This is a genomic window from Alteromonas sp. ABH4_457, assembly GCF_056160625.1.
This window is the reverse complement of record NZ_JBSWXN010000001.1, coordinates 115,344-346,029: the sequence shown is the minus strand read 5'-3', so window position 1 is coordinate 346,029 and position 230,686 is coordinate 115,344. Positions and strand designations below refer to the sequence as shown.

Below are 230,686 nucleotides of genomic sequence, written 5' to 3'. Positions count from 1 at the left end.
TCACCTACCTGCTCATGGTAAAAGCGGGCTTTTTCACCCAGCTCCGCCATGTCACCAAGGATCAGAACCCGTAAACCGGAGAATGTGGACAGCGTATCAATAGCCGCATTCACCGACGCCACATTGGCGTTATAAGTATCATCCAGCAAGCGGAAATGGTCAGACAGCGCTTTTACATTAAGACGCCCTTTCACCTGCGCCATGTTCAGCAGTCCGGTACGTACGTCTTCCAGGGTCGCTCCCACCTGCATGGCCAGCGCGGCCGCTACGAGTGCGTTACCCACATTATGAATACCGGGGATGCGTAATTGGATGCCGGTTTGCCCCTGCGGGGTGACCATGTTGAATTCAGCACAGCCGTCGAGTCCGACGGTGATGTCTTCTGCTGTATAATCCGACTGATTTTGCTGTTGGGGTGAGAAAGTAAGTACATTGTTGTACTTCAGTTTGCCCAACCAGAACTCTGCGAACTGACTGTCAGCATTGACGATAGCCACGCCCTGTTCGTTCAGCCCTTTAAAAATTTCGCTTTTTGCACGGGCAACACCTAACAGACTGCCAAATCCTTCCAGATGAGAAGCGGCGGCATTGACAATGGTCGCCACATCCGGCTTCACCAGTTCGGTGGTGTACGCAATTTCCCCAAGGTGATTAGCACCCAGTTCCATTACTGCGTAATCATGGCCTTCTTCCAGACGTAATAATGTCAGCGGCACACCGATGTCATTATTGAAGTTACCCGCTGTTGCCAGCACATTGCCGCGGCGTGCCAGAATTGCCGCAGTCATCTCTTTTACGGTGGTTTTGCCGCTGCTGCCTGTCACGGCAATAGTTTTTGGTGCGACCTGCGCTTTTACCGCAGCACCCAGTAAACCCAGAGCAAGTTTCGTGTCTTCTACCTGAATGACAGGCAAAGCAGTATTCACCGGTTCGCTGGCTATTATTGCACTGGCACCGGCCTGTTCCGCCGAAGCAATAAAACGGTGACCATTAAAATTTTCGCCGCTTAAGGCAATGTACACATCACCTTCTTTCAGCGTACGGGTATCTGTACTTACCCCGTTTACGTCCCGGTCTTCCCCTGTAAGGGTGCCTTTCACTTTACCGGCAATCCAGGACAGCGTGGTCAGAATCATTAGCTGTACTCCCTTTGCAGCCGCGCTACCACGGCCCGCTCGTTATAATTTTTCTTTTGTTCACCGATGATCTGATAATCTTCATGGCCTTTACCCGCCACGAGGATCAAATCCTCCGGTGCTGCCTTTTCCAGGCAGTGGCGAATGGCCTTTTCTCTGTCCGGCTCATCCACCGCACGTTGTGGCTGTGTCAGTCCTTCACGGATATCACGGGCGATATCTTCCGGCGCTTCTGAACGGCTGTTATCGGTAGTGATGACAAGATGATCGGCTACAGCCTCAGCGGCCTGTCCCATAAGAGGACGCTTGCCTTTATCACGGTCGCCGCCACATCCGAAAACACACCACACATCCCCCGGGGTATGCGCTCTTGTGCTTTGTAACGCCTTTTCCAGCGCATCCGGAGTATGGGCATAATCCACAATGACATTCGCATGCGCGGTAAAAGGAAATACTTCCATTCTTCCGGCTACCGGAGAAACCTGTGGTAACAACGCCACCACTTCTTCAAAACGAAGCCCCTGCACCAGCATCACTGAAATCACAGCCAGCAGGTTGTGCACGTTGAACGCTCCCAGAAGCGGCACCTGAATATCCCGGCTTCCCCAGCTTGATACCAGTCTGAACTGACACCCGTCCGGATGATATTTCACATTTGTGGCCAAACAATGGCGATCTTCTGACTTTTGCGCTGCCAATTCCGACATGCCGTACCACACAGTGGTAACACAGGAGGGCTTGTTGGTATGCCAGCGGTCGCTTTCAGGATCATCGGCATTCAGTACTACTGTGCTGACGCCCGGCAGTTGCATAGCCAGACGCTTGGCCGCACCGTAATCTTCCATGGTGCCGTGATAGTCAAGATGGTCTCTCGACAGGTTGGTAAACACCACAATATCCGTTTTGATTTGACTGAGCCTTCCCTGCACCAGGGCATGAGAAGACGCTTCAAATGCCACTTGCCGCGCGTTTTGTTGCACAAACTCTGCCAATAAATACTGCATGCGGATAGCGTCAGGGGTGGTATTGCCGGCAGGTGTGGGTTCCCACTCTGTATCTGCCCCCTGAAACAGCCCTGCACCCAGCGTCCCTACTGCTGCACAGCGTGTTCCGCCGGCGGTAGTAAGTTGGGATAACATTTGCACGACGGAGGTTTTTCCGTTGGTACCGGTGACAGCAACAGATTGCATTTTGGTGGCGGGATAGTCGTAAAACGCCCCGGCCAGTGATGACAGGATGTCTGTTAATTCATACAGATGAACAATAATAGTGGTGCCACGCATTTCCATGCGGCCGTGCTCCCGCACTTTTTCGGTTTGCGCAAGAATGGCTTTGGCACCGAGACTGATAGCCTGCGGAATAAATTCACGGCCATCCATGCTATGTCCCTTTACTGCTACAAAGGCCAGTTTCGGGGTAACCCGACGGCTATCCAGCGTCAGCCCCTGAATGCGGACATCCGGCGCTGTAATACCGAACTTTGCCAGCAACACGCTTAAACTTTGTTCAAATGCATTAACTACCATTGCGCCCTCCGTTCAGCCACTTCGTAGACGTGACCTGTTTGTCGTCCGGGGCAATATTCAGCAGTTGCAGGGCACCGCCCATAATTTCAGAAAACACCGGCGCCGCTGTATCTCCGGCATGGTAAAGATCACCACCGGGTTCATTGATCAGTACAACCGTAACGATTTGCGGGTCAGATAAAGGGGCCACACCGGCGAAAATATTCACGTACTCGTCGCCGTAACCACCGGCGACAGCTTTACGGCTTGTACCGGTTTTTCCGCCCACACGATAACCCGGCACTGCGGCTTTTGTGGCTGTACCGCCACGCTGCACAACGCTCTCCATCATTTCAAGCACGGCACGGGCATTCTTTTCAGACACCACCCGCTGAGGTTCCGGTTTGTATCCGGTAGACTGAGGCTGCTTAACAATATTCAGCGGCATGCTGACACCGCCGTTGGCCAGAGTGGCATACATCCGCGCAAGCTGTGCGGTAGTTACAGATATACCGTAACCGAAGGATAAGGTAGCCAGTTCGAAATCAGACCAACGGCTGCGCTCATGGAAAAGACCGTTACTTTCACCCGGCATGTTGGTACCGGTATCACTCATCAGTCCCATGTTGTAATAGGTATCGAGCAAAAATGGTTTCGGTACACCCAGTGCCAGACGGGAGGTCCCCATATTTGACGAATGCTGAATAATTTCTTCTAAGGTGAGTTTGCCGTAGTTACGGGCATCTTTTACCAGACTGCCGCCCAGACGCATCCAGCCCGGGTTGGTATTTACAATATCACCCACTTTTACACTGCCGAATTCCAGCGCTGACAGCACTGCCAGCGGCTTCAGCGATGAACCGGGTTCAAAGGCATCGGTCAGCACACGGTTACGCATCCGGTGGGGAGACACATCGCTGCGATCGTTGGGGTTAAAAGAAGGGGCATTGACCATGGCCAGCACATCACCGGTGTGGGCATCGAGCACAATAGCGGAAGCAGAAGCAGCCTGGTAGTAAAGCATCGCTTCTTTGATTTCACGGTAGGCCAGTGCCTGAATCCGCTGATCGATTGTCAGCTTCAGATTCCCCGCTTCCTCTCCGTCAGTGGATTTCAGAATTTCCACCTGGCGGCCCTTGGCATCACGGCGGATAACCTTTGAGCCCGGTGTGCCGGTTAACCAGTCATCATAAAGCCGTTCCAGACCTTCCAGACCGGAGTCGTCCACATCGGTGATACCAATCAGTTGCGCTGTCACTTCGCCATTAGGATAGTAACGACGGCTTTCACGGCGCAGATAAATACCGGGGATATCCAGTTTGGCAACATAATCCGCCATGGCCGGAGACACCTGACGTTGCAGATAAACAAACCGGCGTTTGGGATTTTGTACTTTGCTGCGTAAGTCCTCTACATCGCGGCCCAGCACATCGGCAAGCGCTTCCCAGCGTTCAAACTGCTCCAGTCCGCCCTGTTCGTGGATAATTTTCGGGTCGGCATAAATAGCACGCACCGGCACACTGACAGCCAGTTCTACGCCATTGCGATCGGTAATGATTCCGCGGTATGCCGGCATATCTTTGGTACGCATGGTACGGTTATCGCCCTGAGCAATCAGGTTATCCGGAGCAATGACCTGAATGTAGGCGGCGCGGACGCCAAGCCCGGCGAACACCAGCATGACAATGGCAATGACCAGTACAAAGCGCCATTGCACCGGTGACGGGGTCACATTCTGTCTGGCACCACGTTTCACTTTTTTGGCAGGGAGTGCAAATATGCTCATTTCAGTCTTACCACCACTTCCTGATCGGCGGTTGGCCGGTACATATCTAATTGCTTTTCCACTTCGTTTTCAATGCGGTTGTGTTCTGTCAGTGCCCGTTGTTCCAGCACTAAATTTCGCCACTCCACATCGAGATCATCTTTCTGCTGCATGAGTGTTTCCATGGCGATATTTTGCTGACGGTTCAGGTGACTGCCGAGCACCACAGCCATGGCACTGGTTACAACCATTAAATACAACAAAACCCGCAACTTGTTGCGGGTCAAATCTGAGACCAGAATCAGTATTAAACTGAAGTTTGTCGGAGACGTCGTCCGTGAATTCTGCCGGTCCGTCATAGTTTTTCGGCCACCCGTAATACAGAACTCCGCGAGCGCACATTCTGTGCAATCTCCTCTTTGGTCGGCTTAATCGCCTTGCTCAGCGCCCTGAGAACTTTGTCGGCATCAATCTCAGCTTGTGTTACCGGTAAGTTAGCCGGTACTACTTTTCCGCGACTCTGATCTTTAATGAAACGTTTAACCAGGCGATCTTCCAGAGAATGGAAAGAAATCACAGCCAGACGGCCATCTTTCGCCAGTACATCCACAGCCGCTTTTAACCCCACCCGCAGTTGTTCCAGCTCCGCATTAATGTAAATACGGATCCCCTGGAAAGCGCGTGTAGCAGGATGCTTGAATTTGTCTTTTACCGGCACCGCTTTATCAATAAGCTCAGCCAGTTGAGCGGTACGTGTAAGAGGCGTTGTTTGACGGGTTTCCACGATGGCATGGGCGATACGTTTGCCAAACTTCTCTTCGCCGAATTCTTTTATTACCTGGGTGATATCCTGCTCATCAGCTTCTGCCAGCCACTGTGCAGCACTCTGGCCACGGCTGGTGTCCATGCGCATATCCAGCGGACCATCTTTCATAAAGCTGAAACCACGCTCAGCATCATCGAGCTGTGGAGAAGAAACACCCAGATCCATCAGCACACCGTCGATCTTGCCCGTCAGAGACATTTCGCTGATAACACGGGCCATCTCGCCAAAGGGTTCATGAACAATGGTAAAGCGTTTGTCATCTGCAAAACGCTGTGCAGCTTCAATCGCCTGAGGATCACGGTCAAACGCGATCAGGCGGCCTTCAGCACCAAGGTTTTCGAGGATTTTGCCGGAATGTCCGCCGCGACCGAATGTGGCATCAATATAAATGCCGTCCGGTTTAATCGCCAGTGCGTCAATACATTCATTAAGCAACACCGAAACATGACTGAATGGGGTGTTGCTCATAGTGAAAATTCCTGCAGGCGGTCAGTAAGCTCAAATGCACCATCACGCTCGGTTTCCATGTCTGCATCAATTTGTTTAGCCCAAATATCAGCATCCCATATTTCAAATTTGTTAAGCTGTCCGACGAGCATGACTTCTTTGGAGAGATTGGCGTGTTGGCGCAAAGGCGCGGATAAGAGAAAACGGCCGCTCTTGTCCATGTCACCTTCGGTGGCATAACCAAGTAGCAGCCGCTGCATCCGGCGTTCAGCCGGAACCATACTGGAGAACTTACTCAGTTTGAGTTCGATCTCCTCCCATTCGGGAAGTGGGTAAAGTAGCAAACAGCTTTGCTGTGTATCGATTGTGCAGACCAGTTGTCCGTTACAATCATCCAGAAGTGACTGACGGTATTTTGTTGGTATAGCCAGTCTACCTTTGGGATCCAGATTGATTGCATTAGCGCCGCGGAACATTCCCCTAGCCTTTTATATTTTTGTGCTCTTGTTGTTCTTGTTTTCTGAGTACCAATCTGCAATTCGTTGATGACTCGATCCACAATTCGCCACATTTACCCACTTGCTAGACAGTTTGGTCTCTACTTTCCCCACTGTCAAGGAAAAACAGGGCTAAAACCCACGTAAACACTGGGCTGCAGCCTGTTTTTATATACAGTTGTTTATGTAAAGCCCATGAAAAGATTAAAAAAGAATCAGAATGGATACGTGAAAAGTTTTTTAAAAAAATTACCGGCAACGAAAAAAGCCCCGCAGGACGGGGGCTTGAAAGCGATCAAAAGGCAGGATTTAGATCGGTTTTTCCGGTGACCAGCCCCGTAATACGGTGGCCTTATTGTAGGATTGACGTTGCTGTTCACTGAGTGCGTGTTGCCAGTTCACTCTGTCTGAGCCGGCAGCACCCTCTCCCGTATTCCCGCCGGTTTCATAACGGCTGGTTTGTTCCTTCGACGGATCCCCCCAGTTGTGCCAGCCGGCCGGATGGATATGCCCGTCCAGATGACTGTTCATCACAGCCGTTGCCGCAAACTGCCGCCAGGGCCGTCCCAGATACACGTTTTCAACACCCTCAGGGGCAGTAAAGTGGCTGTTATCAAACACCAGTCCGAAAGGCTGCTCCTGTGGTGTGGACGCAGCCGTCACGTACGTATTGCTTATCAGGGAGCGGATTTCACATCCACTGAACAATGCCGTTCCCTCACCAAAGATAAAGTCTACTGAGCCGCTTATCATGCTGTTTTCAAAGTAGCTTCTGTGGCCCTCACCGGCGACATAAAGGGTATCCTGGTAGCCTTCAATACTGACATTATAAAACGCCGCCCTGTCAGCCTCTACATGCAGGGCAACGGCTTGCCCCACCGGCCCGGCAGTGTTACGGATAGTCAGGTTGGCAGCGGTAAAATCGTTGCCGGCCACGCGTACCGTGTAGGTATGGAAGGTGCTGTTTCTGCCTTTCGCCAGTTTATCAAAATGGTCATCCATAGTGATAATTGTGCCCTCCCGGCTTTCTCCTACCATTTTGATGCGGGTGTTCCATGCAAATACGTTGACCTTCTCTTTATAAACCCCGTTTTTAATAAACACGGTGACGTCTGTCCAGGGAAAGGCTTTGGCAGCGTAGATGGCATCCTGAACGGAGGTATAATTACCGGAACCGTCAGCGGCAACGGTCAGTCTCGTTTCATAAGACTGTGCAGACGCTGAAATGCTGATAACAAATAAGATAAGACTGATAAATCGCATGTTTGCTCCTTAAATAATAAAAGCAGGCAACCTCAGAATGTGCGGAGCATGTTTAAACATTGACTTTTCCGTCTGAACAACGTTCAGGCTCCGGCATTCCATTATTTATCAATGCCGCCTGATTACTCACTTTTATAAAACAATGAGACAACGGATGCCACCGGTAGCAAAACGGTGTTAATCTGTTTAAACAAAAAAACCGGAACGCTGCACGCCCCGGTTTAAGCAGGAAAAAATTATTGATAGATCAGAAGCGCCAGCTGGCCGATGCCGTTATAGTATCGGTGACGGAATCTCCGGTAGACAGATCTGTCCCGGCTCCCAGGCTGACAGCTAATGCGTCGCTAAACCAGTAGTTAACTGAAAGACCGGCGAAGTCATAGTTCCTGTATCCTAAATCCCGGTGGGTATAATCCAGTTCCAGGCTCAGTTGCGGACTGAAGAAGTACTGGGCTCCGGCTTCTATTAAATCATTGCTGTCGATATACCATGCCAGATCGAAATCCCACCCTGCCCCGTCAGTAATATCTGTATAACGGGTGTAGAGCCCTCCGGTAAAGTCAGTTTCGGTGTTCGTCACACCCTGAAGCTGGATCACGCCATTCACGTCGACTGGTACAAAGACGCGGCCTTCTGCGTGATAATATGTCAGCGACACACCTGCCTGCCATTTATCATTAATAAAGTAACCGGCTTGCGTTACCAGTTGGCTGACTTCGGAAGAATAACCACGTGACTTATCGTAATTTAAGTCAGCAGAGAATACCCAGTCACCGGTGTAATAATCACCGCCAATACTGTACAAATGGAACGCATCAGTATTTGCATATCCGGCTCTTATAGTATTAATACGTTGCAAATAAGGCGCTATCTGCAAGGGGTCACTACGGGTGTCAATATTATCCAGATAGCGGGAGTACTGCACACCGAAGATATCGCCACCATACAGGTTGGTATCAGCATAACCGGCTGAGATTTCATTTTGCGCAGCCATCGCGGAAAACGGAAGTGCCAGAGTAGCGATGATTAGAGAAGAAAATTTGAATTGCATGACGAATCCTTATCGTTGTTTGCCTCATTTCCGACGCTCAGTATAGATATTGAAACTGAACGCCGGATGAACCGTTCCTTAAGCCTGTGCTTCCTGATTGTGGCGTCCCATGGCAAGCACCAGTTCAACTCCGTTGATTTTGTCCTCGCTGTGGTGATTCACATACAATAATGTACTTTCCTTGCCTGCGGCGATAATGCCAAGCAGTGCCAGTACTTTCAGTCGGTTAATTTCATCCAGGCCGTTACATGGCTCATCAAGAATTAACAGTGTGGGATGTTTCACCATCGCCCGCAGAATAAGTAAAAGCCGTTGATCACCGAAAGACAAAGACTGGAAAGGTTCATTAGCTCTGTGTGCCATACCAGCCAGTGCGAGCCATTCACGGGCCAGTTGTTTTTGTCTGATATCGGGTTGTTCGTATAGCCCGATACTGTCGTAAAAGCCGGACAATACCACATGTAATACACTGCAATTGACACGGTACTGAAGATGAAAACTGTTAGACACTAACCCGATATGCTGCTTGATATCCCAGATGCTTTCACCACTGCCCCGCTTGTAACCGAATACTGTCAGTTCATTGGTGTAACAGTGAGGATCGTCGCCGGTAATCATGTTTAGCAGACAGGTTTTACCTGAACCGTTAGGGCCTGTAACCTGCCAGTGCTCCCCGCGGTAAATCTGCCAGTTCAGACCCGAGAAAATAACGCGGTTGTCGTAACTCACTTTGCCGTTAACCAGCTTCACCAGCACATTATCAGCTTCAGCCATTTGCGGCGAATACCGTGTTTCGTCTTTTTCCGGCAAGGTGAGAGATGTATTCTCCATGTGCAGCAATTGTTTAAGGTGAGCTAAATCGCTTTGCTCAACTCCGCCGCCCTCTGACTGCCAGGACAACTGCCCTTGCTGCATCAGCCAGAGTTGTCTGACGAAAGACGGGATCTCACTGAGCCTGTTCAGCGCCATCACGATGGTGCAGCGGTGTTGAATACTTTGCAGGTGCTGCTGCAAAAACTCGCAGGATGCGGTATCAAGGCCATCCATAGGTTCATCAAGCACCAGCACATCAGGTGAAGCTAACAGGGTGCGAACCAGCAGTACTTTCCGGGTTTCACCGGTGGATAACCCCAAAAAGGCGTTATCAAGAAAATGGGTCATCCGCAGGCCGTTCGTCAGCAGAGTGAATGCCTCCCCGCAATCAGCCATATTGATCTGGCGTAAAATAACTTCCCTGGCTGTGCTGGGCACAGGAATGACATCAAGAATGTCCGCGTCATCCTTTTTCTTTTCCTGAGCAATCAATGCCTGCTGCTGTGCAGTACTGACCCACCCAGTCTTACAGGTCAGGCGTCTTTCACCACTGACCACCTCGCCCTCTCCGGCCAGCATGGCCGCCAGTGCCGATTTACCACTACCGTTTTTGCCGGTTATGGCAAGATGCCGGCCTTCAGTCAGTGCCGCATTTACCGGGCCAAAGGTAAAATCCGGTGCCAGTGACACCGCACAGTGTTGTAATTCAATCATGATCCCTCCTCAGGCGACTGATGGTAATCAAACACCCCGGATAAAAAAAGAATAGTGCGACAGTGCATTGTTTTATTGCGTTTTTCCGGCACTCTGGAATAATGCGCCGTCCCGGCAACATGATCGTTCTGACACACTCTGTTTGTTGCCTGAAAGACATCAAAATCATTGTAACAATGTGATGGCCAACCCGGAATTTGCTGGTTGTTGTGCACGTAGTGTGGAGCAAGAATAGTAATGAATCCCTGTATACAATGTGGTGCCTGCTGCGCCACGTTTCGTGTATCGTTTTACTGGGCAGAATCTGACCCGTTTACCGGTGGTAGCGTACCGCCGGAACTGACTGAAAAGATCTCCCCTTCCCTGGTCGCAATGAAGGGCACAAACCAACCATCTCCGCGGTGTGTGGCCCTGGAAGGTGACATAGGTGGCAATATCGGCTGCTCTATTTATGAAAAACGCTCGTCCACCTGCAGAGAGTTTGATTACGGCACCGCAGACTGTATGAAAGCCAGGATGAAACACGGTATCACCGGCGATATTATCCCCTTTGTTGCGGCCTGAGAATTCACACCGCAAAAACGACACAAAAAAAAGCGGGCAAAGCCCGCTTTTTAATTTTCTGAAACAATCACTTATGCATTTTCAGCTGGCTGTGCGGCCGCCTGAGCTGCTTCACCGGTAATTTGCATGCTGGCAATCGGATTCGCCGTGTCGTTAGACAGTTCAACCAGACGGTTCAACTGACCCAGTGACATCATTACTGCATACAGTGCACCCAGGAAACCTTGCTTATGCAATTCCAGTACTTTCTCTTCCGGCAGTTCCATCAGACGTTTTTCGTTGATGCTGTACATACCGGTCACGTTGCGCTGCTGACCGTCTTTGTAAGTCAGGCGAATTTGAATGGCGTCCAGTAATTCCAGTTCAACCACTTTCTGAATGAAGCGTTGAGTCAGCATTTCACTGTTTGCCAGGTCACCTAAGAATTTCTGACGGTTATCAAGAAACTCAGAAGGAGAACCGTCTTCTTTAAATAACGGCTGACCTTCTTCTTTACCTACCAGTTCACTTTCTTCATCAATGTAAACGCCCAGCTTTTCACCTTCAGGACGAACATCGAAAGGATAGCGCAGAATGTTCATTGGTACGTGAGGACCTTTCCACTTGTCTGTCGCCAGGAAAAGGTTCTGATTTTGTTCCATACCCAGCATGGCAACAGTGTGATAACGGTCGCTGTTAGGATCCTGAATAAATACGATTGGCATAGTAGACGCCAGTTGCGCGTATTCGCGGATAGACGCTGCAGATAAGTGTGTATTTTTTGCGAAAGCAAACGCGTTGTTCACCGCTATTTTTACATCTTTATGTTTTTCTTTATTCAGCGGGGTGTAGTTAATCGCCATAATTCTGTTCTCATTACGTTTATTGGTGGTAATCAACAAATGGAATTCGCCAGGGGAATTGCCCTATTGGTGAAAGCCTGCAGTCCCTGCGTACGCGACCATTAACAACTCTGGTCAATGGACTCACCAAACACAGATTAGGAGAGGATTACCACGAAGATTATTCTTGTAGCCTGCCACCGCATTCAATTGCCGGTAACAGGTCGACTGGCAGTATCCCGTATTTAAAGCGGGAAGTCACGCCCTGAAAACCATATCAAAATTTAAACTTTTATTACAAGCTTCTTTCGTTGACGTAACAACCCGGGATAAGCATTTCATTTTACCTGTTATTTCAGTGCATTTAGCTGGCGCAACGGGTGTGATGATTGTAGGCAATTTAAATATTTCGTAGGCTACATGAGCACGATTGCTCAAGTTACCCGTTGCCGGAACGCTTGCAATTTACGAACACACACAACACAGATAATAATGAACGAAGGAAAATCCATGGGACGTTTAACTAAAAAGCCATTGTCGCTTCTCATACCGGCACTGTTACTGACCGGCAGCTATGCTGCAAACGCAGAAACCATTTCCCCGGTTTCTGCAGAAGCTGAGGCTATCGCACAGGAAACCATCATTGTGGATGGTCACATTGATGTTCCTTACCGCGTACACGCAAAATGGGAAGACGTGAGCGTTGCGACAGAAGGCGGCGACTTTGATTATCCCCGCGCGAAAAAAGGTGGTTTGACAGCACCATTCATGTCTATTTATGTGCCGGCCAGCCTGGATAATTCCGACGAGTCTACAGCAGTAGCCCACCAGCTTATCGACCTGGTTGAAGCCATGGTCTACCGTTCACCGGAGAAATTTGCCATCGCAAAATCCGTGGCGGATGTAAAAGCCCAGTTTAAGAAAGGACTCATTTCTTTGCCCATGGGTATGGAAAACGGTTCACCCGTTCAGGGAAGCCTGGAAAATCTGAAAACGTTTTATGAGCGCGGTATCCGCTACATTACGCTGGCCCACTCGCTGTCTAACCATATTTCTGACTCATCCTATGACCTGCGCCGTCAATGGCATGGCCTGAGCCCGTTCGGTAAGGAACTGGTAGCTGAAATGAACAACTTGGGGATCATGGTGGATATCTCTCATGTCTCCGATGATGCTTTTTATCAGGCAATTGAAATCAGCAAGGTACCGGTGATCGCTTCACACTCTTCCCTGCGTAAATACACGCCGGGATTTGAGCGTAATATGAACGACGATATGGTGAAGAAGCTGGGTGAAAATGGCGGCGTGATCATGATTAACTTTGGTTCCAGCTTTGTTTCAAAAGAAACCCAGGACTGGCGGAATAATCTGACTAAGCAGAAAAACAAACTTATCAAAGAAATGGGTGAAGACAGTGCAGAAGTCGCTGCTTTTGATGAAAAGTACCGCAAGGAAAACCCCTATCCGTATTCTACGCTGAGTCAGGTGCTGGACCACATTGACCATGTCGTAGAATTGATTGGTATTGACCATGTGGGTATCGGCTCAGATTTTGATGGTGTGGGTGATTCTCTGCCAACCGGTCTGAAAGATGTTTCTACCTACCCGAATCTGGTTCAGGGCATGCTGGATCGTGGTTACAGCCGCAAAGACATCGAGAAAGTACTTAGCGGTAACCTGCTTCGGGTATGGTCTGAAGTCGAAAAATACGCTGCATCACATTAAGTTCTGATTGCAACTCATTACAGTGCCACGTTCTGTGGCACTGTCTACCTTGCCATAATAAAACAGACGGCGTAATCTCTGATCATCTCAAACATCAGATAAAACGGAACTGATGTCATGGACGATATCATTTTAAACTTTATATTATCTGCGCTGACAGGCTTGCTTCTTATCCCGGTAAGACTCGTGACACAATCGGACTTTTACCTTACCTGCGCATTGTTCATAACAGCCAGTATCAGCCCGATACTTTTTCCCCTTGATACAGAGTACGGCAGAAACCTTAGTTTTTTCATCACTGCCATTTCAGGCCTGATATGCCACCACCTCACAGGCCGTTTATTAAAGCAAAAATCACGACTCTGACAGGCGGCTGTCTGCGGTAAACTGCACCGCTACAGCCAGACCATTTCTTACCGCTTTAACTTCAAATCGCCCGGCGGTATGATGCAAAGTTAGCCCTTCTGCCACATCGTCGCTCAGATGCTTTCTGATAAAGGCATCCAGTGTGATATTTTTTGTTTCTCCCAGGTCCAGACCATATGCATGGCTTATCTCATGCACTCTTGCCGCGCCTTTCAGCACTAACTCTCCGGATTTAAAAGCCGACGGTTCCAACTGCGAAGTGTGGGAGAAAATACAATCGATGAAGGGCCGTAGTCCCGGACGGATAAGAATAAAGATATGATCCCCCGGCAGTAACAACGTTGATCCCCTTGGCGGAAAAACCGCATCATCACGGGTTATCATTGCCACCACCGCACCTTCAGGCAGTGCCAGTTCAGCCAGCGTCCGGTTAACAGCTTTGGCGGAATCTCCCAGCGTGTACTGAACAATGTCAGCGTTAACTTCGCCCAGAGCACTGATTTCCAGGGTGGCAGCCGGTGTTACCGGTGCCTTTTCAATCAGCTTCAGTTTCTTTGCCATCCACGGCAATGTTGAACCCTGCAAGGTAGCCGAAATCAATACAACGAAGAACACCACATTGAAAATGAGATAGGCCTGGGGAATTTCGAACAACAACGGAAAAATAGCCAGAATAATCGGCACCGATCCGCGAAGCCCCACCCATGATACCAACCCGATTTCCCGCTTGCTGAACCCGGCAAAGGCCAGAAACGGAGCAACAGCCAGCGGACGGGCGACGAAGATAAGAACAACTGCAATGAGCAGTCCTTCCAGCCAGACCTTGAGGAGCGATGCAGGATTCACGAGCAATCCCAGCATAACAAACATGCCGATTTGGCTGAGCCAGGCCAGACCGTCGTGAAACATAAAGGTAGCCCGTTTTAGTACAAACCGGCTATTACCGATAAAGACTCCGGCGATGAAAGTTGCCAGAAACCCACTCCCGCCCAGACTGGCAGATATACCAAACGTCAGAAAACCGCATATTGCGACAAGAACAGGATAAAGCCCTGCCGCACTCAGCGTGATACGGTTGATGAGTTTTACTGCAGCCCAGCCTACGCCAAGCCCGACAAAGGTACCAATGCCCATTTGCTGAATAAACAGCTGTGCCAGATCCCATCCCGGCGTCATCTGACTGGTGAGCAGCTCCAGTATGCCTACAGTCAGGAAAATCGCCATGGGATCGTTCGAAGCACTTTCAATTTCCAGTGTGGCTTTCAGGCGCGGGCTGATATGCACACCGGCGTTCCGCAAAATAGAGAATACTGCGGCAGCATCGGTAGAACCGACGATAGCCCCGATAAGCAATCCCACCATAGGTGGTACACCCAGAATAAAAGCTGCTGCGTAACCGGTTATCCCGGCCGTTATGGCTACTCCGAAGGTGGCCAGAAATGAAGCCGGTTTCCATACCAGCTTGATAGAAGAAAAAGAAGTTTGCAGCCCGCCATCGAAGAGGATCATAGCCAGCGCCAGTGTACCCAGCGCATGTGCTGTGCTGGCATCATCGAATGCCAGTCCCAGTCCGTCTTCTCCTGCCAGCATGCCTACCAGTAAGAACAGTACCAGCAGAGGTAAACCCAGCCTTGGGGACAGTTTGCTGGACAGAATACCGACAAACAGCAATACAGCCGCTATAAGGATCTGGTAATCGATGGCGAACATAGGTTTCCTTTTTACAGGTTATTTCCGTTTCAGTAAGAGTCTGCAAGTTACCTGAAGTTGCAGACTCTGTTCGTGGCGACGCTCAGGGTATGTGCGCCAGTGATTCTCTCACCTCCTCTGCGGTGGGGCGCAGTTGCTTTAACCCTTTCTTTTCACGCCGCTTTCCAAGGTAATACAAAATAGGCGATGCTATAAAAATAGAGGAACTGGTACCAATTACGATGCCAAAAAGCATGGGTAGCGCAAAACTCGCGACAGACGCCCCGCCGGCCAGCCCCATTGGCAATAAAGCCAGAAATGTAGTCATTGATGTAAACAATGTTCTGGACAAGGTCGCAGAAATACTGCGGTTAAGTACTTCAATAATAGATGTATCCGGTGTAGCCCTGAATCCTTCCCGGATGCGGTCGAATACCACGACTTTATCATTGATAGAATAGCCTATGAGGGCCAGTAATGCTGCTACTGCCGTGAGGTTAAACTCCAGCCCGGTGAGCGCAAAGAAACCGATGGTCTTTGTCAGATCAAGCGCAATCGTCGCCGTTGCTGCCAGTGCAAAATGTGATTCAAACCGCAACCACAAATACAGCAGAATCCCCCCTCCGGCAATCAGCACAGCAAGCACAGAAGCATCAGCAAAACCGCCGCTGACCTTCGCACCAACCATGTCCACACGGGGGAAGGTTGCCTGGTCATCCAGTGTGGTTACTGCAGATTTCACCTGATCAACCTGCTGACTTTGCAATGCTGCCTGTTCAACCGGAGTGTCCGCTGTTACCTGAGGGACGCGGATAAGATAATCACCTTCTCTGCCAAACTCCTGGATGCTGGCGCCTTCAATGTTGCCGTCTGTCAGAGCATTGCGCAGTTGTTCCACCTGCACGTTATGGCTTTTCACTTCCACCAGTGTGCCACCGGTGAAATCAACGCCGTAATGTAATCCCGGGCTGAAAAACAGCACCACGGAAGCCACCGACAAGACAGCAGACGTAATTAAGCCTGCCACACGGCCTTTCAGGAAGTTCAGCGGCCTCTTATCTGTCCGCGACAACCAGCGGAATCCCGGGAAATGGAGTATGTCTCTTTCACGGCGTCTGATAGCAAACAACATTAACAGGCGGGTTACCGCAATGGCCGTGAACATGGACGTAAACAGGCCAATTCCGATAGTAATCGCAAAACCTTTTACCGGCCCGCTCCCAAACATGAACAGCAGACTCACGGCAATCAGGGTTGTCAGACTGGAATCCAGGATGGTTGACCAGGCTTTGTCAAAACCGGAACGGATTGCCGCCCCGGCGACACGCCCTTTCAGCGACTCTTCTTTGATACGTTCATTTATCAGAATATTGGCATCTACTGCCATGCCAAGGGTAAGAATAATGCCGGCAATACCGGGTAATGTAAGTGTGGCCCTGAATAAACTCAGCACGCCAAAAAGCAGGCCCATGTTAATCATCAGGCTTACACAGGCAATCGCCCCCCAGCGACGGTAAAGTGCGGTCATGAACACCAAAACCAGCGCAGCACCGGCAAGTCCTGTACTCAGCCCCATCTTGATAGCATCACTACCGAGATCAGGACCAACAGTCCGCTCTTCAATCACAGTCAGGGGCACAGGCAGCGCACCGGCACGTAACATCAGTGCCAGATCTTTGGCATCATCCGGTGTGAAATTGCCGCTGATTTGCCCACCGGATGCGCCAATCACTGCCCGTATTACCGGCGCTGTGATCACCTTACCGTCCAGTACGACCGCCAGCGGCTCACCGATATGTGTACGGGTCATAGCTGCAAAAATATTGCCGCCGGAACTGTCGAGCTTGAAAGTCACCACCGGGTTGCCTGTGTCAGGGTCGAAAGCAAGCCGTGCATCAGTAATGTGCTCACCTTCCATCGCAACCCGCTTTTCCAGGCGGTATTGTTGTTGTCCGTCCATGTCCTGCATTATCACAGTACTGCCACGACTGTTATCCGTGACTACCCAGTGAAATTCCATTTGCGCAGTTGTTCCAAGTAACTCCCTGATACGTGACGGGTCTGTAACGCCCGGCATCTGTACCAGCACGCCATCGTTCCCCTGCCGTGAAATGCCGGGGTCGACCAGTCCGGTCTCATCCAGACGGCGGCGAACCACTTCCACGCTGCGCTCCAGCGCATCACTGACCAGGCTCTCCTTAAACGACTCTGACAAACTGACAGTGAGCAAGTTATTGTTTTGCTCAATAGTGAACTGCAGCTCGCCCTGCCCCGTTGTACGATAAGCAAAGGCAAGCTCACGGGCCTGCTGAAATTGCCCGCCGGCTCCTGATATCGATAATCGCAGGGTATTGTCAGAAGCAGACAGAACCTGATAGCGGATCCCCGCTTCCCGTAAATCCTTAGTGAGACTCTCTTTCATGCCGGTAAAGGCTTTATCAAACAGTGGCTGTGTATCAGCGGCCAGCAATAAATGGGAACCGCCCTGCAAATCAAGGCCTAAAGATAACTGGTTTTGGATATACCAGCCGGGTAATTGTTGTTGCCATGACGGCGGTAAAATATTGGGCATTGCGCTCAAGAGGCCGAGCACAATCACGAGTGCGGTCATCACGCCCCGTGCAGAAAATGGTTTCATAATTGTCCTTCAAAAATTGTAAACAGAGCCAGAGGCCCGTAATTATCAAAAATGAAGGATTAAGGAGACGCCCTGGCAGGAGGGCGCGAAAAAACAGGCTGTGCAGGCCGGGCAGCCAGCTCAGAAAAACCGGAAGCGACACTGTGAAGCATCCGGTAAACGCCGGCGAGTTTCAGTTCAGCACCAGTAAACAGCAGCGGTTCCGGACGATCACCGGAATGGGATTGGGGCTGCAGATATCGTGTTATCAGACCTTCTGAACGACCTGATGCTAGTGCGGCGTGTTCAGAGCTTTGCAGGCTGTCTGACTGGGCATGGACCTGCCGCTCTGCACCGTTCCCCGAGGTAAACGCAATCAACAGCCACAACAAAAAGAAGACCAGTTTCACTGAAGGTCCTCTGTCGTTATTGTCTGTTTCAATTTCCTGCGTCAACAAGGATATAGCTTCCGGTTAGCGGACAAACCTCAAAGCCGGTCTGTCTTTGCGGTTTACCCGATATGGTGGCGATATCCGTATTTTCAATGGCCGCATTGCCATTGGCCGGCCACTAAAAAAACGGATAGTAAGCAAAATCACCTACACATAATCAATCAAATCAACGCCGAAGAAGTTATCAATGGCGCATTGCCACTCACCTTCTGCATTTTTTCTGAATACATAAATGGCTTTTTTCACATTGCAGTCCACCGCGCCAGTTGCATTCAGGTACAGCTTGCTTATGACCAGCGCAGTATCACCGGCTTCAATGACAACCTCGTCGCCCTGCGAGACGATATGTTCAGGCATATACCGTTGTTTAAAAGCTCTGAGGGCACGCTGCAGATCAGAGCGTGAGGATACCCGAGGTTTATCAACCAGAAAGGCGTCTTCACAATACAGGGTTTGTAATGCAGTTAAGTCGTTATTATTCACTGCATCGTGCATGGCATGTAATTGCCGGGTTACCGGGTGAGTCATGGCTGTCGTCTCCGTATTTTGTTAAAACCACGAAGACGAAAACAAAAAACCCGCCTTCGCGGCGGGTTTTCTTCAGTTCATTTACGTACTAACGAACCCGCCAATTGCTGAGAATAGCGAGTAGAATAATGAGTGCAGATTGTGGCTTGCCTGATTGTGACAAAGTTTGAAAAATCATGTTGACCAGTTTGCAATGTTAGTTCGTAGCGATAATGGGGTTAAATTAATCAATCCCGGGCACTGTGTCAATCAATTAACCGGCTTTCTGTGCCGCTTCATCCATAAAGCTGCCCAGCATCATAATCATCTGGCGAAAAAGCGGATTAGCGCCGGGAGCCGCACAGGGATCACGTAAATCCACACCGGATTTATCGAAATGCATATCACTGAGCATTTTCTTATTCACCACCACATCAGCATGGCATAATTTATAACTCTCATCGATGATAAAAAAGGTATTGGTTTTCGTGGTTGCCCGCGACATTAAATCTTCAATACCGGTAATAGGCGTAGTGGTGTCTGCCTGAGAATGTGCGGCAAATACCGGTACGTCTATAGTTTTCCCCTGTTCAAACAGGTCTCTCACATCATCAATCACTTCCATCAGTTCAAGTCCGGAAAAACTGGCAATGGTGGGATATTTATACGGATTCGGCCCCTTTGTTTCATAGTGACCGTCAAGAAACCTGGCGACCCACTGAATTCCCCATATCCCGGATAACCGCTCTACGCCGCTGTCGAGTGCCAGAGCACCGGAAAATAACATCAGGCCGTCAATGTTGTCAGGGTGATGCAAATAATGCTGAACAGAGAGCGCGCCGCCGGTGGAAAAGCCGCCCAGATAAACGTGCTTACCAAGTTGCGGTGCCAGCGCCATGACATCACTCAGGTGTGCACCCCAGCGTTCTGCCAGATTGCTGTCGCTCATTTCATCGCTGGCATCCAGTTGGCCGTGTCCTACGTTTAAAGGCACAATAACGTTGTAACCTTTGTCGTGCAGCGCCCGTGCAATGCCAGACATATAAAACGGCGAATCGCTTAATCCGTGAAGCAGAACAACCACTGTATCGACAGGTTTACCGTGATGCAGAATATACGGCGCATTACCATCGTTGCGAAGAGCAGGAGAACACACACTGAAACGCTGAAATGTGGGGTTCATGCATGCCCTGATCTGGCCGAAACGTTCTTCATAGAGATGACTGAATGAATCAAACGCTTCATCCATTGCATTATTCTGCCCGAAACTGACTGTGCTGAATGCCAGCAGAAACAAACTCAACAGGGATGTTTTTACCACTCCCTTCTCCTTATTTGCGGGTATAGTTTTCAATAACACCATGTGTTGGCATATTAACAGATATAACTTTAATTAGAATGATTTACACGGGCGAACCGCGGATTTCCAAGTCCTGCAGCCCGTTTGTCGCCACCGGCCACCTGGTCTGACAGGTATATTTTTTTATTCTTAAATATCGTGAGGCATGCGGCGCACACCGTTTGTTTTGACTAGTATCCTGATTACCGGTAAGCCATGGCATCTCCGCCGCTTACCCGAAAATGTACTGTTGAAAAAGGCAAAGCGGTGCGAAAGCCCGTGACGCAAAGCCTCCGGTCTGCCATCTGATTACAGATAATGATAGCGGGGTTACCGAACAAGCATAGTCCTTAATCCGGCTCATGTTCACTTTTTCAGTCACATTCGTTAACCGTTTATCCGTGATGACGGATCAAAAGTTGAGGAACGAACGATGATCGTTTTGGTTGGTGGCGAGAAAGGCGGCAGTGGCAAAAGCTGCCTTGCACAAAATATCGCTGTTTATCTGAGAACTGAAAAAAATGCCAGTGTACTGATGGTCGACTGCGATCCGCAGCGCACTACTTCAGACTGGATTCAGGAACGCAAAGCTAATGATAAATTGCCGTCGATTAACTGCGTGCAGTTGTACGGCAAGATCCGCAACGAATTACTGAGCCTGCGCGAGCACTACGATTACGTAGTCATTGACTGTGGCGGACAGGATAACCTTGCGCTGCGCTCCTCGATGGCAGTGGCTGACCACATTCTTATTCCGTTACGTCCCAAACGGCGGGATCTGAAAACGGTTCCCCATATGGAAGATATTCTTTCAACCTGCAAAATGGTGAATCCCGACATGAATGCTGCTTTTGTAATTACCCAGTGCCCTTCTCTGCCTTCGCTGGGCAGCAGGATCCTGGAAGCAAAAGATGTCTGTCGTTCATTTGAAGTACCGGTACTGGACTCAGTGACATACAGCCGCAATATGTATGACGATTCTGAAGAGTCTGGACAGTCAGTCATGGAAAGTGAGCCGGACGGAAAAGCATCAGCAGAAATTCGCAATATCATTGAAGAACTTCTGTCGCGGAGAGAGGGGAAATCTTATGAGTCTGTGCAGCCTCAAAAAATCCACGCCGTCAGCTAAACCTGTTGAGCCGGTGAGCGTTGATGAATTTATTGACGACGCACTGGCCTACGCAGCAGGTAACCATGTTATCAGGCAGGTCTATCCGGCAACGGACTCTGCTAACAAAGACAACATTACGCCTTGCGGTCCCATGCGACGTGCTACATTTACATTATCTGAAGACGCAATTGAGAAACTTGGAAAGTTGTCGGCAGAAACAGGGATCTGCCGTTCCAGACTCATCAGAATATGGATAGAAAATCAAAGCAGTGAAGACATCAGGCCTTTACTGACAAATAAAACACCCTGACAGACATACCACAAGGTGGCGGCCGGGCGCAGGCGTTTGCATGGAATGCAAAGCGCGCCAATACGCAACAACGGGAGCACGGTGTCACTGTGCTCCCCGGTTTTACTTTTTCTGAACAGGATGAAGATGAAAAGTTATCTGTCAGGCAGTTTGATTACACTGCTTGGATTATTTCCCTCGCTGCTTAGTGCCCAGGGTACGGTCAGACAGGAAGATTTGCAGGCTGCCCCCCCCAGCCGGGAAACCACCGTCGCCCGGTTTATTGCTCACCAGACTGCCGATAATGACATCGCCCCCCGTCTGGACGTGCTGCCTCCGGCCTTTTTCAACTCTGTTGACGAAACCATCGCCAGACTGGAACACCAGATGGACACGGAGCAGGCGATCTACTTTGAGAAGCTGAAAGCCAAAGTGGAGATGGAACGTCAGGCAAGGGATTTCGAGATTCAGGAGAAAAACCGCACTGTTGAACTGGCTCAGGTGCGTCAGCATAACCTGGAAAGTATGTTATCGCTGGGTAGCCTGGTGTCCCTGTTACTATTTCTTTTTTTGCTGTGGAGCCGTTATAACCAGTACCGGCAAAATCAGCGGCTGGCACTGGAAGTCCGCAACCGGACCACTGAGCTGGAGCAGAAAAATCAACAGCTGGAAGAAGCTTATCATGCGCTGGAGCAGGTCAGCATGCGTGATGCACTCACAGGCTTGTATAACCGCAACTTCCTCTCAGCTCAATTGCCGGGTGAGATCAGCCGGGTGCAACATCACTACGCCAGTCTTAATGATGAGACCTTTCCGCCAAATCATGACTTACTCTGCTTTTTAATTGATATAGACCACTTTAAGCAAATCAATGATGAGTACGGTCACCTTGCCGGTGACCGCTTCCTGGTGCAATTCACCGGTATATTAAAAGAAGTGTTCAGGCAGACAGATTTGCTTATCCGCTGGGGTGGCGAAGAATTTCTGGCGGTGTGCCGCAACGCTAACCGTAATGATATGGTGGAACTGGCTGACAGACTTATTGAGGCGGTGCGTCAGAAGCGTTTTCACTTACCAGATGATGTGGTGATCAACGCCACTTGCAGCGTGGGGTTTTGTGCAATGCCTCTGTGTCCCAGAAATCCTTATGAAATGGACTGGGTAAAAACCTTCGCGGTGATGGATTATTGTCTGTACGCAGCAAAAATATCCCAAAGAGACTGTTGGGTGGGCGCCATTGAAGCCTGCAAAGAAAGCGACAATGTTCTGCCGCCCTCTCCGCTGGAAGGGAAGTTCTCACTCACTGATGTGCAGATAAAAACGTCCCTGAACAACCTGGCCAGTATTGAGTGGCCAATGGAATAACCGGCGGGAGTTACACGCCGGTTTTAATGTCTTCCATATGGTATTTGTCGATAAGAGAATACAGGGTCGGCCTGGTCACACCCAGTAACTCTGCAGTCTTTGACATATTTTTATCGGCTGTCTGATAGGCCCGTCTGATAGCACGGCTTTCCGCCATCTCACGGACTTCCCGTAAATTCAGCGTTTCCGGCTCGTTGTCTCCCCGTGGTGCCATAAGGCCTAAATCTTCAGCCTGCACCACAGAGCCTTCTGCCATAATGACGGCTGATTTCAGCTTATTCTGCATTTCACGGATATTGCCGGGCCATTTATGGTTTAACATAGCCTGAATAGCGGTATCAGAGAAGCTCTTGGCTTTAGCACCGAACTCTTCCCGGTATGTATTCAGGAATGTACGGGCCAGCAGAATGATGTCCTGGTCGCGGTCACGCAGTGGCGGAATAAAGATAGGGATCTCGCCCACACGATAATATAAATCCTCACGGAAGGTTTCGTCTGCCACCATCTGTTGCAAATCCCGGTGGGTTGCACAGATCACGCGGATATCCACCGGAATTTCTGTTCGCCCGCCAACCCGTTCAATCACCCGCTCCTGCAGGAAACGAAGCATTTTAGCTTGCAGGCCAATAGGCATATCACCGATTTCATCGAGAAACAGTGTGCCGCCCTGAGCCGTTTCGATTTTACCCAGAGTCGTTTTATTAGCCCCGGTAAATGCACCTTTTTCGTAGCCGAATAATTCACTTTCCAGCAAGTTTTCAGGAATCGACGCACAGTTAATCGCGACAAAAGGCTTGTCTTTACGGGGGCTGTGTTCGTGAATACTTCTGGCAAACACTTCTTTACCGGTACCACTTTCGCCCTGTAATAACGTACTGATATCGGTGCCGGCAATTTTCTCGGCCTTGCGCATAACAACCTGAATTGCCTCAGAATTACCGATAATACGTCCCATGGCAGGACGGGCTTTCGCCAGAATGCGGTTCTGATGTTCCAGATTAGCCAGATTCAGGGCGCGGTTGACCAGCAGCTTGATAGTATCGGAATCAATTGGCTTCTGATAAAAATCGTAAGCCCCGAGATCAATCGCTTTCAGTGCATTCTCTTTATCGTTATTGCCGGTGACAACAATCACTTTGGTCCGCGGTGCCAGAGCCATGATTTCTTCAAGGGTTTTCAGCCCCTCAGAGGCATTAGCAGGATCAGGTGGCAGACCCAGGTCCAGAGTCACTACTTTGGGCTCATGACGACGTAACTGGGCAATCGCAGAGGTTCTGTCATCTGCAAATACCACGTTGTAGTCAGTAAAGCTCCATTTTAACTGTTTCTGGATGCCGAGATCGTCATCGACAACAAGAATCGTATCCGTCATTCGCACGTTTCCATTAGTAAATATGAATTATGGGAAATGAAATCTGTTAATCCAGCGGGAACACCAGGGTAAAACAACTTCCCTTTCCTGTTTCGCTTTCTACCGACAATTTGCCGCCAATAGACTGCATATAATTTTTTGCGTCATAGGCACCGATACCCATGCCCGCGTTACCTTTTGTGGTATCAAACGGCTTAAACAACCGTTGTTCAATAAATGCTTCATCCATGCCACAGCCATTGTCTTCAATCCGCACAATCTGGCGCTGACCGGCCAGGTCACTTTCCAGCGTTATACGGACAAAACCGTCATCGCCGGTGGCTTGCTGTGCATTACTGATTAGATGGTACATCACATTACTGAATTTCTCAGGATCGACCACTACCTTTTCTTCACTTTCCACCACCAGTTCAGGTACTGGTTTAAGTGACTGACAACGGGTTTCTATCAGCTTACCGGTTAAATCAGAGAGTGTGTGCGCTGAGAACACGCCGGGCTCATCGACCTTTTTCTCGGTGAGCTGACGCAGCATTTTATCCATGCGCGCTTTAGTATAATGCAGGGTTTCAAAGGTATCTTCAATAAACTCAGGGTTATGTTTGTGTTGTTCGGCATTACACAAAATGAGGTCGATTTGCGCCATCACATTTTTTAAATCGTGAAGTACAAACGCTGACATCCGGTTGAAAGCAGCAAATTGTGCGTTCTCTGCCACGGCATTGGCGGCTTCATGGTGTAGTAAGTATGTACCAACCTGTTCAGTCACAGCGTTAAGATAATCGCGGACTTCCCAGTTCAGTGTCAGTGCCTCACTGTCTTTTGTTTTTAGCAGGGCAAAGCCCCATATTTGTTCTGAATTTAACAGTGGCAGTGCCAGTTGAAAGCGACAACCTTTCAGCGCCTCTCTGTCCAGCAGCAAGCCATTGTACTCAAAGGGCTTTGATGCATACTCATCCACATCAACCAGCCAGTTGGTTTGCTGACAGAATGGCATAAGTTGCTTGAGGATCTTAATTTCGTCTGCCGATATTCCTTCGCTGTTTACACTGGCCACCACGTCAAAATCGATACCCGTGGCTTTCACCAGTGTGCCGTTTTCATAGTTGATGGCACCCAGCACCCCCCGCAATGCATTGCCATAAACATCCGGCGCTGCACCGGCTTCTGACGAAGACAGAGCCTGAGTCAGCTTCACCCACTCAACCCGGTAATCAAACTGGTTGGCAAAGAAGTGCTTGGTGATGAATACTTTTATCCGCGTACGGAAACTGTTAGACAGGACCATTGTGATGAGCAGTGCCAGAGACAGTACCACCAGCACGGTCTGAATCGTGGAACTCCAGTTACCGCCGATGTAATTCACCACATACCCGGCCAGTGCCATTACCAGCAAATAGATACCGGCCACCAGCAGCAAGGAGCTGTGCAGCACCACTTCACGGGAGATAAAGATATCGACGCCCCAATGCTTGATACGGCGGATAGCTACCACCAGTAGCGGCATCATCAGTAAATAGATATACCCTCTTGATACCACGTAGACCAACTCGATTTTTGTGACCATAGTGGCATTGGCGTACATCACAAATTCGAACAGGTGCATGGCGCCAAGGTAGAGCACCAGCGGTTTATACGCCCACTGATTCTCACCTGCCTGCCTGAATAAAACTTCAAGCAGAATAAGTACTTCCAGTGATAACACGGTAAGAAAGAGAAACTGCCAGGAGTGAGGAATTGTAGAAATAAAGGGAAGAAATAACGCCAGCACCGGCGGCGTGAGGATCACCATCGTCGCCGGCCTGCGCAGCACCTGCCAGAGATTATTGAAGTTATCCTGCAGACAGCCGGCAATGAATAACAACCACACCATTTGCTTGAGGGTGTCTGCTATCAGCAAATGCGGGCCGGAAACCGGACCGGTAAGCCTGGTGACGAAACTGAGTGACCACACCATGGTTGCCATCGTGGCAAGCACCAGCAAGTGCTTCGCCAGACCTGATTTACGGACTGTGAATAACAACAGCAGCAGAACCAGATAGCCTGCTGCATTCAGGCCGTAACCAATATCTGAAATCATAACTTCCCTATTTCCGGCAACTTATTGCTTTTGGATGACTAAACTTCCGATGGAGTATCCGGCACCGAAAGAACACAGTACGCCCACATCACCGGACTGAAGATCCTGATGATGCAGTGCAAATGCGATGACTGAGCCCGCTGATGCCGTATTCGCGTAACGGTCGAGTACGATTGGCGCTTCATCTGCCGTAGCATCCCGCCCTAACAGACGCTTAGCAATTAGCAGGTTCATGTTGATATTGGCCTGGTGCAACCACCAGCGGCGTACATCTGCCGGCGTAAAACTGTGACTGGCAAGGTGTGCCTCAATATGGTCAGCAGCCATCGGGCATACTTCTTTAAATACTTTACGGCCGGCCTGGTGAAATAATTTGTCTTCACCGTAGGGGTCAACATCGTGAGCGCGGCTGATGTAGCCAAAGTTCGAACGGATGTTATTTGAAAACGACGTCACCGCTTTTGTGCTCAGCACCGAAAATACATGGTCGCTGTTCGCGGTGTCTTCGCTTTCTACCACCGTGGCCGTTGCCACATCACCAAAAATAAAGTGACTGTCACGGTCGGTGTAATTTACCTGAGGTGACACCAGTTCAGGATTGATAACCAGCACGGCACGGGCGTTGCCGGATGCCACCATTTCCCATGCGCGGTGCATGCCAAATGTGGCCGCTGAGCAGGCAACCAGCATATCAAAACCGAAACCTTTAATACCCAGCTGGTTTTGCACTTCGATAGCAATGGCAGGATAAGCCCGTTGTGTATAAGCACATGATACGATCACCGCATCGATGTCTTCCGGTGATTTATTCGCCGCTGCCAGCGCCTTCTTCGCTGCCTCCAGGGCAATTTCCCCCTGATGGGACAACTCTTCGTCCTGTCGCTCAGGAATGACCGGGCGCATGCGTTCAACATCCAGCGCGCCTTCTTTACGGTAGATGTAGCGTTGCTTTATACCGGACGCTTTTTCAATGAACTCTGCACTGGAATGAGGTTTGGCAGCAACAGTGCCGGCATCAATTTGTGCCGCGTTTTCTGCATTAAACTTGTCTGCGTAGGCGTTGTAGCTGGCGACGAGTTCTTCGTTAGTGATTACGTGTTCAGGTGTCCACAGGCCGACACCACTGATAACAACTTTTTTAGTCATGAATAACTCTCTCGTTTTTTCGTAGCTTAGCCGTTTGAGACCCAAAAGTCATCGGACTTCTGACAAACAAAAAAGCCTGAATGCTAATGCATTCAGGCTTTCTGAAGAGGTATAAAGAGGCAGAAGTTTTATTTAGCAGTTACCTGCCACAGTGAGACTGAGCCACTGACTTCGTTACCCACTACAAGTAAAGCTTCACCGGTAGGGCTGTCTTCCGGACTGATAAATACCAGACTTTCCGGCGCCAGATCACCAATACTGTCATCAGCCGTCAGCCCTTCCGTCAAATCACGGTTTATCACGTATTCAGAGAAGCTGACATCGTACGGGTTCGTGATGTCGTAAACAAAAATGCCACCCATGCGCTCAGTACCGATAAAGGCATAAGTGCGATCGCCCAGTGTACCTGTGGTAATGGCTTCTGGCTCAGGCCCTTTATTTTCGGAGCGGCTGTCGCCTTCATTTTCATCATCGCCGTTATTAAACGCCGCACCGTGTACAGAGGCGGTGATACGTTCAAAATCATCACCTGAATCAAATACAACCTGACCGTTCTGATCCCAGATAGTGAAAGAACGTGCGCCATACGTATATGCTGCATCATATTCACCGTCACCATCGGCATCGCCCATACCCAGCGTCACCCGCAGGTCATCTGCTTCACCGTTTGCCTGCAACATGGCCAGCTCTGAATTTGTTGCGGCAGTGAGATCTTCGACTTTAACTTCATCGGTGTAGGCCAGACAGTCACCGTCGTCAAACTCCAGACCTCCGGCAGCCAGACAGGATGCTTCATCATCTGCACTGAAAATGTACTCACGGGCATCACCTTCGTTTGCAGTCAGCAGGAAAGTTGCCCCCTTCCACGTAGTTCTGGTGATTGTGTCCGGCATATAAACGCCATACAGGCCTTCGTACTGACCAAAGCTGACTTCACCATTTTCCTGCACGTCAATTTGGTACTGACTCCAGTCTTTGACGCCCAGTCCGATAATGCTGATAGTCATGGCTTCCAGATCAACCACGGCGACACCGTTATTTTCCTGCAAGGTAACGTAAGCAACAGAATCGGTGGCTGTGATGTACTCAGGCTCTAAATCCATAGCGACTGTGGTGTTAATGGCAACACCATTTATAGTACGGCCGGACGGATTAGGGAACTGCATGCCCATGGCTTCAAGCTCTGCCTGCTGGCCGTTGAAGCTTTCAAATGTAAGGGTTGTTGCAGTGTCTGCCGGGACACCGTCTGTGACAGTGATAACACTTACAGAACCTTCAGGGTCAATGGTGTAATCATCTGACGGTTCGCCCTCGTTCGCAGTGAGTACCTTTGTACCATCCGGAGTGAAAACAACATTATCAGGCAGGTTGCCAACTTCAACAGCGGAAAGGAAAGCCGGCTCGCCGGCATCAAGGCCGTTGTAGAAAAGTACAAAGCCGTTTTCAGCTTTTTCATCTGCGGGAATAGCGACAGCCAGCAAATCGCCGGACACCGCAATACTGGTAAGGCCGGCCAGCGCAGTACCGTCTGCTTCAACAGGTAATTCGATTGATGTGTTTGTGAGGTTGGTAGAGGTAACCGGCGCTTCCAGGGCATCTCCGGTGAGTTCTGCAATGCTGATCACAGAGATGGTATCTGATTCACCGTTAGTTGCATAAACGGTTTGTGTACCCGCATGATACTGCACAATTTCAGCAGCACCGGCCCCGCCAACAACTGCACGGCCCACAACTTCCAGTGCGACGCCTGTTGTGGCGTCCTGACCATCACTCCCGGTTTCGCCCTGTTCACCCTGAAGGCCCTGTGCACCGTCGGCACCGTCATCGCCATCTAAACTACACCCTGTCAGAGCGGCAGATACCACCAACGCCAGTAATCCCAGTTTGAATTTATTTTGCATCAACATGCTGTTTCCTTTAGAAGTTATTATTGAAATACGTCGCATGCGGCTGCGTGTGCATACAACAAAATTTCAATAACCTAAGGAAACGGTGTGACAGCAATAAGTCAGGGAGATGACGAATTTATGTCATCTTATCTCCCCTTCATTTGTTGTCTGAACACTTTCCCACAACAAAGCTGAACCGTTGCTTAACAATAAAAACTCTTTCGCTTACCGCTTCGTAGTTAACCTTTGCCAGTGGCTTTTTAACAGGCACTTAATTAGTATTAAGCAACGAAAAAACGCAGAAGAGGGACACAAATGAAACAACGGATGAAGGTGCTCGCAGTGGCGGGACTGGCAAGTGTGCTTAGCGCATGTGCTACATCCCCGACCGGGCGCAACCAGGTGTTGTTGTACTCTGAAACACAAATGGCCGAAATGGGCGGTCAGGCGTTTTCAAGTATGAAAGAGGAACTGAAGGTTTCCAGTAAACAGGTAGAAAATACCTACGTTCAGTGTGTTGCAAAATCGCTGACGCCGCTGGTACCGGACTCGGTGTTTAACGGTGAATGGGAAGTGGTGGTTTTTCAGGATGACCAGGTCAACGCCTTTGCATTGCCCGGTGGTAAAATCGGTGTTTATACCGGCTTGCTCAATGTGGCGAAAACCCAGTCCCAGTTAGCAGCCGTTATCGGACACGAAATCGGCCATGTTATTGCTCACCATGGTAACGAGCGTATGTCGACTTCCACACTGACAAACCTGGGTACACAAGCCGTAGCAACGGCAATTGAAGCAAAACAGGTAGCATACAGCGGTGCGATTATGGCGGCTATTGGCATGGGTTCACAGGTTGCGATTACGCTGCCCTTCTCCCGTGCCCACGAGTCTGAAGCCGATCTTATCGGCTTGGCACTGATGGCGCAGGCGGGCTTCGATCCCAGGGAGTCAGTAGAGTTATGGAAGAACATGGATGCCGCCAGCAATGGTCAGCGTCCGGTAGAAATTCTTTCCACTCACCCTGCCCCGCAAAACCGTATTGAAAACTTGCAGGCCAATATGCAGGCTGCCATGGCGGATTATCAGGGAACAGCTAAACGCCCTTCCTGTAAGTAGCTGCCAACCACAGTGAAGGTGTCAGGAGTCGACCCGACTGGCACTAATAAAAAACCCCCTTTCGAAAAAGGGGGTTTTTAGTATCAGTGTTAAGTACTCAGGATACTAAACAGAATTATGCTGATTCTTTCGCAGATACTGTTTTGTCAGCTTCTTTGAAAAAGTGCACATCCATTTGCGGATAAGGAATAGAAATACCTTCCGCGTCAAAACGCAATTTCACCGCTTCAGTAAAGTCCAGGCGTACGGCCAGGTTATCGGCGGCAGCCACCCACGGACGAACAGTAAAGTTAACGGAACTGTCACCTAATTCAGCCACGCCGATTAAGCAGGCTGGTTCTTTCATAATACGGGTTTCTTCATCTACCAGTTCCTGCAAAATGCGCTTGGCTTTCAGCAGATCATCATCGTAGCCGATGCCGAACGTCATATCACAACGACGGGTGTCTTTTGCAGAGTAGTTAGTGATGTTGTCGCTGTAAATCTTACCGTTCGGAATAGTGATTTCTTTGTTATCCAGGGACGTCATCACAGTGTGGAAAATACCAATCTTCTGAACGACACCGGCAGTACCTGCGGCTTCAACATAGTTGCCTTGTTTGAACGGCTTGAATACCAGTAACATAACGCCGGCTGCGAAATTCTTCAGAGAATCCTGCAGAGATAAACCGATAGCTAAACCGGCTGCACCCACAATAGCAACAAGAGAGGTGGTATCCACGCCCAGTTGGTCAAGTGATGCCACAATAACGAACAACATCAGTATTGCAGAGACAATCGACTCTACAAAATTGATTAGCATTTCGTCGTATTTGGATTTTGCCATCACACGACGGAATACAGACAGCAGTATACCGACAATGATTCGTCCAATAACGAAGATCGCAATTGCCATAGCGATGTTGATCGCCCAGGGAATAGCGTATGTATTAATATACCGTTCAATATCTGAAGCAGTAAACATTGATAAAGTTTCTTCCATTTCTGTTTCCTTTGTTAATGCGCGAATCGTTGCACAGTGCGGGGGATACGATAGCAATATTGCGGTAGATCACGCAATGCCCCTGGTCTGCTTTCTGCCTTATACAATGGTATAAATTCAGATGATGAAACACTTATAAGCTGACGATAATATTTCTGTCATCGCATCAACGTAAAGTTTGCAGTGCGTGAAAAAAACAGCGCGATGAATGCTCGACAACGTGTTTCTTTAACCAACTGATTTTAGTGCTAATAACAAAATTGAATAAATCCGGCATCGGGAAAGGCTGGAAATTCGCAGATTTTAGTCTATATTCAGTCATCACTTTTCGGCTTACAAGCCGCTCAGTGGCAGGAAATACGAACCAGAATACCGGAAGAAAGTGACTTCTTTCGTATGGATTTACAACATCAGGATCCGATGTTGGATGTAAGACGTAATGACGTATCTGGTTATTTAGCTATCGCCAAGTACCGGTTTGCTAAACTAAGGGATTTTAAAATGTTCTTTCTATCTGTTCTTTTTGTGATTGTTCTCTTCATTCTGGGTTTTGCCCTCACCTCTGACAAAGGTAAAAATACTGTTCACGCCCGAAAGAGCGGTGCTGCGACGGATTTAAGTAACATTTCCAAAGAAACCCGTCCGAACAGTGTTCAGGTTAACTAAATTCCCCCGCTTACTGCGGTGCAGACATTGCGTCTGCACCCGCAAACTCGCTATCATATAACGCTTATAAAACTGAAGTTATAGTGATATCACCATGCGAATCCCGCGCCTGTACCACCCCGGTAATATTCCTCTGGACGAAGAGTTCCTGCTTAATGATGACGCTGCACACCACGTAGCCACTGTGTTGCGACTCAAAGCGAATCATCCCGTTGTGCTGTTTAACGGCGATGGTAATGAGTACAGTGCCCAGATTATCGCAGTGAACCGCAAACAGGTTGTCATTGAAGCTGACGCCTGCCTGACCATCGGTAAAGAGTCACCTCTTCCAATTCATCTGGGTCAGGGTGTGTCGAAAGGCGACCGCATGGATACTGTTTTACAGAAAAGTGTCGAGCTGGGTGTTACTGAAATCACACCGGTACTGACACAACGATGTGCAGTGAAGCTGGATGAAAAGCGCTGGGAAAAGAAAATTCAGCAATGGCAAAAAATCATCACCGGTGCTTGTGAGCAATGCGGACGTAATGTGGTTCCGGTACTCAATGCGCCGGTAACACTGAATCAATGGCTGGCGAGTCCGACTCAGGCTGTTCGTTTAACATTAGCCCCGGGCGCAGATTCACCACTGGTAAAAACGCCCTATTCATCAAAAGGCTATCGTTTGCTTATCGGACCGGAAGGTGGTTTGTCTGAGCAGGAAATTCATCAGGCAAATGAAAGCGGCTATACCTCTGTCAGTCTGGGCCCGCGCATATTAAGAACAGAAACAGCAGCTCTTGCTGCCATTACTATTCTACAGTCCCAGCATGGAGACTTATAAACGTCATACTTGTTTTGTATGCTAAAACAGGTTAAAAAATAACTAAGCCAGAAAAACAATAAAAAGCTTATGTATCTCGTACATTCCGCCGGTAATCCGGCCATCGCCTCCGGCAGGTTGAATTTAGATCAGGTCTACAGTGCCTGTCTTGAACGTATTCTCGACGGTCAGCCTCTGGCAAAAGTGGTGACCTTCTACTTACAATTTCTGGAACAGCACACCACCAGTTTCCGTTTTGCAGTCATGCAGGTTGTACCGCAAACCGGCAGTTTATCCCTGTTAGCCGCCCCTTCTCTGCCTGAGCATTTTATTCGCGCCATTCACGAAATGAAACTGTGTGAAAAGGAAGGCGCTTGCGGGCCGGCGGCCGTAACAGGCCAGCCCTTTTTCATCGATAACATTGCAGCCCATCCGAACTGGAAGGACTTTTCACCGGAAATGGCAGAAGTCGGGATCACCAGTTGCTGGTCATTCCCGCTGATCCGTGAAAATAACTGTATCGGGACTCTGGCGGTCACCGGCGGTCAGAAGCAAACTCCGGATCCCCACACCATTGCCCACTATCAGGCCGTAGCGGTAAACCTGAGTAAAATTTTTGCTTACTGTGATTATCAGCAAGGAAAAAACAGCGCCAACTGGATCTTACAAAAGCAGGTTTCTCAGCAGCAGGAAGAAAATAAGTATTTAAAAGAAACCGCTGAAAAACTGGCCCTGAAAATGACAGAGGCCGAACATATTCTTGCCAGTTGCCCGCTCCCTAAAACCTTCCGCCCTATGGCATCGGGTTTAATCAAAGAAACAGAAGCGTTACTGGCTGTGGTAAAGACGACTTTTTCCTTTCAAAAAGTGATTACCGCTCAGAACAAAAGAAATGTGAGTTTAAAACAGCTCTCCCGTAAAGAACTGAATCAATTTTATAATGCATTAAACCGCTCAACCGGAGCCGGTTCAGACTTGCTTGGCGAAGCGGTTCGCAGACTGGATGAATTATCCGGTTACATCAGCCTTATCACTCACAATCCGGTAAAGCAGATTTCACTGGCGAAAGCCACCGGCACCATGCTTTCTGTCATAGCCAGCGCAGCGAAGCATATTGATATTAAAGCCTGTATCGACATAGACCCGGACTGTACTTCCACCATTGCTGCCGGTACGTTTACACAAATACTCAACGAACTGATTTTAAACGTGTGCCATCACAGCTACCCCAACCGTAACGAAGGAAAAATCTGGCTTTCCGCATCAAAAACAAGCTATGGCAATTACCCGATGATCAGGTACATTGTTGAAGATGAAGGACAGGCCATTCCGCGCACTACGATTCACAATGCCATGCGGCCGGCAGCAGCCACTCTGCTCAGACGGCATTCGGCACCGGGTGGTCTGGCATTGTGCTATCAACAAATTACCGCGGGTCTTGGCGGAACCATGCAAATCGTGCAGCGCCAGTCGGGCGGCAACAAGATAATCTTCACTTTTCCGGAACAAACCGCCGGCTAACGCGGTGTAGCACGATGATTACCTGCGAAAAGGTGTTGATTTTAGCAATATCAACGCCATAGTAGAGGTATTACCCCGTTTACATAAAAGAGAATCACCCGATGAGCTATTCAGTCGGCTTTGTGATGGACCCTATCTCGTCTGTCAAACCCCATAAAGACACCAGCTTTGCCATGATGCTGGAAGCGCAGAAACGCGGCGCGACCCTGTTGTATATGGAAATGAGCGATCTTTATCTGGATAACGGCAAGCCAATGGCCTCCGTGCGTAAAGTTACCGTACGGGACCAGGCACAGGATTTCTATTCATTGTCGCCCCGCGAGACCATGGCACTGGCAGATATCAATGTTCTGCTGATGAGAAAAGACCCGCCTTTCGACAGTGAATTTCTGTATGCCACACAAATGCTGTCTTTAGCGGAAGCCGGAGGCGCGCTGGTAGTCAATAATCCTCAGGCGCTGCGGGATTACAATGAAAAGTTATTTACTTCCTGGTTCCCGGATTTAATTCCGGCTACACGGGTAACACGCAATCCTCAGCTGGTAAGAGATTTCCACGCAGAACATCAGGATATAATCTGTAAGCCGCTGGACGGTATGGGCGGCGCATCGATTTTCAGGGTAAAACCCGATGGTAATAACCTGGGCGTCATCATTGAGACCCTGACCAAAAACGGGACCCAACAGATGATGGTGCAGGAATATCTGCCGGCCATTAAAGAGGGTGACAAACGGGTTCTGATTGTAGACGGTGAAGTGATGCCCTATTGTCTGGCGCGCTTACCCACGAAGGGAGAAACCCGTGGTAATCTGGCAGCCGGCGGTACCGGGCGTCCCCAGGCAGTCAGTGAGTCTGATAGAGCACTGGCGAACGCGATTGCGCCCGTACTGAAAGAGCACCGCATTTTGTTTGTTGGTCTGGATGTGATTGGCGATCGTATTACAGAGATAAATATCACCAGCCCCACCTGTGTCCGTGAAATTGAAGCCCATTTCGATTTCAGTATTATGGGTAAATTGTTTGATGCCATAGAAACTAAACTGGCAGCTTTGAGGTAACGTTGAATGACAGAACTGAAGTCCTTGCAAAATCACTTTCTGATCGCAATGCCGTCACTGGAAGACCCTTACTTTTCGCGGTCTATCACATACATTTGCGAACATAACAGTGAAGGCGCAATGGGTATTGTGATCAACCAGCCATCGAACATGAATCTGAAAGAACTGCTTGAGCAAACTGATAAAGACACGGAGTTTGCCGACAGTACGTCAGAGCATATTGTGCTGGCCGGTGGTCCGGTCAGTCAGGAGCGCGGTTTCGTGCTCCACTCTGATGACGGTGACTGGAGTTCCAGTTTGAAAATGGCACCGGGTGTTGTTGTGACCACTTCAAAAGATATTCTCTCTGCCATCGGTCACAGCGAGGGCCCCGAGCATGCAATCATCGCGCTGGGCTATGCGGGATGGGAAGCCGGCCAGCTTGAGAAGGAAATGCAGGAAAATGCCTGGCTGACGGTGGAAGCCGACACAGACATTCTGTTCAATACGCCCGTACACAAGAAGTGGCAGTCTGCTGTGAAGAAACTGGGCGTGGATGTATGGCAGCTTACGCCGCAGGTTGGCCACGCCTGATATGAGCCGGACTGTTTTAAGCTTCGATTTTGGCACAAAAAGTATTGGCGTGGCTGTTGGTCAGGAGATAACCGGTACAGCTTCTCCTCTTGCCGCCCTGAAAGCACAGGATGGTGTACCGGACTGGGAAAAGGTAAAAAGGATCTATGATGAATGGCAACCGGATCTCGTCATTGTCGGGCTGCCGTTGAATATGGACGGTACTGAACAACCGGTGACGCAACTGGCCAAACGATTTGCAAACCGCCTTCACGGCCGCTTTAACGTAAAAGTGGAGACCTGGGATGAACGGTTGTCTACGGCGGATGCCAAAGCTATGTTGTTCGAATTAGGTGGCTATAAGAAACTGACTAAAGATAAAGTCGACAGCGTTTCTGCCTGCGTGATTTTCACCAGTTGGGCAGAAAATCAGTACTGAGAAAGCCGGTCAGTAAGCCGGCTCTGCTTTCACGGCCTGACATTGCCAGCACAGTGAAAAGTGCCCTTCGTTCTCTTCCCCGCAATGGGTACACTGCCAGTTCTCCCCTTTATTACTACTTGGGGTAAGCGCATCAACGATTCCCTTCGCTTTGCCGAACCACTGCTCATCAAGCAGCCACAATTCCATTTGTGTTTCCTGCCAGGGAAGTTCGCCCACTGCACCACCGGCATATTCATTTTTTACCAGGTACGGAATACGGGCGACATCCAGCTCAGAGCGAACCTGCTGAACCAGAAAACGGTCGTCATGACCAAATAACTTCAGCATCGGAAGAGTCAGTCATCCATATCGATGGACACGCCGGACAAAGAACCCAGCTCATTGCCTTCACTGCTGTCCAGTTTGATCATCAGACGCAAATCATTCGGTGAATCGGCATGATGAATGGCCTGGTCATAGGTGATCCGATCTTCTTTAAACAATTCATACAGCGCCATATCAAATGTCTGCATGCCCATTTCTTTGCCTTTCTTCATGGCATCTTTTAACTCACCGGTACGATTTGTCTGAATAAGATCAGCCACAAACGGGGAATTAAGCAGGATCTCTATAGCAGCTACCCGGCCTTTGCCGTCTTTTTTCGGCACCAGTTGCTGGGCAACGATGGCCCTCAGGTTCAAACTCAAATCGAACAGCAACTTGTTATGCATTTCCTTAGGTGCAAGGTGCATGATGCGCTCTATCGCCTGGTTTGCATTATTAGCATGCAGAGTCGCGACACACAGGTGGCCGGTATCAGCAAATGACATGGCATATTCCATGGTTTCCATAGAGCGGATTTCGCCCAGCAGGATCACATCGGGCGCCTGACGCAGAGAGCTTTTCAATGCGTCGTCAAAACTCATGGTATCAATGCCCACTTCACGTTGTGTTACCACACAGGAACCATGCCGGTGAATAAACTCGATGGGATCTTCAATAGTAAGGATATGCCCTTTGGAATTGTGATTGCGGTGATCAATCAGTGCCGCCAGCGAGGTAGACTTACCGGTACCGGTAGCTCCCACCATCAGCACCAGGCCACGTTTACTCATGATAATGTCTTTAAGTACCGCAGGCAGTCCCAGTTCATCCACTTTAGGAATTTCTGTGACAATCCGGCGGGCGACCATACCTATGGAGTCCCGTTGCCAGAATGCACTGCAACGAAAACGTCCTACATTAGTAATACCAACTGCAAAGTTACTTTCTTTCAGTTCATTCAATTCGCGGATGTAACGTTCTTCCATCACACTCTGAACCAGTTCCTTGGCCTGAAACTGAGATAACGGCTCATCACCTAACGGGGTCAGCTGCCCGTCTATTTTGGCACTGACAGGGAAACCTACGGTAATAAAAATATCCGAAGCCCCGAGTTCTGTCGCTTTCTCAAAATACCCCTGCAGTTTCACCCTTTATCTCCTACATCATTTTGTTTTTATCGGTGGATTTTGCCGCTGCATCCTGATGGCTCACAACGCCTAATGCAACCAGTTTTTGCAGTGCCTGATCCATGGTTTGCATACCATGCGCCTGACCGGTCTGGATAACCGAGTACATTTGAGGCACTTTGTCTTCACGGATAAGGTTACGGATTGCCGGTATGCCCACCATAATCTCATGTGCCGCTACCCGGCCACCGCCGACTTTTTTCATCAGGGTTTGCGAAATAACTGCCCGTAATGATTCTGACAACATGGAGCGGATCATTGCTTTTTCTTCCGCCGGGAAAACGTCAATAATACGGTCGATGGTTTTCGGCGCTGAGTTGGTGTGCAACGTACCAAATACCAGGTGACCGGTTTCCGCTGCGGTCATCGCAAGACGGATGGTTTCCAGGTCCCGTAACTCACCCACCAGCACCACATCAGGGTCTTCACGGAGCGCCGAACGTAACGCGTTAGAAAAGCTGTGTGTATCGCGGTGCACTTCACGCTGGTTCAGAACACTCATCTTGTTTTCGTGAACAAATTCAATGGGATCTTCAATGGTAAGAATGTGGTCCCGTTTGGTGTTATTGATGTGATCGATCATGGCTGCCAGCGTGGTACTTTTACCCGAACCTGTCGCACCGGTCACAAGAACAAGGCCGGTAGGCTGGTCAATCAGGTCACGGAAAATGGGCGGGGCTGCAATATCATCCAGTGATAATACTTTACTGGGGATGGTACGAAGTACCGCAGCAGCACCACGATTCTGTACAAAGGCGTTAACACGGAAACGGGATAAATCCTTTACTTCAAAGGAAAAGTCGACTTCCAGATTCTCTTCATATTCCTTGCGCTGTTTGTCATTCATGATTTCATAAATGAGCGAATGTACCTGCTTGTGATCAAGCTCAGGGATATTCAGTCTGCGCATTTCCCCGTCGACACGAATAATCGGCGGCAGCCCTGCCGACAAGTGCAAATCGGAAGCTTTATTTTTAACACTGAAAGCCAAAAGTTCGGTAATATCCACAACCACGTCTCCAAACACCAGATGATTAATGCAAACAATAGCAGAACGACTGAAATCCGCCCAATCGCGAATCGAACAAGCTACTGCCAATGCGCATCGTCCTCCAAAATCCGTGCAATTACTAGCGGTCAGCAAGACTAAACCGGTATCTGATATCAACCTGGCGTATGAAGCGGGACAACGTTTGTTTGGTGAGAATTACGTACAGGAAGGCGTTGAAAAGATTCAGCATCTGTCTGCACTCACTGATATTGAATGGCATATGATTGGCCCGCTGCAATCGAATAAAACCAAAGTCGTTGCAGAGCATTTTGACTGGGTGCAGTCTGTAGACAGAGAAAAGATTGCCCGCCGGCTGAACGACCAGCGACCTTCTGACATGCCGCCACTGAATGTGTGCATACAGCTTAATATCGATGATGAAGACAGTAAATCAGGCATTCAGATCAATGCACTGCCAGCCCTGATTGATACTATCAACAGGTTGCCCAACCTGAAATTGCGGGGGCTGATGGCGATACCAAAAGCCTCTCCGGACGAGGAAGAACAGGCGCAATCACTGACCACGCTGGCTGAATTATTCGCGGAATATCAACAAAAGCTGAGCGATTTTGATACCCTGTCCGTAGGAATGAGCAGCGATCTTGAAGCCGCCATTGAACACGGCTCTACCATGGTCAGAGTAGGCAGCGCTATTTTTGGTGCGCGTAGCTGATTGACCGGTTCGCTATTCACGAGTTTTAAACGCAATACATAAGGGTTTTCATGCAACAGAAAAAATTGGCATTTATCGGCGCAGGTAACATGAGTCGCAGCATCATCAGCGGACTTATCCAGTCAGGCTACGACAAAGACAATATTCTTGCCAGTAATCCCTCAACACCCAAACTGGAAAAACTACAGGAAGAGTTTGGCATCCGGATCTCGCAGTCGAATGATGAAGCCTGTGAGTTTGCCGATGCTATTGTGCTGGCGGTAAAGCCACAAATGATGGGCGACATGCTTGCCGCCTTGCAGGAAAAAAACGACCTGTCCGGTAAACTGTTTTTATCCATTGCAGCCGGTTTGCCGGTATCACGCCTGCAGGAAATGCTGGGCGGCGATTATCCGGTGGTGCGCATTATGCCCAATACTCCAAGCCTTATCGGCAAAGGTATGACGGGCTTGTACGCTGACAACACAGTAAGCAGCGCAGACCGCCAGTATGCTGACGACGTCATGGGCGCAGTGGGTGAAACGGTTTGGGTAAAGGAAGAAGACGGTATTAACGGCGTCATCGCCGCTGCAGGCAGCAGCCCTGCGTATTTCTTCCTGTTCTTGCAGGCCATGCAGGAAGAATCCATGAAAATGGGTTTTGATGCGCAGACCGCCAGAAACATGGTTCAGCAAGCCATGTTGGGAGCGGCTGAAATGGTTTGTCACAATCCGGATATTGAATTAAGCGAGTTAAGAGCTCAGGTTACTTCTAAGGGCGGCACGACCGCTGCTGCTATCAATACATTTATCGATAAAGGCTTGCAGGACACGGTAAGCGCAGCCATGCGTGCCGCAGTCAACAGAGCCGAAGAAATGGCGAAACAACTTTAAGTTTAAGCTTCACAGGAAAAACAGTTAATGAGCAACGCGTCGGTCTTTCTTATCAGTACCTTGTTTGATTTGTATCTGATGGTGGTGATATTACGATTGTGGTTACAACTGGTCAGGGCAGATTTTTATAACCCGGCCAGCCAGTTTATCGTTAAAGCAACACACCCCATAGTGGGGCCTCTTCGCCGTATCATCCCGTCTATCGGTAACTTTGATACGGCAACGTTCGTGCTAGCCCTGCTTGTCGCGGCACTGAAGTTTGTGACGCTGGTCATGCTGTTTGGCAGTGGAAACATCAATCCGGCATCTATTATCCTGCTGGCGTTTTTAACCGTAGTGAAAGAAACTCTCTCGCTGATGTTCTGGATCCTGATTATCCGCGCCATCCTCAGCTGGGTATCGCAGGGACAAAATCCTATTGAGTACGTGATGTATCAACTGACAGAACCATTTCTCTCTCCTATCCGCCGTATTATTCCGCCCATTGGTGGTCTGGATTTATCGGTACTGATAGCTATCATCGGATTACAGTTCCTGCAAATCCTTTTGCAAAATACGTTTGGTTTATACTAAGTTTTGAAAGGGTAGCGGTTTCGCTACCCTTTTTTGTTTCTGTACTGATTTTGTGTGATTAGTTGAATTTGGTGAAGACACTGTGAACTACCTTGCCCGTCTGCCGGCCCTCTGCCTGCTCTTAACTTTACTGTTAACCGCCCCTGTGGCATTAGCCGAACAAAAACAAACGCTGGGAAAATGGGATGTACATTACATCGTAGTGAACACCACGTTTTTCACCCCGGAAACCGCGCAAAATTACGGCATTGTGCGCAGTAAATATAATGCACTGGTGAATATTTCAGTGCTCGACAGCACAACAGGAGAAGCTCAGGTCGTGTCCGTTAAGGGCCAGGCGAGAAACCTTTTAGGTAACAGCAAAACACTGAATTTTAAACGGGTTAAAGAAGGCGAAGCGATTTACTATCTTGCCCCGCTTTCCTTTAATGACAGAGAAACCTTTCGCTTCAACGTCGATATTCAGCGGGGCAATGAAGTTCAGACACTTAAGTTTCAGCAGGAGATGTTCGTCGAGTAATCTCCGGCTTCAAACTGTCAGTGCGATGTTACAGCGATGCAGGCATATGCGCTTTTTCGTTTCGCCAGGCCTTCTCATAAGCAGGCCTGGAAAGTACCCGCTCTGCATACTGTTTCACATTATCAAACGTCAAATCCATACCAGACCCTTTTGCCCATGACAGCACATGTCCGGCGACAATATCTACTCCGCTGAACATGCGTCCGGTAAGGAAATCCTGGTCTCCGAGCAACGCAGAAAACCCTTTCAGTGCCACACCGAATTCGTAAATACTGACATCTTTCATGCCTTCAAGTCGCTGTGTTTCCGGTAATGCAAAGTCATGCTTTGCCATGTTCCATAACGGTTGCTCCAGTTCTGTTATCACAAATGCCATTGCCTGTTCGTACAGCATACGGGCCTTGCTACCCAATACCGGCATGAATTCTTCGTAACCATGCTTATCCATCAGCCAGGTCACGATGGCAGCAGATTCGCTCATTGGCCCGCAACCTGTCATCAGTGCAGGAATTTTACCCGCCGGATTAAGCGCAAGAAAATCTGCTGATTTATGCTCCCCCTTACGTAAGTTAATAAACGTGTAGTCATAAGGCAGGCCTAACTCTTCCAGTGCCCATGCCACACGCACTGAACGCGTTTTTGCAAATCCGTATAATGTATACATACCCTCTCCTGTCCGGTGATTTTGATTGTTTGAAACTATACACAAATCACCGGCTTCAGCGCATCAATTTGTTCCGTTATTCCATGTGACTATTGCAAGCGCAAACTTCATCCCCACACTATTTCTATTCGATTAAAGGAGGCATTATGTCTGAATATAAAGAAATCAAACTCGTTAAACGTCCGGTGAAAGGTCAGATTGACGCATCCCTGTTCAGCACAGAGCAAAAGCAGGTTCCCATGCCCGGTGAGGGTGAAATACTGATCAGACAAACACATATGTCGCTGGATCCCGCCATGCTGGGCTGGATGAGTGAAGACAGAGAAAGTTACATCCCGCCCGTGGAACTCGGTGAGGTAATGCGCTCCAGCGGCGTAGGTGAAGTCATAAAATCTAACCATCCCGATTTTTCTGAAGGCGACAAAGTGATGGGTATGACAGGTTGGCGGGAATACCTTGTCAGTGATGGTAAGGGCTTCAACAAGTTACAACCCGGGATCAGCGAAGAGATGGCCCTGTGTGTATTTGCCTTACCCGGTCTGACAGCCACCACGGGGTTATATAAGTTCGGCAAACCTGAGGCCGGTGAAACCCTGATTGTAACAGGCGCTGCCGGTTCTGTGGGCTCAATCGTTGGTCAGCTAGCTAAAGCTGACGGTTTACGGGTAATCGGCGTTGTGGGCAGCGATGAGAAAGCAGACTGGATTGTTAACGAGTTAGGTTTCGACGGCGCCATTAATTACAAGACGGATAACCTGAAGGCGCAGCTGGATGCCCTCACCCCCAACCGTATTGACGTATTTTTTGAAAACACCGGCGGCCCTGTGCAACAGCTTATCGTTAACCGGATGAACGAGCACGGGCGCATTGTCGTTTGCGGAATGATTGCAGATTACCAGTCCGACAACCCTTCCCCCGGCCCCAACTGGATCCCGCTTATCAAAAAACGAATCTCCATTCAGGGGTTTGCTATGCCTGATCACTGGGGCGAGATCCCGCAATTGCTTGAAAAGCTCACGCCTTATGTGCAGCAGGGTAAAATAAAATACCGGGCACATATTATTGAAGGACTGGAAAATGCACAGAGCGGTCTGAACATGTTGTTCGACGGCAAGAACACAGGGAAAATGATTGTTAAATTATAACCCCTGTTAGCTGAGCACTATCACAGGCAGTGAAGCAACTCTTCACTGCCTTTGAGTCCCTTTCAATTATCTTTCTTAGTAACCCTTCTCCGCTGTACGCACTTTCATCTTTATATAAAGACAGCCAGCGTTATTACCCTTACTGATAAGCCTTTCACCATTTTGGTTCAAGTATCGCATCAGATTAGAACATTTCCTGCATTGCCGGCCCACGTCTGCCACTAATTTTGTGCTGTAACCGGCACTTCACCGCTATTAAACGGCGCTTTATCCTCCATTAACAGCCCAACGGCATGCCTCTCAGGTTTCTGGAATATCTGTTGCATTACATGAGTACGTACACCCAGGTGATAACAATAAGAAAACACTGGTCATTCAACTACCACTACCCAAAATAAGAGGGAACTCATGTCTGAAGAATTAACCGGGAACATTTCTGCTGAAGGTGCTTCGCGCCGTAAATGGTTAAAAACATTTAGTTTAGGTGCGGGTGCAGTTGCCCTTACGGGTTGTTTCGATACCGGTGTAAAAGAGCTGCAGGCAGCGGGAATGAAAACTGAACATTTCCCGTCTGCAACGCCAAATGTTAATGACGGTCTGGTTCGTCTGTCTTCGAATGAAAATGCTTTTGGTCCTTCACAGAAGGCCGTTGAAGCGATGCAGGGTGAACTTTTTAATCTCGCCCGTTACACAGATGCTACTGTCGATGTGCTGAAAAAGAAAATTGCCGCGCAGGAAGGTGTCTCTGAAGACCAAATTGTTGTTACGAATGGTTCATCACCTATTTTATTCGGTTATGCAGAGTGGATAACTGAAAACGGTAATAACCTCGTTACCTCGATGGCCACTTATGAAGGTATTCCCCGAGGCGCCGAGTTCATGGGTGCCAATGTCACCTACGTGCCTCTGGATTCAGAAATGGGTTTCGACTTAGATGCCATTGAAGCTGCAGTTACTGACGAAACCACGGCTGTGTACGTATGTAACCCTAACAACCCCACCGGCTGCATGGTCGATCCTGCCAAACTGACAGCGTTTGCTAAACGGGTATCGAAAAAAGCGCAGGTGTTCATCGACGAAGCCTACATTGAAATGTCTGATGCCTATCCGGCAAACGTGCAGTCTAAGCTGGTTGCCGAAGGTCATAATGTGGTTATCTGTCGTACGTTTTCAAAAATTCATGCTATGGCAGGACAACGTTTAGGTTATGCCATCATGCCGGCAGATCAGGCTAAATCTCTGGGCGGAAAACTGCGTATGGGTGGTGTCAACTATCTGGCACTGGTGGCCGGAATGGCGAGTATGGATGACCATGCAAACCTGAACACCATGCGCGATCGCATCAAAACCGAGCGTACTAAACTGACGAAAGTTGCTGAAGAACTGGGTCGCCCTTACGCGAAAAATCCGCAGGGCAACTTCATCTACGTGGATACCGGCATGCCCCACGACCAGTTTGCTGCGAAGATGAAAGATGAAGGTATCAAAGTAGTTGGCCGTACGTGGCCAGGCTATGATTCCTGGTCACGCATCAGCGTGGGTACACCGGAAGAAACCGATGCCTGTGTAGCCGCATTAAATAAAGTACTGGCTTAAGTGTCTGTGTCGGGGTGAGGCTTATTCAGCCTCATCCCGTAAAAATACCAAATCCGTTTCAGTGCTCTGCTCTGGCGAAAAGACATAACCCGCTTCGCTGAACGCCTTTAAGCCCGCTACGTCTTCAATACGTTTCTGAATCACATATCTGGCCATTAATCCCCGCGCCTTTTTAGCAAAGAAACTAATCACCTTATACTGACCGTTTTTCTTATCTTTAAAGTGTGGCGTAATGATCATGCCGTCCAGCGACTTCGCCTTAACTGACTTGAAGTACTCATTTGAAGCCAGATTAATCAGTACATTATCGCCCTGCTCTTCCAGCGCCTTATTCAGCGCAAGGGTGATATCTGTTCCCCAGAATTCATACAGATTTTTACCCTTAGGATTTTCAAGGCGGGTCCCCATTTCCAGGCGGTAAGGCTGCATTAAGTCCAGCGGACGCAACAGACCGTAAAGGCCGGAAAGCATTCTTAAATGTTGCTGTGCATATTCCACGTCCTGCTCAGACAATGAATAAGCATCTAAGCCCGTATACACGTCGCCGTTAAAGGCGTAAAGCGCCTGACGTGCATTGTCTTTGGTAAACGGGGTAGTGAAAGAGTCAAAACGGTTGGCGTTCAGTGTCGCCAGTTTATCGCTGATCTTCATCAAAGAAGACAGGTCTGCCGGCGTCAGTTTGCGGCAGGTTTCTACCAGTGCTTCAGCAGATGTCAACATGGCAGGCCGCGTGAACGACGCTACCGGCACCGGCGTTTCAAAGTCCAGATTCTTAGCCGGTGAAACAACAACTAACATAATTCAATTTCCTCTTTACTATCAGACACCGCAGTAACATATTCATCGGGCTTATCAAACTCCGGCGCAAAGAATATCACGGTCTGCCCCGCGTTTTTGCCCTTTTACCTGCCAAATTGGGGTCAAACCGTTATGTTTATACGCTATAGCGGGATAATTTAGCGCTTTGCTGTGTTATTTAACCCGCCAGTCTGTTATAAATTTACTAAATTCGATCTGGTTTAACCGTCCGGACATACAAACCCTACATAGTGGTTGATTCAGTTGTTTACAACCAACATATTCAATCAGTCTGCCCCCTTCCGGTGGCGGGCTGTTCATTTATTTAGGTCACACATTCAGAGAGAAACGATGAGCAATCAATTAGACGCGTTGCGCGAAATCACTACCGTCGTTGCCGATACCGGCGATATCGAAGCGATCAAAAAGTACGAGCCTGTAGACGCTACGACTAATCCGTCTCTTTTACTTAAAGCCGCAGGTATCCCTGAATATGCGGGTTACATTGACGATGCAGTGGCATGGGCCAAATTACAGTCACAGGATCCGGCTCAGCAGTTAACAGATGCCTCTGACAAGCTTGCTGTTACTATCGGTAAAGAAATTTCCGGCGTAATCCCGGGTCGTATTTCTACAGAAGTAGATGCCCGTTTATCATTCGACACCGACGCGACTATTGCTAAAGCAAAACGTCTGGTTGAACTGTACAACGATGAAGGTATCGATAAGTCACGTATTCTGATCAAAATCGCTTCAACCTGGGAAGGCATCAAGGCTGCTGAAATTCTAGAACAGGAAGGGATCCAGTGTAACCTGACACTGTTATTCAGCTTTGCTCAGGCACGTGCCTGTGCGGAAGCCGGTGTCTATCTTATTTCCCCGTTCGTGGGCCGTATTCTTGACTGGTATAAAGCAAACACAGATAAGAAAGAGTACACCGCAGAAGAAGATCCGGGTGTGGTTTCAGTAACCCGTATCTATAACTACTACAAAGAGCATGGTTACAGCACGGTAGTCATGGGCGCGAGCTTCCGTAACATTGGTGAAATTCAGGCGCTGGCCGGTTGCGACCGTCTGACCATCAGCCCGAATCTGCTGGAAGAACTCAAAAACAGCACCGAAGCGCTGCCTGTGAAACTGAAAGACGAAGGCGCCACAGCAACACCGGGCACGAAACTGGACGAAAAAGGTTTCCGCTGGGACATGAACGAAGATGCCATGGCGACACAAAAGCTGGCAGAGGGGATCCGTAACTTTGCAGCTGACCAGGAAAAACTGGAAACCATGCTGAAAGAAAAACTGGGTCAATAAACTTCGCTGGTATCAGGAAACATTCAGACAATGACAAATTTTACCCAACAGCCAGCTTTCGCTAATTTGTCGAAGCTGGCAGAAGACATCAAAAAGACTCACATGCGTGACTGGTTTGACGCGCAGCCTGAGCGTGCAGACACCATGCAGGCGCAGGCCTGTGGTTTGTTTATTGATTATTCAAAAAACCGTGTTAACGAAGAAGCGCTTGCACACTTGTTTGCACTGGCGAAAGCACAGGGCGTGGACACTCACCGTAAAGCCATGTTTGACGGTGACACCATCAACAACACTGAAAAACGTGCTGTACTGCATACAGCGCTGCGTAACTTCAGTGGCAAGCCTGTTATGGTTGACGGTGAAGATGTGATGCCGGAAGTGCTGGCTACGCTGGACAAAATTGAAGCCTTTACGGCTTCAGTGCATTCCGGTGAGCACAAAGGTTATACCGGCAAGCCAGTTAAACACGTAGTCAGCATTGGTATCGGCGGTTCATTCCTGGGCCCTAAAATCATGACTGAGGCGCTGAAGCCGTACACCCATGATGCCGTTAAAGTGCACTTTGTAGCAAACGTAGACGGCTGTCATATTCATGATGTGCTGACGTCTCTGGATCACGAAGAAACGTTAATCGTTATGTCGTCTAAGTCGTTTTCTACTCAGGAAACGTTGCAGAATACCTTAACTGCGAAAGCCTGGTTCCTGGAACAGGGCGGCACTCAGGAAGATATTGCAAAACACTTTGTTGCCGTATCCTCAAACGTTAAAGCAGCCACTGAGTTCGGGATTGCGGAAGAAAACATTTTCCCCATGTGGGACTGGGTTGGCGGACGCTACTCGTTGTGGTCTGCGATTGGCTTACCCATCGCACTGGCACTAGGTTTTGAAAACTACAAAGGCTTGCTCGAAGGCGCCCATGAAATGGACAAACATTTCTGTGATGCACCATTTGAAAGCAACCTGCCCGTTATTCTTGCAGTTCTCGGCGTCTGGTATCGTAATTTCTTCGATGCACAGTCTCACGTCATATTGCCTTACTATCATTATCTTCGTGGACTGCCAGCTTATGTGCAGCAACTTGATATGGAAAGTAACGGTAAGCAGGTCACGCAGAACGGCGATGTGGTTGAGTGGGAAACCGGCCCGGTTATCTGGGGAAGTGAAGGCACAAATGGTCAGCACAGCTTCCATCAGTTAATCCACCAGGGTACCTCTATCATCCCCGCAGACTTTATGCTGCCGCTGAATGTGCCTAATCAGAACGACACGCATCACGCCATGCTGGCATCGAATTGCTTTGGTCAGACTCAGGCACTTATGCAGGGAAAAACCTTCGAAGAATGCTACGCTGATCTTGAAGGTAAGGTGTCTGATGAAAGTGAGCGCAAAGCACTGGCTCAGCACAAAACGATGCCAGGTAATAAACCCAGCAATACAATTTTGTTCGAAAAACTGGATCCGCAAACACTTGGCGCGCTGGTTGCAATGTATGAACATAAGGTATTTGTCCAGGGCGTTATCTGGCAGGTGAACTCCTTTGATCAATGGGGTGTTGAGTTAGGGAAAGTACTTGGTAATCAGGTTCTTGACGGCATTCAGGGTAAAGCAGAAGACGATGCGTTTGACGCTTCTACCCGGCAACTCATTAATCGCTTCAGAAACGCCAATGCACCAACTTAAGGAAAGTTAATTTGGTTCACGCCAAATAAGTGCATCTGACAAACGGCCGGTTTTTACTGGCCGTTTTCATTGGGCAAACCACACGCTGTCATGCAATCGTCACATTTTGTTAATAAAAGGTAAATTTAATCATTTTATTATCGTGTCGACTGTGATACAAAAGTAGTCAGAAGGATGAAAAAACATTCAACTCTGACACTGATGTTAGTGGTAAACAAAAGGAGATCCTAGTGGATAAGTCAGATCTGTTTGCGATGTTAAATATTGAAGAAACTCCGGCTAAAACTAAAAGCAAGAAAAGAAAGTGGAGAGAGATCGAAGCCTTACAGGACAGGTTCAAACTGGAAAAAGAACTGGCAGAAATCGACTACGGTTTTGAGTACGAACTGGAATCGATGGAAAGATAAAATGAAAACGGCCACCTGATATCAGGTGGCCGTTTTTCGTTATATCACCCTGCAGGTTTTTATATCTGCCAGTTAATGGCAGGTTGCCCGTGTTTGCGCAGCCAGGCATTTGTCTGACTGAAATGCTGACACCCGAAAAAACCTTTGTAGGCCGACAACGGAGACGGATGTGGTGCTTCCAGTACCAGATGTCGCTGTTTGTCGATATTAGCGCCTTTCTTTTGCGCATGACTGCCCCACAACAGGAACACCACATTGCTGGTGTGTTCGTTAATGGCGGCTATGACGTTATCGGTAAACGTTTCCCAGCCAAACTTTGCGTGGCTGTGTGCCTTCCCCTGCTCCACCGTCAGCACGGTATTTAATAACAATACACCCTGCTCAGCCCACGACGTGAGATCACCATCAGAAGGCATAGAAAACCCTTCAATATCCGTTTCCAGTTCTTTGCAGATATTCTTCAGCGATGGGGGCAGCTTTACACCTTTCTGTACGGAAAAAGATAATCCGTGCGCCTGTCCCGGCCCGTGGTAGGGATCCTGTCCCAGGATCACAACCCGCACTTTATTCAGGGGTGTGAGAGCGAATGCATTGAATACATCCGGTTCAGGAGGAAACACCACTGATGCAGCCCTGGCCTCATCAACCCTGGCCATCAGTGATTTAAAATAAGGCCGGGACTTCTCAAGTCCCAGCACATCTTGCCATGTTGTCATTTCAATATAGAGAACATGTGCGCTTTTAGCGCTTCGTAGTCAGCTGGCAGTGGCACAGCCTGGCTTTCTTTACTGGAACACTCTACCAGTGCCTGAGGCAGGCTCAGAGGCTGTCCGAGAACATTCTCAACGGTTTCGCGGAATTTAGCCGGATGTGCAGTACCAAGGAACAGGCCATACTCATTATCCGTCAGATCGTGACTTACCGCACGGTAAGCGATGGCAGCATGAGGTTCGCTGGTGTATCCCTGTTGCGCAAGCTGACGCATGGCGATTTGTGTATATTCTTCATCGACACATTCACCGCGCAGGCACGACTTATCCAGGTAACCACGCTCAATCAGCGCTTCGATGCGGGGCCAGTTGTTTGGCTGGCTGACATCCATTGCATTAGACATGGTTGCAACCGTCGGATTGGGTGCCCATTCGCCGGTTTTCAGGTAACGGGGAACTGTATCGTTCAGGTTCGTTGCCGCAACAAAACGCTTAATGGGCAAGCCCATGGACTTGGCAATCATACCTGCTGTCAGATTACCGAAGTTACCGCTCGGCACCGAAATAACCAGCTCTTCACGCTGTTCCGGCGTAAGCTGACTAACCGCCTCAAAGTAATAACAAACCTGCGCCAGCAAACGGCTGATGTTGATAGAGTTTGCTGAATTCAGATGCAAACCTTCACGTACATCCGGATCGTCAAACGCATGTTTAACCATCGCCTGACAGGCGTCGAAATCACTCTCGACAGCAACGGTATGAATGTTATCACCCAACGTGGTAAACAGCTTTTCCTGCAGCTGACTGATTTTTCCTTTCGGGAATAAAATCACCACATTGATGTTCGGGATACCGTGGAACGCATGGGCAACAGCGGCACCGGTGTCACCGGACGTGGCGGTAAGGATGGTAATGGGTTCGCCATTGCTGATGCGGGAAAGCACCTGCGCCATAAAACGGCCGCCAAAATCTTTGAACGCCAGTGTAGGACCGTGGAACAATTCCAGTGTGGCGACTTTGTCATTTACACTGACCACAGGAGCCGGAAAGGTAAACGCCTCTTCAACAATACTGCCAATGGTGCCTTCGCCCAGCTCATCACCGATTAAGGCGGTAAGCACTTCTGTGCTGCGCTCAACGAAAGGCTTTTTGAGCAAGCCGTCGATGTCGTCTAATTTCGGAATGTCAGTAGGGAAATATAAGCCCTGCTCCTGACCTAAACCGCGCTTTACTGCTTCTGAAAAGGAAGCGGTGTCTGATGCTACTTTTAAATTTACTAATTCCACCTGGGATACCTTTAATCTTTACACTTGCTGCTCTACCGCACCCTTATCAGGGATCCGGCAAACGTGGCTAAAGCCATCTTCATTTTGTACGTAATTGGCCTGCAGCCATTCACGAATCGCTTCGGCTTTTTCAGCATCGTCACAGACAGCAAATACTGTCGGACCAGAACCGGAGATCCCGAATGCTAATCCACCATTTTCCATACTGAACGCTCTGGCCTCGTCGAAGCCGGGCAATAATGACTTGCGGTAAGGTTCAGCTATTACATCCTGCATCACACTGGCTGCCAGGCCCGCGTTCTGCGCGTGCAGCGCATGCACGAACACGCCCAGTTGACGACCAAAAGTCAGCGTATTTGCCATCGCCACTTCTTTCGGTAATATATTCCGGGCCGCCGATGTGGAAACACTTATTCCAGAGTAGCACACAACCCAGTACCAGCTGCCGATAACCGGTAATTTCACCGTCACTTCGGCATCATTGCCGGTCATCAGGGTTAATCCGCCAAGATAACAGGGAGCAACATTATCATAATGAATGCTGCCGCTAATCTGCCCTTCCAGTTCGCCCATCATTAACAGAAGCGCATTCTCATCAAAGGGATAATCAAAGTGTGCATTCAGTGCATGAAAGGCTGCAACGATAGAACTGGCACTGGAGCCAAGGCCGCTGCCAATAGGCAGGTTCTTATGCAAAATCAGTTCAACATGACGGGTGGGCTTGCCGGCTTTTACCATTTCTTCAAAGAAATGGGCATAGCACAAGGTAACAATGTTGTTATCGGCACCAGCCGGTAACTTGTGGGCAAACGGGCCGGTGGCGGTCAGAGAAAATGCATCTGCATCTTTAACTTCAACAACATCGCCTAACTCAGTGCCGTCAACGGGTGCCAGTGCGGCACCCAACACATCAAAACCTAAACTTACATTGCCGATGGAGGCTGGCGCATAAGCGCGGGTGGTTTTCATACTACTCATCCTTCAATTACAGCGCCATTTGTTTCCACGGCATGGTACGCAGAATATCAGCAAACACACCGGCAGCGGTTACCGTACCACCCGCTCCGTAGCCGCGGATAACGTAAGGAATAGGCTGGTAATAGTCACTGCTGATTGCCAGCGCGTTCTCACCGTCTTTCACCGCCGCAAGAGGATGCGTAAGCGGCACCGCCTGAATGGTTACCTTACACTTGTCGCCATCGATACTGCCGATATAACGCAATACACTGTCGTTGGCTTTGGCTTCTTCCACCCGCTGACCAAATGCTGCATCCAGCTCAGGTAACTGCTGCATAAACTCATCAATTGATGCACCTTCTGCAAAACCTTCCGGTAACACAGATTCAATCTGAATATCAGACAATTCAAGCACCAGGCCGGCCTCACGTGCCATGATCAGGAGTTTACGGGCCACGTCCATGCCGCTTAAGTCGTCACGTGGATCCGGCTCGGTATAGCCATTTTCTTTTGCTGCACTGGTAGCCTGAGACAAGCTCATACCTTCTTCAAGCTTACCGAACACATAGGATAAGCTACCGGATAAAATGCCTTCGAACTGATGCAGCACGTCACCAGCAGCGAACAGTTTCTGCAGGTTATCGATAACCGGCAAGCCCGCACCTACGGTAGTTTCATATAAATACTGGCGATTTGTATTCTGCGCGGTTCTGCGCAGCTGGCGGTAATACGCCATGGTGTCGGTGTTGGCTTTTTTGTTAGGCGTCACTACGTGGAAGCCCTGCTCCATCATATCCACGTACTGTGAAGCGACTGCTTCGTGACTGGTACAATCAACAATCACCGGATTTACCAGACTGTTGCTGTTAACAAACTGGTGCAAACGCTCAACACTTAACGACTCCTCAGAAGCTGCCAGTGCAGACTGCCAGTCGCCTGACACATCAATGCCCTGCGCGTTAAGCAGCAGTTTGCGGCTGTTGGCAATACCGTATACACGTAACTGAATATTGCGCTTCAACAGTGCAGGTTGCTGACGGGAAATCTGACCCAGTAACTCTTTACCTACGTTACCGCAGCCAACCAGGAATACGTCAATGGTGTGGCGATCGGAGAAGAAATTCTGGTGAATAACCCGTACCGCCTTCTTCGCCTTTTTCGCTTCGATAACCGTAGAGATGGAACGCTCTGAAGATCCCTGAGCAATGGCTACGTTATTCACACGGGCTTGCGCCAGCGCAGCAAAGAAACGGGCTGCCAGGCCTTTCGTATGACGCATTCCATCGCCGACCAGGGTAACAATGGCTAAATCGTGACGCACTTCAATCTGATCAAGCAACTGGTTTTGCAGTTCCAGAGCAAAAGCATCTTCCAGCAGTTGCTGTGCACGGGCCGCATCTTTTTCCTGTATACAGAAGCTGATGCTGTACTCCGAGCTGGACTGGGTGATCAGGCTGATGGAAATATTGGCGTTACTCATCACCTCAAACACACGGCTTGCCATGCCTACCATGCCTTTGAGACCTGGTCCTGCAACATTAAACATCGTGATGTTATCGAGCTGCGAAATACCTTTCACTGACGTCCATTTCTCGCTGGCTTCGTTACTGATTAGCGTGCCGGGCGCAGAAGGATTCAGGGTGTTTTTGATCAGACAGGGAATGTGGTGCTGAGCGATAGGACCAATGGTTTTCGGGTGCAGTACTTTGGCACCGAAGTAAGACAGCTCCATGGCTTCCTGATAAGTCAGCTTATCAAGTAATACAGCCCCTTCAACCTGATTCGGGTCAGCGTTATAAACACCGTCTACATCCGTCCAGATTTCACAACAGTCTGCATCGATACAGGCCGCAAGGATGGCAGCAGAGTAATCAGAACCGTTACGGCCAAGCGTGACTTTCTCACCCTCTTCATTAACAGCAACAAAGCCGGGCATAACCAGTAATACTGAACCGTCGTTCTTTACGTCACTGAAACGGGCTTTACTCATTGCCACATCAGCAATGCTGTCGAGATATTCGCCGTGTGCCAGCACGTATTCGACCGGGTCGATGATACTGTTAACCACACCTTTACTTTGCAAAATCGCACTGAACAGCGTCACACTGATGTATTCGCCGATACTTAAGATGCCGGCAGCCACAGAATCCGGAGCACAACCAAGCAACTTAATGCCTTCCAGTTGTTGCTTAAGCGCAGACAAGCGCTCTGAGATAAATGAAGAAACGTGGTCGTGGGCGAAGTTATCTAAGGTGGTGTTTAATTCGTCAGCAATACCCTGAACAGTTTGCTCTAACTTTTCGAACAGAGGCTGGAAGTCATCCCCTGCGGCAGCCTGTTCACAAAGAGAAGAAAGCGCGTTGGTCACGCCCTTTGGCGCAGAAAGCACTACTGCTGCGCCATCGGTTTGGTGGGTGGTCATACAAATCCCGGTCACACGCAGGTATCGGGGTGCGTCGGCCAGAGAAGATCCACCAAACTTTAAGACTTTCATGTAATGCTCCTTTCGGTTTTATTTTGCTACATCAACGCTCAATTGCGTAAAAAAAAACCCGCTCCTGGTGAGGGCGGGCTTTCGATGTCTGGTTGCAATGTTGCGCACTAGCCAGCGACCGCCCTCAAAGAGGTGGTAATAATCATCGTGCCGGTGGTGCTAATCATTGTTTTCATACGGACAATTTGCCGTATAGACGTCTATCTGTCAACCGCGATTTTGCTTTTTCTGTGTAAAACACCGTCAGAACAGACAATTTACTCCTAAAGAGAGCCTTTTTCTGCCTTTTCATATTGCAATTCATCATATTTTGACAGGAAAAACGGGAACTTTATTGCGTACATTTTGCCGGAGCATTCCGTAATTTTTTCTTCCTGAGCTCAATGAACACCCCGCTCAGGCCAGGGCAATGAAATTCTGCCCGGGAATAACTTTATATTTTTCATATTTTTAGTGAATAAAAAGTGCCGTACACTCCGGTACAACGTCCGGCGCGTTGCGGCACTGTCTTTGCTATCTCAGCTTACACATCCCTATCAGATTTTATTTTTTCCGGAGAAAGTCCTTATGTCAGCGTTTAACGGAGTTTTAGGCGTCAGCCAGGCAGAGTCGGGTTATCAGTTTGCAGTGTGGGCGCCGAACGCCAAATCTGTATGTGTAACCGGAACATTTAATGAATGGGACGAGACTGCAAATCCTCTGGAATCCCGTGAAGGCGGAATCTGGGTTGGTTTTGCTGACAACGCGAAAAACGGTGATGAATACAAGTTTGCTATCACCACCTTGCAGGATGAGCTTTTGCTGAAAAACGATCCCCGTGCCCGTAAGGTCACAAACAGTGTGGGAAACAGTGTTATTTACGATGATGAATATCAGTGGCAACACACAGAATTTGACTCTGCCCCCCTCCATGAGCGGGTCATTTATGAAATGCACATTGGTACGTTTAATAAACCCGAAGATGGCCACGGCACATTTGCATCAGCCATAGAAAAGCTGCCTGAACTGAAAGCGCTGGGCGTGACGATGGTTGAACTCATGCCTGTGAATGAATTCGCCGGCGATATCAGCTGGGGCTACAACCCTGCCTATCCCTTTGCAGTAGAAGAGGCCTACGGCGGTCCTGACGGACTGAAAGCCTTTATCGATGCTGCTCACGGCATGGGGATCGGTGTAATTCTTGATGTGGTTTACAACCATTTAGGCCCGGGCGACCTGGATATCTGGCAGTTTGACGGCTGGCACGAGAACGATAAAGGCGGCATTTATTTCTACAATGATTACCGCAGCGCCACGCCATGGGGAGATACGCGACCTGACTATGGCCGTCAGGAGGTGCGGGACTATCTCACCGACAATGCACTGATGTGGCTGAACGAATTTAAAGCTGACGGATTGAGGATGGATATGGTGCCTTATATGCGCAGTGTGTCCGGTGCCGATACCGGCGATGACGATATCCCTGAAGCCTACGATCTGATTAAAACCATCAATCACCGTATTCAGACGTCCAGCCCGGGTAAAATGACCATTGCAGAAGATCTTCACAGTCATGAGTACATTACCGATCCTTTAGACAAGGGCGGTTGTGGCTATACGGCACAGTGGGCCGCAGGTTTCGTTCATCCTGTCCGCGATACACTGACAAAAACCGAAGACAGTTATATCGATTTGAGCACGGTGGTTAACGCGATTACCAGAGTGGTCAGCGGAAACCCGTTTGCCAGAGTGGTATATACCGAATCCCATGATGAAGTCGCTAACGGGCAGGCCAGACTGGTTGAGGAAGTGGCACCGGGCGGTGTGGATGACAACTACTTTGCCCGTCAGAAAGGCATTTTAGCCGGCGTCCTTACCCTCACAACCGCGGGTATTCCCATGCTGTTTCAGGGGCAGGATTTTAAAGAGTCAGGCTGGTTCGATGATACCAGTGATATCGACTGGGAACGCAAAACCCGCTTTGCTGAGTATGCAGAAGCATTTACGCAACTGGTCGGTTTACGTACTAATAAAAACGGAAACAGTGCTGCATTGACCGGCGGTGCCACAGAAATTGTGCATAAGGACGATGATAACAAAGTGCTGATCTACAAACGAAGCAATGGCCTTGATGACAAACACGGTTATGTCATGATTAATTTTTCAGGCGCAAATGTGGAAGGGTACCGGTTAAATGGCATGCCGCCGGATGCAGCCTGCCTGTTTGCCTGGCAGGACGGTATTACAACAAACGATGTGCAACTGAATGACAATCTTATCCATCTTACGGCTTACAGTGCGATGATTTTTTCCGGCAGCTGAGGCCGGAACGAAAAACGCGGTGCATTGTGCACCGCGTATATCACGTTGTTATTACCCGGTTCACATCATCAGAAACGGTAAGTGATTTTTCCGTAAACATAGCGGCCGGTAAAGCCGTAAGGTGAAAAGCCTGAATAAGGCATGATGTAAGTAAAGGTGGTCGGCGCTTCTACCGTGTAGCGGCTTGCCTCAGGATACACATCAAATACGTTGTTTGCGCCCACAGACACAGACAACCCTTCCGTTAACGCTACATTAATGTCCATATCGGTTACCCACTCCGCCGGAATGATTTCATTCAGCTCAGCGGTGGAGGACGGATCTTCCACTTCACCGTAACGGGTTGTTCTTAACGTTGTGGTGTAGCGGTCAAACGACCAGGTGACGCCTAAATTAACTTTACTTTCAGGCGAAGCCGTTTCGAACCGGCGCAACTCAACATCAGAGAACAAGTTACTCTGGTCAAAACCGGCGCCCTGCAGCACATCCGGTGCATCGATAACGCGGGTGACTTCATTGTCGTTAAAGTTTATGCCGGCATTGAAGTTAAATGCGCCCCACTCTGCTGTGTCCAGTGTATACGTTGACACAATATCGACACCCTGCGTACGGGAGTCAATCGCATTTAAGAAGAAACGCGCGCTGGTCGCACCGGTGCCTTCAAGTAACGCCGCTATTGCGTCGCCGGACAGGTTGTTTGACAACACAATGCGGTCGTCAATATCGATGCGGTAGAAGTCTACTGTCAGGTTAAAGTCTGCAGACGGTGACCAGGTAAAGCCTGCGCTGTAGTTAACTGATTCTTCTGCATCCAGACCGGGGCTGCCCAGCGCCTGCGCAACATCACTGGACGGTGCAAAGGTACCTGTTTCTACCGGAACACTGTCTACAAAAACGGTAGAAATAGCAGTGAAATGTTGTTGCTGTAATGACGGAGCGCGGAAACCGGTAGATACTGATGCACGTAACGCAAACTCATCGGTTACAGTTACCCGGTTAGACAACTTCCAGTTAAAGGTGCTGCCAAAATCGGAATAGTCTTCAAAGCGGCCCGCAACAGCAACGTTCCACTGCTCAAGTACATCTGCTTCCAAATCAACATAAAAGCTGTAGTTGTGGCGGCTGTTCTTGCCCGCTGATTCCGGAGTAAAACCGGGAAATACCTGGGAACCGGCCGCACCTAAGGAACCATCTGCAGAAACCGCACCGCCGGGACCGAACGTACCCTGAATGTAAGAGCTTTCCTCACCAGCGGTAATTTCATAGCTTTCATGACGATACTCAGCACCCATTGCGAAGTTCATTTCGCTGTAGAATACACCGGTATCAACCAGGCGTGACGCATCTGCATTCACTACAGTGGTTTGATACTCTAAAGAGCCGGCGTCAAAACTTGTCTGGCTGTCAGGGCCCAAAGACGTATTCAGGGAATTGGCTACACCGTATTCCAGCTCGTTTTCACCATGAGTGACAGATAAATCGTAATTCCAGACTTCGTCATAACCTTTGATACCGGCCAATACAGACGAATCTTTGATATCCGTGGTAATTTGTGGCAGGAAACCGTCAGGATAAATGGATGTAATGTTCCGTGAATCCTGTGCTCTGCGGTAGAAGCCGCCGCTGACAGAATTACGCTTGCTGGCACCGGCTGTACCGTAAAACTCAACCTTATCGTTAATCGCTTTTCCGGCATTCACAAACAGCGCATAGTCTTCCACGTCACCGTTACCGAAAACATGATTGTAACGGTCCACCGTTAACTCGCGGGGATCAAGATTTCCTTCTTCGTCGCGGGCATAGTTTTCACGGGGATCGTAATCGGCACGGTTGGCCTGGCCGCGGTCACGGTATTCAGCAGACACATTTACAAAACCGTCATTGCCCCATTCGAAGCCAATGTTGCCGCGCAGTGTGGCTGTCTGACCATCCGTTAAAGAGCGGTCGGAGCCGGTCTGGAAAGCAAGATCACCATCATCACCGACACTGACTCCGGTTAACTCCGGCACACCATCCATAGTTGTCACGTTGGCACCGTAGGTAGCAGACACTTCGCCACCTTCGCTGGCATCTTTCAGTACGATGTTAATCACACCTGCGATAGCGTCAGAACCGTACTGGGCAGCCGCACCGTCACGTAAAACTTCGATACGTTTAATGGCGTTAGCCGGAATCGCATTTAAATCCACCGCAGAAGAACCCCGGCCAACAGAACCGTTCAGGTTTAACAGTGCGCTGGTATGCCGGCGTTTGCCATTAACTAAAACGAGAGTGTGGTCAGGAGCCAGACCGCGCAGCTGTGCCGGACGCACGTGGTCAGTTCCATCAGTCATAGAAGGTTGCGGAAAGTTAAAGCTGGGCAGCAGGTTGTTCAGAATCATGTTGGTTTCAGTTAAACCTGTCGCAGCAATAGCGGACGCATCAATGATATCGATAGGCACCGGTGAATCATTCACTGTGCGTCCCACGCGGCGTGAACCCACTACCTGAATTTTTTCCAGACTGGCATCTGCAGCCGGATCGGTTTGCTCTTGTGCGACGGCTTGAGAAGAAACGGCTAACGGTAATCCGATGATTGCGGCAGAAAGAAGAGATAGTCGAAATGCAGACGACCGGGATTTGTCCTGTAACATAAAAAGTGTTCCCTAAGAATTTATTATTGAATCGAAAATACGCCTTATCGAAGTTGATAAGCGGGATGTCATGGCATCCGTTTCTGAAGTCAGGGTACGGCCCGAAAGCCCTTTGGTGAGCCTTGATGAGACTCTTAGAATTATATGCATGGCAGCATGAAGAACGGTCAGGTCAAAACCTGAACAACTGGTCAGTAGTGCTGCGGGCGGAGTAAATCATAAATAATGAGTTAACTGAAGCGGGAGTTTGAAATATTAATTTATTCCTCGGCAGATAAACAAAAATAACCGATGAATCTCTGTGGAACCCGGGAACTAAGATGTTCAAATACAAGAAACAATTCAGGAGCCAAAACCGATGTCAGCAGAAATCAAAACCCTGTCGAGCAAAGTGGTGTATGAAAATAAGTGGATGCGGGTAAGAGAAGATGCCATCGAACGCCCGAGTGGCCAGCAAGGCATTTACAGCGTGATGGAAAAACCGGACTTCACCGTTGTTATTCCCGTGCAGGCCGGATACGTGTACATGGTAGAACAATACCGCTACCCGGTTGAAAAGCGTCAGCTGGAATTCCCCCAGGGCACCTGGGAAGAGAATGGACAAGCCGATCCGGCAGAACTAGCTGCCGGCGAACTACAGGAAGAAACAGGCCTGCTGGCAAAAAACTGGACTCACGTGGGTTATCAGTATTTAGCTTACGGTTTTTGTAATCAGGGTTATCACATCTGGATTGCCAAAGATTTCACCATGACCGAACAGAACCTCGACCCAGAAGAAGAAGGCCTGACCTGTCACCGCATTGCTTTATCCGATCTGGATGAGATGATTAAAAAGGGTGAAATCCTTGATGCCACCACCTGCAATGCGCTGGGGTTGGCGCGTCTGAAAGGACTTATTTAGTTTTATTGCTGCGCGTCACACTTCTGTTGCTCTATTCAGCGGAAGCAGGCTGTTCTGGCAGGCATTGCTGTAGCCGGTGCGCTATAGTGGAGGCGTGTTTTTTCAAAAACTGTCAGCAAGGAGCTACCATGCGCATAAGAAAGAGCCATTTTATGGCCATTACCTTACTGCTTTCAACCGCGACCAGCGCAAGTGGTTTGCGGTGCGGAACAAAGCTGGTACTGGAAGGAGAAAGCACCTATGACGTCATTCAGAAGTGTGGCCAGCCGGATTCACAGGAAGATCTCGGCTTTATTCGCAAACGGGACGATTACGTCAAAGTGACCCGCTACATTTATGACATGGGTAACGGCAAATTTCTGCGTCTGCTCGACTTTCACAATGGTAAATTAATCAAATTCGCTGACGGACCACGTCAGTAGTCAAAGGAAATGGTTTACGGGAAGCGGCATGCTTGAGATTGCCACTCTGTAAGCGGGAATTATAAAAAACGGGAGCTTTTGCTCCCGTTTCTGTAATAAATCAGAATGTCATAACATGAAACTCTGATTTCTAATATTTATCGAAATTACCATCGATATGCTCTGTGTTAACAGTATTCTTTTCAATTTCATCCCGTAGCAACAGGAACGGCCGGTACTGCTCATCTTTCAGCAGCTCAAGCTGATCAGAATAATGCTCAGAGCCTTTCTGGCGAGAGTTACCGTAAGCCATAAGGCCTTTAGCTTTAACCGGCGTAGAGAACTCAATCATCGAAATCCAGGTTTCACCGTGATAGGGCTCACGGATACCATCCTCATCAGGATCGACCCAGGTGATTACGTTAAACGCCCCCAGGTTTCCGTAGCCACCGTGACCGGCAACATCTTTATCCTGAATACGGAAGCGTGAAATTTCCCCGAATACCGGGTCCATTCTGCCGTATTTGGCTTTGGTATTGTCAATAGCCGTTTTCAGCATCTCGACTGCCTGAGCAGGATCCTTGATGCCATAAGGTGTAGACAGTGGCTTTTCCATGCTCCAGCCTTCCACATAATTCGCTTCGCTGCTGAATCGTGGACGGGGACCGGCAAACTGTGCTGCCCACTCTTCGAACAGATATCCCGCGCGGCTGTCTTCGCTGAAGGTTTTATCCCAGTTCTCAAACAGCGCTACTGCCTGCTGAATTTCCGCATCGTTACTCTTTCTGGCTTCTGTCAGAAGTTCATCCATCAGACGCTCTGCCATCAGTGAATAAGTGGATGTTTTCATTTCCTCAAACTCAGCAAAAGACAGCTTTCCGGATTCCGCCATTCGCTTAACCGCACCCTGAGCCCGGTAAGACATCGGGCCTTTGGTTGCCACATAAGCAGGGAAATCTTCAGGTTTGTATACCACAGGATAGGTCGCCAGCCAGGGTGGATCGTTGGCGTTCTGTACAAAACCACTGTCAGGATTGATGACTTTTGGCAGTTCCTCGTAGGTGTGAACCTCAGTCCACAAATACTCTGAATTATCTCCCGGCACCAGCCCTTTCCAGAAATCCAGATCGCCCTGTTTACGCTTCGGCAGAATGCCGTTATCCAGATATTCAATATTCCCCGCTTTGTCCGCATAAGTGATGTTGAAGGTAGGAACCTGCAGACGTTTCATGATGGTCTGGAATTCATCAAAGTTTTTTGCCTGCAGCATGTCGTAATACTGCTGCAGCATGAAGGGGCGGTCGAGGCCGGCAACGCGCAGAGCAATTGTCACACCGTCATCACGAACAAACACAGGACCATGCACAGATTGTCTCAGCTCAAGGGTTTTATCGTCAAAAGAACCATCTTCCTGCAACACTTTATAGTGCCTGGTTTCCGTTTTAAACGGCAGCGTTTCACCGTCATATACATAGCCATCGTCATTCAATGTCAGCAGATAGGAGGTTGCTCCCAGCATGCCGTTCACTGTATTGGAAATGCCCATATTCTGGTTGAAGGCAAAGCGGATAACCGGCAGACCTACCTGAGTAGCACCGTACATTTCAAAGTCTGGCCCGGTCAGATGTGACTCATAATAAGTAAAGAAACCGGATGCCCAGGGCAGATGCGGATTCTGCAGCAACAGGGTATTACCGCTCTTTGACTTCGACGGCATCACCGCATAAGTATTGGAACCATTTTTCACCGGTGGCGCACGGTCGCCGATGATTTTGCTCTCGTTAGCGACGTAGATAAAATTCATCAGCCTGTGGGCGTGAGTCACCACATCCGCACCGCTTACTGGGAGCACTTTCAGCACGTCCTGATCCAATTTTTCCGGATGCGCCTCAGCGTAGTCATTGATGCCTTGAGCAAACGCATCTAGATTGGCTTTGAAATCCGGCTCCTGAGCCTGGTACCACTGCCCGCCCCTTTCCGGAACGCCGTTGGCAATCAGCCATTTATCGGTGGACTCATAGTCTGCGCCCCAGTACTCGGCACCTTTCGCCCGCGCCTGACCATAAAGCCGGAGAATGATATCTCCCTGACTTTCTGCCTGCGCCCAGCCAAAGCCATAGAATACCGATTCCGCGCTGTCACCATAAACGTGAGGCACGCCGTACCCGTCCCAGCGGATCTCGGTACCGGCTGATTCGGCAGGTTGTTCGACAGAGGCGGTCTCTTTTGGTGCTGGAGAGCACCCAAGAAGATAACAGCTGGCTGCGACCAGCCAGAATTTAATTAAATGCTTCATGGCAGATATCTGTCCCTGAGTTCTGTGTGTCTGGAGGAAAGCGGCTGTGCTTCTCCTGCGATAAACAGATATTGAAGTTGTGAAAGGGGTTCAAAGGGGTCCCCACTCCACACAGCCACATCTGCCGTCATCCCGCTGGCAAGTGCACCAGTGGATTTCATTCCGAATATCTTTGCAGGCACAGAAGTGATAGCCTGCAGAGCCTTGTGCCTGTCCATCCCGTTGGCCACAGCCATACCAGCATAATATCGGGCATTGCGGGCAAAATGACCATCCTTGTCGGCGCGGATAATCACCGTTACACCGGCTTTTTCAAGCAGCGCTGCATTATCAAGGCGGGTATTCAGCATGTCGAAGTCCATGGGCAGACTCATATAGGTATCGACAATAACGGGAACATTCTGCTTAGCAATCTGGTCAGCCACCAGCCAGCCTTCGGCCGCGCCCTGAAGCACTGCACGGATTTGGAACGGCTTCAGCAACCTGAGCAGGTTCTCAATATCAATGGCTTTATCCACCCGGATAATAAGCGGACGTTCGCCTAGCATGACAGGAAGCAACGCTGCTGTATCCGGATCCAGTTGCTCAACTTTTTCCCGCCAGTTATCAGCAGTAATGCCTTTGTCGGACAGCTGCTTCTGCAGACCTGCCAGCTGTTTTTTAAGCAGCGGATAGGCAGCGCCACGGCTCACCTTTGACTGATAGCTTTTAAGATCCAGCACTTCTGCAGCACCGGCACTGACAATCGTAGGCCCTTTTGCACTGAGTGAAATCGCCGCGGACAGGCCGGCAAAAGGCTGGGCCATGCTTCTGTTAGTTTTCGGACTCACCAAAGCACGGGTCACACCCTCCATTCTGGCAATGGGAATAAGTGTCGAACGTGGGTTCACCCCATACTGAATATCAAAACCCGCTGTGAGCTTTGGTGTCAGAGTTCGATCATCATTGGCATTAGCACGCCCATTAATCTCGCTGGCCGCCAGTGTGCTGTCGGTGGCAATAAATCCCGGCGTGAGTACCGAACCTTTCACATCGATAACTTTTGCATTATCAGGAATACGAACGCCCTTACCCACTTCAGAGATGACACCGTCTTTGATAATTACCGAGGCATTTGCGAGTGCCTGGTTATCCACAGCCGTCATCACCTTGCCATTCACCAGCGCAATGGTTTCGGCCATAGTAGATGAGCCGGACATGAGAAACAGAAATATAGAATAACGAGAAAGCTTACTGAATTTCATTATTTTTTGTTCCCCAGTTCAAAGTCTGATGCCGGTTTATCAGCCGGATGACTTCTGTTGTAAACCACAACGCCATCAATAAACACGCTGTCCGGTTTGGTGTAAATGCTGAACGGGTCGCCGCTCCACAACACGATATCAGCCATTTTCCCCTTCTCCAGGCTGCCGGTCTTATCAAAAATTCCGATTTGCTTTGCCGGGTTAGCAGTGATCCAGCTTATCGCTTCTGCCTTGCTGATAGGGATACCCGCGCGCAGAGAGGCACTCATAGCAATAGCCGCTTCCACATTCATTCGCTGCGACAGTTCTGCCGCATCGGAATGTAACGACGTGAGCACGCCTGCCTGTTCCAGCATAGCCGCGTTTTCCTCGATACCGTCAAACATCTCAAGCTTGAAGCCCCAGCGGTTTGACCAGGTAGAGACGGCGATATTCTCGTCTTTCAGCAGCTTCGTCATCTTGTAGCCTTCAGAGCCGTGATGCAGCACGTCGATATGAAAACCGAACTCTTTGGACATATTGACCAGCTCAGTGACTTCATCCACACGGTAGCAGTGCAGATGCGTGAGAATGTCACCTCTGAGCGCGCCCGCCATGGTCTCCAGACGAAGATTCCGTTCAGGTGGAGTCACATCTTTGCCTGCTTCTTCGTCAGAATAATAGGCATCCCAAGTGTCTTTGTACTCAACCGCTTTCAGCCAGGCGCTGCGAAAATCGGCCACCAGGCCCATACGGGTCATGGGTGACTCCCCTTTGCCGCCGTACACTTTTAGCGGATTCTCGCCACAGGCCATTTTCAGGCCATAGGGCGCCTGGGGAAATTTCATATCCTGAATGTTGGTGGCTTCCACATTTTTCAGCGTCACCGTTCTGCCGCCGTACAGATTCGCAGAGCCCGGCAATATCATCATCGTCGTGACACCCGCTTCTCTGGCGCGTTCAAAGCCCGGCGCCTGTGGCCAGACTGAGTGTTCCACCCATTTATCTGCAGTGTTAGGTGAGGTTTTCTCATTCAGATCCATATTGGCCGGCACCCTTGGTGCCGAGAAAATACCAATGTGAGAGTGAGGATCCACAATACCCGGCGTTACCCATCGGCCCGCTCCATCGATCACTTCGGTACCATCCGGAATGCGGACTGTATTGCCAATCGCTACAATTTTTCCGTTTTTAAACAGAACAGTGGCACCACTCAGTTGTTCGTCTGTACCCGTCAGGACATTAGCATTAGTGATAGCTATAGCTTTGTCCTGGTGACTACTGTACGTAGACGCAAATTTTGAGTCATCCGGAACCAGCCCTTCGCTGATTGCGGCGTTTACCTGCCCGGTAATGACTGCTGAAACCAGCAGTACCAGCTCTTTACATCTCATTTATTCTATCCCTTCCTGACTGACATAAAGGGTTTTGCCCTTCCACGTCTTTGTTGAAACATCAGGTACAAACACCTCTTTTCTGCCTTGCTCTGTCAGGAACGTCACCTGCAGATCAACGGAGTCAGCAACGGGTGTTGCGATAAGCACTGGTGCACTGTTCTGGGCGTTATAACCGCCTCCGGTATCTACCATGCGACTGCCAAGCAGTTCGTCACCAGCAAACACTCTGACTTCTGCGCCGGGTAGCGGGATGTGGGAGCCTTTGAGAACAGGAGCAACGGTAAGATAATTGCCCTGCGGATCCAGCTTATTGACATAAACGAACTCATGACCCACTTCGAGATCGTTGTGCGTTGTTGAAATGTCTATATCGCCATCACCATCAAAATCAACAAGTTGAATACCGTGGTCGGCATCCTGTGCAGCGATATTTTTCGGCAGCATGTCCACAAAGCCGTTACCCGTGTTGATATAGAGATAATCGTGCTGTCTTGGGTCAGTACCTTTGAAACCAACAACATAAAGGTCCAGCAGACCATCATTATTAATATCGCCCCAGCTGGCTGATACATGGTGGTGATTACCGGTGATACCGTATTTTGCAGCCACTTCAGAAAAGCCGCCTTTACCGTCGTTCATGTAAAGCAAATCGTCGCCGTAGGTTGCCACGAAGAGATCAAAGTTGCCGTCGTTATTGAAATCACCAACAGTGCAGCCAACACCACCCTCGTCAAGGGGACGGCGGGGATGATCCATATTCAGCTCGGCAGCAATATCGGTAAATTTACCTTCATCGTTGCGGTAGAAGCCGTCTCTGTCGCCACTCTGGTTGGCAACAAACATATCCAGGTCGCCATCTTTGTCGTAATCAAACCAGCAAACCCCTACACTTCTGCGTGGGTCATATAAGCCCGCGGATTTACTGACGTCAGTAAAGCCTTTTCCATTGTTGCTGTAGAGGTGATTCCCCCCCATTCTCTGTGCGAGATAGAGGTCAAGGTCACCATCATTATCATAATCAATCAGGTTACCCTGACGTGCTGTTACGCCGGGAAGCAAAACACCGTAAGCTTCAGCTACGTCCTCGAAGGATTTGCCACCGTGATTAATAAAGAGCTGGTTATATTTATGATATGGGCGATGGAATGAGCCAATGAAAAGATCGGGATAGCCGTCGTTATTGATATCGCCCCAGGATGCACCCCGTGCATCAACACCGGAAGAGGGTAATCCGGGTGCATCTCTGACCTGAGTCAGTTTACCGTTTTCATTTCGGTAAAGGCGGATTTCACCGCTTTTGAAGGTAACCACAAGATCAAGATCGCCGTCCTGATCATAGTCAGCCCACGCATTAGACAATGCGCCGGGCGTCGAGAATTCTGTTTTGTCGTAAAGTGAAAATGCTGGTACAGACTGCTTTGCTGCAAGCGCTGTCTGTCCTAATAACAATGCGGCGGATACCGCCATACTTAGCGTTCTGAATTTCATTTATATTCTGCCTGAGCCAGGAGTAAGACAAAGCCGGTCTCAAAAAGAGACCGGCGCGCAAGGTTTAAAATGCGTAGTTAGCTCTGACGAAATAGAATGCGCCGTAGTGGCCAAAAGGTGAATTTGAAGCGTATGGGGCAAAACCGTAAGGGTTTGAACCTTGCTTAGCATCAGGGTATGTATCAAACAGGTTGTTAGCACCACCTGATACAGTCAGACTATCCGTAGCTTTATAGGTCACAGTTAAGTCAGTGATCCACTTGCCGCCGTAGTGTTCGTCATACTCCTCACCGCTGTTACTGTAGACATCGTAGCCGCCATACCAGGTTTCACGTACAGATACGGTAAGAGCATCCATCATCCACTCCAGACCGAGAATGATCTTCTCATTCGGTGTCCCCTTCTCGATATAACCCTGAGACTTGCGGTCATAAAGAGTTAAGCCAAGACCTTCAAGAACCGCCGGGGTTTCAGCAATGCTGTCAATCTCATTCTTATTGTAGTTAGCGGCAACGGTGTAGTTCAGGCCGCCCCACTCTTCCAGATCCTGTTTATAGGTTGATACAACATCCACACCTGTAGTCGTCATATCAATCGCATTAGCGAAGTACTGCACGTACATGTTTGAATCCAGGCCATTGGCGCTGAGGATTTCAGATACACCATCGCCTTTCATCAGGCCTGTCAGCTGAACCAGGTCATCGATCGCGATTCTGTAACCATCAACGGTAATATCCCACGCTTCTGCCGGAGACCAGGTAAAGCCTGCACTAAGGTCGAGAGACTTTTCAGGATCCAGTTCCTGCGAGCCCAGAGACTGACCAACATCAGAATCAACTTTTACCAGACGTGATTTCACTTCCTGATATTCGCCCTCAACTTCAATGAACTGTGTTGAAGTCCGGCCAAAATTGGCCTGAGACAATGAAGGTGCACGGAAACCGTTGCTTATAGTTGCACGCAATGCGAAATCGTCACTAACTTCATATCGGGTATTCAGCTTACCACTGAAGACATTACCAGCACTGTCATCATAGTGTTCAAAACGCACTGCACCGGTAACAGACCAGACATCACTCAGGTCCGCAGAAGCCTCAGCATAGGCTGCCATAACATTGCGGTCTGCATCAGCCTCATCATCTGGAGTGACTACGATTGCAGCCTGTGCACCAACCGGCGCTAACTGACCATCAAGGGTGCCGCCACTGAAAACATAACCGCCATTTTCGTAGGCTTCAGGGTCGCCAGCAAACGTATTGAATTCTTCAAAACGGTGCTCAAAACCAAAAGACAGCTGCACCGCTTTGTCGTCAACATAGTAAGCACGGGTAGCATCAAAGTTTGATGTCCACTGATTAAACTCAGACGTGTAAGTACGGAACTCAGTAGGACTTTCTGTACCCAGTGAAGCATTCAGAGAGTTGGTTGACTGATGGTCCACTTCGTTGTGGCCATAAACGGTGCTGAGATCCCAGTCCCACTCTTTGGCAAACATACCCTTAACACCGGCTGACAATTCAAAATCAGTCTCGTCCATGGCGTAGTTTGGCGCATAGCCATCAGGATAAATTTCGGTGATAACAGAAGTACGGCCCACATTACGGAAGTTCTGACCTACTTCTGCCTCGCGCTGTGCGTAAGTACCTGTTGAATAAAGCGTTACGTTTTTCAGTGGCACCACGGTATTCTGGCTGATGTAAACAGATTTTACCGCCGGCAGACCGCCCTGATACACGTAATCGTTTACATAAGTGTTCAGTCCATTACGCACTGCTTTTTGTGCGTTCTTGGTCTGGAAAGACCAGGTGCTGCTGCCGTCCTCGTCAATACCGAATCCTGTTGAGCCGCCAAAAGTGACTACCTGACCATCTACCGTACCGCGATAGTCAGCACGCTGACCTGCACTGGCATTAATATTGCCACCTTCAGCGTTGTCTTTGAGAATGATATTGATAACACCCGCAACGGCATCTGAACCATACTGTGCAGCAGCACCGTCACGCAGAATTTCCACGCGCTTGATGGCCGATGCAGGGATCAGGTCCATATCCACCGGGTTCGCACCGCGGCCTACACTACCTGAGTTAAAATCGATAAGTGAGCTGTTATGACGACGCTTACCGTTGACCAACACAAGAATGTGAGATCCGCTCAGGCCGCGTAAAGACGCCGGACGGGCAATACTGTTCCAGCTTGAGCTGGCCACGTTCATCGCCTGAAATGACGGTACCAGACGTGATAACACATCGCGCATAGGTTCGGACCCGAGCATATTTTCAAGCTTATCGCCCTGAATAACATCGATAGGGGTCGGGCTCTGGGTAACAGTTCTTGGCGTACCACGTACACCGGTAACCACTACCTGTTCGTATTTCTCTGCTTCTTTGTTCGCGTCATCGCTTTGTTCCTGCCCGATTGCAGGAGTAGCAGACAGTGCTGCGACTATGGCAGCTGCGGTGCCGGATAACATCAGATTTTTCTGTTTTTTCTTTTCCATTTCATTCACTTGTTGCGTTTCAGTCATATTTTGATGGGCTGGTCGCAACTGAATGAGAATGCTACCTTTAACGGTAATCTGTCCGCTCAAATCTGTTCCATCCAGCAACTGTTCCAGTCCATCACTGACTGTAAAGTGGCCACGTAATTCGGGTGTGCTGATTGAGGCCACAAGTTTCTGGGGAAATATCACTGCAAGGTTAGTCTGTTGTGCAAATGACTTCAGACTTTTTCCGGCAGGTTGATGAGGGATATCGAACGCAACCACTCTGTCTTCAGCGAAATCTTCACTGAATGCCGTTGTGGGCAGCACAAGGCATAACAGAAGGATAGTAACAACATGATTCAATATCTTAGCAGTCAAGGTATTCCCCAGAGCATCAGCTGAGCGGATACCCCTGATCTTTTTTTGCCTGTCAGGGTTTATCTTTTGCACAGCCTTACCTACAGAGAGAAACGAAAGAGAAAAAACCACTACCCTAAATACAAATATTATTAATTTTTTTACGAGCGGGCGTTCCGGATGTAGAAAACCTTATCGCCAACCTGCCTGACACTGAGCCCCAGGCCCGCTTCAAGGGTGTGAAAAACGGCTTCAAGATTATCGATGGGATAATACCCTCCGACTTTCATCTGAGCCACTTCTTCATCAACAATATGGATCTGAAAATCGGAATAGCGGGAAATTTCTTCTACGACTTCAGAGAGAGTCTGATTTTCAAAGGCCAGAAAGCCCTGACGCCAGTAGAGTTTTTGTGCCAGCGTCTCCTTGTCTTCTAGCTCGACAGACTCAACTTTTTTGTCTGCAACGACCACATTCTTGCCTGCATCCACCACAACTGTGTCACCTCCTGCGGTGGGATTATCAGGCAGCTGGTCAAGATCTGGCCCGGCGATAGTGCGGTCAGCACGGATCCTCACGCGCCCTTCTGACACCAGAACATTAACACTCTGGTCTTTCATTCTGACAGAGAAGTTGGTACCCAACGCCTGTACATCACTTTCCCCGGCCATGACGGTGAAAGGCGCACTGGCATCATGGGCTACTTCGAAGTTAGCTTCACCCCTTTGGAGGATCAGATTGCGGTGTCCGCTCTCGAATTCTACCAACAACCTGGAATCTGTATTCAGCATGACATGTGAACCATCACTGAGCTTCAGTGATTCCTGCTCGCCGACACGAGTGGTGTAGAGTCCATTTGTGGAGGTGTAGTGGGAAGTAGTTTGAATATGAATGAGCAGCGGGATTAGCACCACGAGAGCAATGCAAGCCGCGATTTTCAAAGAGAGCTCAAGCCAGGGGCTGCGGGTATGTGATTGTCGAATGGATTCCAGTGATGCGCCATCAATAGGTTTCGCCTGCTCAGCACCTGCAGCAGACAGTGTATCCCAGGTCGCAGCCATTCGCTTAAGTTCTTTGCGATGTACCGGACTGGTTTTTACCCAGCGATTCAGGCTTGCCTGCTCTTCAGAGGTAAGCTTTCTGCTTTCAATACGCGCTATCCACTCAGAAGCCTCCTCACGGATCTTTGAGACTTCGCCGGGGAAGTTAACGACGTCGCTCATTTGAATGCTCTCACGTTGTCAGAAACGGAAGATTCATTAACAGAATCAATGTTATTATTTTCATTAAGACGAGCCTGCACAAAATGATCACATCGCTCAATGCCCTTTGCCAGATGTTTTTCTGCCGTGCTCACACTGATCCCTACTTCTTCCGCAATGTCTTTAAGCTTCATTCCGTTGAGCAGGCGCAAAGCCGTTACCAGCCTGCATTTGTCCGGAAGAGAAGCCAGCGCCTCGTTCAGAATTTCCTGTTCCTGAGACTTATCCAGATAGCTGAAAACACTATCCTCCTCATTATAGAGACCTGCGTCGTCAAAATCCTCTACATAGTCGAGCAATTTTGTTGAGACTTTCGTCCCTTCCCGTTGAGTAAGGTGCTTTGCAGTTTTGAACAGATAGACCTTGGGGAACTGGATTTTACTCTTTTTATCCATAGCGAAAGTCTGCAGGAAAGTTTCCTGCACAATGTCTTCAACGTCACTTTCATGGCGGGTATTGCGGGATACAAATCGCAACAATGCTTTCCTACAATCGCGAAAAGAAGAGAATACGGAATTTTCTTTATTTTTTTGGGGCACACTAATCCCTGCCGGCAAAAGACAATGATAATTAAGGCAAGGTATTTCTTATTTGAAACCAAACTATCATTATTAAGAGCAGGTTCGCAATAAAAAGTGGGCATGCTGCTGCCCTGTCAGTTGAATCATGATCAAACCTTCTCTCTCATAAGTACCAACATTAAATTGAAAAAATTCACCCGAAAGGAAGGAGCTGACGATGAGTAAAGTGGTACTGATAACCGGCGCATCCAGTGGCATCGGTGAAGCAACAGCCAGAAAATTAGTTGCCGGTGGACATAGATTGATTATTACTGCACGAAGTAGCGATAAACTCGAAAAGTTGACGGATGAACTTGGCTCTCAAAACGTCCTTGCTGTGGCTGCTGATGCCACCGATTTTGAGGCTCTTTCACAGGTAGTAAAAACTGGCGTTGACCATTTCGGACGCCTGGATGCTGTTTTCGCTAATGCCGGCAAGGGTGTAAACGCCGCCGGTACTCAAAATGGAGATCCTGAGGAATGGGATACCATGGTTGATATCAATATTAAGGCGCTGCTCTGGACAGCTAAGCTAACGCTTCCACATCTGAAAGAAACAAAGGGCCATTTCCTGCTCACCAGTTCTGCGGCCGGTAAAGTGTCAATTAAAGGGTCAGTCTACGGAGCGACTAAGTGGTTTGCCTATGGCTTCGGGATGAACCTTGCAGAAGAAATGAAAGAATGGCAGGGCCGGTGTACCACAATATGCCCCGGCATGGTCAATACGCCGTTCTTTGACGAACCCAAAGAAGACAAACTTCAACCTGAAGATGTGGCTGATGCTGTTGCTTTTGCCATCAATGCAGACCCGCGCAATAGTGTACGGGAAATCTATCTGATGCCGGCTAACTGAGTGTCACAGGTAGTAATATAAGTCTGTCTGATTGCTGGCAGACTTATAATTACTATTCACCAGAGTGTTACTGCCCTGACACGCCATGTGCTAGGGTTATGGTGTAAAAGTTTAATGAGCACCGGCCATGACAGATACCCGCCTGGCGAAAAAAATCGCATTTCAAATTCTTACCCACTTTGATAAAAGTTACCGGTGGTTCACCCGTATAACCCGTGGCGCAAAAGAGCGCTTTGAAAATGGCGAGTGGTCTGCCACCCAAACCGCGTCCAGAGACAGACTGAATATTTATGAGAAAAGTGTTTCCGACGCGGTAGCTGATATCTATCATCTGGTGGAAGTCCACCAGCGGGATCGCAGCTTCTGGCAGGAATTAAAGGAGTCTTTTACCCGCCACCTTGAAACCCATCCCCAGTTTGAGCTGGCTGAAACGTTCTATAATTCCATCATCGGCCGTCTGTTCCGTCACCAGAGCTTCGATAATGACGTGATGTTTGTACTGCCCAGCCGGTGCTTTCTTCCCGGCCGCGACAGGGCGCAGGTGATTAACAGCCTCGACACCACGACTACCGTGGCACAGATGTATGAATCTATTTACAAACTGTACCGCTTCAACCTTGCCTTCGAAGACTATCCCCGTGATATGGCTCACCTTGAAACAGCGCTGCGCAAGCGTCTGAACAAGGAACAACTGGCCAGCGTGGAACTGGTGGAAATCCTTAAGCCGGTATTTTATCGTGGTAAATCGGCTTACCTTATCGGTCGTATCTGCATGCCCGGCGAAACACTGCCCTTTGTCATCTCCATGCATACCAATGACAATCAGGAAATTTATGTGGACGCCCTGCTCACCGACCGTCAGGATCTGAGTGTTATCTTCGGGTTTGCCCGCAGCTACTTTATGGTGGATACCCAGTATCCCGCCGAAATCGCTGCCTTTTTGCAGGAGCTGCTGCCGCACAAGAAGCATTTTGAATTGTATATGTCGCTGGGCCATCATAAACACGGCAAAACCGTGTTTTACCGCAATTACCTGCAGCATCTGGATAACAGCGACGACATTTTTGAGCGGGCACCGGGAACCCGCGGTCTGGTGATGATGGTGTTCCATCTGCCGTCATACGGCGTGGTGTTCAAAATCATCAAAGATGAATTTGCAGAAAGCAAAAAGATTACCCGTCAGCACGTGAAAGACTGCTACAAGATGGTAAAAATGTCAGACCGTGTGGGCAGAATGGCTGATACCCATGAGTATGTGAACTTTCGCTTCCCACTGTCACGCATGCATCCGGACCTGATTCAGGAACTGAAAGACACCTGTGCATCCAGCCTGGAATTTACCGGTGACGAACTTATCATCCGTCACCTGTACATTGAACGGAAGATGACGCCGCTTAATCTGTATCTGCTTCAGGAAACCGATGAAGACAAACTGCGTCACGCTATCTACGAACTGGGTTTGTGCATAAAACAAATTGCGCTGGCGAATATTTTCCCGGGCGATATGCTGCACAAGAATTTCGGCATCACCAAGGGCGGCCGGGTAATATTCTATGATTACGACGAAATTTGCCTGATGAAAGATCGTAATTTCAGAACACTGCCCAAGTCCGACGATCCTTATGCTCTGGATACCCTTTCAGTGGCGCCCGATGATGTATTCCCCGAGCAGTTCGAACACTTCATTGTGGGTAAAAAGCAGTTCAAGGATATCCTCAAAGAATATCACGGCGATCTGATGACGCCCGAATACTGGCAAAGTGTGCAGGCAATTACGGCCCGCGGTGAAGTTCAGAATTTTACCCCGTACAATCCGGCCATGCGCTTCAGTAACCGGCGCACCTGAACCATCAGTTTCTCACAGTCTGCTATCATTAAAAGATTGTCATAAAGACTAAATTTAACTGGAAATCGATTATTCTGGTGATCAGGCAAGTACGTTTATGGCGTATTAGTTACTGACATTTCTGATGGTAGAACCACACGTATGAGAGCATTAATAATTGAAGATGATCACACCGTTGCAGATCACATCCGCAATGGTCTTGAGTCGGCCGGACATGAATGCTTTCATCAAAGTGACGGTAAAAGCGGACTGAACCGTGCCCTTGATGAGCAATTCGATCTGGTCATTTTAGATATCATGTTACCTGAGATGGACGGCTTTACGGTGTTGGACAACATCCGTTCTTCGTCTTCCGGTTTACCGGTACTGCTTTTAAGTGCCAAGAGTCAGGTTGATGATAAGGTGCGGGGCTTGCGCTCAGGCGCAAATGATTACCTCACCAAACCCTTTGCCATTGAAGAGCTGCTGGCGCGGGCTGAAGGCTTAACCGGCCGCACTGCCACCAGCGCGAAAGAAACGGAATTATCAGTGGGCGACCTGACCCTGGATTTGCTGCGCCGAAAAGTAACCCGTGGCGAAACGGAAATCGATTTGCAGGCCAAAGAATTCCAGCTACTTGAATGTTTGCTGAGAAACCGCGGAAAAGTGGTGACCCGCAGCATGTTGCTGGAACGGGTATGGAATTATCACTTCGATCCGCAAACCAATTTAATAGACGTTCATATCAGCCGGTTACGACAAAAAGTAGATAAAACGTTTAATATCCCCCTCATCGAAACTGTTCGCGGTACCGGTTACCGCATTTCAGAGGGTATCGCTTGATAGCAATTGGTGCGTTTACCCGCAGTTCCAGCTTCAGGGTAGGCGCATTATTTACCGCCCTGTCTTCTGCGGGCATTTTATTTATTCTTTATTTCTGGTCGTTGTCGGACGACGACAAACTGCTTACAGAAGCCCGCGCAGCCCTTGCCGCAGAACGTTTTGCTTTTGGTGAAATTTACGCACAGGGCGGACTTAGCGCCCTCACCACAAGCCTTGAAGGTCGTGCAGCCAGTTCTGACAACGACTCGCTCCTTGCATTGCTCGGGCCGGACAACACCATTCTGGCCGGAAACCTGTCAAAACTTCCCCCGCTGACCACTGACACAGTGCCGGCAATAGTACCGGTGTCGCTACCTGATTATCTCCGTGAAGACATGTCTCTGCGCACAGAAAATCCGGACGCCAGTAACCTGTTGTACGATGTAGTGCCCCTGGGCAATCATAAGATCTTTATAGCCCGCAACGTTGAAGCGCTGTACAGCAAACAAAAAATTGGCCGTGCTCTTGGCTGGATCTTCGCCGTCATGCTGGTGATGATTGCAGCACTCAGCTTCGGTGTTGCCCTGTATGTGGTGAACAGAATCAACCGCATGTCGCACACGGCCAGCGACATTATGGATACCGGCGATCTCAGTGCCCGCATGGAAATCGACAGCAACTGGGATGATTTAAGCAAACTGGCTATCGTGTTTAACAAAACTCTGGATAAGATTGAAAACTCCGTCAAAAATATCAAACAGGTTTCAGACAATATCGCCCACGATTTGCGTACCCCGCTTTCCCGCTTACGCAGCAAACTGGAACGCATGGATGAAGGGGAGTTACGGGACGAGGCGCTGGCTGAAGCCGACAACCTTTTGGCTATTTTTAACGGCCTGCTGCGTATTGCCGACGTGGAAAGTGAGCGGCAGCGTGCCGGATTCGACAACGTGGCCCTGCATACTGTTGTTGCCGATGTGGTGGATTTATACGAACCTCTGGTGGAAGATCAGCAGGTATCTCTGACCTGCAATATTGAGCCCGTTGAAATTGAAGGTGATATGCACCTGCTGTTTCAGGCATTGAGCAATTTGCTGGATAACAGCCTGAAACACGCCAAAAATAACTGCCGTATTGAAGTTAACCTGATGAAAACCTCACACCGGATCATTATCGCTGTTTTTGATTCCGGGAAAGGCCTTCCTCCCCGCGAATTTGAAAACCTCGACCGGCGCTTTTACCGTGCAGAACAAAGCCGTACAACGCCCGGCAATGGTCTGGGCTTATCCATGGTCAGTGCTGTCACATCCCTTCACTACGGCAAGCTCTGGTTTGTCGATAACCCGCTGTGCACTCACAGCGGGTTCGGTGTTGTGATGAGTTTGCCCCTGCGGCAGACAAAGGCAAAACGACCGTCAGCAGATTAATCAGCCGTGATTTAAAATGGCCGGAATGCCGGGTAACAAACCGACGAGCGCCATTACACCGGTCAGAACAACGAACATGATGCCGGGAATGATCCAGCGGTTCATTTTTGACAGTTCCGCGCTGCGTTCTTTACATCCGATTAAGCCCAGATTGTCCAGTAACATGGTAAGTGACCAGCCGAATGCAGGGTTCACCAGTGATGAGGCAAATACCACGATGGCTGCCGACTGGGTGGTTTTGCCTTCTCTGGTCATTTCCATGCCCGCTTCAAGTAACGGCACAAATACGCCCACAATCAGTGCTACACAAAGCACAGGCTCCCAGATTGCAAGATCCATGGGATAACCCAGAAGCCCTGCAGCAACACAGAACAGCGCCGTTAAGATAGCACCGGCGGGAATCGGACGTTTAGCAATAGCAGCAGGAACAATGTACGTCCCCCAGGAAGAGGTGAAGTTAGCGCCTCCCATGAGTGAACCGGCTACCTGACGGGTGGCTGCACTCACCATGGTGTCATCAATGTTCATCTGTACTTTTTCAGTTTTTGCCGGATAGCTGATTTTCTGAAACACCTGATGTCCCAGAAAGTCCGGTGACCACATTGCCACAGCCAGTACTGCGAAAGGCAGGACCACAATGAACTGCTCAATACCCGGCAAGCCCAGCATCCAGCCGGTGTTTTCTCCCCACCAGTACGCCGGATTCATATTTGGTAACCCCGGAGAGGTATGAAACTCAAACGGTGCGCCCAGCAAAAAGGCCAGCCCGCCGCCAAGCAGACAACTGAGCGGCACTGCCAGCCAGCGCTTCTTCCAGTGCTCAAGTAAGGCATAGAGTACAATTGTGCTGAGTATTACCACAAAGGCAATGTGCGCCATGTCTATGCCCTGCGCCCATGCAAACAGCTTTTTCACCTGCGAGGTAGTGCCGATGAACCCCAGATACAGCAGGAGTCCCCCGCACACCCCTTTACTGGTCAGGTTAGCCAGCAAACTTCCGCCTTTACTGATGGCCAGCAGCATGCCGAAGATCCCGATGAGCAGTCCGAATGCCATGGGATGTCCGCCGGCTGCAACCACAATAGGGATAAGCGGAATAAGCGGGCCGTGAGTACCGGCAAGGTTTGCGGTGGGCAGTAAAAAGCCGGAAAACAGTAAAATGAAGAACGCCACAATCACCAGCTCGTAACGCACGTTCTCCAGGATAAATGCATCGCCAAGCCCCAACTGACCGGCAAACGTGGCAGCAATGGCACCTACCATCACCACCTTACCAATGGTGCCGGCGAGTGCCGGAATCGTGTCTTCCCACTCAAAGCGATAATCCCTGAATGGCAAATTCGGCCGCCACCTTTTGGGAGACATGATTTGTAACTCATGCTCAAGGTATTCATCCCGGCTTGAAAACTCTGAAGAAGGCTTGTGTTGTTCTGCGTATTCTGAAGTTGAAGGCTGTTGATGATTTGAAGATGGTTTTGTAAACCCGCTACCTGATCCCATACTTTCTCCGCATGTCTGGCTTAAGAAAAAAGCCATCCTAGAACAAACACCACCCGCCAATTGTTAATATAACTTGAAAAAATAAACATAAAACAAACATTAAAGGACATAAATGGTCGTCGCCGAACAATGAGCAACGGGGAAACCTGCGTTAACAAAGCACAGAAAAGAAGTAACAACGAGAACCTTTGATTAACATTTAGATAACACCACGATATAAGCTATTAGTCGTATAGATGCTGTTAAGCGTAATAACCGGACTGATCATCTATCTCTTACCTGCCCGCTGAACCAAAACACCGCCATGCCGTAACGAAAATTGTAACGGGCAACCGCAACATCTGAATGCGCAGCCCGCTTCCCGTTCGCGTCGTTCTGTGCGCGCCCTGTTTCAGACCTCTGCATCAGAGGCCTTTTCTTACAATTTTTAAGAAGGATTTTACTGTGACGACTTCCAGTCAGACTTCTGCCAGCAAGTACACATTATTTGTGTCTTCCCTGCTGGTTTTATGCGGTCTGCCATTGCTTGTTGGCGGTGGCTGGCTCGCTGCCGCAGGTGGCAGCTGGTACTATCTTCTTGCGGGTATTGGCATGCTGATATCTGCTTTTCTTCTGGCCCGACAATCACGTGCCGGTGTGTGGATGTATGGCCTGGTTGTGCTGGGCACTGTTTTATGGTCCGCATGGGAATCCGGACTGGACTACTGGCGCTGGGTACCCAGGCTTGATGTGGTGATGGTGCTGGCACTCCTGGTCGCCTTAACCATGACCCGGTTAAAACAACCATTCAGTAAGACGTTGTCTTACACGTATGCCGGCGCATCTGTGGCAATTTTTGTTGTAGCCTTTGCCCTCGCTTTTGTTCCCTACGGCTTTAATCAATACGATGCCGTTCCCGCTACGGCAAAAACCTCTTTTTCAACTTACACCGGTCAGCTTGATAAAGCGGATCAACCTGCCAGCGGAGACTGGCCGGCCTACGGACGCGATAATGCTGCTACCCGGTACTCTCCCCTCACACAAATTAATACAGGTAACGTATCCGGACTCACCCGAGCCTGGGAGTTCAGAACCGGCGAGATGGATGTAAAAAGCTGGGGAGCGGAAACCACGCCTATCAAAGTGAACGACCGGCTTTATCTGTGCTCAGGCCTGAACAATATGTTTGCACTGGATAGTAAAACCGGGAAGCAAATCTGGAAGTACGATGCCGGACTGGATCAAAAAGATATTCCTTACACTGCTGCCTGCCGCGGAGTGGCGTACTACGAAACACCGGCCAGTGCGATGACAGAAGGGCAGACAACCTGTAAAGCCCGCATTGTCGAAGGCACCCTGGACGGCCGTATTATCGAAGTGGATGCGGATACCGGCAAACCTTGCGAAGATTTTGGCGACCACGGCCAGGTAAGCATCAAGGAGCATATGGGAGAAACACCCGACGGTTACGTAGCCATTACCGGTGTACCTAACATTGTTCAGGGAGTGATTATCACCGGCCATCAGGTTATCGACGGACAAGCCCGCTACGAACCGTCCGGCGTCATTAAGGCCTACGATGCAGTGACCGGCGAACTGAAATGGGCATGGGATATGGTTCGCCCGGACATAGACACCATTCCTCCTGAGGGTGAAACCTATACCCGAGGTACACCGAACATGTGGACTACAGGTACGGGCGACAACAAACTTGGTCTGGTTTATTTGCCTATGGGTAACTCAACTGCTGATTACTACAGCTCCATGCGCCGCAAAGAAGAGCATGAATATTCCAGCTCACTGGTTGCTATTGATGTAAACACCGGCAAGCCCGTCTGGCATTTTCAGACCGTACATGCCGATGTGTGGGATTATGACTTAGGTTCACAGGTCACTCTGCTCGACTTCCCTGTTGAAAACGGTACAGTGCCTGCGTTGATGCTGCCATCCAAACAGGGCGATTTGTATGTGCTTGACCGCAGAACAGGCGAGCCTCTCACCGGGGTGACTGAAAAACCTGTGGCTCAGGGTGGTGTGGAGCCGGAAGAGCGCTCAGCCACGCAGCCGGTAAGTGAATATCACGCTTTGCGCAAACCACCGCTGACAGCGCAGGATATGTGGGGGATCACTCCATTTGATCAACTGGCATGCCGCATACAGTTTCAGGAAGCCGCTTATGACGGTATGTATACGCCTCCCACTGTCAATCAACGCTGGATCCAGTATCCCAGCTACAATGGCGGTTCTGACTGGGGAAGTGTAGCTATCGACCCTGAGCGCGGCGTTATGATTGCCAATTACAATGATATGCCCATGTATAACAAACTGGTTCCCCGCGACATAGTTGATAAAGAAGGCTGGCTGACCCGTGCAGAAGAGAATGAAAAGTTCGGTGGTCCTGCTGGCGGCGCTGAAGGTGCAGGCGATCCACAGGTAGGCACGCCCTACGGCATTGATGTAAATGCTGGCTGGCGCCTGCCATTTACCGGCTTACTGTGTAAAGAACCGCCTTACGGTGGGATACGTGCCATTGATATCGCTACCGGCAAAACCCTGTGGGACAGACCTCTTGGTACCGCCCGTAACAATGGTCCGTTCGGTATTGCCTCTCACCTGCCAATCAATATCGGCACACCAAACAACGGTGGCGCAGTAGTGACAGCCGGTGATTTGATTTTCATTGCCGCAGCCACCGACGGGCTTATCCGTGCTATCGATATAAATACCAGTGACACGGTATGGCAGGATGAACTTCCCACCAGCGCTCAGGCCAATCCGATGGTGTATGAACAGGACGGCAAAGAGTATCTGGTGATCATGGCCGGCGGCCACCATTTTATGGAAACGCCGGTGGGTGACTATGTCATAGCTTATGCCTTGCCCGATAACATCGCCCGCAGTGCTTCCGGTGCTGGCAGTATATCAGAGCAGCTGTGATAGCTGTTTAGTAAGGGGGTATTCCCCGAATCTCAAAAGCTTCCCTTCTCCGCCTGCCGGTGAGGGAAAGCTTTTGCCAGTTTATGTACCGGTCTCTGTTTTACGGGATCAATCCCGGCAAACGGAGGAACTTAAACAGCCGTCAAACACATGCCTTTAGTTTTGAAGAAACTCAGCTAATCTTTGCTTTTGTCGCCCTGCTGCATCGAAGTTATCAGACGCAAGCCAGGCTGCATATCCGGCCCGCATTTTTGCATACTCGTAATCCAGGATCGCATACCATGCGGTATCACGGTTTCGCCCCTGTGAGACCAGCATCTGCCGGAAAATGCCTTCAAAAGTAAAGCCGAAGCGCTCCGCTGCTGCTCTGGACGGGGCATTTAATGCATCGCATTTCCATTCCAGCCGGCGGTATCCGAGTGTGATAAACACATATTCAAGCAGTAACGACATCACTTCTGTAGAAATCGCCGTGCGCTGCATCAAAGGTGAGTAAACCAGATGGCCGGTTTCGATAACGCCATTTGTCACATCGATTCTCATCAGAGAAACGGTACCGGCTGCACGACCTGATACGTTATCGATTATGGCAAACTGATAAGGGTCTTTTTTAGCCTCTATGCCAAGCAAAAAGTCGCGGTATTCCTGCAATGACTCAAACGGTCCGTAAGGTAAATAGGTCCAGCTCCGCCCGTCTTCACTTTGCTGAAAAGCATGGTAGAGACTTTCAGCATGACGTTGTGCGTCGAGACGTTCCAGACGGCAAAACTTACCATCAATGCGCAATGCTGCCGGCGGCTCCACAGGTTGCCAGTCTGGCAAAGCATCGCCAACAGGCTGTCCGTATTCATTCAGTTTCATTTTATACTTTTGCGGGAGTTAATTTGAACTGAAAGTACGCTACCACCGGAACTGTAGTAAGTGCCACTATTCTTTCACATTAAAGCGCCGTAAGGTAGCGACGACTAAAATTTCAGTCGCCACTTACAGGTATAGAACAGGTAAAGAACAGCATGCAGGAATTTGCAGTTATAAAACTCTATTGCTTCTGCATAAAAATAGTCACTTCCGCCATCGTGATGCCAAATTTCTTTATATAAGAACGGTTCATCATGGTGTCTTCAGACATGCCAAAAAACCAGTCGTCAAAGGCGACTTCATAGGTGGTATCATCCACGGGTAAATCCATGGAATAAGAGAAGTTAAAAGCATTGCCGTAACTGGTGCCCGTTGCGGTTCCCAGAATATCGCCCGCTTCACCGGCGTACCGGCCATTTCCCTGCGGAGTAATGCGCCAGGTGCGCTTTTTCACGCCGTCACCGAGCTGATAACTGAAGGCCTCTTCAAGAAAGAGTACATCGCCTTCCTGACGGGCGTTTATGTCGACCATGAAGCGCTGAACCACTTCACCTGAACGGTCCTGCACAATGCCCCAGGCTTTAACATCACCGCTGAAAAACTGATACAAATCGAATGCAGGCGTTTGCTGACGATAGGTTTCGCCCTCAGGCGCGCCAGCGCAACCTGCCAGTCCTGTAGCAAAAGTAACAGCAAGTAAAATACGTAAAACTGATTTCATTTTCTCTCTCCGGTCAAGGCTTTGCGAACAGCAGGCTCTGAGGTGTTTTCCGCCAGCCAGATAGCAAAAAATGCGTCAGTAAACGCTTCATCCTCAACTTTGCCCAGCGGTTCGTCATTATAATAAAACTGTGTATTTCCCTGACTGTCAGCCACCCCTGTCAGGCGGTCACCTTCTTCAACATCGGGAAACAGCGCTTTCATTTCCTTTTCCCAGCGGTCAAGAACGGCTTTGTCAGAGATCCCCTGCCCCTTCATCTCTTTCACCGACCGCTCTGCAATGTCTTTGCCGTTAAAACCGCGCAGGTAGGTGAGCTCAAGGGCGAACGGTCGCTTATCCTGCCAGCTGCCATCAGCGGTAAACAACCTGATGTCGTATACATCCCAGAACAGATAGCTGAGCCGTGATTCTCCGGCCAGTTTTGCTTTGTGCGGCCAGAATCCGGCCTCCGGATCAGAAACTGGATCTGCGGCGGCAGAATACATAAATACAGATAAAGCCAGCGCACCGGCCGTTTTCGTAAACATGGGAAACCTCCGTTATCCGGAACAGGTAACTAATAGTGATTACAAGCTTTGCACCCGGCCTGATCATTCATTAACATCTGTTAATGTAGCTGTTCATAACAATTTGTATTAATGACCTCACCAATTTCTCTGCACGATACCGGAGAGCTATTGCTGCCTTCACCGTTGCAACCATTCCACCCTGACTGGCCGGGTGCGGATAAACTGAATCTGTTTATAAAACGGGATGACCTCATCCACCCGGTCATATCCGGTAATAAATGGCGGAAGCTGAAATATACCTTCAATGCTCTGCCCGCCGGTTGTGAACGCATCATCAGTTTTGGTGGCGGCTTTTCTAATCATCTTCATGCCTGCGGCTTTTTATGTGCATTGTCTGGTTTGCCATTCACGGCGATTGTGCGGGGAGATTACTCAACGAACCTTACTCCCATGCTGGAAGATTTGTATCGCTGGCAGGCGGACATCCACTTCGTTGATAAAAAAACCTACAAACTACGGGATGATCCTGACTGGCTCTCGTCTTTATCTCAACGTTATCCCCGTTCAGTAACAATTCCGGAAGGTGGCAGTCAGCATCTCGCGCTGAAAGGCGTGGCAGAAATAGTTGAAGAATGTGATGTGAAATTTGATCATGTCGTCGTCCCCGTGGGCAGCGGCGCGACTCTGGCAGGGTTAATTACCGCACTAAAAAAACCACAGAGCGCAACAGGCATTGCAGTGCTTAAGGGTGAAGCGTACCTTGAATCACTGGTAGAGAGCCTGCTTCCTCCGGACACCGTAATGCCAGCATGGCAAATTAATCATCAGTATCATTGTGGTGGTTACGGCAAAGCGCCGGAAGAACTGAAAGCGTTTTGTAATGATATGCAGCGCAGCTACAACATACCTGTTGAGCCGGTCTATTCAGGGAAAATGTTTGCTGCCGTTAAAGATATGATTGCCAACGGTCAATTTTCCTCTGGTTCAGCTGTGTTATTAGTGCATACTGGAGGTCTTCAGGGCGCACGGTGATGTGATCTGAACGGGCACTTTCCCCGTTTCAATGCACATATTCTGTCTGCTTAAAGATTATGTGCAGGGTTATCTTTTTCGTTGAATTTTTACACTTAAAAATCAACACGTTTTATCAGGAGAACCAGATTGATTAATAATCCGCAACAGTTGCCCGAACCACTGCAATTGCTGGTTAACCGCTCACTTCATCTTTGTGAACTTATGCTTCCTCACTGCAGCGCGTTGTATCCTTTTGCTGCAATTTATGAAGATGGCCGCGTCGGCTGCCTGTTTGCTGACGACCGTTGCCACGGCGAAAATGAAAGTTACCTTATCGAACAGCTTCAATGGCGAATCATCGATACCACCACTGACACCGACAGCTACAGTGTGCTGGTATACGCCGCTACCGTTACCACAGACAGACACAAACAACTCAACGCCATTGCCATCAATGCCGGTCATCCAAACGGCGATGAAACTATGCTACTGTATCCCTACTTCCGGGTCGGGAAAAAGATTGTGGTATCCCCGCCAATTCCGGGCTGAAAAATTGCTGGTTACCGGCTAACTTTGCTTGCCAAAAAGTTGATGTCTGCTAGCATTCAGCGCAAATTTACCTAACGTCACGGGAAATAAAAATATGTCTCGCGTTTTAATTATTGGTGCTGGCGGTGTTGCCGCTGTAACAGTGAAAAAATGTGCCCGCCTGCCAGAATATTTTGATGAAATTTATCTGGCCAGCCGTACTGTATCCAAGTGCGAAGCCCTGCAAAAAGAAGTCGGTGCGGATCGCGTAAAGGCGGTTTTTGCCGTTGATGCAGACAATGCTGCTGAAGTTGAAAAACTGATTAACGAAGTAAAGCCTGACTTGCTGATCAATCTGGCACTGCCGTATCAGGATCTGCCAATCATGGACGCGTGTCTGGCAACCAAAACAGATTACCTGGATACTGCGAACTACGAACCCAAAGACGAAGCTAAATTCGAATACAGCTGGCAATGGGCTTATCAGGATAAGTTCAAAGATGCCGGCATTATGGCGTTGTTAGGCTCAGGGTTTGATCCCGGCGTAACGAACGTATACACCGCTTACGCTGCAAAGCACTACTTTGATGAAATCCATTATCTGGACATCGTCGACTGTAACGGCGGCGACCACGGTCAGGCATTCGCGACTAACTTTAACCCTGAAATTAATATCCGTGAAATCACTCAGCGCGGCCGTTTCTGGGAAAATGGCGAATGGAAAGAAACTGATCCATTGAGCGTACGTGAAGATCTGGATTACCAGAATATTGGTGTCCGTGCGTCTTACCTCATGTTCCACGAAGAGCTGGAATCGATTGTTAAGCACTTCCCTACCCTGAAACGTGCCCGTTTCTGGATGACTTTCGGTGATGCTTACCTGAATCATCTGCGCGTGCTTGAAGGTATCGGTATGACCAGCATTGAGCCTGTGGATTTCCAGGGTCAGAAAATTGTCCCTCTGGAGTTCCTGAAAGCGGTATTACCTAACCCGGGTTCACTGGCTGAAGGCTACACAGGTCAAACGTGTATCGGTACCTATATTACCGGAGTGAAAGACGGCAAAGAGAAAACTATCTTCATCTACAACAACTGTGACCACGCAGTCTGTAACGAAGAAGTGGGCGCTCAGGCCGTATCGTACACCACCGGTGTACCGGCAATGATTGGCGCAATGATGATGCTGCAGAATAAGTGGAAAGCACCAGGCGTATGGAACATGGAACAATTTGATCCGGATCCGTTCATGGAGCAGCTGAACATTCACGGTTTGCCGTGGCATGTTATTGAGTGTGACGAAAGTCCGTTCAAACGTTAATTGGAGACAACAGGTTGACTGATTTAACACAGCGAAATGATATTCCTTCTCCCTGCTATGTGCTGGAAGAGGAAAAGTTAATTCGTAATGTGACGTTGATGAAGCGTGTTCAGGATGAATCCGGCGTGCGTATTATTCTTGCGCTCAAAGGGTTCTCCATGTGGTCCAGCTTTGACATCATCAAACCTTACCTGCACGGTGCAACAGCAAGCTCAGTATGGGAAGCTAAACTGGCCGCAGAGATGGGCAAAGAAGTCCATGCTTACTCTCCGGCTTACAAGCAGGCTGATATTGCTGAGCTGAAAAATCTGGTCAACCATATCTCGTTTAACAGCATAAATCAGTGGCATACCCACCGTGAAGCGCTGGGCGACATATCCATGGGATTACGAATCAATCCTGAGCATCAGGAAGCTGATACCCCGTTATATGATCCGGCTGCCCCCGGCTCCCGTCTGGGGATCCGTGCCTCAGAGCTTGAAGGAGTGGATTTAACAGGTATTGAAGGTTTTCATTGTCACAACCTGTGTGAGTGTGATTCCTTCGCCACTGAACGCACATTGAAGGCCATCGAGGCACGGTTCGCTAAATGGCTGCCGTCACTGAAATGGCTCAATCTGGGCGGTGGTCACCTGATGACCCGTGCCGGTTATGATGTTGAGCATTTAATTGCAACGCTGAAAGACTTTAAAGCCCGCTATCCTCACCTCGATGTGATTATGGAACCGGGTTCTGCCGTTGCCTGGCAGACCGGACCATTGATCGCCGAAGTAGTCGATATTGTTGAGAATGAAGGCAAAATTGCCATTCTTGATATTTCCGCCACTGCACACATGCCGGACGTTCTTGAAATGCCTTACCGTCCTGCCATTTTGGGTGCCGGTGAACCGGGCGAAAAAGCTCACTATTACCGTTTAGGCGGTAATTCCTGTCTGGCCGGTGATGTGATTGACACTTATTCCTTTGATAAGCCGCTGGAAATTGGTGACCGATTGCAGTTTGAAGACATGATCCATTATACAATGGTGAAAACCACGTTCTTCAACGGTGTTGAGCATCCGGGGATTGGCATACTGCGGTCAGACGGAACCTTTGATCTGATCCGTCAGTTCAGCTACGAAGATTTTAAAGGCCGTTTGTCTTAAAACGCGCCGGCAATACACGAAAAGACTGCCTTGAGAAATCAGCAGTCTTTTTTTATGCCTGCAAGCTGAACTCCGCCGGCGGGCTCACAGCAGGAAATCCGTGACGCCCTGGTGAAAAAGAACGAGGGTTAGATAACGCAGCTACCGCGGCAGATACCGGTGTGACTGACGCGGTCATCCAGCAGCAATTCTCCGTCCAGCAGAATCTTAAACTCCGTCCCTTCCGGTGCACTGATACTGTACTCCAGCCCGTACATGTGCTCTTCGTGCACATGGATCTTCGCTTCTTTATGCGGGTAAATCAGATCATAGACACCATCATCGTTACGCTCGGCCACTACGTCGAGCATCCATGTTCCCTTGTTGATTTCGATAGACAACGTCTTTTCAATCATGGTCGCTCCTGTTTTCCTTGATTACTGTGCAGATTTGTATCCACATGCATGAACTGCGGATCAATAATCTTCATCTGTGATGGATGTTTCTCCGTTTTCCGGTTATTCCCCGTCCATCTCCAGACCAGCCTGATACAGTGCATTCTTTTTAAGGTTGTAGTGTTCCGCAACAATGGCTGCCGCTTTTTTCAGTGGCAGCAACGGCTTGAGTGATGCCAGCAGCGATAATGCTTCCGGCGGCAACGCTTTTTGTTGAGCAGCAGCCGGGCTGATCATCAGTACAAATTCCCCTTTCTGACGCACCGGATCTTCCTGCAACCACTCAGCCACATCTTTAGCTGCACCATCAACGTAAGTCTCAAAGGTTTTGGTCAACTCCTTGGCCAGCACAATATGACGGTGTTCGCCAAGGGTCTCACAAACATCCTGTACAGTATCCAGTACCCGTCTTGGCGCCTCGTAATACACCGTTGTGAATGTCCGTTCGCACAACCCTTCCAGTACCTGTTTACGCGGTCCGGTTTTGGGTGGCAAAAAGCCTTCGAACATAAATTTATCGGTGGGCAAACCGGAAGCACTCAGCGCGGTTATCGCGGCACAAGGGCCAGGTAATGCCACAACAGGGATCCCCTCTTCACGGCACCGGCGAACCAGTATAAACCCCGGGTCGCTGATAAGAGGCGTACCGGCATCACTGACCAGAGCAACAGCTTCCCCGTCTTTTAAACGCTGGCATAACATGGCAGTGCGTTTATCTTCATTATGCTCATGCAATGACAGCGTGCGTGTATTCACGGAAAAGTGCTGCAACAGTTTATGAGTATGCCGGGTATCTTCTGCTGCAATCCAGTCCACTTCCGACAAAACGGTTAATGCCCGGGGTGAAATATCATCCAGGTTGCCAATCGGAGTGGGAACAATATAAAGCGTTGCAGATTCAGACATAGTGTTATCTCATACAAAATAAAAAGCGCAGGTAACTGACATTAGCGGCGGCGCTGAAACCGGCGCAGCGGATGCATAGCCCGTCGGGCAGCCTGGCAGGAGCTGTTGTATCCGGATTGTAGCATGACGAAGGGACAGTTTATCGCTGCAAACATAGATTTTCTGTGTGTTTTCGTTACACTGACGTGGTTTCTCATCAGAAGGAATTTTCGGTGAATTTGTCTGCAGGTTGCCTCCGCTTCTCACAACTCACTCTCATTGCCAGCGCGTTAGTACTCGCCGGTTGTGGCAGTACACCTAAAACCGTGCAATCCCGCACGCCGGTTGAATCAAACACTCAGTTACCTGTAGTGAACATAGACGACTCTCCGGAGTCGCTGATTAAGAAAGCGCGGTCTGCATGGGAGGACAACCATGATGCCGTTCAGCGTAACCGCTATCTGCTTGATGCCGCAGACCTGTACCTGCAAAAATATGAAAGCAATAAAGCACAGGCAATACTGCTGTCATTAAAAGAAGATGGCGTAGCAGAAGAAAACCGCCTTCGTTTGAATTTCCTGATTGCAACTTTGTATAACGGCGATGACGCTGCCAGCGATGACGAATTACTGTCACTGCTGTCTCCTCTTGCTACAGCCGGTGATCTGAAGCGCCGTCAGCAGGCGCTGCGTGCAACGATACTTGAGCGTAAGCATGACTGGACGGGAGCAGCAGAAGCGTATGCAGAATCACTGGAGCCTTCTGCAGAAAGTGTGGAGAAAATCTGGGCACTGATTAACCGTGCCACACCGTCTCAGCGACAACAGGCTCAGGCATCTTCAGCCACTCTCCGGCCTTACCTTGCTCTGTATGACCTGGCAGCAACGGAAGGTTTGTCTCCGGCAGGCTTGAGCCGCGCACTGGTTCAGTTCAATCAGGTTTATCGCGGACATCCTGTTAGTGAGTATATGCCAGCCAGTGTCGTTGCCGGTGCAGAATTACGCACCGAGCAACCCCGTGAAGTTGCCGTATTATTGCCTTTAAGCGGCAAACTTGGCGCAACGGGCACAACAATTAAAGAAGGTTTGCTTTCTGCCTATTACGACCAGGCCAGTGCTCTGCGCGCGGGTGAACAGCCGGTATCACTGAACTTTATTGATACACAGAACAAAACAGCGGATGAATTGCTTAGCGCAATACATGGCTACAAATGGGTGATTGGGCCGCTACTGAAGGAAAATGTCGAAGGCATTATGCACCGTATCCCCGCCGGCACTCACCTGCTTGCCCTTAACCGCGCCGACGCGGTAGCAGCCGGTGATAACCAGCAAAGCGTAACAGGTAATACGTTGACGTCCGATGTCCCTTCGCTGGCAGACATCACTGAACAGGCCGGGAATGCCCTTAATCTTCAGCCCGCAGCCAACAGTCAGCAGGCTTTCTTTGCCCTTGCACCGGAAGATGAAGCAACCCAGCTTGCTGATTATATTTACCAGAACGGATTTAAAACGCCAATCGTCGTTTCTGCCCGGAACAGCATCAATCAACGTATGGAAACTGCGTTCACTACCCGCTGGCAGGAATTAAATGGCAATAAAGCACAGGGAAAACAGGTTAAATTAACCACCGTGCAATTTACCGACAGCAATAGCCTGCGTGAAGGCATTACTCAGTCGCTGGACGTGGCTCAAAGTCACGACAGAATTAAGCAGATTGAGTACATGGTTAACGAAAAACTGTACAACGTGCCCCGCAACCGCCGGGACGTAGACGCCATCATTGTTTTTGCATCGCCTGAGCAGACTGAATTGCTGAACCCCATGGTAGAAGCCAGCCTGAGCCCTTTCAACGGGCAGACAGTGCCGGTTTTCGCCACCTCCCGTTCTATTGAGTATGATGACACCAAAAACCAGTGGCGTGATTTGCAGAATGTGCGCTTCCTGGACATGCCCTGGATGTTGCCACAGCATCAATGGCAAACCTTGCAAAGCCGCTCAGAAACCCTCTGGCCACAGCGTTCAACGCAAATGTCCAGGCTGTTCGCCTTCGGTGTAGACGCCTATAATCTGCTTCCTTACATGCCATCCATGATGGCTTTACCGCAAACGAAACTGTCCGGATTAACCGGTACACTCAGCATTAACAGTCAGGGCGATGTAGTTCGTACCCTGCCCCAGGCAGTGATCAGCAACGAAGCGGTTCAAATGCTCTCCTCAGGAAAGGCTGCCGCACCGGGACACTGACATTATGGCCACTGCCAGAGATACCGGTTTACGGGCTGAGCAAACAGCCCGCCACTACCTCGAAGGACAGGGCCTGCTTTTTTTGTGCTCAAATTACACTGCGAAAACCGGCGAACTGGATCTGGTGATGCGGGAAAATGACACCCTGGTCTGTATTGAAGTAAAGTATCGTGATGACGACGGCTACGGCAGCGCTGCAGAGTTTGTTACGCCTTCAAAGCTCAGAAAAGTCAAACGCACCTTTGAACATTATATACTGTCATGTGGTCTTAACCCGATACACACACTCGCGAGAGTGGATGTGGTAGCATTGGATGGTGATAAGTTACAATGGCTTAAGAATGTGTGAAAACCGTGAGTGGTTCGCTGAACGTGAACGCCCGCGGACGATCAGTGAAATACTATGATAGAAAAAATAAAAGAAAATTTTACCGAGAGTATTCAAACTAAGATTTCTGCTATAGAGGTATTACCGGAAGCGATTGGTAAAGCCGCGTATATGATGGTTGATGCGCTGATCAGAGGAAATAAAATTCTGAGTTGTGGTAACGGCGGCTCGGCCAGCGAAGCGCAACGCTTTTCATCGGAAATGCTCAACCGGTTTGAAAGGGATCGTCCCAGCCTGCCGGCCATCGCACTGAATACCGATACCTCAACCATGACCTCCATCGCTAATGACGCCAGTTATGATGAAGTGTTTGCCCGTCAGGTACGTGCACTCGGTCAACCGGGTGATATCCTGCTGGCCATCAGCAGCAGTGGCAATTCAAGAAACATCATTGCAGCCGTGGAAGCCGCACTTTCCCGGGATATGACTATCGTCGCACTGACCGGAAAAGATGGCGGTGAAATGGCCGGGTTCCTCAGTGAGCATGATGTTGAAATCAGGGTGCCGTCTAACAGAACGGCGCGAATTCAGGAAGTTCATCTACTTGTGATTCACAATTTATGTGAATGTATAGATGATATATTATTCCCTGCAGATCACGGAGACGAACATTAATGTGGTGTAGTACAAGGAAGGCAGCATCCGCTCTGGTTATATTTTCTCTGCTCAGCAGCGTTCAGGGTTGCGCAGTGGTGGCCGTTGGCGCAGCCGGCGCGTTGACAGCAAAAGTCGCCAATGACCGGCGAACAGTAGGTACCCAGCTGGACGACCAGACCGCAGAAGGTCAGGTGTCCTATCAGTGGTCCAAAAGTGAAGCGCTGAAGAAAGGGGCAAATCTTCAGGTCGATATTTACAACGGTGTCGCCCTCATCACAGGACAGGCTCCCAGTCAGATCCTCATCGATGAAGCCATAGCCGGTGTGGAGAAAGTAGAGTACGTTAAAAAAGTACACAACCAGATCCGCCAGGCAATGCCCATTGACGCCTCGACACAGGCCAACGATATCTGGCTGGCATCAAAAGTAAAAACCAAGCTGGTTGCCGACGAGCGGGTTCCTTCTTTGCAGGTCAGGGTGATTGTTCAGAACAGCGAAGTGTTCTTAATGGGCAGAGTTACAAATCAGGAAGGCACCTATGCGGTCGACATTGCCCGTAACGTAAATGGTGTTACACGAGTCATCCGCGCCTTCGAGATCATGTAAGCGTCAGCTTATCCCGGTCGGATACAGACAAATAAAAAATGCTGGCACTGCCAGCATTTTTTATGAGTAGTCGTTTTTTAAGTTACTTATTATCCGGTTTATTTATTTCCGGCTTTAACTTCCGGACCAGATAATTTTTAACTTATTTTGTCCGCTGCGTGGATTAACTGTTTACCACTTCCTTAACAAAGGCACTCAGCGCTTCGTCCTGACTGTTACTGAAGAAACATTCCTGGAACTGCGCACCGCCGGTTGCCGTTTTCAGTAAGTCTTCAGGTAAGGCTGCCAGTGCTTCAAGGATTGGCTTGTTTGTCGCCGCCTTCACATCATTCAGAATGGTGGCATTGGCATTCTGTGATTCACGACGCTCCGGCGGATAACCCAGCCCGGTCTCACCGGTAAACGCTTTTTCGAACATATAGCGCACATTCAGTTCTGCACCCCAGCCAAAACCCTTAGCAAAAGGCAATGCCAGCGCGTTACCGTTATTAATCTGGGCAAACAGATAGGCATCAGCAGGATCAATACAATAGCCACAAACAACACCCGGCCAGGCGTTCAGTGACATCAGCGCGCCCTGCCCTGTACCGCAGCCTGAAATAACAAAATCAACCGCTTTGCTGTTCAGCAATAAAGCGGAAATAATACCCAGATGGATATAAGTCAGACGGTGGTCGTTGTCATCTTTCATTCCCACATTGAACACTTCGTGACCCTGCTCAGCAGCCACAGACTCAAGTTGTTCAAGTACAACGGCGTTTTTGGACGCCTGACTAAATTCATTCATTAATGCAATACGCATGGAAAATCTCCAAACAAAGTTATGGCAGAAATGGTGGCGATAATTCCCGCCAAAGTAAACGCCAAGCGGTGTGTTTCGCCGTTTCGTTTCATATATGGAAAAATCCTCTCAAAGGTAATCCTGTCAGCAATGTCGGCGTCTTATGAAATAACATGTACAATAGTGTTTCTGCGGATTCAGAGCGCCTTCGGGGCGGTTCTTTTGAATGTCATTGCACCGGAGCGAAATTGACATGGCCGCAGACGCACAAAAGGTGAATAATGGATAAATACCTGATCCCCAGCGTAACTCACGCCTGCCAGATCTTTCGCATACTTGCAGCTTCCTCACAGGGCATGACCATGCACGACATTGAGCAACAGCTCGATTTACCGCGCACGACACTGTTCCGGTTGCTGCGTACCCTTTGCCATGAGCAGATGCTGGAGAAAAAAGGAAAAATTTACCGCTGCGGAAATGAACTGACACGCCTTGGTTTACATATGATTAATGCAGACCATATGCATCAGCTTGCAATCCCGCACATTCAGCGGCTTGCACTGAAAAGTGGTCATACTGCACACCTTGCAGTACCCAATAACGGTAAAGTGCTGATCGTGGAAGTCGTCGACAGTCCGAACCCGCTGATGGTATCGAAACGTCCCGGCGGACAGGCTCAGATGCACTGTTCGTCCACCGGCAAGGTGTTTCTGGCCTTTTTGTACAGAGAGAATCTGGATTTATATATTGCAGAGCATCCGCTGGAACGACATACCGCTTACACGATAACAGACAAAGCCAGCCTGGAAGCGGAACTTCAGCGCATTACGGCTCTCGGCTACGCCGTCGACGAACGGGAGCTGAATGAAAATGTGCGTTGTCTGGCGGTGCCGGTGCGGGACAACCGCGGCATTGTCGTGGCAGCAGTGGGGATCACGGCTCCGGCAGTAACTTTTACTCAGGCATCAGTCCGTGAAGTCGCAGAGTTAGCGAAAGAAGCTGCCCGTGGTATCTACAGAGATGCTTATCAATTGCGTCGTCAGAACGACGGCTGACCAAAAATTTAAACGGAAATAATGAGTAAATTTGACCGCAAAACAGCAACCGCACTACTGGTTGCCGCCACACTGTTTATGGAAATTCTTGACGCAACGGTGATCAGTACAGCACTGCCCATCATTGCTGCCGACTTCAATGTTGCTGCCGCCCATTTGTCCGTAGGCATATCAGCCTATCTGGTAGCCGTGACGGTTTTCATTCCCATTAGCGGCTGGGCGGCTGACCGGCTGGGTCCCAAAACGGTTTTTTGTGCGGCAATCTGTGTATTCGTGATTGCTTCGGTACTCTGTGCCATCAGTACAAACCTGTATACTTTCACCGGAGCCCGAATTTTACAGGGACTCGGCGGAGCCATGATGGTGCCCGTAGGCCGGCTCGTTGTATTACGGGCGTTACCGAAAAATCAGATTGTAAGAGGCATGGCAATTCTTACCTGGCCTGCCCTCGCTGCTCCGCTCATTGGCCCGGTGCTGGGCGGATGGATCGCACAGACGTTCAGCTGGCACTGGATATTTTTGATGAATGTCCCCCTTGGCATCATCGCTCTGGCCATAGGCATGGTATTGATTGAAAATCATAAAAGTGAGCCGCAGCGCTTCGATGTCACGGGATTTCTTTTAAGCGGGATTGGTTTCGGCCTGTTCATGGCGGGACTGGAATCATTCAGCGGCCGGCCTGACTCTCTGCTGGTGCCCGGCCTTCTCACCTCATGCGGACTCGTACTGTTAATTCTCACCTTCAGACACATGGCTGTTTCCCCCGGCCCGCTTTTTTCACTGAAGGCGATGTCTGTAGCCACATTCAGAATAACCGTTATCGGCGGTTCAGCAATCCGGATAGGCTTATCCAGCGCACCGTTTCTTATTCCCCTGATGCTCCAACTGGCACTGGGATTCACACCGGTAGAAGCCGGTACGCTGTTGCTCTGGTTATTTGCAGGTAACCTGGCCATCAAGCCGGCAACAACCTGGATCATGAATACATTCGGATTCCGCACTGTACTGTTGGCCAATACTGTATTTATTGCCGCCGGATTCGCCGCTATCGCCCAGTTTGATGCTTCCACTCCGTCATGGTTAATGGCGCTGGTACTGTTTATCAGCGGCATGAACCGCTCAATGCACCTCACCGTTCTGAATACCATCAGCTTCGCAGATATTACGCAGAATGAAATGCGGGATGCCAATACCTTAGGTGCTGTACTCATGCAGATGACACGTGGTCTGGGTATCACCACCGGTGCCCTCGCCCTTGCGCTGGCCACCGTGATCACCGGCTCCTCAACGGAAAATCCGTCAGTATTTGATTTCAGCCTGACCTTTTACATGATGGCCGCAGTCTCTTTACTTGCGCTCATAGACAGCGCAAAACTACCTGCTAACGCAGGTGATGCTATTCTAAATAAGCGGGCCGCAAAGGTGTCATAACGTTTGAATGAACAATGAAGCGGTAGTGCGGCTTCTCAACATCAGAGGAAGTACATGCTGCTCAATACAGAAAACGATGAATTGACAGAAGATAATTGCGGTCTGCTACTTGTAGACATACAGGGTAAGCTTGCCCGACAGGTCTACGACAGTGAGTTGTGCATAACGACGACTGAAAAGTTGATCCGCTGCTGTACAGCATTATCGCTACCCATCATCGTGCTGGAACAGAACCCGCAGGGTCTCGGCGAAACAATCCCTCAGTTAAAGCAGCTTCTTCATGCCTTTCCATTGATTGAGAAATACCACTTTAGCGGCTTTGCAGAACCGGCTCTGAAGTCTGGACTGGCAAAAAGCAAAGTGAAAAACTGGCTGGTTGCCGGTATCGAAGCCCATGTTTGTGTGTATCAAACGGTAATGGATATGACCGCCGCAGGCTATCAGGTTCACCTTGTTACCGATTGTGTGTCATCACGCAAGCAGGCAGATCGCGATTTGGCCATCAATACAATGCGCAACGCCGGCGTCCGGCTCACCAGTTTTGAAATGATCGTGTTCAGCTTAATGAAAACCTGTCATCACTCCGCCTTCAAAACTGTGTTAAATATTCTGAGATAGATCCTCTTCTCCTTCTGAAATATCGGTGACTGAAGGATCTGCAGATTAACGTCTGCTCAATAAGATTGTCGACAATCCACCGCCATTTGGTTGACTATCTCTCCAAAACCGCCTACATTGTCGACACTTTAGGCATATTTATTGTGACTGACAGGTTTATGGAACTCGCTTTTGAAAGCCCCGTTACACAGGCGGATCGCACGTTTATCAAGCTTCGCAACGACATTGTTGAAGGGGTCATTCCGTCAGGTTCCAAGTTAAGTGAAACGGAATTGTCGACAAAATACGACGTTAGCCGGGCCATTATCCGCGAAGCAATAAACCGTCTTACCGCCAGCCATCTGGTAGAACGCAAGGCCAATGTCGGTGCCCGGGTCGTGACTCTCACACCGCAAGGTTTAATTGAGCTGTATCAGGTACGGGAAGCACTTGAAGGCATGGCGGCCCGGCTGGCAGCACAGAATATGTCAGATCAGGACATTAACGCGCTGCAAGGCCTGCTCAACGATCATTTTGACGAGGTAAAAGGCGGCGAGTCTTATTATCAGGAAGCCGGCGATGTGGACTTTCATTACCGCATTGTTCTGGGCAGTAAAAACACCCACCTGATTACCGTTTTAATTGACGGTATTTATCATCTGGTGCGCATGTACCGCGTGCAGTTTGGTATGGCCGGTCCCCGCGTCACCACCGCTTACGACGAACATCGTCACGTTGTTCAGGCCATTGCCAACCGTGACGGTGAGCTGGCTGAAATGCTCATGCGCAGACACATTTTGTATTCGAAAAACAATATCGAACGCAAGTTACTTATCACATCACAGAGTTAACCGGAGAACAGTCCATGCAGAGTGCAGGCAAGAAATTCCGTCAGGCGTTAGCTGACAACAAGCCGTTGCAAATTGTCGGTACCATCAACGCGTACACCGCCATGATGGCAAAACAAATTGGTCATCAGGCAATTTATCTGTCCGGTGGCGGCGTAGCCAATGCCTCATACGGCCTGCCGGATCTCGGTATGACGTCATTAAACGACGTGCTCGTTGATGTGCAGCGCATTACCTCAGCCTGTGATCTACCCCTGATGGTAGATATCGACACCGGTTGGGGCGGCGCTTTTAATATTGCTAAAACCATTCGCGATATGGAAAAAGCCGGTGCAGCGGCGGTACATATGGAAGATCAGGTGGCGCAGAAGCGTTGTGGACACCGCCCTAACAAAGAAATCGTGTCCACAGAAGAAATGGTCGACCGGATCAAAGCCGCTGTTGACGCCCGCACCGATCCTGACTTTTTCATTATGGCCCGTACAGACGCCTTCGCACAGGAAGGACTGGAAAAAGCCATTGAACGGGCAAAAGCCTATGTTGCAGCAGGTGCTGACGGCATTTTCGCAGAAGCCATTCAAACCGAAGCCCACTACCGCGCGTTTGCTGAGGCGCTGGATGTGCCCATTCTTGCCAATATCACCGAATTTGGCAAAACCGAATTATGGAATAAAGCGCAGCTCGGAGAATGGGGTGCTGACATGGTGCTGTATCCTTTAAGTGCTTTCCGGGCAATGAATAAAGCCGCTGAACGGGTTTATCAAAGCATTCTCACCGATGGCGACCAGAAGGCAGTTGTCGATACTATGCAAACCCGCATGGAGCTGTACGACTATCTGGGATATCACGATTACGAGCAAAAACTCGACGCGCTGTTTTCAAAGTCAAAGGCGTAATACGGCGAAATTAATAACACACCACATTTGACCCTACACACGATGAAAATCGGGAGACAAGATCATGGCTAAAGAATTAAGCGGCGCCGGACTTCGCGGACAAGTTGCAGGCAAAACGGCACTTTCCACCGTTGGTCAGTCAGGCTCAGGACTGACGTATCGCGGATATGATGTGAAAGACCTGGCAAATCATTGTCAGTTTGAAGAAGTCGCCCATCTTATTCTGAAAGGAAAATTACCGGACTCCGGCGAACTGGCAGCTTACAAAGCAAAACTGAAAAGCCAGCGCGGGTTGCCACAAGCGCTGAAAGAAGTCCTTGAACGCATCCCCAAAGATGCTCATCCGATGGATGTGTTGCGCACCGGTTGTTCGGTACTGGGTAACCTTGAAATGGAACAGGATTTTTCTGAGCAGGATGCAGTCACCGACCGCATGCTGGCGTGTTTCCCAAGTATCATCTGTTACTGGTACCGTTTCAGTCACGATGGCGTACGCATTGATACCGAACTTGATGATGACTCCATCGGCGCTCACTTCTTACACATGCTGCATGGTGAAAAGCCCCGTGAACTTCACGAGCAGGTTATGCATGTTTCCCTGATCCTTTACGCGGAACATGAATTCAACGCTTCCACCTTTACCGCCAGAGTGTGTGCTTCCACGTTATCAGACATGCATTCCTGCATTACCGGTGCAATCGGTTCATTGCGCGGCCCGTTGCACGGCGGCGCAAACGAAGCAGCCATGGAAATGATCGAAGGCTTCACCTCGGCGGACGATGCTGAAGAACAGATGATGGGTAAACTTGCCCGCAAAGAGAAGATCATGGGCTTCGGTCATGCCATTTACCGTGAATCTGATCCGCGCAACGAAATCATCAAAGGCTGGTCAGAAAAACTGGCTGCAGACGTTGGTGATAAAGTGCTTTATCCGGTATCTGTGCGCTGTGAAGAAGTGATGTGGCGTGAAAAGAAACTATTCTGTAATGCCGATTTCTTCCATGCCTCTGCCTATAACTTTATGGGGATCCCGACGAAGTTATTCACACCAATCTTTGTTATGTCCAGACTCACCGGCTGGGCTGCCCACGTGATGGAGCAACGGGCGGATAACCGCATCATCCGTCCTTCTGCCGAATATACCGGCGAAGAATTACGTCCCGTTACCCCCATCGAACAACGCTGATGCGCTGCGGGCGGGCCGCCACAGCCCGCCTTTGCCTGCCGGAGAAGACCGACTATGAATATGGACTATCGCAAACCCTTTTTAAAGACCGGGTTAGATTTCTACGATACCCGTGAAGCCGTAAACAGCATTAAAGCGGGGGCTTATGAAAAGCTGCCGTACACGTCCAGAGTGCTGGCGGAAAACCTGGTAAGAAAATGCCAGCCCGAACACCTCACTGCTTCACTGGAGCAGTTAATTTATCGCAAGCGCGACCTCGATTTTCCCTGGTTCCCCTCCCGCGTGGTTTGCCACGATATTCTGGGCCAGACCGCACTGGTCGATTTAGCCGGATTGCGGGATGCTATCGCTGAGAAAGGCGGCGATCCGTCTAAAGTGAACCCCGTCGTACCGACTCAACTGATTGTCGACCATTCACTGGCTGTAGAACATGCAGGCTTTGAAGCGGAAGCCTTTGAAAAAAACCGTGAAGTGGAAGACCGCCGTAACGACGATCGCTTTCACTTTATTAACTGGACCAAAACGGCGTTTAAAAACGTGGATGTGATTGGCCCGGGTAACGGCATCATGCACCAGATCAACCTGGAAAAAATGTCCCCTGTGATCCACGCCAGAGACGGCGTTGCCTTTCCTGATACCCTGGTCGGTACAGACAGTCACACCCCTCATGTTGACGCACTTGGGGTCATAGCCGTGGGCGTTGGCGGCCTGGAAGCAGAAAGTGTCATGCTGGGCCGCGCCTCCTATATGCGCCTGCCTGACATTGTCGGCGTAGAATTAACCGGCAAACCACAACCCGGTATTACCGCCACTGATATCGTACTGGCGCTGACAGAATTCCTGCGTAAAGAGCGTGTTGTATCTGTTTATCTGGAATTCTACGGCGAAGGCGCGTCGGCGCTGACAGTGGGCGACCGCGCAACGATTTCAAACATGACGCCGGAATACGGCGCCACAGCAGCCATGTTTTATATTGATGAGCAAACCATCGATTACCTTAAGCTTACCGGTCGTGAAGACAAACAGGTTGAACTGGTTGAGTCTTACGCAAAAGCCACCGGCCTTTGGGCTGATGACCTGGCGACAGCGGAATATGAACGGATACTGACCTTCGACTTGTCCGGCGTCGGCAGAAATATGGCCGGCCCGTCTAATCCTCATGCAAGACTGGCGACGGCAGACCTGGCAAGTAAAGGCATTACCGGTCATGTTGAACAGGAAAATGGCAAAATGCCGGATGGCGCAGTCATTATCGCGGCTATTACTTCGTGTACTAATACCAGCAACCCCCGCAATGTTATTGCCGCCGGATTGCTGGCCCGCAATGCCAATGCCAGAGGACTGTTCAGAAAGCCCTGGGTAAAAAGCTCACTGGCGCCGGGCTCTAAGACAGTAAAACTTTATCTGGAAGAAGCCGGCCTTTTATCTGAACTGGAACAGTTGGGCTTTGGTGTTGTCGCGTTCGCCTGCACCACCTGTAACGGCATGAGCGGGGCCCTCGATCCGAAGATACAGGACGAAATCATTAAGCGTGATTTATATTCCACTGCTGTGTTGTCAGGAAACAGGAACTTTGACGGCCGTATTCACCCCTATGCCAAACAGGCCTTTTTAGCCTCTCCGCCGCTGGTTGTGGCCTATGCCATAGCCGGTACAGTGCGGTTCGATATCGAAAAAGATGTTCTGGGTACAGACAGTGACGGTAACCCGGTCACGCTGAAAGATATCTGGCCGTCAGATGAAGAAATTGATGCCATTGTCGCCAGCGCGGTTAAGCCAGAGCAGTTCAGACAAGTGTACGAGCCCATGTTCGATCTGAAAGTCGACTATGGCAAGGATTTGGATCCGCTTTATAAATGGCGTCCGAAGAGCACTTATATTCGCCGTCCCCCCTACTGGGAAGGTGCGCTGGCAGCAGAGCGTACGATGAAAGGCATGCGCCCCCTTGCCGTGCTGGGCGATAACATAACCACTGACCACCTATCACCTTCAAACGCCATACTGGCGTCAAGTGCCGCCGGTGAGTATTTGTCGAAAATGGGCGTACCGGAAGAAGATTACAATTCCTACGCCACCCACCGGGGTGACCATTTAACCGCCCAGCGCGCAACGTTAGCAAACCCGAAACTGTTTAATGAAATGGTAACGGAAAACGGTGAAGTGGTTCAGGGCTCACTGGCGCGCATCGAACCGGAAGGAAAAGTGGTACGCATGTGGGAAGCCATTGAGACCTACATGAACCGCAAGCAGCCTCTGATCATTGTAGCGGGTGCTGACTACGGTCAGGGGTCATCCCGTGACTGGGCAGCAAAAGGCGTAAGGCTTGCTGGTGTGGAAGTGATTGTGGCAGAAGGCTTTGAGCGCATTCACCGCACTAATCTGATTGGTATGGGTGTATTGCCGCTGGAATTCCAGCCGGGAACAACACGCAAAACCCTGCATATCGACGGTACTGAAACCTTCGATGTAGAGGGGGATATTTCACCCGGTGCCACTTTGACGCTAATCATCCATCGCACAGGCGGCGAAACGGACAAAGCAGAAGTGAAATGCCGTTTAGACACCGCTGAGGAAGTCTCCATTTATTCCGCTGGCGGTGTGTTGCAGCGCTTTGCTCAGGATTTCCTGGAATCTGAAAACGCCTGACAATCACCTGCAAGACCGGTTGGGTATGCTGCCCGGTCTTGTACCCCATTCACATCATTCATCTGAGAACGTGCTCATGACTTTCGCCCCACAAATTAAAATTCCGGCAACCTACATTCGCGGCGGTACCAGCAAAGGCGTGTTTTTCAAACTCACCGATTTGCCCGAAGCCGCACAGCAACCCGGCCCGGTAAGAGACGCGTTATTGCTGCGGGTAATTGGCAGCCCTGATCCGTACGGTAAACAAACTGACGGCATGGGCGGTGCAACGTCAAGTACCAGCAAGACCGTTATTCTGTCGAAAAGTGAACGGGAAGGATTTGATGTGGACTACCTGTTCGGACAAGTGGCTATTGATAAACCCTTTGTAGACTGGTCAGGAAATTGCGGCAACCTCACCGCCGCGGTGGGCGCATTTGCCATCAGCAACGGGTTGGTTGATAAGGACTCAATACCACACAATGGTATCGTCACCGTGAAAATATGGCAGGTAAATATTGGTAAAGCCATCATTGCCAAAGTGCCCGTGACCAATGGTGAGGTACAGGAAACCGGTGACTTTGAACTGGATGGCGTTACCTTTCCTGCGGCAGAAGTAGAAATCGCTTTTGTGGACCCGGCGGATGATGATGGCGCGATGTTTCCCACCGGTAATGTGGTCGATGATCTCGACGTCCCGGGTGTTAGCACGCTCAGAGCAACGATGATCAATGCCGGTATTCCCACCATTTTCATTGATGCAGAAAGTTGCGGCTACAGCGGCACAGAGTTACAGGATGCCATCAACAGTGATGAAAAAGCGCTGGCAATGTTTGAAACTATCCGGGCTCACGGCGCAATGAAAATGGGCCTCATCGGCCATATTGATGAAGCGGCCACGCGCCAGCACACGCCGAAAGTCGCGTTTGTCAGCCCGCCTGCAGATTACACGGCATCCAGCGGGAAGCACATAGCGAAGCAGGATATTGACCTGAATGTCCGGGCCTTATCCATGGGTAAGTTACATCATGCCATGATGGGTACTGCTGCTGTGTCCATTGCTACTGCCGCCTGTATTCCCGGCACACTGGTTAATGAAGCAGCCGGTGGCGGGGAACGCAGTCAGGTGGTATTCGGCCATCCTTCCGGCACACTGAAAGTCGGCGCACAGGCTGAATATCATCACGGCCAGTGGCAAGTGAAGAAAGTGATAATGAGCCGCAGCGCAAGGGTGCTGATGGAAGGATGGGTGCGGGTTCCCGCTGATGTTCTGACGCCCTGAAAACCGGGTGAAAAAAACGGTGCCAAAAAACCGGCGAAAAAACAGGCACACTATTTGTAATGAGGACTTCAAAGGCCGCCGTTCAGAGCGTCCGCTGTCAATAACACATTGAAGGTAAGAGGTCCTTATGCAGGCATTACTCGTTGAAGATGATTACGTATCATCAGCTGCACTGTTTACCGCACGCAAGTATGCATTAGCCGGTCATTTACGCCGCCACAATGGCGCAACCTTTATCCACCATCCGCGGGAACTGGCGGTACTATTAAGTAAACTTCCCCACAACCGGGAAATGCTGGCTGCGGCCTGGCTGACACGCTCCATGCAGGACGACTACGCAGACAGTGATGAAGTTGAGATGTGTTTTGGTCAGAAGGTTGCAGACATGGTATCTGCCATGCGCAGTTTCAATTTGCCGGACAGCGGCGCCCCCGAAACCCTTGCACAAACGAATTTCCCGGCGATTCAGGCCTCTCCGGCCCTTTTACAAACTATGGCACTCGCTGACGTGTTTGTACTGGCACAAACGGTTACCGAGTTTGAATCCGGCATGCTGCCCGGGTTTAGCCAGTGGCTTGCCCGGCATTTACCACTATTCCCGCAAGCCAATAGTGCATTAATACAAATGGTAGAACGATGGCTGGTTAACCAGCCTGCCTCTCCGCTTGCATTGCATCAGGTGAGCTAGCCAGTCTGAACAGCAAATTACTTGGCAACCTATTGATTTCCTGTATATAACTTGTATTACACAACATTTTTCCTGTTCTGTTTGTACCTTTCGGGATATCTGTGAAGAATGGAAACCACACAGATACCCGGACAAGAACAATGAAAAAAACATGCCCTTGCTATTGCAATGACAGCCGCTCTGCTGAGTGGTTGTGCTGCAACGTCCTCTTCTCACAACAATACTGAATCAACACCGTACACGTTAAAAAGCGGCGGTGAGATCGCCCCGTATCAAAAGGGATTGTCGGTTAGCCACGCCAGACTCAATTTTTCCTTCGACTTTACGAACGAAGTGTTATTTGGTGATACCACACTCACGCTTAACTCAGACAACCCGCAAACACATCTTTCTGTGGATTTAGATACCCGTTTCACCATCACTTCGGTGTGGTTAAACGGAAAAACACTACCCGCGACGACAACGGCGTCACCTTTACGTGGAAGACTGAAAATGACTTGCCGTTTCCTATGCCTCTCGACGTCAGCATCGACGGAAAAGTCACAACTATCGATATGGTGGAAACCCGTCGTGTACCGGCGCTACCGAAAGATACCGTTGTTGCCGATCCACACAGCAAAGTGCTGCGTTACGAACAACGTTATGAAGATTTTAAAGCGTGGAAAGCAGAGCAAGCAGAGAAAGAGGAAACGAAATAGGGCTGTTGCTACATCCAGGAGCGGCGGCCTGATTCTGCGTGCCACAGCGCTTTGTCAGCCAGCGCTGTGGCAACCGCATAAGGAATGTATGGTATGGTGATACTGCCGCTGGCCAGAATAAAATGCACGTTGGCCAGCCCTCTTCGCTGCATCAGCACACTTTGAGTCAGTGCCACCTGCTGAACCTTAAAGAGTGTAAAACTGTAGCGGTCAATCCCTGCCATACCTTTTCTGATATAACAGTAAGTATCATCGCAGGCGAATCCCCATCGCCGCCAGCGCAAATAAATCCCTGCACAGGCGAGCATAAAAGCCGGAATGGTGACAAGGAAAATGTGCCAGCCTTCACGGGCATAGCCCATGGCCGACACCAGCGCACAGGCAGGCAGTGCCAGTGTCAGGATCCAGCGACTGATAAAGCGGGTGCTGATCCTGCTATAGCCGGTGTGATACACCTTGTTATCCGGCATTGCATCTGTAGCCAGAGCCTGTGCCTCAGCAAGTGTGACGGACGGCACCAGCATCTTGTGAGTCGCATGTAATTCCTGCTCCTGTTTGTCACCGGTCTTATTCTGCTCAAAAAAGAAATTAGCTCGCTTAAGCAGATAATCCAGCCAGTCCTGTCTGACGGAAATCATCTGTATACGGGACTCACGCATACTGACTTCCTGCAAACTGAACAGCCCTGAACGACGGATATACCGGTCCGATGTGCGTGTGAGCGTGTAGTTATAATACGTGATCACCGAGCCGGCTACCGACACCATGGCCATCACACTGAGGATCAGCAGCATGGTGGAAATGACATACAAACCGACCTGCCACCAGAGTACTTGCTGGTCAGCGAACAGTGCATCCATGGATAACCCGAGATCATCCACAAAGTCGTAAACAAAACCGGATATCTCGTCATAAAAAGGCGTCAGTGCACCAAGCAGGATCCACACCCTGTTATTGGTCAGTCCGTGAATGATGAGATCGGAAAGGCTGCGGCGATTAATCACCTTCTCATCATCCGCTAGCGGTGACGTCGCGGTGTCAACTGCCTCTGGCTTGTTGTCCTCTGTGGTCCTGGCCTGATGCTGTCTGCCGGAGATCAACACCGCCTGACGGAGCTGCTGCGCATAATCCCGTTCTACGGCAACAATTTTAGCTTCCTCGCCGGATGAACCTGCTGTATCTAGCACCACCACGGTGTAATGGGTAAGGCGAAAGTAAAACGGTTGTTCAATTTTTACATTCTGAATGCGCCAGAACGGCAGATTAATATTGCGACGCCTGAACAGCCCGCTACGTATTTCAATGTGTTCATTGCGGATGCGGTACTGATAAAACCAATAACTCACAACGCCACTGACGATAGTTGCCAGAAAGATAGCCACCATGACGGGTATAAACCAGAACGACTGCTGATAGTCAAAGCTGCTGGCAGACCAGGCAAGTACAGAAAGCACCACAATAAACTGGCGGATAAAACTGAGAACATTGGAGACAATGAAATAGATAACCGCAACCGGTGCCAGTCTGCGCCAGTTAACGCCGGTGGAGACAGCGGCTTCCTGTTGTGACCGCATCAGCGCGCTCCCACATCCTTGTGATCAAGAATGAACTGGCGGATTTTCTGTGCCTGAGCCACGGGCAGGCCCGGGATTTCAAAGGTATGCCCTGCTCCACCGGCAGAAAAGACCTGCAAAGTTGCCAGTCCGGCCAGCCTTTCCAGCGGACCGCGCTTGAGCTCAATATGCTGTATGCGAAGTACCGGCTGGCAGGTGATGCTGCGGAATATCAGTCCCTTGTGAACAGATAAATCCTGCTCTCTGAGTGAGAACTGCAACAACGGATCAGCAAGCCAGTGATAAACACTCAGCAGTCCCCACAAGGCTGCGAGACCCGCCGTCACGAATGGCCAGGCAAATAACAGTCCTTCCGGCAATGTGACAAAAGGCTGAAAGCGGATGAAGTTTACGACCACCAGAAGGGTGATGAAGATTGCCGCCGCGATAGCAAGATTCAGTGTTCTGTAACGCGGCGACAAAGGCTCATAAACCAGCGTGTCCAGAGACGGCAGTTGGTCTGCAGAGACAACCGTATTTGAAAAGGCTTCACCTTCCGTGGTCATGCTTTGTATCAGTCCTCAATCATTTGTGAGTTAAGCCACTCTTGCAGTGCTTTCATGTCGTGAGCAACTGCCATCTGAAGCTCCTCAACCCAGTCATGCACATTTTGCCACCATGCAGGGTGATCCCCCTGCTGGATCTGATTGGCAATGCGTTGCACACGGGCAAGACCGACAGAGCCGGCGGCACCTTTTATTTTATGGGCCTGAGAACACACTTCAGACTTTTCGTCAGCACTCAGGCTTAACTGCAGAATTTCCATGTACTCCGGCATTTTATCCTGGAACACTTTTACGCTGGCGCGGACCATATCTTCACCAATGGTATCCACCAGCATTTGCAGCAATTCAATATCCAGAATATTGGACAGCGCTTTACTGTTATCAGTTTTCTTAGGCTTGTTTTCCACTTCTGTATGCAGCGGTGCGGCCGGTTCAGCAAATAAACTGTTGAACACCTCAATCACACGGCTCTTCTTGATAGGTTTGGCGATAACGTCATCCATACCGTTTTGCAGGTACTCTTCACGCTTTTTAATCACGTTAGCCGTTAATGCCACCATCGGCGTACCCATAACCAAATCTTCATCGCGCAGCGTGTTGGCCACATCAAACCCTGTCATATCCGGCAACTGAATATCCAGCAGGATAAGGTCGTAGTGATTTTCGCGGGCCTTATCGATCGCTTCCTGACCGGTCATGGCCACATCGACTGTCTGACCTAATTTCTCAAGCAGCGCTTTTGCCACCATCACATTCAGCTCAATGTCTTCCACCAGCAGAATGTTGAGATCGGTCACCAGCAGTTTGGAAACCTGCATAGGACGGTTAGAAATCTGTAACGGCAGCTCAATTTCAAAGCGTGTGCCCTTGCCGACTTCTGACGTAACGCGGATATCGCCGTTCATCAGATCGACCATTTGCTTACAGATAGCCAGACCGATACCGGTACCTGTTGCAGACTGATGATCCGGATGGTCTACCTGATAATACATGGCGAAAATTTTCTCAATTTCGCTGTCAGGGATCCCCACACCTGTATCTTCTACCACGTAGGTCACCACAGTCATATTGTCTTTTGCCGGCGTTGCCGACACACTCAGTTTCACATTCCCTCTCTGCGTAAACTTCACGGCATTAAACAGAATGTTCCACAGGATCTGACGCAGACGGGTACCGTCAACCTCCACCAGTTGCGGTAACGGCTCCTGAATATCGGTTACCAGCTCCAGCGATTTGTCTGCCGCTAACAGACGGATAATGCTGGACAACTCCTGGGTGAAATCACGCAGCGATACCGTTTTCAGGCTGAGCTCAAGTTTATCCCGGTCCAGCTTATCCAGATCGATGATGTCGTTGAATATATTGCCCAGTGTAATTGCGCTGGCATAAATAGTACTGACCCAGTTGAACTGCTCTTCACTCAAATCCGTGTCGCGCAGCATACGGCTTAAACCCACAATGCCGTTCAGTGGCGTTCGCAATTCGTGAGAAATCGTGGCAATGAAACGGGTCTTATCGGTACTGGCTTTCGCAGCGGCATTCTCGGCCTGTTTGCGCTCTGTCATATCCCGGCCAAAAGCCAGCAAACCTAAACGTGTGCCTTCGTTATCAAAAAACGGTACCCGCTTCATTTCGAAGTAACGGCGTTTTCCGTCAGCAAAGCGCAGCCACAACTCTTCGGTCATGCTGGCATTGGTTTCCAGCACTTCATGATCAGAGGCAACAATCTGGCGGGCCAGTTCTTCTTCAAACACATCATGTAAGGTCAGGCCTACCAACTCAGCTTCGGACTTCCCGGTGAGCATTTCCGCAATGCGGTTACAGCCGGCAAAACGCCCTTCTTCATTACGGTAGTAAATCAGATCCGGTGAGGCATCGATGATAGAACGCAGCAGGGTAGATAAGTGTCGTGCCTGCTGTTCTGAAAAAGACTTCTCTTCAATCTCTTTTTCAAGATCTTTAAACACCGCTTCACGGTCGTCCTGCGCTTTTCGGCGCTGTTCCATCTCATGGTTAAGCTGGCGGATATTGCTTTGCAGTTCGCGGTTAAGGAATACATCTTCCTCACGCAAACGTTCTAGCTGGCTGACCACTTCTTTTAAGTTCGTGCGGGAAGTTTCCAGTTGTTTAACCAGTTCACTTAAGAAGTAAAGCACCCAGGGGGCTGACATCATGGTAAGCACAACAGCGATAATAAAATCGTCAGGTTGAACCTCATTGCCCATGGTCACCCGGATGACGTATGAACCGCCAAGGGTGAAAACCAGCGTAACAACAACAAACAGCAAACTTAGTTTCAGTGTGCCAAAGCGCTTTATAAACTGCGCAAACTTTATCGCCCACGAATCATTTGGAGAATCTTGATGCATAACGAACGTACTGCAATTTCTAAATAACTAAACTTACAGCACTTATAACACGGTCGCGTTGGAAAACCCACAAATCTGCCTGCACGTTATACTAATTTGTGACACTCCGGTGACTATCCTGACATATTCACTGACGGGCAAAATTCGTCATAGCGATAATTCCCTTCATTTATATGGATACGCCCGGTGACTTTGCTAATGCTCCGGCACAGAGGTATATTAGATTTTATCTGGTCGGGCTTGGCGGGTTCTGACAGGTTGCCGTAAAAGTGATATTCATTCAGCCACACCCTGCATTTCCATATAAATAAACATTTTTTATGAATGATTATTCACAATTAACCTCTTATTCTTTTTTGGACTTTAGTATAAACATACTAATTTGATAAAAAAGTGAGCGTTCAGCTCAAAATCCAATCAGCGGCGATTTCAAATTAAGATGTTGATTTAAAATGATTTTATGTAACTTATTCAAAATACATAAGGTCTTCACATTTTTATCATTTGATTTTATATGCCAATGTATGTATTTTGTACGGCCCGCTAAGCAATAGTGCATAAAAATGCGGTTAACGACTGGCGTCCTACTAATAATAATTAACGACATAAAAAGGCGCTTAGAGTATGGTGAAAACTGGCTCGTAAATAGACGTCTACACTAATGTTGCGATGCGTGTCCTGCGCGGAACACGATCCAACACATGCCTTGTCCAGTCGAAGGTTGAAGGAGTTTTTAAGATGAGTTTATATAATCCCAATGATTCCCGGGATAACTGTGGCTTTGGTCTTATTGCCCACACTCACGGGGAAGCCAGCCATAAACTGGTAACGACTGCAATCCAGGGCCTGGACAGAATGCAGCACCGTGGCGGTATTGCTGCCGACGGTAAAACCGGTGACGGCTGCGGATTGCTACTGCAAAAACCGGATGCCTTTTTTCAGGCTATCGCCGACGAGAACGGCTGGAAGCTGAGTAAGAAATATGCCGTAGGCATGATTTTTTTGAGTCAGGACGACACACTGGCACAAGCTGCCAGAGACATTCTTAACGAAGAGCTGGAAAAAGAAACACTGAATGTTGTGGGCTGGCGCAAAGTGCCGGTAAACCACGATGTATTAGGTGAACTGGCTCTGACCGGTGTACCGCAGATTGAGCAGGTTTTTGTGAATGCTCCTGCGGGCTGGCGTAAACGCGACGTAGAACGTCGTTTGTTTATGGTTCGCCGCCGTGCCGAGAAACGTCTGGAAAAAGACAAAGACTTCTATGTAGCCTGTTTATCCGGCTTAGTCACCATCTATAAAGGTCTGGTGATGCCGAAAGATCTGCCTGCCTTCTATGCAGATTTGGCTGACGAACGTCTGAAAAGTGCGATTTGTGTATTCCACCAGCGCTTCTCTACCAACACATTACCTAAATGGCCTCTTGCGCAGCCTTTCCGTTTTCTTGCGCACAATGGTGAAATTAACACGATCAAAGGTAACCGTGACTGGGCGATGGCCCGTACCGGTAAGTTCTCAACGCCTTTGATTCCGGACCTGAAAGATGCTGCACCTTATGTAAATACAACAGGTTCTGACTCATCTTCTCTGGATAACATGCTGGAATTATTCCTGGCAGGCGGCATGGACTTATTCCGTGCAATGCGTCTGCTTGTGCCACCAGCGTATCAAAATAACAAAACCATGGACGAAAGCCTGCGTGCGTTCTACGAGTTTAACTCAATGCACATGGAACCATGGGACGGTCCTGCCGGTATCGTACTGACAAACGGTCGCCACGTTGCCTGTAACCTTGACCGTAATGGTCTGCGCCCTGCCCGCTACGTGATCACCAAAAATGGTTTCATCACGCTGGCTTCAGAAGTAGGTATCTGGGATTACAGCGAAGCTGACGTGGTAGAAAAAGGCCGCGTTGGTCCGGGCGAAATGCTCGCCGTTGATACCTATAACGGTAAGATCTGGCGTTCCAATGAAATCGACGCAGAGCTGAAAGACCGTCACCCGTACAAAGAGTGGCTGGAAAAACACATCCGTCACCTGACGCCAATTGAGCAGATGGATTCTTCTGAATTAGGTAAGCGTGTCTTCGATGACGACACCATTGAGGTTTACCACAAGCTGTTCAACTACAGCTACGAAGAAATTCAGCAAGTGGTGAAGGTTCTGGCCAAAGATGGTCAGGAAGCAGTGGGCTCTATGGGTGACGATACCCCGATGGCCGTTCTGTCTTCGAAGTCCCGTACTGTTTATGACTACTTCCGTCAGCAGTTTGCACAGGTTACTAACCCGCCAATCGATCCGCTGCGTGAGAATCACGTCATGTCGCTGGCTACCTGTATCGGTCGTGAGCAGAACGTATTCAGCGAAACTTCGGGTTACGCCGACCGCGTATTGTTCTCATCGCCGGTGCTGGTTTATACCGACCTGAAGCAGTTGCGTGAGTTTAATCCGGATAACTACTATTCAGAGAAAGTTGACCTGCAATATAAACAGGAAGAGGGCTTGCGTAAGGCCATCGAACGTATCTGTAACGAAGTGGAATATCTGGTTAAACAGAAGCGTGCTGCATTCGTTATTCTGTCAGACCGCAACATCAAGAAAGACAGACTGACCATTCCTGCCGCTATGGCGACCGGTGCGGTGCATCGTCGTCTGGTTGAAAAAGCACTGCGTTGCGACGCAAACGTTGTGGTTGAAACTGCTTCAGCCCGTGACCCGCATCACTTTGCTGTACTCATTGGCCTGGGTGCAACGGCTGTTTATCCGTTCCTTGCCTATGAAACTATTGAGCAACTGTGCGAAAAAGGCGAGCTGACCTGCTCTGTCACAGACGCAGTATTGAATTACCGTAAAGGTATCAATAAAGGCCTGTATAAAATCATGTCAAAGATGGGTATCAGCACCGTGGCCAGCTACCGCTGCTCCAAGCTGTTTGAAGCCATCGGTGTCAACAAAGATGTGGTTAACCTTTGCTTTAACGGCGTACCTTCACGTATTCAGGGTGCCGGCTTTGAAGATTTCGAACAGGATGCGATTAACCTTAACCGCATTGCCTGGCTGAAGCGTAAGCCTCTGTCTCACGGTGGTCTGCTGAAATATGTTCACGGCGGCGAGTATCACGCCTACAACCCGGATGTGGTGAAATCACTGCAAACTGCAGTGGTTTCCGGTGAATACAGCGATTATCAGGTTTATGCAAAACACGTCAATGAGCGCGCACCAGCACACTTCCGTGACTTGCTGAAGCTGAATTCGCCCAATGAAGCCATTGATATCAGCGAAGTCGAAGGGGCGGAAAAACTGTTCCCCCGTTTCGATACCGCAGCGATGTCTATCGGTGCATTGAGCCCTGAAGCCCACGAAGCGCTTGCCATTGCAATGAACCGCTTAGGTGGCCAGTCGAACTCTGGTGAAGGTGGCGAACACCCTTCCCGCTTTGGCACAGAAAAGAACTCTAAAATTAAGCAGGTGGCTTCCGGCCGCTTCGGTGTAACCCCGCACTATCTGGTTAACGCAAATGTTATCCAGATCAAAGTGGCACAGGGTGCAAAACCGGGCGAAGGTGGTCAGTTGCCGGGTGACAAGGTTAACAAGTACATTGCGCAACTGCGTTTCTCTGTACCTGGTGTAACCCTGATTTCACCACCACCTCATCACGATATTTACTCTATCGAAGATTTGGCTCAGCTTATTTTTGACCTTAAGCAGGTTAACCCTACCGCCCTGATTTCAGTGAAACTGGTATCAGAGCCGGGCGTAGGCACTATCGCTACCGGTGTAGCGAAAGCGTATGCTGACCTCATTACCATTTCCGGTTATGACGGTGGTACAGGTGCAAGCCCGCTGACGTCTGTTAAGTACGCCGGCAGCCCCTTCGAGCTGGGTCTGGCGGAAACACAACAGGCACTGATTGAAAACGGTCTGCGTCACAAAGTACGTGTACAAACCGACGGTGGTCTGAAAACCGGTCTGGACGTTATCAAAGCAGCCTGTATGGGTGCTGAAAGCTTCGGTTTCGGTACTGGTCCGATGGTCGCGTTAGGCTGTAAATACTTGCGAATTTGTCACCTGAACAACTGTGCGACAGGTGTTGCAACTCAGGATCAAAAGCTGCGTGAAGAACACTTCATCGGCTTGCCTGAGATGGTAATGAACTACTTTAAGTTCATTGCTCAGGAAGTGCGGGAACTTATGGCCGCAATGGGCGTACGTAAGTTCGATGAACTGGTAGGCCGCACTGATCTGTTGAAAGTTATCGACGGCATTTCAGCGAAACAAAACAAACTGGATCTGTCACCACTGCTGGCAACCCCGGTTGAAGGCGAGCATACCCGTCTGTTCTGTTCAGAAACCACTAACCAGCCGCTGGATAAAGGTGAGCTGAATGCGAAGATTCTGGACGATGCCCGAAACGCTGTGCGTGAAGGCAAAGGTATCCGTCTAAGCTACCCAATCCGCAACACTGACCGTTCAGTGGGCGCCATGTTGTCTGGTGAAGTCGCCAAACATCACGGAAACCATGATATGGAAGATGTGCCGGTTGAAATACAGTTTACCGGTACTGCGGGCCAGAGCTTCGGCGTATGGAACGCAGGTGGTCTGCACATGCGTATTGAAGGTGATGCCAACGATTACGTGGGTAAAGGTATGACTGGCGGTAAGCTGGTTATCTATCCGCCTAAGAACATCAGTTTCGATGCACATAACAGTGCCATCATGGGTAACACCTGTCTGTACGGTGCTACCGGCGGTAAACTGTTTGCTGCCGGCCGTGCCGGTGAACGTTTCGGTGTGCGTAACTCAGGCGTAACCGCCGTGGTTGAAGGTATCGGTGACAACGGTTGTGAATACATGACCGGTGGTATTGTTGCTGTACTGGGCCCGGTTGGCGTTAACTTTGGTGCCGGTATGACAGGTGGCTTCGCTTACCTGTACGACGAAAACGGTGACCTTGATAACCGCGTTAACCCTGAACTGGTTGAAATCATGGATATTGGCGACAAGGCCATTCTGTCAGAGCACTTACGTGGTCTGATTAACCAGCACTATGAAGAAACAGGCAGTGAACACTCATTGTCATTGCTGACGAACTTTGCTGAGTCGGTAAAACGCTTTAAGTTAATTAAGCCGAAAACCAGTGACGTTAAAAACCTGTTGGGCCATATCAGCCGTTCGAGTGACGAGCTGCGGATCCAGGCGCAATAAGAGAGGTAGGTGAAGTAATGGCTAAAAATGTATACCAATTTGTTGACGTTGAACGGATTGACCCGCCGAAAAAACCTATCATGGTGCGTAAGGGTGAGTTCGCTGAAATTTATCAACCGTTAACGCAATCACAAACCGAAGGCCAGGCAGACCGCTGCCTGGACTGCGGTAACCCTTATTGCGAGTGGAAGTGTCCGGTTCACAACTACATTCCGCAGTGGCTGAGTCTTGCGAATGAAGGTCGTATTATTGAAGCGGCAGAACTTTCTCATAAAACGAACAGCTTGCCGGAAGTTTGCGGCCGTGTCTGTCCGCAGGACCGTTTATGTGAAGGTGCCTGTACGCTGAATGACGAGTTCGGCGCTGTGACTATCGGTAGTATTGAAAAATACATCACCGACACCGCCTTCGAAATGGGCTGGCGTCCGGATATGTCTGACGTAGTCTGGACAGACAAGAAAGTCGCTATCGTTGGTGCCGGTCCTGCAGGTCTTGCCTGTGCAGATATTCTGGTACGTAACGGTGTGAAGCCGGTTGTTTTCGACAAGTACGAAGAAATCGGCGGCCTGTTAACCTTCGGTATTCCTTCGTTCAAGCTGGAAAAAGACGTAATTAAACGTCGTCGTGAAATTTTCACCGAAATGGGTGTGGAGTTCAGACTCAATACTGAAATCGGTAAAGATATCGACTTCCAGGCGCTGCTTGATGAATACGATTCAGTGTTCCTCGGTATGGGTACGTACAAGTCCATGCAAGGCGGATTCGACAATGAGCACGTTGAAGACGTTTTCGATGCCCTGCCGTTCCTGATTGCGAATACTAACCGTGTAATGGGGCTGGAAAAAGATCCTGCTGATTTTGTCGACATGAAAGACAAAACCGTTGTTGTGCTGGGTGGTGGTGATACCACTATGGACTGCGTACGTACGTCTATCCGTCAGGGCGCAAAACGCGTAATTTGTGCTTATCGCCGTGATGAAGAAAGCATGCCCGGTTCACGCAAGGAAGTACAGAACGCGAAAGAAGAAGGTGTGGAATTCGTCTTCAATGTACAACCGCTGGATATCGCGCTGACCGGTGAAGGCACTGCAGCCGGTGTTAAACTGGTTAAAACTGAAATGGGTCCGCCGGACATCAACGGTCGTCGTCGTCCTGTTGAGGTGGAAGGTTCAGAGCACGTGCTTGAAGCGGATGCGGTTATCATCGCCTTCGGTTTCCAGCCAAGCCCTGCCAGCTGGTTTGCTGACTACGGTATTATCCTGGATGAAAAGGGTCGTGTTATCGCCCCTGCCGGTGGTAAGTACGCTTATCAGACTGCTAACCCGAAAATCTTCGCCGGTGGCGATATGGTTCGGGGCAGTGATCTGGTTGTAACCGCCATTGACGAAGGCCGTAAAGCGGCCGACGGCATCATGGATTACCTCGGCGTTTAATACGGCTCAAAGCAAAAAAACGAAAGCCACGGGATGAGAATTCCGTGGCTTTTTTCGTTTCTGAAGATCAACCGCCGATACTTGAGTGTGTGCCGGTATACCTATGCTTTATTGCCGGTTAAGGGGTTCTTGCCTATAGTTTTACTCATCTGTTAAGCATCCATTCCGCTTAATAAAGGGAGAGTAAAAATGAACAAAAAGACGTGCAGTATGATTGCAGCGACTCTGCTGTGTACGGCTTCGTTATCTGTGGCTGCAGCGCCTGACACATCCGCCTGTCCGGCAGACTTTCACACGCTGACCATGCCGGATGACGCAAAGCAATGTCAGGTTTTCGACAGCGGACTGCCTGCCACGCTGGTGTTTTATTCCGCGACACCACAGCAAACACTCATCGACTACTACACGGCGCAGTATCCCGGTATGCAGGTCGCAGCAACAGTACAGGGCAGAACGTTACTCACTGCAGCTAACGACAGTGTGCGGGTTATCATTTCCCCTGATCACGAAGGTTCTCAGGTAGATATGATGATTGTTAAGGCCAACTGAGACCTGTCAGCCTCTTCCCAGCTCCTCTGTGCCGGACGCTCTCCCGACCTTGCAAATTTTTAGCGGTCTGGCACTTCCTTTGCAAAATCCAGCTTGTTGACTAATTCACGACACAAAACGTCACTTTTTTGACGTATGTGATTTTGCTTTCGCGGGGATCAATATGGAACTGGCTATAATTTTAATGATGTTACTGATTGTGGTGGCTCTGGGCGCCATGAAATTGTCGGACAGCGGTGTAAGCTTTCCTTTTCGCAGTAAACCTCAGCTGTTCACACCGGTAGAACATAATTTTCTGAAACTGATTGAGCAGGCGGTGGGCCGTGAATTCCGCATCGTCTGCAGGGTACGCCTGAGCGATGTACTGGCAGTAAGAGCTAAAGCCAGTAAAAAACAAGGCTCCAGCGCCATGTCACGGGCGTCGTCAAAGCAACTGGATTACGTATTATGTGACCGCGACGACATGACGCCTGTTATGGCTATCGACCTTGTTTATAACGATGGCAAGAACAAATACAAATCCCAGCGCGACTTTTTTGTCAGCGGCGCGCTGGATGCAGCAGGATTGCCTCATGTGCGCATTAAGGTGAAAACCGGTTATACCACTGAAGAGATCCGCGAATGTATCGAAAGCAAGCTGGTGCCTTACCGCCGCAAACAGCAACGTATTGCACAGGCGCCGACGCTTAACCCTGCACCGAATAAACGCCCGACACGTCCGGTGCGTTCAAGCCGGGCAGCGGCTGCTTAATTTACCTTTTACTCTCCGGGTCGGTATTCTCCCCAAGGTACCGACCCATTTTCCCCTAATTTCTGTCAGTTTCTTCACTTTCATATTACCATTAACAATCATGACTTAACGGACCCGCGCACACCCAGTTCGCCGGGCGGTACATCGACGGAACATATTTATGAAAATCGGTATTCTTGGCGCAATGGATCAGGAAATTGCACTGTTACAGGCATCTCTGACAGATTGTGAAACCCGACAGTGGAAACATCTGACCTTTTACACCGGCACCCTGCATGGCGCTGAAGTCGTGCTGGTAAAATGCGGTATTGGTAAAGTTGCTTCAGCCCTTGCCACAACAGCACTTATCGAGCAATACACGCCTGATTATGTTGTTAATACCGGTTCAGCCGGCGGCTTCGATCCGGCGCTGAATATCGGTGATGTGGTCGTCGGCAGTGCAGTGAAATATCACGATGTGGATATTACCCATTTTGGTTATGAACTTGGGCAATGTGCCGGTATGCCGCCACAATACGACTGCGATCCCCGGCTTGTTGAAGCTGCTACCGCCGCGGCACAGGACATCACCCATATCCAGAACACCACTGGCATGATTTGTACCGGCGATTCCTTTGTCGGTTCAGATGAAGCGGCACAGAAAATTAAAGACACTTTTCCGGCAATGAAGGCCTGTGAAATGGAAGGCGCAGCCATCGGACAAACCTGTTTTATGCTGGAAACACCGTTTCTGGTGATCCGTTCTTTGTCTGATATCGCCGGCAAGACATCATCAGTGTCCTTCGAGGCATATCTGGAAACCGCAGCGAAGCACTCTGCTGAACTGGTTATGGGAATGATTGCCCGTTTAGCCTGAGCATAGTGTTAAGCATGGACGCCCTGCTCCACAGCCCCTTATTACAAAATCTCGCCCTGCTGTTGGTGGTTATCGCCATCGACAGCCTTTGGCGCTGGCCTCCCAAATACCACCCGTTAACCGTATTCCGCCTGCTGGCGGCCGGGATGGCGACAAAAGTAAAACCCAAATCCACTGACAGCCCTTCCCAACACCGGATATCCGGCGCACTGGGTGCCATTGTACTTATCGTGCCTTTCACTGTGCTTACCGGTTTGCTGGTTACCATGGCTGAATATCCGCTGTTTTTCGAAGCAGTCATTTTGCTCTGCGTCATGGACTTCGCTCAGGTGAGATGGCACTACAATGCTGTCGTCACCGCCCTTGGCAGAGAAAAGAAAGTCCTTGCCAGAGAAATGGTGTCCCACTTCGTCGCCCGCGACTGTGCTCGTCTGTCAGATATCGGTATTGCTAAAGCTGCCATGGAAAGTTTACTGCTCAGGTTCTGCTACCAGTTTTGCGGTGTGGTTTTTTGGTTTCTGATTGCCGGTCCGGTGGCAGCACTGCTGTATCGTCTGCTGCTCTTATTCAGCTGGCAGTGGCACTGGCGAAACCCCGGCTTCTACTGGTTTGCCCTGCCCGTTCGCAGGGTCACCCGGCTGCTCTCGCTGGTCCCTGCATTTACCGGTGCAATATTACTGGCACTGTCAACACATCCGGTTGCCGGATTTAAAGCGCTCTCACAGGCAAGATCCAGAGACAGCACCTCACTGCTGCTGGCGTTATGTGGCGGGAGCTTAGGGATCCGGCTGGGTGGCCCGGCCATTTACTCAGGGAATATGATCCGGTACAGCCGGGTCGGCGGTCACCGCGAGGTGCGCTTTTCAGACATGACACATTGTCGTCAGGCTGTTACCAGAGCGGTTTTACTGCTGCTGGGGATCACTGTTGTGATCTTTTCTGCCCTGCACGCACTATATGCTTTTTAATACTGTGCTAACTGCCCGGGATGTAAAAGGGTTCTGCACGCCTTGTTCAGATAGTGTACACTGCACCGGAAACACAAGTTAAAACAGATATACGGAACATAGTGACGGATAACCTCATGCGCAAAATCATTGTTGTTTCTGCTCTTATTATCGTTGCCGTTGTTGCAACAACCTTTTACTGGCCAAAAGAAGCCGAAGCCGACGGATTCCGCTCAGTTCAGGCAACGCCTTTCATGCTGGAAAAAGTGAAAGCCGACGAGTGGTTACTCATCGACGTGCGTACTCCGCAGGAATACGCTGACGGCCATATTCCCGGCGCCATCAACATGCCTCACGAAGCCATCGGCGAGTATGTGGAACAGCTGAATGATGCCAAAGACAAACCTATCATTATTTACTGCCGCTCCGGGCGTCGGGCGCAAATAGCAATGCAGATGCTGGAACAGAAGCAGTTCACCGGTATCAGTCACCTTGAAGGCGATATGCTGGGCTGGACAGAAGCCGGTTTGCCCGTAGAGAGAATGTGATTGCTTGCCTGTATGGCAGAAACCGGATTAAGCTGGTAGTATTCCGCGCTTTCATTTTAAGCAGATATGTCAATGCAGATAGATATTGCTACGCCGGCCATGTTGTTTCCGGCGATTTCACTGTTGCTCCTGGCTTACACGAACCGCTTCCTGACACTGGCAACGATAATCCGTAACTTTGCCCGTGAAAACCGCGACGAAAACACACAGGCGCAAATCCGTAACCTGCGCCAGCGCATTTTATTCATAAAACGCATGCAGATAGCCGGTGTTGTCAGCTTTTTCCTGTGTGTCTTATCCATGCTTGCCATTTACCTGACGTATCAGCTGGCCGGAAACTGGATATTCGCCTCCAGTCTGGTGTGTCTGATGTATTCATTGTGGATGTCTGTGCGGGAAATCCTGATCTCTGTTGAAGCACTGGATTTCCATCTGGATGGCATAAAAGATAATAAAAAATGAAAAACAATAAGCCATCAGCCAGCGATATTACTTACGTCCCCCTTGCGCCGGAGCACTTTGAGGGCGTGTTGTTATTAGGCAACCGCATTCAGGGTGACGGTTATCTGTCTCATTTCTCTCTGGAAGAAATGTATCATAAGGGCTGGCACGACAATATTAATGCCAGCTACGTTGCTCTGTACAACGGTGAGATCGCCGGATTCAGACTGACCTTTGCCCACTCCCAATGGCAGCCTGACGAATGGTGTTCTGTGGCAGAGTGGCCGGTGGATCCGTCACGGGTGTGTTATTTCAAATGTAATACGGTAGACGATCGTCTGCAGGGATGTGGCATTGGCAGCCGGTTGCTGGAAATCGCCACACAAAAAGCGAAGGAACAGGGTGCCCTGGCGGGCCTGGCCCATATCTGGCTGGGTAGTCCGGGTAACAGTGCCTTTCGTTATTTCAGTAAAAACGGCGGTAAACTGATTGCCAGACACCCCGGAAAATGGCGTTATGCTTCCATCCATGAAGGCTATGATTGCCCTGTTTGTCCCGGTTATTGTGAATGCGAAGGGGCAGAAATGATGATTGTATTTCCGTAATCAGCCACTGCCCGCTACGGTAAATACACATCAACAGCCATTAAAAAACCCGCAATCATGCGGGTTTTCTTATTTCTGCGGCGGACACCGGAAAATTATGCTGTCAGTGTAACTCTGGCAAACTTACGTTTACCCACCTGATACACGGCTTCACCTGCATCTGTGATCACCAGACGGGTATTTTCGACTTTTTCACCGTCAATCTTCACCGCGCCCTGCTTAATCATACGCATGGCATCAGAGGTAGAACCCACCAGCCCCGCTTCTTTCAGCAGGTTACCGATGGCAATGCCGTCAGCTTCCATAGCAACAGACACTTCCGGCATGTCATCAGGGATGGCGTTTTTCTGGAAACGCTGAATAAAGTCCTGATGCGCGCCTTCTGCTGCAGCTTCGTCGTGGAAACGGGCGATGATCTCTTTTGCCAGTTCGATTTTGATATCACGGGGGTTCGCACCGGCTTCAACCTTCGCTTTCAGTTCTGCCACTTCTTCAAGAGGACGGAAGCTCAGCAGGTCGTAGTAACGCCACATCAGATCATCAGAAATCGACATCACTTTACCAAACATATCGTTCGGCGCATCAGTAATACCGATGTAGTTATTCAGCGATTTAGACATTTTCTGCACGCCGTCTAAACCTTCCAGCAGTGGTACCATCACTACCGCCTGCTGGCTCAGACCGTTCTCTTTTTGCAGCTCACGGCCCATTAACAGATTAAAGCGCTGATCAGTACCGCCCAGCTCAACATCTGATTTCAGTGCAACAGAATCATAACCCTGAACCAGCGGGTACAGGAATTCGTGAATAGCGATTGGCTGACCACCGTTGTAACGCTTTTTGAAGTCATCACGCTCAAGCATACGGGCTACCGTCTGGCTGGCCGCCAGTTTGATCATACCAGCCGCACCCAGTGCATCCATCCACTCAGAGTTAAAACGAATCTGCGTTTTCTCTTTATCGAGGATTTTGAATACCTGTTCCTGATACGTTTTAGCGTTTTCCAATACCTGTTCTTTGCTTAAAGGCTTGCGTGTCACGTTTTTACCGGTAGGATCACCGATAAGACCGGTGAAATCACCGATCAGGAACACAACGTTATGGCCTAACTGCTGAAAGGTGCGAAGTTTATTAATCAGGACGGTGTGACCCAAATGTAAGTCTGGTGCCGTAGGATCGAAACCAGCCTTGATGGTCAGCGTCTTGCCTGACTTGAGTTTTTCAATTAACTCTTCTTCAGGCAGGATCTCATCCGTACCCCGTTTAATTTCAGCTAAAGCGGTTTGCCAATCGGTCATGCTCGTTCCACACTTATTACATTTACTGGGAAAATTTAATCGGGGCATTTTACGCATCCCGGTGAACCTTTGAAAGACTTGACCGTCAAAAATCGGCTTCCTGTGCGATCTAATCATGAAATTACAGGTGCTTTGGTGGAAAGTCGTGCTGTAACACGATATTCTCAGGCTGGGCAGTAATATGAGATTGAAATTTACCGTGGTTCTGAAAACATTCAAAAATCTTCCCAAACCACACCGGACCGGATTGGTGATCGCCAGTTTTTTACTGGGTGGTCTTATTCTTCTTCCTTCTGAACCGGTCGAAGCAAGTCGTCATCAGGAATCCCTGATTTTAGACGCAGGTGTGCGTTACCCTGTTGCGCTTTCAGTCATTGAAACGCCGGAAATCTATGTCGAAGAAGACGAGGGTAGCTGGGAAACATTCAAAGTGGGTCGTGGCGACACACTGGCTAAAATATTCAAGCGTGCAGGTTTTTCTGCCCGCGATACTTATGACGTGACTCAGGCAGGCGAACTGGCAAAAACCCTGGTCACACTGATTCCGGGTGACGAGTTGCAGTTGCGCGCAGGTGAAGATGGCAGTTTTGACGGACTGCGTTACGCCATTTCTTATAAAGAAGCGTTGCTTATCAAGCGCAATGCTGAAGACGATGGCCTCACCGCTCAGCTGGAAGCGAAAGAAATCGAAACCCGCTACAGCTTTGCACAGGGTGAAATCGACTCCAGCTTCTGGAATGCCGGTGTTGATGCCGGTCTGACAGACAATCAGATCATGCACCTTGCGGGTATTTTCGGCTGGGATATTGACTTCGCTATGGGTATCCGTCAGGGCGATTTGTTCAATATCGTGTATGAAGAAAATTATATCGACGGCGAATTTGTGGGCTACGGCGATATCGTTGCCGCTGAATTTGTGAATCAGGGTGAGCGCTTTGTTGCTATCCAGCATGATGACGGCAATTACTATACGCCGGAAGGCCGTAGCATGCGTAAAAGCTTTTTACGTGCGCCGATTAACTTCAAATACGTGAGCTCTAACTTTACTAAAGCCCGTTTCCATCCGGTGCAGAAACGCTGGAAATCTCACAACGGTACAGACTACGTGGCAGCCGTCGGTACGCCAATCATGGCCGCCGGTGACGGTAAGGTTATTGAAGCGTCGTATAACCGCTTTAATGGTAACTACGTGTTCATTCAGCATGGTGAGAAATACGTTACCAAATACCTGCACCTTAAAAAGCGTGGTGTGAAGCGTGGTGACACGGTGAAACAGGGCCAGACAGTAGGCTATCTTGGTTCAACAGGTATGGTAACCGGCGCTCACCTTCACTATGAATTTCTGGTAGATGGTGTACACCGTAACCCCAGAACCGTAGAGTTGCCGAAAGCGCGTCCTATCGACTCATCAGAAAAAGACGCCTTTATGAAAATTGCTGAGGTACGCTTAGGTCAGCTGGATAACACCAAGCGTCTGATGCTGGCGATGAAATAAGCCTGTCGCGCAGACAATGAACATACTGAAAATGCCCGCTATGCGGGCATTTTTGTTCCCGCACAATGACATATAAACAACAACCGGTATGCCCTATGAACACCCATAAGCTGGCAGTGCTCAGCAATGAAGCGCAGGAATATGCGCCGTTGATCCCCGCATTACTCCCTGACAACGTGGTACTTGATTGCATTACAACGGAACCGGTGGATGTGGACAAAGACAGTGTCACCATTCTGCTGGCGGATCCTGACCTTGCTGCCCTGGTGATCCCCCAAATGCCGGCACTGAAATGGTGTCAGTCGGTTTGGGCGGGCAACAGACCCTTACTGGCGCTGGACAGACAAGACTATCTGCTGACAGCCGCAAAGGGGATTTTCGGGGTACAGATGAGGGAATATGTATTTACCTGGCTGTTGCACTATTCCCGCTCTGTTGATGATTATGCACAAGCACAACGCAATGCTGTCTGGTCACCTCCCCGCTACGCCCGTTTGCAGGGTAAAACGCTCGGGATCACCGGCGCGGGTTCCATTGCGGATGCAATATTACCGGTGGCAGAAGTATTCGGGTTGAATATCATCGGGTTAAGCCGCAGTGGTAAACCGAAAGCAGGTTACACGGCGATGTACACGCAGGCGTCAGTGCATGAGTTTGCCGGCCGGTGCGATTTTGTACTGAATCTGATGCCGGATACGCCGGACACAAGAGGTTTACTGAATGCTGATTTCTTTTCCGGGTTGTCCGGTGACTGTGTACTGATTAATGCCGGGCGGGGCTCTGCCATCGTTGAAGAGGATTTGCTCTCTGCACTGGATAACGGGCAATTGAAAGCCGCGGTCCTGGATGTCTTTAATGAAGAACCATTGCCAGCCTCACACCCATTCTGGCAACACCCCAAAATCAAAATAACGCAGCACACCGCGGCGGAATCCCGCCCTGCCGATGTGGCTGCGCTATTTGCAGATAACTTACAGCGTTATTTATCCTGTCAGCCCCTGATGCATCAGTTCAATTTTACACGGGGCTATTAGTGCTTAACCGCGGGGGTCAGTAGCGGTGACCTCTATCCGGTCAATGTGCTGTTCGCGGAAGGCTTTCAGCGCATCAAGACCGGTAAGGGGATGCAGTTCACGGAACTCAACCCAGTCAATAAGTGTAAACAGCGCCACCGACGGATAACCCCAACCATCAAACTCGCCGGCACTGACCATTTCATTCAGCAAGCCAAGCGTAGAAGCAATACGCTCTTTCTGCAGGCGGACAAACAACTGATCGTTGGTGGCCTCAATGCCTGAACGCTTCAGCATGAAAAGCTGAACAAACGAGTCGTTGGCACCGTCAATCATCGTCAACTGGTTTTCCTGGTCCCAGCTCAGAGGTGGCAAATCCAGCTTTGCCAGCAAATAACTGTGGATCACACGGGAGTCGAAGATTAACTGACCATCATCTTCAAGACACGGCACTTTCAGAGTAGGATTTTTAGATGCCAGTATGTCCCGGCCCTCACCCTCAAAGATGTTCAGATTAATAAATTCGTGCTCTGTAGCAGACAGCACGATGCGTATGCGGCGAACATAAGGCGATGTAACGGAGCCGTACAGTTTCATCATAAAATTCCTCAGCAACATTGAGAACAAAGTAATGACGACACAGTAACGGGTATAACCGGAAAATGGTACAGGGTGCACAGGTTAAATCAGACCGGTGCACCTGAGAGAATGATGAGTTACAGGATATTCAGATACTGAAGCTTGAACCACACCCGCAGGTGGTTGTGGCGTTGGGGTTATCCACCAGGAAGCGGGAACCTTCCAGACCGTCTACATAATCAACGGTACCGCCCACCAGATATTGCAGGCTCATAGGATCGACCACCAGCGTAACGCTGTCTTTTTCGATGGTCATGTCACCTTCATTTACCTTCTCGTCGAAAGTGAAGCCATACTGAAAGCCCGAGCAGCCACCGCCAGTGACATACACACGCAATTTCAGATTCGGATTTTCTTCCTCTGTGACCAGCTCTTTCACTTTCTTCGCAGCAGAATCAGAAAAATCGATTGGCAGCGCCATTTCTACAGACATAGTTACCTCGCAAAATACCACGGGCTTTCGCCCTGAAAACATCCCTGAACGTCTCACAACCCTGAACAGGCCGGGACCACACATCAGCTCAGTAGCAGAGCCGGTGAACGGGATATGGCTAATTATCTAATACCTGACCAAATCAATCAACTAATCCGCGCAATCCTGTGCTCCGCGACTCTGACCGGAAACTGCTGAAAACAACATTCGTTTGCACCACACGAAGACGAGCGCACCAAAACAATGCAACCGACATGGGCAACGTGTCCGGGTGAATTTCTAACTCATTGAAATCATGAAATAAAAAAACAGGCATGGTTTTCGCTAACTCTATGTCGGGTTAACATCCCATGCTTTCCAGCATAATGAGTTTTTACCACAGAGCCGGCCGAAGACCGGATGTGACACAATCTGTTATCAGGCAATGATGCCCGGCGTTGAACTATCAGCGCCGGGTTTTTTTATTTAAGGGCACAATCAATGAGTGTTGAAAAATTTAATCTTTTCTCCTTCACCGGAAAAATGAAAATTCTCCACCTGTCATGGATGGTCTTCTTCGTGACCTTCGTGGTGTGGTTCAACATGGCACCGCTTAAACAGGTGATCATGAATGATATGGGGCTGAGCATTGAAGAATGGAAGACCTTACTGATCCTCAATGTGGCGCTGACCATTCCGGCCCGAGTGATCATTGGTGCACTCACTGATAAATACGGCCCCCGCATCGTTTATTCCGCATTGCTTGCCGTCTGCTCTGTCCCCTGTTTTGTATTTGCCTTCGCCGACAATTTCACTCAGTTAGCTATCGCCCGTTTTGCTTTGGGCTTTATCGGCGCTGGTTTTGTCATTGGTATCCGTATGGTCAGTGAGTGGTTCCCTCCTAAAGAGTTGGGCACTGCCGAGGGTGTGTATGGTGGCTGGGGCAACTTTGGCTCTGCGGCTGCAGCATTTACCTTACCGGCGCTGGCGCTGCTGTTTGGCGGTGATGATGGCTGGCGCTACGCCGTTGCCCTTACCGGAGTACTTTGCCTGATCTTCAGTGTGATTTACTTCACCAACGTCACAGATACGCCCAAAGGCTCGACTTACTTCCGTCCGAAAAACCTGGGTGGGATGGAAGTCACCAGTAAAGGCGATTTCATCTTTCTGCTGGTGATGAAAACACCTATGTATGCCGCGCTGGCACTACTGAACTGGAAATTATCCCCGCAAGGCGTAGCCATGTTCAGCGAAAGTGTAGCGGTACCCCTCTATGTGCTACTGGCTGCGCTGTATCTTTTTGATGCCTGGTCTACCTTCAAAGTGAACCGCGAAATATTTAAAACGCCGGTTGCTCCTGAACACCGTTATGAGTTTAAACAGGTTGCGGTTCTGAACATCCTGTATTTTGCGACCTTTGGTTCAGAACTGGCCGTAGTTTCAATGTTACCGGCTTTCTTTGCTGAAACCTTTGAACTGTCAATGGCAACAGCCGGCCTGCTGGCGGGTATGTATGCATTTATGAATCTGATGTCCCGCCCCGGCGGTGGCTTAATTTCTGACAAGTTCGGCCGTAAGAAAACCCTGCTTATCCTCACCGCAGGTCTGGCACTGGGCTACTTCACGTTAAGTCATATTACCGGTCAATGGCCCGTCTGGCTGGCAGTCCTTGCCGTTATGGCTTGCTCTTTCTTCGTGCAATCCGGTGAAGGTGCTGTATTTGCCGTGGTGCCGCTCATCAAGCGTCGCCTGACCGGCCAGATAGCAGGAATGACAGGTGCTTACGGTAATGTGGGTGCGGTGACATATTTAACGGTTTACTCTTTTGTCGATGCCTCCGTTTTCTTCCTGGTGATCAGTGCCACTGCTGCACTGGGCTTTGTAGCACTGCTATTCATGCGTGAACCGGGAGGTACTATTACCGAAGTCAATGAAGATGGTACAGTTGAACTTATTCAGGTAGGTTCACACTAAGGCCCTTCCGTTTGTCTCAATTAGATCTCAGTTTTGGCGGTTACAGTACGCAGGGCATCAAAGATGAAAATCAGGATGCCTTTGCGGCCTGGCAAGCCAGAGACCACGCAGTAAAAGACAAAGGTATCGCCGTCGCCATTGCCGACGGCGTGTCTGCCTGTACACGGGCAAAGGAAGCGGCCAACACAGCCGTCACCAACTTTATTCACGACTATATGCAAACCCCGGCAAGCTGGACCGTTCAGCGCGCCGCCGGTCAGGTACTTAACAGTCTCAACCGCTGGTGTCACGGGCAATATGACTATTCTCATGGTGGCTACAGCCAGATGCTCACCACGCTCAGCAGCGTGATATTCAAATCCCGCTGCGGATTTATGCTCCACGTGGGAGACAGCCGGATCTACCGCTATTCGCAGGGCAACCTGGAACAACTCAGCCGTGATCATTCAGCGAGACAGGGCAGTAATATTGTCCTCACCCGGGCCATAGGGCTGGAGGCAAAGCTGGATGTGGATTTTTCCCGCTTTGCGCTGAACAAAGATGAAATTTACGTACTGACAACCGACGGCGTTACTAACTTTTTGTCTTCAAGACAAATCCGTCAGCATCTCGACAGTCACACCAATGATCTCGAACAAACGGCATTTAATATCGTCAGTGCAGCCCTGAAAGCAGGCAGTGACGACAATACAACCTGCCTGCTGGTAAAGGTGAATGATTTGCCCGCCGGTGATGCCGCGGATGCAGATGCAATGCTGGATTCCTTGCGCCTGTTACCGCCGCTGGAACCCGGCCACAAAGTTGACGGTTACCGGGTGATTGAACAGTTTTTTAATGGTACCCGCTCCAGTTTGTATAAAGTCGCCGATGAAAAAACCGGTAAAGTGTACGGCTTAAAAACGCCTACAGAGTATTTTGAAGACGATCCCACCCATCTGAAGGGTTTTCTGCGGGAAGAGTGGATAGGCAAACACCTGGATAACCCCTCCGTGATGAAGGTCTTTCCCCGGCCTGACAATGCCAGATTTATTTATCACATCTGCGAATACGTTGAAGGGATCACCCTGCGACAGTGGATGATTGATAATCCGAAGCCCGCCCCTGAACAGATACGCCGCATCGTTAAACAAATTATTGCCGGACTCAGAGTATTTCAGCGCAATGATATGGTGTACCGCGACATCAAACCGGAAAACATCATGCTTACCGATACCGGCGAAGTCAAAATCATTGATTTCGGTACTGTACAGGTAAAGGCTCTGCTGGAAACCGGTGAACAGGAGCAGGAAGACTACCCGGTGGGATCGGTAAACTATATTGCGCCGGAATTTTTGATCGACAACCAGAGCGATTTCCGTTCTGATCTGTTTTCTCTTGGTGTTGTGGTGTACGAAATGTTCACCGGCGAACTCCCCTACCAGCCCTTTAAATTTAAGGATTATATTCCGGCCAACGTTTTTGAATACAAGTACCGCAGCCTGAAGTCATTTCGTCCCGATCTGCCGGCGTGGCTGGATATCTGCCTGAAAAAAGCCACGCAACCGGAACGGGAGAAGCGGTTTAATGCCTATTCTGAGTTCGAAACCGCGTTTAGTAATCCGAAAGATCTCATTGTCAGTGAACAAACATTCTCTCCTTTGCTGGAACGTAATCCCGTCCTGTTCTGGCAAATGATTTGCGCCGTACTTTGCGGGGTCATAGTGTGGATGACCTGGCTGCTTAACCGATGAAGCGTTAACCGTAACTGAACTTATTCTTTAGTTTTCTGTAAAAAACAGTGATGTTATGACAGCCTGACAATCAGGCGCAGGAGACACTAATGAATAAAGTTACATCATTACTAATTGTTGCCCTTACCCTTACGCTGGCCGCCTGTGCCAGCCAGCCTGCATACCGCGAAGCCTCGAATGGCGGCTTCGGTTATACGGAAACCAAACTTACCGATACACAATACCGCGTGTACTTCAAAGCCAGAGGCTCAGATAAAATCAGAGCCATGGATTACGCCATGCTTCGTGCTGCTGAAATTACGCTGGAAAATCAATATGACTGGTTTACGGTAACGGAGCGCGAAACACTCGTGGATAAAGAAACCGTATCGACGGGTCCTGAGACGATGTTTTCACAACGCTACGCCCGGGTGACTGAATGCGGTGCACTTACCTGCCGGACAAGCTGGCAGCCTCAGACCATGGTTTCCACCGGAGTTTTCATTGGCGGCCGTGAGCAGAGTCAAATTGAGAGTACGCTGAATATAAAGATGGGTAAAGGCACCGCGCCGGAAGACAACGAAACCTTTAATGCTGAGCAGGTAAAAACCAACCTGCTGATGCAACTGGAAACAGAATAAACCTGACGTTTAACTGTCCAGACTCCCCTCCTCTGGCGGGGAGTCGTATACATCAATCCAGTTTACGCTGTTGATATACTCTCCCCGTTTGCTTTTCCATTGAAATACCTCAGTGGAAAACACAATCTGTTCAGGAATAAATCCAGCAGGTAGCGTGAACTCCTCATCGACGGTCTGGAAAAACTTAAATCCCCATTTGATGTTTCCATTGGGTAGAAATCCCCCCTCACCGGCTTTAATTTCGTGAGGTTTTCCACCCAGACTCCCTTTAATGAGTACCGCAAGCTCACCTTTCAGCATGGCTTTATTTTCATTTTGCTGAAGCAACACCGCCTTGATCCGGTAACGGTTATCGCTGGCCAGGGGAGACACCTGGATCCCGTCGATGAAAAAGCCGTCCTGAGTCACTTCCGGAGCAACCACCCGCTGGTAAAAGCTGAGCTGTTCTTCCAAAGAACGCCCCTGCTGTTCTCTGGCTTCGAGCATCTTCTTGTACGATGACACCGAGCTGGCTGCCATTACGCTTTCCACCTGCAATGCAGCAACCTGTTTTCGTAACGCTGCGTTTTCATCTTCCAGATATTGCCGGGTCTGCTTTTCACTCAGCGCGACTTTTTCTTCGTTTTGCTGCTGAAACTGCGCCAGCTGATAACCCGTGACCAGCATAAACAACAAACCGGCCACGCAGGCCAGGGTAAACCTGTACAGCCCCCATTTTTGGATTAATTCAGCGCGTTGTAACGGTAACTTCATTGTTCTTCTTTATTCAATTTTAAACCAACAAACAGGCACACTACTTGATAGGAAAAGCAGTGACTTATGATAGAATAACGCCACAGCAAAAGGATAAGCCACTTTAATGCGACTTTCAGCACTTCGCCAGGAACTAGCCCATCCCAGAACCTCCGTTCAGGTGTGTATGCTGGGCATTGTGGGAGGCCTCATTGCTGCCGGCCTGATAATCCTGTTCCGGTTATGTGTGGAATGGGTGCAAGGTAGTGCGCTTACGTTGTTAAAGCAAGTGGTTTCCGATGAATGGATGGTGTGGTTTCTGATGCCGCTGTGCGCAGTGGCCTGCATCCTGATCATTGCCTGGATCACGGGTTTCAAACATTACCGCCTCGGTATTCCTTTCGTTATCCACCGTGTTAAGCATCATTACGGACTGATCCCGTTCCGAACCACAATTAATCAATTCTTCGGCGGTATGCTGGCGCTGGCCGGCGGGTTTGTTGTTGGCCGTGAAGGGCCTTCGGTACACCTTGGTGCATTTGGCAGCAGCTTCCTTGGCCAGTGGTTACGTCTTCCCTATAACAGTATTCGTATACTGGCGGGTTGCGGCATTGCAGCCGGTATATCAGCTTCATTCAACACCCCTTTTGCCGCGGTCATCTTTGTAATGGAAGTGGTGCTCAGAGAATATAAAATTCACATCTTCGTACCGGTGATGCTGGCGGCAGCCATAGGTTCGGTGCTCACCCGTATGGTGTTCGGGGAAGTGAACGAGTTATCCTTTCTCGCCATCGCCGCCTTTGATGAATGGATGTATTTCTATTTCATTTTCCTTGGCATTGCTCTTGGTGCGCTGGCAACCTTATTTAATTCTCAACTGATGCGGGTAATGCAATTTTTCCGGCCGATTAATATGATCTGGCGACTCATTCTTGCAGCGGTTATCACCGGTACCATCGGCATTTTCCTGCCGGAAAGTTTAGGCGCCAGCTTTGATGATGTGGACCATCTTTTCCACACCCATCCTGGCACCTTACTACTCCTGTCGATTCTGTCAGCCAAACTGATCCTGGCGATTTTTGCCATCGGACTGGGCGTCCCGGGCGGTATCATCGGGCCGGTCATGGTGATTGGTATGCTGGCGGGCTCTGTGCTGTTAATGCCCCTGCAATCGCTGGTAGACGTTGATGACTACACCAGCAGCTTTGCCCTGCTCGGCGTTGCCGGCATGCTTACAGCAGTACTGCATGCCCCCCTCGCTGCACTGTCGGCGGTGATGGAGTTGTCGTACAGTCCGGAAATCATTCTGCCGGCCATGCTGGTGATTGTGCCGGCATACGTTACGGCCACCCAGTTTTTAGGCAACCGGTCTATCTTTATCCGTCAGCTCGATTATCAGAATCTGCCGTATGCCGTGACCTCTATCCGCGAAGCACTGGAAAAAACCGGTGTGCTGGCAGCCATGACCACGGAATACAAACTGTTTCTGGATGCGCCGGAACAGGCTATCGAAAATTATCTGTCTGAGAATCCCACTTACGTGGTGGTACAGAAATCCCGCACAGAGCTGGATGTGCATTACAAACTGGTTCAATACGATGTCAGTCTGGACCATAATGCACACCCATTGAGTTATTTCAGTATGGAAGGTGTCAGCAGTCAGGCCACGTTGCACGAAGTGTACGAAAAGCTGAAGAACGGCCGTAGCGGAGCGGTGTATGTATACGACCAGTCTGTGCAGGAAGTCAAAGGGGTAATTACCTGGAACATTCTGCAAACCTTCCTGCAAAGAGCACAGTATTAACGGAAACCGGTTATGATTTTGTGGTTAAAAGCGTTACACATCTTTTTTATGGTCGCCTGGCTGGCGGGAATTTTTTATCTTCCGCGGCTGTTTGTTTATCATGCAGAAGCAAAAGAACAAAATATTCGCGATCAATTTAAAATAATGGAAAGAAGGCTATGGTTTTTTGTCACGCCTTTTGCCATATTAACACTTATATTCGGTGTGTCCCTGATTTACGTTTACGGCATGGCCTGGTTCCGGGCTTCAGCGTGGCTACATGTTAAACTAACGCTTTTACTTGCCATTTATGCATATCACTTCTATTTATTTAAACTGGTTAATCAATTTGCCCGCGACGAAAATACCCGGTCGCCTAAGTTTTACCGTTTTTTAAATGAAGCACCCGTATTACTTTTACTGGCAATTGTGATCTTAGCTGTCGTTAAACCGTTCTAAAAACCATTAGCAGGCCAGTTTAACCCGCTTTATCCTAAGCGATATCGTTGTCATAAAATTAAAGGAAGCAATTTTGTGGCGAATTTTCTCCGGAAACGTGACAAGGCAAACCAAAACATGGATGTGAGTAACGAACATTTGAAGTCCTTACTGGAAAAGACCGATGAGGCTTTTCAGGCGCTTCTGAAAGAACCGGATTCAGACGAACTAAACGACGCCTATGAAGCGGCGCGGGTGGAACTGAACAGTTACATCAGCTCAATGCGTCACAATCTCGCCCAGCGACTTAAGTAAAGCTTTTCAAGCCGGCGGACGCCCTACTCTTTCATCTGCACAAAAGTTTCAAATTGATCAGGTAAAACACCGGCCAGTTCTCCTGCCAGATCAACATACTCTTTCAGCATCGCCGGTAACTGTGCAGCCAGTTGCGGAAGATGCTGCTGCAAAGCCGCTGCCTGTTCATCTGTACGCCTTTCCATTGCGAGATCGGGATTCGCCAGTGTTGAAAATAACTTAAGACAGCGGGACAGCCGCTTTGCAGGATCTTCATTCCCCTTCACGCCTTTATCTTTCTCAGGGTTTGCCACTGCCAGTTGCCATGCTTTTTGCCATACCGGTTCAAGCCTGCCATGGGCGCTGAGCAAACCGGTAAGCCATGCCGTTAACTCCTTGCGCTCTTCGGCATTGTCATGCCACTGACAAACTCCGGGCAGCAACGACGTATTATTTCTCATCGCCTGCAAGTCCTGCCTTAAACCGTCCATCAGGCCCTCTGCCATGTGTTCGAACGAGACATCAGAAGCCGCCACTGGCGCATTCGCCACCAGCCAGGGCATCCATTGTTCGGGCATAGGAATTTCAGGACTGGTTGCCACAGCGAAAATGAATCCGCGACAATGGCATTGCGACGGGAGCAAAGCCACCAGAGCCGGTTCTGCAAATAATGATGAAAACGGCGTGCTGTTATTTTCCATTTATTCTGAACACTTTGATTAACCACGAAGAATCGTTATGCTGCATGCACTATAACAATAACACTTAAATGGAGTACGCAGTATGGCAAGTGACAAATCAGGCTATATTGTTGCGGCGGCTTTTATTGGTCCGGGAACAGTAACAACGGCCAGCATGGCCGGCGCAGGTTTTGGTTTTCACCTTGCTTGGGCACTCCTGTTTTCTGTAATAGCCACTATGGTACTGCAGGATATGGCTGCGCGGCTGGGCACAGGAACCGGAAAAGGTTTGTCGGATGCCTTAATGACACTGACAGAAAATAAAGCCTTACGCATTACCATTGCTGCTTTGATTGTGTCCGCCATCGGTATTGGCAATGCGGCCTATGAATCCGGCAACCTTACCGGAGCAGCCATAGGCCTGGATGCCATTACTCCGTTAGGTACGTCTCAATGGGCTGTCATCCTGGGCGCACTTGCAGCGCTGTTGTTGTACACCGGAAAGTATAAATTAATTGAGTCAGTGCTGGTGTCACTGGTTGCCATCATGGCGCTGGTGTTTGTCATTACCCTGTTTTTTGCCGGTCCGGACTGGTCTGCCATGCTCAGTCAACTTCTTCATCCGCAACTTGATGCCGGCACGATTACCATGGTACTGGCTCTTGTGGGTACCACTATCGTCCCGTACAACCTGTTCTTACATGCCAGCCTTGTGGCACAGCAGTACGGGAAAACAAACGACGATGCCGCTCTGAAGGCCTGCAGGAAGCAATCTGTGACTGCTATCGGGTTCGGGGGCATTATTACCATGATTATCGTTGCCACCGCAATGACCGCGTTTTACGGACAGAGTGAGTCTCTTGATGCCGGTAATATGAGCCGTCAGCTTGCGCCGGTACTCGGGGATTATGCACAGTGGTTTTTTGCCGCCGGTTTGTTCGCTGCCGGTCTCACCAGCGCTATAACCGCCCCTCTGGCAGCATCCTGCGCGGTGTGCGGTGCTTTGGGTAAACCAGCGGATATGACAGGCAGGTTATTTAAAGGTGTGTGGCTGGTGGTTATTCTGAGCGGCGTGATTATCGCCAGTATCGGCATTAAACCATTACTCGCCATCTTGTTCGCTCAGGCCACTAACGGGCTGCTTCTGCCCTTTATTGCGGTATTTTTATTAGCCGTTATGAACCGGCAATCACTGCCAGCCACATACAGAAACAGCACGTTCAGCAACCTCACCGGTGCTGCAATCGTGCTGTTTGTGGTATGTCTCGGGCTGTATAAAGTCGCCTCACTGTTTTTGTGAGGCGCAATATCAGCCGGCCGGCTGACTGATCAGGCTTTACCTGCCAGTCTGCCAAGCACATTGTTCAGCATGTTACGGCTGCAACCAAAGTTAATGCGGAAATGATCCGGCGCAAGGAAGTCAGCGCCGGGTGATGGTCCCACGCCCCGGCTTTCTGCCCATTTCTGCACATTCGCCACATCCAGCCCGCTTGCGTCTATCCATGCCAGAAATGTTGCCTGCGACTGATGCACTTTCAGACCGTCAATGGCATTCACCTGTTCAATCAGTGTTGCCTGGTTACCTTTCAGGTAGGTCAGCAATTCAGAGTGCCACTGATCACATTGGGTAAAGGCCGCTTCAGTGGCCACCAGCCCCAACAGGTTTACCCACGGCATGTGACCGGCTGCGGACTGCACGAACTGCTGACGCAGCTGACGGTCAGGGATAATCGCAAATGAAGCACCCAGACCGGCCACGTTGAAGGTTTTACTGGCAGCCATCAGGGTAACGCTGACATCTTTCAGCGCTTCCACTCTGCCTGCCGGAATGTGTTTTACTGTTTCATCGAGGATCAAATCGCAGTGAATTTCATCACTGCACAATTTCACGTCGTTTTGCAGGCAAATCTCAGCAACACGATCAACCTCCTGCTGGCTCAGCACACTCCCCACAGGATTCATCGGGTTGCACAGAATCAGTAACTTACACTTTGGATCCGCGGCCTGGGTTTCCAGCTCAGCAAAATCCAGTGTGGGCCGGCCGTCTACGTCAACAGTACCGATATCGACACGCTCCATGCCGTTAATTTTCGGCGCAGCCAGCAACGGCGGATAATTGGGCGTTTGCACCATCACTTTATCACCGGGCTTACAATACGCTTTAATGGCAATGTTAAATGCCGGCACGACGCCCGGCGTCCATACCAGCCAGTCAGGATCAATAACCCAGTCGTGTTTGTCTTCAAGCCAGCGCTGAACAGCCTCAATAGCCGGCTTGTACTGCGCCGGCAATACATAACCCATGATGCCGTGATCAACACTGGAAGAGAGTGCATCCAGAATGGCGGGGGCGCAACGGAATTCCATATCGGCAACCCATGCCGGAATGATGTCCTGACCGGCGTATTTTTGCCATTTAAAAGAATAGGTATCCTGACGGGAAGGCGTATCGTCGAAATTGAAAGGCACGTGAGATTTTCCTGTGTTGCAGTGCTAAAAGAGAGTGCGAGAAGGCCCCTGCGGGCCATATCTTTGTGCCTGTAACACTACAACGATTAACGGTCAGCTTCAATCCACCAGTTGCTTAACTTTCTGCACCAGGTTTTCTGATGTGAACGGTTTGGCAAGAAACTGGGTGGCCCCGCCTTTTTTCGCTGCGATTACCGTGTCACGTGTGGCATCAGCCGTCAGTAAGATGAAGGGGGTTTTCAGCCCAGCTTCACGGCACGCTTTCAGCAACGTTAAACCGTCGTATTGGGGCATGTTCTGATCACTGATGATCAAAGACAAATTATCCTGCGGCTGGTTGACTAAAAAGTCATGCGCCATTTCACTCCGGCTGAAAGCAAACACATTGGCACCCAGCTCCTCTTCCAGTGCATAGGTCACAATGTCTAACGTTATCGTATCATCATCTATCACTGCGATGGTGTATTCAGCCACACTTTACTCCTTATCAGCATGCTACAGCAGCTCTGAACTATTTCTCTTTCCGGACATTCCGGCACTCAGTGTACACACATACATTGCCGGCTCCGGCGCAACATGAAGAATAAGTCTTATTCACCGGGATTGAAACAATACTTCAGGCGAAAAAAAAGCGTCCATCAGGACGCTTTTTCAAAAATACTCAGTACTTATTTCGCACGACCGGCACGTTTACGGTCGTTTTCAGTCAGCAGCTTCTTACGAATACGGATGCTTACCGGCGTAACTTCTACCAGTTCATCGTCATCGATAAATTCCAGCGCCTGTTCAAGAGACATCTTCACAGGTGGAACCAGAGTTTGCGCTTCATCAGTACCTGATGCACGCACGTTTGTCAGTTGCTTACCTTTCAGGGCGTTTACTGTCAGGTCATTGTCACGGCTGTGAATACCGATGATCATACCTTCGTAAACTTCAACACCGTGTCCGATGAACAGACGACCACGTTCCTGCAGGTTAAACAGGGCGTTTGTCAGTGCTTTACCCATTGCATTGGCAATCAGTACACCATTCTTACGCTTACCGATAGTACCGCCTTTGTGCGGACCGTAATGGTCGAACGTGTGGTACAACAGACCTGAACCGGAAGTCAGCGTCATGAACTCAGTCTGGAAACCAATCAGACCACGGCTTGGAATGATGAAGTCCATACGGATACGGCCTTTGCCATCCGGGTTCATGTCACGCATTTCTGCTTTACGCAGACCAAGCTGTTCCATGATTGAACCCTGGTGCTCGTCTTCACAGTCGATAGTCAGTGTTTCAAACGGTTCCTGCAGCTCGCCGTCAACTTCTTTCAGGATTACTTCCGGACGTGATACCGCCAGCTCGTAACCTTCACGACGCATATTTTCAATCAGGATACCTAAGTGCAGTTCACCACGGCCTGATACGCGGAATTTATCCGGGTCAGCGGTTTCTTCAACGCGCAGTGCCACGTTATGTACCAGCTCGTCCTGCAGACGCTCAAGGATGTTACGTGAAGTCACGTACTTACCTTCTTTACCGGCAAACGGAGATGTGTTTACCTGGAACGTCATGGTTACTGTTGGTTCGTCAACCGTCAGCGGAGGCAAGGCTTCTACTGTATTAACGTCACACACAGTATCAGAAATTTTCAGTTCGCCCAGACCAGTAATCGCGATGATGTCACCTGCGCTTGCAGAGTCGACTTCATGACGCTCAAGACCTAAGTAACCCAGTACCTGACCCACTTTACCGTTGCGCTTCTTACCATCAGCACCAACAACAGTAACCTGCTGGTTCATCTTCACGCTACCGCGCTTAACACGACCAACACCGATTACGCCAACATATGAGTTGTAGTCCAGCTGAGAGATCTGCATCTGGAATGCACCGGCAGGGTCTGCATTTGGCGCTTCAACCTGATCCACGATTAACTGGAACAGTGGCGTCATGTCTTCGCCTTTGGTGTCTGCATCCATTGATGCCCAGCCATTCAGTGCTGATGCATAGATAACCTGGAAGTCTAACTGCTCATCAGTCGCACCTAAGTTATCGAACAGGTCAAAAACCTGATCCATTACCCAGTCAGGACGTGCACCCGGCTTGTCAATTTTATTGATTACTACGATTGGCTTCAGACCCTGAGCAAACGCTTTTTGCGTTACGAAACGGGTTTGCGGCATAGGACCTTCCTGCGCATCAACCAGCAGCAGTACACAGTCAGCCATCGACATTACACGCTCTACCTCACCACCGAAGTCGGCGTGTCCCGGGGTGTCTACGATGTTGATGCGGTAGTCATTCCAGTTAATGGCGGTGTTTTTCGCCAGAATGGTAATACCACGCTCTTTCTCGATGTCGTTAGAGTCCATTACCCGTTCCTGGGCTTCGCCACGGCTTTCCAGCGTACCGGATTGCTGTAACAGTTTGTCAACCAGAGTCGTTTTACCATGGTCAACGTGCGCGATAATCGCGATATTGCGTAATTTATTAATATCAGTGGTCATTGGGTCAAAGCCTTGGAAATCAGCGTTGCAGATGTAAGAAAAACATCAGGCAGATTTGATTGCTAAAACGGAATAGTAAAATGTGCGCGGATTGTACAGAAATTCCTTTCGCTTTGCGCATCTTTTTTTATTTTTCTTTGTGACACTTTTCTGGATTGTGTGCGGATCTAATTTATTCCAATGTTTTATCAATGATCCTACTAGTATCCGGGTTTGCTTTGTTCTAGTCTAAGCATCAGTTCTTATCTTCATATACTGCAATTTCTGCATTGTCACAGCCTTTATTCTTCTGCTCCGGTTCGAATCATTCCGGTACGGATAAATCACGGCTTAATAATGTTCAGCAGTCCGATAGAACCCGATGAATCAAAACACCCTTGCGCACCAAAATAGAGCTTCACCGCACCATTATAGTGCATTTGCGTTTGTGGATTTTTGTGCTACTGCCTGCTAAGCCGCGTTTTACCGTCTTCATGTAAGTGGCATGAAAATAGCTTTAATGATTCTCAATTATTTTGGAGTGAAATTGTTCATTCCACGTTTATTCTAATAAATCCGGAGGACACGATGTCAATAGAAAAGGCATTAGAGCTGATCAAAGAAAGCGAAGCTAAATTTGTAGACTTACGCTTTACCGACACTAAAGGTAAGGAGCAACACGTATCGATCCCTGCAGGTCTGGTCGATGACGAGTTCTTTGAAGAAGGTAAGATGTTTGATGGTTCTTCAATTTCTGGTTGGAAACACATCAACGAATCAGACATGATCCTGATGCCAGACGCAGCATCTTGCGTTGTTGACCCGTTCGCAGAAGAAACTCAGGTAAACATCCGTTGTGACATCGTTGAGCCGTCTACCCTGGAAGGCTACGACCGTGACCCTCGCTCTGTTGCACGTCGTGCAGAAGAGTTCCTGAAGTCTACTGGTATCGGTGACACTGCTTTCTTCGGTCCAGAGCCAGAATTCTTCCTGTTTGACGATGTGAAATTCCACACTGACATGGCGGGTTCTTTCTTCAAGATCGATTCTTCTGAAGCAAAATGGAACTCCGGTGCAGAATTCGAAGGCGGTAACCTTGCTCACCGTCCTGGCGTAAAAGGCGGTTACTTCCCGGTTCCACCAGTAGACTCAGCACACGACATCCGTGGCGCAATGTGTCTGGTTATGGAAGAAATGGGTCTGGTCGTTGAAGCTCACCACCACGAAGTAGCAACTGCTGGTCAGAACGAAATCGCTTGTGCTTTCAACACGCTGGTTAAGAAAGCTGACGAAGTTCAAATCTATAAGTATGTTGTACACAACGTTGCAAATGCATACGGTCAGTCTGCGACATTCATGCCTAAGCCTCTGGTTGGTGACAACGGTTCTGGTATGCACGTTCACCAGTCTATCGCTAAAGATGGCAAAAACATCTTCGCAGGCGACAAGTACGCTGGTATGTCTGAAGAAGCGCTGTACTACATCGGCGGTATCATCAAGCACGCCCGTGCAATCAACGCATTCACTAACGCTTCTACTAACTCGTACAAGCGTCTGGTACCAGGCTTTGAAGCACCGGTTATGCTGGCTTACTCTGCACGTAACCGTTCTGCGTCAATCCGTATTCCTTACGTAACAAGCGATAAAGCGCGTCGTATCGAAGTACGTTTCCCTGACCCGACTGGTAACCCTTACCTGGGCTTCACTGCTATGTTAATGGCGGGTATCGACGGTATCATCAACAAGATTCACCCTGGTGACTCTATGGATAAAGACCTGTACGACTTACCACCAGAAGAAGCAGCAGAAATCCCAACTGTTGCCAGCTCACTGGAAATGGCTCTGGAAGCGCTGGACAACGACCGTGACTTCCTGAAAGCCGGTGGCGTTATGACTGATGACATGATCGATGCATACATCGGTCTGAAGTCTGAAGAAGTAACGACTCTGAACATGTCTACTCACCCTGTTGAGTTCGACATGTACTACAGCGTATAAGCCATTCGCTGATTTGATTTGAAAAAGCCCGCATCTGCGGGCTTTTTTTCGCCCCGGCTTTTGCTAGACTGAGAATTCTTTCGTTGTGAAAATGGTGTCCGATGATACTTCGCATTTTGCTTGTCACCGCTTTATTCGTGCCTTCAGTACAGTCACAAACAATTTATAAAGTCGTGAAAGAAGACGGTACCGTTCTGTATACAGACGTGCCACAGGACGGCGCAGAGACCCTTGAGTTCGAAGCCAATACCAGTAATGTTGCAGACAGCCCCGACATCAAAGCCACGCAACAGACGCAATCCCGCGACAAACAGCCCAACTATAAAGTATCCATTTCCTCTCCGGAACCGGAAGCCACAATCCGCAATAACAACGGTCAGTTTTCTATAACAGCCGCTACCACCCCGGCCTTCCGTGGCCGTTACCGCCTTACTTTCGACGGCCAGCCAACCCGCATCAACAGTAGCGGTAAGTTTAACCTCGCCGGCATTGACCGTGGCGCCCACACTTATCATATAGACATAATTGATAATAAGGGCAAGACTCTTGCATCATCTCCTCAGCAAACACTTTATTTGCATCAGGCATCAGTGTTTATCAATAACAATTAGCGTTCTTTGGTGGCGCAGCCAGCGCACCATGCGGGTTCATCAGAAAATTTTATTTTGGTGCAATCAACACCGTTTGAACGCGTTAAACTATAATGCACTATAAAAGTGCAAATGAGGAATGCTCGGCATGCAAGCCACCGAGTTTGAAACAAACCATTTATTGAACAACCTGAACACAGCGTTGGTAATGGTCAACGAACGATTGCAAATCGTTTATGCCAATCACGCAGGGGAAGCGTTGTTCGAAACTGGGGTGAAGCAGCTCTCCGGACACAAGCTATCGGACTTTTTTGTGCCGAACGCCATCAATGATGCCCGTTTGCGGGCGGCAATTCGTCATGGCGAAGACTTTACTGAAAACGATTTACGTCTGTGCTTCAAAGACGGGCGTTGTGTATTGTCTGATCTCACTGTCACTAACCTGAATACCGATGACGGCCCTAAACTGATGTTTGAGGTGCGCCGTATCGACCAGCAACGCCGCATCTCCAGAGAAAATCAGCAAAATGCCCAGCACGATGCCGCCAGAGAACTGATCCGCGGCCTCGCCCATGAAATTAAAAATCCCTTAGGGGGAATTCGCGGTGCTGCCCAGTTGCTGGAAAAAGAGCTGACAAATCCCGACCATAATGAATTCACGCAGATGATCATCGAGCAATCAGACCGGCTGCGAAACCTGGTTGACCGTTTGCTCGGACCCAACGCGCTGCCAAGGCTTGAGTGGAGTAATCTCCATCAGGCGCTTGAGAAAGTGCGCAGCCTGATGAGGGTCGACTCAGATAACCCAATCACTATCATCCGCGATTACGACCCGAGTATTCCGGATCTGAAAGTAGACCAGGACATGATTCAGCAATCGGTGCTGAACATTTTAAGAAACAGTGTTCAAGCGCTCACAGAAGCGAAAACACCATCACCGCAAATACGGCTTGTTACCCGTATAGACAGACAAATGACCATTTTGGGTAAGCGGCACTCTCTGGTGGCCAAAATCCAGATCATTGATAACGGACCGGGTATCCCCGCCGCAATCAGAGACACCCTTTTTTATCCCATGGTCAGCAGCAAGCAGAACGGAAGCGGGCTGGGCCTGTCTATTGCACAAACATTAATAAATCACCACGGCGGAAAAATTGAGGTAGACAGCCATCCGGGCCACACCGAATTTACGCTATATCTCCCTGTCCCCAGAAAGGAGTCGGATAATGAATAATGAATCCGTATGGATTGTAGATGACGACAGCTCAATCCGCTGGGTTCTGCAAAAGGCATTACAGGCAGCCAATATCGGGTGTTTGAGTTTTGAGAATCCTGAAGATCTTTTACTGCAATTACAAAGTGGTCAGCGCCCTGAGGTTATCGTTTCAGATATCCGTATGCCTCAGATGGACGGCATGACACTGCTGGGGGAAGTACATAATACTGACCCGCTCATTCCGGTCATCATCATGACCGCGCATTCTGATTTAGACAGTGCTGTAAATGCCTACCAGAGTGGTGCGTTTGAATACCTGCCAAAACCCTTTGATATCGACGAAGCCGTTACGCTGGTGCAGCGGGCGCTGGCCCATGCACGGGAACAGAGCCGGCAAAATCAGGTACCTCAGGATGAAGCGGTTACTGAAATTATCGGTGAAGCGCCGGCCATGCAGGAAGTTTTCCGTGCCATCGGCCGGTTGTCCCGCTCCTCCATCAGCGTGCTGATTAATGGTCAGTCCGGTACAGGTAAAGAGCTGGTTGCTCATGCCCTGCACCGTCACAGCCCCCGTGCGGCCAATCCGTTCATTGCACTGAATATGGCAGCCATCCCGGCAGACCTCGTGGAATCAGAACTTTTCGGTCACGAAAAAGGCGCCTTTACCGGCGCACAAACTGCCCGTCAGGGCCGTTTTGAGCAGGCAAACGGCGGTACCCTTTTCCTTGACGAAATTGGTGATATGCCGCTGGACGTTCAGACCCGTTTGTTACGGGTACTGGCTGACGGACAATTTTATCGCGTCGGCGGACATCAGTCAGTGACTGTTGATGTGCGGATCATTGCTGCAACCCACCAGAATCTGGAAAAACGGGTGGCAGAAGGTAAGTTCCGTGAGGATTTATTTCACCGCCTGAACGTTATCCGTATCCACATTCCGTCGCTGGCAGAGCGCCGTGAAGATATTCCTCTGCTGGCAAGACACTTCCTGCGCCGTGCTGCGAAGGAGCTGGATGTAGAGACCAAGTCGCTGAGTAAAGATGCAGAGAAGCTGATGACCCGCCTGCCCTGGCCGGGTAACGTACGTCAGTTGGAAAACGTGTGCCGCTGGCTTACCGTTATGGCAAGCGGACAGGAAGTTTTACCCGGCGATCTACCGCCGGAAATCCACTCAGAGGGAACTATTGAGAAAAGTGGCGGTACCGCTACCGGCGACTGGCCCGAGTTACTGGCGAGATGGACCGACACTCAGCTTCGTGAAGGACATTACAATATCCTGAATGACGCCATGCTCACGTTTGAGAAAATCATGCTGGAACGTGCACTCAGTTACACTCATGGCCACAAACAGGATGCCGCCAAGCGTCTTGGCTGGGGTCGGAACACGCTGACCCGTAAACTTAAAGAGCTGGATGTGAACGGCTGAATAACGCCAGACGCAATTCACCCCGGTCCCGGCAGTCTTCTCAAATAGAAAAGCCCGGTGCAGAAGTTCTGCACCGGGCTTTTTACATGAATAAATTTACTGTTCAGGCGGCTACGCCCGGAAGGATATTACGGGTTCTTCGTCAGCAGGCTCGTCATGGCCTGATTAAAGTGCCGCACCCATTTCATACTGAACTGCCCTTTGGCAGCCCGGTTCAGTTCAATGACCGCCTGTTTTTTAGACATCCGCGAGTCCTGATTATGTGCCCGTGAGTGGGTCATGGCATCGTAGGTATCGAGAATGGCCAGCAGTTTGGCACCGTCACAAATATCATCTTCTTTCAGGCCCAGCGGATAACCACTGCCATCTACCCTTTCATGGTGCTGCATCACAATTTTACGGGCGTGATCCCACTGATCGAGATGCTCCAGTAAGCGGGAGCTTTTGTACACGTGAGAACGCATGAGATTAAACTCGGCGTCAGTGTACGGGTCTGTTTTGTTAAGCAGGTGCAACGGCATGAACGCCATACCAAAATCGTGCACGTAACAGGCAACAGACAACTGATCGTCATCGATGGGACTGCCTGCTTCATGATTGATGTATAGCGCCAGCTTTGCAATCCGGTCGCCACGCCCGGCCCAATAATTAGAACGGTGTTCAATGGTTTGCATCAGGTCACGGAAAAACAGCATATCGGCCCGTTTGTCGGCACTCAGACCTTTCAGTATTCCGGTATTCGCTACCGTCTGCGGAGGCTTTGCCGGTGGCTTTTCGCCTTCCGCCTCAGCGGTTTGCTCTGTACCGGCAAATTCACCGGTGTCAATGTCCAGATCCGGATTCAGCAGCAATACCGCATCAGCCAGCAGTTTGTCGTGATCAGCATGGTTGTCCGGCGTGATCCGCGTGATCGCCAGCACCAGTTGTTCATGAAGATTACCGTCATATTCAGCACACCCGGCATTCATCACATCCTGAACAAAGCTTTTCACCCTGTCCATGGTCAGCAACACCAGGTCACTCATGGTACTGGTGTAGTTAATCTGCCCTTTTCGCAGAAAATCCAGCAAATCTTCAACGTGCTGAAGCAAGGGGATCATCGGACTGAAATTAACCAGCCCCAGGTCACCTTTGATGGTGTGGATAGAACGGAACAGGCTGCGTTGCAGTTCATTATCTTCCGGACGCAATTCCAGCTCTATGAGGGTTTGTTCGCTGGATTCATAAAGTTCGTTGATTTCCTCCATCAGGTCACTGAGGATATCTTCTTCAAGTTCTTCCGGTGTAAACGTCTGCATTTTATCTGGTTACCGCATTAAGCATGTATTTAAGTTATATCATCTGATCGGCAGTTTCGCTAATCAGCAATAGTGTTCTTTTGGCTAAATTTTCAGACTGATCGGATAACTGAACTGCTCTCAATCCCGTATACTTCGCGGCAAAACATAAAACAGGAACAGTAGTGTTAGCAATTCTTCGCGTAATCGCGCTCTTTTTCGCATTCATTCTGATAAACATCGTTGTTTTAGTGGTTTGCGTGCTTCGCCCTTTTCACAAGAATAATGTTCATTTTGCCGGCAACGCTTATGCGCAGATGTCCCGGATTATGGGGCTTAAAATCATTATCCGGAAAAGTGATGCGGTGAAGGAAGACACCCCGTACGTGTTAATCGCCAATCACCAGAGCAGTTACGACATCATCACCATTTGTAAGGCGGCCCTGCCCGGCGTGGTGACTATCGGCAAGAAGAGCCTGAAGTGGATCCCCGTATTCGGACAGATTTACTGGTTATCGGGCAACATCATGATTGACCGGAAGAACAGCGGAAAAGCGCGGGATACGTTAAAAATAGCTGGTAAGAAAATCCGCGAAAAAGGGACATCCGTATGGGTATTTCCGGAAGGCACACGAAGCTACGGCAGAGGTTTACTGCCCTTTAAATCCGGCGCATTCTGGCTGGCACAGGCTGTTAAAGTACCGGTTGTCATGGTTACTGCCAGCGACTTACACGAAAAAGTAAAGTGGAACCGCTGGAACAACGGTGTGGTGCTTATCGATATTGATGCGCCGGTAGAGCTTACCCGTGAGCATTCCCCGAAGGGCTGGACGGAACATTTCCATAAAGCGATGGAAGAGAAATTCGCCCGTCTTAACGAAGAAGTGGCACAAATTGAATCTGCAAAGAGATAGCATCCTGCCGTTCAGTTAATTACACTAGGGCAAGTTGACGTTTTTGAGAGATAACATGAATCAGTTTGATGAACGGGAAGAATGGTACGCGTTTAACCAGGAAACCATAGAAGCACTGCTGGAAGATGGCAGTCAGGCGGATGCGGTGTACACCATTGAGCATCATCTTGCTTCCAATGATTTCGATAAACTGGAAAAAGCAGCCGTAGATGCGTTCAAAGCCGGTTTCGAAGTGTCTGATGCAGAGGAGCTGGTATTAGACGACGGCGGTACTATTTTCTGTTTTGACGCGATTGTTGAGCGTGAGCTGGAACAGGATGCGCTGGACAAAGACACAGATGCGCTGCTGAAGATTGCTGATAAGTGCGATGTGCACTACGACGGCTGGGGCACTTACTTTATGCCCCGCGACGAAGAAGCAGAAGAGGACGATGAGGATTACAACGACTGATACGTTGTCTGACTCATCAACGAAAGCCGGTGTATACTGCATGAAGATCACCGGCTTTTTTGTTCAGCAACGATGTCGCGCTGATCAGTTAGCACCTTCTGTCAGTGAGATAGTATGGTGCAGCAACGCCCGGGTTCCCGGCAGTCCGTGGCCCGGCAACACGATTTTCGCCTCAGGGTATCTGGCTAACACCTTCTGTACTGACGGCCCCCACTCTTCCGGACTGGCATCACCGGTATAACCTAAACTATCCGTTTCTGCGCTGCGGATAAGACATCCGCCAACCAGAATGTTTGCTCCGGCCAGCCAGACCACACTGTTATCCGGCGCATGTCCCGGACCTGGATAGAACACCTCAACACCTTCTGCCAGAGCATAGGTTGGACCGGTAATTTCCTGTTTTGCCAGCGGCTTACCCTGCTTCTCCAGAATAGCATTAGTCATTTTCGACGCATGTGTATCTATGCCTTTGCTGTTCAGCAAACCAATGCCCGCGGTACGGTCTTCATGGGAGTGACTGGAAAACGACATTGTTACCGGCATGCCTCGAGCTGCAGCCCAGTTCAGTAACTCCGCGGTGTCCTGCTCTGTCCACGGCGTATCGATAATAATGCTGCCCTGCTCAGACAGAATAATCACGCCGTTGGACTCCACCAGCCCAAATCCGTCTACCTGCTTGTACGACAGATGCAGCCACACATCATCAGACAAAGGTAACAATTGCATTGGTTTTTGCTCCGGCAACGCTTCCCCGTGCAGGGCGAAAGCAGACAATCCCAACACCAGCAACGCTATCAGTTTTACGAACCGCACCATGAATAATTCCGTAATCAATGAGTCTGCTCATGTTTATATCCCGGCCGGTACATTCCGTCTACAGCTAACCCGTTGTAATGCACAGATAAAGGGCCAAACTGTCAGCGGTTAAGACTGCTTTCAGCAACCGTTCAGTTTACGCAGGCGACACTAAGCCCGTAGTCAGCCAAAGACAAGAGGAATGATGATGCTGAAACAAACAATGAAACCATTAATTGTTCTGATGGGCATTACCGCTCTGCAAGCGCCGGCACAGGCAGAAACAACGGAACGGACCACTGAAGCCAGAGAGTTTCAGTTCGGTGAAGCGTACACCCCGAAAGACGGCGACTTTATCAGAAACGATACACTGGCCAGCGTTACCAAAGCCACAAAAAGCAGTAAAAAGCGGGCAGCTGTGAATGCCGTTGTGAATACCAACTTCTGGATTTACGATGCATGGACTGAGCGCTTCAACGACGCCGATTATGACGGTTATGCCACGACGGTGTCTGTAAGCTTTGATGCTGATACTGTTTATGCAGAAGTACCGGTTCATGCAGTCCTTTACCTGGGCGATGCTGACAGTTTTTACCCGGTACACGAGTCATCTGTGTTTTATATTTACGGGGAAAGTACCAGCGATGAATTTGTAATAGAAACTGACCTTATCACCGGCTACCGTCCATTCGACTATGACATCATGATTGAGCTGTACGACGCGCAGACAAACGAACTGTTGGCTGTTGCCGATCATACCAGCGATGCAGACTTGTCTTATGTGCCCCTTGAAAGTCAGGATTACGACCGGGTCATTGTTGAACAGGAAACCGTGGTGGAAGTAAGAGAACACGGCGGAGCCCTGCACTGGCCTTTCCTTGCCGGCCTTCTGGGCATGGGGATATGGAGAACAGTATCACGCCGCCCACGCAGATAGCATTCTACTTCCGGGGCTGTTCAAAGAGAACAGCCTTTGTTTTAACGCTTTTTTTGGCATACCTGTCCATTCAGTGCCACAATAAAGTATGACTCAGGACAAAGCGCCACCGGAATGGACAAACAAAAAAAACTGCTGACAAGAAGACGAGTGCTGAAAGGCTCTCTGGCAGGCTGGCTGACCGCCGGCATGGTCCCCTTTGCCATTGGCAAAGAGAAACCTCTGGTAAGAGTGCTTGGCACCCATGTAACCTTGCAGGAAGCCTTGAGACAGCAGGCTATGGAAGACTTAGGGATCCGGCTGCAGTTCGCTCCCGGCGGCAGTGCAACGGTACTTCAGAAAGCCACCATGAATCCGCAGGGCTTTGATTTATATGAGCAATGGTCAAACAGCATCAATGTGCTCTGGCGGGCCAATGCCATTCAACCCATCGATAAACGCCGTATTGGTAACTGGGACGAAATTAACGATCTGACAAAGACCGGCAAGGTCTCTCCCGAAGCGAAAATCGGTGCCGGTGATGCCCCCCACAAAATAATAAACGTTCAGGCCGACGGCTCGCTGGGAGAAAAGCACACGGATGAAATCAGCTTCCTCCCGTACGTGCACAATGTTGATTCCTTTGGCTATCTGGAAAACGCGTTACCGGCCGATATGAACAGTGCAGATGAGAGTTGGGGCTGGCTGCTGGATTCCAGACTCAGCGGAAAAGTGGGTATCGTGAATGACCCGACTATCGGGTTATTTGATTTAGCCCTGGCGGCAAAAGCGAAAGGCTTCATGGAATTTGAAGACATCGGCGCCATGACGCGGGCAGAATTAGACAGCCTGTTCCTGTTACTGATTGAGCTTAAACAGCTGCAGCATTTCAATGGCTTCTGGACCTCCGTACCGGAATCGGTGCAATACATGCGTACGAAGCGGGTCACCATTGAAAGTATGTTCTCCCCTGCTGTGTCTGATTTGAATGGTCAGGATATTCCTGTTCGCTTTGCGGCTCCCCGTGAAGGTTACCGTGGCTGGCACGGCGTGATGTGTCTTTCTGCTGCCACGCAGGGCCGGGTGAAAGATGCTGCCTATGAATACATGAACTGGTGGTTGTCCGGCTGGCCCGGTGCTTTCATTGCCCGTCAGGGGTATTACATTTCAAACCCGCAACGTTCAAAGCCTTATTTAAGTGAAGCTGAATGGAACTACTGGTACAGAGGTTTACCAGCTTCAGAACCGCTCAGAGGGCCGGATGGAAAAGTGTCTGTAAATCGCGGACAGCAACGCTCCGGCGGCAGTTACGAAGATCGTTTCGGCCATGTCGCCGTTTGGAATACCGTTATGCCGACTTATGAATATAGTCTGCAGAAATGGTATGAATTCATTACTTCTTAGTGGTACGCATTCTTTATGTTTCATTCTATCCGTATTCAACTGCTCACTGTTCTGATCATCATGATCGGACTGATCCTTGTGCAGGGTTTTCTCGGCCGTGCCAACGAGCAGGTTTTAACCGAAGGCATGAACAATACCCGCCAGGCGGTGATCGATGTGGGCATCGTAGGTGAACTGGAAAGAGATGTGGTGGATCTTCAGCGCAATGTGCTGATTTTCCGTGAAACCGCCAGCCCGTCTGCGGTAACCCGTTTTGAGCGCCTGATGATTTCCATCACTGACAAGCTGGAAGCCCTTGAGACCTCTTCCATCTCTTCAACCTATGAATACACAGAAGATGACATTCTGGAGCGCATGCGTACTCATCTGGTGTCTTACAAAGAGAACTTTCACGCGGTGGTGGATGACCGGCACCGCCGGGACCAGCTCATCGATTCAGGTTCACTGGTCGTCGTCAGACAAATCGAGAGCTTGTTGCAGGAAGTCGCGGAAAAACGTGAGATGCCGGCGGCAAAAATTGACCTGCTAAAAATGCATGTAACAGAAGCCGAGAATGCCGCATTGCGTTATCTGGTATCACCGGCACAGCAAAATATCTCCGAGTTTAATGCGTCACTGGCACCAGTTTATTCCCTGCTGGAAAGTGAATCATCCGCTAACGAAGTAGCGATCCGTGAACATATTCAACGACTGGAAGAACGCTTTTTACGGCTGACCCAGATAACCCAAAGCAATATGTTTCTGGTTAATGTGGTCATGGCCGGCTCGGCCAACGAGTTTCTGTATCTCAGCCGCGAGCTTGCCGACCGGGTAAATGCCCGCACCAATCTGATTAACCGCAATGCGCAGAATGCCGCTATCGGGGCCCGGCTCAACGGTGAAATATACTCTGTTATCGCTATCATTCTCGCCTTCGCCTTCGCTATTTTTACTGTGCGCCGGGTCCTCAGCCCTATCCGCTCCATTACTTCTGTGTTTAATCAGCTGGCAGACGGTAAGCAGGTAGATGTATTGCCCGATCTCGACCGTAAAGACGAAATCGGCAAACTGGCCAAAGCAGCCAGCGTATTTAAAGACAAAAATGAGCAGACCCGCTCTCTGCTGAAAAATGCCCAGCAACTGAACGTCCAGCAGGAAGCATTAAACAAAGAACTCGCCGAATCCAAGAAGAAAGCAGAACAGGCCACCGCCTCGAAGAGTATTTTCCTGGCTAACATGAGCCATGAGATCCGCACGCCGCTCAACGGCATCATCGGCCTGCTGGAACTGGCTCATCAGCAACCCATGTCATCCATGCTGAAGGATTATCTGGACAAAGCATCTTACTCCAGCCAAATCCTAGTCAGTGTGATAAACGACATTCTTGATTTCTCTAAAATTGAAGCCGGTAAGCTGGAACTGGAAAACGTCAGCTTCTCTCTGCACTCCATTCTGGATAATCTGCTTGCGGTGGTGAGTTTGCGGGCACAGGAGAAGAATCTCAGCGTTCATCTGGAGGTCGACCCGAAACTGCCACCCCGCATAGTGGGCGACCCTTTGCGGTTATCTCAAATTCTCATGAACATCTGTACCAACGCCGTTAAGTTCACCCAGCAGGGAGCGATTAATGTCACCATTAAGGGCATGGTGAACCAGCAGGGTGATAAAGTGGTTCTGCGCATAGAAGTCGAAGATACCGGTATTGGCATGACTCAGTCGCAGGTTGACCGCATCTTCCAACCATTTACGCAGGCTGACGGTTCGACAAACCGAAAATTCGGCGGCTCCGGACTGGGGCTGACGATTGTAAAACAGCTTACCGAACTGATGGCCGGTAAACTGAAAGTCACATCAATGCCCAATCACGGTTCTACTTTCGTGATCACTTTACCCATGAAAATTCAGTCCGGTCAGAAAGGTATTCTTGCTGATTTGCCCCAGTTGCCACTGGGCAGCTGTTATTATTCCGACAAACCGTTGCTGCCGGCAGCCTATATTGAATTATTAAACCTGCGCTCTGCCCGTCAGCCCCTTGCCATGGTGGAAAATGACGTGGGCGTGCCGCCTGCCGTGCTGGTTGAAATTGCTACCTACGCAGAATTCAAATCCCTGCTACCGCAGTTATCGCTGATAGAGCGGCAAAGCATTCCTGTGGGCATTGTCATGGAAACCCAGACCGGGCAATTGCAGGAGAAAATTCTTAGTCAATGGAAAGGTCCGGTTCTGCTTCATCCGTTTACACCGGCACAGTACCGCCGGTTTGTGTTCCGCCTTGCCGACATAGAAGATTTTAAACAGTCAACTGAGGTGCCGGATGAATCCACCATGCTGGAAGGTCACATTCTGCTGGTAGAAGACAACAATATTAACCAGGTGGTCACCGGAGAAATGTTGTCTTCACTTGGCCTCACCTTCGATATTGCCGAAGACGGTTTGCAGGCGGTAACTAAAATCAATAATGCGCCGGTATACGACCTGGTGCTTATGGATGTTCAGATGCCGGTAATGGACGGTTATGAAGCCACCCGCAAAATTCGCCAGAAAGGCTTAAGTGAACTGCCCATCATTGGCTTGTCAGCCAACGCCATGAAAGAAGATGCCCAGCAGGCAATGCGTCACGGAATGACGGATTATCTCACCAAGCCGCTAAAACGCGCAGCGCTGGCCTCTATGCTGAAACGTTTTTTACAGGCGGAGTCCGGCGGACAATCTGCACGCAATAACAGTCAGCATAAATAGCAATTAGCATTTTAGCAGGATCAAAAAAGGAGCGTTTCCGCTCCTTTTTTATTACTTAGCAAATGCGCTTATAACGCGCTGATTGTGGCGTGCTGTTCTTTCAGTTTTGCCAGCGCCGTTTCAGCCTCTTCCAGCTTACTACGTTCTTTGGCAATTACCGCTTCCGGAGCACTGTTTACAAACTTCTCGTTTGCCAGCTTACCCTGAGCACGGGCAACGTCCTGTCCTGCTTTACCCATCGCCTTGGCGATACGGGCAAGCTCAGCGTCTTTATCAATCAGACCCGCCATCGGGATAAGAATTTCCATCTCTCCCACCAGCGCAGTCGCACTGGCCGGCGCCTGTTCACCGGCTTTCAGCAAAGTGACAGATTCCAGTTTCGCCAGCTTATCGATGAACGGAGCGGCCAAATCAAGACGGGCCTGATCCTGCTCACTCACATTGCGCAGAATAGCGTTTAGCGGCTTGTTAGGAGAAATATCCATTTCACCACGGATATTACGGATACCGATGATGAAACGCTTCAGCCATTCGATATCAGCCAGTACCTTGTCGTTCTCACGTTCCGCTTTCACTTCAGGGAAAGACTGGATCATGATGCTGGTTTCACCTTCTTTCACGCCTGCATCGCTTAACGGCGCAACACGTTGCCAGATGGTGTCAGTGATAAACGGCATTAACGGGTGTAGCAGACGCAGTAACTGCTCAAGTACATTAATTAACGTATGACGTGTGCCGCGCTTTTCCGCATCAGTAGACGCATCACTGTTCAGTACCGGCTTGGTCAGTTCCAGATACCAGTCACAGAACTGGTTCCAGGTGAACTCATACACAGTTTGAGCGGCAATATCGAAACGGTAATCAGCCAGGGCAGATTCAAACTCTTTCAGGGTTTTCTGGAACTGTGCCCAAATCCACTGATCCGCGAGGCTCAGTACCAGTTCACCACCGTCAAGGCCGGTATCTTCAGTTTCGGTATTCATCAGCACAAAGCGTGACGCGTTCCAGATTTTATTGCAGAAGTTACGGTAACCTTCAACGCGGCTCATATCGAAATTGATATCGCGGCTGGTTGACGCCATGGCTGCAAACGTAAAACGCAGCGCATCGGTACCGTAAGCATTAATCCCGTCAGCAAACTGCTTACGGGTATTCTTCTCAATCTTCTTCGCCAGTTGCGGCTGCATCATGCCTGATGTGCGCTTGGTCACCAGTGATTCCAGATCGATACCGTCAATCAAATCGATAGGGTCAAGAACGTTCCCCTTCGACTTCGACATCTTGTCGCCGTTCTCATCTCGGATAAGACCGGTAATGTAGATATCTTTGAACGGGATCTTGCCGGTGAATTTCTTCGTCATCATGATCATTCTGGCTACCCAGAAGAAAATAATATCGAAACCGGTGACCAGCACTGAAGACGGTACGAATGTGTCCAGTTCCGGCGTTTCTTCCGGCCAGCCCATGGTCGCGAACGGCCACAGCGCAGAGGAGAACCAGGTATCCAGTACATCGTTGTCCTGTTTCAGTTCAACGGCGTCTTCCAGCTTGTAGCGACTGCGCACTTCCGCTTCGTCACGGCCAACGAATACATTACCTTCGTTGTCGTACCAAGCCGGGATGCGGTGTCCCCACCACAGCTGACGGGAAATACACCAATCCTGAATATTGTTCATCCACTGGTAGTAAGTTTTGTTCCAGTTCTCAGGGATAAAGCGGATTTCACCGCTTTCCACCGCTTCAACCGCAGGCTTGGCCAGCGATTCAACGGCAACGTACCACTGGTCAGTCAGATACGGTTCGATAACCGCACCGGTACGGTCGCCACGGGGTACTTTCAGTTTATGATCGACCACTTTAACCAGCAGACCTTCGGCGTCCAGGTCAGCAACGATTTGCTTACGGGCGTCAAAACGGTCAAGACCGCGATAAGCTTCAGGGGCCTCATCGTTAATCTTTGCGTCGTCGGTGAACAGGTTGATCATCGGCAGGCTGTGACGCTTACCCATGTCATAATCGTTGAAATCGTGTGCCGGGGTGATTTTCACGCAGCCGGTGCCGAATTCCGGATCCACATAATCATCGGCAATAATGGGGATCAGGCGGCCGGTAATTGGCAGACGAATTTCCTTGCCAATCATCGACTGATAACGCTCGTCGTCAGGATGAACCGCAACAGCCGTATCGCCCAGCATCGTTTCTGGACGGGTAGTCGCCACGACCAGTTCACCGGAACCGTCAGCCAGCGGATAGCGCATGTGCCACATGTGGCCGGCTTCTTCTTCGTTCAGCACTTCCAGATCAGAGACCGCTGTGTGCAGCACCGGATCCCAATTAACCAGACGCTTACCGCGGTAAATCAAACCTTCTTCATGCAAACGAACAAAGACTTCTGTAACCGCTTTGGACAGATTGTCGTCCATGGTGAACACTTCACGGTCCCAGTCGGTAGATGTGCCGAGGCGGCGCATCTGTTTCGTGATAGTGCCACCGGACTCTTCTTTCCATTCCCAAATCTTGTCAATGAAGGCTTCACGGCCTAAATCGTGACGGGTCTTGCCTTCCGCATTCAGACGGCGTTCCACAACCATCTGGGTAGCGATACCCGCGTGGTCTGTACCGACCTGCCATAAGGTGTTGTCGCCCTTCATGCGGTGATAACGGGTTAACGCGTCCATAATCGTTTGCTGGAAGCCGTGGCCCATGTGCAGACTGCCTGTTACGTTTGGTGGCGGCAGTAAAATACAATACGGTTCACCGTGTCCGGATGGCTTGAAATAGCCTGCTGCTTCCCATTTTTCATAGCATTGCTGCTCAATGGATTGCGGTTCGAAGGTTTTATCCATTACTTACTCTCAACTGTCAGCAGATTTAAACTGCAACTGGCAGCCAGCCTGCTGATATTGTTTATAGCGAACCCGTGCCGCCTGTTTGGCGTCATCCGCCACCGGCACGAAGTCATAAATCGTTTGATAAGAATGCGGGGAGCTTAACATTTCCCCGCTTAAATTGACGATGAGATTGCGACGGGAAAGTTGATTTTCCTGCCAGCAGATTTCCACCGGCGTACCGGCGCCCGGCCCTTCCCCGCACAAATTGTGCGGCACAAAGCGGCCAGCCGGCAATTGCCAGAGCAGCTCATCCACTGCTTCAGCGGAAGATTTGTCTGCACACAATACAACGCACTTTTGTCGCTGGGAGTATGCAGTGGCAATCAGATCGCAGGCGCGGGATTCACCCGCGTCCTTACCATCACTGAGTTGCCAGAAGGTTACCTGAGGCATTGCGCTCAGTCCTCTTGTTTAATGCCTGAGCGGTTCATCAGGAACTGCGACAACATCGGTACCGGACGGCCAGTGGCACCTTTGTTTTTGCCGCTTCGCCACGCTGTACCGGCGATGTCCATGTGCGCCCAGTTGTATTTCTTGGTGAAGCGGGACAGGAAACACGCCGCAGTAATTGAACCGGCTGCACGGCCACCTAAGTTGGTGAAATCGGCAAACGGGCTTTCCAGCTGATCCTGATACTCATCCCACACAGGTAAACGCCATGCACGGTCAGAACTCTGATCGCCGGCGTTCATCAGTTCATGAGCCAGCGGGTTATGTGTACTCATCAGTCCGGTTGCATGGTTACCCAGTGCAACAATCACCGCACCGGTTAAAGTTGCCACGTCGATAACCAGTTCAGGCTCAAAACGCTCAACGTAAGTTAATGCATCACATAACACCAGGCGGCCTTCTGCATCGGTATTTAACACTTCAACAGTCTGACCTGACATGGTGGTGAGAATATCACCCGGGCGGTAAGATTTGCCGTCCGGCATGTTTTCACAGCCAGCCAGCACGCCGATAACATTGACCGGCAGGTTCAGTTCGGCCACGGTTTGCATGGTGCCCAGCACACCGGCTGCACCGCCCATATCGTACTTCATCTCATCCATGCCTTCACCGGGCTTGATGGAAATACCGCCTGAGTCGAAGGTAAGGCCTTTACCCACCAGCACGATAGGCGCCTGATCATCCGGACCGCCTTTGTGAGTAATGATACTCATCATGGATTCATTTTCAGAACCGCGACCTACAGCCAGGTAAGAATTCATGCCCAGCTCAGCCATCATGGCTTCATTCACCACTTCTGCACTGATGCTGTCGTAGTTTTCAGCCAGCGACTGTGCCTGTTCCCACAGGTAGGCAGGATTGCAGATGTTTGGCGGCATGTTTGCCACGTCTTTGGTCAGGCTGGCACCTTTTGAAATCGCCAGACCATGCTCAATAGCGCGCTCACCCACGGTAAGTTCACGGCGTGTAGGTACGTTCAGAACAATTTTACGCAACGGACGACGGGGCTCGCCCTTTTTGGTTTTCAGTTGCAGGAAGGTGTACAGGGAATCCTGCGTCGCTTCTACCGCCTGGCGCACTTTCCAGTAGGTATCACGGCCTTTCACGTGCAGTTCTGTTAAGAAGCAGACTGCTTCCATCGAGCCGGTTTCGTTCAGGGTTTTAATGGTTTTCGCGATGATTTGCTTATACTGACGCTCGTCCAGTTCACGCTCTTTACCGCAACCGACCAGTAACACCCGCTCGCTTAATACATTGGGTACATGATGCAGAAGTAACATCTGACCGGCTTTCCCTTCCAGGTCGCCGCGACGTAGCAGATTACTGATGTAACCTTCACTGATTTCATCCAGCTGTTCAGCCACCGCAGTTAAGCGACGAGGCTCGAAGACACCAACCACGATACAGGCGCTGCGTTGTTTCTCCGGACTGCCACTTTTTACACTAAATTCCACGATAACACCTCGCTCTTTTTATCTTGTGATTTGCATGACGATAATTTCGCATAACGTTTTGCGCTGCTTTATGTTTTAATACGCAGCCATATAAGCGATAAGACTGTGTTTGACGCTTTCTGTCGTGTTTGCCGTACTGCTACAATAGTCTGTGACTTGTGTAACGAAAACGGAAAAATTTGCGTCGTTTTCATGCAATCGGGTTATTGATATACAGGCAAAACTTGTAAAAACAGTTAGTTTACTCAACATCGTGCGCTTTTTCACTATAAATCCAAATTTTCCAGAGGTGCCGGAATGCTGATATTCCGTTATCTGATAAAGGAAACGCTTAAGTCACAGATGGCCATCTTTTTTATCCTGATGGCCATTTTTGTCACTTTGCGTTTCGTGCGTGTACTCGGCGACGCATCAGACGGCGATATTCCCGCCGGGCTTGTGCTGGGCTTCCTTGGCCTGTACGCGCCCATACTCTCTTCTCTCGTTCTGCCCATCAGTGCTTATCTTGGCATTATGCTCGCTCATGGCCGGCTTTACGTCGACTCTGAAATGACCGTTATGCGGGCCTGCGGGATAAGCGAATGGTACATCACCAGAGTGATGCTGTTACTGTCTGTGTTCATCATGATTATTTGTGGTGTGATTACTCTTTATCTCGCCCCGAGTGCTGCAGAAAGTGAGTACCAGCTTCGCGAGAAAGCCAGAAGTGAAGCGGGCTTTTCTGCCATTATGCCAGGCCGGTTTCAGCAAACCGGTAACGAGAAAGCGGTAATTTTCGTGCACGACATCGACAGTCAGGACGATACCTTAAAGCGGGTTTTCCTGTCGCAAACCCAGCAGGACGGTAATACCGACCGCGTACGGGTGGTACAGGCGAAAACCGGACAAATTCAAAATAACCCGGACGGCACCCGTAACCTGGTATTGCGGGAAGGCGTGCAGTACGAAGGTACGCAAACAGAGAAGAAATACCGTAAGGTTGCCTTCGATGAATATCAGATCCAGATTGCCGATGAAAAGCAGGACGAGCCCCGCCGTAAAGTGAGCGTTTTGCCAACCATGGAACTGCTGAGCGACGACTCGATTGAAGCGCGGGCAGAGTTGCAGTGGCGCATTGCCATTCCCCTTTCCATTCCTTTTCTGGTGTTGATTGCCGTGCCGTTAAGTTCTGTGGATCCCCGTCAGGGCCGGTTTGGCAAAATGTTTCCGGCGATCCTGCTGTATCTCGGTTATTTCCTGTTGCTGCTGGCTAGCCGCCGGGTACTCGAAGACGGCAAAATCCCTATCCAGCTCGGTCTGTGGTGGGTGCACGGCATTATGCTGATAATCGGTATCACACTGATAGTCAGGGACCGGCGGACCGGTACTGAACTGCGCGCACGTTTACTGGGGAGAAAATAGATGTTTCGTATTCTCGACCTGTATATTGCCCGCACCCTGCTTGGCACCATTACCGTAACCTTGTCAGTGCTGATTGGTTTGTCTGCCCTCATTAAATTTGTTGAGCAGTTAAGAAAACTGGGTGAAGGCAATTACGATATCGTGGTTGCCGGGCTGTATGTATTGCTCAGCCTGCCCCGTGATCTCGAACAGTTCTTTCCCATGGCGACCCTCCTTGGTGGTCTCATCGGCATGGGATTACTGGCCAGTAACAGCGAACTGGTGGTTATGCAGGCCTCCGGTCTGAGCCGCTGGAACATTATTAATTCAGCCATGAAATCAGCGCTGGTAATGATCCTGTTTGTCATGGCGGTCGGTGAATGGGTAACGCCCTACAGCGAATCCAAAGCGAAGGAAATCCGCACCGAGGCCATTTCCGGAGGCAGCCTGTTTTCCTCAGATGCCCTGACATGGGCTAAAGACGGTGAGCATTTTGTCAGTATCGGCCAGGTAGTAACCCGCGAGTCGTTGCGGGATATCAGCATTTTCGATTTCAACAGCGACCTGACGCTGAACACCCTGACCTGGGCCAAAGAAGGGAATTACGACGGTGAAGTGTGGTGGCTTGACGATGTGTCGGTTACCCGCTTTTCCGACAAGCACATTGATATTACCGACCATACTCGTCAGCAATGGAACTCTACACTGACGCCGGATAAGTTAGGCATCGTGGCAATTAAGCCCGAAGCACTGTCTATTCAGGGACTGTATGATTATGTGCAATACAGAAAAGGCAACGGACAGGACAGCACCCGTTACGAGCTGGCATTCTGGCGTAAAGTCTTCCAGCCGGTATCCATTGCAGTCATGCTGTTAATGGCCCTGTCATTTATTTTTGGTCCGCTTCGCAGCGTCACCATGGGTGCCAGAGTGATCATGGGTGTGCTTACCGGTTTTGGTTTCTTCATTACCAATGAAGTGTTCGGCCCGTTAAGCCTTGTGTATTCATTACCACCCGTTGTCGCCGCCCTGCTCCCCAGCCTGCTGTTTGCCGGCGTGGCCACCTTATTGCTGAGGCGCTGATAACAAAGCATTCATACCGCCGCCACGACCACATTACTACCAGCTTTTGTGGTCGTTGGCTTCTTTAGACAAGTGAACCACTTCAGTTTTGGCGACACGGTCCTGCAGTGACAGCTTTTGTTTAAAGTCCACCAGCACCAGCAAGGTACCCAGTCCGCCCAGTGACGTGATCAGGCGTAAAATCAACCTGCCCCAGGTAACCGGCTCATCAACCGTACTGAAAATGCGTAAGCGCCATGCCCGCATACCAATAGTCTGACCGCCCTTCTTCCAGAACCACAGAAAGAACCCCGTGATCCAAAGCCCGACCCACACCTGAATGAGTGTTTTATAAAGCAGGGATTGCTGAATCAAATCCGCAGGCTCTGCAAAGCCCTGTAAACTCAGCACATCGTTCTTCAGCAGCACAACCAGCGTGACAATCATCACCATGGCAGCGCACATGCCTACAGCCACGGCTACCAGTGTGTCATACACCATCGCCAACAAACGGCGGAAGAATCCGGCTCGGTTAGTTACCGTGCTCTCCGGCAATGTACCAGCCGGCTCAGCAACCGGCGCTTTCTTTTTTTGTTTTCCCACAAGCTCTTCACTTCGTTACGCAACGCACAGCTTTAATAGTAAAGCTCCGGCACAGCACTACAGATTAAATTTGGTTAAAACAGCCACGCCAGAATAACCCGGAGTTACCGGGAGACAAACACTTCAGGAAAGGAAATCGACAGATGCACGACCTGAATCAAGTACGCCGAATTCGGTTGCACATTCTTTAGCCAGACTACCACACAAACCCTGAATTTCAGGAAAAAATGCTTGTCTCTGTAACGCGTATCGCTATAATGCATCCCTCATCGACACCATGTCGAATGCCAGTGTGATGGAATTGGTAGACATAGGGGATTCAAAATCCCCCGCCTTCGGGTGTGGCGGTTCGAGTCCGCCCACTGGTACCATTCTCTTCCTTAGCGGAGGAAGCAATAAACCGACTTTTTAGTCGGTTTTTTTGTGTCTGATATAAACAGTTTTCTCCACATCCTTTTGATAAAAATTCTTATATTAAAAAGAAACTATCGGAATGTGGAGTAACTAAATGCTAAGATTGATGCGAATCAGAGTTTTTCTATCTCTGCAAGCATCTGGCTGAACTCTGCCAGTTCAACTTCAAGATACTCACCACCATCACGCCATTCAACGCCGACCAGGACATTGTCTTCGGCCAGGTCTTCCAGCCAGAACTCCAGCCAGTCAGAAACGGAAATGGATTTAGGAATGTAATCTTCCCACTCATCGGTGCAATGTTCACGAGCTAATTCTGCGTCAGACCAGACAGGCATCACATCAGTGTTTTCAAAGTTGACCGAGTCAACTATCACCCACCCTTCTGTGGTTTTATCCTGTAGCGCCCATAACTCTTGGGTACTTTTAACTTTTGTCATGAAGTCGGCTGAATTTGAAGAAGTATTTGTCATAGAAAACGTTGGTTAGAGGATTAGACTCAATATGATAATTGGTGAACACGTGACTAGCCAGTGAATAACTTATGTTGTTCCGGCAATACGGGCCCCTTTATGTTCTTTTGGGTTGTGTGATAGCGGTTTAGATTTTTGTCTGAATGACGGGGTAAGTACTTTTAATTTCTGCGCCGATCTTCCGCTCCTGATGCTGCGTAGAAATCCCGAAGAACCTCAGGAGAACAGAGGAATGTTTACGATCTACGCTTATTCCTTAGCAGGGTTGCTGGTAATTGCAGCGACTGTTTTCGTGCAAAACATCGTTGCTGCCGTCGCCCACAGGAAGCAATCAAGTTATATTCCGGGCAAAGTGAGCGATGAGTTAAGTCACGATAGCTTTGTGTTCCGAAGCCATCGCACGTTTCACAACTCATTAGAGAATATTCATCAGTTTACTTTGCCGGCACTGATTTGTATTTTTCTCGGCGCGCCCACCACAGTACTCGCCCTACTGATTTGGTTATATGCTGCGGTGCGCATTATTCACATGTCGCTTTACTATGCGATTGCCACTGAGAAAAATCCCAGCCCCAGAAGCTACTTTTATATGACAGGTGTGCTACTCAATGTTGGCGTGTATGGTCTTGGCCTTTATGCGCTGTTTACGCCTTGAGTTTGGCTTACCGGCTTTTCCGAATGATGTAGTCAGGCCGGTTTCCCCACTGGCCCGGGAATTGATGCACTTCAGGCCATGAAGTGCATCATTTTTCTCACCTGCTCAGGCTGCTACTGAGAAGGCAGAACATTGAAAGTCACTGAACTCGGGTGCGCAGCATCGTGGTAGATAGTGTGCTGAGCGCGGACAAAATCTTCTTCTGTCGCATGAAAGATATTATCCACGTATGTCTGCGGATTCATATCAAGGAACGGGAAGATAGAGCTTTGGATCTGGATTTGTAATCTGTGGCCCCGTTTAAAGTCGTGCAGTAAATCGTACAGTTCAAAAGAGACCTGAGTCGGTTTGCCCGGTTCAAAGGGTTTGGGCTCAGAGAAGCTGTCACGGAAACGTCCGCGGATAATGCCCCAGCGCACCAGTTCATGGCGGTCACCGGTTTCTTTGTCCACTTCATTGGTGTTTTCATCCACGCCAGGGAACACATCAATAATTTTCACCACAAAATCCGCTGCGGTTTTATCCGTAGACACCCACAGGTTCACGCTGACTTCACCGGCAACAGTCATATCACTTGCCATGGGTTCGGTTTCAAATTTCAGCACATCCGGACGGCGGGCGGTGAAACGCTGATCTTCAGCCATATACGGGCGATCCCATCCACGGCTGATTGCTGCAGAATGAGGCACCGGATTACGGGGATCGGATACATAGTCTGAAGCACCGCCATCTTTATCCGGTTTGTTCTCAGACAAACTGTCGCCCTTTGTCAGATACAGTGTTTTTTCATTAGTATCTGCAGGGGGCCACTGACCGAAGAAACGCCAGCGGTTCGCACCGGTTTCAAACATGGTCGCAGTCTGCTCGTACTTATCTTCCGACTCTTCCTTAAGATGCTGGTTAAAAAACGGCAACAGAACATTGTCACGGAACCACACACTGGTTTCGAAGCCGAACTGCGCTTCGCCCATATTAGAGCCTTTATCACCAATCCACTGACCGTGATACCAGGGGCCCATGACAATTTGCACATTGTCACGTTTGTTTTTGTGGGACATAGTCTGATAAGTCGCCAGCGGACCATACAAATCTTCAGTATCGTACCAGCCTCCTACAACCAGAACGGCAGGCTTTACCTTATCGAGATGCTGCAGAACATTGCGGGCCTGCCAGTAGTCGTCATAGTTCGGGTGTTCAGTCAGTTCATTCCAGAACGGTCGCTCGCCGTGGAAATAGTTTTTGTTAACGTTAGCCAGCGGCCCGAGGTCGCGGAAGAACTCGTAACCGTCAGGCGTTGTGGCTTTGCGTCCTTCAAGACGGTAAGGATACGGCTCTGTGCGGGGAGCATCGAAGGTATCAAAAAACAGGAATGCCATTGGTGTAGAAAACGCACCGTTGCGGTGAAAGTCATCAAAGAACCAGTCGGCAATAGGCGCCTGCGGAGAAATGGCTTTAAGAGCTTTGTGACTGTTGATACCGGAAACCGATGTGTAGTACCCGGGATAGGAAATGCCCCACTGCCCTACCCGGCCATTGTTGTTGGGTACATTTTTTACCAGCCATTCGATAGTGTCGTAAGCATCTGTGGCATCATCAACAGCGTCTTTTCCGCGTTTGTATGCGTCCTGCGGACGCATATTTACAAACTCACCCTCTGACATCTGTTTGCCGCGAACATCCTGGAAAACAAAAATGTAGCCTTCCTGCTCGAACTTCTCACTGGGGCCTAAACGGGTTTTAAAATCTGACGAGCCATAGGGCGCAACGCGATAGGGTGTACGCTGCATCAGCATAGGCCAGCTTTTACTCTGATCGTAAGGTATATAAACCGAAGTAAACAGTTTTGTGCCATCCCGCATGGGGATGTTGTATTCATATTTAGCGTAGTGTGAACGGATATATTCCGCACGGGTATTTTTGTCAGGTGCAGCAGAAACAGCGGGAGTCATCACGCAACTGGCAATAACCAGTATGGCGTAGCGAAGGTATCGCATAAGCATCCTCTTTTTATATGTGCCGGTGACCGGCTATGGGGGACAGACAACGGCATCTGTCGTGATATCACCTTATCACAGCGGGCTGGAGAAATTATTCCGCAGCGCGCCCCCTTAAGACATTCCCCACAGAATGTATAAGCCGAATAGCAGAAAGCCTGCAGTTACTACAGTATAAAATGTGTGAAAGGCAGCAGAAAAACCGGCCACTGGTACTTTTTGGGTGTAATCAGTGCCGATCTGCCAACCTGCCAGCAGAGAGTTCAGCATCACAACAACAAGAGTGATTGTTGAGTAAAGTTTGAATCCGGTTGACTGATGAAATGCAGTCCAGCTTTCGTAGTCAATATTCTCCATTGTGAAAACGCTCACCAGATAAAATATCGCATAAGCAAAAATCATCACGTTACTGGTCCGCTGGAAAATCCACTCTTTTACGCCATTTCGCTTCATGTCAGTTAACCCCAAACCCAAAATCCGAACAACACACTCAGCAATATGCCTGATGCAATAGCCACCTGCGATATCAGCTTGCCACCTTCAAGTGTTTCAAAATAACCAAACTCCTGAATGAGATGTTTTATCCCACCCATCATGTAGTAGCCCAGCGCGGTGAGAAAACCCCAGGTAAAAAATTGCGCGATAAAGTTGCCACTGATAAGTGACTGCACATTTTCAAAGCCTCCAGCACCTTGCAGAGAAAGGAACAATAACGGCAGATACCAGGCCAGAGAGAACCAGATAATCACAGCACATATCCGGTGTAAAATGGAGGCCAGCCCCATCACCGGCAGCTTGATGGTAGTTAAGTCCATATTACGTGGACGGGTGTCTTTCATTCAGAAACTCCTGTAATCATACTTCTGGTAAACACGACAATACCTGAACCTTTGTTCAGTAAACACACTCATTCTGCATTTTCAAATCAGGGAATCAAATAGCGTGCGCAAATTACTTAGTGCTTCGGAAATAAAAAGTTTCCATGATTTAAGCGCTGGTAATTTACTGCCTCGCACGTGATAATAATAATTCTTATTTGCAATAAGATACTTCATTTTATAAACGCCGACAATGAACACCGGAGCTTTTCTTATGCCAGATGCCGTACTCAGATCTTCTTTCTGCCGCACACTATTCGGGGCGTTTATCACGTTAATCAGCCTGAACAGCTATGGAAACGGTGAACCGGCTGAAGCTGCAAAAGCAGGCAAGTGTGCAGCAACACCTCAATACGTGTTTGGCTGGCAATTCGTAGACGAGCCTTGCAACTTCAAGCCACGTGGCGGCACATCAACAGGTAACAGCACAACAAAAGATCTTACCCCTTCCCCGCACTGGCTGAAACTGCAAACGGAAGACATGGATAAATTTGAGCGGGACCGGCAGGCCATACTGGCGATGTCGGGGTATTTCCGCGTGGGCTTCGATTTTATAGAAACCATGGGGTTCACTGAAAATTACACGCCTGCGGCCCCCTATCGTTCCTGGGGCACGGAAATGGTGATTGTTGTCGACAATAAACCTGAATTTATCAGCCTTCAGCACATTATGGTGATGTATTTTGTTGGTGAAGACGGCAAGATTAGTGAGCCAATGGTGATGAAACACTGGCGACAGGACTGGGAATACGAGAAGCCTTCAGAGTTTGTGTATACCGGCAATAATGTATGGCGAAAGCACGAGCTCAACGGCCAGGATATTGAAGGCACCTGGTCTCAGTCGGTTTACCAGGTAGACGACTCGCCACGATATGAGTCTCACGGTAAATGGCAGCACAAAGGAAACCGCTCAGAGTGGATAAGCGAGTTAACCTGGCGGCCACTTCCCCGGCGGGAAAGCAGTGTGAGACAGGATTACCAGATCCTTGAAGGGATAAATAAACACATTATTTTACCCGATGGCTGGGTACAGGAAGAAGAAAACTACAAGCTGGTAATAAATAATACCGGCAAACCGGCCTCACCGGCTCCGTACCTTGCAAAAGAACTGGGGATTGCCCGTTACGAGCGCATCAAAGACCACGACTTTACGCCCGGCGAAGCATACTGGGAAGCAACATCATCATTCTGGAGGAACGTACGTGAGGTGTGGTCCTCACTGATTGCTGACAATACGTCCATTGAAATCAACAAGCAGGCAGACGGAAAGTTCATGTTCATGCCATTCTTTGACTACGCCCAAAACATAGGCGACAGCGCCCCTGTTGCCCCTTCAGCGGAACAGCAAAAAATAAGAAACATGCTGGCGCCGTTTACAGAGCCAGCACGTTAGCGGGGCTATCAGCGAAGGCGACTACAATTCCGCCTTCGCTTCCTTCACCAGTCCGCGAACATCTTCCAGCAACTGCCGGGCATCGTACACGATGCCGTCTTTGATGGTGTAACGCACTGCTTTTTTTCGAACGGGCTCGTTGTTCTCATCCAGCTGGAAGTGGCCGGTGCCATAAAGTAACTTGAAGTTTTCCAGCGGATTACCATCCACAATAACCATGTCGGCATTTTTACCCACGGCAAGACTGCCAATTTTATCGTCGAGACCCAAAGCTTCTGCGCCATTTAATGTGGCTGCCTGAATGACTTCCAGCGGATGGAAACCGGCTTCCTGTAGTAATTCCAGTTCACGGATGTAAGCAAAACCGTAGATTTTATAGATGTAACCGGCGTCGGAACCGGTGGTCACCCGGCCACCATGGTTTTTATAGTCATTAAGAAATGTCATCCAGCGGCGGTAGTTGTTGCGCCAGTTGATTTCATCCTGCGTGGTCCAGTTGAACCAGTAGCTGCCGTGGGCATACCGGCTGGGTTCAAAGAACTCCCAAAGCACGGGTAATGTGTAATCGTCATGCCATACGGCCTCACGCTCACGCATAAGATCCCGGCTGGCTTCATAAATTGTCAGTGTCGGGTCGATGGTGAAGTCCAGGTCGATAAGCTCGTCTCTTACCTGCTGCCACTTCTCACTATCCGGAGCTGCTGCCTGAAGCCAGAGTTTTCCGGCTTCCGAAAACCGGTGCTGCTCGTCGTTGTAATTATAGTGTGAGGGGTAGTCCTGAATAACCTTATCTTCAAACAGCGCTTCCGGCAGTCCGTACCAGTGTTCCATAGAGGTTAAACCTAACCGGGCTGAATCCAGTGCATTGGTGCCCATCACGTTCAGCTGGGCATGGTGCATCATGGTGCCTAAGCCCTGCTTCTTAGCTTCGTCTAAGGCTGCCGCCATAATTTTGGGACTGGCACCAAAAAACTTGATTCCCTTCGCACCTTTACGGGCGATGTCTTTCACCCAGGCCCTTGCCTGCTTCTCTGTGGAAACCGGCTGATCGCCGCCCATACCAAAACCCACATAAGGCACAATTCGCGGAGCAACAATTTCATTTTTATCACTGCGCGCCTGATGCTCCAGCACCCAGTCTACGCCATTGAAGCTGCCGGGTTCGCGGATGGTGGTAATACCGTGAGCCAGCCACAACTTAAATACATACTCAGCGGGAATATTGTCGGCAGAACCGCCAATGTGGCCATGCATATCAACAAAACCCGGCAATACATACTGGCCCTGAATGTCGATTTCCTTATCGCCATTTTTCAGCTCAGGACGGCTGTATTTGATAGGTACGCCCGGGTGGCCCACCGATACAATTTTCGCAATTTTGCCATTCTCAATCACAATATCCACAGGACCCTGAGGGGGTGCACCTTCGCCTGAGATAATGTTGCCGCCTCTCAGAATAAGACGGGATGCATCCATACCTTCACCGGCCTTTCTGTCAGGGGCCTTACTGCCCGGTGTGGCGGCAGCCTGAAATGACAATGTGATACAAAGCGCCAGAATAAATTTTTTCATTGCCTTACCTTGAAGCTATTATAATCAAAGGCCTATCATCACTCATTGTCAAATACATGCGCAAGCGCATCTTGCCGGGATTCGGACACTCGCTCTCACCCGTGGGTATTAGAAAAAGCACAATGCTTATTAATATATTGCTGATGAGATGGTAACGATGCTGCGGTTCTTTTAACGGCTTCCCTCAACCCATGCATATTTTTAATAAGCATGTCACCGGGAATGCGGTCTACCCGGCTGTCGTAATGCATCGGAACAATTCCCTGTCCCAGCATGACCGCCAACCAACTGTGTGACGTAAAAAGTGCATCAGGGCGGGTAGCTATATTGCCGTTTCTGGCAAATTGCTCCATTTTTTCTGATAGTGAGTCCGGTACAGACATGTCCCGGACAAATCGCCAAAACGCAGTATCGCCCCTTAGAGTTGCTTTGTAATGCAATATGATGAAATCCCGGATGTCCTCATATTCGTCAGTCATCATCTTATTGTATCGGGACCGCAATTCATCGTTGCTTCCACTTGCTGACCATAAACTAAGAAGCAGTTGAATACCGGTCTGCACCAGATGAATACTGGTTGACTCCAGCGGCTCTATAAAGCCCCCCGCTAACCCTATCGCTATACAATTATTTTTCCAAAATGTCCTGCGGTGACCAGTACGAAAACGTAAAAAATTGGGCCCGGTAACCGGCTCCCCATGCAAATCACTTAACAGGGAAGTCAAAGCTTCCTGCTGCTCCTGAAACTGGCCAGAATACACGTAACCGTTCCCAAAACGGCTTTGCAACGGAATTTGCCAACGCCACCCTGCCTCTTTGGCGTAAGCGCGAGTGTATGGCGGAGCATGTATATTCTCATAAGTTTGGATTGCAATAGCGCGGTCGCACGGGAGGTAATGTGTCCAGTCGTTGAATTCACTCTGCAAATGTTCATTGATGAGTAAACCGCGAAACCCGCTGCAATCGATAAACAAGTCGCCGGCTACGACCAGACCGTTTTCAAGTCTTACAGACGTTATATCACCACTTTTCGGCTCAACAGCAACATCAACAATCTTGCCTTCAATTCGCTGAACATCCCTTTGCTCTGCATACCGGCGCAACAATTTCCCATAGGCGCCGGAGTCGAAGTGCCAGGCATGCCGCATGGTAGACAAAATAGTATTCGCCCCCCCTTGAGCCTGTGAAAATCGTCCTGATTTTGCTGCTACTGTGCACAAATTGTATTCGCAGATACTGCCGCAGAGCTCTTCCGGTAGTTCACCATTACGTACTAAGCTATTGAGCTTTAGCCATAACTGATGAAAAGGGAATTCGGGAGTATCTTTACCAAAAAAGCCGAAGGGATGAAAATAGGCATGTCCTTTCCGGTACCAGTCAATAAACTCAATCCCCAATTTAAATGTACCTGCACACTCCTTTAGCATGTCATGTTCGTCTATACCGAGAAACGCATTGAACTCTGCCAGCAAAGGAATGGTAGCTTCGCCTACGCCGATGGTGCCTATTTGGTCGGATTCCAGCAAAGTGACTTGCGTTTCAGGTTGTGCTGTTCGCGCTAACGCCGCAGCGCACATCCATCCTGATGTTCCGCCACCGACGATAACAACCCTTTTCACCGTCGTCCTCCGGCCCGGGGGCGAAACCCACCAGAAGCAACCTCGTTGATTAGTTGCCGGTGAGCAGGCACTGCCGTCATTGCATTTCTGCTTTGCTGTTGGATACTATGGAATTCACGACGGGCATCATCGTAAAACCGGAGCGCATCTGCGCGGGCTGATATATCTGTCTTAAACCCCATACCATACAAAATGTATTGCCAACTGTTTTCGTCGAAAATATCGTGACTTGCGTCAATATCCAGAAATGATGGCGGCCTGTGTCGCCATTGTGCTAACTTACCTTTCAAGTATTCTGAAGCAGAATCCGGTGCCCTGTTGTCCCGCCAGAAAGCTGTATCGTCCCGCTCGCTTAAGTAATAATGTACCTTGATAAAATCTTTAACATGCTCAAATCGCTTGCACATGGCTTCGTTAAACTGCCTCGCCGACGCCTCGTAATCGCCGGACCAGGGAAATAAGTTGCACAGCATCAGCGCTGCAACTTCAGCAAAACTGATCCCTGTTGCTTCAAGTGGCTCTATAAAACCCACCGACAATCCAACACCAATACAGTTTTTATGCCACTGAGTTTGCCGGTAACCGGGCTCAAACTTCAACAGCCGGTGCGACAAATCTCCCGCTGCCGGACCTATATGGGCTTTGAGCGTTTTTACAGCGGTCTCTTCATCACAGTACTCAGATGCATATACATAACCAACACCACGACGATGATGTAAACCGATATCCCAAATCCAACCAGCCTCTTTGGCTGTGGTGTAGGTACATGAGGGTATGCCGGCTTGCGGGTTGTCATAAGGCACCTGCAAGGCTACTGCGCGGTCGCAAAACAGTTCTTTTTTAAACGAAGTAAATGGCATGCCCAGGGTCTCGCCAATCAGACGTGCCCGAAATCCTGTGCAATCAATATATAAATCGGCAGTAAGTTCTCCATGCTCTCTTGCTGTTACAGAAGCAATGCTGCCATCTTCGGCTAAACTAACGTTGTCAATAGTATCGACAAGCCTCCTTACGCCGGTTTCCGTAGCTTTGTTTCTCACCAAAGCTGCAAGTTTAGTTGCGTCGAAGTGATAGGCATAGTTTAACGGCGCATCGAACTGAGGATGGGTAATTAATTTTGGGGCCAGCTTCTCATCAATCACCGTACTTTGCACTGAACAAGCTTTGGCCCAGGGTACATCTCCGGCAACCCCAAGCAGCCAGTACGGAAGTAAATCCATATCTGTGTGCTGTGAGGCTACCTGGAAAGGATGAAGGTAATTGTCATCAGGTTTGTCTGCAGGGTTGTACTTCCAATTATTAAATCGGATCCCTTGTTTAAATGTGGCATCAGCATGTTTAATCAAGTCGCTCTCGTCAATACCAATACGTTTCATGGTTTTGCGAATAATAGGAAACGTTCCCTCACCAACGCCGAGGGTGCCAATTTCATCCGACTCGACAAGCGTGATTGACACACCACCGGGTGTATCTGCTGCCAACATACGTGCCATATAGGCCGCAGTAATCCAACCAGCAGTCCCCCCGCCGACGATCAACACACGCTTACTCATAGTGTTACCTCTGATATCAATTACCTTTGTGCTGTCACTTGTGAAACCGGGTTAAAAATTAAAACCTAAATGCAAACTTATGCGGCGGTCAGCAATGAAAACTGCACGGTCTACAAACACACCGTCCATAATTTCCATCTCGGTTCGCTGCTCCTCATCTGTCAGGTTTTGTACATTCAGTTTCACATTCATCGCATCACTGATCCGGTACGATATGCTTGCATCTAACCGGCCTATAGCCGATGCATATACAGGAAGGCCAATCTGAGTATCACTACCGGTAGCAGGATCCGCATAGACAAGAGTGGTACCTGAGTCATTAGTAGTGGTCAGGTATCGATCACGCCAGTTATAAGCCAGTCTTGCACTGATATCATTTTTATCATACAGCAGCGTCGCTGAATATGACCACTCAGACAGCCCGATAACGGGAACACTAAGCGCGTCACCGTTGATATCAAGAGCAAACGCATCAGGTGCATCATTATCGATAAATGTCAGATTACCATCGACACCAAATCCACTCATCCATCCCGGCAAATTATCAAAATAAGTCCGTCCGCCCAATTCGAAACCTTTGATAATCGTATCCTCATCAGCGTTAAAGTTCGTACGACTCGAAACGTCCCCATTGAGGAATTCGCCTTGACCATCACTGACAAGCACTGATTGGGGATAATTTGCTTCTGAGAAAAAGTCACTGGCCGGAGCCGCAAAATTATTAAAAGTGATATAATTTTCAATAGTTTTGTAGAACAAAGCCAGATGCATCGAAGTCCCTTTCTCCGGATACCACTCAAGTGAAATATCATGGTTGTATGCTATTTCAGGCTCTAAGAAAGGGTTACCTGACGTATTCGTATAACCTGAAAAAATACCCGGCAGGGAGACGTCCTGATCAGGATATAATGCATTAAGCTCTTCATTGGCCGGATTTTCAGTGACTTGCACAGTAGCGGTTCCTTGCGCACGGATGTCCGGGTAACGTGGAGGCGTGAGTGTTTTTGTCCATGCGTAACGTGCTACCAACTCTTCAGACAAATCAAATTTAATGTTGAAAGACGGTAGCCAGTAACTTTTTGAGAAATCTCCCATACGGTCTGTTTCATACCCTGCACTTTCGCGGGTTAATGGCGGCTGACTACCTTCGTTTGCCTCCTGCCAGGCCGCTACATTATCAAGCCCTCCCATTGCTTCGATGGAAGCTTCAGCATCTGCAAGACTTGCGTAGTAGCGGGCGCCGCCACTAAATACAAAATTGCCTTTACTTTCGATATCATAGTTGACCCAGCGGAGACCAACGTTACCGCTAAAGTTCGACCATATACTATTCCCAATATTTTCGAAGCCGACCATAGCGTACAGTGATTGGGTTTTGTGCTTTGTCTCATAGAAAGACGGCATCTGGTCAAAGTTCGGGTTTGGCGTTTCGCCATACACATATGCACTTTGAGCAGGATCAGCACATTGATAATACAAGTCCGGACCACAAGCAGTATAGGTGTTGTACATCCTTTCAAAAGCGCTGGCATCGTTTAGTTCAGGAGTACCAACCCACACAGCGCCCGGTGCAGCTGTATCACCTTTGAAAAAGTCTGAAAATTCTTCCAGATAAAAATCACCTTCAGGAGCAGTATCAACAAAAGGTCTTGGCACACCATTCCATCCCCGACCGGTTGCAGACCACCAGGTGCCTACAAAGTTATCGCTTTCACTTCTGTCTGCAACACGGCCACCAACAGCGAGTTTCCTGAAAAAGTCATGTTCGAGGAAAAGACTCCCGTCAAGTTGAAATGCATGAGCCTCACCATCATTTGCACTGTTCAACCAGTTGACCCTTGATAAACCGGCATCGGCAGGATTAGTTGATAAGGCCTCACCAAATGTAGCCACAGGTATTGACCCTTTCAAATCCAGATAGGTTTCGGCGATTACCGGAAGCACTGTACTTCCAAGGCTATACTTTCCGGATCTTGATTCCGCATTAACATATTGGTAGCTACCGCTCAAATCCCAGTAGTCCGCCAGATATTTGAAACCCACTGTGTGGTCAGCGGTTTTACTGTTAGACGGGCTGAAGCTTGAATTTGGCGAGACGTTAAGGCCGGATGTCAGATTTGTACTGGATATTGTCCCTTGTTGGAAAACCCCGTTACTATCAAATTCTGCTCCCTCAAATACCCCTACTGAGGTCCCCGGCTCAAGTGAAAGTATTTGGCTATGGCGGTCACTGTCCCGTTCTGAGATAAAGCTGGTATGGTAGAACTCGAGCGCATCCGAAGGCTTCCATTGTAAAGCTACATAATATCCGTTTCTCACCCTTTCAAACTGGTCTTGCGTATAACGAATACCTGCAGGTACGTAAACCCGCTGATCATTATATGAGGTCGCCAGATAGGGAGGTAAAATGACGTTACTGTCGTGGGATGCTATTTTAGAATACGCAAGGTTAACCAGAACGCCGAATTCCCCCAGGTCGGTATCAATTCTGTTCGATACCATACCTGAAACCGCTGGCGTTACTTTTTCAGAGAAATCTCCGTAATCTGCTGTTATCGAAGCATCAGCCTTAAATCCTTCGAAATCAAATGGCATACGTGTTTGCAGATCTACTGTACCGGATACGCCACCTTCAATAAGATCTGCACGGCTGGCTTTATAAACAGTGACAGCTTTAAGGAGTTCAGGGCCCACATCAGCCCAATTTAGTCCGGAGCCACCGTTAGCAGAAAACACTTCACGGCCATTTATTAACGTTTTAGTTTTATTCAGTCCCCGTACCTGCACACCGGAACCTTCGAAAGCGTAACCATCCGGTGAACCTTCGGCCCCGGCACGAATCCGGTTCATAGTTACACCCGGCGTACGTTCGAGAATTTCAAGTAAGGAGGTGCTGGGCACCTTGCCTGCCTCGTCTAACACTATCGAATCACCGATAGTATCGCCGGCGCGCTTCAGGTCAATCGCATCCTGTAAAGACTGACGCTGACCGGTAACAGAAATATATTCGACATCGTCATCTGACGTATTACCGTCACTCTGTTTATTAGCCGGTAAAGATTGCTGGACGGTTCTTTCAACCGGTTTGGCATCTTCGTCATCATTACTTTGGGCCATTACGCTTGTTGTGCATGACATAACGGCTAACGATAATAGCGACAATTTAAAAGAAGGTAATTTACGTTTCTTGTTTTCCTGTGCAATCACGGGGTGAAATTTTGTTTTTTTAAAGCTAGGCATTTGCAGCCCTCCGATTTGTTTGATGGCAGGCCCCAACCTGTCAACGTGTTCCATACTGAGTTTCAGACAAACATACTTGTATACAACTTACCTGGACACGAGCATTATCAACCCAAAAAGTTAACAAATAATTTATTTTTATTAACAATGAGGTTACTTTTGTTTGAAAATTTATCGGATTTGAAGCTTTTAAATTTGATGCAACCGGAGTTTAACCTTTTGAAATTAAACTAGTCCGGAGGCAGGCGGTGAAAAAATGAAAAGTTAACATACGTAAAGTCCCTTCCCTGAAGGAGTGGACTAGACAAAATATTCAGGATGGTCGACAGGCAATCGATCCAGCACGTTGTATACCTCACGCAAATGCAAAGTCATAGCAGAGACTGCTTCTTGCCTGTTGCCAGAACGCAGTGCAGTTACAATTGCACGATGCTGTTGGATGACTCTCGCATATTGCCCGCTCATATGCAGACTAAGGTTTCGCAAACGGTCCATATGTGCCTTTTCCTGCTCTATCATATTGCTAACACGGTCAAAGCCGGTGTTGCCCGATAGCAACTGATGAAAGTCATCATCAAGTGACTGGAACAGGAGGGCATCATCAATAGCTGCGGCATCCTCCTGCCGGGCGATAATTGATTCAGCCTCATTGAATAAACGGGATTCAGTATGTTCTGCAAGATAGCTAACCACAGATACCTCAAGCGCTTCACGGATAAAACGCGCCTCTAATATAGCTTCGCGGCTGAGGCGGGATACATACGTTCCTCTTTGCGGCCGAACCTCTACAAAGCCTAAATTAGCCAATTTGATTAAGGCTTCTCTGACAGGTGTGCGGCTGACGCCGAACTGATTAGCAAGCGCAGTTTCAGAGATAAGTTGACCCGGTTCCAGTTGCATACTGACTATTGCGTCACGTATGAAACCGTAAACCTGACTTCCGGCAGGGCGACTATAATCAATTTGTTTAGCATATTCAGCCGCTTGCTCCAAAAAAAGAACAGATTTATTACTCAAAACCGTGTACCTCATACTTTACTGGTTTACCAGTATCAGTGTATCGGATGTAAACCAACCTTCACATTATTTATTGAAGCGACAAGCCTATTTTACCATTTATGACAGACACAGGAGCGTAGTTACTTTCACGTCTCTCACGCTCCTGGTTATCACTTATACGTCACCAAACAATTTATCGAAAAAGCGGCTGACAACCGACTTAGTGTCAGGTTTCGTTTTCTGAGAATATCGAATATGAAGTTTTTCCAATACAATATTGTCGTCAATTCGATATATCGTTAACTCATGAGTGCCTGGTGTCAGATTTTCCGCCCCCCATTTAAGTGTATACTTATTATTTATAACAGCATTAGCCCATGCTTTTTCTTCAGGAGTACGTTGAGCACCGCCTGTAGCGTGTAAATCAAAACTAACAATTTCTGCAGGCTTGTCATCTACAGCTATCCCGAGACGGATACCTCCACGGCCGTATGTGTCAAGAGTGGGACTTAACTCAAGTTCTACAGACGCATCACCATAATAAGGTTGCTCGATACTATAGGTAATCGAGAGGTTGTCATCTAATGTGGTTGTAGTCAGTCCCTGAGGCAGTACCATCATAGCTGCCTCAGACTGCCCAAGGTTTTCCACAGCAGTCCATCTGGCCTCTTTGGTGCCGCTAATCTTCACATAATCTTTAGTTTCAATCAGTTGCTCATCTTGTAAAAGTTGCGGTTCATGAAACGAAACTTCAATATCATTTTTACCACCGTAGATGCTGGATACAGCTGGCATAGTCTGTTGGTCAGGGTCATTCCATGTTACATAATTCATATGAACCTGGTTTATCATACCGTCCCATTTACCATTTAGTATGGAATGATATTTTTCAGTTAATGCTTTATCTTCAGCAAAACTCGTCTCGACTATACTTTTAAAATAGTTAGCTCTGGAATCACCTGCATCTACAAGCTTCTTATTCCAGGCTGCAGCAAAATACATTTCATAAAGATTGCTCAAAGACGCAACAGGCCATTCAACTAACTGAAAGAATGCCGGATAATGCTCCTCGTCAATTTTCTCTTTCACTTCTTTCATATCAGTCTCAAGCTGTTTCCACTTGCTGTAGTGCTGATAAAACTCTCCGGCTTGTAAATCAGGTACTGTGGGCTCACCTACTTCAAAAGTATCCTGATTAAGTAATTCAGGCTTCCGCATCGCAGCAAAGGTACCGTAGCGTTCCAGCAAACTGGCAATATCTTTTGCCAAATCTGCAGTAAAAGACTGTTCAGCAAATTGCATGGCATACGCCTGAAGCTCCTCCGGCCCCATTTCTTCAGGATTCCATGCCATTGTCAGAAAGAAATCTATAGGGTACTCAACAGGCTTGAGATCACCCACATTGACAACCCACAGATCTCTTGCACCACGCTCATAAGAAAGGTTCATTTGTTGCCAGACCTTGCCCACCTGCACAGTGTTCGTCCATTTATAATTCCGCGGCACGCCGACGTAATCGAAATGATAGTAAACGCCAAAACCACCTTCACGCTCTACATCTTTCACTGGCAACCGCCGAACCTGGCCCCAGTTATCGTCTGCAAATAATAGAGTAACGTCATCAGGTACGGTCATACCTTTATCGTAATAGTCCTGCACCTCTTTATAGAGGGCCCAGACCTGTGGGGTTTTTTCAGCAGGTTCGCCCGTTACGTCTTCGATGATTTTTCGCTGATCATCCACAACGGTTTCAAGTAGCTCAATTGCAGTCCCTTCTGACATTGGCTCATCCCCGTCACCACGCATGCCCACTGTGACAAGCGATTCATAAGGTTCTCCATCTCCCTTTGACATCATCCGCTCTATGCCACCTCGCCAGAATTGTTGTATGGCCTCGCGGTTAGTCTCATAATTCCACGCACCACCACCCGACGGGTTTTCAGACTTGCGATGCCACTCTGCATGTGCCCGAGTCATTGGTTCATGATGCGAGGTGCCCATAACGATACCCATATCATCTGCCAGCGAGGTATTTTTGGGGTCATCAAGATGAAAAGCTTTCCCCCACATGGCAGGCCAGATGTAATTCCCTTTAAGTCGCAAAATCAAATCAAAAACATGTTCATACATGCCGGAATTCACACCACCAAACGTTTTTTGTGCCCAACCTTTCAATGCTGGATCTTCATCATTAATAAAAATGCCGCGATAACGTACTTTTGGATGATCACTTCTGGTTCCCGCTGTAATAAAAACATTTGCATGCTGTTCAACCGGGACATCAGCAAACCAGTGCCAGGGAGAAACGCCCATTCGTTCAGAAATATCAAAGGTACCAAAAATAGCTCCCCGTCTGTCTGACCCGACAACAACTAACGCCCGACCTACCCCCGGAGCAGGATCGTCGACCACCGTTATCTGATATGCTTCCCATTTATTTCGGATGCCCGAGATATCAAGTTTTCCCTCTTTTACAAGAGAATCGATTAAAGCATCTTCCCCGGGGACTCCGATGATTATCGCTGCTTTATTCAGCATCTGCGATTCAGTGAGCTCAGATTTGCCCCCTCCAACCCTTGTTAAATCTTCCGAAAAAGATTTTGCGACTCTCTTCACGGCAGCATTAGCCCCGGGAGAGATTATAACCGGAAGAGGCTGATTATTTTTAATGAGTGGGATTCCCCCGTTATCCTTAAAACAAACGGAAGCGGGTTCGTCACATGCAAAAACACCTGTTGAAAACAGTGCACACATAAGTGATACAGATTTAATTGTCGATCTCATATAAAGCATACTCACGTCTGATTTTTGTATACGAAATGTAAACAAAACAAAATTAACAAACAATTACTAGTATACAAGTATGCATTACGTTTTTTTATTTTCTGATTTTCCCTCTCCTCGTCTCGAATAAAGGGCTTGAGAAATTTCGTAAACTGTTTACTTATTTTTTCTTTGGCTTTTAAACACCCAACTTCTCTGTATATCTTATTGAAGAATTCAGTTAGTCACATTTTATTAACAGAGAAGAATATGTTATCGCCTAAGTATTTGAAGTGCCTGGCGTTGTTGACAACAATGTTGTTGGCTTCTGCCACATCAGCTAATCAGCGCGAGAGAATAGACCTTACCAGCGACTGGCGCTTTTATCGCTATGCTGACAGTGAGATTCCTGATTCTCTAATATATGATAATCGTCCATCCACAGGGCAGTACAATGACAGCCAGGCCGCGGACACCAAACCTACTGATGCCGTAGTTACTGAAAGTGGCAACAATGCATTGAAGCCCTGGATTCTTCCTTCTGGAAACAACTTTTTGGGGGCTTCTGAAAAGCGTTATGAAAGGCCAGAGGGAAAACCGGGGAGTAATTTTCCTTTCGTTCAGGAAGGCTTTGACGACAGTAGCTGGCAAAAAGTTGATTTACCTCATGACTGGGCCATCGCTGGTCCGTTTTATAGCGGCGAGAATCCCAAGGTCGGGGGAGGCATGGGCCGCCTCCCTTCTCACGGCGTAGCATGGTACAGAAAGCAATTTTCTACCGGTGCAAATGACGCAGACAATAGAGTTTACCTTCACATCGACGGTGCCATGTCTTATTCGATGGTATGGCTCAATGGCAATCTTGTGGGAGGCTGGCCGTATGGCTACAGTTCTTATCGCCTTGACCTGACACCTTACCTTGCGAAAAATGGCAAGAATCAATTAGCTATCAGACTCGATAACCCACCGAAATCCTCCCGCTGGTATCCGGGGGGAGGAATTTATCGCAATGTCTGGTTGGAAAAAACTGCGCAAATACATGTCAGTCACTGGGGCACACAAATCATTACCCCGTCAGTTTCCGCAGATAGAGCCACCATTTCCATTGCAACAACGCTGGTGAATCACCTCTCCGAAAGCAGTGAAGTCACGCTGAAGCAAAGTATTCACGAACTTACCGGGCAAGATCTTCCGGGTGACAGCCCGGTAAAGGAGCTTCCTGAACAGAAAGTTAAACTCTCTGCGGGACAACAGCATAAAACAACAGCTTCAACAATTCTTGATAAGCCAAAGCTTTGGGGCCCGGCTCCTTACCAGACACCTAACCGATACGCACTTGTCACATCCGTGATATACAAGGGAAAAGAAATAGACCAGTACATTACTCCATTCGGGATAAGAAAATTGACGTTCAATCCCGATGTCGGAGTGCTGGTAAACGACCAGCACATACCTCTGAAAGGTGTTAATCAGCATCATGATTTAGGCGCACTGGGAGCGGCATTTAATCTTCGCGCAGCTCGCAGGCAGTTGGAATTACTTCAGGAGATGGGAGTAAATGCAATTCGCATGGCACATAATCCGCCGGCTCCGGAACTGCTTACGCTAACGGATAAAATGGGGATACTGGTATTAAATGAGTCTTTTGACAGTTGGTATAAAAAGAAGACCCCGTTAGATTTTCATCTGATTTTTGCTGACTGGCATGAACAGGATCTCAGGGCCCTTGTACGAAGAGACAAAAACCATCCTTCAGTGATTATGTGGTACATAGGAAACGAGGTGGGTGAACAATACACAGGTCAATCAGGTGCCGATATTGCCCAGACTCTGAAAGCTATCGTTAAAGATGAAGACCCTACCCGCCCGGTAACCTCTTCCATGAATTGGGCAAAAGCAGACTTCCCTTTCAGCGCAGCCATGGATTTGATTAGTCTGAATTACCAGGGGGAAGGCATTCGTCAGGCAGCGGAGTTTGAAGGAACAGAACGCATTCGCACCCCGCCATCTTATCCAGCCTTTCATGAGGCTCATCCTGATAAGGTTGTTTTGTCCAGTGAAACTGCCTCGGCGTTCAGTTCCAGAGGAATCTATTTTTTTCCTGTGACAAAAAAGGAAAGTGCTCCTGTTCGGGACGGTCTTGGAGGTAATTCGAAGATTCATCAGGTCAGCAGTTATGAGTTGCACGCCGTCGACTTTGGCTCATCTGCAGATAAAGTATTCAGATATATGGAGACCTATCCCTTTGTCGCCGGACAGTTTGTATGGAATGGTTTTGATTATCTCGGTGAGCCAACACCGTATTACGCTGCCCGCAGTTCTTATTCGGGCATGATAGACCTGGCAGGATTTAAAAAAGATCGTTTCTATCTTTATCAAAGCGAGTGGAGACCGGATTATCCGATGGCTCATATTCTGCCTCACTGGAATTGGCCGGGACGTGAAGGGGAAATTACACCGGTACATATTTTCACTTCCGGTGATGAAGCTGAACTTTTCATAAATGGAAAATCACAGGGACGAAAAAAGAAAGGCGATCTTGAATACCGCCTGCGTTTTGATGACGTCCGCTATACACCCGGCACGGTAGAGGTCATTGCCTACAAGGATGGAAAACCATGGGCAACAGACAAGGTAACCACTTCAGGTGCTCCTCACGGAATGAAGTTGCAAGCAGACAGGAAAACAATTGATGCAGATGGCAAAGATCTCTCTTTTATCACCGTCGATATTGTGGATGAAAATGGCGTCTTCGTACCAGATGCTGTGAACGAAATATCTTTTACCTTAGACGGACCGGGCCGCATCATCGCCACGGATAATGGAGACTCCACTGATTTTACTTCATTCGCTTCACAAAAAAGGCACGCTTTCAGCGGAAAACTACTTGTAATAGTGCAGAGTAACAGAGGTGAAGCAGGCGATATCACGCTTTCCGCAACGAATCCGGAACTTGGCACCTCGACGATATTACTTAAGTCAATTTAATCATATGACAGATGTGCAGGCACCGGGTCTGCATGTCTGTATCGAAACATTTCAGGAGTGTTCATGACCCGTTTAATTATCAGTATGTTTATTCTTCTGTGCTGTCCGGTCCAGGCATTGACTGTGCACCGCCTCATTTCCGATAGTGCGGTACTACAACGCAATCACATTATTCCGGTGAAGGGAACTTCAGAAAGTGAAACGGTTTCAATTTGGCTGAACGATACACTCACCGGAAAAGCCAAAGTGACCAGCGGCCAGTGGGAAATAAACTTACCAGCCAGAGAAGCCGGAGGACCTTTCACACTGAAGATTAAAGGTGACAGCGAACTGACATTCTCCGATATATATTTCGGAGATGTATTTCTGGCTTCAGGGCAATCAAACATGGAGCTTACCATGGCCAGGGTTGAAGAAGCCTACCCTGAAGATGTCAGTCAGGCTGATTTCCCTCTCATCCGTGAATTTACAGTTCCGGATAAATATCGTTTTGATGCTGAAAACAAAAATTATGAAGCTGGCAAATGGCTCACTGCTACCCCGCAAAATATCAGACAACTTTCGGCTGTAGGTTATTACTTTGCCAACAAAATCCATAACTCTCAGAATGTGCCGGTGGGCATAATAAACGCTGCCTTAGGAGGCTCTCCCATCGAAGCCTGGATGGCCAGAGAAACGCTGGCACCTTATCCTGATGAAATAGCGGCAGGTGACTTTTTCGCAAAACAAGAAAATATTATCAGAACACAGGAACAAGAACGGGAAGCAGTTGATAACTGGTATAAGACGCTGAATGATAAGGACAAAGGCATGCAGGAAACGCCCTGGTATACACCTGAATTGGATGATAGTCAGTGGCAGTCAATAGAGATGCCGGGAGATCTAAAAGGTTATGATGAGGGATTTGCCGGGGTTTGGTGGTTAAGAAAACATGTTCATCTTGACAGCGTGCCCGACCAATCTTTTATTCTGCGATTAGGTCGCATTGTTGATGCTGATGAAGCATGGGTAAACGGAGTAAAAGTTGGTAACACCACCTATCAGTATCCGCCCCGACGCTACACTGTACCGGCATCGGCATTAAAAAAAGGGGACAATGTGATCACCGTCAGAGTAACCTCCAATGGCGGCGCAACAGGTTTTGTAACAGACAAACCATACTTTTTAGGCGCTTCTGAAGGTAGCAGCATTTCTCTGGACGGTGACTGGAAGTATAAAGTGTCATACCGCACAACTGAGACCCCGGCCACCACGTTTATTCGCTGGAAACCCATGGGTTTATTCAATGCGATGATAGCGCCGGCTGCAGGCTATCCGTTATCGGGAGTATTGTGGTATCAGGGGGAGTCTAACGCTTCCCGTCCTTCCGGATACAGCGATAAATTAATAGCCATGATGGCTAACTGGCGTAGCCGCTGGGAGGCACCCGATTTGCCTTTCTTCATCATACAGTTGACAAATTTTATGGAACGGAAACCTGAGCCGGGCGAAAGTAGCTGGGCAGAACTTCGTGGTGAACAAGCCAAAGCAGCAGCCGACCCCGCGACCGCCCTTATTGTTACAATCGACATAGGTGAATGGAACGATATTCACCCTGTAAATAAGCGTGAAGTTGGCCACAGAGTGGCACTTGCCGCAGAAAACATGGTTTACCGGAAAAACGTGGACTTTAACGGACCAATAGTTAAATCAGTAAAATCTTCAGGTAAGCAAGTTGAGCTTACTTTCGACTCGCCACTGGACCATGAACGTTTTAACGATACCCCGGCCAGCTTTGCCATGGCCGGCGCAGATGGTAATTACAAATGGGCAAAGTCGACCCTTCAGGGTAATAAGGTAATTCTGTCCCATCCTGCAATCAGTAAACCTGAAAAAGTGCGTTATGCATGGGCCGATAATCCTGCTGTATCTGTTTATGACCTGAGCGGTTTGCCCGCAGCGCCTTTCGAAATGAGTGTGTCACCATAATACCTCTCAGAGACATTTCTGCGCGGGTATACCGCGCAAAAAAAACACATTGAAGTAAAAAAAAATAATACCTGTTGCATGTTGTAAAGTGAAAGTATTTACACATCGTTAACATCATGGTCACGTAATTGGCGCTTAAGCGACAGCGTGAAACCTCTAAATAGACCAGATGCTGACGGGAAAAGGTTGGGCTATGTGTACATAGCCCGGGCACATCTCAACAGGACTAATGTAATGAACAAACAGCACACGTTCAGACAATCAATAGTAAATAAAGCTGTATCAGTAATACTTGGGACGGTAGTCATTTTACCGGCGACAGCACAAACGGAAGATCCGGTCGAAGTTATAGAAGTTACCGGTTTACGCTCCAGCCTGGCTGAAGCGGCTTCGATAAAAAGAAATTCTGTAGGGGTTGTAGACGCAATTTCAGCTGAAGACATCGGGAAATTTCCGGATACAAACCTTGCAGAATCCTTACAACGGATAACCGGTGTTTCCATCAGCCGTACAAACGGCGAAGGTAACGAAATCACCGTGAGGGGCTTTGGCGGCGGCAACAACATGATTACCCTGAATGGTCGGATGATGCCTGCAGCACAAACCTATGGCGGTGGTAGCGGAGCAGACGGTACGACCCGTGGAGGTAGTACCCGCGCTTTTGATTTCGCTAACCTGGCATCTGAAGGCATACGGGGCGTTGAGGTATATAAAACCAGCAAAGCAAATATCGCTACTGGTGGCATTGGTGCAACTGTGAATATCAAAACGGCACGCCCTCTTGATGCCCCCGGCTTTCGCTCCACCATAGGTGCAAAAGCAGTGCATGATACCACTAACCGTGCAGGTGATGATGTTACACCAGAGCTCTCCGGTTTAATCAGCTGGACTGATGATGACGCAAAATTTGGCGTGTCTTTAACGGGAAGTGTACAGGAACGTCATTCAGGATATGTTGGCGCAACAGTTAACGACTGGAACATCGGAACCTGGGGCGACCCTAACGATCCGGACACCCTGTTTAACAACAGCGGGGATATATATGAAAACGCACCTGAAGTGGGTCAGCTTTATGCCCGTCCCAACGATTTGCGCTATGCATTTTCGGATACAGAAAGAACGCGTACCAACGCACAGTTAACTCTGCAATACGCTGCCTCAGATAACCTTGTTGCGACCCTGGATTATCTTTATGCAGAGAATGATATACAGGAGCATCGTGGTGAAATAGGCAACTGGGTGCAAAACGGCTCCAACGTAACTGCTGTGGTATTTGATGACGGTCCCATTGCAACACCTATCTACATTGCAGAGTCTTATCCCGGTACCGTGGACGAAGGTTATGAACAACAATGGCGCGAACAAACTAATACACTCAATTCTGTAGGTATTAATCTTGAATATTTCGCCTCTGACAATCTTCTGCTGTCGCTTGATGCTCATAATTCCAAAATGGAAAGTTTGCCTACAGGTCCCAGTGACAATGCTGCCTCAGGTGAGATTGCTGTTGGTATAGGCTCCCCTACTGTTACTTCCCGCGAGTGGTGGTTCGATACGGAACTGCCGACATACCGGAATGTTTACGATGATAGTGCAAGAGGAAACGGGAACGGTGTAGTTGACGCCGGAGATGTTGGTTCATCGATTTTACGCTTCAGACACGCTTCTCAGGAAACAGAAATAAGTCAATTAAAACTTGACGGTAAATGGATGTTTGACAGCGGGGAATTTGATTTTGGTGTTGAAACCAGAGCTATGGAAATGATTGCGCGGCAGACGGCCGGCGACAATATGACACTAGGCAACTGGGGCATAGCGAATCCGGGAGAATTTTCCGAAGGACTCCTTCAACCTCTCGATGTAGCCGGTCTGTTTGATGACTTTGACACCGGGCAAAGTCAGGGAATGGGTTTTGTCGCTGATCCTGTAGCCTTAGCCCGTGAGGGGTTAGCACTCTACCCTTCAGATGCTAATTATTTCGGTGTCAGCAATATTTTCTCAACCAACGATGTGGTTAAAGAAGACACTATGGCCGCATATTTTCAGGTTGCACTGAGCGGCGAACTTGGCAATATGCCAGTTAACTTTTTGGCCGGAGTCCGTTACGAAAAAACCGATGTCACTTCAACATCTCTGGTCACGCCACCCAGTTATCTGATCTGGGAAAACAACAACGACTTCAGTCTCTATACCGATCCTGATACAGATACAATTCCGCTGTCTGTGGACGCTGATTATGATCACGTGCTCCCCAGCTTTGACTTCGATGTTATGCTAACAGATGAGGTGAAAGCCAGATTCTCTTATAGCAAAACTATCGCCAGAGCAGGTTATGGTGATTTGCGGGTATCGCCCAGCGGTTTCGGTACATCAGGCTCGACACTTAACGGCACCAGACCCACGGCCAGTTCATCTAACCCTGCACTACTCCCTCTTGAGTCAGATAATTTTGATGTTTCAGCGGAGTGGTATTTTGAGGAAAACAGTTACGCTTCAATAGGCTTCTTCGAAAAACGTGTGGCTAACTTTATCGGGACAGGCCAGGAAGATCGCACATTTTTTGACATCCTCGATCAGACTAACGGACCACGGGCATTGGCGGCTGCGGAAGCGCTCAGAGACCGCGGTTATGCAGTGGATGATACCTCACTTTTTGCCATGATGGTTCTGCTCGAACATCCCGAAGCATTCCCCAACGGCGCGGATGACTACACCGGTTCATCAGAACAGTTATTACAACTGGGGGAAACACCGGGATGGGATATCGTGCCTGAAGAAGGCGATCCTGAAATGGTGTTCAGAACCAGCTTGCCTCAAAATAACCGTGAAGCCAAACTTTACGGAGCAGAACTTGCTGTCCAACACTTCTTCGGAGAGTCCGGCTTCGGTTTCCAGGCGAACTATACCCTGGTTCGGGGCGACATCGGATTTGATAACAACGGAAGCCCGGATGTGTCACAGTTTGCTCTTGCCGGCCTGAGTGACACTGCCAACTTTGTTTTTATTTACGACAAAGACGGTCTGACAGCGCGGGTAGCTTATAACTGGCGTGATGAATATCTGAACCGCATAAACTATCGCGGCTCAAATAATCCCACTTACGTTGAAAGTTATGCGCAGATAGATGCTAACGTGAGTTACGCCATTAATGAACAACTCACAGTGTTTGTTGAAGGTATTAATATTACCGGAGAGAACCGTCGCGAGCATGGGCGTACTGAAAACCAGTTGTGGTATCTGGAAGATCTGGGAGCCCGCTATCAGCTAGGCGCCCGTTATAACTTCTGACAATAATAGCTAGCCGCGGCCGGAAGAGACGCCGGTTGCGGCTGTATATCTGAATAAATGGAAGTCCTGTGGCAAAACTACAATTACTCAATAACCTTAACCATAAAGATTTACGGGTTTTTACCCGTTACGGGGCGCAATATGGCGATAACGTTGGCTCCGTACTTACTTTTCCTGTCGAGTATGACGATCTGCACAAAGAATACCCTGTTTTACTGCGCAGACATCCCACACACGGTCTGCAATCAGTAGCATTACTCGGTTTTTCTGCACAGGAAAATCTTTTTCTGAATGATCTCTACCCTTCACCACCGTCAGCAGGCAGCTGGATGGCCCGCTATGTGCCGGCAATGATTGCAAAAGGCCCGTTTATGATTGGATATCAGCAACAGGACGGCCAATCTGAGCCGGTTATACATGTTGATATGGACCATCCCAGAATCTCACATGATGCAGCCGGAGGCACTGCTGTATTCTTACCCAAGGGCGGCCAGAGTGGTTATTTGCAAAAAATAGCTTCAACACTCCAGCGGCTGGATACAGGTCAAAAAGAAGCGGATTTATTCTACCGGGAAATGGATCACCTGAATCTACTTGTGCCCGTTAACTTTACTCTTACATTGAATTCAGGAGAGAAAATCTCCGTTGAGGGTCATGAGACTATTTGCAGTGAAACGTTCGCATCTTTACCTTCACATTCACTGTCAGAACTGCACCGGAAAGGCTGGTTGAATTATATAATTTTTCTTCAGTCCTCGCTGGCAAATATGAATTGGCTCATTGAAATGAAAAATGCAATGGAGATTGTCAGGACGTGAACGAGCGACAGTGGCTTCCTGTCGAGGAGACAGCGCATTTAACCCCGACGTCAATCCCATCAGACCTGATTTTAAGACATAAACCCCTGGTTATGCGTGGTTTAGTTCAGTCATGGCCCGCAGTGAAGGATTCCGGCGATGTGCCCCGTCTGATAAACAGAATCAAGCAGGCATATAATGGCAGGCCGGCAATGATATACCAGGCTCCGCCCGGCGTTTCCGGCCGGTTCGCCTACGGCCCTGATTTGACGCACTTAAACTACGAAAGTGTATACGGCAGCGTTTCAACTATGCTTGATGAAATTACAGAAACGTTGAACGAGGCTAATCCACCTTCCCGCTATGTTGCTTCGAACCAACTTCAAACCCACTTTCCCGGACTGTTATGTGAACATTCACTAAGGTTACCACCGGCAATTACCCACCCGGAAGCTGCTCCGCCCTTAGCAAGTATCTGGATGGGGAATCATTCCATCGCCTGCGCCCATTTCGACGCGCTGGAAAATATTGCCTGTTGTGTAGCCGGAGAAAGGCGCTTTAATCTTTTCCCCCCTGAGCAGATTAAGCATCTTTATCCCGGTCCGCTTCATATTACCCCGGGGGGACAGCCTGTGACGCTGGTAGATATACACAACCCCGATTTACAAAAATTTCCTGAGTTTGCCCGCGCGCGGGAACATGGCTATGAAGTTACTCTCAAGCCCGGCGATGCTATCTATATCCCGTCCATGTGGTGGCATCAGGTAGAAGGTCTGCATGCTTTCAACATTATGATCAACTACTGGTGGAGTATGGCACCGGACTACCTTGCAGGAGGCATGAGTGCTCTGCTGCACAGTATACTGGCCATCAGAGATAAACCGGTTCACGAAAAAAAGGCCTGGAAAGCCATATTCGATTATTACATTTTCTCCGCCAGTGAGAGTAATACGGACCATATTCCCGAAGAGGCAAAAGGTCCCCTCGCTACACTGGATGAGAATACAGCAAGGCAACTCAGAGCCATATTAATACGACAGTTAAATCAATAGGTTTCGCCAATGGATTCAAACACCCAATCAGAGAAAACCCGCGTTGTCATTGCCGGTGGTGGTACTGCAGGCTGGTTGACTGCCGCAGCACTTGCAAAAAAGCTGGGGCCGTTAGTGGACATAACACTGGTTGAATCTTCTGATATTTCGACTATTGGGGTTGGTGAGGCGACTATCCCCCCTCTTCGCGTTTTTCACCAGTTGCTGGGAATTAATGAAGCTGAATTTATGCGGGCGACCTCCGCGACCTTTAAACTGGGCATTCAGTTCACTGATTTCGGCGATAAACAAACTGAGTATATTCACTCTTTCGGGCAAACCGGGCAATCAGGCTGGCTGGCTGAATTTTTCCATTTCTGGAGAGAGGCTCACGAAAGAGGCATACCCGGAGAATACGGAGAATACTGTCTGGAGCTGGAAGCGGCCAAAGCTAATAAATTCTTCACCTCAACGCAAAATTCTCCTCTCAACTACGCCTATCATCTTGATGCCGGAGCTTACGCTGCCTATTTGAAAAAAATAGCCGTTAACTCTGGCATCACTCATATTGTTGATAACATTGAAGCGGTCAACCGTGCCCCGTCTGGAGATATTTATGCGCTTTTACTCCGGCAGCAGGGGTTGTTAACGGGTGATCTCTTTATTGACTGTACAGGGTTTAAAGCTCTGCTGATTGGTGAAGCCCTTAACACCGGATATGAAGACTGGTCTCACTGGCTTTTCTGTAACCGGGCTCTGGCCGTACAAACTGAATTGGCTCCGCCATTAAAGCCCTATACAGTAGCTTCTGCTCATGAAGCAGGGTGGCGCTGGGAAATACCTTTACAACACAGAATGGGCAACGGATTCGTTTACAGCAGTCAATTCCTCACAGATGAACAGGCTGAATTGCAATTTCAGAAGACGCTGAATTCTGCCCCACTGCAAACAATTCGTCGCATAGAATTTAAAACTGGCAGACGTGACCATGCCTGGCAACACAATTGTGTTGCTATCGGGCTTTCTGCGGGTTTCGTTGAGCCCATGGAGTCTACCAGTATTCATTTAATAGTAACGGGTATAACGCGGCTTATGCAGCTGTTTCCTTACAGGGGAGATGCTACCCGCCTGCGTAATGAATATAACAATCAAACGCGGGCCGAAATAGAGAAGATACGTGATTTCATTATATTGCATTATCATGTAACAGAACGGGACGATTCTGAATTCTGGAAAATGTGCAAAAAAATGAACATTCCGGACAGTCTGGCTGAACGTATTGAATTATTTAAAGAACATGGTCATGCTTTTCAGAAAAACGGTGAGTTGTTTCGCGTTGATTCCTGGACTCAGGTAATGCTCGGACAAGGAATTTTGCCGGGCTCCTGGCATCCCGCAGCAAAAATGATGAGTAGCGGGCAACTTAGCGCAGCTATGGAAAAAGGCAAACAGGAAATTAAACAACGGGTAGCACAGTTACCCGGGCACGAGATATTTGTCAGTCAGTATTGTGCGTCAGTGAAGCATTAGAACGCTTACATTCACAGTGACATTCGCAAAAACAAAAAAAGCACCTATGGTGCTTTTTTTACTATTACTTTGTAGGCCAGCTTTGGTTGGCCATTCCGGTCAAATAGTAACGGATAATCCACCCGTCCACGGACAGGCCAGTTATTTCGCCAGGATTCATCATCAGACGTTCCCCAAAGCGTCACCCTGTCAATATGTGCAGCATATTTCACAAACAAGGAGAAAAGACCTTCATAGACATCAGCTAATCTCATTTGCTCTGACTCTGGCAATCCGTTTCTGTAGGGGTCGTACAATGGATCAGCCACATACCGTTGATTTACGTTTGCACCCTCAAAAGATTCCTCCGGGACGGGTAACACTGACACGTCCAGTTCTGTCAGAGAAACCTTAGTTCCCGCGCTGATAAGAGTCTTGATGCTCTCTTCAACAGCGCTCAGCTCCGGATAAAATAATGAGTAGTGGCCCTGCATCCCCACTGCGGAAATATCGATTCCGGCGTCGGTAAGCTGGTGTATCAGCCTGACTGCACCAGCCACTTTTTCGGGCTTATATAAATTAAAATCGTTATAGTACAACTGAGCATCAGGATCTGCTTCCCTGGCAAAACGAAAAGCCTGAATCAGGTAGTCATCGCCAATAATTCTTCTCCAGGGAGTATCACGTAAACTTCCATCGTCGTTTAAAGCCTCATTCACCACATCCCATCCCAGTACTCTCCCTTTATAGCGACCTGCAACGGTATAAATGTGTTCTTTCATGCGCTCCAGTAAATGCTTTCTGCTGATCTCAGCGCCTTTTTCATCTTTAAAAACCCACTCTGGTGTTTGCTGATGCCAGATCAACGTATGGCCAATGACTGAAGCTCCGCATCTGTCTGCCAGCTCGAACAGCTTATCTGCCAGGGTGAAATCGAATTCCCCGTCACGGGGCTGCAAGGACTGCCACTTCATAGCATTTTCTGCAGTGAAGGCATTGAATTCCTTACAAACCGGTGTATCTGTAGCGGGTAACGCTTTACTCAAAGTATCGTTACTGATGGCTGTGCCTGTGAGAAATTGATCATGGTAGGCTTCAGCCAGTTCTTGTGCACAAATTGACGGACTCGCGGTAATCACTCCGCATAACATTACCAATATAACTTTCGCTTTTTCCAAAATGTTGTCCGCCTTAATTGATGTTGATACTTGCCTGCGCGATGCGTGTTCCATCGACATAGCCCGGCTGACCATCACCGGCGAATATATTTAATTTTCCCTTATAAGCGACCCTGCTACCTTTATCGTTTATGTATGTCAGCTCTGAGGCTGGTACGGTTAATGATACGGATGCTTTGGTCTGATTTTCCAAAAATGTGCGGGTGAATCCTTTTAAGCTTATACGTGGAGTACCTGCAGGCGCATCCGGCATCTGCACATACAACTGTGTCACCTGCTCTGCATCGTACGGCCCCATATTTTGCAGACTGACTGTAATTTCCAGATCACTTCCGGAATTCAAATTCGCAGGGGTTTTCAAGTCACTGTATTGGATTTCACTATAGCCCAGTCCATGCCCGAACGGGTATAAGACCTCGCCTTCGAAGTAGCGATAGGTACGGTTAGCCATTGAATAATCATCAAACTCTGCAAAACCATCGAGATTTTTATAGAAGGTCACCGGTAATCTTCCTGAAGGATTTACTTCACCCCACAAAATTTTGGCAAGCGCTGTACCAGCTGCTTCACCCGGATAAAATGCCTGGATAATCGCATCAGCGTGTTCATCTTCCCAGTTTAAGGCCATCGCACTGCCACTAAAATTAACGACCACTACCGGCTTTCCGATTTTATGTATAGCTTTAATTAATGCCTGCTGCTCCGCCGGCAAATCAATCCGTGAGCGATCGCCATAGTTGAAGCCGTCCAGCTTAACCGGCATCTCTTCGCCTTCAATACGGGGAGATATACCTACCGCCATCACAATTACATCTGCCTGTTGAGCAACGCTTTCAGACTCAGCCAACAAATCGGTGGAAACGTTCACCCAGCGCATTTGCCAGTCGCGTAAATGACTATAAGCCGTATTCGCTATAGTGTTCACAGAAAATATATGCCGGATTTCCAGGTCGTAAGACACGCCCGCCTCCAGTTCAACACTTCCGTTTATACGGCGTCCTTCGATGGATATCTCACCGGCGCCGTCAAAGCGATATTCTCCGGATTTCTCCGGGATCAGAACTGCTTTCAACACCATGCCATAGTCTTCAGCTATTTTGTTGGTCACAGGAGAATGGGTTTTGCGAAACGAGAGAGAGTCTAATACTTCACTACTAACGGGCCCGCCGGACATTTCGACAGGGAAATGCGGACGGGAAAAGTCAGACATTTTACCCTGCGTAACTTCGAAATATTCAGCTTGAGCACCGGGTACTAATCGTCCATCTTTGTCGTTATGATATAAAACAGTGTTATCCAGAACCTGCCAATGCCCGTATACGTCAGCAATTAATGCGCTGCCCGCTGAATAGGCAACATTATCCACGCCGGCATAATTTCTGATCCCCTCCAGAGCAGTCACCGGGTTTACCGGTAATCCGTTGTAGTTCCCCACCAATACATCAGGATTGTCTGCATTAGGGCCAATAACTGCGACTTTAAGTCCCTTTTTCAGAGGCAGAATCCCGTCGTTTTTGAGCATTACCAGAGATTTCTCAGCAGCTTGTAAGGCTTTTGAAAGATGAGACTCTGAACCAACAGATTCAGAAGGTATTGATGCAAAGGGCACATCTTCATCGGGATCAAACATGCCGAGTTTAAAGCGGGTTTTAAATAGCCTGCTTACCGCCTGGTCTATTAACGACTCATCAATAAAACCTTTCTGTACCGCAAAGATGAGGTTAGCAAAACTGCTTAACCGCCCAGTGCCGCAATTCAGATCGGTTCCGCTGGTTACTGCCCAGGCAGCTGCAGCTGCAGGAGATGCAGTGACGTTGTGTGCCTTAGGATCGTAAAAATCAGCTATAGCACCACAGTCTGACATTACATGACCATCGAATCCGTATTTACCTCTCAGAATTTCTTTCAGAAGCATATCGGAACCACAAGCAGGCGCATCATTCACACGATTGTAAGCGCACATAACTGCTTCGACATTTGCCTCTGTAACAGCCTTTTCAAAAGCTGGCAGGTAAGTCTCGTAAAGGTCTTTATCTGAAACAACATAATTGTCAGAATGGCGGGAAATCTCAGGGCCGTTGTGAACAGCAAAGTGTTTAGCTGTTGCTGCAGTTTTTAAATACTTATCATCATTGCCTTGCAGACCGGTGATAAAAGAAACGCCAAGTTCTCCTGTGAGATAGGGATCTTCGCCGTAGGTCTCCTGACCTCTACCCCACCGCGGATCGCGAAAAATATTTATATTCGGGGACCAGTAAGTCAGACCGGTGTAACGATAACTAAGTCCGTCCTGTTTAAATTCGTGGTGCTTCGCTCTACCTTCGTCGGAAATCACCGTAGCGACCTGATTCAAAAACGCCCTGTCCCACATCGCCGCCAACCCGATTGCCTGTGGAAACACTGTCGCTTCTCCGGCTCTGGCAACACCATGTAACGCTTCATTCCAATAGTCATACGCCGGTACTCCCAGCCGCGTGATGGCGGGGGCATCGTTGTACATCTGTGCAACTTTTTCCTCCAGCGTCATACTTTCTACCAGTGCCTTAACCCGGCTATCAAGTGGAAGTGCCGTATTCAGATAATCCGGCTGATTGTGACCCGTTGACTCAGCACGCACAACTTGCTGAGAGTGAACTTTAGTGCAGGATGCCAATGTTAAGGCAAGGGGAATTAATGCCAGTGCAAATCGCTTTTTAAAAGAACTGACAGCAGGTTTGACGTCTTCCATGTAACTCATGATTTTCTCACATTTGTAAACGATGAGAACACGATACCCCAACACTATTCGTGAACAAGCGGACCACTTCAAAACGTAAATAAGATGTAAAAAAACGCCATCAGAGCACGAATAAAATTGAGATGAAGTCCCGCTGAAGGATTTCTACCAGTTCCACAAAGTGCCATCCTCCAAACGATTCACAGGCAGCATTGCCCGCTTATAGGGATATTTTTTCGCAAGCGATTCGTCAATATCCACACCATGGCCCGCTGACTCTCCGGGAGTGAAAAAACCTCTTTCAAATTTATAATCGAAAGTGAATACTGACTCCATCTCTCGCGTATATGGCATATGCTCCTGAATACCAAAATTTGGTACCCAGTAATCAAAATGCAATGCCGCGCCCATACACACAGGCGACAAATCCGTTGCGCCATGAAACCCTGTTTTAACGTGATACAGACTCGCAAAGTCGGCTAATCTTCGCATTTGAGTAATGCCACCCGCATGCACCAGCGTCGAACGGATATAATCGATATATTGCTCTTGTATTAAAGAGCGGCAATCGTGAATGGAATTAAATACCTCTCCTACTGCCAGAGGTGTAGTCGTATGCTCACGAATTAAGCGAAAGCTCTCCTGATTTTCTGCAACAACGGCATCTTCCATCCAGAACAGATGGTACGGCTCCAGTTCCTTACCAAGCCGGGCCGCTTCAATAGGCGTTAAGCGGTGATGTACATCATGTAACAAGTGAATGTCGTCGCCATACTGGCTGCGGACGGCGCCGAAAAGTTTAGGCATAAAATTCAGATACTTATGCGTACTCCATACACTTTCTGATGGAAGGTCAGCGTCTGCCGGTTCATATTTTCTGCCATCTTTGGCAACACCGTAAGTACTTGCCAGACCCGGGATCCCTGACTGCACCCGTACTGCCTGATACCCTGCGTCAATGGCTTTACCAACGGCATCCAGGGTCGACTCGATACATACGCCGTCAGCATGGGTATAAGTCATGATCCTGTCGCGACTACGCCCGCCCAATAATTGATAGAGAGGCAGGTTGGCTATTTTGGCCTTAATGTCCCATAACGCAATGTCGACGGCAGCAATGGCAGTCATTCCCACGGGGCCACGCCGCCAGTAAGCGCCGCGATACAAAAACTGCCAGAGATCTTCTATACGTTGCGGATCTTTTCCGATAAGAGTAGGAATAATATGATCTTCAAGATAGCTGACAACGGACAATTCTCTACCGTTAAGTGTTGCGTCTCCGACGCCATACACCCCCTCATCAGTCATCACTTTCAACGTTACAAAATTGCGGCCGGGCGAACACACAATGACCTTAGCGTCGATAATTTTCATCGACTGACTCCTTAAAAAAAATAATATACAGTGAACATTATTGAGACCATGTCAGCCCTGACCCGGAGCATGGGGAAAAGATCTTGCTTTCAATTCGGCAAGTGAGTGTTTTGGTGTAAACCACTTTGCCGGTATGGGACGCTCAGAAAATTGTTGAAAATACAGCACACATGCATCACGCCACCAAATTGCTTCTTTCTCCTGAATATCCAGCGCCATCTGTACCTGACGGAATTGCAGAGGGTCAATCTGTCCTTCTAAATCATCCCATTTAGCGGCCATTTCACTAACTTGTTCTGCGCCCTGAAAATAGCGGTAAACCAACTCATCCCACAATGGACGGCCGCTGGATTCAACCTCAAAATCCCAGGGCAAGTGGTGAAACCAGAGCAGATATTTTTCGGGTGTACTTTGGGGATTTGACCACAGCTCCTTTAAAGGTGAAAAATATTGTTCTGTGGCATTCACGCCCTCGGGTGTACGGTCAAACCCGATACCGTCTTTCGCCGCACGATGATAGTAAGTCGAATTCCAGTCATCCCGTCCGAGACTATCAACCCAGGGACCTGGTCCGTAATGATGGCCAGCTCCCATGATGTGATGTAAGCCTAACGGTGTCATGACATCTACCACGGTTTGATGGCTGGTCATCATCATATTCGTGATAGCTGCCACTGCGTTCTTTTCATTGCTGAGTGTCATACGCACCCAATCTTCTGCGACCTCTGACGCTTTGCTTTCAGGATCCCAGGCCATGCGACCAAACACATACCAGTTCGACTGCAGTATGATATGCCCTGTCCAGTTGCGGTCAGTGCCGATATTCGACACGCCCGCCATGCCGCTAATCCTATGGTCAAACAGTTCACCATCGATAACTTTAGCAACCGTACTCCCTTCACCCTTTGCATATGTATCAGACTGCAGAACCTCCTCATACATTGGGCCCAGATAAACAAAATGTGTACTGAATCCCAAATATTCCATAGTAATTTGGAACTCCATCATCAGTGGTGTTTCTGGCATAGCACCGAATAAAGGACTAAAGGGTTCCCTGGGTTGAAAATCAATCGGGCCGTTTTTTACCTGAACCAATACGTTTTCATCAAACTTTCCGTCAAGAGGTGTGAACTCTGAATACGCTTGTTTGGAGCGCTCTTCGCCTTTCTCATTGGCGTAGACAAAAGCTCTCCACATAACATTTCCAGCAAACGGAGCCAGTGCCTTCGCAAGCATATTCGCACCTTGTGCATGAGTACGGCCAAAATCCCCCGGCCCGGGTTGTCCCTCAGAATTCGCCTTTACCAGGAATCCGCCGAAGTCGGGTATATCAGCATAAATCTCTGCCACTTTATCCTTCCACCACTGCTGAACTTCGGGATCCATTGGATCTGATGTGGACAAATTACCAATGAGTTGCGGCGAACTGAATTTCACAGATAGATAAACCTTAATTCCATAAGGTCTGAACAGATCAGCCAGTACTTTCACCTTCTCAAGATAATGGGGAGTCAATATGAGAGGGTCCGCATTGACATTATTAAGTACTGTGCCGTTGATACCAACTGACGCGTTGGCTCTGGCATAATCAACATACCGCTGATACCGGTATTCAGGTAATTTGTGCCAATCCCAAATAGACTGCCCCGCATATCCACGCTCTACATGGCGATCAAGATCATCCCAATGATTGAGCACTCTTAAGGAAATTTTTGGGGCCGATATGATATTAAGTGCATGCAAAGGCTTGTGTAACTGTACCTCTTTCAGAAGTCTGAATACCCCGTAAAGCGCCCCGGCATCAGTGTTAGCCAGCACCACTATTTTTGTTTCATTGTTATCCGTAACTTGTTTAACAATGTAACCTTCCCCTTCTGCCCGGCCAATATTGACGGAATACCGCTCAGCGAGTTGAGTTGCATTTTCACCACTGGCCACGAGTAAAGTGGCCTCGTCCGCACCCACATGGCGGGAACGATTTATCATGTTACCAAGAGCGAATTGTAGTTCTTCTCTGGCGACCTGCATGGTGTCTGAATCACCGTAGACATGGTAATTTCCTAGCAATGCAGTATAACTTTTTACCAGCTCAGATTGCTGTATAGCATCGTATTTGAGCCAGAGACGGTATCCATCTTCTCCGTGGAACAAATTTGAAGCAAATCCGCATTGTGACACTAGCAGGAAAAAAACGATCAGATACTTCATAACGTCCTTAAAATATTTTACGCGTAATATTAATCCGGCAACAATAAGGCATCCTGAGCAGCAGCATAACTAACCTTATTTCATGAAAACCAAGAGTTAACCTCATATAAATTCATTGTTAATAATAAGGTAACTACCTCATACTTTTTTTATGAAAAATGTTTATTGCCTTTGTGTTTTTTTGAGTTATCCCACTCACGTTGCTTCAAAAGTCTGAATCTTTACCAAAAAAAAGCCAGCGACATGCGCTGGCAAAATGGGAACTTGCATTCAATGGTTTATCTGAAGAAACAGATTACCCCTCCATATTTTCGAGCTCTCTGCCCTTCGTCTCGTGTATGAAACGAATGACAAATATGACTGAAAGCAATGCGAAAAATGTATACAGCCCGTATGCGCCGGCCAGGCCGGTCCCTGCCAACAATACTGGAAAGGAAATAGTAATCATAAAGTTACACGTCCATTGCACAAGACCGCTGACAGCCAGGCCGGAACCTCGTATCTGATTCGGAAACATTTCACCCAGCATAACCCACATAACCGGTCCCCAGGACATATTAAAGAAGAAGACATACAGGTTCGCAGAAACCAGGGCTAATGTACCCCACTCTCCAAGTATGAGTTTGCCGCCGGCCCCCTGAGAGGCATTCATAAAAGCGACTACCAGCACACCGAGAGTCAGAGTCATGCCTATCGATCCCCACTTCAGCAAGGGTTTGCGTCCAATTTTATCAATGACCAGGAGGGTCAACACACAAGCTGAAATACTGATAGCTCCGCTTAGAACGTTGATAAGTAACGCGTCAGACTCAGAAAAGCCAACGGCCTGCCATAGCACTGCTCCATAGTAAAAAACTACGTTAATACCCACAAGTTGCTGGAATGCAGCCAGACCCAGACCCACCCACACAACCGGGCGCACTCTGCCGGCTGTTTTATCAAACAGATCCTTTAGTTGTGGACGATGGTCGTGAGAAAGTGATTTTTTTATTTCAATGAACTTTTCTTGTGCAGCATCTTCGCCAAGCAGCTTCCTGAGCACTTTTCGGGCGCGTTCTGGCTGATTACCCGAAACAAGAAACCTTGGACTCTCAGGAATAAACCATAGCATTACGAAAAACAAAGTAGCCGGAATCAGCTCTATCCAGAACATCCAACGCCATGCTTCAAAATTTAACCACAATTTATTTGTCGAGCCTGCCGCTTCGCCGGCAAGAATGTAGTTACTTAAAAATGCTGAGAACAAACCACTCAGAATAGCAATTTGCTGAATACTCGTCAGCATTCCCCGGTACCGGGCAGGAGAGACCTCCGAGATATAAGCTGGTGCCATTACCGAAGCAGCCCCGACAGCAAGGCCGCCTGCTACACGATAAATTACAAACTCAAAAGAGGATGTAGCAACACCTGAGCCCCAGGCACTCACAATGAACAATACCGAAGAGATAATCAGTAAAGTTCTGCGGCCATATTTGTCAGCAAAACGACCAGCAAAGAAAGCGCCGGCTGCGCATCCTAGTAACATGCTGGATACATTAAACCCGGTTCCGGCGCTTTGTGAGTTAAATGCCTTTTGCAGCCCGTCAACTGTGCCATTAATGACACCACTGTCAAATCCGAAGAGAAAACCACCGATGGTTGCAACAATACTAATAAACACAACAAAACTAATATTGTCTTCCGTGGCTTTATCCATACTTGCCGTCTGAGCAGTTGATTCCAACATCACTTCTGCCCTAAGTAAGGATCAATGGTTACGATAGAGCCGTCCGGATTATAGGTAAGCTCTGTCATTTTCACACTTCGCAGGTGAGTTTGACCATCTGATAATGAGCTATCGTGATAGAACAGGTACCACTTTCCTTTGAACTCAGCGATTGAATGATGATTGGTCCATCCTAGAACAGGCTGCAGAATCACCCCCTGATAAGTAAACGGGCCATACGGATTGTCACCCGTCGCATAAACAATTTTATGCGTATCACCTGTAGAGTAAGAGAGATAATAATTACCCTTATATTTGTGCATCCAGGCTGCTTCAAAGAAACGGCGATCGTTATCTCCTTGCAAAATTGGGTTACCTTCTTTATCCAGCAAATCAATTTCTTTAGGTGTTTCTGCGTAGGACAGCATATCAGCGGCCATTTTCGCTATACGAGGTTTTACCGCTGGTGCATTATCTGCGGGATAGACATCTTCAGCATTATAGGAACCGCCTTCATAGCGTTGTAGTTGTCCTCCCCATATGCCTCCGAAGTACATGTAATAAGCCCCGTCATCGTCCTTAAATACGGCAGGGTCCATGCTGTAGCTTCCCTCAATGGGTTTAGCCTCTGGCACGAAGGGGCCTTCAGGTTTGTCACTTGTGGCAGCACCGATATGAAAAACATCGTTTTTGTCTTTAAGGGGGAAGTAGAGGTAATAAGTCCCGTCCTTATAAGCTGCATCCGGAGCCCACAATTGTCGACCGGCCCAGGGAATATCCTTCACAGATAAAGCCACACCGTGATCTGTCACTTCACCGCCGACCTCATCCATACTGAGTATATGATAATCACGCATGTCAAAATGATCACCATTGTCATTTTGGGGAATCCCTGATTCCACATCGTGTGACGGGTAAATGTACAGGCGTCCGTTGAAAACATGTGCAGAAGGATCTGCGGTATAAATATGTTCAACAAGAGGATCGCTTAATCCACTTTTTACTGAGTTTTTATCTCCGGAATGTTTTTGAACCGGAATATCTTTGTCTTCAACATCTTGTTGTTGTGGCTGACACGCTGTCAGAACGAGTGCAGACAGGATCGCTGAAAAGGTTAAAGAGAGTTTAGGTTGAAACGTCATATTACGCTCCCTGTTAGTGATGAAAAGTGCATAGCCCGATAATGCAGGGAGAGTAAATTAACGGCAATATCAACGGCTGCGAAAACGATAAAAAGACAACGAGGTAATGAATAACATAAACTTCACAACACTATTTTTCCTATCACAGCCATCACCACTATAAATTATCTATTTGAACCAAATGGTTGCAAGAACAAAAATAGTGTAAGAACGCGTTCTCCAGAAGGCGATGTTACCTTAATGTTAAGCTCACTTAATTTACCTTAGCGGGATTTCAAAATCTGGCGCTACAATGACATAAGCCCCTCAATGCAGATTCTGGAATATTTATTTTTTCTTTTATTTGTATTTAAAGGGATAATGATGTTCACGATGTTCGTCTGTAGTTTAGACGTATTACCCGTCACCATTAAAGGAAATGAAGAGGTGCTATAATGTCTGATACTGAGTCCCTGTTAGATTCCCTCAATACGCTTGTCTGTAAAGCGAACAAGGACGGATATTATACTTATCTGAATAACTATTGGGTCGTCAGTTTAGGCTGGAGTCTCGATGCACTGAAGAACCAGCCCTTTTTATCCTACGTACACCCTGAGGATCGGGCTGACACCAGCGCCACGATGGCGGCACTTTTCAATAGTAAACGCACTGTTGAGGGTTTTCGGAACCGCTACAAAAGTATCTCAGGTGAAGATGTCTGGCTTGAGTGGTTTGCAAAAGCCACCTCAGATACCGAAATAGTCGCATCAGCGACTATTATCACCGGGAAGGTGGTATTAGAAGAAGCAGACAGAAAACAAAAAGCTTTGTTGCAACAAGCTGAGTTGATTGCTTCCTTAGGACACTGGAGTGTTGACGTTGTAAATGAAAAGGTATTTTGGTCCGATGAGATATACCGCATTCACGGCGTTAGTAAAAGTGATTATGAACCATCGCTGCAATCTGCCATCGATTTTTACCATCCGGACGATATTTCTATCGTCCAGAATCACGTTAATGAGGCAGTCGAAAAAGGAGAAGGTTGGGAAGTAAAATTAAGAATTGTCCGTCCGTCCGGTGAAATACGACATGTGCATAGTAAGGGGATGGTAGAACATGACGCGACAGGAAGTATTAGTTCTATTTTCGGTACATTTCAGGATGTAACTGATCGGGTTAAAAAATCTCTGGAGCTGGAAGCAGCAAAAAGAAAGGCCGAAGTTGCGAATATTGCCAAAAGTCGCTTTCTGGCCTCAATGAGCCATGAGATTCGTACACCTATGAATGGTATTTTGGGTACCCTTCAGTTACTCGAAGACGAATTGACTAAGTCTTCTGACAGAAAACTTTTAAGCAATGCGCTTACTTCATCTTACTACCTGCTTAAAATTGTTAATGACATTCTGGATTTCTCAAAAATTGAAGCAGAGATGTTATCCCTCGAAAAAATAGCATTTTCTATCAGACAACTGTTAAACGAGGTCGCTTCCAATTTTGTTCCCCGTGCAAAGGCAAAAAACATTGTATTCCGAAGCTCCCTGCAAAAGAATCTACACGATGTTTGGTTGGGAGACCCGGTAAGAGTAAAGCAAATTATCACGAACCTCATTTCTAACGCAGTAAAGTTCACAGATACCGGTAGCGTCACAGTTGCAATGTACTCTGAGCAAACCACGGCCTCGTCAGCGTTGACGATTCAGGTTATCGACACAGGTATTGGTATGGAACAAAAAGTAATAGACGGATTATTTGAGAGGTTTACACAAGCAGATACTTCAACCACCCGCAAATATGGCGGTACTGGTTTGGGAATGGCCATAACAAAAAGCCTTGTAGAACTGATGAATGGCACACTGACGGTGACCAGTCAGAAGGATAAAGGGACTACTTTTTCCGTTACTTTACCTCTGGGAAAAGCCGAAAAGGCAGAGCCAATAAAAATATCAAACGCCAATGCCCCTGACCTCACCGGTAAAAAAATTCTCGTTGCCGAAGATAATGATATTAATCAGGTTATCATTACATCAATGCTGGAGAAAACCAATGCCGAAGTCAGGGTAGCGGAGAATGGACATGAGGCCGTTGAACTAACTCAAATATTTAAACCTGATTTAATTTTGATGGACATTCAGATGCCTGAATTAGACGGCCTTGAAGCCTGTAAACAGATTCGCCGCGATAATAGCACTATTCCCATACTCGCACTTACTGCTAACGTGATGTTAGAGGACATCAAAACCTACCTTGATGGAGGTTTTAATGAACATCTCGCTAAACCCGTTGAGGCCGGTAAGCTATACAGTAGACTAGACTTATATTTACGGAAGAAAAACCGCTGATTACCAGCTACGCTAATTTACTCACCATCCCCGTCAACCGGCAAATCGTCAGCTCTGTGAGTCAACCTGGTTAGTAAATGCCATAGCCAGCGCTTCTGCCACGCGGATGCCGTCAATGCCCGCAGACCAGATCCCGCCGGCATAACCTGCGCCCTCACCGGCCGGGTACAAACCCTTTACGTTCACGCTCTGGTAATCCTTACCACGCTTAATACAAACCGGAGACGAGGTACGGGTTTCCACACCGGTCAGCGTGCCATCAGCTTTGGCAAAGCCTTTTATCTGGCGGTCGAACGCAGGAATGGCTTCACGGATAGCTTCAGTGACATAGCCCGGCACCACTTTGCTTAAATCTGTCAGGGTAACGCCCGGCGTATAAGACGGCGTGACGTCTCCCAATTCTGCGCTTGGCTTACCGGCAAGAAAATCGCCGATAAGCTGGCCCGGCGCATGGTAGTTTTCGCCACCGGCTTTAAAGGCCATTTCCTCCAGCCTGCGCTGTAATTCAATCCCCGCCAGCGGGTGACCGGGATAATCTTCTTCCGGCGTGATGCCTACCACAATGGCACTGTTCGCATTGCGTTCATGACGCGAGTATTGGCTCATGCCGTTGGTGACCACACGACCCGGTTCAGAGGCCGCCGCGACCACGGTACCGCCCGGACACATACAGAAACTGTACACCGTGCGGCCATTTTTACAATGATGCACCAGCTTGTAATCGGCAGCACCCAGGATGGGGTTTCCGGCGTTATCACCAAAGCGGCATTTATCAATCATGCTCTGTTCGTGTTCAATGCGAAAACCGATAGAGAAAGGTTTGGCTTCAATGTATACGCCCTGGTCGTACAGGTTTTGGAAGGTGTCCCGGGCGCTGTGACCCAACGCCAGAATTACCTGCTTACAGGCCAGATAGCCGCCGTCAGACAAATGCAGGCCTTTCACCGCATATTCGCCGTCTTTTTCATCCATATCGAGCTTTTCTACCCGCGTAGAGAAACGGATTTCACCGCCAAGGTCGATAATTTGCTGACGCATTTTCTCAACCATGCTCACCAGTTTGAATGTACCGATGTGGGGCTTACTCACATACAGAATTTCTTCCGGCGCACCGGCTTCCACAAATTCATGCAGCACTTTGCGTCCGTAGTGTTTACGATCTTTTACCTGACTGTACAGCTTGCCGTCAGAGAATGTACCGGCACCGCCCTCCCCGAACTGCACATTGGATTCGGGATTTAAAGGCTGTTTGCGCCAGAAACCGAAGGTATCTTTAGTACGTTCACGCACTGCTTTACCCCGTTCAAGCACAATGGGTTTAAAGCCCATCTGGGCGAGGATTAACGCAGCGAAAATACCGCAGGGGCCGAGTCCCACCACCACCGGGCGACTATTCAGATTTTCCGGCGCCTGCGCAACAAACTTATACGACATATCCGGCGTAACTCTGACCTGCTGATCAGAGGCAAATTTTTCCAGCAATTTTTCCTCATGGTTTACCGACACATCCACGGTGTAAATCAGCTGAATATCTTTATTGTTGCGGGCGTCATAACCGCGCTTAAACACACTGGTTTCAAGCAAATCACTGGCAGCAATACCAAGCTTACTGATGATGGCCTGCGGCAAGGCTTCGTCGTTATGATCAAGGGGAAGTTTTATATCGGTTAAACGCAACATGAGGGATTTCCTGGTTCGCCGGACAGCCTGTCTGTCAGAGCCAGCATAGTGTAATGCAGATACTGGCGATCCGGTAGACATTCACCGGCATTTGTCTTTTGATCCCTCTGCTTTACACTTATAATCCGCCCACATTTTCAGACATGCGGATAAACCATGACATTTGTAGTAACCGACAACTGCGTGAAGTGCAAATACACCGACTGCGTCGCCGTGTGTCCGGTGGATGCGTTTTTTGAAGGTCCGAACTTTCTGGCTATCGATCCGGCCATTTGTATTGATTGTGCTTTGTGTGTGCCGGAATGCCCCGCCGAAGCGATTATTCAGGATACCCATTTAACCGAAGAGCAAAAGCCCTGGCAGGAAATCAATGCGGAACTGAGTCAGCAATGGCCGAATATTACAGAGGTAATTGCGCCGCCGGAGGATGCCGACAGCTGGAACGGTGTGCCGGACAAACTGCCGCTGCTGGAACGCTGAGCAGCGACAAACAGGCTTAGCATGCAGTATGCGCCGCCGCTGGCGCATACAACCCGGTTCAGCCTTTAAAACCCGTAGCAACCAGATACACTTCCCTGGAACGCGGGCGGGACGCCGCAGGTTTTCTTACCACCACTTTTGAAAATGACGTTCGTACATCTTTCACGTACTCATCGTAGCCTACGCCCTGAAACACTTTTGCACAGAAGCTGCCACCCGGTTGTAATACGTTTCTGGCCATATCCAGAGCCAGCTCAACCAGATACATAGACGCATACTGATCGGTGGTATTTACGCCACTCATGTTCGGCGCCATATCAGACACCACAACATCCACCCGGTCATCCCCGAGGGTATTCAGGATCTGATCGTAAACGGCTTCATCAGTGAAATCGCCCTGAATAAAATCCACACCGATAATACTGTCCATGGGCAGAATATCTGACGCAATCACCCGCCCGTTGTCACCAACGATGGGCCCCACAATTTGGGACCAGCCACCGGGTGCAGAGCCCAGATCCATGACCACACTGCCGGGACGGAACAATTTGTCTTTTTCATTAATTTCGAGAAGCTTGTAACTTGCCCGTGAACGGTAACCGTCAGCCTGCGCTTTTTTAACGTAGGGATCGTTAACGTGTTCTTCCATCCATTTTTTGCTGGTTTTTGAGCGGGCCATAGTCAGTTCTGCAGTAGCTAAAGGGAAAACGGCGTTCATTGTAATCACGCGCAGCGGTTTTGCAAATGCAGCGCACCAACAAACTTCATAGCCGGCCTGACTTCCCTGCGGTTACAGGCTACAATGCGCAGCTTATTACCGCTTTTTGCAACACTGTTTCCGGAACTTACCTGCACATGAAATTAGACGACGTAAAAAAACTGCACCAGAAGAAATACCGTTCGCAGTTTGGCTTTTATCTTGTTGAAGGTGAGCATTTAATTCAGGAACTGCAACGCTCGCCATTGATGGCACAGTCTGTCACGTTGTACGTAACAGAAAGCTGGCTTTCCCGTGGCATTGCGCTGGACTCCCGTTTTGATGTGGTAACTGTCACAGACCGGCAAATGGCTTCACTCAGCGATACCAAAACTCCGCAGGGTGTGATTGCCAGAGTGCCGCTGGCAGCCCATGCTGTGGCACCTGAAAATAAAACAGCCTGTGAGCGAAGTATTTATTTACATGAAATTCAGGATCCCGGAAACCTGGGCACTATTTTACGTTCTCTGGCCTGGTTCGGAGGCTTCCGGTTACTGCTGAGCCCCAACAGCGTTGACCCGTTTAATTCCAAAGCGGTGCGTGCGAGTATGGGGGCAATTTTCCATCTGCCGGTAGAAACCGATGTTACACTGGATGATTGTCAGCAACGCTTTACCCGCTTTGCCTGCCTTGATCTTAACGGTAAAGCCATCAGCGACCCGCAGTTCAACGACTTTCCCTGCTATCTGTTTGGCAACGAAGCCCGTGGTATACCGGCAGACGCACTGGCCCGGGCCGGCGCTGAGGCCTTCACCATTCCCGGCAACGGCCAGATTGAATCACTGAATCTCGCCAGCGCGGTAGGCATGTGCGTGTATCAGCTGTCGCTGAGCAACAGCTGATAGCTGCCTGATAACTTGTGGCAGTGGCTCCGGACTATGAATCAAATACGTTGACCTTTGACTACCGGCGGGACGGTTTCACACGTACAATCAATCACTACCAGACAGATTAACCACACCGGTCAGATCAAACACATCAGAGAGTCACCGGCATTCAACAGGAGCCCTATGAACCTGTCGCAGATTGAAGCTTTCTGTGCCATCGCCGAAACAGGCTCGGTATCGGAAGCTGCCCGTCAGCTGGAATGTAACCGCAGCAAACTGAGCATGGCCATTAAAGTGCTGGAAAGTGAGCTGGGTGTGGATTTATTTGTGCGAACAGGCAATAAAATCGAACTGTCGGAAGTGGGTAAAGCCATTTATAAAGACTGCGAAAGTATGCTCATCACCGCCACCCGTATTCGCGGCACCTGCGCGCAGGTAACCGGTGAATTTGCTGCTGAAGTATGGATTGCGCCGGACGATTCATTGCCAGACCCTGTCTGGCAAGGCTTTATCCACTCGCTGAATAAACTGTTTCCGAATACGTCCTTCAACCTCGTGCTGGCGTCCAGCGGTGACCTTGCCAATCTGGTTGCTACCCAGCAGGTGGATTATGCTTTTGGCGTGGATTACGAGCGTTTCGATGATGCCAGGATCAGCTACAAACCACTGGGCAAAATTCGCATGATGTCGGTGTGCAGTGCTTCCCACCCGCTGACCCGCCTGAAACGGGTAACCGATGAAGATCTCCGCAATGCTATGCAGGCGGCGATGGTGTATCTGAACGAGCAGAATAACTCCAGTCTTGAACCCTTCTCCCGCCACTACATCGGGTTCTCCAGTTTTGAATTTATGCTGAATACCATTCTGACTGAAAGTGCCTGGGGTGTGCTGCCTGAACCACTCATCCGCCATCATTTGCGTGAGCAGCGCCTGTCGGTTATCCGCCATACCTATGGCCTTACTCAGGAAGATTATTGCATGGTCAGCCTCAACGGCAGTGCTGAAAACCCGGCCATGGCCTGGCTTGCCGATAAGCTAAGCGACTACCTTTTTGACTTCTGATGTAAAATCACGCGGCTGCTGTCAAAATTATTGACAGCAAGTTTTATCTTTATCTCATTGCTTTAAATGAACTTTTTCAAAAATTCCCCTGTCAGCCCTCTATCACGCGACCAAATCGTCATTGTAAATTACCGCCACCGGGCGAAAATCAGCGCAGATTTTTCAGAGGTTATCTTTCCCATGTGTGCCCGTATCCGTAATAACGAAAAGCAAACACTGACACTTTCAGCCCTTTTTGCCGGCCTTTTTGCCGTTGCTGGCCTGATGGTCGGACTGTTTGTTGACTCAATGGTTATTGTTTTCGACGGTGTGTATTCACTGGTAAGCTTGCTGTTAACTTTATTGTCGCTGGCAGCTTCCCGCTTCATTATGCGCCCGTCCTGTGACCGCTTCACCTTTGGCCGTGCCATTTTTGAACCGGCCGTCATAGCTGTAAAAGGTGCGGTGATCCTGCTGGTTGTCGGTTATTCCCTTTACTCTGCCATTGTTTCACTGCTGACTGGGGGCCATGAAGTTGATGCGTCAGTCGCTACCGTATTCGGTGTGGTCAACGTAATTGGTTGTGCCTTTGTGTGGTGGTACGTGGCTGCGAAGAATAAACGTGTGTCATCAGGCCTGATTGAAGCTGAAGCCAGTCAGTGGCAGATGGACACATTATTGAGTGTAGCCGTGACAGCAGGATTTGTGATTGCCTGGTTATTGTCACTCAGTCCCCTTGCCTCTTTCGCGGTGTATGCGGACCCGGTGATGATGTTAGCTATATCAGCGTTCTTCATCAAAGTGCCTTTTACGATGCTGATGTCAGCAATGCGCGAGCTGTTCTTAATGGCGCCCGCAGAAGAGCTTCGTCAAACCATTGATGAAAGCGTGGCCGCTGCGGTTGAAGAGTCAGACCAGGAAATTGAATTATCAGGTGTGGCAAAAGTCGGTCGCGAACTGTGGGTAGATGTCGACTTCTATCCTGATAGCTGTGATGTTATCCGCGTGAAAGATATAGAGCAAACCCGTGAAACCATCCGCGAAAAGCTGTCTGACTTGCCCCTCAAACTGCAAATTACCGTGAATATCGCCGGCTAAGCTGCCGGCGGTTACCTGACTGACTGAGCCGTGCCGGATACGGTACAATCCCGACAGCTTGTTAACCCGCCAGAATTTTAACAAGCTGGCAGCGTTACATTTACAACTCCCGTTGAGCTTTTCCTACTGCGATAAAGTAACCCTCAAAATCCTCAGGTTATCTCACATCTGCTTGTCAGCCAGTACAGCAATGCGTAGGATTTGCGGCGCTTTTTTTAGTGGTAACCTACTCAACATGTTAAATTTTCAGCAATTTCGCGAACAATTTATCCGGCAAAAGCTTCCCGCTTTACTGCTACTGGTGTTCTGCGCATTTCTGATTGAGAACAAACAGGTTTACCTCACCACCGTCACGACATCCCATGTGGATGCCTCTATGTGTACGCTGGGTTTTGAAGTCGATAATACAGATGAAGAGCAACCGGACCCGTCTGTGCCGGTCACAGAAGTTCTCACTGTTTCTGCCTCCGCTCCGGCGCTTGTCTCCGTCAGGCCCTCTCACTTCACCACCCCGTCCACCTGCCGCTACAAGTTACCTCCGCCCCGGGCGCCGCCCTACGCGTAATCATTCCGGAATAGTGCCTGCGCACTGCTCCGGGGACACTTCAACAATATTTTTCTCACAGGCAAGTCCGGACAGATCCCATTTCTGACCGGATGGATTTCTGCGGCCTTTTCTTCGCCACACACTCTGAGTGTGTGACGGGGCCGCGTCGTGCCTGCGCATGTCCCTGCGCAGGCACAATAACCATAAAAATAGTGATCTATGAAAACGAGAACAATCCTGACTTTAAGTGTAGTGACGGCGCTGCTTGGCGGTTGCGGTCACGATGAAACCGCTGGCCATGAACAAACTGTAGAGTTTGATGTCACCCATCCTCTGCGTCAGAACAACACAACCGTGAAAGAGTATGTCAGCCAAATCCGGGCCATTCAGCACATCGAAGTGCGTGCCATGGAAAAAGGCTATCTGCAAAACACCTTTGTGGATGAAGGGCAAACGGTAAAAGCCGGTCAGCCTATGTTCAAAATTATGCCGGCTGTTTATGAAGCCGAACTTCATAAAGCACAGGCAGAGGCAGAAGCCGCCAGAGTGGAATACGAAAATACCCGTTCGCTGCAATCGCAGGATATTGTGTCTGATACTGAACTGGCCGTCGTCAAAGCCGGTTATGACAAAGCCCTGGCAGAGGTAGCGCTGGCACAAACCCACTTGGATTTTACCGACATCCGCGCGCCGTTCACCGGCAAAATGGACCACCTTGAAGCCCGTACCGGCAGTCTGCTGGATGAAGGCGAATTGCTCACCACCTTATCTGATCTCAGCACCATGTGGGTATATTTTAATATGCCGGAATCTCAGTATCTGGATTATGTTCAGCGCGGTCAGGATATCACTGAAACCACTGTGCGGCTGAAGCTGGCTAACGGCTCGGTGTATGAACAACCCGGCCATATCGATACCATTGAAGCAGACTTTGATAACACCACAGGTACCATTGAAATGCGGGCTTCGTTCCTGAATCCCAATGGCCTGCTGCGTCACGGACAAACAGGTAACGTACTGATGGACGTTGACTATCCTGACAGCGTGCTGATCCCGCAAAAGGCCACATTCGACATACTCGATCAGACCTATGTTTATGTCGTTGACGGCAATAATACCCTGCACACCAGACACATTCAGATTGCCGCAGAATTACCCCATGTTTTCATTGTGGCAAGCGGACTGGAAGAGAGTGACACCGTGCTTATCGACGGATTACGCCGGGTCAGGGACGGTCAGCAAATCGAAGCAGACATGGTGTCTCCTGAAGAAGTCTTCGGCAGCCTTGAGCTGGCAGCAGAGTAAAGGTCGCGATTATGTTTGGAGTTTTTATAAAGCGGCCTGTCATGGCCATTATGCTGTCGCTCATGATTGTGTTTCTGGGCGTATTGTCGATTTTTTCTTTACCTACATCCCAGTATCCGGATATTGCCCCGCCACGGGTGCTGATCTCTCTGGCATACCCGGGTTCCAATGCTGATGTGCTGGTAAAGTCCTCTCTGGTCACTATTGAGCGCTCCATTAACGGTGTGCCGGGCATGAAGTACATTGTGTCTGACGCCACCAGCGCCGGTGAAGCCACGATTCAGGTGATTTTCGAGCTGGGTGTGGATCCTAATCAGGCACTGATGAACGTAAAGAACCGGCTTGATCAGATCAAGAACCGTCTGCCGCAACTCGTTCAGCTTGAAGGGGTGGTGGTAAACCGCGTGCAACCCAGCATGCTGATGTACATCAACGTGTTCAGCACGGATAAAGATGCGGATGAAAAGTTTCTCTATAACTATTCCAACATCAATATCATTCCTGAAATTCAGCGTGTAAACGGTATCGCCAGCGCTAAAATTCTGGGTAGCCGTCAGTACGCCATGCGTGTGTGGCTGAAACCTGACCGCATGCGGGCCTACAATATTTCCACTGAGGAAATTATGGAGGCCATGGACGAGCAGAGCCTGATAGGACGGCCGGGGCGTCTGGGACGAAGCTCAGGTTTAAGTGCCCAGTCCAAGGAATATGTACTGGTGTATGAAGGCCGGTACAACAAACCGGAAGAATACAAGAATATCATTATCCGCGCAGACTCCGACGGTAAATTGCTGAAACTGGGTGATGTGGCCGACGTGGAACTGGGCAGTGAATTCTTTGATATTTACTCCAACAAAGACGGCTATCCCTCAGCAGCCATTGTGCTTAAACAAAGTTACGGCAGCAGCGCCAGTGACGTGATTGAGCAGGTGAAAGCCAAAATGGAAGAGCTGCAGGATACCTTCCCGCCGGGCATGGAATACGAAATCAACTACGATGTATCCAAATTCCTTGATGCGTCTGTTGAGCAGGTACTGCATACGCTGGCCGAAGCATTCGTGCTGGTGTCTCTGGTGGTGTTTATTTTCCTCGGTGACTGGCGCTCTACCCTCATTCCCATCATCGCCGTACCGGTATCGCTGATTGGTACCTTTTTCTGTATGCAGGCCTTCGACGTCAACATCAACCTTATCACCCTGTTTGCGATGGTTCTGGCTATCGGGATTGTGGTGGATAACGCCATTGTGGTGGTGGAAGCCGTGCATGCCAAGATGGAAGATGATGCCGCCATCACGCCCTACAACGCCACCCGGCAGGTACTGGGCGAAATGGGCGGTGCGATTATTGCCATTACCCTGGTGATGGTGGCGGTGTTTATTCCGCTTATCTTCATGACCGGTCCGGTGGGCGTTTTCTACCGTCAGTTCTCCATTACCATGGCATCTGCCATTATCATTTCCTGTATTGTGGCGCTGTCACTGACACCGGTATTGTGCGCCATGTTGCTGAAGAATCATCACGGTCAGCCACAGAAACGCACGCCGGTAAGTATGTTCATCAACAGCTTCAACCACGTGTTTGATAAAGTTACCGGGCGCTACACGGGCCTGGTGAGGGCTGTGGTTACCCGCCGCACGGTAACCGCCGTTTTACTGGTAGCCTTTGTTGCCGGTACCGTGGGAGTAAACGCTAACTTACCGGCAGGTTTTATTCCCGGTGAAGATCAGGGACAAATCTACGCCATTATCCAGACGCCCCCCGGCAGTACACTGGAAGCAACCAATAAAGTTGCCAGAGAATTGCAGGAAATGGCGCTGGAAATTGAAGGCGTGTCTTCGGTATCTTCGCTGGCAGGCTATGAAATCCTGACAGAAGGACGGGGTTCCAACGCCGGTACCTGTCTGATCAACCTCAAAGACTGGGCAGACCGTGAGCAGACTATTCCGGAAATCATTGAGGAACTGGAAGAGAAGGCCCACCACCTCGGTGCGGTCATTGAGTATTTCGAACCCCCTGTTGTGCCGGGTTACGGTGCCTCATCCGGCCTGTCGTTCCGTCTGCTGGATAAGACCAACACCACGGATTACCATGAATTCGATGACATCAACAAAGACTTCATGGCTGAACTGGGTAAGCGCAAAGAGCTCAAAGGACTGTTTACCTTCTATGCCGCCGATTATCCCCAGTACAAAATAGAAATCGACAACCAGGCCGCCATGCAAAAAGGTGTTTCCATTAAAGCGGCAATGGAAAACCTCGATATCCTGATCGGCAGTACTTATGAGCAGGGTTTCACCCGCTTTAATAACTTCTTCAAAGTGTACACTCAGGCAGCCCCTGAATACCGCCGTTATCCCAGCGATCTGCTGGACTACTACGTGCGGAATGAAGAAGGGGAAATGGTGCCCTACTCTGCGTTCATGAAATTAATCAAAACCGAAGGTCCTAACGAGATCACCCGCTACAACCTGTATACCTCATCGGCCATCCGTGCTGAACCGGCTGCCGGTTACACTTCTGCAGATGCCATTAAGGCTGTGGAAGAAGTGGCAGCGGAAACACTACCACGGGGCTATGACATTGGCTGGGAAGGTTTGTCATTTGATGAAGCCAGACGGGGCAATGAAGCGGTGGTGATTTTCGTGGTGGTACTGCTGTTCGTGTACATTGTACTGGCAGCGCAATACGAGAGTCTGCTGTTACCCTTTGCCGTTATTCTTGCCTTGCCAACCGGTATCTTCGGCTCGCTGGCCATGCTGAAAATGATGGGTCTGGCAAACGATGTTTATGCCCAGCTCGGTCTCGTTATGCTGGTAGGTCTGCTGGGTAAAAACGCCGTACTGATAGTGGAATACGCCGTGCAGAAAAAAGAACAGGGCTTGTCTATTAAAGAGGCGGCAGTGGAAGCGGCAACCGCCCGGTTCCGGCCTATTCTGATGACCTCTTTCGCCTTTGTTGCCGGCCTGATCCCGCTGGTTATCGCTACCGGTGCCGGTGCAGTGGGCAACCGTACAATCGGTTCATCTGCGCTGGGCGGTATGGTAACAGGCACAGTCTTCGGCGTGCTGGTGATCCCGGGCCTTTACTATTTATTCGCCAAACTGGGCGACGGCAAATCCCTCATCAAAAATGAAGACCAGTTGCCCTTCACCGAAACTTACCACTACAACGATAAGGAGAGTGACAATGACTAAATCACGCTGTTTTACCCTTAGTCTGAAACCGCTTGTTGTCGCGGTAAGTGCGGCTTTACTGCTGCAGGGTTGTGCCATACCTGATATCGAAACCCGTGACGCCAGTGTGGAGATGCCGGAACAATTCACACCTGAAACGACAGAGACGCCGGTGAATATAAACTGGGAAGACTGGTTTAACGACCCGGATCTCATTGCTCTGGTAGACACTGCGCTGGCAAACAATCAGGAAGTCGCCATGATGCTGCAACGCATTAATATGGCGGCCAATGAAGTCTATGCCAGAGAAGGGGAATACCTGCCTCAGGTGTCTGCCGGAGCTGAAGCCGGCGTGGAGAAAGCCGGTGAATATACCCGTGACGGCGCAGTGGAAAAACAACTGGCTATCCGCGAAGAGAAGGAATTTCCTGATCCGCTGGCGAATCTGCGCCTTGGCCTTAATGCTTCCTGGGAGCTGGATGTCTGGCATAAACTTCGTGACGCCTCTAAGGTCGCGTCACTGGAATATCTGGCCAGTATTGAAAGCCGCAAGTTCTTCGTCACTGAAATGGTGGCGGAAGTGGCCCGCACTTACTACGAGTTGCTGGCGCTGGATAACCATCTTGCGAATCTGGATGCCAATATCGATATTCAGCAACATGTGCTCAATACCCTTGAGCAACTTAAGCACTATGGCCGCTCTTCGTCTTTACCACTCACCCGCTTTGCGGCTGAAGTGAATAAGAATAAGAGCGAGCGGTATCAGGTCAGTCAGGAAATTGCTGCCACTGAGAACAAGCTTAATTTGCTGCTGGGACGGCCTCCCCAACCCATTGCGCGTAACGCTGAACGTCTGATGACAGCATCACTGTCAAAGCCCTCTGCCGGCGTGCCGTCTGAACTGCTTGCCAACCGCAGCGATATTCGTGAGGCTGAACTGACACTGCAGGCGGCGAAGCTGAATATCGACGTTGCCCGCGCCAACTTCTATCCGTCTTTCGCGCTGAAAGCCGGTGTGGGGCTGGAGTCCTTTGATACCCGGTATCTTCTGGACACACCGGAGTCTGTTGCCTGGTCACTGTCCGGCGATATTTTTGCGCCGCTGATCAACCGCCGTGCAATTGAAGCTGAGTATAAAAATGCCAGTGCTGAACAGATTCAGGCTGCTTATGAATACGAGTATACCGTTGTCAGGGCAGTTTCTGAGGTTTCCACCCGCTTGTCTGCACTGGATAACCTGAGCAACAGCTATGCAGCAAAACAAGCCCAGATTGAGCAGCTGGATGCGTCGGTGAATATTGCCAACAAACTGTTTGCCTCTGCCCGTGGTGAATACCTGGAAGTGTTGCTGGCACGGCGGGAGTCACTGGAAGCGAAAAGTGAACTGATTGATACCCGCAAAGAGCAGTTCACTGCACTGGTGGAATTGTATCAGTCGCTGGGCGGCGGCTGGCGCAGCTAAGGCTCAACCAAACCTTGCCGGAAACAAAAAAGCGGACAATTCGTTGTCCGCTTTTTTCAGGCAGTTTTGCTCAGAATGCATAGTCCGGCAGAGGAATATCAATCATGCCTTTACGGTACTGTTCTGTTGTTTCTTCACTGAGTTCATCACGGTTCGACTCTGCATAGCGGCGCAGCTTTCTGATTTCGCTGTGCTCTTCCACTTCCCGCAATACATCGCGGTAGCGCGCCATTCCGCTGCGGCCGATAGCATTGGTCAGCCAGGCAAAAGTATCCGCCTGATTCTTCTGTGCTGTGGCATAGTTTCTCAGTAATATTTCCGCAGCTAAATCACACAGGGCCTCGCTGCGAAGCTCTTTTGATGACATTTCCTGTGCCGCCCGTTTCAGACTGGCAAGGTCGCCGGCCAGCATCATCTCTTTAAGACGACTGACTACATCTGCGTCGGCCTCTTTGCTGTAAAGATCTTCCGGCAACGTGTACATGCCAGCCACAAATTGCTCTCCCTCTGCACCCGGCAACTCGTCGAGAGCGGTGTCAGCATGGCGTTCCAGCTTGTCTATCTGTGTGTTTTCCACCACTTCAGACAACACGCCGTAGTAGCGGCCATTTTCAGATGCACCAATGGCACGTGCCAGCCACGCCAGGGAGTCCACATCACTGCGCACCGCATGAGGATACTTCTTCAGCAGAATAGCCGCAGCAATATCCAGTAATTCAGGATTGGCAATTTTGGTACTGAATATACGTTTTGACGCCGTTTTTAACTGAACCATATCGCCGGAAAGCATCATGTCCGCCAGCTTCTGTTCCTCAGGACCTAATTCCGCCATTGCATTGAAAGACAAGGCGCTGACCGATAATCCGATTGCCATCAAGGCTATTTTTATATATCTCATCATTACTCCATTTCGTTGAGATCACTTCACTTCAAAATCAGTACATACCGCCATTGACGCTGATCACCTGACGGGAAATATAGCGGGCTTCATCTGACACCAGAAAGCCGATGGTATTGGCCACATCATCCACATGACCGAAGGTGCCAAGGGGAATCATTTTTTTCGCTTCGTCTGCCACCGCCCCTTCAATCATACCGGTTTCAATGACGCCCGGTGCAACACAGTTTACTGTGATCTTTCTTTTACCCAGCTCGATAGCCAGCGCTTTAGTGGCACCGATAATGCCGGCTTTAGACGCGCTGTAATTCGTTTGCCCGCGGTTGCCCATCAGGCCGGAAACCGAGGACAGGGTAACAATACGTCCGCCCTGACGCAGCCTGATCATGGGCATGATCACCGGATGCAGCACATTGTAGAAACCATCCAGATTGGTGTGTACCACGCCATCCCACTCTTCGCCGGTCATGGCAGGAAAGGCTGTATCGCGGGTAACACCGGCATTACAGACCACACCGTAATAAGCACCGTTTTGTTCAATATCGGCTTCAATGGCGGTGCGTGTTCCGTCTCTGTCGGCAATATCAAATTGCAGGGCCACGGCACTGCCGCCGCCGGCAATAATATCCTCAACCACTTTGGCAGCAGCGTCTTTACCGCTGCGGTAATGTACCGCTACGGCAAACCCCTGCGCAGCCATTTTGTAGGCAGTGGCCTTTCCGATACCGCTGCTTGCTCCTGTGACTAGGATTCTTTTTTGTTCAGACATGAGATCCTTTTTCCTTCTTGTCAGGCTCACCGTTAAACAGGCTTATTGCCGCAATAAAATTAATCGTATTTCCAATCAGAATAATGCTGCCGAAGGCCTGAACCACCGGCATATCGCTGAATGCCAGCAAGCCGAAAGACAGCAGACTGGTTACTGCAGACAGCAAAATTGCTTGTTGGGTAGTGTCCGGTTTGTCCGCCATTTCACGGGCAAAGATGATGTAATCCATGCCAAGTCCCAGCACCAGAAACAGTGCCATGACATGAAACACATTGAGGGCCTGACCACACAGAAGCACCAGCGCCACGGCAATCAGGCTGGCAGATGCAGGAATAAGCAGCAACCGGAGTACACCGGCGCTGCGGTACCAGAGCGCCAGCAGCAGTCCGACCAGACCGTAGGCAATAACCAGTAAAAAGGCACCGGTTTCCCGCTGGGATTTCAGTGCCAGTGTGGCATTGCCCAGGGTATTCACATAGTCAATTTCAGGAATGGCAGCCGCCGCTTTTTCTATGGCAGCTAAATCACTGTTTTTGCGGATAAGAGCAAAACTGATTATCTCTTTGTTGTCAGCGGCCCCGCTCCCTGCCGACCAGAGCGGCGGAAGGCTATCAACTCGTTCAGACAAACCGGCGAAATCCAGTACCTTGCCGGCACCGTCAACGTAAGCCGCTTTTACCGGTGCAACAGACTCTGGCGGTAAACCCAGCGCGCCGGCAAATACATCAAGCACACCGCCATCACTGTAAAGTTTTGCCTGCAATGCATAATCCGCCTTTTGCGCTTCAGGTGAAGGCAACCAGTCAGCGATGCTGCTCACTGAATCGCGGTGCACACCTTCAGAAGTCAGCAAACGGTCCAGTGCATCAAAAATCTGTTGTGGCTGTTGCCCGCGGATAAGCAGATAACGACCGGGCTCGTATACCTGAGTCAGCGCCGATACAGCCTGCTCCTGCTCCAGTAAGGCAGGAGAAACATGGAAAAAGCGTCTGGGATCGTCATTCACCTGCAGTCCGCCGGCGTACAGGTACAAGGCACTCATCACCGCCATAGCGAGTCCGGCAATAGCCAGAGCGCGGGGTCGTCGGGCAGTGACACGCTGACAGGAACGAATTACAGTTTTCAGCAACGGCTGTCTGGCTTCGATGGGACGGCGCACTATTAACGGCCCCAGCAACATGACGCTCAGCCAGGCCATGGCCAGCCCGGCACAGGAAAACAGAGCAATTTTCTTAAGAATAGTAAGTTCAGCCAGGCTCAGGGCACCATAACCCACCAGCGATGTAATCACACTCAGCACCATGGCGCGGTACAACACGGTATCATGACTACCGGCACGGGCTTTCTCATTTGCTGGCTGCGCCGGAGACTGTGCAGCAGATAAGAAGTGATAGAAATAGTGCAGTGAATAATCCACCACAATACCAATCAAACTGGCACCGAAAACAATGGTCAGCACATGCACAGAACCGTACACCCATACACTGGCGAGAATACCGGCTCCCACTCCGGCGGCAATGGAGCCAAGGGCCAGGGTTAACGGTAATAACGAACGGAAAACCAGCAACATCAGCACCAGTACGCCGGCTATTGAGCCTGCAGCAATAAGCTGAATATCCGCTTTGGCTGACTGCGCTGAATCCACAGCAAAAAAGAACATCCCGGAATGCAGCACGGACACATCAAACTCTTCACTGACGGCCTGCTCTGCGGCTTTGATTTGTTCGTAAACAGCATGCTGCTGCGTCATACCGGCGGGAAAATCAGTGAAACTCACGCTGAATGACGTAACGGCTGCGGTGCGCTTTTCAGCCACCATGGACGGCTCAAGACGTGCCGACATCCCGATAAGGCAATCTGAAAACCAGCCGAGGGGATCCTGTTCAAAGGGAACCAGTCTGACGCCCTCTCCCAACTGATAAAGCTTTCGCTGCGCCGCTGCGGACAGTTGTTCAGGGGTTTTGTCGTTGAGGGCTTCCCGTTGAGAATCACTGAGAAAATTGAACCTGAAAGGTGTAATAGCAGGCAAATATGCGGCCTGCATTTCATTATCAAGGGCAACGTGCAGGCCGGGCACACTATTCAAAGCCGTTTGCAATGAACGGGCAGCTTGTTCAGTGCGCTTATCGTTATCGCTCTGCACAACCACCATAAAACGCTGGCTGATATCATCAGTCAACGCGTCCAGCGCATATTGCAGGGCGGGGTCGCGTACTTTATCCGGATTTAAGTCGTTGAGATTCGTATCAATCTGCACTGCCTGCGGATTGATAACAACAAACAGCACACCGGCCAGTAGGGTAAAAATGAAGCACAGCCGGAGAAAAAACGACATCATTGTTGATCAGAATGCGTCGAAGCGGGCGGGTGAAAGCAGAACGCGACACCAGTTTGTTTTACCGGAATACAGGGTTTCACATTGTTCCCAGGCTTTCCGCTTGCCCTCAAAACTGTATTCCTCAATCTGATCAATAAGCACCTGCGTATTCTGCCCGGTTGCGTCTGTTACTTTAATCGTTACGGCAGGTTGCGGGGCATCTCCGTCTCCGGTCGCTGATTTGGCGATACGGATAGCTTCCAGTCCTTTTCTCATCATCTCGCTTTCAGGGATGAGTAACAATGTGCCGTCCGGTTCCTGAGTGACCGCAAATTCATCAGTAAAATAACCGGTGTCGCCTTTCAGCAAACGAACAAAAATGTTCGACATAATATAACGGGCAACGCCGCTGAGAGGCGTTAATGTGCCATCATCTTCAGCCCTGAAATTGTTGGTGCTGTTCACGTACAATATGGCTTCACTGAAGGGTTCGCTGGTATGCCATACCAGTCCCAGATCGCAGGAATAATAAAAATCACCGGCAGATTTAAGCGGTACAGGCAGGCCCTGCATAGATTTTTGCTGGCTAAACTGGCCGGAAAAGTGACAGCCGGAAGGAAACATGGAAGAGAGTAACTGCTCTTCGGTGGCCTTGCCTTCAACTTCCCCGGAAGGTTCTGCATCCGCCATAGCCGGAAACACTGTCAGCAGTCCCGTCAGCAAACTGATGAACGCAAGGCGGCTCATGGTTTATTTATCCATTCAGTGACAGCGTCAGTGAGAAATGCCGGAGATTCGTACTGGGTGATCTGCTCAGGCATAGCCACCGCAAACTGGGTGGTTTTGCCTTTAGTGAACACCTCACCGGTATCACGATCTTTGATGGCATAGCTGATTTTCAGGCGGTTTTCCCATTCAGTCAGCCAGGATTCCACCACGATTTTTTGCTCAAACAGCAGAGGCTTGATGTATTTAACCTGAATATCAACGATGGGGAAAAAGAACCCCTGCTCTTCCATCACAGTGTACGGACAGCCTATTTCAGACAACAACGCACAGCGGGCCATTTCCATGTATTTAGGATAGTTTCCGTGCCAGACCACGCGGTACGCATCCACATCGAAAAAAGGAATGTCGATATTCAGGCGATTTTTTTTCATCGGTTTATGCTTTCGCCGGCAACTCAGCAAGCACGTCAACGACGTCCTGTATGGTTCTCACCTGCTTGAACTGAGACGGAGAGATTTCTACGTTAATGGTCTTTTTCAGGTCAACCAGTAAATCTACGGCATCAATGCTGTCGATATCCAGGTCTTCGTAAAGACGGGCTTCAGGCACGATTTCCGCCGGTTCCAGCTCGAAAAGGTCGACTAAGGTGTCTCTGACCTGTGCCAGGATATTTTCTTTTTCCGCATTCATAACGCATTCCCTCTTTGATTTTCCAGCTGTTCCGGCATGGCCGTTGTCTCTGTAGACAGCTGTTTGTTGTAATAGTTTTCCAGAAACTGAGTCAGATGTCTGTACTGCTTAGGTCGCGGTAACGTAGTGTCTATGCAGTCATCCAGTGCCAGTAATTCACCTGAACGCAGTGTAAATGCCGGGCCGCCTTCCGGGATATCATACCATTTATCGCCCTTTTTCAGCGCCCGGGGGTAGCACTCTATCATCACAGGCATGATTGAGGCATTAACGGCCACCGCCATATTGGCAGCTCCCCTTTTAAAGCGCAAAACGTTATCTTCTTTGGTCCGCGTGCCTTCAGGAAAAATCAGAATATTCTCCCCGGCTTCCAGTTTGGCCGCCGCCATAGGCAAGACCTGTTCAGCATTGTTAGGAATAAAGCCGGCCTGGCGTACCACCGCACCGGTAAAAAAGTTATCCCAAATGGCGCTTTTCACAAAACAACACATCTGCTTATTCACGGCAAGCAGCAGCACCACATCAATCAGTGACGGATGGTTCGCAATAACAATGTGCCCGGGGCGGGCTTTGTGCATAGAGTCCACATCGAACGAATACCGGATAAGGCCGAAAAATCGCATGATACGAATAAATGTCAGGCACCCTTTATGAATACACCAACGGATCATGCGTTGCTTTTTAGCCGGCGAAATAATGGTGACAGGACTCATCAGCCGGAAGAAAACACCGACCAGCAACGCCCCCACGCCAAACAGCGAATAACTCACACCGGCGCTGAGGATTTGCCAGCTTTTGCGCAGTTTAGCTAACAGCATACCAGCACTCCGGTGCGGCAACCGCCAGGCTGTTCCAGAGGCAGATACCGGCTCAGACACAGAAACATTCGATTTCAACCAGCAAGTCTTTACGACAGATATCGGCCAGAGTGTACACCGCTTCAACGTCAGGGTAATGGCTGCTCAGCCAGTCACGGATATAGGCGACATCCTTTTCGTGACGGACATAGACTTTAAAGGCTGACAACGGGCACTGCTCCGGATTCGCTGTATCAAGCAAATGGCTGATATTTCCCATGGTCACAGTGAGCTGCTTCTCAATATTTCCCTCTCCCAGTGTCTGATGGCCTGTAATGCTGGCCGTTCCTGAGATAAATAAAAAGTGAGAGTCATTCAGTGTCAGTGCGGTAGCACGGGCAAATGAGGGACTGGAAATGCCATACTGGCGGGGATATTCGTATGCGTTCACCTGATGGTGATTATTGTAGTGCCGTGGCTTAACGCGGCTGGCGAACACATAGAATACAGCACCATCGTTATGATGCCCAAGAGCTGATGCAGCGGGGAAAGCCTGAGGGGAAATACCGGCTTCTTCAAATGCTTTCAGACGACCGGTGCAAAACTTTTTATACACCTCATGGTCGCCGTCACCGGCATTAATCGCCGGCAGATAATTCCAGAAGCGGAACGGATGCGCGAACCCTTTCTCATCCAGCACACCCAGAATTGCCCCGTAGGCGGTTTGCGTGTGTTGCTCAATATCGCCGCATTCATCTTTTGTCAGCCAGTGTGCAACGCAAATTACATCGTCCGTTTCAGACCAGTAACAACGTCCGGTCTGGCCACGGGTCACTTTGCCCTTCACCGTCCACATTTCATTGATTGCTTCAGAGCCCGCCTCTTCAAGCCCTGTTGCAATCAGGCCGTTCCCGAAAGGTTCACACTGGTTGATAAGAGGCATTACCGCAAGAACATCCTCACGGGATTGCAGGGCTTTGGCGGGGGTGGAACAAAAATGCTGTTTTAACATGAGACAACTGGATGTGGTGTAATTTCAAACAGGAATGAGGCAGCCATTCACATGGCAAAAATATCAGCAAACCGGCGGTAATACACAAGGCCCAGCCTGTCTGCGCGCCCTGCCGCTAATCGCCGCTTCAGTTAATCATTCCGTGACACAAAAATAGTTTTTAATCTGGCGGTAGTTTAAACTAGCGAAAATTGAAAATAAAGCGAATGGACTCACCGTTTACCATGGCTGTTAACATTCGTGAACACCAGTAAATAATTCTTTCATGCCTGATACTTTTCCCCTTTTTACCCGTGAAGCTGAAGACGCAATTGCTTATCTGACCCGGCCTGTCGATGCAGCAGATCTCAATACCGGGCCGGTTACTGCCTCCCGCTTTCTTTCTCATGTGAAGCAGGTCGCAGAGGCTCTGACCTGTCAGGGTTACGTGATTAACCTGTGTGAAAACCGTTATCTGTTTCTGGTGGGGCTGTGTGCCGCTGTTTTACGGGGCGCGACAACCTTGTTACCGCCGGATAAAAATATCGCCACCCAGGAGCAGATGAACGGGGACTACGGGGATTGTTTTATCATTCACGACGGGAGTGAAATCAGTGCCACTATCCCTGCATTTAATATCCTGTCGGTGAAATGCCCGCAGGCTGACAGCAGCGATTTTTCGGTACCCGCCATTGCGGATGATTTTCTTGCCTGTATCAGTTTCACTTCCGGCTCTACCGGAAAATCAAAGCCTAATCTCAAATACTGGCGTACCTTACACCGCAGCAGCCTGATTAACTACACCTTCATGATCCCGGATTGTGAGGAGACCCTGTATCAACTGGCCACCATGCCCGCCCAGCACATGTGGGGTTTCGAAACTTCCGCGTTATTACCGTTATTCAGTAAAGTGTGCATGAGTGATGCAAAACCCCTGTTCCCGCAGGACATTCTGGATACTTTTGCGACTTTGCCGGAACCTAAACAACTGGTTTCCACTCCCGTACATTTGCGGGCGCTGTGTGCCGGTATGAGGTCTGAAGTTCGCGCCAATTCCGTACTGTGCGCCACGTCCCCGCTTACCACAGAACTGGCCACAGAAGTGGAGCAGAAATTCAACGCGCCGTTAAGAGAAGTCTACGGTTGTAGTGAAGTGGGATCGATGGCGGTGCGGCGTTCTGCCAAAGAGCAAGCCTGGTTTAAATTTGAAGGCATTGATTTTGCGCAGGAAGACGGTAGCACCACGGTGCGCGCTGAACATTTGCCCTCCGATACCGTACTGCAGGATTTCATTGAATTTAAAGATGACAATCACTTTGTGTTATCTGGCCGGGCAAGCGACCTGATAAAGATTGCCGGTAAACGGGGTTCACTGTTTACCATTAATCAAACGCTGCTGACGTTTAAGGGCCTGGAAGATGGTATTGTGATTCATCCTGAATCAGCCGGACCGGTTACCCGCCTTGTCGCCATTGTGTCGCTAAAGCCGGGGGTAGAAAAAGCCGAATTGGTGCGCTTTTTACAAGCGCGTCTGGACAGTGCTTTTGTGCCGCGACCTGTGTACGTGGTAGATGCCCTGCCCCGTGAACCTAACGGTAAGCTGCTGCGCAAAAACATTGATGCGCTTCATGCATCACTGAAAAAGAAAAGATAATCAAAGTACCGGCAGTTAAGTAAAAAAAGGGCGTCACGATAAATTCGTGACGCCCTTTTTGTTTGTTTTTCACGGCCCGGCTGACAATGTTTTGCGTTTAAACCCGCTTTATGATCAACGAGGTATTGATACCACCGAAAGCGAGGTTGTTACTCATGAAGCAATCGGTTTTGATTTCGCGGCATTCCCGGCGAATGTAATCCAGCGGTGCACATTCCGGATCAACGTTATCCAGATTCAGTGTGGGTGCAAACCAGTTTTCTTTCATCATTTTAACGGTCGCCCACACTTCAAATGAGCCGCAAGCGCCCAGCGTATGGCCGGTATAGCTTTTCAGCGAACTGATTGGCTTACCGCCCACAACCTGATAGGTCGCATTACTTTCGACAATATCACCGTGCTGCGTTGCCGTGCCATGTGCGGATACATAACCAATGTCATCAGCGGTTACACCGGCATCTTTCATGGCTGAGGCCATAACTCGTTGCACCGTTTCCGGATTAGGTTTAACCAGATAAGCGCCGTCGGTATTGGTGGCGTAACCCGTAACTTCTGCCAGAATGTTCGCGCCACGGGCTTTGGCATGTTCGTAGGATTCAAGAATAAGCGTACATGCCCCCTCACCCAGTACCAGGCCATCACGATCGCGATCGTAAGGCCGGGGCGTGGCTTCCGGGGTATCATTTTTGGTGCTGGCCGCGAACAAGGTATCAAATACCGCTGCCTGGGAAGGACACAATTCCTCTGCGCCACCGGCAATCATCACATCTTGCTGACCAAACTTAATGGCTTCATACGCATAGCCAATGGCCTGGCTACCCGCGGTACAGGCACTCGAAGTGGTGTACATGCGGCCCTGAGTACCAAAATACACACTGATATTCACAGCCGCGGTGTGGTTCATCATGCGCAGATAGGTGCTGCTGTTAATGCGGGAAGTCGAAAAGTTCTCCAGCATAGGCGCAAACTCCAGTGCCGCTTCACTGCTGCCTGTGGCGGAACCATAAGCCACCCCGGTCGCAGAAGAGCGGATCACCGGCTCATCTGTCAGGCCGGCATCAGCCAGCGCCCGCTCAGTCGCCAGCACACCCATTTGGGCAACACGGCCCATGCTACGCTTTTTCTTTTTGGTATAGTGATCAGGCAAAGCAAAGTCGTGAATGGGGGCAGCCAGATAGGTGCCAAGACCGTCATACTTTTTCCAGTCTTCCATATAGCATACTGCTGACTTCATCGACTGAAGCGCAGATTTTACCTGCGACCAGTCATCACCCAGCGCAGACACTACACCGGCTCCGGTAATCACAACCCGTCTGTCATTATTGTTATTCAAACTACATCCTTTTCTTTAAACAGGCCGGCGGAATACCGACAAACTCGCCGTAGCCAGGCACTGCACTTCGCTGCCGTCTTGCGGCTCATTTTCAATGAAGCAATCGAACGTTGCAAGCCCGTCGCCCACCAATGCTTTTTCTTCACAGCGCACCGTGTACTTACCCGGTGCAAAGTAATCACAATGAGCTTTAAATGAGCGCGTCCCGAGCAGAAACCCCAGATGCGGCGACACTTTTCCCAGCGCGAGCTGATGACCGGCAATGAGTGCGGCAGTCTGGCCCATGTATTCCAGACCAATCCAGGCAGGTACGCCCTTACCGGCTTCAAAAAACGGACTTTCGTCATCTACGTACGTGCGCGATGCCGATGAGGTTTCGGTGACATCCAGTACTTCGTTAATCAGTAACATGGGCGGACGGTGAGGAATTAACTCAAACAACCGGCTGTCGAAACGGGTTTCCTGCGCCATTACTTCCCTTCCTCTGTGGTAACCGCTGTTAATGACGTGGTGTCGCCGGGCTGCCAGAAATCATAAAAATTAAACCATTGATACGGTGCGTTCAGGCAATGCTCTTCCAGTTTCGAGGCAAACTGTTGCGCATAATGCTGTAAGTCCTGCTGGCGGGTCTTGCGGTTGATTTGCAATTTGTCACATAACGGTGCCACATCAAACAACACCTTGTTGTCTGACGCTTCGCAGCGATAAGCAAACATCAGCTTTACCGGACACGCCAGCGCTTTTGCCAGCATGTAGGGGCCGATGGGCAGTGGCGCATGTTCACCCAGAAACTGAACATTAACGGTGCGTTCCAGACCACTCAGAGGCACACGATCACCGGCAATGAACACCCACTCGCCGGCATCAATTTTTTCCTTCAGCATCATGATGGTGGTGACATCAAACTCATCAACCTGAAAGACATTAAGACGGGATTCGTTATTTTCGTCCTGCATCATTTTAACGAAGTTGCCGGCGTGCTTGTCGTAAACCAATATGTTGATGACCTTGCTGCGGTAACGGTGCATAAAGCCCCGGCAAAATTCCAGATTACCGAAATGAGAGCCTATAATAAGCTGCCCTCTGTCATCGTTGTGCAGGGCTTCGATATTCTCCGGCGAGCTGAGTACAAAGTCTTTTTCCGAGATTTCATCCAGCCAGCCCAGCATCTTATCCAGAATCACTTCAGCAAAGGTTTTGAAATGCAGCAGCACATGACGGTAACCCGGCTTACTTTGCCAGATCTCAGGCTTAAACCGGTAATGAGCGGTCAGGTATTGCAGCGATGCCTCACGCTGCTCTTTGCGGCACAGCACAAAATACAGCGCCACCGGATACATGATGACCGAAAACACTTTGCGGCCGCACAGCCGGTAAATAAAAAACACCAGTCGCATGGCTGCCATGGTGCCGGCTTCACGGGTTTGTGACCAGTGCGCCTGCGGTTCTGAAGTTTTATCTGACGTAGTCATCGCTTCCTCTTTACTTACCCAACAAGGCACGAACGCGGGTGACTATCAGTTTTGGCAAGCGAATAAGCATGCCAAACATCAACCGTACATGCAGGCGGATCAGCATGAGGTTATCTTTCAGATAATGAAAATGGGATACGGTGTTTTCGTGATAAATCACCTTGGTAGGAATGAAGTGCAAATCGATACCTGCCCATACTGCTTTCACCAGCAGTTCCGGGTCGAAATCCATGCGCGGGCCAAGGTAGTAATTATCGAAAACCCGCTCAATTTGTTTGATGGGATACACCCTGAAGCCGCACAGGCCGTCTTTAATTTGCAAAGACAATGTTTCAAGCGCTACCCAGAAATCGGTAATTTTGCGGCCGTATTTTCTGGCGAACGGCGCGGTTTCATCAAAATAAGGCTGACCGGAAATAAAAGAATCCGGGTGTGAGCGACTGTAATCCAGCAGTTTTTGCGCATCATCGATGTTGTGCTGGCCGTCTGCATCCAATTGCAACACGTGGCTAAAGCCCATGGCACTGGCGTGATAACAGCCGGTGATCACCGAAGCACCTTTACCACGGTTAGTCTGGTGTCTGACAAGATGAAAATCCGGGTAAGGTTTAAGTAATGCATCTACCTTTGCCACACTTTCTTCACCACTGCCATCATCGACCACAATGCAGGGTAAATTCAGTGATGCCAGCGCCGGCAGAAACTTTTCAAACAGCACTTCGTGTTTGTAATGAGGAACAATAATGCAATATTTCATGATGCGGAAAACTTAAAACTGCCCGTGGAGAATGAGTCCGTTTCGTTGGAAAAGTGAAACGAAACACTGCCTTTGGCTGCATTGTGACTGAGCGTGAGCTGCATCTGTGCACCCGGCATGACCATGGTTTTGAATTTGATGTTGGTGAGTTGATGAAAACGGCTATCGCGAATAAACAACGCTTTTGCCAGCTTTCCCGCCCAGTCTATCTGCACCACACCGGGCAGCACTTTATGATCAGGAAAGTGACCGTCGAACCAGGCAAGATCTTCGCTTACCTTAAGCGTGATCTCAGCAGACGCTTCATCCATTTTTACGGCCGTAATATCCGGCCCTTCCTGCGCGTTAAACAGTGCTTTCAACGCATGTATATCAGTCATCAACAATATTATGCTTCTTTTTGTAGTGGCGCCGGAAAAGTAATTCAGCAACCACAAATACGGCAAAAATCAGGTAGGACAGTAAACCGTTGTAGAGTGTCCATACTGCTAAACTGCTGAACCAGGCTGTCCAGGCTGCCACCGCTGCATTGAGTAACAGCAACAGCCCCCACGCCAGGCTCAGCGCCCTGAGATATCCTTTCGCCTGTGCCGGCGGATTATGTCCACCCGCCCGGGCGAAGCGCTCAATCAGGGTGTGTTCATCAAGCAACGAAATCAGGAACAGCAGGCCCATTCCGGCGCTCATGATCACAGGGTAACATTTCAGCAGTATTTCACTGTTCAGAAATATAACCCCGGCGCAATATAACGCAATCACGGCAGTCATCAACCAGTCACTGGTTTTACGACTTTTACCTGTAATCACCAACCTGAATATGGCCACTAACAGTAATACCGCGCCGAACCAGCGGGGGTCGATCGTGTCGATGTTAAGCCACACTACAAACGGGTAAGCCACAGACACAAGCACAAAGAGCAGCGGAATTAAATCCTTCGGGCCCCGCTGCCGCGGTAATGCACTCACGCCAGCACGCTTTGCCTGTAATTTCCCAGCACCGCCCGTTCTTCATCATCAATCTGCGTGGTGGCTTCGTCGCTCAGCATATTTTCAAAGTACGGGACAATTTTCTGCATAATGGCAATGTTCTTCTCCAGTGCCATTTCCACATCAATATCCGGGTTTTTCAGTACATCGTTAAGTTCGCCCAGACAAGGCACCAGGAACTGATCCATAAAGCTGCCTCTGGCGGGTAAAACCAAGCGCTTCTGTGCTCTTTCGGCCAGCAACATCTGCATTTTCTTATTCAGCTTCTGGGTTTTCAGCAGGTTCGGGGTAATTTTACGCATGGTGTCTAAATCGCCGATGGCGTCGGTGAAAAACAGCAAGGCAAACACACCCCAGTAGTAGGTGTAATCCCATACCAGCTTAATCGACATCATCTTACGATCGCCAAAACCGCCATACTGATCTTTGTAAATTGACAGGGTGTTCTCAAAGAACGAGTCGTAAAATTTGTGGAACAAGGCCGCTTCAAAACGAATGTCCTGCCCTTTCCTGTCACGCTCGATAAGATGGGTAACAAAGGTATTATTCAGCGCGATGAAATCGCTGCCCGGTGAATAGAAAGGGTCTGCAAAGGCGCCGGCTTCACCCGTCATGGCCCAGCCAGAGTCTGAGAACATTTGCTTGCAGCCGTAGGAATAGCCTTGCATGACTTTAAAGTCGAGCAGTTCCGCCCCTTCAATGGCCTCTGCGCAAAGTGGATGTTCTTGTTGTAGCCACGCCATGGTGTCTTCAAAGGTGCTGATTTTGCTGTCGGCCAGCGCTTTATCGTCCATGACGATACCAAAGCTGGTGGCGCCGGACGCTAGGGGAATAATCCACACCCAGTAACCCGGGCCCATCAGATGATTGGTGCTTAACCAGCGTTTACCCGGTTCGAGGACACGATTTTGCCAGGCTTCATTATCAGACCATTCATCGATAATGACCCGCTTATTGATCCGGAAGAAAACCGCATTGCCCTGATGACCGGTTTCAGTCTGCAAGTTCAGCTTATTTCGTAGCAACGCCTGACGGCCCGCTGCGTCGACTAACCAACGCCCCTGAACGGTGATCGTTTCGTCACCGCGACGGCAAACCACAGTGTGATTTTTATCGCCCAGTTCAATGTCTTCGGGTACTGCGCCATCAAGAAATACCACGCCTTTTTCTTTCAGCATGGTGTAGAGGTAGTTTTCCAGCGTGCCACGTTCAATTTGGTAAGCCGGAATGCCGAAAAGCTCGCTGACGCCCAGTTCATCATAATCGCTGTAGTCGTTTTGCACTTTCCCGAAGAACAGCCTGAGGCCGTACTTACGCAGATGCTTTTCCTTGAAATGGTCTTTCAGGCCAAGTACATCTGTAAAGTAGTGCGCACCAATTTCAACTGTAGACTCCCCCACTTTTGCCGTGGTGTCGTGTACCGGAAAGGTGTTTTTCTCAATTATGGTTATGGCGAAAGTGTCGTCGCGGTTAAGCAGTTGCAGCGCCAGGCTCATGCCTGCCAGCCCGCCACCGGCGATGATAATATCCGTATTCATCTGATCCATCATTTACCCTTCACAAGCTAAAGTGAGACTGGTTCCGCTGCTTAGCGGAATCGTGATCTTCCCGTCAGGTTGATTCAACAGCTCAGCAACACACAATACCTTTGCCGCCGGATTTTGGGCGTACATCTCTGTGAGATACGTACTGCCGGCGTTGAGCTCCGGCCAGCTTGCATCTTCCTGCTGATTTACCGTTGCCGTAAGCACCTGGCCTTCCACGTCGGCATCGTGCGGATAAATCACCAGTGAAAACGCAAAGGTTTCCTGATTTGGCAACACGGGCTTCAGAATATCTGCCACCGGCGCATCATAAAACGTGAGCAGCATCGGCACGTTTTCAGTTTCGCACTGAATCATGGCCTCAAGAATGGTTAACGACACCGATTCTTCATATCCGGCAACAGAATTGGCCGCGCTCATGGTACCCGTACTGATGGTCCAGTAGCCGGCCGGCGCGTTGTGTACCGAGTTATGGAACTTGGTCGGCGACAGCTCTTTATGTTCAGACGCCAGCGTTTTGCACATGTAGTCGGTAAGGTCGGTATCGCCCAGACCAGAAACAAACACGCAAGTAAGGGTATCGGGCTCAACACCGGCATCTTGCGTCGCCTGCCATGAACTCTCAACCGCCAACTTAACCGGCAACGGGGCACGGCGTCTTTCATTGGCTGGAATAATACCGGGTTTCGGGCTTTTCAGCTTTGCTTCTGGTAAGTCTGCGCCACCAAGCAGCGCTTGAAGTGCAGACCAGTTTTCAAAGTAGCTGCCCCAGGCTCCGGTGCCTGCAATTTTACATTTCAGTGCTTTTGTCTGCATATTACTCTGCCCTGCTAAACAAAAGTGTACAGTTATTACCACCGAAGCCGAATGAATTGGTCATCACGTGCTGACACACTTTCTCTTCGTCTGACGCTTTAATGGAGAAATCCAGTGCTTCATCCAGCGTTTCCAGGTTCTTTGAGCCCGGGATCACGTTGGTGTTCAAGGTGTCCATGGCAATAATGGCTTCTGTAATACCGGCTGCGCCCAGGGTATGTCCCATCCAGGCTTTGGTCGATGAACAACGTACAGACGCAGGGAACAATTCGGAAATCAGCTTTCCTTCAATCAAATCGTTAGCCCGGCTGGACGTGCCGTGAAGGTTAATATAATCCACCGACTCAGGAGACAATGCAGCCCGTTTCAGCGCCTGTGTCATCGACAATCTGGCACCCAGTCCTTCCGGATGCGGGTGCGACATATGGTGTGCATCTGAGCTTTCACCGTAACCGGCCAGTGTAATGCCTTTGCCGTTGTCATTTTCGCCCGCGCGCTGGAGTACGGCAAAACCGGATGCTTCACCCAGGTTAATCCCGTCCCGATGCTGATCGAACGGCTTACACGGGTTTGGCGACAGCAACTGCAGCGAATTAAAACCATGCAGCACACTCAGACACAACGTATCCACGCCGCCTACCAGCACCGCATCAACAATGTCGGTTTCCAGCCAGCGGGCGCCTGTG

Annotated in this window: 190 protein-coding genes, 1 tRNA gene and 1 riboswitch (2 of these 192 only partly in view); of the genes, 95 read left to right on the top strand and 96 right to left on the bottom strand. The window is 49.2% G+C overall.

What is annotated here, in order from left to right:
- From ACXAGR_RS01405 to modF, 9 genes are all read right to left on the bottom strand, one after another.
- On the bottom strand, window positions 1-1,136 hold the 5' portion of the coding sequence (locus tag ACXAGR_RS01405) for a UDP-N-acetylmuramoyl-tripeptide--D-alanyl-D-alanine ligase (RefSeq protein WP_474847670.1). The gene continues 268 nt to the left of window position 1, outside the view; 1,136 of the gene's 1,404 nt are visible here — the first part of the coding sequence; its start codon is at window positions 1,134-1,136; the stop codon falls past the left edge of the window.
- Window positions 1,136-2,662: a UDP-N-acetylmuramoyl-L-alanyl-D-glutamate--2,6-diaminopimelate ligase gene (locus tag ACXAGR_RS01400; protein ID WP_474847668.1), complete on the bottom strand. Its 1,527-nt coding sequence runs from the start codon at window positions 2,660-2,662 to the stop codon at window positions 1,136-1,138. The genes ACXAGR_RS01405 and ACXAGR_RS01400 overlap by 1 nt, the downstream gene beginning before the upstream one ends.
- Window positions 2,652-4,427: a peptidoglycan D,D-transpeptidase FtsI family protein gene (locus tag ACXAGR_RS01395; RefSeq protein ID WP_474842954.1), complete on the bottom strand. Its 1,776-nt coding sequence runs from the start codon at window positions 4,425-4,427 to the stop codon at window positions 2,652-2,654. Before ACXAGR_RS01395 ends, ACXAGR_RS01400 begins: the two co-directional genes overlap by 11 nt.
- Window positions 4,424-4,765 (bottom strand): cell division protein FtsL, encoded by a 342-nt coding sequence (gene ftsL, locus ACXAGR_RS01390; RefSeq protein WP_119502195.1) that lies wholly within the window; start codon window positions 4,763-4,765, stop codon window positions 4,424-4,426. The genes ACXAGR_RS01395 and ftsL overlap by 4 nt, the downstream gene beginning before the upstream one ends.
- Window positions 4,762-5,700 carry a 16S rRNA (cytosine(1402)-N(4))-methyltransferase RsmH gene (gene rsmH, locus ACXAGR_RS01385; RefSeq protein WP_349588445.1) on the bottom strand — a complete coding sequence of 313 codons (939 nt, stop codon included), beginning with the start codon at window positions 5,698-5,700 and terminating at the stop codon, window positions 4,762-4,764. Before rsmH ends, ftsL begins: the two co-directional genes overlap by 4 nt.
- Entirely contained in the window at window positions 5,697-6,155 is a 459-nt protein-coding gene (mraZ, locus tag ACXAGR_RS01380; protein WP_303572868.1) for a division/cell wall cluster transcriptional repressor MraZ, read from the bottom strand. The genes rsmH and mraZ overlap by 4 nt, the downstream gene beginning before the upstream one ends.
- Window positions 6,156-6,485: 330 nt before the next feature.
- Window positions 6,486-7,439: a pectinesterase family protein gene (locus ACXAGR_RS01375; protein WP_474847665.1), complete on the bottom strand. Its 954-nt coding sequence runs from the start codon at window positions 7,437-7,439 to the stop codon at window positions 6,486-6,488.
- 247 nt (window positions 7,440-7,686) lie between these two features.
- Complete coding sequence (locus tag ACXAGR_RS01370) at window positions 7,687-8,490, bottom strand: putative porin (protein ID WP_474847663.1); 804 nt, start codon at window positions 8,488-8,490, stop codon at window positions 7,687-7,689.
- 78 nt (window positions 8,491-8,568) lie between these two features.
- Window positions 8,569-10,017, bottom strand: a complete 1,449-nt coding sequence (gene modF, locus ACXAGR_RS01365; protein WP_474847661.1) for a molybdate ABC transporter ATP-binding protein ModF — start codon at window positions 10,015-10,017, stop codon at window positions 8,569-8,571.
- Window positions 10,018-10,254: 237 nt separating this feature from the next.
- Here modF and ACXAGR_RS01360 point away from each other — a divergent pair, with 237 nt between their 5' ends.
- A complete protein-coding gene (locus ACXAGR_RS01360; RefSeq protein ID WP_119502202.1) occupies window positions 10,255-10,581 on the top strand; it encodes a YkgJ family cysteine cluster protein in 327 nt (108 codons plus the stop codon).
- A gap of 71 nt (window positions 10,582-10,652) precedes the next feature.
- Here ACXAGR_RS01360 and ACXAGR_RS01355 read toward each other — a convergent pair whose 3' ends face one another.
- On the bottom strand, window positions 10,653-11,423 hold the full coding sequence (locus ACXAGR_RS01355) for a SapC family protein (RefSeq protein WP_119503449.1): 771 nt from the start codon (window positions 11,421-11,423) through the stop codon (window positions 10,653-10,655).
- 489 nt (window positions 11,424-11,912) lie between these two features.
- On the opposite strand from ACXAGR_RS01355, the gene ACXAGR_RS01350 reads away from it, so the two are divergent.
- Entirely contained in the window at window positions 11,913-13,127 is a 1,215-nt protein-coding gene (locus ACXAGR_RS01350; protein WP_474847659.1) for a dipeptidase, read from the top strand.
- A gap of 354 nt (window positions 13,128-13,481) precedes the next feature.
- Here ACXAGR_RS01350 and ACXAGR_RS01345 read toward each other — a convergent pair whose 3' ends face one another.
- From ACXAGR_RS01345 to ACXAGR_RS01325, 5 genes are all read right to left on the bottom strand, one after another.
- Complete coding sequence (locus ACXAGR_RS01345; protein WP_474847657.1) at window positions 13,482-15,203, bottom strand: potassium/proton antiporter; 1,722 nt, start codon at window positions 15,201-15,203, stop codon at window positions 13,482-13,484.
- Window positions 15,204-15,285: 82 nt separating this feature from the next.
- Window positions 15,286-17,820: a protein translocase subunit SecD gene (gene secD, locus ACXAGR_RS01340; RefSeq protein WP_474847655.1), complete on the bottom strand. Its 2,535-nt coding sequence runs from the start codon at window positions 17,818-17,820 to the stop codon at window positions 15,286-15,288.
- 59 nt (window positions 17,821-17,879) lie between these two features.
- A complete protein-coding gene (locus ACXAGR_RS01335; RefSeq protein ID WP_474847653.1) occupies window positions 17,880-18,257 on the bottom strand; it encodes a hypothetical protein in 378 nt (125 codons plus the stop codon).
- Between the two features lie 141 nt (window positions 18,258-18,398).
- Entirely contained in the window at window positions 18,399-18,779 is a 381-nt protein-coding gene (locus tag ACXAGR_RS01330; protein WP_474847651.1) for a YybH family protein, read from the bottom strand.
- A gap of 253 nt (window positions 18,780-19,032) precedes the next feature.
- The gene (locus ACXAGR_RS01325; RefSeq protein WP_474847649.1) at window positions 19,033-20,079 is read right to left on the bottom strand and encodes an alpha/beta hydrolase; all 1,047 of its coding nucleotides are present in this window, start codon (window positions 20,077-20,079) and stop codon (window positions 19,033-19,035) included.
- Window positions 20,080-20,345: 266 nt separating this feature from the next.
- Window positions 20,346-20,435: riboswitch (cyclic di-GMP riboswitch) on the top strand.
- A 95-nt stretch (window positions 20,436-20,530) separates the two neighbouring features.
- Here ACXAGR_RS01325 and ACXAGR_RS01320 point away from each other — a divergent pair.
- The 3 genes from ACXAGR_RS01320 to ACXAGR_RS01310 all read left to right on the top strand — a co-directional run bounded on the left by ACXAGR_RS01320 (window position 20,531) and on the right by ACXAGR_RS01310 (window position 22,862).
- On the top strand, window positions 20,531-21,226 hold the full coding sequence (locus tag ACXAGR_RS01320) for an AAA family ATPase (protein WP_119502210.1): 696 nt from the start codon (window positions 20,531-20,533) through the stop codon (window positions 21,224-21,226).
- Entirely contained in the window at window positions 21,186-21,518 is a 333-nt protein-coding gene (locus ACXAGR_RS01315; RefSeq protein ID WP_474847647.1) for a replication protein RepA, read from the top strand. The genes ACXAGR_RS01320 and ACXAGR_RS01315 overlap by 41 nt, the downstream gene beginning before the upstream one ends.
- Window positions 21,519-21,644: 126 nt before the next feature.
- Window positions 21,645-22,862, top strand: coding sequence for a GGDEF domain-containing protein (locus ACXAGR_RS01310; RefSeq protein WP_474842981.1), 1,218 nt, complete (start codon window positions 21,645-21,647; stop codon window positions 22,860-22,862).
- A 10-nt stretch (window positions 22,863-22,872) separates the two neighbouring features.
- Here the strand turns inward: ACXAGR_RS01310 and prsR are convergent, their stop codons facing one another.
- The 4 genes from prsR to ACXAGR_RS01290 all read right to left on the bottom strand — a co-directional run bounded on the left by prsR (window position 22,873) and on the right by ACXAGR_RS01290 (window position 29,364).
- Entirely contained in the window at window positions 22,873-24,234 is a 1,362-nt protein-coding gene (gene prsR / locus ACXAGR_RS01305; RefSeq protein WP_474847645.1) for a PEP-CTERM-box response regulator transcription factor, read from the bottom strand.
- Window positions 24,235-24,280: 46 nt separating this feature from the next.
- On the bottom strand, window positions 24,281-26,311 hold the full coding sequence (gene prsK, locus ACXAGR_RS01300) for an XrtA/PEP-CTERM system histidine kinase PrsK (RefSeq protein ID WP_474842985.1): 2,031 nt from the start codon (window positions 26,309-26,311) through the stop codon (window positions 24,281-24,283).
- Between the two features lie 21 nt (window positions 26,312-26,332).
- On the bottom strand, window positions 26,333-27,457 hold the full coding sequence (locus tag ACXAGR_RS01295; protein WP_119502215.1) for a beta-ketoacyl-ACP synthase III: 1,125 nt from the start codon (window positions 27,455-27,457) through the stop codon (window positions 26,333-26,335).
- Window positions 27,458-27,585: 128 nt separating this feature from the next.
- Window positions 27,586-29,364 (bottom strand): choice-of-anchor I family protein, encoded by a 1,779-nt coding sequence (locus tag ACXAGR_RS01290; protein ID WP_474847643.1) that lies wholly within the window; start codon window positions 29,362-29,364, stop codon window positions 27,586-27,588.
- A gap of 297 nt (window positions 29,365-29,661) precedes the next feature.
- Here ACXAGR_RS01290 and ACXAGR_RS01285 point away from each other — a divergent pair, with 297 nt between their 5' ends.
- A complete protein-coding gene (locus ACXAGR_RS01285; protein ID WP_474847641.1) occupies window positions 29,662-30,459 on the top strand; it encodes a M48 family metallopeptidase in 798 nt (265 codons plus the stop codon).
- 115 nt (window positions 30,460-30,574) lie between these two features.
- On the opposite strand, the gene ACXAGR_RS01280 is transcribed toward ACXAGR_RS01285, so the two are convergent.
- Window positions 30,575-31,441: a mechanosensitive ion channel family protein gene (locus ACXAGR_RS01280; protein WP_474847639.1), complete on the bottom strand. Its 867-nt coding sequence runs from the start codon at window positions 31,439-31,441 to the stop codon at window positions 30,575-30,577.
- Between the two features lie 396 nt (window positions 31,442-31,837).
- Here ACXAGR_RS01280 and ACXAGR_RS01275 point away from each other — a divergent pair, with 396 nt between their 5' ends.
- From ACXAGR_RS01275 to ruvX, 6 genes are all read left to right on the top strand, one after another.
- Entirely contained in the window at window positions 31,838-32,107 is a 270-nt protein-coding gene (locus ACXAGR_RS01275) for a hypothetical protein (protein WP_474842994.1), read from the top strand.
- Window positions 32,108-32,201: 94 nt separating this feature from the next.
- Window positions 32,202-32,930 (top strand): 16S rRNA (uracil(1498)-N(3))-methyltransferase, encoded by a 729-nt coding sequence (locus ACXAGR_RS01270; protein WP_474847637.1) that lies wholly within the window; start codon window positions 32,202-32,204, stop codon window positions 32,928-32,930.
- A 69-nt stretch (window positions 32,931-32,999) separates the two neighbouring features.
- Window positions 33,000-34,430, top strand: a complete 1,431-nt coding sequence (locus ACXAGR_RS01265; protein ID WP_474847635.1) for a sensor histidine kinase — start codon at window positions 33,000-33,002, stop codon at window positions 34,428-34,430.
- Between the two features lie 101 nt (window positions 34,431-34,531).
- Window positions 34,532-35,488 carry a glutathione synthase gene (gene gshB / locus ACXAGR_RS01260; RefSeq protein WP_474847633.1) on the top strand — a complete coding sequence of 319 codons (957 nt, stop codon included), beginning with the start codon at window positions 34,532-34,534 and terminating at the stop codon, window positions 35,486-35,488.
- Window positions 35,489-35,494: 6 nt separating this feature from the next.
- The gene (locus ACXAGR_RS01255; RefSeq protein ID WP_119502223.1) at window positions 35,495-36,061 is read left to right on the top strand and encodes a YqgE/AlgH family protein; all 567 of its coding nucleotides are present in this window, start codon (window positions 35,495-35,497) and stop codon (window positions 36,059-36,061) included.
- A gap of 1 nt (window position 36,062) precedes the next feature.
- Entirely contained in the window at window positions 36,063-36,479 is a 417-nt protein-coding gene (gene ruvX / locus ACXAGR_RS01250; RefSeq protein ID WP_119502224.1) for a Holliday junction resolvase RuvX, read from the top strand.
- Between the two features lie 9 nt (window positions 36,480-36,488).
- On the opposite strand, the gene ACXAGR_RS01245 is transcribed toward ruvX, so the two are convergent.
- Genes ACXAGR_RS01245 through ACXAGR_RS01235 form a run of 3 tightly spaced genes read right to left on the bottom strand, consistent with a single transcriptional unit; the run spans window position 36,489 to window position 38,981 of the window.
- Window positions 36,489-36,809, bottom strand: a complete 321-nt coding sequence (locus ACXAGR_RS01245; protein WP_474843002.1) for a putative signal transducing protein — start codon at window positions 36,807-36,809, stop codon at window positions 36,489-36,491.
- Window positions 36,810-36,817: 8 nt separating this feature from the next.
- Entirely contained in the window at window positions 36,818-37,933 is a 1,116-nt protein-coding gene (locus tag ACXAGR_RS01240; protein ID WP_119502226.1) for a PilT/PilU family type 4a pilus ATPase, read from the bottom strand.
- Between the two features lie 10 nt (window positions 37,934-37,943).
- The gene (locus ACXAGR_RS01235; RefSeq protein ID WP_119503450.1) at window positions 37,944-38,981 is read right to left on the bottom strand and encodes a type IV pilus twitching motility protein PilT; all 1,038 of its coding nucleotides are present in this window, start codon (window positions 38,979-38,981) and stop codon (window positions 37,944-37,946) included.
- A 28-nt stretch (window positions 38,982-39,009) separates the two neighbouring features.
- On the opposite strand from ACXAGR_RS01235, the gene ACXAGR_RS01230 reads away from it, so the two are divergent.
- The 4 genes from ACXAGR_RS01230 to ACXAGR_RS01215 all read left to right on the top strand — a co-directional run bounded on the left by ACXAGR_RS01230 (window position 39,010) and on the right by ACXAGR_RS01215 (window position 41,661).
- Window positions 39,010-39,696 (top strand): YggS family pyridoxal phosphate-dependent enzyme, encoded by a 687-nt coding sequence (locus ACXAGR_RS01230; RefSeq protein ID WP_474847630.1) that lies wholly within the window; start codon window positions 39,010-39,012, stop codon window positions 39,694-39,696.
- A 50-nt stretch (window positions 39,697-39,746) separates the two neighbouring features.
- Entirely contained in the window at window positions 39,747-40,568 is an 822-nt protein-coding gene (gene proC, locus ACXAGR_RS01225; RefSeq protein ID WP_474847628.1) for a pyrroline-5-carboxylate reductase, read from the top strand.
- Window positions 40,569-40,595: 27 nt separating this feature from the next.
- Window positions 40,596-41,141 carry a YggT family protein gene (locus ACXAGR_RS01220; RefSeq protein ID WP_474847626.1) on the top strand — a complete coding sequence of 182 codons (546 nt, stop codon included), beginning with the start codon at window positions 40,596-40,598 and terminating at the stop codon, window positions 41,139-41,141.
- Window positions 41,142-41,256: 115 nt separating this feature from the next.
- A complete protein-coding gene (locus tag ACXAGR_RS01215) occupies window positions 41,257-41,661 on the top strand; it encodes a DUF4426 domain-containing protein (RefSeq protein ID WP_474848102.1) in 405 nt (134 codons plus the stop codon).
- Window positions 41,662-41,689: 28 nt separating this feature from the next.
- Here the strand turns inward: ACXAGR_RS01215 and ACXAGR_RS01210 are convergent, their stop codons facing one another.
- A complete protein-coding gene (locus ACXAGR_RS01210; protein WP_474847624.1) occupies window positions 41,690-42,325 on the bottom strand; it encodes a glutathione S-transferase family protein in 636 nt (211 codons plus the stop codon).
- A gap of 146 nt (window positions 42,326-42,471) precedes the next feature.
- Here ACXAGR_RS01210 and ACXAGR_RS01205 point away from each other — a divergent pair, with 146 nt between their 5' ends.
- Together ACXAGR_RS01205 and ACXAGR_RS01200 are read left to right on the top strand one after the other, a co-directional pair.
- The gene (locus tag ACXAGR_RS01205; protein ID WP_474847622.1) at window positions 42,472-43,470 is read left to right on the top strand and encodes an NADP-dependent oxidoreductase; all 999 of its coding nucleotides are present in this window, start codon (window positions 42,472-42,474) and stop codon (window positions 43,468-43,470) included.
- A 408-nt stretch (window positions 43,471-43,878) separates the two neighbouring features.
- Window positions 43,879-45,066: a pyridoxal phosphate-dependent aminotransferase gene (locus ACXAGR_RS01200; RefSeq protein ID WP_474847620.1), complete on the top strand. Its 1,188-nt coding sequence runs from the start codon at window positions 43,879-43,881 to the stop codon at window positions 45,064-45,066.
- A 21-nt stretch (window positions 45,067-45,087) separates the two neighbouring features.
- On the opposite strand, the gene yaaA is transcribed toward ACXAGR_RS01200, so the two are convergent.
- Window positions 45,088-45,864, bottom strand: coding sequence for a peroxide stress protein YaaA (gene yaaA / locus ACXAGR_RS01195; RefSeq protein WP_474843023.1), 777 nt, complete (start codon window positions 45,862-45,864; stop codon window positions 45,088-45,090).
- A 351-nt stretch (window positions 45,865-46,215) separates the two neighbouring features.
- Between yaaA and tal the strand changes: the two genes are divergently transcribed.
- The 3 genes from tal (at window position 46,216) to ACXAGR_RS01180 (ending at window position 49,262) form a co-directional block, all read left to right on the top strand.
- Window positions 46,216-47,175 (top strand): transaldolase, encoded by a 960-nt coding sequence (tal, locus tag ACXAGR_RS01190; protein WP_474843025.1) that lies wholly within the window; start codon window positions 46,216-46,218, stop codon window positions 47,173-47,175.
- A 30-nt stretch (window positions 47,176-47,205) separates the two neighbouring features.
- Window positions 47,206-48,855 carry a glucose-6-phosphate isomerase gene (gene pgi / locus ACXAGR_RS01185; RefSeq protein ID WP_474847618.1) on the top strand — a complete coding sequence of 550 codons (1,650 nt, stop codon included), beginning with the start codon at window positions 47,206-47,208 and terminating at the stop codon, window positions 48,853-48,855.
- Between the two features lie 230 nt (window positions 48,856-49,085).
- Window positions 49,086-49,262, top strand: a complete 177-nt coding sequence (locus ACXAGR_RS01180) for a DUF3545 family protein (RefSeq protein ID WP_303572827.1) — start codon at window positions 49,086-49,088, stop codon at window positions 49,260-49,262.
- Window positions 49,263-49,321: 59 nt separating this feature from the next.
- Here the strand turns inward: ACXAGR_RS01180 and ung are convergent, their stop codons facing one another.
- Genes ung through thrA form a run of 4 tightly spaced genes read right to left on the bottom strand, consistent with a single transcriptional unit; the run spans window position 49,322 to window position 54,709 of the window.
- A complete protein-coding gene (ung, locus tag ACXAGR_RS01175; protein ID WP_474847616.1) occupies window positions 49,322-49,978 on the bottom strand; it encodes a uracil-DNA glycosylase in 657 nt (218 codons plus the stop codon).
- On the bottom strand, window positions 49,975-51,258 hold the full coding sequence (gene thrC / locus ACXAGR_RS01170; protein ID WP_474847614.1) for a threonine synthase: 1,284 nt from the start codon (window positions 51,256-51,258) through the stop codon (window positions 49,975-49,977). The genes ung and thrC overlap by 4 nt, the downstream gene beginning before the upstream one ends.
- An 18-nt stretch (window positions 51,259-51,276) precedes the next feature.
- The gene (gene thrB, locus ACXAGR_RS01165; RefSeq protein WP_119502242.1) at window positions 51,277-52,227 is read right to left on the bottom strand and encodes a homoserine kinase; all 951 of its coding nucleotides are present in this window, start codon (window positions 52,225-52,227) and stop codon (window positions 51,277-51,279) included.
- Window positions 52,228-52,243: 16 nt separating this feature from the next.
- Entirely contained in the window at window positions 52,244-54,709 is a 2,466-nt protein-coding gene (gene thrA / locus ACXAGR_RS01160; protein ID WP_474847612.1) for a bifunctional aspartate kinase/homoserine dehydrogenase I, read from the bottom strand.
- A gap of 567 nt (window positions 54,710-55,276) precedes the next feature.
- Here thrA and ACXAGR_RS01155 point away from each other — a divergent pair.
- On the top strand, window positions 55,277-57,010 hold the full coding sequence (locus ACXAGR_RS01155) for an alpha-amylase family glycosyl hydrolase (protein WP_474847610.1): 1,734 nt from the start codon (window positions 55,277-55,279) through the stop codon (window positions 57,008-57,010).
- Between the two features lie 68 nt (window positions 57,011-57,078).
- Here the strand turns inward: ACXAGR_RS01155 and ACXAGR_RS01150 are convergent, their stop codons facing one another.
- Window positions 57,079-59,643, bottom strand: coding sequence for a TonB-dependent receptor plug domain-containing protein (locus tag ACXAGR_RS01150; RefSeq protein WP_474847608.1), 2,565 nt, complete (start codon window positions 59,641-59,643; stop codon window positions 57,079-57,081).
- 358 nt (window positions 59,644-60,001) lie between these two features.
- On the opposite strand from ACXAGR_RS01150, the gene ACXAGR_RS01145 reads away from it, so the two are divergent.
- Window positions 60,002-60,544, top strand: a complete 543-nt coding sequence (locus ACXAGR_RS01145) for an NUDIX domain-containing protein (RefSeq protein ID WP_474847606.1) — start codon at window positions 60,002-60,004, stop codon at window positions 60,542-60,544.
- Window positions 60,545-60,672: 128 nt separating this feature from the next.
- Window positions 60,673-60,966, top strand: a complete 294-nt coding sequence (locus tag ACXAGR_RS01140; RefSeq protein WP_474847604.1) for a DUF2845 domain-containing protein — start codon at window positions 60,673-60,675, stop codon at window positions 60,964-60,966.
- Window positions 60,967-61,096: 130 nt separating this feature from the next.
- Here the strand turns inward: ACXAGR_RS01140 and ACXAGR_RS01135 are convergent, their stop codons facing one another.
- The 7 genes from ACXAGR_RS01135 to ACXAGR_RS01105 form a co-directional block, all read right to left on the bottom strand.
- Window positions 61,097-63,241 (bottom strand): acylase, encoded by a 2,145-nt coding sequence (locus ACXAGR_RS01135; RefSeq protein ID WP_474847602.1) that lies wholly within the window; start codon window positions 63,239-63,241, stop codon window positions 61,097-61,099.
- Entirely contained in the window at window positions 63,238-64,422 is a 1,185-nt protein-coding gene (locus ACXAGR_RS01130; protein ID WP_474843048.1) for an amidohydrolase family protein, read from the bottom strand. The genes ACXAGR_RS01135 and ACXAGR_RS01130 overlap by 4 nt, the downstream gene beginning before the upstream one ends.
- A 62-nt stretch (window positions 64,423-64,484) precedes the next feature.
- Window positions 64,485-65,858 carry an amidohydrolase gene (locus tag ACXAGR_RS01125; RefSeq protein WP_474847600.1) on the bottom strand — a complete coding sequence of 458 codons (1,374 nt, stop codon included), beginning with the start codon at window positions 65,856-65,858 and terminating at the stop codon, window positions 64,485-64,487.
- Window positions 65,859-67,349 carry an FG-GAP repeat domain-containing protein gene (locus ACXAGR_RS01120; protein ID WP_474847598.1) on the bottom strand — a complete coding sequence of 497 codons (1,491 nt, stop codon included), beginning with the start codon at window positions 67,347-67,349 and terminating at the stop codon, window positions 65,859-65,861. It lies immediately after the preceding gene.
- Between the two features lie 64 nt (window positions 67,350-67,413).
- Window positions 67,414-70,209: a TonB-dependent receptor domain-containing protein gene (locus tag ACXAGR_RS01115; RefSeq protein WP_474847596.1), complete on the bottom strand. Its 2,796-nt coding sequence runs from the start codon at window positions 70,207-70,209 to the stop codon at window positions 67,414-67,416.
- Window positions 70,210-70,349: 140 nt separating this feature from the next.
- On the bottom strand, window positions 70,350-71,411 hold the full coding sequence (locus ACXAGR_RS01110; RefSeq protein ID WP_474847594.1) for a FecR family protein: 1,062 nt from the start codon (window positions 71,409-71,411) through the stop codon (window positions 70,350-70,352).
- On the bottom strand, window positions 71,408-71,989 hold the full coding sequence (locus ACXAGR_RS01105) for an RNA polymerase sigma factor (RefSeq protein ID WP_474843059.1): 582 nt from the start codon (window positions 71,987-71,989) through the stop codon (window positions 71,408-71,410). Before ACXAGR_RS01105 ends, ACXAGR_RS01110 begins: the two co-directional genes overlap by 4 nt.
- Before the next feature lie 199 nt (window positions 71,990-72,188).
- On the opposite strand from ACXAGR_RS01105, the gene ACXAGR_RS01100 reads away from it, so the two are divergent.
- The 4 genes from ACXAGR_RS01100 to ACXAGR_RS01085 all read left to right on the top strand — a co-directional run bounded on the left by ACXAGR_RS01100 (window position 72,189) and on the right by ACXAGR_RS01085 (window position 76,937).
- Window positions 72,189-72,863 carry an SDR family oxidoreductase gene (locus ACXAGR_RS01100; RefSeq protein WP_474843061.1) on the top strand — a complete coding sequence of 225 codons (675 nt, stop codon included), beginning with the start codon at window positions 72,189-72,191 and terminating at the stop codon, window positions 72,861-72,863.
- A 127-nt stretch (window positions 72,864-72,990) separates the two neighbouring features.
- On the top strand, window positions 72,991-74,709 hold the full coding sequence (gene aceK / locus ACXAGR_RS01095) for a bifunctional isocitrate dehydrogenase kinase/phosphatase (RefSeq protein ID WP_474843063.1): 1,719 nt from the start codon (window positions 72,991-72,993) through the stop codon (window positions 74,707-74,709).
- Window positions 74,710-74,850: 141 nt separating this feature from the next.
- Complete coding sequence (locus ACXAGR_RS01090) at window positions 74,851-75,531, top strand: response regulator transcription factor (protein ID WP_303572813.1); 681 nt, start codon at window positions 74,851-74,853, stop codon at window positions 75,529-75,531.
- Window positions 75,528-76,937: a HAMP domain-containing sensor histidine kinase gene (locus tag ACXAGR_RS01085; RefSeq protein WP_474847592.1), complete on the top strand. Its 1,410-nt coding sequence runs from the start codon at window positions 75,528-75,530 to the stop codon at window positions 76,935-76,937. The genes ACXAGR_RS01090 and ACXAGR_RS01085 overlap by 4 nt, the downstream gene beginning before the upstream one ends.
- On the opposite strand, the gene ACXAGR_RS01080 is transcribed toward ACXAGR_RS01085, so the two are convergent.
- Window positions 76,938-78,437 (bottom strand): DUF3360 family protein, encoded by a 1,500-nt coding sequence (locus ACXAGR_RS01080; protein WP_474843068.1) that lies wholly within the window; start codon window positions 78,435-78,437, stop codon window positions 76,938-76,940.
- Between the two features lie 444 nt (window positions 78,438-78,881).
- Between ACXAGR_RS01080 and ACXAGR_RS01075 the strand changes: the two genes are divergently transcribed.
- Window positions 78,882-81,353 (top strand): membrane-bound PQQ-dependent dehydrogenase, glucose/quinate/shikimate family, encoded by a 2,472-nt coding sequence (locus ACXAGR_RS01075; protein WP_474847590.1) that lies wholly within the window; start codon window positions 78,882-78,884, stop codon window positions 81,351-81,353.
- 156 nt (window positions 81,354-81,509) lie between these two features.
- On the opposite strand, the gene ACXAGR_RS01070 is transcribed toward ACXAGR_RS01075, so the two are convergent.
- The 3 genes from ACXAGR_RS01070 to ACXAGR_RS01060 all read right to left on the bottom strand — a co-directional run bounded on the left by ACXAGR_RS01070 (window position 81,510) and on the right by ACXAGR_RS01060 (window position 83,459).
- Complete coding sequence (locus tag ACXAGR_RS01070; protein ID WP_474847588.1) at window positions 81,510-82,214, bottom strand: GNAT family N-acetyltransferase; 705 nt, start codon at window positions 82,212-82,214, stop codon at window positions 81,510-81,512.
- Between the two features lie 178 nt (window positions 82,215-82,392).
- The gene (locus ACXAGR_RS01065; protein ID WP_474843091.1) at window positions 82,393-82,932 is read right to left on the bottom strand and encodes a DUF3833 domain-containing protein; all 540 of its coding nucleotides are present in this window, start codon (window positions 82,930-82,932) and stop codon (window positions 82,393-82,395) included.
- Window positions 82,929-83,459: a chalcone isomerase family protein gene (locus ACXAGR_RS01060; protein ID WP_474843093.1), complete on the bottom strand. Its 531-nt coding sequence runs from the start codon at window positions 83,457-83,459 to the stop codon at window positions 82,929-82,931. The genes ACXAGR_RS01065 and ACXAGR_RS01060 overlap by 4 nt, the downstream gene beginning before the upstream one ends.
- Before the next feature lie 111 nt (window positions 83,460-83,570).
- On the opposite strand from ACXAGR_RS01060, the gene ACXAGR_RS01055 reads away from it, so the two are divergent.
- The 4 genes from ACXAGR_RS01055 (at window position 83,571) to nspC (ending at window position 87,446) form a co-directional block, all read left to right on the top strand.
- Window positions 83,571-84,473, top strand: coding sequence for a 1-aminocyclopropane-1-carboxylate deaminase/D-cysteine desulfhydrase (locus ACXAGR_RS01055; RefSeq protein WP_474847586.1), 903 nt, complete (start codon window positions 83,571-83,573; stop codon window positions 84,471-84,473).
- Between the two features lie 129 nt (window positions 84,474-84,602).
- A complete protein-coding gene (locus ACXAGR_RS01050) occupies window positions 84,603-85,004 on the top strand; it encodes a hypothetical protein (protein WP_119502260.1) in 402 nt (133 codons plus the stop codon).
- 94 nt (window positions 85,005-85,098) lie between these two features.
- Window positions 85,099-86,301: a saccharopine dehydrogenase family protein gene (locus tag ACXAGR_RS01045; RefSeq protein ID WP_474847584.1), complete on the top strand. Its 1,203-nt coding sequence runs from the start codon at window positions 85,099-85,101 to the stop codon at window positions 86,299-86,301.
- A gap of 14 nt (window positions 86,302-86,315) precedes the next feature.
- Complete coding sequence (gene nspC / locus ACXAGR_RS01040; RefSeq protein ID WP_474847582.1) at window positions 86,316-87,446, top strand: carboxynorspermidine decarboxylase; 1,131 nt, start codon at window positions 86,316-86,318, stop codon at window positions 87,444-87,446.
- A 128-nt stretch (window positions 87,447-87,574) separates the two neighbouring features.
- Here nspC and ACXAGR_RS01035 read toward each other — a convergent pair whose 3' ends face one another.
- A complete protein-coding gene (locus ACXAGR_RS01035) occupies window positions 87,575-87,841 on the bottom strand; it encodes a hypothetical protein (protein WP_303572802.1) in 267 nt (88 codons plus the stop codon).
- A 102-nt stretch (window positions 87,842-87,943) separates the two neighbouring features.
- Window positions 87,944-88,786, bottom strand: a complete 843-nt coding sequence (gene rsmI / locus ACXAGR_RS01030) for a 16S rRNA (cytidine(1402)-2'-O)-methyltransferase (RefSeq protein ID WP_474843100.1) — start codon at window positions 88,784-88,786, stop codon at window positions 87,944-87,946.
- Between the two features lie 212 nt (window positions 88,787-88,998).
- On the opposite strand from rsmI, the gene ACXAGR_RS01025 reads away from it, so the two are divergent.
- The 4 genes from ACXAGR_RS01025 to ACXAGR_RS01010 are packed head-to-tail and all read left to right on the top strand — an operon-like array spanning window position 88,999 to window position 92,598.
- A complete protein-coding gene (locus tag ACXAGR_RS01025) occupies window positions 88,999-91,008 on the top strand; it encodes a penicillin-binding protein activator (RefSeq protein WP_474847580.1) in 2,010 nt (669 codons plus the stop codon).
- A gap of 4 nt (window positions 91,009-91,012) precedes the next feature.
- Window positions 91,013-91,357 carry a YraN family protein gene (locus ACXAGR_RS01020; RefSeq protein ID WP_349588611.1) on the top strand — a complete coding sequence of 115 codons (345 nt, stop codon included), beginning with the start codon at window positions 91,013-91,015 and terminating at the stop codon, window positions 91,355-91,357.
- Between the two features lie 54 nt (window positions 91,358-91,411).
- The gene (locus ACXAGR_RS01015; RefSeq protein ID WP_119502267.1) at window positions 91,412-92,011 is read left to right on the top strand and encodes a phosphoheptose isomerase; all 600 of its coding nucleotides are present in this window, start codon (window positions 91,412-91,414) and stop codon (window positions 92,009-92,011) included.
- A complete protein-coding gene (locus ACXAGR_RS01010; RefSeq protein ID WP_119502268.1) occupies window positions 92,011-92,598 on the top strand; it encodes a BON domain-containing protein in 588 nt (195 codons plus the stop codon). The genes ACXAGR_RS01015 and ACXAGR_RS01010 overlap by 1 nt, the downstream gene beginning before the upstream one ends.
- A gap of 163 nt (window positions 92,599-92,761) precedes the next feature.
- Here the strand turns inward: ACXAGR_RS01010 and ACXAGR_RS01005 are convergent, their stop codons facing one another.
- Window positions 92,762-93,400: an RpiB/LacA/LacB family sugar-phosphate isomerase gene (locus ACXAGR_RS01005; RefSeq protein WP_474847578.1), complete on the bottom strand. Its 639-nt coding sequence runs from the start codon at window positions 93,398-93,400 to the stop codon at window positions 92,762-92,764.
- A gap of 260 nt (window positions 93,401-93,660) precedes the next feature.
- Here ACXAGR_RS01005 and ACXAGR_RS01000 point away from each other — a divergent pair, with 260 nt between their 5' ends.
- The 10 genes from ACXAGR_RS01000 (at window position 93,661) to ACXAGR_RS00955 (ending at window position 104,685) form a co-directional block, all read left to right on the top strand.
- Entirely contained in the window at window positions 93,661-94,434 is a 774-nt protein-coding gene (locus ACXAGR_RS01000; RefSeq protein WP_474847576.1) for an IclR family transcriptional regulator, read from the top strand.
- A 21-nt stretch (window positions 94,435-94,455) separates the two neighbouring features.
- On the top strand, window positions 94,456-95,865 hold the full coding sequence (locus tag ACXAGR_RS00995) for an MFS transporter (RefSeq protein WP_474847574.1): 1,410 nt from the start codon (window positions 94,456-94,458) through the stop codon (window positions 95,863-95,865).
- Window positions 95,866-95,919: 54 nt separating this feature from the next.
- Window positions 95,920-96,483 (top strand): hydrolase, encoded by a 564-nt coding sequence (locus ACXAGR_RS00990; protein ID WP_474847572.1) that lies wholly within the window; start codon window positions 95,920-95,922, stop codon window positions 96,481-96,483.
- A 158-nt stretch (window positions 96,484-96,641) separates the two neighbouring features.
- Entirely contained in the window at window positions 96,642-97,313 is a 672-nt protein-coding gene (locus ACXAGR_RS00985; RefSeq protein ID WP_119502272.1) for a GntR family transcriptional regulator, read from the top strand.
- 14 nt (window positions 97,314-97,327) lie between these two features.
- Window positions 97,328-98,206 (top strand): methylisocitrate lyase, encoded by an 879-nt coding sequence (gene prpB / locus ACXAGR_RS00980; RefSeq protein WP_474847570.1) that lies wholly within the window; start codon window positions 97,328-97,330, stop codon window positions 98,204-98,206.
- A 64-nt stretch (window positions 98,207-98,270) separates the two neighbouring features.
- Entirely contained in the window at window positions 98,271-99,392 is a 1,122-nt protein-coding gene (prpC, locus tag ACXAGR_RS00975; protein WP_474847568.1) for a bifunctional 2-methylcitrate synthase/citrate synthase, read from the top strand.
- A gap of 54 nt (window positions 99,393-99,446) precedes the next feature.
- The gene (acnD, locus tag ACXAGR_RS00970) at window positions 99,447-102,038 is read left to right on the top strand and encodes a Fe/S-dependent 2-methylisocitrate dehydratase AcnD (RefSeq protein WP_474847566.1); all 2,592 of its coding nucleotides are present in this window, start codon (window positions 99,447-99,449) and stop codon (window positions 102,036-102,038) included.
- Window positions 102,039-102,114: 76 nt separating this feature from the next.
- Window positions 102,115-103,299 carry a 2-methylaconitate cis-trans isomerase PrpF gene (gene prpF / locus ACXAGR_RS00965; protein WP_474847564.1) on the top strand — a complete coding sequence of 395 codons (1,185 nt, stop codon included), beginning with the start codon at window positions 102,115-102,117 and terminating at the stop codon, window positions 103,297-103,299.
- A 127-nt stretch (window positions 103,300-103,426) separates the two neighbouring features.
- Window positions 103,427-103,987: an HD domain-containing protein gene (locus ACXAGR_RS00960; protein WP_474843116.1), complete on the top strand. Its 561-nt coding sequence runs from the start codon at window positions 103,427-103,429 to the stop codon at window positions 103,985-103,987.
- A 428-nt stretch (window positions 103,988-104,415) separates the two neighbouring features.
- Window positions 104,416-104,685 (top strand): hypothetical protein, encoded by a 270-nt coding sequence (locus tag ACXAGR_RS00955; RefSeq protein WP_474847562.1) that lies wholly within the window; start codon window positions 104,416-104,418, stop codon window positions 104,683-104,685.
- Window positions 104,686-104,693: 8 nt separating this feature from the next.
- Here the strand turns inward: ACXAGR_RS00955 and ACXAGR_RS00950 are convergent, their stop codons facing one another.
- The 3 genes from ACXAGR_RS00950 to arcB are packed head-to-tail and all read right to left on the bottom strand — an operon-like array spanning window position 104,694 to window position 109,173.
- Window positions 104,694-106,259 (bottom strand): PH domain-containing protein, encoded by a 1,566-nt coding sequence (locus ACXAGR_RS00950; RefSeq protein WP_474843120.1) that lies wholly within the window; start codon window positions 106,257-106,259, stop codon window positions 104,694-104,696.
- Window positions 106,259-106,804 (bottom strand): PH domain-containing protein, encoded by a 546-nt coding sequence (locus ACXAGR_RS00945; protein ID WP_474843122.1) that lies wholly within the window; start codon window positions 106,802-106,804, stop codon window positions 106,259-106,261. Before ACXAGR_RS00945 ends, ACXAGR_RS00950 begins: the two co-directional genes overlap by 1 nt.
- 8 nt (window positions 106,805-106,812) lie before the next feature.
- Window positions 106,813-109,173, bottom strand: coding sequence for an aerobic respiration two-component sensor histidine kinase ArcB (gene arcB / locus ACXAGR_RS00940; RefSeq protein WP_474843124.1), 2,361 nt, complete (start codon window positions 109,171-109,173; stop codon window positions 106,813-106,815).
- Between the two features lie 738 nt (window positions 109,174-109,911).
- On the opposite strand from arcB, the gene gltB reads away from it, so the two are divergent.
- From gltB to ACXAGR_RS00895, 9 genes are all read left to right on the top strand, one after another.
- A complete protein-coding gene (gene gltB / locus ACXAGR_RS00935; RefSeq protein ID WP_474847560.1) occupies window positions 109,912-114,378 on the top strand; it encodes a glutamate synthase large subunit in 4,467 nt (1,488 codons plus the stop codon).
- Window positions 114,379-114,395: 17 nt separating this feature from the next.
- A complete protein-coding gene (locus tag ACXAGR_RS00930) occupies window positions 114,396-115,811 on the top strand; it encodes an FAD-dependent oxidoreductase (protein ID WP_474847558.1) in 1,416 nt (471 codons plus the stop codon).
- A gap of 189 nt (window positions 115,812-116,000) precedes the next feature.
- Complete coding sequence (locus ACXAGR_RS00925) at window positions 116,001-116,360, top strand: hypothetical protein (protein ID WP_119502285.1); 360 nt, start codon at window positions 116,001-116,003, stop codon at window positions 116,358-116,360.
- Between the two features lie 163 nt (window positions 116,361-116,523).
- On the top strand, window positions 116,524-117,111 hold the full coding sequence (locus ACXAGR_RS00920) for a DUF2726 domain-containing protein (RefSeq protein WP_119502286.1): 588 nt from the start codon (window positions 116,524-116,526) through the stop codon (window positions 117,109-117,111).
- 160 nt (window positions 117,112-117,271) lie between these two features.
- Window positions 117,272-117,967, top strand: coding sequence for a 5'-methylthioadenosine/adenosylhomocysteine nucleosidase (locus ACXAGR_RS00915; protein WP_119502287.1), 696 nt, complete (start codon window positions 117,272-117,274; stop codon window positions 117,965-117,967).
- Between the two features lie 14 nt (window positions 117,968-117,981).
- On the top strand, window positions 117,982-118,935 hold the full coding sequence (locus tag ACXAGR_RS00910) for a cobalamin biosynthesis protein CobD/CbiB (RefSeq protein ID WP_474843130.1): 954 nt from the start codon (window positions 117,982-117,984) through the stop codon (window positions 118,933-118,935).
- 116 nt (window positions 118,936-119,051) lie between these two features.
- Window positions 119,052-119,462 (top strand): rhodanese-like domain-containing protein, encoded by a 411-nt coding sequence (locus tag ACXAGR_RS00905; protein ID WP_474847556.1) that lies wholly within the window; start codon window positions 119,052-119,054, stop codon window positions 119,460-119,462.
- 72 nt (window positions 119,463-119,534) lie between these two features.
- The gene (locus tag ACXAGR_RS00900) at window positions 119,535-119,924 is read left to right on the top strand and encodes a DUF2721 domain-containing protein (protein WP_119502290.1); all 390 of its coding nucleotides are present in this window, start codon (window positions 119,535-119,537) and stop codon (window positions 119,922-119,924) included.
- Complete coding sequence (locus ACXAGR_RS00895) at window positions 119,921-120,508, top strand: GNAT family N-acetyltransferase (protein ID WP_474847554.1); 588 nt, start codon at window positions 119,921-119,923, stop codon at window positions 120,506-120,508. Before ACXAGR_RS00900 ends, ACXAGR_RS00895 begins: the two co-directional genes overlap by 4 nt.
- A 95-nt stretch (window positions 120,509-120,603) precedes the next feature.
- Here the strand turns inward: ACXAGR_RS00895 and tyrS are convergent, their stop codons facing one another.
- Window positions 120,604-121,806 (bottom strand): tyrosine--tRNA ligase, encoded by a 1,203-nt coding sequence (gene tyrS / locus ACXAGR_RS00890; protein WP_474847552.1) that lies wholly within the window; start codon window positions 121,804-121,806, stop codon window positions 120,604-120,606.
- Window positions 121,807-121,987: 181 nt separating this feature from the next.
- Here tyrS and ACXAGR_RS00885 point away from each other — a divergent pair, with 181 nt between their 5' ends.
- Both ACXAGR_RS00885 and ACXAGR_RS00880 read left to right on the top strand, forming a co-directional pair.
- On the top strand, window positions 121,988-123,301 hold the full coding sequence (locus tag ACXAGR_RS00885) for an OapA family protein (protein ID WP_181013633.1): 1,314 nt from the start codon (window positions 121,988-121,990) through the stop codon (window positions 123,299-123,301).
- Window positions 123,302-123,396: 95 nt separating this feature from the next.
- Window positions 123,397-124,335: a D-2-hydroxyacid dehydrogenase gene (locus tag ACXAGR_RS00880; RefSeq protein ID WP_474843139.1), complete on the top strand. Its 939-nt coding sequence runs from the start codon at window positions 123,397-123,399 to the stop codon at window positions 124,333-124,335.
- Between the two features lie 3 nt (window positions 124,336-124,338).
- Here ACXAGR_RS00880 and ACXAGR_RS00875 read toward each other — a convergent pair whose 3' ends face one another.
- Both ACXAGR_RS00875 and erpA read right to left on the bottom strand, forming a co-directional pair.
- Window positions 124,339-124,911 (bottom strand): glutathione S-transferase family protein, encoded by a 573-nt coding sequence (locus ACXAGR_RS00875; protein ID WP_474848100.1) that lies wholly within the window; start codon window positions 124,909-124,911, stop codon window positions 124,339-124,341.
- Window positions 124,912-125,041: 130 nt separating this feature from the next.
- A complete protein-coding gene (erpA, locus tag ACXAGR_RS00870) occupies window positions 125,042-125,386 on the bottom strand; it encodes an iron-sulfur cluster insertion protein ErpA (RefSeq protein ID WP_119502295.1) in 345 nt (114 codons plus the stop codon).
- Window positions 125,387-125,866: 480 nt separating this feature from the next.
- On the opposite strand from erpA, the gene ACXAGR_RS00865 reads away from it, so the two are divergent.
- The 3 genes from ACXAGR_RS00865 (at window position 125,867) to ACXAGR_RS00855 (ending at window position 129,689) form a co-directional block, all read left to right on the top strand.
- Window positions 125,867-127,339, top strand: coding sequence for a NarK family nitrate/nitrite MFS transporter (locus ACXAGR_RS00865; protein WP_474847549.1), 1,473 nt, complete (start codon window positions 125,867-125,869; stop codon window positions 127,337-127,339).
- An 11-nt stretch (window positions 127,340-127,350) separates the two neighbouring features.
- Window positions 127,351-129,069 (top strand): bifunctional protein-serine/threonine kinase/phosphatase, encoded by a 1,719-nt coding sequence (locus tag ACXAGR_RS00860; RefSeq protein ID WP_474847547.1) that lies wholly within the window; start codon window positions 127,351-127,353, stop codon window positions 129,067-129,069.
- 89 nt (window positions 129,070-129,158) lie between these two features.
- On the top strand, window positions 129,159-129,689 hold the full coding sequence (locus ACXAGR_RS00855; protein WP_474847545.1) for a CC0125/CC1285 family lipoprotein: 531 nt from the start codon (window positions 129,159-129,161) through the stop codon (window positions 129,687-129,689).
- 9 nt (window positions 129,690-129,698) lie between these two features.
- Here ACXAGR_RS00855 and ACXAGR_RS00850 read toward each other — a convergent pair whose 3' ends face one another.
- The gene (locus tag ACXAGR_RS00850) at window positions 129,699-130,442 is read right to left on the bottom strand and encodes a DUF6776 family protein (protein ID WP_474847543.1); all 744 of its coding nucleotides are present in this window, start codon (window positions 130,440-130,442) and stop codon (window positions 129,699-129,701) included.
- A 106-nt stretch (window positions 130,443-130,548) separates the two neighbouring features.
- Between ACXAGR_RS00850 and ACXAGR_RS00845 the strand changes: the two genes are divergently transcribed.
- The 3 genes from ACXAGR_RS00845 (at window position 130,549) to ACXAGR_RS00835 (ending at window position 132,957) form a co-directional block, all read left to right on the top strand.
- Window positions 130,549-132,225 carry a chloride channel protein gene (locus tag ACXAGR_RS00845; RefSeq protein ID WP_474847541.1) on the top strand — a complete coding sequence of 559 codons (1,677 nt, stop codon included), beginning with the start codon at window positions 130,549-130,551 and terminating at the stop codon, window positions 132,223-132,225.
- Between the two features lie 12 nt (window positions 132,226-132,237).
- Complete coding sequence (gene hemJ, locus ACXAGR_RS00840) at window positions 132,238-132,663, top strand: protoporphyrinogen oxidase HemJ (RefSeq protein WP_119502300.1); 426 nt, start codon at window positions 132,238-132,240, stop codon at window positions 132,661-132,663.
- 75 nt (window positions 132,664-132,738) lie between these two features.
- Window positions 132,739-132,957 carry a hypothetical protein gene (locus ACXAGR_RS00835; protein ID WP_474843152.1) on the top strand — a complete coding sequence of 73 codons (219 nt, stop codon included), beginning with the start codon at window positions 132,739-132,741 and terminating at the stop codon, window positions 132,955-132,957.
- A 23-nt stretch (window positions 132,958-132,980) separates the two neighbouring features.
- On the opposite strand, the gene ACXAGR_RS00830 is transcribed toward ACXAGR_RS00835, so the two are convergent.
- Entirely contained in the window at window positions 132,981-133,637 is a 657-nt protein-coding gene (locus tag ACXAGR_RS00830; protein WP_474847539.1) for a UPF0149 family protein, read from the bottom strand.
- Between the two features lie 82 nt (window positions 133,638-133,719).
- Here ACXAGR_RS00830 and ACXAGR_RS00825 point away from each other — a divergent pair, with 82 nt between their 5' ends.
- Window positions 133,720-134,916 carry an Nramp family divalent metal transporter gene (locus ACXAGR_RS00825; RefSeq protein WP_474847537.1) on the top strand — a complete coding sequence of 399 codons (1,197 nt, stop codon included), beginning with the start codon at window positions 133,720-133,722 and terminating at the stop codon, window positions 134,914-134,916.
- 29 nt (window positions 134,917-134,945) lie between these two features.
- Here ACXAGR_RS00825 and ACXAGR_RS00820 read toward each other — a convergent pair whose 3' ends face one another.
- From ACXAGR_RS00820 to typA, 3 genes are all read right to left on the bottom strand, one after another.
- The gene (locus ACXAGR_RS00820) at window positions 134,946-136,085 is read right to left on the bottom strand and encodes a MalY/PatB family protein (protein WP_474843157.1); all 1,140 of its coding nucleotides are present in this window, start codon (window positions 136,083-136,085) and stop codon (window positions 134,946-134,948) included.
- Window positions 136,086-136,184: 99 nt separating this feature from the next.
- Window positions 136,185-136,559, bottom strand: coding sequence for a response regulator (locus ACXAGR_RS00815; RefSeq protein ID WP_474843159.1), 375 nt, complete (start codon window positions 136,557-136,559; stop codon window positions 136,185-136,187).
- A 194-nt stretch (window positions 136,560-136,753) separates the two neighbouring features.
- The gene (gene typA / locus ACXAGR_RS00810; RefSeq protein WP_119502306.1) at window positions 136,754-138,577 is read right to left on the bottom strand and encodes a translational GTPase TypA; all 1,824 of its coding nucleotides are present in this window, start codon (window positions 138,575-138,577) and stop codon (window positions 136,754-136,756) included.
- A 567-nt stretch (window positions 138,578-139,144) separates the two neighbouring features.
- Between typA and glnA the strand changes: the two genes are divergently transcribed.
- The 4 genes from glnA (at window position 139,145) to glnG (ending at window position 143,786) form a co-directional block, all read left to right on the top strand.
- Complete coding sequence (gene glnA / locus ACXAGR_RS00805; protein WP_474843162.1) at window positions 139,145-140,554, top strand: glutamate--ammonia ligase; 1,410 nt, start codon at window positions 139,145-139,147, stop codon at window positions 140,552-140,554.
- Between the two features lie 101 nt (window positions 140,555-140,655).
- The gene (locus ACXAGR_RS00800; protein WP_474843164.1) at window positions 140,656-141,165 is read left to right on the top strand and encodes a DUF4124 domain-containing protein; all 510 of its coding nucleotides are present in this window, start codon (window positions 140,656-140,658) and stop codon (window positions 141,163-141,165) included.
- A 127-nt stretch (window positions 141,166-141,292) separates the two neighbouring features.
- Window positions 141,293-142,378: a nitrogen regulation protein NR(II) gene (gene glnL / locus ACXAGR_RS00795; RefSeq protein WP_474843166.1), complete on the top strand. Its 1,086-nt coding sequence runs from the start codon at window positions 141,293-141,295 to the stop codon at window positions 142,376-142,378.
- Window positions 142,371-143,786, top strand: coding sequence for a nitrogen regulation protein NR(I) (glnG, locus tag ACXAGR_RS00790; protein ID WP_303572767.1), 1,416 nt, complete (start codon window positions 142,371-142,373; stop codon window positions 143,784-143,786). The genes glnL and glnG overlap by 8 nt, the downstream gene beginning before the upstream one ends.
- Before the next feature lie 128 nt (window positions 143,787-143,914).
- On the opposite strand, the gene ACXAGR_RS00785 is transcribed toward glnG, so the two are convergent.
- Window positions 143,915-145,084, bottom strand: a complete 1,170-nt coding sequence (locus ACXAGR_RS00785; protein WP_474843169.1) for an HD-GYP domain-containing protein — start codon at window positions 145,082-145,084, stop codon at window positions 143,915-143,917.
- Window positions 145,085-145,248: 164 nt separating this feature from the next.
- Between ACXAGR_RS00785 and ACXAGR_RS00780 the strand changes: the two genes are divergently transcribed.
- Window positions 145,249-145,977: a 1-acylglycerol-3-phosphate O-acyltransferase gene (locus ACXAGR_RS00780; RefSeq protein WP_303572765.1), complete on the top strand. Its 729-nt coding sequence runs from the start codon at window positions 145,249-145,251 to the stop codon at window positions 145,975-145,977.
- A gap of 55 nt (window positions 145,978-146,032) precedes the next feature.
- The gene (gene rraB, locus ACXAGR_RS00775; RefSeq protein ID WP_474843171.1) at window positions 146,033-146,428 is read left to right on the top strand and encodes a ribonuclease E inhibitor RraB; all 396 of its coding nucleotides are present in this window, start codon (window positions 146,033-146,035) and stop codon (window positions 146,426-146,428) included.
- An 84-nt stretch (window positions 146,429-146,512) separates the two neighbouring features.
- On the opposite strand, the gene bla is transcribed toward rraB, so the two are convergent.
- Window positions 146,513-147,244 (bottom strand): subclass B1 metallo-beta-lactamase, encoded by a 732-nt coding sequence (bla, locus tag ACXAGR_RS00770; RefSeq protein WP_474843173.1) that lies wholly within the window; start codon window positions 147,242-147,244, stop codon window positions 146,513-146,515.
- Between the two features lie 202 nt (window positions 147,245-147,446).
- Between bla and ACXAGR_RS00765 the strand changes: the two genes are divergently transcribed.
- The 3 genes from ACXAGR_RS00765 to ACXAGR_RS00755 all read left to right on the top strand — a co-directional run bounded on the left by ACXAGR_RS00765 (window position 147,447) and on the right by ACXAGR_RS00755 (window position 152,261).
- On the top strand, window positions 147,447-148,160 hold the full coding sequence (locus ACXAGR_RS00765; RefSeq protein ID WP_474847535.1) for a choice-of-anchor H family protein: 714 nt from the start codon (window positions 147,447-147,449) through the stop codon (window positions 148,158-148,160).
- Between the two features lie 114 nt (window positions 148,161-148,274).
- Complete coding sequence (locus ACXAGR_RS00760) at window positions 148,275-149,543, top strand: ABC transporter substrate-binding protein (protein ID WP_474843177.1); 1,269 nt, start codon at window positions 148,275-148,277, stop codon at window positions 149,541-149,543.
- Between the two features lie 15 nt (window positions 149,544-149,558).
- Window positions 149,559-152,261 (top strand): ATP-binding protein, encoded by a 2,703-nt coding sequence (locus ACXAGR_RS00755; protein WP_474847533.1) that lies wholly within the window; start codon window positions 149,559-149,561, stop codon window positions 152,259-152,261.
- 68 nt (window positions 152,262-152,329) lie between these two features.
- Here the strand turns inward: ACXAGR_RS00755 and ACXAGR_RS00750 are convergent, their stop codons facing one another.
- From ACXAGR_RS00750 to pepA, 3 genes are read right to left on the bottom strand one after another with little or no spacing between them, the layout of a single operon-like run.
- On the bottom strand, window positions 152,330-155,107 hold the full coding sequence (locus ACXAGR_RS00750) for a valine--tRNA ligase (RefSeq protein WP_474847531.1): 2,778 nt from the start codon (window positions 155,105-155,107) through the stop codon (window positions 152,330-152,332).
- A gap of 9 nt (window positions 155,108-155,116) precedes the next feature.
- Window positions 155,117-155,545 carry a DNA polymerase III subunit chi gene (locus tag ACXAGR_RS00745; protein WP_119502319.1) on the bottom strand — a complete coding sequence of 143 codons (429 nt, stop codon included), beginning with the start codon at window positions 155,543-155,545 and terminating at the stop codon, window positions 155,117-155,119.
- Between the two features lie 5 nt (window positions 155,546-155,550).
- Window positions 155,551-157,056 (bottom strand): leucyl aminopeptidase, encoded by a 1,506-nt coding sequence (gene pepA / locus ACXAGR_RS00740; RefSeq protein WP_119502320.1) that lies wholly within the window; start codon window positions 157,054-157,056, stop codon window positions 155,551-155,553.
- A 297-nt stretch (window positions 157,057-157,353) separates the two neighbouring features.
- Here pepA and lptF point away from each other — a divergent pair, with 297 nt between their 5' ends.
- Window positions 157,354-158,457: an LPS export ABC transporter permease LptF gene (lptF, locus tag ACXAGR_RS00735; RefSeq protein WP_303572758.1), complete on the top strand. Its 1,104-nt coding sequence runs from the start codon at window positions 157,354-157,356 to the stop codon at window positions 158,455-158,457.
- The gene (gene lptG / locus ACXAGR_RS00730) at window positions 158,458-159,519 is read left to right on the top strand and encodes an LPS export ABC transporter permease LptG (RefSeq protein WP_474847529.1); all 1,062 of its coding nucleotides are present in this window, start codon (window positions 158,458-158,460) and stop codon (window positions 159,517-159,519) included.
- Window positions 159,520-159,555: 36 nt separating this feature from the next.
- Here lptG and ACXAGR_RS00725 read toward each other — a convergent pair whose 3' ends face one another.
- Entirely contained in the window at window positions 159,556-159,999 is a 444-nt protein-coding gene (locus ACXAGR_RS00725; protein ID WP_474848098.1) for an RDD family protein, read from the bottom strand.
- 388 nt (window positions 160,000-160,387) lie between these two features.
- On the opposite strand from ACXAGR_RS00725, the gene ACXAGR_RS00720 reads away from it, so the two are divergent.
- Window positions 160,388-160,472, top strand: a tRNA-Leu gene (locus tag ACXAGR_RS00720).
- A gap of 156 nt (window positions 160,473-160,628) precedes the next feature.
- On the opposite strand, the gene ACXAGR_RS00715 is transcribed toward ACXAGR_RS00720, so the two are convergent.
- Window positions 160,629-160,988: a DUF2750 domain-containing protein gene (locus ACXAGR_RS00715; protein ID WP_474843214.1), complete on the bottom strand. Its 360-nt coding sequence runs from the start codon at window positions 160,986-160,988 to the stop codon at window positions 160,629-160,631.
- Between the two features lie 232 nt (window positions 160,989-161,220).
- Here ACXAGR_RS00715 and ACXAGR_RS00710 point away from each other — a divergent pair, with 232 nt between their 5' ends.
- A complete protein-coding gene (locus tag ACXAGR_RS00710) occupies window positions 161,221-161,643 on the top strand; it encodes an MAPEG family protein (protein ID WP_474843216.1) in 423 nt (140 codons plus the stop codon).
- A gap of 113 nt (window positions 161,644-161,756) precedes the next feature.
- Here the strand turns inward: ACXAGR_RS00710 and ACXAGR_RS00705 are convergent, their stop codons facing one another.
- The 3 genes from ACXAGR_RS00705 to sdhC all read right to left on the bottom strand — a co-directional run bounded on the left by ACXAGR_RS00705 (window position 161,757) and on the right by sdhC (window position 164,476).
- The gene (locus ACXAGR_RS00705; protein ID WP_474847527.1) at window positions 161,757-163,637 is read right to left on the bottom strand and encodes a CocE/NonD family hydrolase; all 1,881 of its coding nucleotides are present in this window, start codon (window positions 163,635-163,637) and stop codon (window positions 161,757-161,759) included.
- Between the two features lie 114 nt (window positions 163,638-163,751).
- On the bottom strand, window positions 163,752-164,090 hold the full coding sequence (sdhD, locus tag ACXAGR_RS00700; RefSeq protein WP_474847525.1) for a succinate dehydrogenase, hydrophobic membrane anchor protein: 339 nt from the start codon (window positions 164,088-164,090) through the stop codon (window positions 163,752-163,754).
- Window positions 164,091-164,095: 5 nt separating this feature from the next.
- Window positions 164,096-164,476: a succinate dehydrogenase, cytochrome b556 subunit gene (gene sdhC, locus ACXAGR_RS00695; RefSeq protein ID WP_474847523.1), complete on the bottom strand. Its 381-nt coding sequence runs from the start codon at window positions 164,474-164,476 to the stop codon at window positions 164,096-164,098.
- A gap of 253 nt (window positions 164,477-164,729) precedes the next feature.
- Here sdhC and ACXAGR_RS00690 point away from each other — a divergent pair, with 253 nt between their 5' ends.
- Window positions 164,730-165,908 (top strand): DUF6607 family protein, encoded by a 1,179-nt coding sequence (locus ACXAGR_RS00690; protein WP_474847521.1) that lies wholly within the window; start codon window positions 164,730-164,732, stop codon window positions 165,906-165,908.
- 21 nt (window positions 165,909-165,929) lie between these two features.
- Here the strand turns inward: ACXAGR_RS00690 and ACXAGR_RS00685 are convergent, their stop codons facing one another.
- The 6 genes from ACXAGR_RS00685 to ACXAGR_RS00660 all read right to left on the bottom strand — a co-directional run bounded on the left by ACXAGR_RS00685 (window position 165,930) and on the right by ACXAGR_RS00660 (window position 177,684).
- A complete protein-coding gene (locus ACXAGR_RS00685) occupies window positions 165,930-167,480 on the bottom strand; it encodes an amidohydrolase family protein (protein ID WP_474847519.1) in 1,551 nt (516 codons plus the stop codon).
- 95 nt (window positions 167,481-167,575) lie between these two features.
- A complete protein-coding gene (locus tag ACXAGR_RS00680; protein WP_474847517.1) occupies window positions 167,576-169,099 on the bottom strand; it encodes a tryptophan halogenase family protein in 1,524 nt (507 codons plus the stop codon).
- Window positions 169,096-170,652 (bottom strand): tryptophan halogenase family protein, encoded by a 1,557-nt coding sequence (locus ACXAGR_RS00675; protein ID WP_474843228.1) that lies wholly within the window; start codon window positions 170,650-170,652, stop codon window positions 169,096-169,098. Before ACXAGR_RS00675 ends, ACXAGR_RS00680 begins: the two co-directional genes overlap by 4 nt.
- 51 nt (window positions 170,653-170,703) lie before the next feature.
- A complete protein-coding gene (locus ACXAGR_RS00670) occupies window positions 170,704-173,892 on the bottom strand; it encodes a TonB-dependent receptor (protein WP_474847515.1) in 3,189 nt (1,062 codons plus the stop codon).
- 300 nt (window positions 173,893-174,192) lie between these two features.
- The gene (locus tag ACXAGR_RS00665) at window positions 174,193-174,909 is read right to left on the bottom strand and encodes a GntR family transcriptional regulator (protein WP_119502348.1); all 717 of its coding nucleotides are present in this window, start codon (window positions 174,907-174,909) and stop codon (window positions 174,193-174,195) included.
- A 156-nt stretch (window positions 174,910-175,065) separates the two neighbouring features.
- Window positions 175,066-177,684 (bottom strand): glycosyl hydrolase 115 family protein, encoded by a 2,619-nt coding sequence (locus ACXAGR_RS00660; protein ID WP_474847513.1) that lies wholly within the window; start codon window positions 177,682-177,684, stop codon window positions 175,066-175,068.
- A gap of 126 nt (window positions 177,685-177,810) precedes the next feature.
- Here ACXAGR_RS00660 and galB point away from each other — a divergent pair, with 126 nt between their 5' ends.
- The 6 genes from galB to ACXAGR_RS00630 all read left to right on the top strand — a co-directional run bounded on the left by galB (window position 177,811) and on the right by ACXAGR_RS00630 (window position 189,256).
- Complete coding sequence (galB, locus tag ACXAGR_RS00655; RefSeq protein ID WP_474847511.1) at window positions 177,811-180,642, top strand: beta-galactosidase GalB; 2,832 nt, start codon at window positions 177,811-177,813, stop codon at window positions 180,640-180,642.
- A 63-nt stretch (window positions 180,643-180,705) separates the two neighbouring features.
- Window positions 180,706-182,610 (top strand): sialate O-acetylesterase, encoded by a 1,905-nt coding sequence (locus ACXAGR_RS00650; protein WP_474847508.1) that lies wholly within the window; start codon window positions 180,706-180,708, stop codon window positions 182,608-182,610.
- A gap of 234 nt (window positions 182,611-182,844) precedes the next feature.
- The gene (locus ACXAGR_RS00645; RefSeq protein ID WP_474843238.1) at window positions 182,845-185,898 is read left to right on the top strand and encodes a TonB-dependent receptor; all 3,054 of its coding nucleotides are present in this window, start codon (window positions 182,845-182,847) and stop codon (window positions 185,896-185,898) included.
- A gap of 68 nt (window positions 185,899-185,966) precedes the next feature.
- Window positions 185,967-186,716 carry a SapC family protein gene (locus ACXAGR_RS00640; protein WP_474847506.1) on the top strand — a complete coding sequence of 250 codons (750 nt, stop codon included), beginning with the start codon at window positions 185,967-185,969 and terminating at the stop codon, window positions 186,714-186,716.
- The gene (locus ACXAGR_RS00635) at window positions 186,713-187,747 is read left to right on the top strand and encodes a cupin-like domain-containing protein (RefSeq protein WP_474843242.1); all 1,035 of its coding nucleotides are present in this window, start codon (window positions 186,713-186,715) and stop codon (window positions 187,745-187,747) included. Before ACXAGR_RS00640 ends, ACXAGR_RS00635 begins: the two co-directional genes overlap by 4 nt.
- 9 nt (window positions 187,748-187,756) lie before the next feature.
- Complete coding sequence (locus ACXAGR_RS00630) at window positions 187,757-189,256, top strand: tryptophan halogenase family protein (RefSeq protein WP_474847504.1); 1,500 nt, start codon at window positions 187,757-187,759, stop codon at window positions 189,254-189,256.
- A 44-nt stretch (window positions 189,257-189,300) separates the two neighbouring features.
- Here the strand turns inward: ACXAGR_RS00630 and ACXAGR_RS00625 are convergent, their stop codons facing one another.
- The 6 genes from ACXAGR_RS00625 to ACXAGR_RS00600 form a co-directional block, all read right to left on the bottom strand.
- The gene (locus tag ACXAGR_RS00625) at window positions 189,301-190,413 is read right to left on the bottom strand and encodes an endo-1,4-beta-xylanase (protein ID WP_474847502.1); all 1,113 of its coding nucleotides are present in this window, start codon (window positions 190,411-190,413) and stop codon (window positions 189,301-189,303) included.
- A gap of 13 nt (window positions 190,414-190,426) precedes the next feature.
- On the bottom strand, window positions 190,427-193,150 hold the full coding sequence (locus ACXAGR_RS00620; RefSeq protein WP_474847500.1) for a glycoside hydrolase family 3 C-terminal domain-containing protein: 2,724 nt from the start codon (window positions 193,148-193,150) through the stop codon (window positions 190,427-190,429).
- Between the two features lie 144 nt (window positions 193,151-193,294).
- Window positions 193,295-194,503, bottom strand: coding sequence for a D-mannonate dehydratase ManD (manD, locus tag ACXAGR_RS00615; RefSeq protein WP_474847498.1), 1,209 nt, complete (start codon window positions 194,501-194,503; stop codon window positions 193,295-193,297).
- A 51-nt stretch (window positions 194,504-194,554) separates the two neighbouring features.
- On the bottom strand, window positions 194,555-196,711 hold the full coding sequence (locus ACXAGR_RS00610; protein WP_474847496.1) for an alpha-glucuronidase family glycosyl hydrolase: 2,157 nt from the start codon (window positions 196,709-196,711) through the stop codon (window positions 194,555-194,557).
- Between the two features lie 295 nt (window positions 196,712-197,006).
- Entirely contained in the window at window positions 197,007-198,437 is a 1,431-nt protein-coding gene (locus tag ACXAGR_RS00605) for a sugar porter family MFS transporter (RefSeq protein WP_474847494.1), read from the bottom strand.
- Entirely contained in the window at window positions 198,437-199,456 is a 1,020-nt protein-coding gene (locus ACXAGR_RS00600) for a glycoside hydrolase family 43 protein (protein WP_474848096.1), read from the bottom strand. Before ACXAGR_RS00600 ends, ACXAGR_RS00605 begins: the two co-directional genes overlap by 1 nt.
- A 536-nt stretch (window positions 199,457-199,992) precedes the next feature.
- Between ACXAGR_RS00600 and ACXAGR_RS00595 the strand changes: the two genes are divergently transcribed.
- Window positions 199,993-201,876 (top strand): PAS domain-containing hybrid sensor histidine kinase/response regulator, encoded by a 1,884-nt coding sequence (locus tag ACXAGR_RS00595; RefSeq protein ID WP_474843256.1) that lies wholly within the window; start codon window positions 199,993-199,995, stop codon window positions 201,874-201,876.
- Window positions 201,877-201,924: 48 nt separating this feature from the next.
- Here the strand turns inward: ACXAGR_RS00595 and ACXAGR_RS00590 are convergent, their stop codons facing one another.
- Complete coding sequence (locus tag ACXAGR_RS00590; RefSeq protein ID WP_474847492.1) at window positions 201,925-203,556, bottom strand: NAD(P)/FAD-dependent oxidoreductase; 1,632 nt, start codon at window positions 203,554-203,556, stop codon at window positions 201,925-201,927.
- Window positions 203,557-203,712: 156 nt separating this feature from the next.
- Here ACXAGR_RS00590 and fdxA point away from each other — a divergent pair, with 156 nt between their 5' ends.
- Window positions 203,713-204,036, top strand: coding sequence for a ferredoxin FdxA (gene fdxA / locus ACXAGR_RS00585; protein WP_119502361.1), 324 nt, complete (start codon window positions 203,713-203,715; stop codon window positions 204,034-204,036).
- Between the two features lie 58 nt (window positions 204,037-204,094).
- On the opposite strand, the gene rlmE is transcribed toward fdxA, so the two are convergent.
- Complete coding sequence (gene rlmE / locus ACXAGR_RS00580; protein ID WP_474848094.1) at window positions 204,095-204,715, bottom strand: 23S rRNA (uridine(2552)-2'-O)-methyltransferase RlmE; 621 nt, start codon at window positions 204,713-204,715, stop codon at window positions 204,095-204,097.
- 176 nt (window positions 204,716-204,891) lie between these two features.
- Between rlmE and ACXAGR_RS00575 the strand changes: the two genes are divergently transcribed.
- The 7 genes from ACXAGR_RS00575 (at window position 204,892) to ACXAGR_RS00545 (ending at window position 214,246) form a co-directional block, all read left to right on the top strand.
- Complete coding sequence (locus tag ACXAGR_RS00575; protein WP_474847490.1) at window positions 204,892-205,635, top strand: TrmH family RNA methyltransferase; 744 nt, start codon at window positions 204,892-204,894, stop codon at window positions 205,633-205,635.
- Window positions 205,636-205,803: 168 nt separating this feature from the next.
- Window positions 205,804-206,682 (top strand): LysR family transcriptional regulator, encoded by an 879-nt coding sequence (locus tag ACXAGR_RS00570; protein ID WP_119502365.1) that lies wholly within the window; start codon window positions 205,804-205,806, stop codon window positions 206,680-206,682.
- A 180-nt stretch (window positions 206,683-206,862) separates the two neighbouring features.
- The gene (locus ACXAGR_RS00565) at window positions 206,863-207,759 is read left to right on the top strand and encodes a cation diffusion facilitator family transporter (RefSeq protein WP_474847488.1); all 897 of its coding nucleotides are present in this window, start codon (window positions 206,863-206,865) and stop codon (window positions 207,757-207,759) included.
- A 235-nt stretch (window positions 207,760-207,994) separates the two neighbouring features.
- Window positions 207,995-208,324, top strand: a complete 330-nt coding sequence (locus tag ACXAGR_RS00560; RefSeq protein WP_474847486.1) for a hypothetical protein — start codon at window positions 207,995-207,997, stop codon at window positions 208,322-208,324.
- Between the two features lie 201 nt (window positions 208,325-208,525).
- Window positions 208,526-209,611, top strand: a complete 1,086-nt coding sequence (locus ACXAGR_RS00555; RefSeq protein WP_474847484.1) for an efflux RND transporter periplasmic adaptor subunit — start codon at window positions 208,526-208,528, stop codon at window positions 209,609-209,611.
- A gap of 11 nt (window positions 209,612-209,622) precedes the next feature.
- On the top strand, window positions 209,623-212,805 hold the full coding sequence (locus ACXAGR_RS00550; protein ID WP_474847482.1) for an efflux RND transporter permease subunit: 3,183 nt from the start codon (window positions 209,623-209,625) through the stop codon (window positions 212,803-212,805).
- On the top strand, window positions 212,798-214,246 hold the full coding sequence (locus ACXAGR_RS00545; RefSeq protein WP_474847480.1) for a TolC family protein: 1,449 nt from the start codon (window positions 212,798-212,800) through the stop codon (window positions 214,244-214,246). The genes ACXAGR_RS00550 and ACXAGR_RS00545 overlap by 8 nt, the downstream gene beginning before the upstream one ends.
- A 70-nt stretch (window positions 214,247-214,316) precedes the next feature.
- Here the strand turns inward: ACXAGR_RS00545 and ACXAGR_RS00540 are convergent, their stop codons facing one another.
- The 8 genes from ACXAGR_RS00540 to ACXAGR_RS00505 are packed head-to-tail and all read right to left on the bottom strand — an operon-like array spanning window position 214,317 to window position 221,458.
- Window positions 214,317-215,147 (bottom strand): hypothetical protein, encoded by an 831-nt coding sequence (locus ACXAGR_RS00540; protein ID WP_474847478.1) that lies wholly within the window; start codon window positions 215,145-215,147, stop codon window positions 214,317-214,319.
- Window positions 215,148-215,181: 34 nt separating this feature from the next.
- Window positions 215,182-215,913: a 3-oxoacyl-ACP reductase FabG gene (fabG, locus tag ACXAGR_RS00535; protein ID WP_349588831.1), complete on the bottom strand. Its 732-nt coding sequence runs from the start codon at window positions 215,911-215,913 to the stop codon at window positions 215,182-215,184.
- A complete protein-coding gene (locus ACXAGR_RS00530; protein ID WP_474847476.1) occupies window positions 215,906-218,251 on the bottom strand; it encodes an MMPL family transporter in 2,346 nt (781 codons plus the stop codon). Before ACXAGR_RS00530 ends, fabG begins: the two co-directional genes overlap by 8 nt.
- Window positions 218,252-218,257: 6 nt before the next feature.
- On the bottom strand, window positions 218,258-218,977 hold the full coding sequence (locus ACXAGR_RS00525) for an outer membrane lipoprotein carrier protein LolA (RefSeq protein ID WP_474847474.1): 720 nt from the start codon (window positions 218,975-218,977) through the stop codon (window positions 218,258-218,260).
- A complete protein-coding gene (locus ACXAGR_RS00520; protein ID WP_474847472.1) occupies window positions 218,974-219,390 on the bottom strand; it encodes an acyl-CoA thioesterase in 417 nt (138 codons plus the stop codon). Before ACXAGR_RS00520 ends, ACXAGR_RS00525 begins: the two co-directional genes overlap by 4 nt.
- 4 nt (window positions 219,391-219,394) lie before the next feature.
- The gene (locus tag ACXAGR_RS00515; RefSeq protein WP_119502376.1) at window positions 219,395-219,649 is read right to left on the bottom strand and encodes an acyl carrier protein; all 255 of its coding nucleotides are present in this window, start codon (window positions 219,647-219,649) and stop codon (window positions 219,395-219,397) included.
- Window positions 219,646-220,467 carry a lysophospholipid acyltransferase family protein gene (locus ACXAGR_RS00510; protein WP_474847470.1) on the bottom strand — a complete coding sequence of 274 codons (822 nt, stop codon included), beginning with the start codon at window positions 220,465-220,467 and terminating at the stop codon, window positions 219,646-219,648. Before ACXAGR_RS00510 ends, ACXAGR_RS00515 begins: the two co-directional genes overlap by 4 nt.
- A 52-nt stretch (window positions 220,468-220,519) precedes the next feature.
- A complete protein-coding gene (locus ACXAGR_RS00505; protein ID WP_474847468.1) occupies window positions 220,520-221,458 on the bottom strand; it encodes a chorismate transformation FkbO/Hyg5 family protein in 939 nt (312 codons plus the stop codon).
- A 265-nt stretch (window positions 221,459-221,723) separates the two neighbouring features.
- Between ACXAGR_RS00505 and ACXAGR_RS00500 the strand changes: the two genes are divergently transcribed.
- Window positions 221,724-223,091, top strand: coding sequence for an AMP-binding protein (locus ACXAGR_RS00500; protein WP_474847466.1), 1,368 nt, complete (start codon window positions 221,724-221,726; stop codon window positions 223,089-223,091).
- Between the two features lie 97 nt (window positions 223,092-223,188).
- On the opposite strand, the gene ACXAGR_RS00495 is transcribed toward ACXAGR_RS00500, so the two are convergent.
- The 9 genes in view from ACXAGR_RS00495 to ACXAGR_RS00455 are tightly spaced (at most 15 nt apart) and all read right to left on the bottom strand, a layout consistent with a single transcriptional unit that may run on beyond the window.
- Complete coding sequence (locus tag ACXAGR_RS00495; protein WP_474847464.1) at window positions 223,189-224,424, bottom strand: beta-ketoacyl-ACP synthase; 1,236 nt, start codon at window positions 224,422-224,424, stop codon at window positions 223,189-223,191.
- 15 nt (window positions 224,425-224,439) lie between these two features.
- A complete protein-coding gene (locus ACXAGR_RS00490; RefSeq protein WP_474847462.1) occupies window positions 224,440-224,895 on the bottom strand; it encodes a hotdog family protein in 456 nt (151 codons plus the stop codon).
- The gene (locus ACXAGR_RS00485; protein WP_474847460.1) at window positions 224,895-225,896 is read right to left on the bottom strand and encodes an LpxL/LpxP family acyltransferase; all 1,002 of its coding nucleotides are present in this window, start codon (window positions 225,894-225,896) and stop codon (window positions 224,895-224,897) included. Before ACXAGR_RS00485 ends, ACXAGR_RS00490 begins: the two co-directional genes overlap by 1 nt.
- Before the next feature lie 10 nt (window positions 225,897-225,906).
- Window positions 225,907-226,653: a glycosyltransferase family 2 protein gene (locus ACXAGR_RS00480; protein ID WP_474843292.1), complete on the bottom strand. Its 747-nt coding sequence runs from the start codon at window positions 226,651-226,653 to the stop codon at window positions 225,907-225,909.
- On the bottom strand, window positions 226,650-227,033 hold the full coding sequence (locus ACXAGR_RS00475) for an ApeI family dehydratase (protein ID WP_474847458.1): 384 nt from the start codon (window positions 227,031-227,033) through the stop codon (window positions 226,650-226,652). The genes ACXAGR_RS00480 and ACXAGR_RS00475 overlap by 4 nt, the downstream gene beginning before the upstream one ends.
- Window positions 227,026-227,619: a COG4648 family protein gene (locus tag ACXAGR_RS00470; RefSeq protein ID WP_474847456.1), complete on the bottom strand. Its 594-nt coding sequence runs from the start codon at window positions 227,617-227,619 to the stop codon at window positions 227,026-227,028. The genes ACXAGR_RS00475 and ACXAGR_RS00470 overlap by 8 nt, the downstream gene beginning before the upstream one ends.
- Complete coding sequence (locus ACXAGR_RS00465; protein ID WP_474847454.1) at window positions 227,616-229,178, bottom strand: NAD(P)/FAD-dependent oxidoreductase; 1,563 nt, start codon at window positions 229,176-229,178, stop codon at window positions 227,616-227,618. The genes ACXAGR_RS00470 and ACXAGR_RS00465 overlap by 4 nt, the downstream gene beginning before the upstream one ends.
- Window positions 229,179-229,190: 12 nt before the next feature.
- Window positions 229,191-230,000, bottom strand: coding sequence for a beta-ketoacyl synthase chain length factor (locus ACXAGR_RS00460; RefSeq protein WP_474847452.1), 810 nt, complete (start codon window positions 229,998-230,000; stop codon window positions 229,191-229,193).
- Window position 230,001: 1 nt separating this feature from the next.
- A protein-coding gene (locus tag ACXAGR_RS00455) for a beta-ketoacyl-ACP synthase (protein WP_474847450.1) crosses the window boundary here: on the bottom strand, window positions 230,002-230,686 show its 3' portion. 494 nt of this gene lie beyond the right edge of the window; the window shows 685 of its 1,179 coding nt (coding positions 495-1,179); its start codon lies beyond the right edge, outside the window; the stop codon is at window positions 230,002-230,004.

What these genes read in the sequence shown, in the direction of transcription:
- ACXAGR_RS01400 (WP_474847668.1), bottom strand. Translation starts at nt 2,662, where the DNA reads ATGGTAGTTAATGCATTTGAACAAAGTTTAAGCGTGTTGCTGGCAAAG.
- ACXAGR_RS01395 (WP_474842954.1), bottom strand. Translation starts at nt 4,427, where the DNA reads ATGAGCATATTTGCACTCCCTGCCAAAAAAGTGAAACGTGGTGCCAGA.
- ftsL (WP_119502195.1), bottom strand. Translation starts at nt 4,765, where the DNA reads ATGACGGACCGGCAGAATTCACGGACGACGTCTCCGACAAACTTCAGT.
- rsmH (WP_349588445.1), bottom strand. Translation starts at nt 5,700, where the DNA reads ATGAGCAACACCCCATTCAGTCATGTTTCGGTGTTGCTTAATGAATGT.
- mraZ (WP_303572868.1), bottom strand. Translation starts at nt 6,155, where the DNA reads ATGTTCCGCGGCGCTAATGCAATCAATCTGGATCCCAAAGGTAGACTG.
- ACXAGR_RS01375 (WP_474847665.1), bottom strand. Translation starts at nt 7,439, where the DNA reads ATGCGATTTATCAGTCTTATCTTATTTGTTATCAGCATTTCAGCGTCT.
- ACXAGR_RS01370 (WP_474847663.1), bottom strand. Translation starts at nt 8,490, where the DNA reads ATGCAATTCAAATTTTCTTCTCTAATCATCGCTACTCTGGCACTTCCG.
- modF (WP_474847661.1), bottom strand. Translation starts at nt 10,017, where the DNA reads ATGATTGAATTACAACACTGTGCGGTGTCACTGGCACCGGATTTTACC.
- ACXAGR_RS01360 (WP_119502202.1), top strand. Translation starts at nt 10,255, where the DNA reads ATGAATCCCTGTATACAATGTGGTGCCTGCTGCGCCACGTTTCGTGTA.
- ACXAGR_RS01355 (WP_119503449.1), bottom strand. Translation starts at nt 11,423, where the DNA reads ATGGCGATTAACTACACCCCGCTGAATAAAGAAAAACATAAAGATGTA.
- ACXAGR_RS01350 (WP_474847659.1), top strand. Translation starts at nt 11,913, where the DNA reads ATGGGACGTTTAACTAAAAAGCCATTGTCGCTTCTCATACCGGCACTG.
- ACXAGR_RS01345 (WP_474847657.1), bottom strand. Translation starts at nt 15,203, where the DNA reads ATGTTCGCCATCGATTACCAGATCCTTATAGCGGCTGTATTGCTGTTT.
- secD (WP_474847655.1), bottom strand. Translation starts at nt 17,820, where the DNA reads ATGAAACCATTTTCTGCACGGGGCGTGATGACCGCACTCGTGATTGTG.
- ACXAGR_RS01330 (WP_474847651.1), bottom strand. Translation starts at nt 18,779, where the DNA reads ATGACTCACCCGGTAACCCGGCAATTACATGCCATGCACGATGCAGTG.
- ACXAGR_RS01320 (WP_119502210.1), top strand. Translation starts at nt 20,531, where the DNA reads ATGATCGTTTTGGTTGGTGGCGAGAAAGGCGGCAGTGGCAAAAGCTGC.
- ACXAGR_RS01315 (WP_474847647.1), top strand. Translation starts at nt 21,186, where the DNA reads ATGAGTCTGTGCAGCCTCAAAAAATCCACGCCGTCAGCTAAACCTGTT.
- ACXAGR_RS01310 (WP_474842981.1), top strand. Translation starts at nt 21,645, where the DNA reads ATGAAAAGTTATCTGTCAGGCAGTTTGATTACACTGCTTGGATTATTT.
- prsR (WP_474847645.1), bottom strand. Translation starts at nt 24,234, where the DNA reads ATGACGGATACGATTCTTGTTGTCGATGACGATCTCGGCATCCAGAAA.
- prsK (WP_474842985.1), bottom strand. Translation starts at nt 26,311, where the DNA reads ATGATTTCAGATATTGGTTACGGCCTGAATGCAGCAGGCTATCTGGTT.
- ACXAGR_RS01295 (WP_119502215.1), bottom strand. Translation starts at nt 27,457, where the DNA reads ATGACTAAAAAAGTTGTTATCAGTGGTGTCGGCCTGTGGACACCTGAA.
- ACXAGR_RS01290 (WP_474847643.1), bottom strand. Translation starts at nt 29,364, where the DNA reads ATGTTGATGCAAAATAAATTCAAACTGGGATTACTGGCGTTGGTGGTA.
- ACXAGR_RS01285 (WP_474847641.1), top strand. Translation starts at nt 29,662, where the DNA reads ATGAAACAACGGATGAAGGTGCTCGCAGTGGCGGGACTGGCAAGTGTG.
- ACXAGR_RS01280 (WP_474847639.1), bottom strand. Translation starts at nt 31,441, where the DNA reads ATGGAAGAAACTTTATCAATGTTTACTGCTTCAGATATTGAACGGTAT.
- ACXAGR_RS01275 (WP_474842994.1), top strand. Translation starts at nt 31,838, where the DNA reads ATGGATTTACAACATCAGGATCCGATGTTGGATGTAAGACGTAATGAC.
- ACXAGR_RS01270 (WP_474847637.1), top strand. Translation starts at nt 32,202, where the DNA reads ATGCGAATCCCGCGCCTGTACCACCCCGGTAATATTCCTCTGGACGAA.
- ACXAGR_RS01265 (WP_474847635.1), top strand. Translation starts at nt 33,000, where the DNA reads ATGTATCTCGTACATTCCGCCGGTAATCCGGCCATCGCCTCCGGCAGG.
- gshB (WP_474847633.1), top strand. Translation starts at nt 34,532, where the DNA reads ATGAGCTATTCAGTCGGCTTTGTGATGGACCCTATCTCGTCTGTCAAA.
- ACXAGR_RS01255 (WP_119502223.1), top strand. Translation starts at nt 35,495, where the DNA reads ATGACAGAACTGAAGTCCTTGCAAAATCACTTTCTGATCGCAATGCCG.
- ruvX (WP_119502224.1), top strand. Translation starts at nt 36,063, where the DNA reads ATGAGCCGGACTGTTTTAAGCTTCGATTTTGGCACAAAAAGTATTGGC.
- ACXAGR_RS01245 (WP_474843002.1), bottom strand. Translation starts at nt 36,809, where the DNA reads ATGCTGAAGTTATTTGGTCATGACGACCGTTTTCTGGTTCAGCAGGTT.
- ACXAGR_RS01230 (WP_474847630.1), top strand. Translation starts at nt 39,010, where the DNA reads ATGCAAACAATAGCAGAACGACTGAAATCCGCCCAATCGCGAATCGAA.
- proC (WP_474847628.1), top strand. Translation starts at nt 39,747, where the DNA reads ATGCAACAGAAAAAATTGGCATTTATCGGCGCAGGTAACATGAGTCGC.
- ACXAGR_RS01220 (WP_474847626.1), top strand. Translation starts at nt 40,596, where the DNA reads ATGAGCAACGCGTCGGTCTTTCTTATCAGTACCTTGTTTGATTTGTAT.
- ACXAGR_RS01210 (WP_474847624.1), bottom strand. Translation starts at nt 42,325, where the DNA reads ATGTATACATTATACGGATTTGCAAAAACGCGTTCAGTGCGTGTGGCA.
- ACXAGR_RS01205 (WP_474847622.1), top strand. Translation starts at nt 42,472, where the DNA reads ATGTCTGAATATAAAGAAATCAAACTCGTTAAACGTCCGGTGAAAGGT.
- ACXAGR_RS01200 (WP_474847620.1), top strand. Translation starts at nt 43,879, where the DNA reads ATGTCTGAAGAATTAACCGGGAACATTTCTGCTGAAGGTGCTTCGCGC.
- yaaA (WP_474843023.1), bottom strand. Translation starts at nt 45,864, where the DNA reads ATGTTAGTTGTTGTTTCACCGGCTAAGAATCTGGACTTTGAAACGCCG.
- tal (WP_474843025.1), top strand. Translation starts at nt 46,216, where the DNA reads ATGAGCAATCAATTAGACGCGTTGCGCGAAATCACTACCGTCGTTGCC.
- pgi (WP_474847618.1), top strand. Translation starts at nt 47,206, where the DNA reads ATGACAAATTTTACCCAACAGCCAGCTTTCGCTAATTTGTCGAAGCTG.
- ung (WP_474847616.1), bottom strand. Translation starts at nt 49,978, where the DNA reads ATGACAACATGGCAAGATGTGCTGGGACTTGAGAAGTCCCGGCCTTAT.
- thrB (WP_119502242.1), bottom strand. Translation starts at nt 52,227, where the DNA reads ATGAAAACCACCCGCGCTTATGCGCCAGCCTCCATCGGCAATGTAAGT.
- thrA (WP_474847612.1), bottom strand. Translation starts at nt 54,709, where the DNA reads ATGAAAGTCTTAAAGTTTGGTGGATCTTCTCTGGCCGACGCACCCCGA.
- ACXAGR_RS01155 (WP_474847610.1), top strand. Translation starts at nt 55,277, where the DNA reads ATGTCAGCGTTTAACGGAGTTTTAGGCGTCAGCCAGGCAGAGTCGGGT.
- ACXAGR_RS01150 (WP_474847608.1), bottom strand. Translation starts at nt 59,643, where the DNA reads ATGTTACAGGACAAATCCCGGTCGTCTGCATTTCGACTATCTCTTCTT.
- ACXAGR_RS01145 (WP_474847606.1), top strand. Translation starts at nt 60,002, where the DNA reads ATGTCAGCAGAAATCAAAACCCTGTCGAGCAAAGTGGTGTATGAAAAT.
- ACXAGR_RS01140 (WP_474847604.1), top strand. Translation starts at nt 60,673, where the DNA reads ATGCGCATAAGAAAGAGCCATTTTATGGCCATTACCTTACTGCTTTCA.
- ACXAGR_RS01135 (WP_474847602.1), bottom strand. Translation starts at nt 63,241, where the DNA reads ATGAAGCATTTAATTAAATTCTGGCTGGTCGCAGCCAGCTGTTATCTT.
- ACXAGR_RS01130 (WP_474843048.1), bottom strand. Translation starts at nt 64,422, where the DNA reads ATGGCCGAAACCATTGCGCTGGTGAATGGCAAGGTGATGACGGCTGTG.
- ACXAGR_RS01125 (WP_474847600.1), bottom strand. Translation starts at nt 65,858, where the DNA reads ATGAGATGTAAAGAGCTGGTACTGCTGGTTTCAGCAGTCATTACCGGG.
- ACXAGR_RS01120 (WP_474847598.1), bottom strand. Translation starts at nt 67,349, where the DNA reads ATGAAATTCAGAACGCTAAGTATGGCGGTATCCGCCGCATTGTTATTA.
- ACXAGR_RS01110 (WP_474847594.1), bottom strand. Translation starts at nt 71,411, where the DNA reads ATGAGCGACGTCGTTAACTTCCCCGGCGAAGTCTCAAAGATCCGTGAG.
- ACXAGR_RS01100 (WP_474843061.1), top strand. Translation starts at nt 72,189, where the DNA reads ATGAGTAAAGTGGTACTGATAACCGGCGCATCCAGTGGCATCGGTGAA.
- aceK (WP_474843063.1), top strand. Translation starts at nt 72,991, where the DNA reads ATGACAGATACCCGCCTGGCGAAAAAAATCGCATTTCAAATTCTTACC.
- ACXAGR_RS01090 (WP_303572813.1), top strand. Translation starts at nt 74,851, where the DNA reads ATGAGAGCATTAATAATTGAAGATGATCACACCGTTGCAGATCACATC.
- ACXAGR_RS01080 (WP_474843068.1), bottom strand. Translation starts at nt 78,437, where the DNA reads ATGGGATCAGGTAGCGGGTTTACAAAACCATCTTCAAATCATCAACAG.
- ACXAGR_RS01070 (WP_474847588.1), bottom strand. Translation starts at nt 82,214, where the DNA reads ATGAAACTGAATGAATACGGACAGCCTGTTGGCGATGCTTTGCCAGAC.
- ACXAGR_RS01065 (WP_474843091.1), bottom strand. Translation starts at nt 82,932, where the DNA reads ATGAAATCAGTTTTACGTATTTTACTTGCTGTTACTTTTGCTACAGGA.
- ACXAGR_RS01060 (WP_474843093.1), bottom strand. Translation starts at nt 83,459, where the DNA reads ATGTTTACGAAAACGGCCGGTGCGCTGGCTTTATCTGTATTTATGTAT.
- ACXAGR_RS01055 (WP_474847586.1), top strand. Translation starts at nt 83,571, where the DNA reads ATGACCTCACCAATTTCTCTGCACGATACCGGAGAGCTATTGCTGCCT.
- ACXAGR_RS01045 (WP_474847584.1), top strand. Translation starts at nt 85,099, where the DNA reads ATGTCTCGCGTTTTAATTATTGGTGCTGGCGGTGTTGCCGCTGTAACA.
- ACXAGR_RS01035 (WP_303572802.1), bottom strand. Translation starts at nt 87,841, where the DNA reads ATGATTGAAAAGACGTTGTCTATCGAAATCAACAAGGGAACATGGATG.
- rsmI (WP_474843100.1), bottom strand. Translation starts at nt 88,786, where the DNA reads ATGTCTGAATCTGCAACGCTTTATATTGTTCCCACTCCGATTGGCAAC.
- ACXAGR_RS01020 (WP_349588611.1), top strand. Translation starts at nt 91,013, where the DNA reads ATGGCCACTGCCAGAGATACCGGTTTACGGGCTGAGCAAACAGCCCGC.
- ACXAGR_RS01015 (WP_119502267.1), top strand. Translation starts at nt 91,412, where the DNA reads ATGATAGAAAAAATAAAAGAAAATTTTACCGAGAGTATTCAAACTAAG.
- ACXAGR_RS01010 (WP_119502268.1), top strand. Translation starts at nt 92,011, where the DNA reads ATGTGGTGTAGTACAAGGAAGGCAGCATCCGCTCTGGTTATATTTTCT.
- ACXAGR_RS01005 (WP_474847578.1), bottom strand. Translation starts at nt 93,400, where the DNA reads ATGCGTATTGCATTAATGAATGAATTTAGTCAGGCGTCCAAAAACGCC.
- ACXAGR_RS01000 (WP_474847576.1), top strand. Translation starts at nt 93,661, where the DNA reads ATGGATAAATACCTGATCCCCAGCGTAACTCACGCCTGCCAGATCTTT.
- ACXAGR_RS00995 (WP_474847574.1), top strand. Translation starts at nt 94,456, where the DNA reads ATGAGTAAATTTGACCGCAAAACAGCAACCGCACTACTGGTTGCCGCC.
- ACXAGR_RS00990 (WP_474847572.1), top strand. Translation starts at nt 95,920, where the DNA reads ATGCTGCTCAATACAGAAAACGATGAATTGACAGAAGATAATTGCGGT.
- ACXAGR_RS00985 (WP_119502272.1), top strand. Translation starts at nt 96,642, where the DNA reads ATGGAACTCGCTTTTGAAAGCCCCGTTACACAGGCGGATCGCACGTTT.
- prpB (WP_474847570.1), top strand. Translation starts at nt 97,328, where the DNA reads ATGCAGAGTGCAGGCAAGAAATTCCGTCAGGCGTTAGCTGACAACAAG.
- prpC (WP_474847568.1), top strand. Translation starts at nt 98,271, where the DNA reads ATGGCTAAAGAATTAAGCGGCGCCGGACTTCGCGGACAAGTTGCAGGC.
- acnD (WP_474847566.1), top strand. Translation starts at nt 99,447, where the DNA reads ATGAATATGGACTATCGCAAACCCTTTTTAAAGACCGGGTTAGATTTC.
- prpF (WP_474847564.1), top strand. Translation starts at nt 102,115, where the DNA reads ATGACTTTCGCCCCACAAATTAAAATTCCGGCAACCTACATTCGCGGC.
- ACXAGR_RS00960 (WP_474843116.1), top strand. Translation starts at nt 103,427, where the DNA reads ATGCAGGCATTACTCGTTGAAGATGATTACGTATCATCAGCTGCACTG.
- ACXAGR_RS00950 (WP_474843120.1), bottom strand. Translation starts at nt 106,259, where the DNA reads ATGCGGTCACAACAGGAAGCCGCTGTCTCCACCGGCGTTAACTGGCGC.
- ACXAGR_RS00945 (WP_474843122.1), bottom strand. Translation starts at nt 106,804, where the DNA reads ATGACCACGGAAGGTGAAGCCTTTTCAAATACGGTTGTCTCTGCAGAC.
- arcB (WP_474843124.1), bottom strand. Translation starts at nt 109,173, where the DNA reads ATGCATCAAGATTCTCCAAATGATTCGTGGGCGATAAAGTTTGCGCAG.
- gltB (WP_474847560.1), top strand. Translation starts at nt 109,912, where the DNA reads ATGAGTTTATATAATCCCAATGATTCCCGGGATAACTGTGGCTTTGGT.
- ACXAGR_RS00930 (WP_474847558.1), top strand. Translation starts at nt 114,396, where the DNA reads ATGGCTAAAAATGTATACCAATTTGTTGACGTTGAACGGATTGACCCG.
- ACXAGR_RS00925 (WP_119502285.1), top strand. Translation starts at nt 116,001, where the DNA reads ATGAACAAAAAGACGTGCAGTATGATTGCAGCGACTCTGCTGTGTACG.
- ACXAGR_RS00920 (WP_119502286.1), top strand. Translation starts at nt 116,524, where the DNA reads ATGGAACTGGCTATAATTTTAATGATGTTACTGATTGTGGTGGCTCTG.
- ACXAGR_RS00915 (WP_119502287.1), top strand. Translation starts at nt 117,272, where the DNA reads ATGAAAATCGGTATTCTTGGCGCAATGGATCAGGAAATTGCACTGTTA.
- ACXAGR_RS00910 (WP_474843130.1), top strand. Translation starts at nt 117,982, where the DNA reads ATGGACGCCCTGCTCCACAGCCCCTTATTACAAAATCTCGCCCTGCTG.
- ACXAGR_RS00905 (WP_474847556.1), top strand. Translation starts at nt 119,052, where the DNA reads ATGCGCAAAATCATTGTTGTTTCTGCTCTTATTATCGTTGCCGTTGTT.
- ACXAGR_RS00900 (WP_119502290.1), top strand. Translation starts at nt 119,535, where the DNA reads ATGCAGATAGATATTGCTACGCCGGCCATGTTGTTTCCGGCGATTTCA.
- ACXAGR_RS00895 (WP_474847554.1), top strand. Translation starts at nt 119,921, where the DNA reads ATGAAAAACAATAAGCCATCAGCCAGCGATATTACTTACGTCCCCCTT.
- tyrS (WP_474847552.1), bottom strand. Translation starts at nt 121,806, where the DNA reads ATGACCGATTGGCAAACCGCTTTAGCTGAAATTAAACGGGGTACGGAT.
- ACXAGR_RS00885 (WP_181013633.1), top strand. Translation starts at nt 121,988, where the DNA reads ATGAGATTGAAATTTACCGTGGTTCTGAAAACATTCAAAAATCTTCCC.
- ACXAGR_RS00880 (WP_474843139.1), top strand. Translation starts at nt 123,397, where the DNA reads ATGAACACCCATAAGCTGGCAGTGCTCAGCAATGAAGCGCAGGAATAT.
- ACXAGR_RS00875 (WP_474848100.1), bottom strand. Translation starts at nt 124,911, where the DNA reads ATGAAACTGTACGGCTCCGTTACATCGCCTTATGTTCGCCGCATACGC.
- erpA (WP_119502295.1), bottom strand. Translation starts at nt 125,386, where the DNA reads ATGTCTGTAGAAATGGCGCTGCCAATCGATTTTTCTGATTCTGCTGCG.
- ACXAGR_RS00865 (WP_474847549.1), top strand. Translation starts at nt 125,867, where the DNA reads ATGAGTGTTGAAAAATTTAATCTTTTCTCCTTCACCGGAAAAATGAAA.
- ACXAGR_RS00855 (WP_474847545.1), top strand. Translation starts at nt 129,159, where the DNA reads ATGAATAAAGTTACATCATTACTAATTGTTGCCCTTACCCTTACGCTG.
- ACXAGR_RS00850 (WP_474847543.1), bottom strand. Translation starts at nt 130,442, where the DNA reads ATGAAGTTACCGTTACAACGCGCTGAATTAATCCAAAAATGGGGGCTG.
- ACXAGR_RS00845 (WP_474847541.1), top strand. Translation starts at nt 130,549, where the DNA reads ATGCGACTTTCAGCACTTCGCCAGGAACTAGCCCATCCCAGAACCTCC.
- hemJ (WP_119502300.1), top strand. Translation starts at nt 132,238, where the DNA reads ATGATTTTGTGGTTAAAAGCGTTACACATCTTTTTTATGGTCGCCTGG.
- ACXAGR_RS00830 (WP_474847539.1), bottom strand. Translation starts at nt 133,637, where the DNA reads ATGGAAAATAACAGCACGCCGTTTTCATCATTATTTGCAGAACCGGCT.
- ACXAGR_RS00825 (WP_474847537.1), top strand. Translation starts at nt 133,720, where the DNA reads ATGGCAAGTGACAAATCAGGCTATATTGTTGCGGCGGCTTTTATTGGT.
- typA (WP_119502306.1), bottom strand. Translation starts at nt 138,577, where the DNA reads ATGACCACTGATATTAATAAATTACGCAATATCGCGATTATCGCGCAC.
- glnA (WP_474843162.1), top strand. Translation starts at nt 139,145, where the DNA reads ATGTCAATAGAAAAGGCATTAGAGCTGATCAAAGAAAGCGAAGCTAAA.
- ACXAGR_RS00800 (WP_474843164.1), top strand. Translation starts at nt 140,656, where the DNA reads ATGATACTTCGCATTTTGCTTGTCACCGCTTTATTCGTGCCTTCAGTA.
- glnL (WP_474843166.1), top strand. Translation starts at nt 141,293, where the DNA reads ATGCAAGCCACCGAGTTTGAAACAAACCATTTATTGAACAACCTGAAC.
- glnG (WP_303572767.1), top strand. Translation starts at nt 142,371, where the DNA reads ATGAATAATGAATCCGTATGGATTGTAGATGACGACAGCTCAATCCGC.
- ACXAGR_RS00785 (WP_474843169.1), bottom strand. Translation starts at nt 145,084, where the DNA reads ATGCAGACGTTTACACCGGAAGAACTTGAAGAAGATATCCTCAGTGAC.
- rraB (WP_474843171.1), top strand. Translation starts at nt 146,033, where the DNA reads ATGAATCAGTTTGATGAACGGGAAGAATGGTACGCGTTTAACCAGGAA.
- bla (WP_474843173.1), bottom strand. Translation starts at nt 147,244, where the DNA reads ATGGTGCGGTTCGTAAAACTGATAGCGTTGCTGGTGTTGGGATTGTCT.
- ACXAGR_RS00765 (WP_474847535.1), top strand. Translation starts at nt 147,447, where the DNA reads ATGAAACCATTAATTGTTCTGATGGGCATTACCGCTCTGCAAGCGCCG.
- ACXAGR_RS00760 (WP_474843177.1), top strand. Translation starts at nt 148,275, where the DNA reads ATGGACAAACAAAAAAAACTGCTGACAAGAAGACGAGTGCTGAAAGGC.
- ACXAGR_RS00755 (WP_474847533.1), top strand. Translation starts at nt 149,559, where the DNA reads ATGTTTCATTCTATCCGTATTCAACTGCTCACTGTTCTGATCATCATG.
- ACXAGR_RS00750 (WP_474847531.1), bottom strand. Translation starts at nt 155,107, where the DNA reads ATGGATAAAACCTTCGAACCGCAATCCATTGAGCAGCAATGCTATGAA.
- ACXAGR_RS00745 (WP_119502319.1), bottom strand. Translation starts at nt 155,545, where the DNA reads ATGCCTCAGGTAACCTTCTGGCAACTCAGTGATGGTAAGGACGCGGGT.
- lptF (WP_303572758.1), top strand. Translation starts at nt 157,354, where the DNA reads ATGCTGATATTCCGTTATCTGATAAAGGAAACGCTTAAGTCACAGATG.
- lptG (WP_474847529.1), top strand. Translation starts at nt 158,458, where the DNA reads ATGTTTCGTATTCTCGACCTGTATATTGCCCGCACCCTGCTTGGCACC.
- ACXAGR_RS00725 (WP_474848098.1), bottom strand. Translation starts at nt 159,999, where the DNA reads ATGGTGTATGACACACTGGTAGCCGTGGCTGTAGGCATGTGCGCTGCC.
- ACXAGR_RS00715 (WP_474843214.1), bottom strand. Translation starts at nt 160,988, where the DNA reads ATGACAAATACTTCTTCAAATTCAGCCGACTTCATGACAAAAGTTAAA.
- ACXAGR_RS00710 (WP_474843216.1), top strand. Translation starts at nt 161,221, where the DNA reads ATGTTTACGATCTACGCTTATTCCTTAGCAGGGTTGCTGGTAATTGCA.
- ACXAGR_RS00705 (WP_474847527.1), bottom strand. Translation starts at nt 163,637, where the DNA reads ATGCGATACCTTCGCTACGCCATACTGGTTATTGCCAGTTGCGTGATG.
- sdhD (WP_474847525.1), bottom strand. Translation starts at nt 164,090, where the DNA reads ATGAAGCGAAATGGCGTAAAAGAGTGGATTTTCCAGCGGACCAGTAAC.
- sdhC (WP_474847523.1), bottom strand. Translation starts at nt 164,476, where the DNA reads ATGAAAGACACCCGTCCACGTAATATGGACTTAACTACCATCAAGCTG.
- ACXAGR_RS00690 (WP_474847521.1), top strand. Translation starts at nt 164,730, where the DNA reads ATGCCAGATGCCGTACTCAGATCTTCTTTCTGCCGCACACTATTCGGG.
- ACXAGR_RS00685 (WP_474847519.1), bottom strand. Translation starts at nt 167,480, where the DNA reads ATGAAAAAATTTATTCTGGCGCTTTGTATCACATTGTCATTTCAGGCT.
- ACXAGR_RS00675 (WP_474843228.1), bottom strand. Translation starts at nt 170,652, where the DNA reads ATGAGTAAGCGTGTGTTGATCGTCGGCGGGGGGACTGCTGGTTGGATT.
- ACXAGR_RS00670 (WP_474847515.1), bottom strand. Translation starts at nt 173,892, where the DNA reads ATGCCTAGCTTTAAAAAAACAAAATTTCACCCCGTGATTGCACAGGAA.
- ACXAGR_RS00660 (WP_474847513.1), bottom strand. Translation starts at nt 177,684, where the DNA reads ATGCTTTATATGAGATCGACAATTAAATCTGTATCACTTATGTGTGCA.
- ACXAGR_RS00650 (WP_474847508.1), top strand. Translation starts at nt 180,706, where the DNA reads ATGACCCGTTTAATTATCAGTATGTTTATTCTTCTGTGCTGTCCGGTC.
- ACXAGR_RS00645 (WP_474843238.1), top strand. Translation starts at nt 182,845, where the DNA reads ATGAACAAACAGCACACGTTCAGACAATCAATAGTAAATAAAGCTGTA.
- ACXAGR_RS00630 (WP_474847504.1), top strand. Translation starts at nt 187,757, where the DNA reads ATGGATTCAAACACCCAATCAGAGAAAACCCGCGTTGTCATTGCCGGT.
- ACXAGR_RS00620 (WP_474847500.1), bottom strand. Translation starts at nt 193,150, where the DNA reads ATGAGTTACATGGAAGACGTCAAACCTGCTGTCAGTTCTTTTAAAAAG.
- manD (WP_474847498.1), bottom strand. Translation starts at nt 194,503, where the DNA reads ATGAAAATTATCGACGCTAAGGTCATTGTGTGTTCGCCCGGCCGCAAT.
- ACXAGR_RS00610 (WP_474847496.1), bottom strand. Translation starts at nt 196,711, where the DNA reads ATGAAGTATCTGATCGTTTTTTTCCTGCTAGTGTCACAATGCGGATTT.
- ACXAGR_RS00605 (WP_474847494.1), bottom strand. Translation starts at nt 198,437, where the DNA reads ATGTTGGAATCAACTGCTCAGACGGCAAGTATGGATAAAGCCACGGAA.
- ACXAGR_RS00595 (WP_474843256.1), top strand. Translation starts at nt 199,993, where the DNA reads ATGTCTGATACTGAGTCCCTGTTAGATTCCCTCAATACGCTTGTCTGT.
- ACXAGR_RS00590 (WP_474847492.1), bottom strand. Translation starts at nt 203,556, where the DNA reads ATGTTGCGTTTAACCGATATAAAACTTCCCCTTGATCATAACGACGAA.
- fdxA (WP_119502361.1), top strand. Translation starts at nt 203,713, where the DNA reads ATGACATTTGTAGTAACCGACAACTGCGTGAAGTGCAAATACACCGAC.
- rlmE (WP_474848094.1), bottom strand. Translation starts at nt 204,715, where the DNA reads ATGGCCCGCTCAAAAACCAGCAAAAAATGGATGGAAGAACACGTTAAC.
- ACXAGR_RS00575 (WP_474847490.1), top strand. Translation starts at nt 204,892, where the DNA reads ATGAAATTAGACGACGTAAAAAAACTGCACCAGAAGAAATACCGTTCG.
- ACXAGR_RS00570 (WP_119502365.1), top strand. Translation starts at nt 205,804, where the DNA reads ATGAACCTGTCGCAGATTGAAGCTTTCTGTGCCATCGCCGAAACAGGC.
- ACXAGR_RS00565 (WP_474847488.1), top strand. Translation starts at nt 206,863, where the DNA reads ATGTGTGCCCGTATCCGTAATAACGAAAAGCAAACACTGACACTTTCA.
- ACXAGR_RS00560 (WP_474847486.1), top strand. Translation starts at nt 207,995, where the DNA reads ATGTTAAATTTTCAGCAATTTCGCGAACAATTTATCCGGCAAAAGCTT.
- ACXAGR_RS00555 (WP_474847484.1), top strand. Translation starts at nt 208,526, where the DNA reads ATGAAAACGAGAACAATCCTGACTTTAAGTGTAGTGACGGCGCTGCTT.
- ACXAGR_RS00550 (WP_474847482.1), top strand. Translation starts at nt 209,623, where the DNA reads ATGTTTGGAGTTTTTATAAAGCGGCCTGTCATGGCCATTATGCTGTCG.
- ACXAGR_RS00545 (WP_474847480.1), top strand. Translation starts at nt 212,798, where the DNA reads ATGACTAAATCACGCTGTTTTACCCTTAGTCTGAAACCGCTTGTTGTC.
- ACXAGR_RS00540 (WP_474847478.1), bottom strand. Translation starts at nt 215,147, where the DNA reads ATGATGAGATATATAAAAATAGCCTTGATGGCAATCGGATTATCGGTC.
- fabG (WP_349588831.1), bottom strand. Translation starts at nt 215,913, where the DNA reads ATGTCTGAACAAAAAAGAATCCTAGTCACAGGAGCAAGCAGCGGTATC.
- ACXAGR_RS00530 (WP_474847476.1), bottom strand. Translation starts at nt 218,251, where the DNA reads ATGATGTCGTTTTTTCTCCGGCTGTGCTTCATTTTTACCCTACTGGCC.
- ACXAGR_RS00525 (WP_474847474.1), bottom strand. Translation starts at nt 218,977, where the DNA reads ATGAGCCGCCTTGCGTTCATCAGTTTGCTGACGGGACTGCTGACAGTG.
- ACXAGR_RS00520 (WP_474847472.1), bottom strand. Translation starts at nt 219,390, where the DNA reads ATGAAAAAAAATCGCCTGAATATCGACATTCCTTTTTTCGATGTGGAT.
- ACXAGR_RS00515 (WP_119502376.1), bottom strand. Translation starts at nt 219,649, where the DNA reads ATGAATGCGGAAAAAGAAAATATCCTGGCACAGGTCAGAGACACCTTA.
- ACXAGR_RS00510 (WP_474847470.1), bottom strand. Translation starts at nt 220,467, where the DNA reads ATGCTGTTAGCTAAACTGCGCAAAAGCTGGCAAATCCTCAGCGCCGGT.
- ACXAGR_RS00505 (WP_474847468.1), bottom strand. Translation starts at nt 221,458, where the DNA reads ATGTTAAAACAGCATTTTTGTTCCACCCCCGCCAAAGCCCTGCAATCC.
- ACXAGR_RS00500 (WP_474847466.1), top strand. Translation starts at nt 221,724, where the DNA reads ATGCCTGATACTTTTCCCCTTTTTACCCGTGAAGCTGAAGACGCAATT.
- ACXAGR_RS00490 (WP_474847462.1), bottom strand. Translation starts at nt 224,895, where the DNA reads ATGGCGCAGGAAACCCGTTTCGACAGCCGGTTGTTTGAGTTAATTCCT.
- ACXAGR_RS00485 (WP_474847460.1), bottom strand. Translation starts at nt 225,896, where the DNA reads ATGACTACGTCAGATAAAACTTCAGAACCGCAGGCGCACTGGTCACAA.
- ACXAGR_RS00480 (WP_474843292.1), bottom strand. Translation starts at nt 226,653, where the DNA reads ATGAAATATTGCATTATTGTTCCTCATTACAAACACGAAGTGCTGTTT.
- ACXAGR_RS00475 (WP_474847458.1), bottom strand. Translation starts at nt 227,033, where the DNA reads ATGACTGATATACATGCGTTGAAAGCACTGTTTAACGCGCAGGAAGGG.
- ACXAGR_RS00465 (WP_474847454.1), bottom strand. Translation starts at nt 229,178, where the DNA reads ATGAATACGGATATTATCATCGCCGGTGGCGGGCTGGCAGGCATGAGC.
- ACXAGR_RS00460 (WP_474847452.1), bottom strand. Translation starts at nt 230,000, where the DNA reads ATGCAGACAAAAGCACTGAAATGTAAAATTGCAGGCACCGGAGCCTGG.